This is a genomic window from Microbacterium aurugineum, from assembly GCF_023101205.1.
GTDB classification, from domain to species: domain Bacteria; phylum Actinomycetota; class Actinomycetes; order Actinomycetales; family Microbacteriaceae; genus Microbacterium; species Microbacterium aurugineum.
In genome coordinates, this window is record NZ_CP078078.1 from 3095037 (window position 1) to 3321710 (window position 226674).

Annotated in this window: 220 protein-coding genes and 1 pseudogene (2 of these 221 running past the window's edge); 73 read left to right on the forward strand and 148 right to left on the reverse strand. The window is 69.0% G+C overall.

All coding sequences use genetic code 11. The features are described 5' to 3' along the window. Positions 1–344, reverse strand: partial view of an HtaA domain-containing protein gene (locus KV397_RS14850; protein ID WP_261811604.1) — the beginning only. 3478 nt of this gene lie to the left of the window's left edge; 344 of the gene's 3822 nt are visible here — the first part of the coding sequence; it begins with the start codon at positions 342–344; its stop codon lies off the left edge, out of view. Between the two features lie 207 nt (positions 345–551). On the opposite strand from KV397_RS14850, the gene KV397_RS14855 reads away from it, so the two are divergent. The 4 genes from KV397_RS14855 to KV397_RS14870 all read left to right on the forward strand — a co-directional run bounded on the left by KV397_RS14855 (position 552) and on the right by KV397_RS14870 (position 4437). Next, positions 552–1658, forward strand: coding sequence for a heme/hemin ABC transporter substrate-binding protein (locus tag KV397_RS14855; RefSeq protein ID WP_153243444.1), 1107 nt, complete (start codon positions 552–554; stop codon positions 1656–1658). Further along, positions 1655–2728 carry a FecCD family ABC transporter permease gene (locus KV397_RS14860; RefSeq protein ID WP_131492081.1) on the forward strand — a complete coding sequence of 358 codons (1074 nt, stop codon included), beginning with the start codon at positions 1655–1657 and terminating at the stop codon, positions 2726–2728. The genes KV397_RS14855 and KV397_RS14860 overlap by 4 nt, the downstream gene beginning before the upstream one ends. Next, positions 2719–3498 carry a heme ABC transporter ATP-binding protein gene (locus KV397_RS14865; protein WP_248569837.1) on the forward strand — a complete coding sequence of 260 codons (780 nt, stop codon included), beginning with the start codon at positions 2719–2721 and terminating at the stop codon, positions 3496–3498. Before KV397_RS14860 ends, KV397_RS14865 begins: the two co-directional genes overlap by 10 nt. 162 nt (positions 3499–3660) lie before the next feature. Continuing rightward, on the forward strand, positions 3661–4437 hold the full coding sequence (locus tag KV397_RS14870; protein ID WP_131492079.1) for an inositol monophosphatase family protein: 777 nt from the start codon (positions 3661–3663) through the stop codon (positions 4435–4437). 86 nt (positions 4438–4523) lie between these two features. Here KV397_RS14870 and KV397_RS14875 read toward each other — a convergent pair whose 3' ends face one another. The 8 genes from KV397_RS14875 to KV397_RS14910 all read right to left on the reverse strand — a co-directional run bounded on the left by KV397_RS14875 (position 4524) and on the right by KV397_RS14910 (position 14519). Beyond that, entirely contained in the window at positions 4524–6203 is a 1680-nt protein-coding gene (locus tag KV397_RS14875) for a dihydroxyacetone kinase family protein (RefSeq protein ID WP_261811605.1), read from the reverse strand. Position 6204: 1 nt separating this feature from the next. Then, positions 6205–7278, reverse strand: a complete 1074-nt coding sequence (locus KV397_RS14880) for an aminopeptidase (RefSeq protein ID WP_261811606.1) — start codon at positions 7276–7278, stop codon at positions 6205–6207. Then, positions 7278–8765 (reverse strand): FGGY-family carbohydrate kinase, encoded by a 1488-nt coding sequence (locus tag KV397_RS14885; RefSeq protein WP_248569838.1) that lies wholly within the window; start codon positions 8763–8765, stop codon positions 7278–7280. Before KV397_RS14885 ends, KV397_RS14880 begins: the two co-directional genes overlap by 1 nt. A 24-nt stretch (positions 8766–8789) precedes the next feature. Beyond that, entirely contained in the window at positions 8790–9887 is a 1098-nt protein-coding gene (locus tag KV397_RS14890) for an ABC transporter permease (protein WP_081996967.1), read from the reverse strand. Between the two features lie 2 nt (positions 9888–9889). Continuing rightward, positions 9890–10918 carry an ABC transporter permease gene (locus tag KV397_RS14895; protein ID WP_261811607.1) on the reverse strand — a complete coding sequence of 343 codons (1029 nt, stop codon included), beginning with the start codon at positions 10916–10918 and terminating at the stop codon, positions 9890–9892. After that, complete coding sequence (locus KV397_RS14900; RefSeq protein ID WP_047522219.1) at positions 10915–12375, reverse strand: sugar ABC transporter ATP-binding protein; 1461 nt, start codon at positions 12373–12375, stop codon at positions 10915–10917. Before KV397_RS14900 ends, KV397_RS14895 begins: the two co-directional genes overlap by 4 nt. 163 nt (positions 12376–12538) lie before the next feature. Then, positions 12539–13573 carry an autoinducer 2 ABC transporter substrate-binding protein gene (locus KV397_RS14905; protein ID WP_131492074.1) on the reverse strand — a complete coding sequence of 345 codons (1035 nt, stop codon included), beginning with the start codon at positions 13571–13573 and terminating at the stop codon, positions 12539–12541. A gap of 172 nt (positions 13574–13745) precedes the next feature. Next, positions 13746–14519 (reverse strand): DeoR/GlpR family DNA-binding transcription regulator, encoded by a 774-nt coding sequence (locus tag KV397_RS14910; protein ID WP_153243440.1) that lies wholly within the window; start codon positions 14517–14519, stop codon positions 13746–13748. Positions 14520–14644: 125 nt separating this feature from the next. Between KV397_RS14910 and KV397_RS14915 the strand changes: the two genes are divergently transcribed. Next, positions 14645–15463: a BtpA/SgcQ family protein gene (locus KV397_RS14915; RefSeq protein WP_153243439.1), complete on the forward strand. Its 819-nt coding sequence runs from the start codon at positions 14645–14647 to the stop codon at positions 15461–15463. 75 nt (positions 15464–15538) lie between these two features. Here the strand turns inward: KV397_RS14915 and KV397_RS14920 are convergent, their stop codons facing one another. Beyond that, complete coding sequence (locus tag KV397_RS14920) at positions 15539–15907, reverse strand: sterol carrier family protein (protein ID WP_248569840.1); 369 nt, start codon at positions 15905–15907, stop codon at positions 15539–15541. 49 nt (positions 15908–15956) lie between these two features. On the opposite strand from KV397_RS14920, the gene KV397_RS14925 reads away from it, so the two are divergent. Next, positions 15957–16631 carry an NUDIX hydrolase gene (locus tag KV397_RS14925; protein ID WP_248569841.1) on the forward strand — a complete coding sequence of 225 codons (675 nt, stop codon included), beginning with the start codon at positions 15957–15959 and terminating at the stop codon, positions 16629–16631. 212 nt (positions 16632–16843) lie between these two features. Beyond that, the gene (gene purD, locus KV397_RS14930; protein WP_153243438.1) at positions 16844–18121 is read left to right on the forward strand and encodes a phosphoribosylamine--glycine ligase; all 1278 of its coding nucleotides are present in this window, start codon (positions 16844–16846) and stop codon (positions 18119–18121) included. A 39-nt stretch (positions 18122–18160) separates the two neighbouring features. Here the strand turns inward: purD and KV397_RS14935 are convergent, their stop codons facing one another. The 3 genes from KV397_RS14935 to KV397_RS14945 all read right to left on the reverse strand — a co-directional run bounded on the left by KV397_RS14935 (position 18161) and on the right by KV397_RS14945 (position 21007). After that, positions 18161–18715: a GNAT family N-acetyltransferase gene (locus KV397_RS14935; RefSeq protein WP_261811608.1), complete on the reverse strand. Its 555-nt coding sequence runs from the start codon at positions 18713–18715 to the stop codon at positions 18161–18163. A 121-nt stretch (positions 18716–18836) separates the two neighbouring features. Next, complete coding sequence (locus tag KV397_RS14940; protein ID WP_227991947.1) at positions 18837–20384, reverse strand: DHA2 family efflux MFS transporter permease subunit; 1548 nt, start codon at positions 20382–20384, stop codon at positions 18837–18839. Further along, the gene (locus KV397_RS14945) at positions 20381–21007 is read right to left on the reverse strand and encodes a PadR family transcriptional regulator (protein ID WP_261811609.1); all 627 of its coding nucleotides are present in this window, start codon (positions 21005–21007) and stop codon (positions 20381–20383) included. Before KV397_RS14945 ends, KV397_RS14940 begins: the two co-directional genes overlap by 4 nt. A gap of 182 nt (positions 21008–21189) precedes the next feature. Here KV397_RS14945 and KV397_RS14950 point away from each other — a divergent pair, with 182 nt between their 5' ends. Together KV397_RS14950 and KV397_RS14955 are read left to right on the forward strand one after the other, a co-directional pair. Beyond that, positions 21190–22068: a phosphoribosylaminoimidazolesuccinocarboxamide synthase gene (locus tag KV397_RS14950; protein ID WP_261811610.1), complete on the forward strand. Its 879-nt coding sequence runs from the start codon at positions 21190–21192 to the stop codon at positions 22066–22068. A gap of 250 nt (positions 22069–22318) precedes the next feature. Continuing rightward, a complete protein-coding gene (locus KV397_RS14955) occupies positions 22319–23647 on the forward strand; it encodes a uracil-xanthine permease family protein (protein WP_047522199.1) in 1329 nt (442 codons plus the stop codon). Positions 23648–23796: 149 nt separating this feature from the next. Here the strand turns inward: KV397_RS14955 and KV397_RS14960 are convergent, their stop codons facing one another. Genes KV397_RS14960 through KV397_RS14980 form a run of 5 tightly spaced genes read right to left on the reverse strand, consistent with a single transcriptional unit; the run spans position 23797 to position 29985 of the window. Then, on the reverse strand, positions 23797–25527 hold the full coding sequence (locus KV397_RS14960) for an acetyl/propionyl/methylcrotonyl-CoA carboxylase subunit alpha (RefSeq protein WP_261811611.1): 1731 nt from the start codon (positions 25525–25527) through the stop codon (positions 23797–23799). Then, positions 25524–27137 (reverse strand): 5-oxoprolinase subunit B/C family protein, encoded by a 1614-nt coding sequence (locus KV397_RS14965; RefSeq protein ID WP_261811612.1) that lies wholly within the window; start codon positions 27135–27137, stop codon positions 25524–25526. The genes KV397_RS14960 and KV397_RS14965 overlap by 4 nt, the downstream gene beginning before the upstream one ends. Next, positions 27137–27937, reverse strand: coding sequence for a putative hydro-lyase (locus tag KV397_RS14970; protein WP_261811613.1), 801 nt, complete (start codon positions 27935–27937; stop codon positions 27137–27139). The genes KV397_RS14965 and KV397_RS14970 overlap by 1 nt, the downstream gene beginning before the upstream one ends. Position 27938: 1 nt before the next feature. After that, positions 27939–28703 (reverse strand): LamB/YcsF family protein, encoded by a 765-nt coding sequence (locus KV397_RS14975; protein WP_261811614.1) that lies wholly within the window; start codon positions 28701–28703, stop codon positions 27939–27941. Between the two features lie 4 nt (positions 28704–28707). After that, positions 28708–29985: an NRAMP family divalent metal transporter gene (locus KV397_RS14980; protein ID WP_047522189.1), complete on the reverse strand. Its 1278-nt coding sequence runs from the start codon at positions 29983–29985 to the stop codon at positions 28708–28710. A 172-nt stretch (positions 29986–30157) separates the two neighbouring features. On the opposite strand from KV397_RS14980, the gene KV397_RS14985 reads away from it, so the two are divergent. After that, positions 30158–30811: a GntR family transcriptional regulator gene (locus tag KV397_RS14985; RefSeq protein ID WP_261811615.1), complete on the forward strand. Its 654-nt coding sequence runs from the start codon at positions 30158–30160 to the stop codon at positions 30809–30811. An 18-nt stretch (positions 30812–30829) separates the two neighbouring features. On the opposite strand, the gene KV397_RS14990 is transcribed toward KV397_RS14985, so the two are convergent. From KV397_RS14990 to KV397_RS15015, 7 genes and pseudogenes are all read right to left on the reverse strand, one after another. Next, positions 30830–31381 carry a TetR/AcrR family transcriptional regulator gene (locus tag KV397_RS14990; protein ID WP_261811616.1) on the reverse strand — a complete coding sequence of 184 codons (552 nt, stop codon included), beginning with the start codon at positions 31379–31381 and terminating at the stop codon, positions 30830–30832. Beyond that, positions 31382–31462: pseudogene (locus tag KV397_RS17465) on the reverse strand (TetR/AcrR family transcriptional regulator); the annotation flags it as partial. It lies immediately after the preceding gene. Between the two features lie 112 nt (positions 31463–31574). Then, positions 31575–32570, reverse strand: a complete 996-nt coding sequence (locus KV397_RS14995) for a LacI family DNA-binding transcriptional regulator (RefSeq protein ID WP_047524387.1) — start codon at positions 32568–32570, stop codon at positions 31575–31577. Positions 32571–32692: 122 nt separating this feature from the next. Then, positions 32693–34123 carry a GH1 family beta-glucosidase gene (locus KV397_RS15000; protein WP_205802323.1) on the reverse strand — a complete coding sequence of 477 codons (1431 nt, stop codon included), beginning with the start codon at positions 34121–34123 and terminating at the stop codon, positions 32693–32695. Between the two features lie 5 nt (positions 34124–34128). Continuing rightward, positions 34129–35019, reverse strand: coding sequence for a carbohydrate ABC transporter permease (locus KV397_RS15005; RefSeq protein ID WP_047524389.1), 891 nt, complete (start codon positions 35017–35019; stop codon positions 34129–34131). After that, a complete protein-coding gene (locus KV397_RS15010; protein ID WP_047524390.1) occupies positions 35016–36056 on the reverse strand; it encodes a carbohydrate ABC transporter permease in 1041 nt (346 codons plus the stop codon). Before KV397_RS15010 ends, KV397_RS15005 begins: the two co-directional genes overlap by 4 nt. A gap of 107 nt (positions 36057–36163) precedes the next feature. Beyond that, on the reverse strand, positions 36164–37474 hold the full coding sequence (locus KV397_RS15015) for an ABC transporter substrate-binding protein (protein WP_261811617.1): 1311 nt from the start codon (positions 37472–37474) through the stop codon (positions 36164–36166). Between the two features lie 234 nt (positions 37475–37708). Here KV397_RS15015 and KV397_RS15020 point away from each other — a divergent pair, with 234 nt between their 5' ends. The 3 genes from KV397_RS15020 to purQ are packed head-to-tail and all read left to right on the forward strand — an operon-like array spanning position 37709 to position 39257. Further along, positions 37709–38245: an adenine phosphoribosyltransferase gene (locus KV397_RS15020; RefSeq protein ID WP_131492057.1), complete on the forward strand. Its 537-nt coding sequence runs from the start codon at positions 37709–37711 to the stop codon at positions 38243–38245. Positions 38246–38304: 59 nt separating this feature from the next. Continuing rightward, positions 38305–38553 (forward strand): phosphoribosylformylglycinamidine synthase subunit PurS, encoded by a 249-nt coding sequence (gene purS, locus KV397_RS15025; RefSeq protein WP_131492056.1) that lies wholly within the window; start codon positions 38305–38307, stop codon positions 38551–38553. Then, positions 38550–39257: a phosphoribosylformylglycinamidine synthase subunit PurQ gene (purQ, locus tag KV397_RS15030; RefSeq protein WP_047524394.1), complete on the forward strand. Its 708-nt coding sequence runs from the start codon at positions 38550–38552 to the stop codon at positions 39255–39257. The genes purS and purQ overlap by 4 nt, the downstream gene beginning before the upstream one ends. Positions 39258–39296: 39 nt before the next feature. Here the strand turns inward: purQ and KV397_RS15035 are convergent, their stop codons facing one another. After that, positions 39297–40562: a hypothetical protein gene (locus tag KV397_RS15035; protein WP_131492055.1), complete on the reverse strand. Its 1266-nt coding sequence runs from the start codon at positions 40560–40562 to the stop codon at positions 39297–39299. A gap of 143 nt (positions 40563–40705) precedes the next feature. Next, the gene (locus KV397_RS15040) at positions 40706–41134 is read right to left on the reverse strand and encodes a DUF1761 domain-containing protein (RefSeq protein ID WP_131492054.1); all 429 of its coding nucleotides are present in this window, start codon (positions 41132–41134) and stop codon (positions 40706–40708) included. Between the two features lie 229 nt (positions 41135–41363). On the opposite strand from KV397_RS15040, the gene KV397_RS15045 reads away from it, so the two are divergent. Both KV397_RS15045 and KV397_RS15050 read left to right on the forward strand, forming a co-directional pair. Beyond that, the gene (locus KV397_RS15045; RefSeq protein WP_153243426.1) at positions 41364–43034 is read left to right on the forward strand and encodes a glycoside hydrolase family 13 protein; all 1671 of its coding nucleotides are present in this window, start codon (positions 41364–41366) and stop codon (positions 43032–43034) included. Positions 43035–43115: 81 nt separating this feature from the next. Further along, a complete protein-coding gene (locus KV397_RS15050) occupies positions 43116–44123 on the forward strand; it encodes a LacI family DNA-binding transcriptional regulator (RefSeq protein WP_047524873.1) in 1008 nt (335 codons plus the stop codon). On the opposite strand, the gene KV397_RS15055 is transcribed toward KV397_RS15050, so the two are convergent. Both KV397_RS15055 and KV397_RS15060 read right to left on the reverse strand, forming a co-directional pair. Then, complete coding sequence (locus KV397_RS15055; protein WP_131492052.1) at positions 44120–45766, reverse strand: FAD-dependent oxidoreductase; 1647 nt, start codon at positions 45764–45766, stop codon at positions 44120–44122. The two genes, KV397_RS15050 and KV397_RS15055, sit on opposite strands and share 4 nt — an antisense overlap. Next, complete coding sequence (locus tag KV397_RS15060) at positions 45763–45927, reverse strand: hypothetical protein (RefSeq protein WP_194239333.1); 165 nt, start codon at positions 45925–45927, stop codon at positions 45763–45765. Before KV397_RS15060 ends, KV397_RS15055 begins: the two co-directional genes overlap by 4 nt. A gap of 100 nt (positions 45928–46027) precedes the next feature. On the opposite strand from KV397_RS15060, the gene KV397_RS15065 reads away from it, so the two are divergent. Next, positions 46028–46315, forward strand: a complete 288-nt coding sequence (locus KV397_RS15065) for a metal-sensitive transcriptional regulator (protein WP_047524869.1) — start codon at positions 46028–46030, stop codon at positions 46313–46315. A gap of 17 nt (positions 46316–46332) precedes the next feature. On the opposite strand, the gene KV397_RS15070 is transcribed toward KV397_RS15065, so the two are convergent. The 4 genes from KV397_RS15070 to fdxA are packed head-to-tail and all read right to left on the reverse strand — an operon-like array spanning position 46333 to position 49162. Beyond that, complete coding sequence (locus KV397_RS15070) at positions 46333–46962, reverse strand: superoxide dismutase (RefSeq protein WP_131492051.1); 630 nt, start codon at positions 46960–46962, stop codon at positions 46333–46335. 12 nt (positions 46963–46974) lie between these two features. Then, positions 46975–47484 (reverse strand): flavin reductase family protein, encoded by a 510-nt coding sequence (locus KV397_RS15075; RefSeq protein ID WP_131492050.1) that lies wholly within the window; start codon positions 47482–47484, stop codon positions 46975–46977. Further along, a complete protein-coding gene (locus KV397_RS15080) occupies positions 47481–48839 on the reverse strand; it encodes an FAD-dependent oxidoreductase (RefSeq protein ID WP_261811618.1) in 1359 nt (452 codons plus the stop codon). The genes KV397_RS15075 and KV397_RS15080 overlap by 4 nt, the downstream gene beginning before the upstream one ends. After that, positions 48836–49162, reverse strand: a complete 327-nt coding sequence (fdxA, locus tag KV397_RS15085) for a ferredoxin (RefSeq protein WP_047524864.1) — start codon at positions 49160–49162, stop codon at positions 48836–48838. The genes KV397_RS15080 and fdxA overlap by 4 nt, the downstream gene beginning before the upstream one ends. Positions 49163–49238: 76 nt before the next feature. Between fdxA and soxR the strand changes: the two genes are divergently transcribed. Further along, a complete protein-coding gene (soxR, locus tag KV397_RS15090) occupies positions 49239–49688 on the forward strand; it encodes a redox-sensitive transcriptional activator SoxR (protein WP_047524863.1) in 450 nt (149 codons plus the stop codon). Between the two features lie 197 nt (positions 49689–49885). Here soxR and KV397_RS15095 read toward each other — a convergent pair whose 3' ends face one another. The 6 genes from KV397_RS15095 to KV397_RS15120 form a co-directional block, all read right to left on the reverse strand. Beyond that, positions 49886–52132 carry an exo-beta-d-1,3/1,6-glucosidase gene (locus KV397_RS15095; RefSeq protein WP_248539538.1) on the reverse strand — a complete coding sequence of 749 codons (2247 nt, stop codon included), beginning with the start codon at positions 52130–52132 and terminating at the stop codon, positions 49886–49888. Next, positions 52132–53223 carry an ABC transporter permease gene (locus KV397_RS15100; protein ID WP_261811619.1) on the reverse strand — a complete coding sequence of 364 codons (1092 nt, stop codon included), beginning with the start codon at positions 53221–53223 and terminating at the stop codon, positions 52132–52134. The genes KV397_RS15095 and KV397_RS15100 overlap by 1 nt, the downstream gene beginning before the upstream one ends. A 1-nt stretch (position 53224) precedes the next feature. Next, entirely contained in the window at positions 53225–54310 is a 1086-nt protein-coding gene (locus tag KV397_RS15105) for an ABC transporter permease (RefSeq protein WP_153243423.1), read from the reverse strand. Beyond that, positions 54307–55107, reverse strand: coding sequence for an ABC transporter ATP-binding protein (locus KV397_RS15110; protein WP_153243422.1), 801 nt, complete (start codon positions 55105–55107; stop codon positions 54307–54309). The genes KV397_RS15105 and KV397_RS15110 overlap by 4 nt, the downstream gene beginning before the upstream one ends. Beyond that, positions 55104–55928 (reverse strand): ABC transporter ATP-binding protein, encoded by an 825-nt coding sequence (locus tag KV397_RS15115; protein WP_131492045.1) that lies wholly within the window; start codon positions 55926–55928, stop codon positions 55104–55106. Before KV397_RS15115 ends, KV397_RS15110 begins: the two co-directional genes overlap by 4 nt. Positions 55929–55994: 66 nt before the next feature. Further along, the gene (locus KV397_RS15120) at positions 55995–57662 is read right to left on the reverse strand and encodes an ABC transporter substrate-binding protein (RefSeq protein ID WP_261811620.1); all 1668 of its coding nucleotides are present in this window, start codon (positions 57660–57662) and stop codon (positions 55995–55997) included. Positions 57663–57817: 155 nt separating this feature from the next. On the opposite strand from KV397_RS15120, the gene KV397_RS15125 reads away from it, so the two are divergent. After that, on the forward strand, positions 57818–58471 hold the full coding sequence (locus tag KV397_RS15125) for a TetR/AcrR family transcriptional regulator (protein ID WP_131492043.1): 654 nt from the start codon (positions 57818–57820) through the stop codon (positions 58469–58471). 31 nt (positions 58472–58502) lie between these two features. Beyond that, entirely contained in the window at positions 58503–59717 is a 1215-nt protein-coding gene (locus tag KV397_RS15130; protein ID WP_131492042.1) for an amidohydrolase, read from the forward strand. A 17-nt stretch (positions 59718–59734) separates the two neighbouring features. Here the strand turns inward: KV397_RS15130 and KV397_RS15135 are convergent, their stop codons facing one another. The 8 genes from KV397_RS15135 to KV397_RS15170 form a co-directional block, all read right to left on the reverse strand. After that, positions 59735–59989, reverse strand: a complete 255-nt coding sequence (locus KV397_RS15135) for a toxin (protein ID WP_131492041.1) — start codon at positions 59987–59989, stop codon at positions 59735–59737. Further along, positions 59982–60251, reverse strand: coding sequence for a ribbon-helix-helix domain-containing protein (locus KV397_RS15140; protein WP_131492040.1), 270 nt, complete (start codon positions 60249–60251; stop codon positions 59982–59984). The genes KV397_RS15135 and KV397_RS15140 overlap by 8 nt, the downstream gene beginning before the upstream one ends. A 71-nt stretch (positions 60252–60322) precedes the next feature. Next, the gene (locus tag KV397_RS15145; protein WP_261811621.1) at positions 60323–60901 is read right to left on the reverse strand and encodes a hypothetical protein; all 579 of its coding nucleotides are present in this window, start codon (positions 60899–60901) and stop codon (positions 60323–60325) included. Positions 60902–60933: 32 nt separating this feature from the next. Then, positions 60934–62028, reverse strand: coding sequence for a GTP 3',8-cyclase MoaA (moaA, locus tag KV397_RS15150; RefSeq protein WP_261811622.1), 1095 nt, complete (start codon positions 62026–62028; stop codon positions 60934–60936). 114 nt (positions 62029–62142) lie between these two features. Next, entirely contained in the window at positions 62143–63258 is a 1116-nt protein-coding gene (locus KV397_RS15155) for an ABC transporter ATP-binding protein (protein ID WP_261811623.1), read from the reverse strand. Next, positions 63255–64043, reverse strand: coding sequence for a molybdate ABC transporter permease subunit (modB, locus tag KV397_RS15160; protein WP_047522926.1), 789 nt, complete (start codon positions 64041–64043; stop codon positions 63255–63257). Before modB ends, KV397_RS15155 begins: the two co-directional genes overlap by 4 nt. Then, positions 64040–64816 (reverse strand): molybdate ABC transporter substrate-binding protein, encoded by a 777-nt coding sequence (gene modA, locus KV397_RS15165; RefSeq protein WP_261811624.1) that lies wholly within the window; start codon positions 64814–64816, stop codon positions 64040–64042. The genes modB and modA overlap by 4 nt, the downstream gene beginning before the upstream one ends. Before the next feature lies 1 nt (position 64817). Next, positions 64818–65210 carry a TOBE domain-containing protein gene (locus KV397_RS15170; RefSeq protein ID WP_261811625.1) on the reverse strand — a complete coding sequence of 131 codons (393 nt, stop codon included), beginning with the start codon at positions 65208–65210 and terminating at the stop codon, positions 64818–64820. A 95-nt stretch (positions 65211–65305) separates the two neighbouring features. Between KV397_RS15170 and KV397_RS15175 the strand changes: the two genes are divergently transcribed. From KV397_RS15175 to KV397_RS15190, 4 genes are read left to right on the forward strand one after another with little or no spacing between them, the layout of a single operon-like run. Further along, positions 65306–66091: a HesA/MoeB/ThiF family protein gene (locus KV397_RS15175; protein ID WP_261811626.1), complete on the forward strand. Its 786-nt coding sequence runs from the start codon at positions 65306–65308 to the stop codon at positions 66089–66091. Then, complete coding sequence (locus KV397_RS15180) at positions 66088–67323, forward strand: molybdopterin molybdotransferase MoeA (protein WP_153243419.1); 1236 nt, start codon at positions 66088–66090, stop codon at positions 67321–67323. The genes KV397_RS15175 and KV397_RS15180 overlap by 4 nt, the downstream gene beginning before the upstream one ends. Next, positions 67320–67814: a cyclic pyranopterin monophosphate synthase MoaC gene (moaC, locus tag KV397_RS15185; protein ID WP_131492032.1), complete on the forward strand. Its 495-nt coding sequence runs from the start codon at positions 67320–67322 to the stop codon at positions 67812–67814. The genes KV397_RS15180 and moaC overlap by 4 nt, the downstream gene beginning before the upstream one ends. After that, positions 67811–68044: a MoaD/ThiS family protein gene (locus tag KV397_RS15190; RefSeq protein ID WP_047522933.1), complete on the forward strand. Its 234-nt coding sequence runs from the start codon at positions 67811–67813 to the stop codon at positions 68042–68044. The genes moaC and KV397_RS15190 overlap by 4 nt, the downstream gene beginning before the upstream one ends. A gap of 159 nt (positions 68045–68203) precedes the next feature. Here the strand turns inward: KV397_RS15190 and KV397_RS15195 are convergent, their stop codons facing one another. The 4 genes from KV397_RS15195 to KV397_RS15210 all read right to left on the reverse strand — a co-directional run bounded on the left by KV397_RS15195 (position 68204) and on the right by KV397_RS15210 (position 71740). After that, the gene (locus KV397_RS15195; RefSeq protein WP_131492030.1) at positions 68204–68638 is read right to left on the reverse strand and encodes a molybdenum cofactor biosynthesis protein MoaE; all 435 of its coding nucleotides are present in this window, start codon (positions 68636–68638) and stop codon (positions 68204–68206) included. Next, entirely contained in the window at positions 68635–69123 is a 489-nt protein-coding gene (locus tag KV397_RS15200) for a MogA/MoaB family molybdenum cofactor biosynthesis protein (protein WP_131492029.1), read from the reverse strand. Before KV397_RS15200 ends, KV397_RS15195 begins: the two co-directional genes overlap by 4 nt. Positions 69124–69164: 41 nt before the next feature. Next, entirely contained in the window at positions 69165–70781 is a 1617-nt protein-coding gene (locus tag KV397_RS15205; protein WP_261811627.1) for a molybdopterin-dependent oxidoreductase, read from the reverse strand. Positions 70782–71044: 263 nt separating this feature from the next. Further along, positions 71045–71740, reverse strand: coding sequence for a GTP pyrophosphokinase (locus KV397_RS15210; RefSeq protein WP_047522937.1), 696 nt, complete (start codon positions 71738–71740; stop codon positions 71045–71047). Between the two features lie 161 nt (positions 71741–71901). On the opposite strand from KV397_RS15210, the gene KV397_RS15215 reads away from it, so the two are divergent. After that, complete coding sequence (locus KV397_RS15215) at positions 71902–73989, forward strand: APC family permease (RefSeq protein WP_407665303.1); 2088 nt, start codon at positions 71902–71904, stop codon at positions 73987–73989. 27 nt (positions 73990–74016) lie between these two features. Here KV397_RS15215 and KV397_RS15220 read toward each other — a convergent pair whose 3' ends face one another. Beyond that, positions 74017–75423, reverse strand: a complete 1407-nt coding sequence (locus tag KV397_RS15220) for an aminotransferase-like domain-containing protein (RefSeq protein ID WP_131492026.1) — start codon at positions 75421–75423, stop codon at positions 74017–74019. Here KV397_RS15220 and KV397_RS15225 point away from each other — a divergent pair. The 3 genes from KV397_RS15225 to KV397_RS15235 are packed head-to-tail and all read left to right on the forward strand — an operon-like array spanning position 75422 to position 77611. Further along, on the forward strand, positions 75422–76369 hold the full coding sequence (locus tag KV397_RS15225; RefSeq protein WP_261811629.1) for a DMT family transporter: 948 nt from the start codon (positions 75422–75424) through the stop codon (positions 76367–76369). The two genes, KV397_RS15220 and KV397_RS15225, sit on opposite strands and share 2 nt — an antisense overlap. Next, positions 76369–76977 (forward strand): FMN-binding negative transcriptional regulator, encoded by a 609-nt coding sequence (locus KV397_RS15230; RefSeq protein WP_261811630.1) that lies wholly within the window; start codon positions 76369–76371, stop codon positions 76975–76977. Before KV397_RS15225 ends, KV397_RS15230 begins: the two co-directional genes overlap by 1 nt. Before the next feature lie 31 nt (positions 76978–77008). After that, positions 77009–77611, forward strand: a complete 603-nt coding sequence (locus KV397_RS15235) for a GNAT family N-acetyltransferase (RefSeq protein ID WP_232762797.1) — start codon at positions 77009–77011, stop codon at positions 77609–77611. On the opposite strand, the gene KV397_RS15240 is transcribed toward KV397_RS15235, so the two are convergent. Beyond that, a complete protein-coding gene (locus KV397_RS15240; protein WP_261811631.1) occupies positions 77608–78786 on the reverse strand; it encodes an SLC13 family permease in 1179 nt (392 codons plus the stop codon). The genes KV397_RS15235 and KV397_RS15240 overlap by 4 nt on opposite strands. 254 nt (positions 78787–79040) lie before the next feature. On the opposite strand from KV397_RS15240, the gene KV397_RS15245 reads away from it, so the two are divergent. Together KV397_RS15245 and KV397_RS15250 are read left to right on the forward strand one after the other, a co-directional pair. After that, positions 79041–81500 (forward strand): ATP-binding protein, encoded by a 2460-nt coding sequence (locus tag KV397_RS15245; RefSeq protein WP_407665304.1) that lies wholly within the window; start codon positions 79041–79043, stop codon positions 81498–81500. Further along, entirely contained in the window at positions 81497–82168 is a 672-nt protein-coding gene (locus KV397_RS15250; protein ID WP_261811633.1) for a response regulator, read from the forward strand. Before KV397_RS15245 ends, KV397_RS15250 begins: the two co-directional genes overlap by 4 nt. A gap of 177 nt (positions 82169–82345) precedes the next feature. Here the strand turns inward: KV397_RS15250 and KV397_RS15255 are convergent, their stop codons facing one another. Further along, positions 82346–83155, reverse strand: coding sequence for a tryptophan-rich sensory protein (locus tag KV397_RS15255; protein WP_261811634.1), 810 nt, complete (start codon positions 83153–83155; stop codon positions 82346–82348). An 88-nt stretch (positions 83156–83243) separates the two neighbouring features. Next, complete coding sequence (locus KV397_RS15260; protein ID WP_261811635.1) at positions 83244–83810, reverse strand: TetR/AcrR family transcriptional regulator; 567 nt, start codon at positions 83808–83810, stop codon at positions 83244–83246. Positions 83811–83906: 96 nt separating this feature from the next. On the opposite strand from KV397_RS15260, the gene KV397_RS15265 reads away from it, so the two are divergent. Beyond that, the gene (locus KV397_RS15265) at positions 83907–84749 is read left to right on the forward strand and encodes an alpha/beta fold hydrolase (protein WP_134352788.1); all 843 of its coding nucleotides are present in this window, start codon (positions 83907–83909) and stop codon (positions 84747–84749) included. A gap of 72 nt (positions 84750–84821) precedes the next feature. Here the strand turns inward: KV397_RS15265 and KV397_RS15270 are convergent, their stop codons facing one another. The 12 genes from KV397_RS15270 to KV397_RS15325 all read right to left on the reverse strand — a co-directional run bounded on the left by KV397_RS15270 (position 84822) and on the right by KV397_RS15325 (position 98604). Continuing rightward, positions 84822–86912, reverse strand: a complete 2091-nt coding sequence (locus KV397_RS15270; RefSeq protein ID WP_261811636.1) for an iron ABC transporter permease — start codon at positions 86910–86912, stop codon at positions 84822–84824. Continuing rightward, a complete protein-coding gene (locus KV397_RS15275) occupies positions 86909–87940 on the reverse strand; it encodes an ABC transporter substrate-binding protein (RefSeq protein ID WP_261811637.1) in 1032 nt (343 codons plus the stop codon). Before KV397_RS15275 ends, KV397_RS15270 begins: the two co-directional genes overlap by 4 nt. 31 nt (positions 87941–87971) lie before the next feature. Beyond that, positions 87972–88805: an ABC transporter ATP-binding protein gene (locus KV397_RS15280; RefSeq protein ID WP_261811638.1), complete on the reverse strand. Its 834-nt coding sequence runs from the start codon at positions 88803–88805 to the stop codon at positions 87972–87974. Position 88806: 1 nt separating this feature from the next. Then, complete coding sequence (locus KV397_RS15285) at positions 88807–89769, reverse strand: siderophore-interacting protein (protein WP_261811639.1); 963 nt, start codon at positions 89767–89769, stop codon at positions 88807–88809. Beyond that, positions 89759–90559 (reverse strand): ABC transporter ATP-binding protein, encoded by an 801-nt coding sequence (locus KV397_RS15290; protein ID WP_261811640.1) that lies wholly within the window; start codon positions 90557–90559, stop codon positions 89759–89761. The genes KV397_RS15285 and KV397_RS15290 overlap by 11 nt, the downstream gene beginning before the upstream one ends. Beyond that, complete coding sequence (locus KV397_RS15295; protein WP_261811641.1) at positions 90556–91638, reverse strand: FecCD family ABC transporter permease; 1083 nt, start codon at positions 91636–91638, stop codon at positions 90556–90558. Before KV397_RS15295 ends, KV397_RS15290 begins: the two co-directional genes overlap by 4 nt. After that, a complete protein-coding gene (locus KV397_RS15300) occupies positions 91635–92678 on the reverse strand; it encodes a FecCD family ABC transporter permease (protein ID WP_047523280.1) in 1044 nt (347 codons plus the stop codon). Before KV397_RS15300 ends, KV397_RS15295 begins: the two co-directional genes overlap by 4 nt. Before the next feature lie 33 nt (positions 92679–92711). Beyond that, positions 92712–93737 carry an iron-siderophore ABC transporter substrate-binding protein gene (locus KV397_RS15305; RefSeq protein ID WP_261811642.1) on the reverse strand — a complete coding sequence of 342 codons (1026 nt, stop codon included), beginning with the start codon at positions 93735–93737 and terminating at the stop codon, positions 92712–92714. Positions 93738–93979: 242 nt separating this feature from the next. Continuing rightward, the gene (locus KV397_RS15310) at positions 93980–94183 is read right to left on the reverse strand and encodes a cold-shock protein (protein WP_017831237.1); all 204 of its coding nucleotides are present in this window, start codon (positions 94181–94183) and stop codon (positions 93980–93982) included. A gap of 74 nt (positions 94184–94257) precedes the next feature. Then, positions 94258–97137 carry a helix-turn-helix transcriptional regulator gene (locus tag KV397_RS15315; RefSeq protein ID WP_165875423.1) on the reverse strand — a complete coding sequence of 960 codons (2880 nt, stop codon included), beginning with the start codon at positions 97135–97137 and terminating at the stop codon, positions 94258–94260. Positions 97138–97205: 68 nt separating this feature from the next. After that, positions 97206–97436, reverse strand: coding sequence for a hypothetical protein (locus tag KV397_RS15320; protein ID WP_047523284.1), 231 nt, complete (start codon positions 97434–97436; stop codon positions 97206–97208). 109 nt (positions 97437–97545) lie between these two features. Next, entirely contained in the window at positions 97546–98604 is a 1059-nt protein-coding gene (locus KV397_RS15325; RefSeq protein WP_261811643.1) for a DUF998 domain-containing protein, read from the reverse strand. Between the two features lie 73 nt (positions 98605–98677). On the opposite strand from KV397_RS15325, the gene KV397_RS15330 reads away from it, so the two are divergent. The 4 genes from KV397_RS15330 (at position 98678) to KV397_RS15345 (ending at position 104104) form a co-directional block, all read left to right on the forward strand. Then, positions 98678–99715 (forward strand): FUSC family protein, encoded by a 1038-nt coding sequence (locus KV397_RS15330; RefSeq protein ID WP_261811644.1) that lies wholly within the window; start codon positions 98678–98680, stop codon positions 99713–99715. 89 nt (positions 99716–99804) lie between these two features. Beyond that, positions 99805–100473, forward strand: a complete 669-nt coding sequence (locus tag KV397_RS15335; protein ID WP_131492011.1) for a DNA alkylation repair protein — start codon at positions 99805–99807, stop codon at positions 100471–100473. A 198-nt stretch (positions 100474–100671) separates the two neighbouring features. Further along, positions 100672–101385: a purine-nucleoside phosphorylase gene (deoD, locus tag KV397_RS15340; protein ID WP_261811645.1), complete on the forward strand. Its 714-nt coding sequence runs from the start codon at positions 100672–100674 to the stop codon at positions 101383–101385. Between the two features lie 184 nt (positions 101386–101569). Further along, on the forward strand, positions 101570–104104 hold the full coding sequence (locus tag KV397_RS15345) for a DEAD/DEAH box helicase (protein ID WP_261811646.1): 2535 nt from the start codon (positions 101570–101572) through the stop codon (positions 104102–104104). Between the two features lie 13 nt (positions 104105–104117). Here KV397_RS15345 and KV397_RS15350 read toward each other — a convergent pair whose 3' ends face one another. From KV397_RS15350 to KV397_RS15370, 5 genes are read right to left on the reverse strand one after another with little or no spacing between them, the layout of a single operon-like run. Next, positions 104118–104507 (reverse strand): VOC family protein, encoded by a 390-nt coding sequence (locus KV397_RS15350; RefSeq protein ID WP_261811647.1) that lies wholly within the window; start codon positions 104505–104507, stop codon positions 104118–104120. Positions 104508–104547: 40 nt separating this feature from the next. Beyond that, complete coding sequence (locus KV397_RS15355) at positions 104548–105591, reverse strand: acyltransferase family protein (RefSeq protein WP_261811648.1); 1044 nt, start codon at positions 105589–105591, stop codon at positions 104548–104550. Then, positions 105588–106538 carry a D-alanine--D-alanine ligase family protein gene (locus tag KV397_RS15360; protein ID WP_131492006.1) on the reverse strand — a complete coding sequence of 317 codons (951 nt, stop codon included), beginning with the start codon at positions 106536–106538 and terminating at the stop codon, positions 105588–105590. Before KV397_RS15360 ends, KV397_RS15355 begins: the two co-directional genes overlap by 4 nt. Continuing rightward, a complete protein-coding gene (alr, locus tag KV397_RS15365) occupies positions 106535–107659 on the reverse strand; it encodes an alanine racemase (RefSeq protein WP_261811649.1) in 1125 nt (374 codons plus the stop codon). Before alr ends, KV397_RS15360 begins: the two co-directional genes overlap by 4 nt. Beyond that, the gene (locus KV397_RS15370; RefSeq protein ID WP_261811650.1) at positions 107656–108321 is read right to left on the reverse strand and encodes a M15 family metallopeptidase; all 666 of its coding nucleotides are present in this window, start codon (positions 108319–108321) and stop codon (positions 107656–107658) included. The genes alr and KV397_RS15370 overlap by 4 nt, the downstream gene beginning before the upstream one ends. Positions 108322–108408: 87 nt before the next feature. Between KV397_RS15370 and KV397_RS15375 the strand changes: the two genes are divergently transcribed. Then, complete coding sequence (locus KV397_RS15375; RefSeq protein ID WP_261811651.1) at positions 108409–109080, forward strand: response regulator transcription factor; 672 nt, start codon at positions 108409–108411, stop codon at positions 109078–109080. A gap of 10 nt (positions 109081–109090) precedes the next feature. After that, the gene (locus KV397_RS15380; RefSeq protein ID WP_315972130.1) at positions 109091–110167 is read left to right on the forward strand and encodes a sensor histidine kinase; all 1077 of its coding nucleotides are present in this window, start codon (positions 109091–109093) and stop codon (positions 110165–110167) included. Between the two features lie 83 nt (positions 110168–110250). Here KV397_RS15380 and KV397_RS15385 read toward each other — a convergent pair whose 3' ends face one another. From KV397_RS15385 to KV397_RS15400, 4 genes are read right to left on the reverse strand one after another with little or no spacing between them, the layout of a single operon-like run. Next, the gene (locus KV397_RS15385; RefSeq protein ID WP_261811653.1) at positions 110251–111291 is read right to left on the reverse strand and encodes an NAD(P)-dependent alcohol dehydrogenase; all 1041 of its coding nucleotides are present in this window, start codon (positions 111289–111291) and stop codon (positions 110251–110253) included. 28 nt (positions 111292–111319) lie between these two features. Then, complete coding sequence (locus KV397_RS15390; protein ID WP_261811654.1) at positions 111320–112183, reverse strand: carbohydrate ABC transporter permease; 864 nt, start codon at positions 112181–112183, stop codon at positions 111320–111322. Beyond that, the gene (locus KV397_RS15395; RefSeq protein ID WP_047523301.1) at positions 112180–113037 is read right to left on the reverse strand and encodes a carbohydrate ABC transporter permease; all 858 of its coding nucleotides are present in this window, start codon (positions 113035–113037) and stop codon (positions 112180–112182) included. Before KV397_RS15395 ends, KV397_RS15390 begins: the two co-directional genes overlap by 4 nt. Before the next feature lie 42 nt (positions 113038–113079). Then, positions 113080–114456: an ABC transporter substrate-binding protein gene (locus KV397_RS15400; protein ID WP_261811655.1), complete on the reverse strand. Its 1377-nt coding sequence runs from the start codon at positions 114454–114456 to the stop codon at positions 113080–113082. A gap of 118 nt (positions 114457–114574) precedes the next feature. On the opposite strand from KV397_RS15400, the gene KV397_RS15405 reads away from it, so the two are divergent. Then, positions 114575–115483: a sugar-binding transcriptional regulator gene (locus KV397_RS15405; RefSeq protein WP_261811656.1), complete on the forward strand. Its 909-nt coding sequence runs from the start codon at positions 114575–114577 to the stop codon at positions 115481–115483. A gap of 9 nt (positions 115484–115492) precedes the next feature. Here the strand turns inward: KV397_RS15405 and KV397_RS15410 are convergent, their stop codons facing one another. Genes KV397_RS15410 through KV397_RS15435 form a run of 6 tightly spaced genes read right to left on the reverse strand, consistent with a single transcriptional unit; the run spans position 115493 to position 124197 of the window. After that, a complete protein-coding gene (locus tag KV397_RS15410) occupies positions 115493–117004 on the reverse strand; it encodes an SDR family NAD(P)-dependent oxidoreductase (RefSeq protein ID WP_047523304.1) in 1512 nt (503 codons plus the stop codon). A 37-nt stretch (positions 117005–117041) separates the two neighbouring features. Next, entirely contained in the window at positions 117042–117800 is a 759-nt protein-coding gene (locus KV397_RS15415; RefSeq protein WP_134352763.1) for an SDR family NAD(P)-dependent oxidoreductase, read from the reverse strand. A gap of 34 nt (positions 117801–117834) precedes the next feature. After that, the gene (locus tag KV397_RS15420; protein ID WP_261811657.1) at positions 117835–119133 is read right to left on the reverse strand and encodes an ATP-NAD kinase family protein; all 1299 of its coding nucleotides are present in this window, start codon (positions 119131–119133) and stop codon (positions 117835–117837) included. Next, complete coding sequence (gcvPB, locus tag KV397_RS15425) at positions 119130–120713, reverse strand: aminomethyl-transferring glycine dehydrogenase subunit GcvPB (protein WP_261811658.1); 1584 nt, start codon at positions 120711–120713, stop codon at positions 119130–119132. Before gcvPB ends, KV397_RS15420 begins: the two co-directional genes overlap by 4 nt. After that, a complete protein-coding gene (gcvPA, locus tag KV397_RS15430) occupies positions 120710–122098 on the reverse strand; it encodes an aminomethyl-transferring glycine dehydrogenase subunit GcvPA (protein WP_261811659.1) in 1389 nt (462 codons plus the stop codon). Before gcvPA ends, gcvPB begins: the two co-directional genes overlap by 4 nt. Next, on the reverse strand, positions 122095–124197 hold the full coding sequence (locus KV397_RS15435; RefSeq protein ID WP_261811660.1) for a beta-galactosidase: 2103 nt from the start codon (positions 124195–124197) through the stop codon (positions 122095–122097). Before KV397_RS15435 ends, gcvPA begins: the two co-directional genes overlap by 4 nt. A gap of 128 nt (positions 124198–124325) precedes the next feature. Between KV397_RS15435 and KV397_RS15440 the strand changes: the two genes are divergently transcribed. Further along, the gene (locus KV397_RS15440; protein WP_052193514.1) at positions 124326–124982 is read left to right on the forward strand and encodes a GntR family transcriptional regulator; all 657 of its coding nucleotides are present in this window, start codon (positions 124326–124328) and stop codon (positions 124980–124982) included. An 80-nt stretch (positions 124983–125062) separates the two neighbouring features. On the opposite strand, the gene KV397_RS15445 is transcribed toward KV397_RS15440, so the two are convergent. The 4 genes from KV397_RS15445 to KV397_RS15460 are packed head-to-tail and all read right to left on the reverse strand — an operon-like array spanning position 125063 to position 129919. Continuing rightward, positions 125063–126703: an amylo-alpha-1,6-glucosidase gene (locus KV397_RS15445; RefSeq protein ID WP_261811661.1), complete on the reverse strand. Its 1641-nt coding sequence runs from the start codon at positions 126701–126703 to the stop codon at positions 125063–125065. Then, positions 126700–127647 (reverse strand): carbohydrate ABC transporter permease, encoded by a 948-nt coding sequence (locus KV397_RS15450; protein WP_261811662.1) that lies wholly within the window; start codon positions 127645–127647, stop codon positions 126700–126702. The genes KV397_RS15445 and KV397_RS15450 overlap by 4 nt, the downstream gene beginning before the upstream one ends. Further along, positions 127644–128606 carry a carbohydrate ABC transporter permease gene (locus KV397_RS15455; protein ID WP_047522834.1) on the reverse strand — a complete coding sequence of 321 codons (963 nt, stop codon included), beginning with the start codon at positions 128604–128606 and terminating at the stop codon, positions 127644–127646. The genes KV397_RS15450 and KV397_RS15455 overlap by 4 nt, the downstream gene beginning before the upstream one ends. A 2-nt stretch (positions 128607–128608) precedes the next feature. After that, positions 128609–129919, reverse strand: a complete 1311-nt coding sequence (locus KV397_RS15460) for an ABC transporter substrate-binding protein (protein ID WP_261811663.1) — start codon at positions 129917–129919, stop codon at positions 128609–128611. A gap of 160 nt (positions 129920–130079) precedes the next feature. Here KV397_RS15460 and KV397_RS15465 point away from each other — a divergent pair, with 160 nt between their 5' ends. The 4 genes from KV397_RS15465 to KV397_RS15480 all read left to right on the forward strand — a co-directional run bounded on the left by KV397_RS15465 (position 130080) and on the right by KV397_RS15480 (position 132387). Continuing rightward, positions 130080–130523, forward strand: a complete 444-nt coding sequence (locus tag KV397_RS15465; protein ID WP_131493141.1) for a hypothetical protein — start codon at positions 130080–130082, stop codon at positions 130521–130523. A 157-nt stretch (positions 130524–130680) separates the two neighbouring features. Then, the gene (locus tag KV397_RS15470; protein ID WP_261811664.1) at positions 130681–131751 is read left to right on the forward strand and encodes a M4 family metallopeptidase; all 1071 of its coding nucleotides are present in this window, start codon (positions 130681–130683) and stop codon (positions 131749–131751) included. Beyond that, a complete protein-coding gene (locus KV397_RS15475; protein ID WP_261811665.1) occupies positions 131726–132040 on the forward strand; it encodes a protealysin inhibitor emfourin in 315 nt (104 codons plus the stop codon). Before KV397_RS15470 ends, KV397_RS15475 begins: the two co-directional genes overlap by 26 nt. 95 nt (positions 132041–132135) lie before the next feature. After that, positions 132136–132387, forward strand: coding sequence for a hypothetical protein (locus tag KV397_RS15480; protein WP_261811666.1), 252 nt, complete (start codon positions 132136–132138; stop codon positions 132385–132387). Here KV397_RS15480 and KV397_RS15485 read toward each other — a convergent pair. Next, positions 132339–133424 carry a mechanosensitive ion channel family protein gene (locus KV397_RS15485; protein ID WP_261811667.1) on the reverse strand — a complete coding sequence of 362 codons (1086 nt, stop codon included), beginning with the start codon at positions 133422–133424 and terminating at the stop codon, positions 132339–132341. The genes KV397_RS15480 and KV397_RS15485 overlap by 49 nt on opposite strands. Positions 133425–133503: 79 nt before the next feature. On the opposite strand from KV397_RS15485, the gene KV397_RS15490 reads away from it, so the two are divergent. Further along, on the forward strand, positions 133504–134256 hold the full coding sequence (locus KV397_RS15490) for a ribonuclease H family protein (protein ID WP_153243381.1): 753 nt from the start codon (positions 133504–133506) through the stop codon (positions 134254–134256). 15 nt (positions 134257–134271) lie between these two features. On the opposite strand, the gene KV397_RS15495 is transcribed toward KV397_RS15490, so the two are convergent. Further along, positions 134272–135462, reverse strand: a complete 1191-nt coding sequence (locus KV397_RS15495; protein WP_153243380.1) for an FAD-dependent monooxygenase — start codon at positions 135460–135462, stop codon at positions 134272–134274. A 37-nt stretch (positions 135463–135499) separates the two neighbouring features. Here KV397_RS15495 and KV397_RS15500 point away from each other — a divergent pair, with 37 nt between their 5' ends. Continuing rightward, positions 135500–136063, forward strand: a complete 564-nt coding sequence (locus tag KV397_RS15500) for a TetR/AcrR family transcriptional regulator (RefSeq protein ID WP_194239323.1) — start codon at positions 135500–135502, stop codon at positions 136061–136063. A 29-nt stretch (positions 136064–136092) separates the two neighbouring features. Next, positions 136093–136818, forward strand: a complete 726-nt coding sequence (locus KV397_RS15505; RefSeq protein WP_261811668.1) for a Pr6Pr family membrane protein — start codon at positions 136093–136095, stop codon at positions 136816–136818. On the opposite strand, the gene KV397_RS15510 is transcribed toward KV397_RS15505, so the two are convergent. The 13 genes from KV397_RS15510 to ehuB form a co-directional block, all read right to left on the reverse strand. Continuing rightward, positions 136809–138161, reverse strand: coding sequence for a flavin monoamine oxidase family protein (locus tag KV397_RS15510; RefSeq protein WP_261811669.1), 1353 nt, complete (start codon positions 138159–138161; stop codon positions 136809–136811). The genes KV397_RS15505 and KV397_RS15510 overlap by 10 nt on opposite strands. A 156-nt stretch (positions 138162–138317) precedes the next feature. After that, complete coding sequence (locus tag KV397_RS15515; RefSeq protein ID WP_261811670.1) at positions 138318–139295, reverse strand: SRPBCC family protein; 978 nt, start codon at positions 139293–139295, stop codon at positions 138318–138320. A gap of 1 nt (position 139296) precedes the next feature. Next, on the reverse strand, positions 139297–139686 hold the full coding sequence (locus KV397_RS15520) for an ArsR/SmtB family transcription factor (protein WP_047522820.1): 390 nt from the start codon (positions 139684–139686) through the stop codon (positions 139297–139299). Positions 139687–139726: 40 nt separating this feature from the next. Then, positions 139727–140422, reverse strand: a complete 696-nt coding sequence (locus KV397_RS15525) for a response regulator (protein ID WP_047522818.1) — start codon at positions 140420–140422, stop codon at positions 139727–139729. After that, positions 140419–142923 (reverse strand): ATP-binding protein, encoded by a 2505-nt coding sequence (locus KV397_RS15530; RefSeq protein WP_261811671.1) that lies wholly within the window; start codon positions 142921–142923, stop codon positions 140419–140421. The genes KV397_RS15525 and KV397_RS15530 overlap by 4 nt, the downstream gene beginning before the upstream one ends. Positions 142924–142925: 2 nt before the next feature. Beyond that, positions 142926–143540 (reverse strand): potassium-transporting ATPase subunit KdpC, encoded by a 615-nt coding sequence (gene kdpC / locus KV397_RS15535; RefSeq protein WP_248539478.1) that lies wholly within the window; start codon positions 143538–143540, stop codon positions 142926–142928. A gap of 23 nt (positions 143541–143563) precedes the next feature. Then, positions 143564–145720 carry a potassium-transporting ATPase subunit KdpB gene (gene kdpB / locus KV397_RS15540; RefSeq protein WP_261811672.1) on the reverse strand — a complete coding sequence of 719 codons (2157 nt, stop codon included), beginning with the start codon at positions 145718–145720 and terminating at the stop codon, positions 143564–143566. Between the two features lie 2 nt (positions 145721–145722). Then, a complete protein-coding gene (kdpA, locus tag KV397_RS15545) occupies positions 145723–147393 on the reverse strand; it encodes a potassium-transporting ATPase subunit KdpA (protein ID WP_261811673.1) in 1671 nt (556 codons plus the stop codon). Then, entirely contained in the window at positions 147393–147482 is a 90-nt protein-coding gene (locus KV397_RS15550; RefSeq protein WP_081996993.1) for a potassium-transporting ATPase subunit F, read from the reverse strand. Before KV397_RS15550 ends, kdpA begins: the two co-directional genes overlap by 1 nt. Before the next feature lie 324 nt (positions 147483–147806). After that, the gene (gene ehuA, locus KV397_RS15555) at positions 147807–148598 is read right to left on the reverse strand and encodes an ectoine/hydroxyectoine ABC transporter ATP-binding protein EhuA (protein ID WP_081996992.1); all 792 of its coding nucleotides are present in this window, start codon (positions 148596–148598) and stop codon (positions 147807–147809) included. Further along, the gene (gene ehuD / locus KV397_RS15560; protein ID WP_261811674.1) at positions 148582–149238 is read right to left on the reverse strand and encodes an ectoine/hydroxyectoine ABC transporter permease subunit EhuD; all 657 of its coding nucleotides are present in this window, start codon (positions 149236–149238) and stop codon (positions 148582–148584) included. Before ehuD ends, ehuA begins: the two co-directional genes overlap by 17 nt. Next, positions 149235–149954, reverse strand: a complete 720-nt coding sequence (locus KV397_RS15565; protein ID WP_153243373.1) for an amino acid ABC transporter permease — start codon at positions 149952–149954, stop codon at positions 149235–149237. The genes ehuD and KV397_RS15565 overlap by 4 nt, the downstream gene beginning before the upstream one ends. A gap of 12 nt (positions 149955–149966) precedes the next feature. Then, positions 149967–150860, reverse strand: a complete 894-nt coding sequence (ehuB, locus tag KV397_RS15570) for an ectoine/hydroxyectoine ABC transporter substrate-binding protein EhuB (protein WP_248569869.1) — start codon at positions 150858–150860, stop codon at positions 149967–149969. A 233-nt stretch (positions 150861–151093) separates the two neighbouring features. Between ehuB and KV397_RS15575 the strand changes: the two genes are divergently transcribed. Together KV397_RS15575 and KV397_RS15580 are read left to right on the forward strand one after the other, a co-directional pair. Next, positions 151094–151846 carry a GntR family transcriptional regulator gene (locus tag KV397_RS15575; protein WP_232762850.1) on the forward strand — a complete coding sequence of 251 codons (753 nt, stop codon included), beginning with the start codon at positions 151094–151096 and terminating at the stop codon, positions 151844–151846. 132 nt (positions 151847–151978) lie between these two features. Beyond that, positions 151979–152731 (forward strand): SDR family NAD(P)-dependent oxidoreductase, encoded by a 753-nt coding sequence (locus tag KV397_RS15580; protein WP_131493110.1) that lies wholly within the window; start codon positions 151979–151981, stop codon positions 152729–152731. A gap of 149 nt (positions 152732–152880) precedes the next feature. Here the strand turns inward: KV397_RS15580 and KV397_RS15585 are convergent, their stop codons facing one another. Next, on the reverse strand, positions 152881–153207 hold the full coding sequence (locus KV397_RS15585; RefSeq protein ID WP_131493108.1) for a DUF7882 family protein: 327 nt from the start codon (positions 153205–153207) through the stop codon (positions 152881–152883). 68 nt (positions 153208–153275) lie between these two features. Then, positions 153276–153719 (reverse strand): MarR family winged helix-turn-helix transcriptional regulator, encoded by a 444-nt coding sequence (locus KV397_RS15590; RefSeq protein ID WP_261811675.1) that lies wholly within the window; start codon positions 153717–153719, stop codon positions 153276–153278. A 130-nt stretch (positions 153720–153849) separates the two neighbouring features. On the opposite strand from KV397_RS15590, the gene KV397_RS15595 reads away from it, so the two are divergent. Together KV397_RS15595 and KV397_RS15600 are read left to right on the forward strand one after the other, a co-directional pair. Further along, on the forward strand, positions 153850–154092 hold the full coding sequence (locus KV397_RS15595) for a hypothetical protein (protein ID WP_131493104.1): 243 nt from the start codon (positions 153850–153852) through the stop codon (positions 154090–154092). Then, entirely contained in the window at positions 154089–154643 is a 555-nt protein-coding gene (locus tag KV397_RS15600) for a MarR family winged helix-turn-helix transcriptional regulator (protein WP_131493102.1), read from the forward strand. The genes KV397_RS15595 and KV397_RS15600 overlap by 4 nt, the downstream gene beginning before the upstream one ends. Positions 154644–154677: 34 nt before the next feature. Here the strand turns inward: KV397_RS15600 and KV397_RS15605 are convergent, their stop codons facing one another. Both KV397_RS15605 and KV397_RS15610 read right to left on the reverse strand, forming a co-directional pair. Continuing rightward, a complete protein-coding gene (locus tag KV397_RS15605) occupies positions 154678–154995 on the reverse strand; it encodes an ArsR/SmtB family transcription factor (RefSeq protein WP_165875459.1) in 318 nt (105 codons plus the stop codon). Continuing rightward, positions 154992–155474, reverse strand: a complete 483-nt coding sequence (locus KV397_RS15610; protein WP_131493100.1) for an SRPBCC domain-containing protein — start codon at positions 155472–155474, stop codon at positions 154992–154994. Before KV397_RS15610 ends, KV397_RS15605 begins: the two co-directional genes overlap by 4 nt. Before the next feature lie 183 nt (positions 155475–155657). Between KV397_RS15610 and KV397_RS15615 the strand changes: the two genes are divergently transcribed. Continuing rightward, complete coding sequence (locus KV397_RS15615; protein WP_261811676.1) at positions 155658–157196, forward strand: SDR family oxidoreductase; 1539 nt, start codon at positions 155658–155660, stop codon at positions 157194–157196. Between the two features lie 4 nt (positions 157197–157200). Here KV397_RS15615 and KV397_RS15620 read toward each other — a convergent pair whose 3' ends face one another. The 10 genes from KV397_RS15620 to KV397_RS15665 all read right to left on the reverse strand — a co-directional run bounded on the left by KV397_RS15620 (position 157201) and on the right by KV397_RS15665 (position 169012). After that, entirely contained in the window at positions 157201–159219 is a 2019-nt protein-coding gene (locus KV397_RS15620) for a BCCT family transporter (protein ID WP_248569875.1), read from the reverse strand. A 137-nt stretch (positions 159220–159356) separates the two neighbouring features. Further along, positions 159357–161105: an ABC1 kinase family protein gene (locus tag KV397_RS15625; protein ID WP_261811677.1), complete on the reverse strand. Its 1749-nt coding sequence runs from the start codon at positions 161103–161105 to the stop codon at positions 159357–159359. A 48-nt stretch (positions 161106–161153) separates the two neighbouring features. Continuing rightward, positions 161154–161834 (reverse strand): PadR family transcriptional regulator, encoded by a 681-nt coding sequence (locus KV397_RS15630; RefSeq protein ID WP_256535592.1) that lies wholly within the window; start codon positions 161832–161834, stop codon positions 161154–161156. Between the two features lie 343 nt (positions 161835–162177). After that, positions 162178–163518 (reverse strand): HNH endonuclease, encoded by a 1341-nt coding sequence (locus KV397_RS15635; RefSeq protein WP_261811678.1) that lies wholly within the window; start codon positions 163516–163518, stop codon positions 162178–162180. Between the two features lie 224 nt (positions 163519–163742). Then, positions 163743–164612, reverse strand: coding sequence for a 3-methyl-2-oxobutanoate hydroxymethyltransferase (gene panB, locus KV397_RS15640; RefSeq protein WP_261811679.1), 870 nt, complete (start codon positions 164610–164612; stop codon positions 163743–163745). Next, positions 164609–165496 carry a pantoate--beta-alanine ligase gene (panC, locus tag KV397_RS15645; RefSeq protein ID WP_261811680.1) on the reverse strand — a complete coding sequence of 296 codons (888 nt, stop codon included), beginning with the start codon at positions 165494–165496 and terminating at the stop codon, positions 164609–164611. Before panC ends, panB begins: the two co-directional genes overlap by 4 nt. Continuing rightward, a complete protein-coding gene (locus KV397_RS15650; RefSeq protein ID WP_261811681.1) occupies positions 165493–166329 on the reverse strand; it encodes a Rossmann-like and DUF2520 domain-containing protein in 837 nt (278 codons plus the stop codon). Before KV397_RS15650 ends, panC begins: the two co-directional genes overlap by 4 nt. 223 nt (positions 166330–166552) lie before the next feature. Next, a complete protein-coding gene (locus KV397_RS15655) occupies positions 166553–167971 on the reverse strand; it encodes an MFS transporter (protein ID WP_261811682.1) in 1419 nt (472 codons plus the stop codon). A gap of 100 nt (positions 167972–168071) precedes the next feature. Then, a complete protein-coding gene (locus KV397_RS15660) occupies positions 168072–168638 on the reverse strand; it encodes a TetR/AcrR family transcriptional regulator (protein WP_131493087.1) in 567 nt (188 codons plus the stop codon). A 65-nt stretch (positions 168639–168703) separates the two neighbouring features. Continuing rightward, positions 168704–169012, reverse strand: a complete 309-nt coding sequence (locus KV397_RS15665; RefSeq protein ID WP_134352731.1) for an ArsR/SmtB family transcription factor — start codon at positions 169010–169012, stop codon at positions 168704–168706. Positions 169013–169094: 82 nt separating this feature from the next. On the opposite strand from KV397_RS15665, the gene KV397_RS15670 reads away from it, so the two are divergent. After that, positions 169095–170324, forward strand: coding sequence for an MFS transporter (locus tag KV397_RS15670; protein ID WP_261811683.1), 1230 nt, complete (start codon positions 169095–169097; stop codon positions 170322–170324). Positions 170325–170343: 19 nt separating this feature from the next. On the opposite strand, the gene KV397_RS15675 is transcribed toward KV397_RS15670, so the two are convergent. Beyond that, complete coding sequence (locus tag KV397_RS15675; protein ID WP_248569892.1) at positions 170344–170859, reverse strand: hypothetical protein; 516 nt, start codon at positions 170857–170859, stop codon at positions 170344–170346. A gap of 206 nt (positions 170860–171065) precedes the next feature. Then, positions 171066–172151, reverse strand: a complete 1086-nt coding sequence (locus KV397_RS15680) for a type I restriction endonuclease (RefSeq protein ID WP_248570066.1) — start codon at positions 172149–172151, stop codon at positions 171066–171068. A gap of 160 nt (positions 172152–172311) precedes the next feature. Here KV397_RS15680 and KV397_RS15685 point away from each other — a divergent pair, with 160 nt between their 5' ends. After that, positions 172312–172647, forward strand: coding sequence for a nucleotide pyrophosphohydrolase (locus KV397_RS15685; protein ID WP_261811684.1), 336 nt, complete (start codon positions 172312–172314; stop codon positions 172645–172647). Then, on the forward strand, positions 172644–174383 hold the full coding sequence (locus tag KV397_RS15690; RefSeq protein WP_261811685.1) for a DUF2075 domain-containing protein: 1740 nt from the start codon (positions 172644–172646) through the stop codon (positions 174381–174383). Before KV397_RS15685 ends, KV397_RS15690 begins: the two co-directional genes overlap by 4 nt. On the opposite strand, the gene KV397_RS15695 is transcribed toward KV397_RS15690, so the two are convergent. Continuing rightward, on the reverse strand, positions 174380–174994 hold the full coding sequence (locus KV397_RS15695) for a MerR family transcriptional regulator (RefSeq protein ID WP_261811686.1): 615 nt from the start codon (positions 174992–174994) through the stop codon (positions 174380–174382). The two genes, KV397_RS15690 and KV397_RS15695, sit on opposite strands and share 4 nt — an antisense overlap. A gap of 70 nt (positions 174995–175064) precedes the next feature. On the opposite strand from KV397_RS15695, the gene KV397_RS15700 reads away from it, so the two are divergent. Beyond that, the gene (locus KV397_RS15700) at positions 175065–175577 is read left to right on the forward strand and encodes a DUF4188 domain-containing protein (RefSeq protein ID WP_248569896.1); all 513 of its coding nucleotides are present in this window, start codon (positions 175065–175067) and stop codon (positions 175575–175577) included. On the opposite strand, the gene KV397_RS15705 is transcribed toward KV397_RS15700, so the two are convergent. Continuing rightward, positions 175574–175735 carry a hypothetical protein gene (locus KV397_RS15705; protein ID WP_248569897.1) on the reverse strand — a complete coding sequence of 54 codons (162 nt, stop codon included), beginning with the start codon at positions 175733–175735 and terminating at the stop codon, positions 175574–175576. The two genes, KV397_RS15700 and KV397_RS15705, sit on opposite strands and share 4 nt — an antisense overlap. Before the next feature lie 220 nt (positions 175736–175955). Between KV397_RS15705 and KV397_RS15710 the strand changes: the two genes are divergently transcribed. After that, a complete protein-coding gene (locus KV397_RS15710; RefSeq protein ID WP_261811687.1) occupies positions 175956–176909 on the forward strand; it encodes a hypothetical protein in 954 nt (317 codons plus the stop codon). Between the two features lie 6 nt (positions 176910–176915). Here the strand turns inward: KV397_RS15710 and KV397_RS15715 are convergent, their stop codons facing one another. Continuing rightward, positions 176916–177485: a TetR/AcrR family transcriptional regulator gene (locus KV397_RS15715; protein WP_240740529.1), complete on the reverse strand. Its 570-nt coding sequence runs from the start codon at positions 177483–177485 to the stop codon at positions 176916–176918. 75 nt (positions 177486–177560) lie between these two features. Between KV397_RS15715 and KV397_RS15720 the strand changes: the two genes are divergently transcribed. Further along, positions 177561–178562 (forward strand): SDR family NAD(P)-dependent oxidoreductase, encoded by a 1002-nt coding sequence (locus KV397_RS15720; protein ID WP_261811688.1) that lies wholly within the window; start codon positions 177561–177563, stop codon positions 178560–178562. 61 nt (positions 178563–178623) lie between these two features. Here the strand turns inward: KV397_RS15720 and KV397_RS15725 are convergent, their stop codons facing one another. From KV397_RS15725 to KV397_RS15750, 6 genes are all read right to left on the reverse strand, one after another. Beyond that, positions 178624–178920 (reverse strand): hypothetical protein, encoded by a 297-nt coding sequence (locus tag KV397_RS15725; RefSeq protein WP_261811689.1) that lies wholly within the window; start codon positions 178918–178920, stop codon positions 178624–178626. A 22-nt stretch (positions 178921–178942) separates the two neighbouring features. Then, entirely contained in the window at positions 178943–179875 is a 933-nt protein-coding gene (locus KV397_RS15730) for a hypothetical protein (RefSeq protein WP_261811690.1), read from the reverse strand. A gap of 96 nt (positions 179876–179971) precedes the next feature. Further along, positions 179972–180130, reverse strand: a complete 159-nt coding sequence (locus tag KV397_RS15735) for a hypothetical protein (RefSeq protein WP_153243347.1) — start codon at positions 180128–180130, stop codon at positions 179972–179974. A gap of 35 nt (positions 180131–180165) precedes the next feature. Continuing rightward, complete coding sequence (locus KV397_RS15740; RefSeq protein WP_261811691.1) at positions 180166–180888, reverse strand: 3-keto-5-aminohexanoate cleavage protein; 723 nt, start codon at positions 180886–180888, stop codon at positions 180166–180168. Positions 180889–180935: 47 nt separating this feature from the next. Next, entirely contained in the window at positions 180936–181163 is a 228-nt protein-coding gene (locus tag KV397_RS15745) for a hypothetical protein (RefSeq protein WP_047523674.1), read from the reverse strand. A gap of 96 nt (positions 181164–181259) precedes the next feature. Beyond that, positions 181260–182447: a MalY/PatB family protein gene (locus tag KV397_RS15750; protein WP_261811692.1), complete on the reverse strand. Its 1188-nt coding sequence runs from the start codon at positions 182445–182447 to the stop codon at positions 181260–181262. Between the two features lie 263 nt (positions 182448–182710). Between KV397_RS15750 and KV397_RS15755 the strand changes: the two genes are divergently transcribed. The 11 genes from KV397_RS15755 (at position 182711) to KV397_RS15805 (ending at position 194765) form a co-directional block, all read left to right on the forward strand. After that, positions 182711–183733 (forward strand): LacI family DNA-binding transcriptional regulator, encoded by a 1023-nt coding sequence (locus tag KV397_RS15755; RefSeq protein ID WP_131493067.1) that lies wholly within the window; start codon positions 182711–182713, stop codon positions 183731–183733. Between the two features lie 179 nt (positions 183734–183912). Further along, positions 183913–184794 (forward strand): ROK family protein, encoded by an 882-nt coding sequence (locus tag KV397_RS15760; RefSeq protein WP_261811693.1) that lies wholly within the window; start codon positions 183913–183915, stop codon positions 184792–184794. Then, positions 184791–186629, forward strand: a complete 1839-nt coding sequence (locus KV397_RS15765; protein WP_261811694.1) for a class I mannose-6-phosphate isomerase — start codon at positions 184791–184793, stop codon at positions 186627–186629. Before KV397_RS15760 ends, KV397_RS15765 begins: the two co-directional genes overlap by 4 nt. 129 nt (positions 186630–186758) lie before the next feature. Continuing rightward, complete coding sequence (locus KV397_RS15770) at positions 186759–188027, forward strand: ABC transporter substrate-binding protein (RefSeq protein ID WP_256535556.1); 1269 nt, start codon at positions 186759–186761, stop codon at positions 188025–188027. 8 nt (positions 188028–188035) lie between these two features. Continuing rightward, a complete protein-coding gene (locus KV397_RS15775) occupies positions 188036–188911 on the forward strand; it encodes a carbohydrate ABC transporter permease (protein ID WP_261811695.1) in 876 nt (291 codons plus the stop codon). Further along, complete coding sequence (locus KV397_RS15780; protein WP_047523681.1) at positions 188911–189723, forward strand: carbohydrate ABC transporter permease; 813 nt, start codon at positions 188911–188913, stop codon at positions 189721–189723. Before KV397_RS15775 ends, KV397_RS15780 begins: the two co-directional genes overlap by 1 nt. 32 nt (positions 189724–189755) lie before the next feature. Beyond that, positions 189756–191075, forward strand: coding sequence for a hypothetical protein (locus KV397_RS15785; protein ID WP_261811696.1), 1320 nt, complete (start codon positions 189756–189758; stop codon positions 191073–191075). After that, entirely contained in the window at positions 191072–191872 is an 801-nt protein-coding gene (locus tag KV397_RS15790) for a hypothetical protein (protein WP_261811697.1), read from the forward strand. The genes KV397_RS15785 and KV397_RS15790 overlap by 4 nt, the downstream gene beginning before the upstream one ends. A gap of 48 nt (positions 191873–191920) precedes the next feature. Then, entirely contained in the window at positions 191921–193117 is a 1197-nt protein-coding gene (locus KV397_RS15795) for a DUF4185 domain-containing protein (protein ID WP_261811698.1), read from the forward strand. Beyond that, entirely contained in the window at positions 193114–193842 is a 729-nt protein-coding gene (locus tag KV397_RS15800) for an SGNH/GDSL hydrolase family protein (protein ID WP_261811699.1), read from the forward strand. The genes KV397_RS15795 and KV397_RS15800 overlap by 4 nt, the downstream gene beginning before the upstream one ends. 272 nt (positions 193843–194114) lie before the next feature. Beyond that, positions 194115–194765 (forward strand): TetR/AcrR family transcriptional regulator, encoded by a 651-nt coding sequence (locus tag KV397_RS15805; protein WP_261811700.1) that lies wholly within the window; start codon positions 194115–194117, stop codon positions 194763–194765. 6 nt (positions 194766–194771) lie between these two features. Here the strand turns inward: KV397_RS15805 and KV397_RS15810 are convergent, their stop codons facing one another. The 7 genes from KV397_RS15810 to KV397_RS15840 form a co-directional block, all read right to left on the reverse strand. Then, positions 194772–197888 (reverse strand): cellobiose phosphorylase, encoded by a 3117-nt coding sequence (locus tag KV397_RS15810; RefSeq protein ID WP_261811701.1) that lies wholly within the window; start codon positions 197886–197888, stop codon positions 194772–194774. A gap of 41 nt (positions 197889–197929) precedes the next feature. Beyond that, positions 197930–198751: a carbohydrate ABC transporter permease gene (locus KV397_RS15815; RefSeq protein WP_047523687.1), complete on the reverse strand. Its 822-nt coding sequence runs from the start codon at positions 198749–198751 to the stop codon at positions 197930–197932. Continuing rightward, a complete protein-coding gene (locus KV397_RS15820) occupies positions 198751–199671 on the reverse strand; it encodes a carbohydrate ABC transporter permease (protein ID WP_081997053.1) in 921 nt (306 codons plus the stop codon). Before KV397_RS15820 ends, KV397_RS15815 begins: the two co-directional genes overlap by 1 nt. Beyond that, a complete protein-coding gene (locus KV397_RS15825) occupies positions 199668–200948 on the reverse strand; it encodes a sugar ABC transporter substrate-binding protein (RefSeq protein ID WP_261811702.1) in 1281 nt (426 codons plus the stop codon). Before KV397_RS15825 ends, KV397_RS15820 begins: the two co-directional genes overlap by 4 nt. 58 nt (positions 200949–201006) lie before the next feature. Continuing rightward, complete coding sequence (locus KV397_RS15830) at positions 201007–202632, reverse strand: glucoamylase family protein (protein WP_261811703.1); 1626 nt, start codon at positions 202630–202632, stop codon at positions 201007–201009. Between the two features lie 426 nt (positions 202633–203058). Then, positions 203059–203493 carry a hypothetical protein gene (locus KV397_RS15835; protein ID WP_261811704.1) on the reverse strand — a complete coding sequence of 145 codons (435 nt, stop codon included), beginning with the start codon at positions 203491–203493 and terminating at the stop codon, positions 203059–203061. 21 nt (positions 203494–203514) lie between these two features. Continuing rightward, positions 203515–204129, reverse strand: a complete 615-nt coding sequence (locus tag KV397_RS15840) for a hypothetical protein (protein ID WP_261811705.1) — start codon at positions 204127–204129, stop codon at positions 203515–203517. Between the two features lie 136 nt (positions 204130–204265). Between KV397_RS15840 and purL the strand changes: the two genes are divergently transcribed. Next, entirely contained in the window at positions 204266–206596 is a 2331-nt protein-coding gene (gene purL, locus KV397_RS15845) for a phosphoribosylformylglycinamidine synthase subunit PurL (RefSeq protein ID WP_261811706.1), read from the forward strand. After that, positions 206593–206733, forward strand: coding sequence for a hypothetical protein (locus KV397_RS15850; protein ID WP_165875457.1), 141 nt, complete (start codon positions 206593–206595; stop codon positions 206731–206733). Before purL ends, KV397_RS15850 begins: the two co-directional genes overlap by 4 nt. A gap of 33 nt (positions 206734–206766) precedes the next feature. On the opposite strand, the gene KV397_RS15855 is transcribed toward KV397_RS15850, so the two are convergent. Further along, a complete protein-coding gene (locus KV397_RS15855; RefSeq protein WP_131493047.1) occupies positions 206767–207339 on the reverse strand; it encodes a TetR/AcrR family transcriptional regulator in 573 nt (190 codons plus the stop codon). 69 nt (positions 207340–207408) lie between these two features. Here KV397_RS15855 and KV397_RS15860 point away from each other — a divergent pair, with 69 nt between their 5' ends. The 3 genes from KV397_RS15860 to KV397_RS15870 all read left to right on the forward strand — a co-directional run bounded on the left by KV397_RS15860 (position 207409) and on the right by KV397_RS15870 (position 210885). Beyond that, positions 207409–209955 (forward strand): MMPL family transporter, encoded by a 2547-nt coding sequence (locus KV397_RS15860; protein WP_261811707.1) that lies wholly within the window; start codon positions 207409–207411, stop codon positions 209953–209955. Between the two features lie 104 nt (positions 209956–210059). Continuing rightward, positions 210060–210410 (forward strand): TraR/DksA family transcriptional regulator, encoded by a 351-nt coding sequence (locus KV397_RS15865; protein WP_261811708.1) that lies wholly within the window; start codon positions 210060–210062, stop codon positions 210408–210410. A gap of 37 nt (positions 210411–210447) precedes the next feature. Further along, on the forward strand, positions 210448–210885 hold the full coding sequence (locus tag KV397_RS15870; protein ID WP_131493042.1) for a VOC family protein: 438 nt from the start codon (positions 210448–210450) through the stop codon (positions 210883–210885). Between the two features lie 80 nt (positions 210886–210965). Here the strand turns inward: KV397_RS15870 and KV397_RS15875 are convergent, their stop codons facing one another. The 12 genes from KV397_RS15875 to KV397_RS15930 form a co-directional block, all read right to left on the reverse strand. Next, positions 210966–211595 carry a TetR/AcrR family transcriptional regulator gene (locus KV397_RS15875; RefSeq protein ID WP_261811709.1) on the reverse strand — a complete coding sequence of 210 codons (630 nt, stop codon included), beginning with the start codon at positions 211593–211595 and terminating at the stop codon, positions 210966–210968. Then, a complete protein-coding gene (locus tag KV397_RS15880; RefSeq protein WP_261811710.1) occupies positions 211592–212359 on the reverse strand; it encodes a tyrosine-protein phosphatase in 768 nt (255 codons plus the stop codon). Before KV397_RS15880 ends, KV397_RS15875 begins: the two co-directional genes overlap by 4 nt. Next, positions 212356–213243: a phosphonate ABC transporter, permease protein PhnE gene (gene phnE, locus KV397_RS15885; RefSeq protein WP_261811711.1), complete on the reverse strand. Its 888-nt coding sequence runs from the start codon at positions 213241–213243 to the stop codon at positions 212356–212358. The genes KV397_RS15880 and phnE overlap by 4 nt, the downstream gene beginning before the upstream one ends. After that, a complete protein-coding gene (locus KV397_RS15890) occupies positions 213227–214123 on the reverse strand; it encodes a phosphonate ABC transporter ATP-binding protein (protein ID WP_261811712.1) in 897 nt (298 codons plus the stop codon). Before KV397_RS15890 ends, phnE begins: the two co-directional genes overlap by 17 nt. Then, positions 214120–215022: a phosphate/phosphite/phosphonate ABC transporter substrate-binding protein gene (gene phnD / locus KV397_RS15895; protein WP_131493034.1), complete on the reverse strand. Its 903-nt coding sequence runs from the start codon at positions 215020–215022 to the stop codon at positions 214120–214122. Before phnD ends, KV397_RS15890 begins: the two co-directional genes overlap by 4 nt. Positions 215023–215171: 149 nt before the next feature. Beyond that, positions 215172–216257, reverse strand: a complete 1086-nt coding sequence (locus KV397_RS15900; protein ID WP_261811713.1) for a tartrate dehydrogenase — start codon at positions 216255–216257, stop codon at positions 215172–215174. A gap of 121 nt (positions 216258–216378) precedes the next feature. Next, positions 216379–217404, reverse strand: a complete 1026-nt coding sequence (locus tag KV397_RS15905; protein ID WP_047523701.1) for an ABC transporter ATP-binding protein — start codon at positions 217402–217404, stop codon at positions 216379–216381. Beyond that, a complete protein-coding gene (locus tag KV397_RS15910; RefSeq protein WP_248569914.1) occupies positions 217401–218408 on the reverse strand; it encodes an ABC transporter ATP-binding protein in 1008 nt (335 codons plus the stop codon). Before KV397_RS15910 ends, KV397_RS15905 begins: the two co-directional genes overlap by 4 nt. Continuing rightward, on the reverse strand, positions 218405–219307 hold the full coding sequence (locus tag KV397_RS15915) for an ABC transporter permease (protein WP_131492742.1): 903 nt from the start codon (positions 219305–219307) through the stop codon (positions 218405–218407). The genes KV397_RS15910 and KV397_RS15915 overlap by 4 nt, the downstream gene beginning before the upstream one ends. Further along, on the reverse strand, positions 219304–220269 hold the full coding sequence (locus KV397_RS15920; protein WP_261811714.1) for an ABC transporter permease: 966 nt from the start codon (positions 220267–220269) through the stop codon (positions 219304–219306). Before KV397_RS15920 ends, KV397_RS15915 begins: the two co-directional genes overlap by 4 nt. Positions 220270–220312: 43 nt before the next feature. Continuing rightward, positions 220313–222013: an ABC transporter substrate-binding protein gene (locus KV397_RS15925; protein WP_261811715.1), complete on the reverse strand. Its 1701-nt coding sequence runs from the start codon at positions 222011–222013 to the stop codon at positions 220313–220315. 119 nt (positions 222014–222132) lie between these two features. Next, entirely contained in the window at positions 222133–223977 is a 1845-nt protein-coding gene (locus KV397_RS15930; protein ID WP_261811716.1) for an alpha/beta hydrolase family protein, read from the reverse strand. Positions 223978–224139: 162 nt separating this feature from the next. On the opposite strand from KV397_RS15930, the gene KV397_RS15935 reads away from it, so the two are divergent. Next, complete coding sequence (locus KV397_RS15935) at positions 224140–224856, forward strand: TetR/AcrR family transcriptional regulator (protein ID WP_261811717.1); 717 nt, start codon at positions 224140–224142, stop codon at positions 224854–224856. 256 nt (positions 224857–225112) lie between these two features. On the opposite strand, the gene KV397_RS15940 is transcribed toward KV397_RS15935, so the two are convergent. Continuing rightward, positions 225113–226219: a M20 family metallopeptidase gene (locus KV397_RS15940; RefSeq protein ID WP_261811718.1), complete on the reverse strand. Its 1107-nt coding sequence runs from the start codon at positions 226217–226219 to the stop codon at positions 225113–225115. Next, positions 226216–226674: the 3' portion of an alpha/beta fold hydrolase gene (locus KV397_RS15945; RefSeq protein WP_261811719.1), read on the reverse strand. Its footprint extends 417 nt past the window's final position; 459 of the gene's 876 nt are visible here — the last part of the coding sequence; its start codon lies beyond the right edge, outside the window — the gene reads right to left on this strand; the stop codon is at positions 226216–226218. The genes KV397_RS15940 and KV397_RS15945 overlap by 4 nt, the downstream gene beginning before the upstream one ends.

The following is a 226674-nucleotide window of genomic DNA, read 5'->3' on the forward strand; positions in this document are numbered from 1 at the left end:
TTCGAGTGCTTCTGCCACACGAGCACCTCGTAGGACTTCGTCCGGTCGAGCGAGCCTGCCGGTGCCTCGAGCGTGAACGTGCTCGCCCCTCCGGCGACGACGGGCATCACGAACGCGGCATATCCGCCCCCACCGCTGAGCCCACCTTCCGTGCCGGTGACGATCAGGGCCGCGTAGGCGCCCGCGACATCGGGCAGCCCGTCGGCCTGCACCTGCACGCGCACCCCCGACGTGTCGGCGGACGAGACCGACGCCGTGACCGTGGCGCCGGCGGCGTGCGCGGGCGGGACGATCACCGCACCGGCCGCGACGAGAAGGAAGGAGACGAAAGCGGCGAGCAGCACGCGTAGGCGAGTGCTCCCTGAGGATGCGGTGGCTATGGCGTTCACGATTCTCCACGGCTCCGGGCACGCAGAAGATCACGTGTGCCGACGGTGCCGCAATGCGGTCGGGCGACGGGTGGGTTTTGGTTAGGCTTAGCTAAGTAAGCACTGATCCTGAGCGTAGAGGTGCCGATCGAGGTGCGTCAAGTTTTAGGATAGCCTTGCCTAATGCGTCGCGTCATCGCCGTCTTCTTCGTCGCCGCCCTCGCCGCCGGGCTCACCGCGTGCGCCGAGCCGGGAGCCACCGCCGCACCCCCTCTCGCCGTGGAGGACACGTGCCCGCAGGCATCCACGCCCCTCGCGTCCCTCGGCCTGATCGACGACGTGCGCGGACATGAAGGCCCCTCCACCGCGTGCCTCTCCAGCCACGCGATCGACGCCGTCGATGATGACACCGCGCCGGACCTACCGGTGACGGTGACCGACGGCGAAGGCCGGGATGTCGAGATCACCGACGTTGACCGCATCCTGCCGATCGACATCTCGGGCACGATCGCGTCGACCGTGTTCGCTCTCGGTCTCGGCGATCAGGTCGTCGGGCGCGACGCGTCGACCGACTTCGTGGGCACGGAAGACCTCCCGGTCGTCACGAAGACCGGCCACACGCTCAATGCCGAGGCGATCCTCGAACTGTCCCCGACCGTCATCCTCACCGACACGACGATCGGCCCGAAGGAGGTGCGCCAGCAGCTGCGCGACGCGGGCATCGCGGTCGTGGTCATCTCCAGCGACCGGCGGCTCGACACCACCGACGAGCTGGTCACCGAGATCGCGACAGCCCTCGGGGTCCCGAGCCGGGGCGAGGCGCTCATCGCGCGGCTCGATGCCGCGGTCGATGAGACGCTGGCCGAGATCTCCGAGGTTGTGCCCGCCGACGAAGCGGATCGCGCCCGCATGCTCTTCCTCTACGTCCGCGGCAGCGCGAACGTGTACTACATCTTCGGCGAGGACTCCGGGGCCGACTCGCTGATCGACGCGGTCGGCGGAGTCGACGTCGCCGCCGAGATCGGATGGGAGGGCATGAAGCCCCTGACGGCCGAAGCCCTCGTCGCCGCGCAGCCCGACGTGCTGGTGATGATGACCGACGGGCTCGAATCCGTCGGTGGCATCGACGGGCTGATCGAGCGGATCCCCGCCGTGGCTCAGACACCCGCCGGAGCACACCGTCGCGTGATCGACATGGCCGACAGCGAGATCCTCAGCTTCGGTCCGCGCACCGCCGACGTGATCGGCGCCCTGGCCCGCGCCCTGTACGCGCCCGAGCCCGCGAAGTGACCGGCGAGGTCGTCACCCCGACTCCGACCAGGCATCGGGGCCTGCGCTTCACGCTGGTGACGGTCGGCCTGGTCGTCGCGCTCGCGATCACGTGCATCGTGTCGATCACGAGCGGGCAGTACGACCTGTCCCCCACCTCGCTGGTCGGGGTGCTGCTGCGCGGCATCGGGATCGACTCGGCGTGGGCTCCGACGGCATCCACCGACTACGGCGTGATCTTCACCCTGCGGATGCCGCGCATCGTGCTCGGCCTGCTGGTCGGTGCCGCCCTCGCCGTCTCGGGTGTGCTCATGCAGGCGATCTTCGGCAACCCGCTCGCGGACGCCGGCGTGGTCGGGGTCTCCTCGGGCGCGGCTCTCGGTGCAGCCGCGAGCATCACCTTCGGGCTGGCGACGTTCGGGATGTGGACGACGCCCGCCTTCGCGTTCCTCGGGGGCCTGGTCGCGGTGTTCTCGGTGTACTTCATCAGCCGGTCCGGCGGACGCACCGAGGTCGTGACCCTCCTGCTCACCGGTATCGCGATCAATGCGATCGCCGGCGCGGGCATGGCGTTCTTCACGTTCCTCGGCACGACATCGACCCGCGAGCAGATCGTGTTCTGGCAGCTCGGCTCGCTGAACGGCGCGCTGTGGTCGAACATCCAGCTCGTGGCGCCGCTCGTCCTGATCGGCGTGGTCGTCGCCCTGATCGTGGCGCCCGGCCTGGACCTCTTCGCCCTCGGCGAGCGCACCGCACGACACCTCGGCGTGAACGTCGAGCTGCTGCGGGTGGTGGTCATCGTGACCGTCGCGCTGCTGGTGTGCGCGGCAGTCGCGTTCGCCGGGATCATCGGCTTCGCCGGGCTCGTGGTGCCGCACCTGATGCGCATGATGATCGGCCCCGCCCACCTCCCGCTCGTGGTCGCCTCGGCACTCGGCGGCGCGCTGCTCATCGCGGTCGCCGACCTGGTCGCCCGCACCGCGGTGCCGCTCGCGGATCTCCCCATCGGCATGATCACCTCGCTCGTGGGCGGGCCGTTCTTCCTGTGGCTGCTCGTGCGCACACGCCGTCGCTCGGGAGGATGGGCGTGACCGTCCGGCTCCGCGGGGCGGGGCTCACGGTGCGCGTCGGCGAAGGGCGGACGATCCTCGACGATGCGTCCATCGACATCCACAGCGGAGAGATCCACGCCCTCGTCGGGCCGAACGGTGCGGGCAAGTCCACGCTGTTCGGAGTCCTCGCCGGAGACGTCACCGCGCACGCGGGCACGGTGGAGCTCGATGGCCGGCCCCTCGACCGGGTCACACCGCGCATGCTCGCCCGGCAGCGTGCCGTGCTCCTGCAGGAGAACACCGTCACGTTCCCCTTCAGCGCAGAGCAGGTCGTGCGGATGGGCCGGACCCCCTGGGCGCGCACGCCCGCGGCCGAGGAAGACGACGATCTGGTGTCCTCCGCGATGGCGCAGACCGAGGTGACGGCACTCCGTGCGCGCGCGGTGCCGTCGCTGTCGGGAGGTGAGCGCGCCCGGGTCGCCCTCGCCCGCGTGATCGCCCAGAGCACCGGCATCCTGTTGCTCGACGAGCCGACCGCGGCGCTCGACCTGAAGCACCACGAAGACGTCATGCGGCTGATCCGGACGCGTGCGGACGCCGGGATCGCGGTGGCCATCGTGCTGCACGATCTCAATGCCGCGCTCGCGCACGCCGACCGCGTGACGCTCCTCGCCGACGGGCGGGTCGCCGCGACCGGCACGGCGTCCGAGGTGCTGAGCGCCGAGCGGATCGAGCAGGTCTACGGCCAGGCCGTCGATGTGTTCCCCCACCCCGCGACCGGGGTTCCGCTGGTCGTCGCGCGGCGCTGATCCGCGGCGCGGCTAGGGCCGGATCGGCAGTCCCTTCGGGCGGACTCTCACCTTCGCCGGCCCCGACGGGTACCGGATCTCGCTCCACGATCGCGCCTGAGCCGACTCCTGGGGTCGCCGACGCTACGCTGGAGGATCGCCCACGGGAGGATCAATATCGCCATGCCGTCTGCATCCGACCTGCTCGACGTCGCCCTCGCGGCCGCCGCAGCTGGAGCCGATGTGCTCGCCGAGGCCGCCCGTGAACGCGATGCGTCGTCCGATCACCTCGGACTCCGCACGAAGGGGGCCTCGGGCGACGTGGTCACCGAGATCGACCTGCGTGCCGAACGCGCGATCCGCGCTGCCCTCGCCGCGCACCGCCCCGACGACGAGGTGTCCGGAGAGGAGTACGCGACCACCGGCTCCGGCTCCGCGCTCCGCTGGTCGATCGATCCCCTCGACGGCACCTCGAACTTCGTGCGCGGGCTGCCGCACTACGGGTCCTCCGTCGCCGTACAGGATGTGCGCTCCGGCGCCTGGCTCGCCGGTGTGGTGCATGCTCCGGAGCTCGACCTCATCTACTCCGCGGGGGTGGGGCTGGGGGCATACCGGACATCGGGCGACACCCGTCGGCGGCTCCACGGACCAGCCGCCGGCGCGACACCGGTGCTTCTCGCCGTCGGATTCTCCTACGACCCCGAGCAGCGGATACGGCAGCTCGCCGAGCTCCCGGCGCGCATGGCGGCGTTCACGGATCTGCGCAGTGTCGGCTCTGCCGCACTCGGACTGTGTCTGGTCGCGGAAGGCAGTGTCGACGCCTTCATCGAGACCGACCTGTACGAGTTCGACTGGGCAGCGGGAGCTCTGATCGCCGAAGAAGCAGGGGTCACCGTGAAGCGTCCGGCCACCATGCGGGGCGGAATCCTCGCGCACCCACCGCACCTACCGGTCGAATAGGCGGCGCCGAAAGCCCGCGGGACTGCAGGAAACGGACCTCGACGACCTCGGTGCTGCACGGCTCCGCGGAGTTCTCCTTCCGGCCCTCAGCTGGTGGCGCGCACGACTTCCTCGACGAAGCGCGCGACCGCGACAGAGCCGGGATCCGCATGACCCACTGAGCGCTCCTGCTGCCACCCCGCGCGACCACGTCGCGACTGCCAGCCCGCGCTCTCGGCGACCGCGGCGAGTGCCGCCGCCGATACTTCGGCGGCCCCCGCTCCGGCATCGAGCGCCTCGGCGATGGGGAGGAGCACATCGATCACGGTCTTGTCGCCGCGCGCAGCACCGCCCTGCGCGCCGATCCTCGTCGCTGCCGTCTGCACGACATCGACGAGACCCGCACGGTCGAGGTGAGCCCCCGGCGGGACGTGCTCCCCCGCCGCGATCAGGCCGCTTCCGATCAGAGCAGCGAACGTCGAGGGGTTCGCTGTGGCGAAGGCATCACCCGCCACGCGCAGGATGCTGCGTGCGTCGAGATCATCCGGGAGGCTGCGCAAGGCATCCGCCACTGCGGCACCACCGACGGCGACCGTGACGCCGAGGTCTCCGTCGCCGAGAGCGGCATCCAGGGCGCGGAGCTCTTCGCGGTGCCGCTCCATCTGCGGCAGTACAGCGAGCAGCAGATCGCGAAGAGCGCTGCGGGATCCGGCCAGGGTCACATCGACAGTGGCCGCTTCTTCGCCGACGGCGGTCGCGGTCGTGAGGACGTCCCCCACCGGCGCTGCCCCCTGTCGGAAGAACGGTGACCCGGCAGGGTCCTGCAGCAGCTCTTCCAGCTCGTCATCGAGCTGCATGATCGACAGCGAGGCTCCGGCCATCTCCAGACTCGTGACGTACTCGCCGACCAGTCGGTAGCCGATGGCCACCCCGGCATCCGTCAGCGTGCGGTGCACTCGGCGGTACATCACGTACAGCTCCTCGAGCGGCGTCGAGCCAAGGCCGTTCACGAGCACGGCCACGCGCCGCCCCTCGGTGAGGTCGAGTTCGGTGCCGATCTCGGTGAGGAACCGGTCGGTGATCGCATCCGCCGGCTCAAGAGGGCCGCGATGGCTGCCGCGCTCTCCGTGAATACCGACGCCGATCTCCATCTCCCCCTCGTCGAGCGTGAACGTCTCCTCACCCGCTGCAGGAAGCACGGTCGGCGACAGGCCGACGCCCATCGTCCGGGTCGCATCCGACGCCTTACGAGTGACGCGCTCGACCTCGTCGAGGGACGCACCGCGGTCGGCCATCGCCCCGGCGACCTTGTAGACGAGCACGAGTCCGGCGACACCGCGGCGAGACTCCGCGCGTTCACGCGGCGCGGACTGGATGTCGTCCACCCCGAGCACCGTGCGCACCTCGATGCCCTCAGCGCGGCAGCGCTCGGCCGCGGTGTCGAAGTTCAGCACATCGCCACCGTAGTTGCCATACAGGTAAAGGAGCCCGGCGTCGGAGTGCACGGCCACCGAAGCCGCGTGGATCTGGGAGGAGCTCGGCGAGGAAAAGACGTTCCCCACGGCGACCGCCGAGCACAGCCCGCGCCCGACGTAGCCGAGGAAGAACGGCAGGTGTCCTGACCCGCCACCGGTGACGATGCCGACCCGGCCCGGCGCCGGCGCATCCGTACGCGCCAACGCCCGCCGATCTGCGGTGACGGCCCGCAGCTCATCGGGGTGGGCGAGAAGGATGCCCTCCAGCGTCTCGTCGACGAACGCCTGAGGGTCGTTGAGGATCTTGCGCATGTCAGAACTCCTGTCCGGTGAGGATCGGATCGTATGTCGTGTGGTCGATGAGCACCCGCCCATCCGCTTCCAGCCGCCCCGACGAGCGGAGGTCCTTCACGATGTCCCAGTGAATGGCTGACTCGTTCCTACCGCCGCACTGCGGATAGGAGCGGCCGAGCGCGATGTGAACGGTACCGAGGATCTTCTCGTCGATCAGCAGATCGCCGGTCATCGTCCGCACGTGCGGGTTCGTACCGATGCCGAGCTCGCCCACGCGGCGAGCGCCGTCGGCGTCGAGGATGCGCTCCACGAGGTCGAGACCCCGCGCCGCCGATACCCTCTCCACCTGCCCCTCGACGAACTCGAGCCGGAGGTCGGTGATCGTCGCCCCGCCGAACCAGAACGAGCCGGGGAAGGCGATGTGCCCGTCGACGCCGTCTTCCACCGGAGCGGTCGCGACCTCGCCGTCCGGAAGGTTCGCCTCGCCTGCGAACGGCACCCAGGTCCGCCCCCTGCAGTTCAGCCGCAGGTCGGTGTCCTCGTCGAGGATGTGCACGAGCGACGCGTTGTTCAACTCGGCGCAAAGACGATCGAGGTGGGCTCGATGGACGGTCCAGTCCGCGAGGGTACCGGCGAAGAACTCCTCCTCCAGCTGCGCGCGCGGCACACCGATGAGCGCCGCCCACTCAGGAGTGGGGATACGAACGAGCGTCCACCGGGTGCCCTGCCAACGCGCGGTCGAGACGACCCCCTTGCCCTCGCGCTGCAGGCTGAGCCTGGTGCCGTCGATCTCGTCGGCGGGCGGTTCCATGCCCCGGAAGGACACGTGCACGTCGGCCCACTGCATCGAAGCCAGTTCGAGCGGTGCGGCCTCGCGCAGCAGCGACGCACTCGCGTGTTCGAGCGCGAACCGGTCGTATTTCTCCTCGACGAGCAGCACCTGCGGCATCCCGCCGCGGCGATACACCTCCTCCACGAAGGCATCCACCGCGTCGAGCACCGACGACGTCGTGGCGAACACCGAGACCTTCGTCCCCTCGCCGACCTCGTTCACCGCGGCCAGGTGCTCCGCCAGTTCTTGCCACCTGCTCATCAGTCCACCTCTCTCAGCGCGCGCAGGGCGCGGTACGTGTGCGGAAAACTCTCGTAGGCAGTCTGCAACCGGGAGGCGAGGCTCTCTTGGGGCGCGACCTCCTCGGCGAAGGCGACCCAATCCGCCGCCTGCTCCTCCGTGACGACGTCGAGGCCGATCGCCGCGAGCATCGCGTCCCCGTAGGCGGCTCCCAAGGTCGCCGCCGTCCGTTGGCGCAGGCCCGTGAGGTCGCTGACCGTCTGCATCAGCACCTCGTTGTGTGTTCCGCCGCCGATCGCGACCACGCGTGGCTCGGCATCGCCGCCTTCGAGCAGTGCAGAGACGGCGAGCGCGATCGACTGTCCGACTCCTTCGACGACAGCACGGGCGATCTCGGCCCGACCGGTCGAGAGCGTGAGACCGCTGAACGCGGCACGGGCAGCGGGGTCGTGCAGCGGTGTGCGCTCGCCGCTGAAGTGCGGCAGGTGCAGCACTCCGTTCGCGCCCGGCGGCGCGGAGCGGACGAGTTCCATCAGGCGCCCGAACATCGCGGCGTCGCCATCTCCGTGGTCGAGTCCGAGCAGGTCGGCGACCCATCGTGTCGCGGTGCCGGCCGTCGATGTGCCCGCGGCGAGGACGAAGCGACCCGGCAGTGCGAAGGGTGCGGCCCACAGACGCGGATCCGCGTGCGGCTGGTCGGTCACGCGTATGAAGTAGCCACTCGACCCATACATGAGCATCAGATCGTCGGCCGCAACGACCGAGGCCCCGACCGCTTCGGCGACGGCGTCCGTCGTGCCGACGAGCACCGGTGTGCCCTCGGGGATGCCGGTCACTGCAGCAGCCGCGGCGGTGACCGTGCCGGCGACGTCGGTCGACCATCCGAGACGGGGCAGGGTCTCCCGGCGGATGAGGTCGTCGATCCCGCCGAGGTCCCAGTCCAGCCGGGCCAGGTCGTAGCAGGGATGGAAGTAGCCGGCCGTCGCATGGTCGATCACGACCTCACCGGTCAGACGCGCGACGAGGTAACTCTGACTCGTGAGATACCACCGGGTGCGCCCGGCGACTTCGGGCTCGTTGCGCTCGACCCAGAGCATCTTCGGCCCCGCGGACTGGCTGGTCAACGCATTGCCCGCCCGGCGATAGATCTCGTCCCGTCCGAGTCGCGTCTCGAGGATGCCGATCTCCTCGGTCGCCCTGGTGTCGATCCCGTAGAGGATGGCGGGGCGGAGCGCACGCAGCTCGGAGTCCACGGGGAGCACACATGGGCCGATCGCGCTGCACGCCACCGCGGCGATCACGGCATCCGGTACTGCCCTCCGCAGCGTCGTGGCGACCTCGACGAGGTCGTGCCACCACACCGCATCCGCGTCCTGCTCGACCATTCCAGGTGCGGGCGTGCTGATGCCGTGCCTTGTGCGTGCCTCGGCGTGCACCCGCCCGGTGGCATCGACCAGCACGCCCTTGGTCTCGTACGTTCCGACATCGATGCCGAGGAACAGGTCCATCAGAGTGCCTTTCGGATGCGGGAGTCAGGCCCGGGGAATCTCGGCGAGCGCGATCGTCTCGGTCTGACTGCTCGGCGCGCGACGCGGCCTTCGCCGGACCCTCACCTGATCGAACACCATCACCGCGATCAGGATCACCCCTTGCGCGATCGCATACTCATATGCCGAGAGTCGGATGGCCGTGAAGCCGGACTGCACGACCTGCAGCACAAGCGTCGCGAGGACCACGCCCGTGATGGTGGCGAATCCGCCGGTCGGGTTCGTCCCGCCGAGCACCGCGATCACGATCACGAGCAGCACATAGGAGGTGCCGTAGTCGGCGCTCGCGGTCGGGTTGCGGGACAGGAACACCAACCCGGCGATGCCGCCGAGCAGCCCCGTCGTCACATACGTGCCGTAGAGCACGCTCGTGCTGCGGATGCCGGAGTACATCGCCGCCGTGGGGTTCGCCCCCTGCAGCTGAGTGCGTCGCCCGAACGGTGTGCGGGAGATCAGCACCCCGATCAGCACCGCCACCACGAGGAACTCGAGGAACAGGATAGGGATGCCGCCGACAGTCGCTTGCCCGACCGATGAGAGCACGGCCGGGGCACCGTAGAGCGTCTTCCCGCCTGTCCACACGATCGCGATCCCGTTGAAGATCTGCATCGTGGCGAGGGTCGCGAGGATCGGCGTGATGCCGACCGTCGCGATCAGGAAGCCGTTGACCGCACCCGCGAGAGCGCCGACCAGGACGCCGATGAGAGCGATGAACCCACCCAACGACTCCGCGGTCGCCGGATCACTGCTCGCGATGGCCGTGAACATGGTGCTGACCGTGATAGCCGACAGGTTCGCGATGGCGACCAGCGACAGGTCGATCCCGCCGGTGAGCATCGCAAGGGCCATCGCGATCGCGAGGATTCCGACCTCGGGTGAGGCGACCATCATGTTCTGAAGATTGATCGGATTGAGGAAGACCCTCGGGTTGAGGATCGCGAAGAGTCCGAACGCAAGCACGAAGAGCACCAGCATCCGACCGATGCCACGATCCACGTGGATGCGACCAAGCAGCGAACGCACCGAGCGATCGACCTGGTCGTTCATCCGGGCGAGCTGCCCGGGAGGGGTCGACTGTGGCATGGTCACTCCTTCACCGTGTCGAGGACGAACGTCCGGCGGGAAGCGCGGCGGGCCATGACGGCCTGGATCCCGACGCCGATCACCAGGAGGAAGCCGACGGCGGCACGCTGCCACGCCGTCGGCACGCCCATCAGGATGAGACTGTTGTTGATGATCTGCACCAGCAGCACGCCGAGCACAGTGCCGGTGACGGTGCCGCGTCCACCGAAGATCGAGGCGCCGCCGAGCACGACGGCCGCGATCACGTCGAGCTCCGTGCCAACGAGGTCCTGCGGGTTGGCGCTGCGCCCGAGCACGACGTGGATGAGTCCGCCGATCGCGGCGACCGCCCCGACGAGCACGTAGAGCAGGATCTGCAGGCGCACCACGGGGAAGCCCGCCCGGCGAGCCCCTTCCAGGTCGCCGCCCATCGCGTAGATGCCGCGGCCGAACATCGTGCGCCGCAACAGGAATGCGGCACCGATCACCAGCAGCACGACCGGCACGATAAGCATCGGCAGGTAGGCGCGAGTCGACTCGATCGAGATGAGGTTCGCGGTCGACAGCCAGGAGATGCCGTTCGGCAGCTCAGCCATGTATCGTGAGCCGATGTAGGCGAGCAGCACACCCTTGAAGATGCCCTGCGTCGCGAGCGTGACGATCAGGGTCGGCAGCCGGAACCTCGCGATCACGATGCCGTTGACGAAGCCGAGAGCTCCGCCGATCACAATTGCGAAGGCGAGGATGCCGATCAGCCCGAAGTCGAGCCTCTCACCCTGCGCGAGAGACACGGTCGTGTAGGCCGCGAAGATGCCGATGGCTGCGAACGAGACGTCGATACCGCCGGAGATGATCACGAGGAGCACCGCAAGCGCGAAGACCATCGGCACCAGAGCAGAGCGCAGGATCGAGAAGAGCGTGTGCACACTGAGGAAGGCGGGGTTCACGGCGCACATCACGATCACCAGGACCACGATGATGCTCGCCAGCACCAGCTCGTTCGACATGCGCCCGATGCGGGGAAGGCGGATGCGGGTGTCGGTGGCGCTCACGCGGCCATCACCTCCTGGATTCGGGGCGCGGCGATCTCGTCGCCCGCCAGCCGCGACACGATCTCGCCGCGGCGGACCACGAGTACGCGGTTGCAGAGGGAGACGAGTTCGGGAACATCGTCGGAGATCATGAGCACACCCATCCCGTCACGCGCGGCCTCGCGGAGGATCTGCAGGATCTCCTCCTTTGAACCCACGTCGACGCCGACCGTCGGTCCGTTCAGGATCAGCACTCGCGGTTTGGTCGCGAGCCACTTGGCCAGCACGACGCGCTGCGCGTTGCCGCCGGACAGCGACCGCACGGGCGCTTCAACGCTGGAGGCCTTGATACGCAGGCGGGAGAAGAGACGCGAGATGGTCTCAGCCGTGCGCTTGCGGCTGAGAAGCACCTTGCCGACCGCGTGCTCGCTCAGGGAGCCCGCGATGATGTTGTCGGAGATCGACTTGTCGAGGAACAGGCCCTGTGTGAGCCGGTCCTCGGGCACGTAACCGATGCCAGCGTCGACGGAAGCCCGGATGCTCCCCGGCCGCACGGTGCGCCCGCCGACGGTGACGGTGCCGGATCGGGGGGTCAACAGCCCGAACAATGCGTCGGCGATCTCGCCGCGACCTGATCCGAGAAGCCCGGTGAGACCGAGTATCTCGCCCGGCTGCAGGTCGAACGAGACATCCGTGAAGGCGCCCGGAAGATCGAGGTGCTCGACGCGCAGCAACGGTTCGACGTCGTCATCGACCTCGACGACGACCCGGGAGTCGTCGACCTCACGACCTGTCATGGCGTGAGTGAGGGAGGCGACGTCGAACTCGTCGGCCGGGCCGCTCGCGACCAGGCGCCCGGAGCGCAGCACCGTGATGTCCTGAGACACCTGCAGGACTTCGTCGAGCTTGTGGCTGACGAACACCAGGGCGACACCGCGCTGCTGCAACCTCCGCACGAGGGCGAACAACCGCTCGACCTCGGAGTGCGTGAGCGCCGTCGTGGGCTCGTCCATGAAGATGACTCTGGCGTCCTGCACGAGCGCGCGGCAGATCGCGGTGAGCTGACGGTCGGCGACGGAGAGTCGTTCGACGTCGGAATCGAGGTCGAGACTCAGCCCCAGTTCCTCGACGATGCGCTGCGCCTCGGGCCGGCGCTTCTTCGCGCTGTAGAGCTTGCGTCGCGCGGCGATCGCGGCCGGGAGCACGATGTTCTCGGCCACGGTCAAGTTGGGGAAGAGCGAGAAGTCCTGGTAGATGACCTGGATGCCCGCACGGAGGGCCTGCGTCGGCGAGAGGTGTGCGAGCGGTTCGCCATCCAGCAGGATCTCGCCCGCCTCCGGCTTCTCGACGCCGCTGATGATCTTGATCAGCGTGGACTTGCCGCACCCGTTCTCGCCCGCCAGGCAGTGCACCCGTCCGGGGTGGAGGGTGATGGCGACGTCGTCGAGGGCGACGACCCCGCCGAAGACCTTCCGCACCCCCCTGACCTCGAGAACGGGCCTGGCCCCGCGAACGGAGTCGACCTGAGGAGAAGCGGGCCCCGTTCCGGGCGTCGGCTGCGCCTGTTCTGCGTTCATGTTCTTCCTCCGGGGCGGGGCCGCGCGCTGGCGACCCCGCCCTGAGTCGTGATGGACGTCGGGATCAGAAGTCGTAGTCGTCGACGTTGTCCTTGTCGACGATGACCGCGGCGTCGCCCACGTACACGTTGTCGAAGCCGTCGAGCTTCTTCAGGGAGTTGTACCCCTCGATACCGAGGTCGGTGCCGTCTGCGATCTCCTCGCCGTCGACGAGCAGCTGCGCGATCTTGAGCTGAGCCTTGCCCGCCATGGCGGGATCCCAGAAGAAGATCTTGTCGATCGAGCCGTCGACGATGTACTTCTTCGCCACCGACGGGATGCTCGTGCCCATCACACAGACTTGGTCCTCCAGGCCCGCTTCCTGCACCGCGCGAGCGATGCCGGCGACGTCAGTACCGGCCGAGCCCTGGAAGCCCTTGATGTCGGGGTACTTCGCGAGCAGCTCCTTTGCGCGCTGGTAGGCGACGCTCTCGTCTTCCTTGCTCTCCACAGGCTCTTCGACACGGGTCAGCTCGGGGTACTCGGCCTGCTGCTGGTCGTACGCGCCGCCGACCCAGTCCATGTGGGTCTTGGCCGTGAGCCCGCCGACGAAGGAGACGTACTGCCCGGAGTCGCCCATGCACTCGGCGAGGTTGTCCATGATCTTCGCCCCGTAGGCCCGGTTGTCGAACGCCTCGATATCGATGTCGGCGTTCTCGATACCGGCTGCTTCGTGGGCGACGACGACGATCCCCTGGTCCCGTGCCTGCTTGAGCACGGACTCGAGCGCCTCGGGCGAGTTGGGGACGACGGTGATCGCGGCCGGTGACTGCGCGATCAGGTCCTGGATGATCTGGATCTGCTTCTCGGGGCTCGCGTCGTCGGCCCCCTCCTGGCGCGCGTCGATCCCTGTCTCCTCGGCGAACTCCTTGACGCCGACCTCCATGCGGTCGAACCAGCCGACACCCGAGATCTTGACCACGGTGACCATCGCGCCGTCTTCGGCACCTCCACCGGCCTCGCCACCACCGGTGGTTCCGCCGACCTGACCGCAGCCGGCCAGGGCAAGCATGGCCACCGCGCCGAATCCGATCCCTGCAAGCAACTTCGTCTTACGCATGTTCCACTCCTTCGTGTTGAGCCAGTGTTAGTTTCCACCACCCCCAGGGAGGAATGGGAAGAAATCTCATCGCTGTGGAACAGTAAAACGTGATCCCTTCGCTTGTCAATGCGAAATCTCACACCTGTTGCTCAACCGTTGCGCAAGAGGGCCGGACGCGGAGCGCGGTTCGCTAGAGCGCGGGAACGGCTTCGATCTGCACGCCAGCCGCGCGCAACCCGACGAGCGCGGGGTGATCCACCGCACCATCCGTCACCAGAAGATCGACCTCACCCGGGCCGGCGACATTCGTCAGATGCACGCGGCCGAGCTTCGACGCGTCGGCGACGACGATGACGCGATCGCAGGCTTCGATCGCCGCGCGCTTCACCGCCCCCTCCTCATTGGAGTAGTCGGAGAGACCGCGCTTGCCGTCTACCCCGGAGACCCCCATGACGTACACGTCGCAGTTGTAGCGCTTGAATGCCTCGATCGACTCGGCACCGACCAGGCTGAGCTCGCCCGGCCGCACCCGCCCACCGGTGACGAGGATCGTGGTGTTGGGCTCGTCGTGGAGCTCGAGCGCGACGAGGATGCTCGGCGTGATAACCGTGAGCCCGAGCCCCTTGCCGACGATCGCCCGAGCCACGGCAAGCGCGGTGCTGCCGCTGTCGAGCACGACGGTCTCACCATGGTTGAGATGAGCGACGGCAGCGGCAGCGATGTTGATCTTCTCGCGCGCGCCCATCAACGCTCGCGAATTGAACCCGGGCTCCACCGCCGTTCCGTGCGCGGCGATCACACCGCCGGTCACCCGACGCACGCTGCCGCGCTCTTCGAGGAGCTCCAGGTCGCGACGGATGGTCATCTCGGAGACGTCGAACTCCAGGGCGAGAGCCTTGAACTCGGCCTCCCCGTCAGAGAGAACACGCTGCTCGATCAGCGCGCGGCGCTCGTGGGCTTCCATCCCTACCTCCTCGTGTGGCAGATCCCACCCTAGGCGACAAGCTTGTGTGAATGAATAACTTGTGCTTTGCTCGTCGTGAATCTTTCACAGTAACTGTGATCCATTCCGAAGAAACGAGGAAAGACATGCCCAACTGGCTCCCCGAGGTGTTCGGCACACAGAAGCCGATCGTGGCGATGCTCCACCTGGCTCCGCTCCCCGGCGACCCCGGCTACGACACCGTCGGCGGTGTCGCCGCGATCGTGGAGCGCGCCCGCGGCGAGCTCGACGCCCTGCAGAGCGGCGGCGTCGACGCCGTGATGATCTCGAACGAGTTCAGCCTTCCGTACCTGACGAAGACGGAGCCGATCACCGCGATCACGATGGCCCGCGTCCTCGGCGAGCTCCAGCGCGATCTCTCCGTCCCTTTCGGCGTGAACGTGCTGTGGGACGGCCGGGCCTCCATCGACCTCGCCACCGCAACCGACGCCGCCTTCGTCCGCGAGATCTTCACGGGTGTCTACGCCAGCGACTTCGGCCTGTGGAACACGAACGTCGGTGAAGTCGCCCGCCACCGCCACCGCATCGGCGCGGGGAACGTGAAACTGCTCTTCAACATCGTGCCGGAGTCGGCCACCTACCTCGCCGAACGCGACCTGGGCTCGATCGCCCGCACCACGGTGTTCGCGACCAAGCCCGACGCTCTCTGTGTCTCCGGGCTCACCGCGGGCGCGCCCACAGACACGCAGTCGCTGGCCATCGTGAAGGAGAACGCCGGAGATGTCCCCGTCTTCGTCAACACCGGCGTCCGGGCCTCCAACGTCGCCGATCAGCTCGCCGTCGCCGATGGCGCTGTCGTCGGAACGTACTTCAAGCAGGACGGCAAGTTCGAGAACCGCGCCGACCGCACGAGGGTCGAGGAGCTCATGGTCGCCGCGAAGGCGTTCCGGTCACAGCTCGCCTGAACCGCGACCACTGCGACCTGCGAACCGCCCCGATCCGCGTGAACCCCGGGGCGGTTCTGCGTGTGGGCCTCCGCGCTAGGGCCGCAACGGGAGGACGTCGCTCAGATCGGCGCGGGTCCCGGAGGCGTGGATGCGCCCGCCGGCCGCGGCCTCCGCCCATCGCTCGGTCCCGGTCGACACGGCGATCCAGGTCGCGGCATCCATCTCGACGACGTTGGGCGGCGTGCCCCGGGTGTGACGGGGTCCTTGGATGACCTGCACCGCACCGAACGGGGGCACCCGCACCTCGACGCTGTTGCCCGGCGCCTTCTCGTCCAGCAGCTGCAGCAGGTAGCGCACGGCGGTGGCGAGGTCGGAGCGCTGCGGCTTCACCCCCGAGGCATCGGCGGCACGGACGGCATCGAGCGCGACGCGTCCGTCCGTGATGTCGATCTTCCTGGCCATCTCTCCAGACTACGTCCGACGTCGCGCGACGAGTCCTAAGCTCGAACGCATGAGCATGCATCCCCAGGGCGCCCGCGCCGAGCTGCTCGCGGCCGTCGCCGACCATTCCTGGGGCGTGCGCATCCCGCAGCTCGCCGATCCGCAGAGCGCTCACGACGCGGCCGTGCTCATCCTGTTCGGCGTGCTCGACCGCATCCCCGCCCCCACGGCCGGACCCGCCGTCGCCCGCGACCTCGACGTGCTGCTGCAGCGCCGCGCACCCACCCTCTCCTCCCACCCCGGTCAGGTCTCGTTCCCGGGCGGCCGTGTCGAGCCGGATGACGCCGATGCCGTGGCCACAGCCCTGCGCGAAGCCGAGGAGGAGACCGGGCTCGATCCGGACGGAGTGGAGATCCTGGCCACGCTCCCCGTGATTCCGCTCGCCGCCAGCAACCACCTGGTGACCCCGGTGCTGGCCTGGTGGCAGTCGCCGTCGCGGGTCGTGGCCGTCGACCACGCCGAGACCGTCGAGGTGTTCCGCGTCCCTGTCGCCCAGCTCCTCGACCCGGCCACCCGGTTCACCTCGACCCTCACACGGATGGGCCACACCTTCCGCGGCCCCGCCTTCGACGTCGACGGCACGATCGTGTGGGGCTTCACCGCGATGGTGCTCGACGCCCTGTTCGACGCCGCCGGCTGGACCGTGCCCTGGGATGCCTCCGTGGAACGGACCGTCGCCCTCTGAGCCCGGTCGACCCCGGAGCCCGATCGCCCCCGGAGTCCGGTCGGCCTCGGAGCCCGGTCGACCTCGGTCACAACTCAGGAAGGATGCGGCGAAAGCGGCGGACACGCCGCGGATGCTCGCCGGCCGGAGAGATTCCTCCTGAGTTGTGAACACCGAACACCGAACACCCGACCACCTGAAACCCGGACCGTGAGCCTCGGTAGTCTGGACGGGTGAAGATTCTCGTCCTCGGTTCCGGTGCCCGTGAGCACGCGATCATCCTCGCCCTGCGGGCAGAGCAGACGGAGCACGAGATCTTCGTCGCTCCGGGCAATGCCGGCATCGCGCAGGATGCGACCCCCGTCACGGTCGATCCTCTCGACGGCGCCGCGGTGACGGCCTTCGCGCATGAGCACGCCATCGACCTGGTCGTCGTCGGCCCCGAGGCCCCGCTGGTCGCCGGTGTCGCCGATGCGCTGCGGGTACGTGGCATCCCGGTGTTCGGCCCGGGCAAGGCCGCCGCTCAGCTGGAGGGTTCGAAGTCCTTCGCCAAGCGGGTCATGGACGCGGCGGGCGTGCCGACCGGTCGTGCTGTCCGTGCATCCACCACGGCCGAGGTCGAGTCCGCGTTCGACGAGCTCGGCGCACCGTACGTGGTCAAGGCCGATGGCCTCGCCGCGGGCAAGGGGGTCATCGTGACGTCCGACCGTGCCGACGCCCTCGCACACGCCGAGCAGTACCTTCCCGCCGGGCCCGTCCTCATCGAGGAGTTCCTCTCCGGCCCCGAGGTCTCGCTGTTCTTCCTCAGCGACGGCGACACGGTGCGCGCACTCAGCCCCGCTCAGGACTTCAAGCGCGCACTCGACGGTGACGCCGGACCCAACACCGGTGGCATGGGCGCGTATTCGCCGCTGCCGTGGCTCGCCGAGCAGTTCGGCAGCGAGCGGGCTTTCGTCGAAGAGGTCACCCGTGACGTGGCTCTCCCCGTGGTGCGGCAGCTCGACGCCGAGGGCACCCCGTTCATCGGGCTGCTCTATGCGGGGCTGATCCTCACCCCGGCCGGTGTGCGCGTGATCGAGTTCAACGCCCGCTTCGGCGACCCCGAGACGCAGATCGTGCTGCCCCGACTGGTGACCCCGTTGTCGGACCTGCTGTTCGCCGCTGCCTCCGGCACGCTCGAAGATCAGCCCGAGCCCGAGTTCAGCGACGACGTGGCGATCACCGTCGTGCTCGCCAGCGAAGGCTACCCCGAGGCGCCGCAGACCGGTCGTCCGATCGAGGGCCTCGCGGACGCTGCGTCGGTCGAGGGTGTGCGACTCGTGCACGCGGCGACCGCGAGCCCCGATGCACCGGGAGGATCGCTCATCGCGACGGGCGGCCGCGTGCTGAACGTCGTGGCCGTCGCCTCCGACTTCCGCACGGCGCGTGACCGCGCGTACGAGGCGATCTCCCGCATCTCCCTCGAGGGCTCGCACCACCGCACGGACATCGCCGCCCGCGTCGCGGAGTAGTCCTGCTCCGCCTCCGGACCGCAGACGCTCGCGGTGAGGCTAGCTCGCGGTGAGGCTGGTCCCCGAGATGTCGATCCAGTACCGCCGTACGCGGGGCAGCCCGGGCTCGGGGGCGTCGATCACGTCTTCGAGCTCGCCACCTGCACCCTCGATCGTCCGGATCGACCCCACGTTGTCGTCATCGCAGGTGAGCATGACCCGCTCATAGCCCTCGGCCTTCGCCAGGCGCAGCATCAGGCGGAGCGCCTCGCGTACGATCCCCTCCCGGCGTCGGGAGGGGATCACCGAGTATCCGATGTGGCCGCCGAAGCGACGAAGCCACTCGTTGAGCTCCCGACGGAACGCGATGAACCCGACGACCTCGTCACCCTCGGTGATCCAGAAGTAGTCGCACGGAACCCGCCCCTCCGGCAGCGCGGCACCGGGGGTAGCGAACAGCGCCGCCATCTCGACGAAGGCCTCGCACGCGGCACGGTCGGGCACCAGCCCCTTCTCGATACCGGCACCATCGACGTGTCCGCCCTCGAACTCGGCCACCGCGGAGGCCCAGGACTCGAACAAGTCGGTGGTCGGTCGGGAGAGCGCGATCGTCATCGCCTCAGCACACCAGACGGTGGTCGCCGGTGCAACTCACTCCGGGCCTTCGAATCGCGCAAACGGCCCGATCCGAGCCACGGATGCGACCATTCACGCGATTCGAAAGCCGGGGCCGGACTCAGGGAGCCGTGGTCTTGTCGTAGCGGCCGAGGAACAGCGAGGCGATGAGGGCGATCCCCATGACACACGCCGGCAGCAGGATCGACTGCGCCATACCGGCGGCGAACCCGTCGGCCACCTGCGGCGGAAGCGTCCCGCCCGTCGAGATGCCGGACGGCGCATCGGCGAGACCCGGGAGGTTCGCCTCCAGGCGCGACTGCATGAAAGCCGCGATGGATGCCGAGCCGATGACCGATCCGATCGTCCTGGTCGTGTTGTAGATGCCCGCACCCGCACCGGCCTGGCGCGGAGGGAGCTTGCGCGTCGCCGTGGTGGCGAGCGGGCCCCACATGCCCGCGTTGCCGATGCCCATCAGGGCGGACGGCAGCAGGAACATCCAGATCGGGGTGTCCATGTTGATCAGGGCCGAGTACCAGACCAGCGCGCCGGCCACGCAGAGCAACCCCGGGATGAGGATGATGCGCGGATCGACCCGGTCGAGCAGCTTGCCCGCGGCCGGAGCGAGCACACCCGAGAGCACGGCCATCGGGATCAGGAGCAGCGCCGCTTCGGTGGGCGTGAGCCCGCGCGCCGTCTGCAGGAAGAACATCATCGGCAGCGACATGCTCGTCACCGTGAAGCCGACCGCGGCGATCGCCACGTTCGCCCCCGAGAAGTTGCGGTCGCGGAACAGCTCGAGCGGGACCAGCGGCTCACTCCGGGTCTTGGCCTGCTGCAGGATGAAGAGGCCGAGGACCACCAGCCCGGCGATGATCAGGCTCCACACCGAGATGGGTCCCCAGATGACGCCCCAGTCGTACTTCTCGCCCTCCTGGAGTCCGAACACGAGGAGGAAGAGGGCCACGGCGCTCAGCACCACGCCCACGATGTCGAAGCGGTGCGGGTGCGTCGCGAGCTTCGGGACCAGGCGCCAGGCGAGCACGAACGCGACGATGCCGACCGGGACGTTCACGAAGAAGATCCACTCCCAGCCGAAGCCGTCGACCAGCAGGCCTCCGACGAGCGGGCCGACCAGGGTGGCGACACCGGCGGTCGCGCCCCACAGTCCCATCGCGGCACCGCGGCGCTCAGGCGGGAACGTGCGGGTGATCACGGCCATCGTCTGCGGGGTCATGAACGCCGCACCGAGCCCCTGCACCGCGCGGGCGACGATGAGCCCCTCGAGTGTGGTGGAGAGTCCGCACCAGAGCGAGGCGAGCGTGAAGATCGCGAGACCGATCAGGTAGATGTTCTTCGGGCCGAAGCGGTCGCCGAGGCGTCCGGTGATCAGCAGCGGCACGGCGTAGGCGAGCAGGTAGGCGCTCGTGACCCACACCACGTTGTCGAGGTTGTTCGTGTTCGGGTCGAGCGCCGCCTTGATGGCCGGGTTCGCGACCGACACGATCGTGGTGTCGACCAGGATCATGAAGAAGCCGATGACGAGCGCCCAGAGCGCAGGCCAGGGACTCGTGGGCTTGTGCCCGAGGGAGTAGGTGCCGGTCGACGGACCGGAGGACGAGGGCGCGGACACCGGTGGGCGGTCTCCGGCACGAGGAGCATCGGTCATTGCTGTGCAGCCTTTCGCTGAGCGCGGTAGCGGTCTGAGTTCTGGAATGCCGTGGGACCCCACGGCAGGGCGTCGGCCTCGAGGCGTTCGAGGAGGGAGTCGAGCCAGCGGAGCTCCGCCGCCAGCAGCGCTTCCTGACGCTCGATCTCGACGAGGACCTGTTCGGGAACCGCGTGATTCCTGGCATTCGCCAAGCCGTCGCGATGCCGGATGTGGTCGTCGACCAGGGCGACCCGGTGCGCGCCCAGAAGCTCGATGACGTCCGGACGCTCGAGGTTGTGCGCCTCGGCGAGCGCGATCCGGAACTCGGCGGGGCGGTCGATGCGGGGCAGCTCGCGCTGCACCCACGTGACGACCGCTTCGCGTCCGGCATCCGTCAGGGAGTAGGTCGTGCGCTCCGGACGGTTGCCGTCGCGGTCGATGCCGAGTTCATCGATCAACCCTGCACGATGCAGCCGGGAGACCGTGTGGTACAGCGTCCCGTTCGTGATCGTGAGGAGCCGGTCGTCGTGGCGGGCCCGCATGAGACGCACCATCTCGTAGGGGTGCATGTCACCCTCGCGCAGCAGCGCGAGCACCATCACCCCCATCGGGGTGAGGCGATCGACGGCATCCTTCTTCATGGGTCCCCTCAAATAGTCCATGTGGACTATACGCCCATTTCGACCGCGGCGAGACCCCGTCCTGTCGCCGACACCCCGTCCTGTCGCCGAGACCCCGTCGCAGTTACGGCGGTACGGCGGGGTCTCGGCGACGAACGGGGGTCTCGGTGGGACCCGCCCGACGGAACCGGGATAATGAGCGGGTGAGCATTCCTTCAGAAGGCACGGCACAGAGCATCCCCGGCTGGCGGCACATCTACTCGGGCAAGGTCCGCGACCTGTACGCCTCGGAAGACCCGGCGGACACCCGCATCCTCGTCGTCGCCTCCGACCGGGTGAGCGCCTTCGACTTCGTGCTCTCTCCCGGCATCACCGACAAGGGCGCCCTGCTGACGCGTCTGAGCCGCTGGTGGTTCGCCCAGCTCTCCGACTTCCCCAACCACATCGCCGCGGGTGAGCTGCCCGAGGCCGTCGCCGATCGCGCCATGCTCGCACAGTCGCTCGAGATGCTGCCGATCGAGTGCGTCGTGCGCGGCTACATCACGGGGTCGGGCTGGGTCGAGTACCAGGAGAGCGGCACCGTGTGCGGCATCCCGCTGCCCGCGGGCCTGCACAACGGCGACCGGCTGCCGGAGCCCCTGTTCACCCCGGCCTACAAGGCGCCGATGGGCGAGCACGACGAGAACATCACGTTCGAGCGCGCCGTCGAGCTGGTCGGCGCCGACCGTGCGGCCGAACTGCGCGACACCTCCCTCGCGATCTACACGGCTGCGGCCGCCATCGCCGAGGAGAAGGGCCTGATCCTCGCCGACACCAAGTTCGAGTTCGGGACGGATGCCGACGGCACCCTGCGCCTGGCCGACGAGGTACTCACGAGCGATTCGTCGCGGTACTGGGATGCCGAGGCCTGGCGTACCGGCAACACCCCGAGTGCACGGATGGCGAGCTTCGACAAGCAGATCGTGCGCGACTGGCTGGCCGCGAACTGGGACCAGCAGGGCGAGCCGCCGCTGCTTCCGGACGATGTGGTCGCACGCACCGCCGACCGCTACCGCGAGCTGATCGAGCGCCTCGGTGCCTGACCCGTCCCGCTGTGCGCTGCTCGCACGCCCGCGTGTGCTGCTCGCACGCCCGCGTGTGCTGCTCGGATGCATGACGATCCGACGGATGCATGACGATCGGCCGCAAGCCGCTCCTGCATCCGTCGTGCACACCTGCATCTGAACCTGCACGCCGACCGGCGGAGAGGAGCGTCCGCACTCAGGGAACCCTCAGGAATCGATAGTGTTGCTCCAGCACTCCTGCCATCCCCCGAACCTCTGAGGAGCCCGCATGGCCCTGTGGAAGCTGCACGGAAACGGCCGCACGGTCGAACCCGACGCCGTCGTCCGTCCCGATGAGCGCCTGAACTGGCCGGCGACGATCGCGATCGGACTCCAGCACGTCGTCGCGATGTTCGGGGCCACGTTCCTGGTGCCGATCATCACCGGCTTCCCGGTCGCCACCACCCTGCTGTTCAGCGGTGTCGGCACGATCCTGTTCCTGCTGATCACCCGCAACAAGCTGCCCAGCTACCTCGGCTCTTCCTTCGCCTTCATCGCACCGGTCACGGCCGCGACCGCCTCCGCGAACATGGGCACCGCCCTGGCCGGCATCGTGGCGGTCGGCGTGCTCCTGGCGATCATCGGCGTCGTGGTGCACACGGTCGGTGTGAAGTGGGTCGATCGCTTCCTTCCGCCGGTCCTCGCGGGGACCATCGTCGCCCTCATCGGGTTCAACCTCGCCGGCGCAGCGCACAACAACTACGCCGCAGCGCCCGTGACCGCGACCTTCACCCTCGCGATCACGATCCTCTTCGCCGTCGTCTTCCGCGGTTTCCTCGGACGCATCTCGATCTTCCTCGGCGTGATCGCGGGCTACATCTTCGCGGGTTTCCGGGGGGAACTGGACTTCACAGCCGTCGAGAAGGCGGACTGGATCGGGCTGCCCACCTTCACCTTCCCGAACTTCACCGAGCCCGGCACGCTGACGGCGCTGGCGATGTTCCTCCCCGTCGTCCTGGTGCTGATCGCGGAGAACGTCGGCCACGTGCGCGGCGTCGCGACCATGACCGGTGATGCGAGCGTGAACCAGCAGACCGGCAAGGCCCTGATCGCCGATGGTGTCTCGACCACCCTGGCCGGCTTCTTCGGCGGATCCGGAACCACGACCTACGGAGAGAACATCGGCGTGATGGCCTCCACCCGCGTCTACTCCACCGCCGCGTACTGGGTGGCCGGAGCCGCCGCGATCCTGCTCAGCCTCTCGCCCAAGTTCGGTGAGGTCATCAACTCCGTGCCCGCCGGAGTGCTCGGTGGCGTGACCACCGCACTGTACGGCCTCATCGGTGTCATCGGCATCAAGATCTGGGTCGACAACCGCGTCGACTTCTCCCGGCCCGTCAACCAGTACACGGCAGCCGTCGCGCTGATCATGGCCGTCGGCGGGTTCATGATCAAGGACGAGGCCTCCGGCTTCGAACTCGGCGGAATCGTCATCGCCACGGTCGCGGCGATCCTGATCTACCACCTGGGGAACCTGATCGCCCGCCTGCGCAAGACCGGTGCTGACGACCCCCGTCCGCTCGCGGCCGTCGGCCCGCTCGGCGGCGACCCCGAGTAACCGGCTCCCCCGCGGGTTCGTCCGCCGGTTCGTCCGCCGTCGTTCGTCCGCCCCCGCGGTTCACAACTCCGCAGAAGTAGCCCGAATCCCGCTTCATGCGGCCGGTTCGGCCCGGAACGGCTACGTTTCTGCGGAGTTGTGAACGCGACTCAGTCGATGACCGCGAGCACGCCGTCGGCCGAGACCGTCGCGGAGAGCGCAACGCGCTGTGAAAGCGTGCCGGCGCGATGGGCTTCGACCGTCGTCTCCATCTTCATGGCGTCGATGACGGCGACCGGATCGCCCTGTGCGACCTCCGCGCCCTCCTCGACGAGCCAGCGCACGAGCGTGCCCGGCACGGGCGAGCACAGCTCGGTCGGATCGGCGGCGGGCGTGGGCACGGCAGCGCCCGTCGACGGCCCGAGTCCTGCGAGCAGAGCCGCCGGGAGCCCGAGCATCACCCGCCGTCCGTCGATCTCGACCGGGAAGCGCTGCAGCACGGCGTCTGGCAGCGCGGACGGGCGGGGCTGCATCTCCAGCTTCGGCAGCAGCGCGCTCTCGATCCACTGCGTGTGCACCGCGAAGGTCTCGGTGGCGAACGCCGCATCGTCGAGGGCGAGCAGGTCGAACGGGATGACCGTCGCCGGCCCCTCCACCACGAGCTCACGCACCGCCCGGCGCGCCCGCACGATGGCCGCGTCGCGGGACTCCGCGTGCACGATGAGCTTGGCGATCATCGAGTCGAAAGCCGGCTGGACGACGTCGCCCTCATCGATGCCGCTGTCCCACCGCACGCCGGGGCCACCGGGGATCCGCAACCGCTCGACGCGACCGGGGCTGGGCAGGAATCCGCGGCCGGGGTCCTCGGCATTGATCCGGAACTCGAACGCGTGGCCGACGGGGTCGGGCGTCTCGGTGAACGACGGACCTTCCCCGAACGCGATCCGGAACTGCTCGCGCACCAGATCGACCCCGGCGACCGCTTCGGTGACCGGATGCTCCACCTGGAGCCGGGTGTTCACCTCGAGGAAGGAGATGGTGCCGTCTGCGGCCAGCAGGAACTCCACCGTGCCTGCCCCGCGGTAGGAGACCTCGGCGCAGATCGAGCGTGCGGCGTCGTGGAACCGGGTCCGCTGTGCGACGGATAGTCCGGGCGCGGGGGCTTCCTCGATGAGCTTCTGGTTGCGACGCTGCATCGAGCAGTCACGATCGCCGACGATGACGACACCGCCGCGTCCGTCGCCGAGCACCTGGACCTCGATATGACGCGGGCTCTCCAGGAACCGCTCCACGAAGCACTCGCCTCGACCGAACGCCGCGATGGCCTCGCGGGTGGCCGCATCGAACGCCTCCGCCACCGCGGACAGCTCGCGCACGACCTTGAGTCCACGCCCGCCGCCGCCGAAGGCCGCCTTGATCGCGATCGGGAGACCGTGTTCCTCCGCGAAAGCCACCGCCTCCGCCGCGCCGGCCAACGGCTCATCGGTTCCGGCCGCCAGAGGGGCACCGACCTGCTGAGCGATGCGACGCGCGGTCATCTTGTCTCCGAGCGCGTCGATGCTCGCGGGCGTCGGACCGATCCAGACCAGCCCGGCCCCTTCCACCGCTCGCGCGAACGCGGCGCTCTCCGACAGGAATCCGTATCCGGGATGCACGGCGGTCGCCCCCGACTGCCGTGCGGCGGCGAGCAGCGCGTCGATGGAGAGGTAGGTGTCGGCGGCCGTGGTGCCGACGAGACCCACGGCCTCGTCGGCGAGGCGCACGTGCAGGGCGTCGACGTCCTGGTCGGCGTACACCGCGATCGATGCGTAGCCGGCTTCGGCACAGGCACGGATGACGCGCACGGCGATCTCTCCGCGATTGGCGATCAGGACCCTCTGCGTGGTCGGCGCGGCGGTCATGAGGTCTCCTTGACGATGAAGCGAAGGCGCACGCCCGGTGGCAGCTGACCTGCGAGGTCGAGGCTGCGGTCCGTGAGTGCACCGATGATCGGGTATCCCCCGGTGAGGGGGTGGTCGGGGAGGAACAGCACCGGCTGCCCGTCGGGCGGCACCTGGATCGCACCGGTGACGGCGCCCTCGCTCGGCAGCTCCCCGCCGCGTGCGCGTTCCAGGGGCACCTCGCCGTGGAGCCGGATGCCGACCCGATCGGAGCGCGGCGTCACCGTCCACTCCTGAGCGGTGAGGGTCGCGAGCGCTCCGGCCGTGAACCAGTCGTCGCGGGGACCGAGTGTGATCTCGAGCTCGACGAGGTCGACCACGGCCGGCAGCTCACGGGGCAGGGCGTCGGGTTCGACCGGGTGCGAGGCGACGCCGCCCACCGGGATGACCGCGCCCGCGGTCAGCGCCTCGGGTCCGAGTCCGGCCAGGGTGTCGGCGGCGCGGCTGCCCAGTGCAGCAGCCACCTCCAGTCCACCGCGGACGGCGATGACATAGCGCAGTCCGCGCGCGGGATGGCCGAGGGTCAGCTCGTCGCCGTCGACCGTGGCGAAGGGCACACCGTGGGCCACGGAACGGACAGCGCCCTCGACGTCGGTCAGGCTGAGCGCACCGATCGCTCCGGTGACCGCGGCGACACCGGCTCCCCGGAATCGCAGCACCGCACCACCGACGCTCTCCAGCACCGCGGCCTCGGTCGCGTTGCCCACCGCGCGGTTCGCATCGTGCAGGGCCCGGCGGTCGGCTGCCCCGGATGCCGAGACCCCGAGTGCCGCGAAACCCGGGCGCCCGGCATCCTGCACCAGCAGCTGCAGCGACGGGCGGACCACTTCGACCGCAGCCTCTGTGCGGAAACCCAGAGCATCCGCATCCGTCTCGGCGTGTTGCTCCACGACACGCCCCGGGCGCACCGCGTCGTCTCCGTTTCGGCCCGATTCGTCCGAGCGACCCACACCCGGCCGAGCCACTTCGCGCACGTGCTCGAACCGCACGGAGGTGCCGGGGGCCAGGAGTGCGGGAGGGTCACGGTCGATGTCCCACATCACGGCGTCCGTGCGGCCGATCAGCTGCCATCCTCCGGGGCTCTCGCGCGGATACACCCCGGTGAACGCGCCCGCGAGTGCGACGGACCCGGCGGGCACGCGCGTGCGCGGCGAGGAGCGGCGCGGCACGTCGAACAGGGGATCGCTGCTGACGACGTAGCCGAATCCGGGGGCGAAGCCCGAGAACGCGACCCGCCAATCGGCAGCGAGGTGCCGGTTCACCAGTTCCTCCGTCGAGACCCCGAGCAGGGTCGCCGCTTCGTCGAGGTCTTCACCGTCGTACCGCACCGGCACGACGGCCTCGCCCGCGTCCGGGAGCTGCGCGGTGTCGATATCCACGGCCGCGAGCGCGGTCGCCAGCTCGACGGCGGAGACTCGCAGCGGATCGAAGCGCACGAGCACGGTCCGGGCACCGGGGATGCGCTCGACCACCCCGGGCACTCCCTCCCACGCGAGGTTCAGGCGCATCGCCTCGTCGAGGTCGGCCGCCTCGACGAGCAGAGCATGATCGGATGCCGTGAGGATGCGCATCAGACGAGGTACTCCGCATCCGGAACGTCCGTGACGAACATATATCCCGGCGCGTGCGTGATCGCGAACGGCGGCTTCGAGGCCATGATCGCGGCCTGCGGGGTGACCCCGCATGCCCAGAACACCGGCACCTCGCCGGCACGGATCTCCGGGGCGTCACCGAAGTCGGGGCGTGCCAGATCGTCGATCCCGAGCGACACCGGATCCCCGATGTGCACCGGAGCGCCGTGCACCGCCGGAGTACGGCCGGAGATCTGCACGGCATCCGCCACCCGATCCGCAGCGATCGGTCGCATCGACACGACCATCTCGCCGCTCAGCCGTCCCGCCGGCGTACACGGCACCGCTGTCCGGTACATCGGCACGTTGCGTCCGAGCTCCTGGTGGCGGATCGGGATCCCCGCCTGCACGAGACCGGATTCGAACGTGAAGCTGCATCCGATCAGGAACGACACGAGGTCCGGATGCTCCGCCCAGGCCTCGGTCGCGTCGGAGACCTCCTCCGCCAGCTCTCCGTCGCGCCAGACGCGATAGCGGCCGATATCCGTGCGGATGTCGCTGCCGGGCGCGAGCCGGGACTCCACCTGCCCCTGTTCGATGACCTCGAGCACCGGGCACGGCTTCGGGTTCCGCTGCGCGAAGAGCAACGTCTCGAAGGCCCAGTCGGCCGGCACCGCGATGAGGTTCGCCTGGGTCAGCCCCACCGCGACGCCGCTGGTCGGCTCGGCGTGCCCCGCCCGGATGGCGGCACGCGCCGCACGCGCATCGGCGAGCTGATCGGCGGTGGCGAGGACGGTCATGTCAGGCGCCCGTGAACGGGGCGATCGTGATGCCGGCGTCCTGCAGCATCCGCTTCGTCTCGGCGGCCATCGCCACCGAGCCGGGGCTGTCGCCGTGCACGCAGATCGACTGCGCGGCCACGGGCACATCGGTGCCGTCGATCGCCCGGATCACACCGTCGGCGGCCAGGCGCACCATGCGCTCGGCGACCGCGGCCGGGTCGTGCAGCACGGCCCCCTCCTCGGTGCGCGACACCAGCTGCCCGTCCGGCTGATAGGCGCGGTCGGCGAACGCCTCCGCTGCAACGGCGAGCCCTGCCCGCTCGGCGACGTCGAGCACGACGCCTCCGGACAGGCCGAGCAGCACCAGGCTCGGGTCGATCGCACGGATCGCGGCCACGACGTCCTTCGACTGACGCTCGTCCCGCGCGATCGTGTTGTACAGCGCACCGTGCGGCTTGACGTAGGCGACCCGTCCGCCGACCGCGGAGGCGACCCCCATCAGTGCGCCGAGCTGATACTCGACGTGCGCCTGGAGCGTGGCCGAGTCGATGTCGACCTTCGTGCGTCCGAAGTTCTCGTAGTCGCGGTAGCCGGGGTGCGCGCCGATCACGACCCCGCCCTGGACCGCGGCCGCGAGCGTCTGCCGGATGCCCTCCGGACTGCCGGCGTGGAAGCCGCACGACACGTTCGCACTCGTGACGAGGCGGAGCATGCTCGCGTCGTCGCTGACGATCCGGTCGGCGACGTTCTCGCCGAGATCCGAGTTCAGGTCGATCGAGGTCATGCGATCACGCTCCGATTCCGAGGAAGGCGAAGATGGGGCCGACCGAGACGATCCCCATGTACCAGGTCAGCAGCGTCACGAGCGTACCGGCGATCAGCAGCCACATCGGGTACTTCTTCGAGCCGAGCAGATCGCGACGGAACCAGCCGATGTACATGAACACCGTGAGGCCGATCGGCAGGATCAGACCGTTGAAACCGCCCACGAAGACGAGGATCGCCGCGGGTGCCGTGCCGATCGACAGGTACACCGCCAGCGACACCACGATGAACGCGACGGTCGCGAGCTGCAAGGGCCAGCCGCCCCTGAGCTTCTTCGTGAAGGTGGAGAGGAACGTGGCCGACGTGTACGCCGCACCGATGACCGAGCTGATCGCGGCGGCCCAGAAGATCGCGCCGAAGATGCGCAGTCCGGCGTCGCCGAGCACCGCGCCGAACGCCTGCCCCGCGGGGTTCGCGGCCTGACTCGACAGGTCGAGAGTGACGCCGGAGGCCACGACGCCGAGGATCGCGAGGAACAGGACGTAGCGCATGATGCCCGTGACGAGGATGCCGTTGGCGGCGGCGCGCATCACCGGACCGGCGCGCTCGGGTCCGGTATGCCCGGAGTCGAGGTAGCGGTGTGCACCGGAGTAGGTGATGTAGCCGCCGACCGTTCCACCGACGATCGTGGTGATGGTGGCGAAGTTCAGCTCGTCCGGGAGGAAGGTCTGGGAGAGCGCTTCGCCCAGCGGCGGCTGCGCGATGAAAGCCACGATCAGGGTCATCACGATCATGCCGAGGCCGAGCACGATCAGGACGACATCCATCACCCGCCCCGCCTTCTTGATCAGGAAGATGATGATCGCCAGCGCTGCGGTGAGTGCGCCTCCGAGCTTCGGATCGATGCCGAGGAGCGCGTTCATGCCGAGCCCGCCACCGGCGATGTTGCCGATGTTGAACGCGAGTCCGCCGATCACGACGAGGACGGCGATCACGTGTCCGGAGAAGGGGATGGCGCTGTTGGCGAGTTCGCCGGCGCGCTTGCCCGACGAGGTGATCATGCGCCACACGTTCAGCTGCACGGCGATGTCGACCAGGATCGAGACGAGGATGGCGAAGGCGAACGCCGCCCCCATCGTCGCGGTGAACGTCGCCGTCTGGGTGATGAAGCCGGGGCCGATGGCACTGGTGGCCATGAGGAAGATCGCACCGAGGACGGCGCTGCGGCCGGCGCGCTTCTTGACGGCGGCCAGGCGGACTTCGTCTTCCGGGGAGAGGGACGCGGTGGACTGCTCGGACATGGAGGGGGATTCCCATCGTCGTTGGTGGGTGTCGGGTGACCCCCAGTGTAGAACGGATAGACACTGATTGTTCAACAATATTGTTTCGGCTGTGCTACGAAGACGTTGCCCGAGTGTGATTTCCGGGGAGGATCCTCGAACGATCGATTCCTTCGCCACCTACGATGAAGGCATGAACCAGCAGGGCATGCTCCCCGATGTGCTCCGTCAGCGCATCATCGACGGCGACTTCGCTCCGGGATCGCGGCTGTCCGAGTCGGCCCTCGCCGAGCAGTTCGACGTCTCACGCAACACCCTCCGCGAAGCCTTCCGCGCTCTCGCTGAACAGGGGCTGCTGGAGCACATCCCGCACCGTGGCGTCTCCGTCGCCTCCCCGTCGATCGCCGACGTCATCGACATCTATCGGGCCCGTCGCGTGATCGAATGCTCCGCGCTGCTGCAGTCGGAACCCGAGCACCCGGCCGTCCAGCGGATGAAGGTCGCGGTCGAGTCCGCGGAAGCGGCCCGGGCCGAGGCGGCGGACGACCCTCGGGCCTGGCGCCGGGTCGGCAGCGCCAACATGGCCTTCCACGTCGCACTGGTCGATCTCGCCGACAGCCCCCGACTGGCCCGCACGTATCGCGATCTGGCGGCCGAGCTCCGCCTGGTCTTCCTCAAGATCGACGACCCGCGTTCGCTGCACGAACCCTTCGTCCGCAAGAACCGCGCCGTGCTCGACGCGTTCCTCGCGCGCGGCCCGCAGGCCGGAGCCACCGAGCTCGAGCGCTACCTCGTGCAGTCGGAACGCGTGGTGCTCGGCGCCTTCGCCCGCATGCGCCTGCAGTGAGCGACCCCGCACCGCGCCTCAGGCGGTGCCCCCGGGCGGGTGCGGACCCGACTCGAGCGCTCCGGTCGCTCGCGGACGCCGTTCGCCGTCCCGCAGTCGCACGGGCGGGACAAGGGGCGCGGCGGGTGCGGGCAGTCCATATCGGCGGTAGACCCAGCGTCGCGCGTCTTCGAGTGGATACGTGTCACCGAACACCGCGAACTTCACGAAGACGCCTTCGAGGGTGCTGCGGAACATGATCTCCTCGAGCTCCGGATCCTCGGCGCCCCGCGCGCGGAACAGCTCACGCATGGCATCCTCCGCTGCCGTCACGCGTACCTCGTGTCGGACCTCCGACTCGGCGAACAGCCGGTGCGTCGACGGCTGCTGCTGCATCGCGAGCACCGCCCGCTCCAGCGGTGTCGCGTAGCCCGTCGCCCCGAGCGCCCCGTCGATCACGGCAGCGAGCATCTCGTCCGGCGTGCCTTCGACCCGGGCGAAGCCGAGCACGGTCTCGAACCAGCGATCGATGACGGCCGCGATGAGCTGGTCCTTGCCGCCGAAGTGATAGTTGACGAGCCCCTGGGCCACACCGGCGCGCGTCGTGATCTCCGCGATGCTGGCACCGGCGACACCGCGTTCGGAGAAGGCCGCGATCGCCGCCCGCAGGATGCTCTCCCTGTACGTTCGCGCGCCCGCCGATACTGCTCGTCGGAACGTGCCATGCGGCTTCCCCCCTCCCGTGTTCCGCCGTGTCCTTGCCCCCGATCACGTGCCGCCCGAGTCAGGCCGAGGCGCGCACCACGAGTTCGGTGGACAGGATCGTCGTGGTGGGCGGGTCCTCGCCCGCGAGACGCGACAGCAGGACCCGGGCCATGGCCTCGCCCTGCGCGTACATCGGCTGACGCATCGTGGTCAGCTGCGGATCCGTGCTGACGGCGACCGACGAATCGTCGAAGCCCACCAGGGCGATGTCCTCCGGAACCCGCAGGCCCGACGCACGCAACGCCGTCAAGGCACCACGGGCCATCAGGTCGCTCGCGACGAAGATGGCGTCGGGGCGCCCGCCCGCGAGAAGGCGTCGAGCGGCGTCCGCCCCGCTCGTCTCGCTGTAGTCCCCCTCCTCCTCCGCGTACGGGGAGAGACCGGCATCCTTCAGCGCCTCGCGGAAACCCTGCACGCGGTCGACCGACGCGACCATCGTCAGCGGCCCGGAGATCGTCGCGATGCGCGTACGGCCGATGTCGATCAGGCGCTGGGTGGCGTTGCGCGCTCCGGTGACGTTGTCGACGTCGACCACGTAGTCGCCCTCATGTCGTCGCACCGGCCGACCGCCGAAGACGACGGGGACGGCATCCGCGATCCGATCGACGAAGGCGTCGCTCGTGTGATGCGAGACGATCAGCGCGCCGTCGACTCCGCCGTTGCGCACGAAACTGGTCATCTTGTCACCGGGATCGTCGCTCGCGATCAGCAGGTTGAGCAGGTAGTCCGAGCTGCCGAGCGCCCCCGTGATGCCGGCGACGATCGCTGCGAAGAACGGGTCGCCGAAGAAGCGGGTCGTGTCCTCGGGGATGATCAGGGCGATCGCGTGCGTCTGCCTCGACGCCAGCGAGCGTGCCGCACGGTTGGGCACGTAGTTCAGCTCGTCGATCGCGGCCCGCACGGCGGCCAGGGCCTCCGGGCTCACGGACGTCGATCCGTTCACCACCCGCGACACGGTGGACCGGGATACTCCGGCGGTGGATGCCACCTCTTCGATGGTCGCTCGGGGCGACATCAGCGTACGCACTCTTCCATCGCCCTATTGTCGCTGACCATCTCCCTTCGAATCACGCAAATGGTCGCATCTCGACCAACGGATCGAGCCATTCACGCGATTCGAACGGGGAGGAGGCCGCACTACAGAGCGCGAGCGGCGATGATCCGGGCGTACTCGCGACCGGAGTCCTTGAGCGTGCGCTCCTGGGTGTCGTAGTCGACACGGACGATGCCGAAGCGCTTGTCGTAGCCCCACGCCCACTCGAAGTTGTCGAAGAGCGACCAGTAGAAGTAGCCGCGCACGTCGACACCCGCTTCCGCCGCATCGAGCACCGCGCCGAGGTGCAGACGCAGGAATTCGGTGCGGTCGGCATCGTGCACACGCTTCTCGTCGCCCTCGACCACCACGACGTCGTCATAGGCCGCGCCGTTCTCGGTCATGGAGAGCACGGTGCCCGCAGGCTCGGCGTATTCGGTCCAGATCCGCTGCAGCACGCGGGTGAGGCCCTCGGGCTGCACCTCCCAGTTCTGCGCGGTGCGCGGCAGACCCCGCTCGACCGCGTGGATGCCCTCGCTGGACGGATACGGGCTGCGCCGGACGCGATCGGTGTCCGGCTCCGCGGAGACCGGCCCCTCGGCCGGTGCCGTGCCGGACACGAAGTCGCCGTGGTAGTAGTTCACGCCCTGGGTGTCGATGCGCTGCGCGATGGTCTCGAGGTCACCGTCGTGGACGGACGCCTCGAACCGCGCGACCGCCTCGGCATCGACCGCACGGATGTCCTCGACGATGTCGGCCGGATAGCTGCCGCGGTAGATCGGATCGAGGAACCAGCGGTTGAACTGCCCGTCCACCCGGCGGGCGGCATCGACGTCGGCCGGGTTCTGCGGATCGGCAGGATCGGCGACCGTGTGGTTCAGCGTGATGCCGAGGTTGAGCGACGCATCGCGACCGCGCAGCTCCTGCACGGTGCTGCCGTGTGCGAGCAGCAGATGGTGCGCGGCGAGCAACCCCTCCGCGACGCTGGTGTGACCCGGCGCGTGCTCGCCCGCCGTGTAGGAGAGGAACGACGAGCACCACGGCTCGTTCAGCGTCGTCCACACGTTCACCCGGTCGCCCAGCGCATCGTGCATCGTTCCCGCGTAGTCGAGGAACCGATCGACCGTGTCACGGTTCGTCCATCCCCCGCCCTCCTGCAGCGCCTGCGGCATGTCCCAGTGGTACAGCGTCAACCAGGGCAGGATGTCGGCGCCGAGGAGTTCGTCGATCAGTCGTTCGTAGAAGTCGACCCCGGCGGGGTTCACCGCACCGCCGTCCGGCCGCACCCGCGACCACGACGTCGAGAACCGGTACGTCTGCAGGCCGAGCTCCTTCATGAGCGCGACGTCCTGCGGGTAGCGGTGGTAGTGGTCGCAGGCCACGTCGCCGTTCTCCGCGCCGATCACGGCACCGGGCACACGGGCGAACGCATCCCAGATCGACGCGGTGCGCCCGTCCTCGAACGCGGCCCCCTCGATCTGGTACGCCGCCGTCGCGGCACCGAAGAGGAAGTTCTCGGGGAAGGAGCGGGTCATACGGGTCATCCTTTCACCGCGCCCGCCATGATGCCACTGACCAGCTGGCGACCCGCGACCACGAAGAGCACGAGCAGCGGAAGGGTCGCGAGCACCGCGCCGGCGAGCACGATCGAGTAGTCGATGTAGTACCCCGACTGCAGCTGGCTGAGGGCCGTCTGAAGGGTCGGGTTCTGAGGGGAGAGCACGATCAACGGCCACAGGTAGTCGGTCCACGCGGTCATGAAGGTGAAGAGTCCGAGGATCGCCATGGCCGGTCGCGCCGCCGGGAGGCCCACGGTCAGGAAGGTCCGGAACTGGTTCGCCCCGTCCATCCGCGCGGCCTCGATCAGCTCGTCCGGGATCACGTCGACCAGATACTGGCGCATGAAGAAGACACCGAACGCGGTGACCAGGGTCGGCACGATCACCGCGCCGATCGTCCCGGTCCAGCCGAGTTCGCGCATCAGCATGAACAGCGGGATGATGCCGAGCTGCGTCGGGATCGCCATGGTCGCGATCACGAAGATCATCAGCCCGTCGCGACCCTTGAAGCGCAGTTTCGCGAAGGCGTACCCGGCGAGCGTCGAGAACGTGACGACCGAGAGCGTGATGATGCCCGAGATCAGGAACGAGTTGCCGAGCGCGAGCCAGAACGGGATCGCATCGAACACCTGAGCCGCGTTGGTGAGGAAGTTCCCACCGGGGATCAACGGTAGCGTCTCACCTCGAGTGGCGTTCGTGCCGCTGGCGACCACCACCGACCACCACAGCGGATACACGCTGCCGATGATGAACGCGGCCAGGAGTCCGTAGGTGAGGAAACCGGGTCGGCTGCCGATGCCGGCGTTGCCCCCGGTCCGGGCCTGACGACGCCGGATCTTCTCCGGCACGCTGAGAGCCTGCGTGGCGGTCATCGGGTCCCCTCCTCGGTGCTCGTGCGCGCACGGCGACGGGCCGCGCGATTCTTCGGGGCGTCACCGGTGGAGATGCGCCGGGAGATCAGGAAGTTGATGACGCCGATGGCCACGATCAACAGGAAGAGCAGGATGGCGACCGCCGAGGCCTCGCCGAGGTTGCGGCGGAAGAAGGCGAGTTCCCACAGGAACAGGACCGTGGTCTGGAACTGCCGATCGCTGCCGCCGATGCCGCCGGCCGTCGAGACATCGAACAGGCGGGGCTCGGCGAAGATCTGCAGGCCGCCGATCGTCGCGGTGATGATCACGAAGATCAGCGTCGGACGGATCGTGGGGATCGTGATCGAGAAGAACCGCCGTGCGGCACCGGCGCCGTCGAGGGCGGCGGACTCGTACAGGTCGCGCGGCACGGCCTGCATCGCCGCGAGCAGGATGAGGGCGTTGTAGCCGGTCCAGCGGAAGTTCACCATGACCGCGATCGCGATGTGCGACAGGGCCGTGTTGTGCTTCCACTCCTGATCGGCGATCCCGACGAGATTGAGCAGGTTGTTGGCCAGACCGTCGGCCTCGTTGAAGATGCTCGAGAAGATGATGGCGACCGCGACCGGCGTGACCACGAACGGGATGAGCACACTCATCCGCCAGAACGTCGGGGCACGGAGTCCGCGGTCGAGGAGGTACGCGATCACGAGGGCGACGGCGAGCTGCGGGATGGCCGAGAGCAGGAAGATGCTCAGGGTGTTGCCGATCGAGTTCCAGAACATCGCGTCGCCGAGGATCTCGACGAAGTTGCCGAATCCGACGAAGTCCCCCTCCCCCTTGAGCAGGTCCCAGTCGTGCACGGCGACCCACACGGTGTAGAGCAGGGGGAACAGGCCGACCAGCCCGAACAGCAGGAAGAACGGCGAGATGTAGAAGTAGGGCGATGCGTTCTGGTCGAACCGCGAGACGCGATGACGCCAGGAGCGCTTCGACACGGCATCCTTCGCCGGAGGTGTCGTCTCGCGGTGCTCCGCGGGCGGGGCGGTGAGAGTCATGGGGTGTCCTTGTCCCGGAGGTCCGAGGGGTTCCGGTCGCAGTTTCGCTCGGAATGCACGGGCGATACCGAGCGAAACTGCGACCGGAAGGGGGATGTCCGCTGAGGTCAGCCGACGAGGTCGTTCAGCAGACCCATCGCCTGATCCCAGGCACCCTGCGTGTCGGTCTCGCCGCGGTCGAGGCTGCTGAGAGCCGGACCGAAGACGTTCTCCTGGATGACGGAGTCATCCGCGCCCTTGAACTGCGCGACCACGCCCTTGGCACGCTCGGCGAGGATCGCCCCGGTCGGAGCGTCGTTGAAGAAGGCGTTCGGCGTCGCGTCCGCCGCGAGCGTCTCCTGCGCCTTGATCGTGGACGGGAAGTTGCCCGCGGCTGCGGACTGCTTCACCTGCTGGTCGGGCTGCGTCAGCCAGTCGGCGAGCTCGGCCGCCGCCTCCTTGTGCTCCGAGGACTCCGGGATCGAGAGGAACGCCCCACCCCAGTTGGCCGCGCCGCCGGGGAACACGTCGGCGAAGTCCCACCCGGTCGACGCGTCTCCGCCGCCGGCTTCGACCTGACCCTGCACGACGCCGAGCATCCAGCCCGGGCACACGAAGGTCGCGAAGGTGCCGTCGACGAACGACTTGCCGCCGTTCCAGTCCCAGGCCGTCTGCGCGGCGGACTGACCGCCCTCGGTGGCTGCGCCGAGTTCCTCGAAACGCTTCTTGAGCTCGTCGTTGCCCTCGACGTTCAGCTCGCCGTCGGCCGTGTAGTAGCCCTCGTCGAGCTGGTTGACCATGGCGTTCCACACGAAGCCGGAGTGGTCATACCAGGCCTTGCCGGTCTTGGCGGTGTAGTCCGCGCCGACCGCGAAGTAGTTCTCCCAGTCGCCGTTCAGGAGCTCGGCGACCGACTCGCGGTCGCTCGGGAGGCCTGCAGCTTCGAACGCAGCGCCGTTGTAGCAGATGCCGCTGGGGCCGATGTCCGTGCCGTAGCCGATCACACGGCCGCCGGCGTCGGTCGCCTGACCGTACTTCCAGTCGACCCAGTCGTCCTTGCGGTCCTCGATGCCGTAGTCGCGCAGGTCGACGAAGGTGTCGGACACGTCCATGATCGCGCCGAGCCAGCCTTCCTCGATCGCGACGATGTCGCTGAGGCCGGAACCGGCGGCGATCTTCGTGAAGGCATCGGTGCGGGCGTTGCCACCCGTGTCGATGTTGGTCGCCTCGATCTTGACGTTCGGGTGCGCCTCCTCGTACTCCTTGTAGAGGTCTTCGTAACCGAAGGTGCCGAACGTGGTGACGGTCAGGGTGACCTCCTCGTCGGCGCTTCCCTCCGAGGTGTCGCCCGAGCTGCCGGAGCAGCCGGCCAGGGCCAGGGCGGAGACGGATGCCACAGCTGCGATCGCGAGGATCCGGTGGCGGGCACGTGTGTTCACAGTTCACTCCTTTGTGGTGGTCGTGCGGTGTTGGTGCGTAGGAACCCCGTGGGAGCGCTCCCACGGGTTGAGCAGCCACTTTATGGGAGCGCTCCCACGGTGTCAACCCGACCCGTGCCAACCCGGTCCTGTTCACAACTCAGGAAGAACCTGGCGGCGTGGCCGGTACGGAGCGGCAAGCGCGGTAGTCGGGCCGTTTTCTCCTGAGTTGTGAACGCGGCGTAGCCTTGTCCGGTGCCCGATGCCACGCTCTCCCCTGCCCTCGTCCGCGCCGAAGCCCTGATCCGCAACGTTCCGGACTACCCGCAGCCGGGGATCATCTTCCGCGACATCACGCCGCTCCTCGCCGACGCCGAGGCCCTCCGTGTGACGACCGAGGCGATCATCGAGCCCTTCGCCGGGCAGTTCGACGTGATCGCGGGCATCGAGGCTCGTGGATTCATCCTGGCCAGCGCCGCGGCGATCGCGGCCGGTGTGGGACTCATCCCGATCCGCAAGGCCGGAAAGCTGCCGCGCCCCGCTGCCTCCGTGGACTACGCCCTCGAGTACGGCACCGCCACGATCGAGATGCACGACGATCTGCCCGCCGGATCCCGCGTACTGCTGATCGACGACGTGCTCGCCACCGGCGGTACCCTCGCCGCGGGACGGGAACTCGTCGAACAGCTCGGCAGCCACGTCATCGGCATCTCGGTGCTGTTCGAGATCGATGGCCTCGGCGGCCGCGAGGCCATCGGCGACCTGCACACGGTCTTCCACTCCGCGGAGTAGTCCGCGCCCGGGGCAGTAGACTGGGTGCGCCCGTCCGCCCGCGACTCCCGGAGCCGTTCATGCCCACCATCGTCGTCGACGTCATGCCCAAGCCCGAACTGCTCGACCCGCAGGGGAAGGCCGTCTCCGGCGCCTTCGCCCGCCTCGGTGTGGAGGGCTTCTCCGACGTCCGCATCGGCAAGCGCTTCGAGCTCACCGTCGAGGGCGAGGTCACCGAAGAGGTCCTCGCCGAAGCCCGGCGCATCGCCGACGAGGTGCTCTCCAACTCCGTGATCGAGGACGTCGTCGGCATCGAGGTCGCCGAGTGACCGTCCGCATCGGCGTCATCACCTTCCCCGGGTCGCTCGATGACCGCGACGCCCAGCGCGCGGTGCGCATCGCCGGCGCCGAACCCGTCGCCCTGTGGCACGGTTCGCACGACCTCGAGGGCGTCGACGCCCTCGTCCTCCCCGGCGGCTTCAGCTACGGCGACTACCTGCGCGCGGGCGCCATCGCCGCGCTCTCGCCGATCATGTCCGAGGTGAAGGATGCCGCTGCCCAGGGCATGCCCGTGCTCGGCATCTGCAACGGGTTCCAGATGCTCGTCGAAGCGCACCTGCTTCCCGGCGGTCTGATCCGCAACAACCACCAGCACTTCGTGCGCCGTGACCAGAAGCTCACGGTCGAGAACTCCGACACCGCCTGGACGAACGCGTTCCGCGCCGGCCAGGAGATCGTGATCCCGCTCAAGAACGCCGACGGCGGCTACATCGCCGACGAGCAGACGCTCGACCGCATCGAGGGCGAGGGGCTCGTCGCCTTCCGCTATGCCGGGGTCAACCCGAACGGTTCCCTGCGCGACATCGCCGGCCTCACGAACGAGGCGGGCAACGTGGTCGGCCTCATGCCGCACCCCGAGCACGCGACCGAGGCGGGCTTCGGCCCCGACACCTCCGCCGCCATGCGCAGCGGTGTCGACGGACTCGACTTCTTCACGAGCGCCATCGCCGCGGTCGCCCGCGTCGCCGCGTAGGCCCGGGGTTCCGCAGCCCCTGCGCTTTCGCAGCCCGGCTCAGTCGCCCGGAAGCGTGAAGGGGTTACTCCCTGCTGCCGCGAGCAGGTACCAGGCCGTCGCGCCCGTGTGCAGACTCGCGTAGTAGAGGTCGCCGAATCCGGAGTCGAGGCCGTCGTTCGAGGTCGCGACGATGCCCTTGCCGTCTCCGTTCGGGGCGTCGCGCTGCGCCAGCCGGATGCTGCTCAGCAGGGCCTCCGCACGATCCGCGTCGCCCGCTCCGTCGCGCAGACGCAGAGCCAGCGCGAGGTGTCCGCTCCCCTCGAACCACGCCTTCGACACGTCGACCTCGCTGATGGACGGACCCGTGTACGGGCCATCGGTGGCCATCAGGTTCGCGAGCGTCCAGTCCAGCGCGGCGCCGTACCGCGGGTCTCCGGTGGCGAGTGCGCTCCAGGTCTGGCCGTCCAGGGGGATGGGCCGCGTGTTGATGGTCGAGCCGTCGAGGCCGGTGCCGGTGTTCACGTGGCCGTCCGCGCTCTGCATCGCCGCGACGAAGTCGGCCGCGACGGCTGCCCGTTCCGCCCACACCGCGTCCCCGGTGAGCTGCGCGAGCTGCGTGAAGAACCCGGCGATGTCACTGTTGTGCTCGGTCGACTTCCAGGTCAGCGACGTGCCGTCCTCGAGCTGACCGCCGGTGTAGCCGTACGGAGCCCGGACCATGTCCGCGGTGTTGTCCTGGATCCACTGCCCCACGCGCAGCGCCCCGTCGAGATACTTCGGATCCCCGGTCGCGTGCGCGAGCCGCGCGAGCGCCAACCCGACCCACGCCTGGTTTCCGGTGAAGCTGCCGGGGCCGGTGATCTCCACCCGTCCTTGGCGGATGCCGTGCGGCTCGTACGACGCACGGGTGCGTCCGTCGCCGATCGGGTCGTTCTCCTGCACGAACAGGAGCGTGTCGCCGATCGCCCGCGCGCGACGGAGATCGTCCGGAAGCCCCCGCGCGGTGTAGGCGATCACGACCAGCGCGTCGTCGTACACGAACGACGGCGTGAAGTCCCAGGTGGGCGTGGTGAAGAAGCCGCCCTGGTAGCTGCGCGGGAGGCAATGCCCCGCACCGTCGCAGAACTCGTCGACCCTGGCATCGAGGAACTCATAGGCCAGTGCCACCGACTGTGCGGCATCCGGTGCTCCTCCGCCGGGCGCCGAACCGTCTGCGGTCCTTCCGGCGCCCAGAGCGGCAGGGGCCGCGCCGGCGAGAACGGCTGCGGCGACGAGCGCGGCGACGACGATCCACGGCGCCGAGCGACGCGAAGAACCGGACATGGAGACCCCTCGGTCAGAACCGCGCGCGGGGGATGACGCGCAGGCGACCTGAAGGTCACAGCATGAGCCTGGCAGTTCCGTCGGGGCTCGAGAAGCGGCGAAAGTCTATATATCGCCCTTTCGCCCTCGCCGATTGGCGAGTGCTAGCCGAGCGCGGGCGGCCAGACGCCGATGATCAGGGCCATCACGACGACGGTGACCAGCTCATGCGCGATGTTCAGCGTGGTCAGCTTGGTCGAGCGGCCCTCGAACGCGTCGTGCGTGATGAAGCGGGCGGCCGTGAAGCCCGCCCACAGCGTGACCGCGGTGACGATCGCACCCCAGAAGTATGATCCGCCGTAGAAGTGCCAGGCGATGACGGCGGCTCCGGCGAGCACCCAGGCCGTGATGAAGCTCACGATGACCGTGGTGATGATCGCCAGCACGGGATTGCCCGAGGGATTGTCGAGGTCCACGTTCGCGAGCTTCGACCAGCGTGTGCCGAACACGCCTCTGGCGTACCAGATCGAGCCGACGAGCATGCTCGACGCGGTGGCCAGCAGGACCGCCCAATAGTTGATCTCCGGAACCATGACAGCCTCCACTCCTCGGATGCCGCCACCCTACTCCCGACATCGCGCCCCCGGTCCCCGACACCTGCATGATCCCGCAACGGATGCATGACCCCGGCAGGAGAGGAGCTCATGCATCCGGAAAGGCCTCATGCAAAACGCCCGCACGCGCTCCGCGCAGCGCGCGCCTCCGAACCGATTCGACTCCCGCCCTGGCAAGAATGTAAGCGTTTGCAGTAGCCTGTTCCGCATGGCACAGCTTGAGCAGATCGCAGCCCCCGGTTCCGAGTGGTGGCGCAGCGCCGTCATCTACCAGATCTACCCCCGCTCCTTCGCGGATGCCTCGGGCGACGGCATCGGCGACCTGCCGGGCATCACCAGCCGCCTCGATGCACTGCAGGAACTGGGCGTCGACGCGATCTGGCTGAGCCCGTTCATGACCAGCCCGCAGCGCGATGCCGGATACGACGTCGCCGACTACCGCGACGTCGACCCGCTCTTCGGCACCCTCGCCGACTTCGACCTGATGCTCGAAGAAGCGCACGCCCGTGGCATCCGCGTGATCGTGGATCTGGTCCCCAACCACTCCTCCGACCAGCACGTCTGGTTCCAGGAAGCGCTCAAGGCGGCGCCCGGCAGCCCGGAGCGCGCGCGCTACATCTTCCGCGACGGCAAGGGGGAGAACGGCGAACTCCCGCCGAACAACTGGGAGTCCGTGTTCGGCGGTGGCATGTGGGAGCGCGTCGTCGAGGCCGACGGCACCCCCGGCCAGTGGTACCTGCACATCTTCGACGCCACGCAGCCCGACTTCGACTGGACGAACGAAGAGGTGCGCGAGGAGTTCCGCTCCATCCTGCGCTTCTGGCTCGACCGCGGCGTCGACGGCTTCCGTGTCGACGTGGCCCACGGCATGATCAAGGCCGACGGTCTGCCCGACTACACGCCCCCGAGCGATGCCGACTCGATGGGCGGCGGCGAGTCGAACGTGCCGTACTGGGGCCAGGACGGCGTGCACGACATCTACCGCGACTGGCACACCGTGCTCGCCGAGTACGACGGCGATCGCGCCCTGTGCGGCGAGGCCTGGATGCCGACGCTCACGCAGACCGCGCTCTGGGTGCGTCCGGATGAGATGCACCAGACGTTCAACTTCCCCTACCTGATGACGCCGTGGGATGCGAAGGCTCTGCGCGACGTCATCCGCGAGTCGCTCGACGAGTTCGGCGGGGTCGGCGCCCCCAGCACGTGGGTGCTCTCGAACCACGATGTCGTGCGGCACGCCTCCCGCCTGGCGCTCACGGCCGAGAACCCGCAGGGCGAGGGCATCGGACCGAACACCCCGAACAAGCCCGACACGGCGATCGGTCTCGCCCGCGCCCGCGCTGCGACCACCCTGATGCTCGCACTCCCCGGATCGTCGTACCTGTACCAGGGCGAAGAGCTCGGACTGCCCGAAGCCATGGAGATCCCGGACGAGTTCCGTCAGGACCCGACCTGGTTCCGGACCCACGGCGAGCGCTACGGCCGCGACGGATGCCGCGTGCCGCTGCCGTGGGAAGCGGAGGCTCCGGCCTTCGGCTTCAACGACACCGGCCTGTCGTGGCTCCCGCAGCCGGACGAGTGGGCGACCTACGCGCGCGATGTGGAGGAGACCGATCCCGCGTCGACCCTCGCGCTCTACAAGCGACTGCTGGCCGGGCGTCGTGAGCACGGCTTCGGCACCGGATCGCTGGTCTGGGAGGAGGCCGGGGCCGACGCCGTGGCTTTCCGCCGTGGCGATGTGCACGTGGTCGCGAACCTCGGCACCGCACCGATCGAGCTGCCGGCGAACGCGGTCGTGATCCTGCAGAGCCAGCCGTTCGACGGAGCGGCCATCCCGGTCGACACGGCCGTCTGGTACACCACGGCCGTCCAGGCCTGAGACCCCCTTCCGGTCGCGATATGACAGCTCTCTGCGCCGCAGGGGATGTCATATCGCGACCGGAGCACATTCGAGGAACACATGGCCAGCATCGATGAGGTCGCCCGGCTCGCCGGAGTGTCGACCGCGACCGTCTCGCGCGCGCTGAGCGGACGCGGTCACGTGTCAGAGTCCGCCCGGGAGCGCGTGCAGGCGGCGGCGCAGTCACTCGGCTACGTCGTCTCTTCACGGGCGTCGAGCCTCGCTTCCGGCCGTACCCGGAACGTCGGCGTCGTGGTGCCGTTCCTCGACCGGTGGTTCTTCAGCACCGTGCTCTCCGGAGTCTCAGCCGCCCTGATGCGCGCCGGCTACGACATCACGCTCTACAACATCACCGCCGACAAGGACGTGCGTCGACACGTGTTCGACACCTTCCTCCGACGGCAGCGCGTGGATGCCGTCATCGCCGTGTCGATCGAGCTCGACGAGGAGGAGACGCAGCTCCTCCTGGACCTGGGGCTCCCCGTGATCGCGATCGGCGGCCCGAACCCGAAGCTCGACACCCTCACGGTCGACGACGTCGCGGTGGCGCAGCTGGCGACCGAGCACCTGATCGGTCTGGGGCACACCGACATCGCGCACATCGGGGCCAACCCCGAGTTCGACATCGACTTCCACATCCCGACCAACCGTCGACTGGGGTTCGAGAAGGCCCTGGCGAAGGCCGGGATCCCCCTGAACCACGCATTCCTCGAGCCGGCGGACTTCACGGTCGAGGGTGGCTACCGCGCCGCGAAGCAACTGCTCGGACGCCCCGGCCCGCGTCCGACCGCCGTTTTCGCCGCCTCGGACGAGATGGCGATCGGCGCACTGCTCGCAGCGCGGGACCTGGGCTTCAGCGTGCCGGAGGAGCTGTCCATCGTCGGCATCGACGGACACGAGCTCGGCGAGTTCTTCCGCCTGACGACGGTCGACCAGTTCCCGCTGGGGCAGGGGGAACGCGCCGCGGATGCCGTGCTCGCGAAACTCACCACCCCGGACGAGGTCCGCATCCCGTCAGCGCTGCCCTACGAGCTGAACGTGCGCGGGACCACCGCCCGTCTGCTCTAGCCGCGGAGCAGGGCGGCGTCGCGCCAGGTGCGGTAGCCGCCGTCGAGGTTGCGGGCGTCCACACCGTGCTGCCGGAGGATCCGCGTGGCGATGTGTCCGCGCAGTCCGACCTGGCAGTGCACCACGATCTCTCCGTCGGGCAGCTCATCGAGTCGATCCCGCAGTTCATCGAGCGGCACGTTGACGGCGCCGGGGATCGCACCGGCGGCGAACTCCGTCGGCGTGCGGACGTCGATCAGTGCCGCCCCCGCGCGCTGCGCGGCGTCGAGCTCATGCCACTGGATCGTCGGCGTCGTGCCGGTCCGGGTGTTCTCCGCGACGTAGCCGAGGATGTTCACCGCATCCTTCGCCGAGCCGAACTGAGGTGCGTAGGCGAGTTCGAGCTGCGCGAGTTCTGCGGCCGGCATCCCTGCATGCATGGCGGTAGCGATCACGTCGATCCGCTTGTCGACGCCGTCCCGGCCGACGACCTGCACCCCGAGGATGGCGTCGGACCGCGGGTCGGCGAGCAGCTTCATCGACAGGGTCTCCGCACCCGGGTAGTACCCGGCGTGCGATCCGGGATGCACGTGCACGGCGTAGAACTCGCGCCCCGCCGCTCGGAGCTGCCGTTCGCTCCAGCCCGTCTTCCCTGCGGCGACCCCGAATACGCGGACGATCCCGGTGCCGAGCGCGGGTCGCGCCGTCTCTGACCGTCCCGCGAGGAGGTCGGCCACCATGCGCCCGTGACGGTTCGCGAGCCCGGCCATCGTGACGAGAGCCGTGCCCCCGCCCACGAGCTCGGCCTTCTCGACCCCGTCTCCCACGGCGAACACGTCGGGCGCGCTCGTGCGGCACTGCGCGTCGACGTCGATGCCTCCTGTCTCGCCGATCCGGATGCCCGCGCGCTCCGCCAACGTCGTCTCCGGCACCACCCCGGACGCGTCGATCATGAGTTCCGCGGCGATGGACGTGCCGTCACTGAGCGTGACGTATCCGGAATCGGCGCGAACGACCTCGACCCCGAGGCGCACATCGACGCCGTGTGCACGGACCTCCGCGGCGATCGGGGCGGCCATCTCCGCGTCGAGGGGGGAGAGCAACTGTGACCCACGCTGCACGAGGGTCACGGATGCGCCCCGCGCCACGAGGTTCTCGACCGCTTCCAGGCCCGTGTAGCCACCGCCGACGACGACCACCGGAAGTCCCGGTCGCACCAGTGCGGCATCGATCGCATCGGCGTCGTCGACCGTCCGCAGGGAGCGGACGGGGATGTCGGAGACCGGTTCGTCCCGGCGCGGGCGTGCCCCCGTGGCGAGGATCAGACTGTCGTAGCTCTGCGTGAAGCGTCGTCCAGAGTCGAGCTCTTCGACCTCGACGAGCTTCTGCGCGGTGTCGATGCGCACGACGTCATGACGCACCCGGACGTCGAGTCCGAAGCGGCTGCGCAGCGAGGCGGGCGTCTGCAGGAGCAGCGACTCCCGCTCCGCGATCACGCCGCCGACGTAGTAGGGCAGCCCGCAGTTCGCGTACGAGACCTCGGGTCCGCGTTCGAAGACCACGATCTGCGCATGCTCATCGAGCCGGCGCAGACGTGCGGCGGCGGACATCCCTCCTGCGACTCCGCCCACGACCACGACGGTGCGCGCTTCGGTCGCGGTCATCGCTGGAACATCCGCGAGAAGAAGCCGCCCTGCGTCTGCTCCTTCGGATGCCCGGAGCACCACTGCGCTGCGGGAACCGTTCGCCGCACATCGGCGACGTGCTCGCCGCACCCCGCCCAGGTCGTCTTCCCGCAGGTCTTGCAACGGACTGCTCGGCACATGGTTCTGGACTCCTCACCGATACCCCCGTGGGTATCTTTAGGGTTCAGCATACCCCAGGGGGTATAGTGGCAAGTCCAGCCGACACTCAGGGAGCGACCGATGTCATCCGCAGATGCCGAGACCCAGCGCAAGATCGCCAACCGCCTCAAGCGCGCCCAAGGACAGCTCGGCGCCGTGATCGCCGCCGTCGAACGCGGGAGCGACTGCCGCGCGGTCGTCACCCAGCTCGCCGCCGTCACCTCGGCGCTCGACAAGGCCGGATTCCAGATCATCGCCTCCGCCATGCAGGACTGCCTGACCGACCCGGCATCGGAGACGGATTCGGCCACCGACACCGATGGGGTGTCGATGGCCGAACTGGAGAAGCTCTTCCTCTCCCTCGCGTGAACCGCGGCTGACGACGGTCAGCGTGGGACGACGAGGCCCGCGGTCGCGGTGCGGGCGGCTTCGAAGCGGCGCTGCACGTCGGGCCAGTTCACGAGGTTCCAGAACGCCTTCACGTAGTCCGCGCGCACGTTGAGGTAGTCGAGGTAGTAGGCGTGCTCCCACACGTCGAGCTGCAGCAGCGGGGTCACACCGAGCGGCGCGTTGCCCTGCTGGTCGAACAGCTGGAAGATGACCGGACGCGCACCCACGCTGTCCCACGCGAGCACCGCCCATCCCGAGCCCTGCACCCCGAGTGCCGTCGCGGTGAAGTGCGCGCGGAACGCGTCGATCGACCCGAACGCATCCACGAGCGCCGCCTCCAGCTCGCCTTCCGGAGCGCCGCCGCCCTCGGGCGACATGTTCTGCCAGAACACCGAGTGGTTGATGTGGCCGCCGAGGTTGAACGCGAGGTCCTTCTCGAGCTTGTTCACGTTCGCGAGGTCACCCGCGTCGCGGGCGGCGGCGAGCTGCTCGAGGGCGGTGTTCGCACCCGTGACATACGCCTGGTGGTGCTTGGAGTGGTGCAGCTCCATGATCTTGCCCGAGATGTGCGGCTCGAGCGCTGCGTAGTCGTAGGGCAGCTCGGGGAGCGTGTAGAGAGCGGACATGGCGTCTTCCTTTCAGTGGTGGGGGTCGTGCGGGAGGGCGTGGAAGCGACGGTCGAGGTACACGAGCGGACGCCCCTGCGGTCCGGCGATGACGTCGAGCACCTCGGCGATCACCACCGTCGACGAACCGACGGCCACGGTCTGCAACGCACGGCAGCGCAGGGCGGCGCGCGCGGAGGCGAGGTACGGTTCTCCGGTGTCGAGCTCCGACCAGCCCTGTTCCGCGGTGAAGCGTTCGGAGCCGCTGACGGCGAAGCTCTGCGCGAGGGCGGAGTGCTCGTCGTCGATGAGATGCACGACGAAGGTGTCCGCACCGAGGATCGCCCCGGCCGACCCGGTCGCCCTGGTGACGGAGAACACGATCGCCGCAGGGTCGACCGCCACCGAGGCGACGCTCGACGCCGTGAGGCCGACCGGACCGGTCGGCGTGGACGCCGTGATGATCGCGACGCCCGCGGGGTGCGTACGGAAAGCGTCCTTGAGCCGGTCGCCGACCGGTGTGGGTATGGGTGTCGCGGTCATCGTCCGGCCTCCGTCATCTGCTCCTGCTTCGCATGCCTCAGCATCTCCTCGCGCTCGACGAGTTTGGTCCGCTCGCGCCCGCGGTCGGCTCCGGCGCTGCGCTCCGCCGCGTCGATGCGCAGCCATCCGTCGAAGTCGACGGCGTGCCCGAGGTGGGCGATCGGGTCCTCCGCGCGCACGACCTCCTCGGCGGCCTCGAGATCCTCGACGAGATGCCGCACGGTCTGCGCGGCATCCGATTTCGTCGAGCCGATGAGCCCGACCGGTCCGCGCTTGATCCACCCCGTCGCGTACAGGCGCGGGATCGGCTCGCCGGCTGCGTCCAGGACGCGCCCCTCGGCGTGGGGCACGACCCCGAGCTCGTCGTCGAAGGGCACCCCGGCCACGGGCGTCGAGCGGTAGCCCACAGCGCGGTAGACCGCCCCGACGTCATACCGCCGCAGTTCGCCGGTGCCCACCATGCGGCCCAGCTCATCCGACGCCGTCCGCTCCATCTCGATGCCGGTGACTCGTCCGGTGCCCAGCAGACGGACGGGTCGCTGCCGCAGGTGCAGATGGATGCGGCGAGCGGCGGTGCGGTCGGCCGGATCGAGCGCGGCCCACTCGGTCAGGGTGCGCACGATGGTGCGGCGCTGCGAGAACTGCGCGATCATCCGCTCGGCATGCGCGTCGAGTGCGAGTTCGTCCGCATCGACGATCACATCGACGTCATCCTGCTCGGCGAGCTCGCGCAGCTCCAGCGCAGAGAAGCGCACGTCGGCCGGCCCCCGCCGCGCGAACAGGTGCACATCCCGCAGGGGGCTGGCGCCGAGCTGGTCGAGCACGGCATCCGGGGTGTCGGTGTGCGTCAGCGCGGAGGCGTGCGTGGCGAGGATCCGCGTCACGTCGAGCGCGACGTTGCCCGCACCGAGCACCGCCACCGACTCGGCGGCGAGCGGCCAGGTGCGCGGGGCATCGGGGTGCCCGTCGTACCACGCGACGAAGTCCGCGGCACCGAAAGAGCCGGGAAGGTCGATACCGGGGATGTCGAGGCGGACGTCGAGGTCGGCCCCCGTCGCCACGATCACCCCGTCGTATGCCGCACGCAGCTCATCGATCCCGATGTCACCCCCGACGTCGATGTTGCAGCGCAGGCGGATGCGCGGGTGGCCGAGCACCTCGTGCAGCGCATCCGTGATCTTGCGGATCCGCGGGTGATCGGGGGCGACGCCGTAGCGGACGAGACCGTACGGTGCCGGGAGCTTCTCGAAGAGGTCGATCGACGCGGTCGGCACACGATCGAGCAGGATGTCGGCGGCGTAGATGCCCGCGGGGCCCGCTCCGACGATGGCGATCCGGGGTTCGGCGACCGTCATGCGTGTTCCCCCTGGGGAGCCAGCGCGGCGATGACCGGGTGGTCGAACGCGAGCATGCCCGTCTTCGCGGCGCCTCCGGGGGAGCCGATCTCGTCGAAGAACTCGACGTTGGCCTTGTAGTAGTCCTGCCACTCCTCGGGGAGATCGTCTTCGTAGAAGATCGCCTCGACCGGGCACACCGGCTCGCAGGCACCGCAGTCGACGCATTCGTCCGGGTGGATGTAGAGCGAGCGCTCACCCTCGTAGATGCAGTCGACGGGACACTCATCGATGCAGGCCTTGTCCTTCACATCGACGCACGGCAGGGCGATGACATAGGTCATCGGGGGGTCTTCTCTCGGGTCACGCTGTCCACCGTAAAACCTCAAGTACACTTGAGGTCAAATCGAGGAGGCCCGGATGAGCCCGCACGCACCCGACGAACCGCTGACGATCGGCGAGATGACCCGACGCACCGGAGTCGCCGCGTCCGCCCTGCACTTCTACGAGACGCTCGGGCTCATCGCGTCCACCCGCACCCCCGGCAACCAGCGCCGCTACGCCCGGCACATGCTGCGCCGCGTCTCCCTGATCACGGTCGCCAAGCGCCTCGGCATCCCGCTGTCCGACGTGCAGGCGGCCTTCGCCGACGTGCCGCTGACCGAGACCCCGAGCCACGCCGACTGGCAGCGGGCATCCCGACGTTGGAAGCGCGAACTCGAGAAGCGCCGCGAGGGCATCGAGCGCCTCGAACGCGAACTCACCGGATGCATCGGCTGCGGCTGCCTGTCGATGAAGGCCTGCGGTCTGCTCAACCCCGACGACGCGCTCGGCACCCAGGGCTCAGGCCCCCGCCGCCTGGACGCCTAGCCCCCTCCCCCTCCTCCCCATTCCCTCCTCCCCTCTCCCCCAGGTCGAGACCCCCGCTGGTCGTCGACACCCCCGTGCACAGACGTCTGTGGGAGGGGGTGCCGACGACCGGCGGGGGTCTCGGCGAGAAGGAACCAGGAACCAGGAACCAGGAACCAGGAACCAGGAACCAGGAACCAGGAACCAGGAACCAGGAACTACACGACCTCGAAGTCCGCGGCGAGGAGCACGTCGTCGCGCGAGCTGGGGCCGACCAACAGCTCGAACGCGCCGGCCTCGACCAGACGCGTGCCCGCGGCATCCACGATCGTGCAGTCGGCGACCGGCAACTCCACACGCACGCGCGCGGACTCCCCGGGTGCGAGTTCGACCTGGCGATAGGCCTTGAGCTCCTTGTCGGTCCAACTCACGCTGGTCACGGCATCGCGCACATACACCTGCACGGTCTCGCGCACCGGCCGCGTGCCCGTGTTCGTCACCGTGACCCGGCCGACGATCGTGTCCGTCTCCTCCAGCGAGGTCGCCTCGAGCTCCAGGTCGGAGTACTCGACGGTCGTGTACGACAGTCCCTCACCGAACGCCCACGTCGGTGACTGTGTGAGGTCGGCGTACCGGTCGCCGTGCTGTCCGCGGATCTGGTTGTAGTACGTCGGCTGCTGGCCCACGTGCCGGGCGAACGAGATGGGCAGGCGGCCCGACGGCTCGACCGCGCCGGAGATGATCTCGGCGAGCGCACGCCCGCCCTGCATGCCGGGGTTCGCCGCCCAGATCACGGCGGCAGCCTTCGACGCGGATGCCGGGAGCACGAGCGGCTTGGAGGCCAGCAGCACCACGACGACGGGCTTCCCCGTCGCGATGAGCGCATCGATCAAGGCGTTCTGCCCGCCGATGAGCTCCAGCGTCGCGGTGGAACGACCCTCGCCGACGAGCTCGATCCGGTCCCCGACCACGGCCACGACGACGTCCGCATCGGCTGCCGCGGCGACGGCCTCGGCGATCAGCTCGGCATCCGGGGCGCACGGCTGCACGACCGGTGGACGCGGCTGCTTGTCGGGGAAGAACGGTCCCTGCGGGTCTTCCTGCAGGGTGAGGATGTCCGCGCCCCGGGCGTGTGTGACCGTCCAGCCGTCGACCGCGCGCAGTCCGTCGAGCACGGTCGTGATCATCTCGCGGGGCTGACCGTCGAGCCACCCGGCTTGCCCCGATCCCCCAGCCCAGTCCCCGAGCTGCGTCTGCGCGTCGTCCGCCAGAGGACCGACCACGGCCACCCGCACCGGGGCGGCGGCGTCGAGCGGCAGGAGGCCGTCGTTCTCGAGCAGCACGATCGACCGGCGTGCCGTCTCCAGGTTCAGCTCCGCGTGCGCGGCGCTGCCGACCACCTCGTCGAGCCCCGCACCGGGCAGGCGCGGGTTCTCGAAGAGGCCGAGCTCGAACTTGAGGGTGAGGATGCGCGCGGCGGCCGCATCGAACGCGTCCTCCGGGAGCATGCCCGCAGCGACCGCGTCCAGGGCACCTTCGTAGAACCCCGGCGTGGTCATGATCATGTCGTTTCCGGCCCGCACGGCCGCGGCGGCCGCATGCGTGATGTCAGGCTGGATCCGCTGCTCCCACACCATCCGTCCGACGTTGTCCCAGTCCGTGATGAGGGTGCCGGTGTACCCCCACTCCCCGCGCAGGACGTCGCTGAGCAGCCAGTCGTTGGTGGTGATCGGCACCCCGTCGGTGGTCTGGTAGCCGAGCATGAAGGTGCGGCAGCCCTCGCGGGCGACGCGCTCGAACGGCGGCAGGAACCAGGAGCGGAGCTTGCGCCGCGAGATGTCGGCCTCGCTGGCATCGCGTCCGCCCTGGGTCTCGGAGTATCCGGCGAAGTGCTTGGCCGTCGCGAGGATCGCCGTCGGGTCGTCGAGCCCCTCGCCCTGGTATCCGCGCACCATCGCGGAGGCGAGTTCCCCGATCAGGAACGGATCCTCACCGAAGGTCTCGCTGATGCGGCCCCACCGCAGGTCGCGGGCGATGCACAGCACCGGCGAGAACGTCCAGTGGATGCCGGTGATCGCGACCTCCTCGGCCGTCGCACGGGCCACGCGTTCGAGCAGATCGGGGTCCCACGTCGCCGCCATGCCGAGCTGAGTGGGATAGATCGTCGCCCCGGGCCAGAACGAGTGCCCGTGGATGCAGTCCTCGCCCACCAGCAGCGGGATGCGGAGGCGGGTCTGCGCCGTGAGCTGGTTCGCGCGCAGGATCCGCTCGGGCGAGGTGTGCAGGATCGAGCCCGCGTGGCGGCGTGCGACGTGATCGTCGAGGTCGTCGCGGGCGTCGAGCTGCAGCATCTGCCCGACCTTCTCCTCGAGCGTCATACGGCCGAGGAGGTCGGCCACACGTTCGGGGATCGAGAGCGCCGGGTCCTGGTACGGGAGCTGGGTGGTCAGAGTCTGAGAGGTCATCACGGGGTGTTCCGGGTCGAAGTCGGCGAGGGATCGGAGTTCTTCTGCGGCAGGGGCACGCTGCGGACGGCCGTGACGGCGTCGTTCACGTTCAGCCCCTTCTTCTTCATGGCTCTGGCCCGCTCACCCGCCGACCGCAGGCGCGGGTTGACGTACTCGTCGATGCCGAAGTTGATGAGCGAGAGGGCGACGCCGATGATGGCGATGCAGAGTCCGGCCGGCACGTACCACCACCACAGGCGCGGGAAGGCGCCGTTCTGCTGGGCCCAGAACAGGATGGTCCCCCAGTTCAGGTTGCTCACCGGGATCACCCCGATGAAGGCCAGCGTGGTGAGACCGAGGATCGCGGCGGTCACGGTACCGACGAAGCTCGAAGCGATCAGGGCCATGAGGTTGGGCAGCATCTCGACCGTGATGATCCGGCGCAGAGGCTCGCCGTTGGCACGGGCGGCCTGGATGAAGTCACGGTTGCGCAGCGACATCGTCTGGGCACGGAGCACGCGCGCACCCCATGCCCAGCCCGTGATGCCGAGCACGGCGGCGATCACGATCAGCGGCGGGTTGTCGAACTGCGAGGCGATGATGATGATGAGCGGGATACCCGGGATCACCAGGAACACGTTGGTCAGCGCCGACAGCGATTCACTCTTCCAGCCGCGCACATAGCCGGCGATCACCCCGATCGTGATCGCGATGATCGTGGCGATGAAGGCTGCGAGGAAGCCGACGACGATGACGCCGCGCGTGCCGTAGATGATCTGGCTCAGCACGTCCTCGCCCATGTGCGTCGTCCCCAGCCAGTGCTCCCACGAGGGGGGCTGCCGGAGCGCCGTGCGATCCTTCTGGGTCGGTCCGTACGGGGCGATCCACGGAGCGAGGATCGCGACGAGCACGAACACACCGAGGATGATCAGCCCGGCGATCGACTTGGGGTTGCGGAACATCGCGAACGCCTGACCCAGCTGCGACCAGAAGGTCTTGCGCGGTGGCGCGGCGGCCGGCCGCGTGCGCAGCGTGGCGGTCTCGGGCATGCCGGAGACGACGGCCGACCCGTCGGGTGCGGTGCTCTCGGTGGTGGTGGGAACGGTCATGTCAGGACTCCATCTGGCGGGTGCGCGGATCGAGGTAGGCGTAGACGACATCCGCGAGGATGTTGGCCACGAGCACCGACAGGGTGATCACGAGGAACACGCCCTGCATGAGGGCGAAGTCCTTGGCGTTGGTCGCATCGAGCAGGAGCTTGCCCACGCCCGGATAGCTGAAGACCATCTCCATCACGATCGTGCCGCCGACGATGAAGCCGATCGACAGCGCGAAGCTCTGGATCTGCGGCAGCACCGCGTTGCGGGCGGCATAGCCCCACAGCACGCGCTTGTTGGGCATGCCCTTGGCCTGGGCCACCGTGATGTAGTCATCGTCGAGCACCGTCAGCATCATGTTGCGCATGCCGAGCACCCATCCGCCGAGCGAGGCGACCACGATCGTCAGGGCGGGCAGTGTGCCGTGCATGATGACCTGACCGATGAAGTCGAAGCTCCACTCCGGGGATTGCCCCTTGTCGTAGGCGTGCGAGGAGGGGAACCACTTCAGGGTCGACGAGAAGATCGCGATCGCGATGAGCCCGAGCCAGAAGTAGGGGATCGTGTTGAAGAAGGTCGTCACGGGGATGATCGCGTCGAGCCTGCTGCCGCGCTTCCATCCGACGACGGCACCGGCGATCGTGCCGATCGTGAAGGAGATGATCGTCGCGATGCCGACCAGGCCGAGCGTCCACGGCAGTGCCGACGCGAGCACCTCGGCGACCGGCCGCAGCCCGTGCAGCGTCGAGATGCCGAGGTCGCCGCGCAGCAGCATCCCCCAGTACTCGATGTACTGCTGCCAGATCGACTTGTCGGTGTCGATGCCGAGCAGGATGCGTAGTGCTTCCTCGGCCTCCGGGCTCACGCTGCGGTTGCGCGCGAGGTAGGAGCTGACCGCGTCGCCCTTCATGAGGCGCGGCAGGAAGAAGTTGATCGTGATGGCCGCCCAGAGCGTGAACAGGTAGAAACCGGCACGCCCGGCGAAGAAGCGCCACGGGATCTTCCGGCGTCCGCGTTCCGCGACGGTCGCCGTGGTGCCGACCTCGAGAGCGTCGCGGGACGCGAGCTCGTCGTCGAGCCGGGGGAGAGCGGCGCTCACAGCGCACCTCCCATCGAGGTCGCGAAGTGCTTGTCCGGGTCGGGCGACGCGGCGCGCAGCTCCCGCGTGTACGGATCCTGCGGGTTGAGGATCACCTCGTCAGCGGCGCCGTACTCCACGACCCGGCCCTGATTGAGGACCATGATCTCGTCGCTGAAGTGACGGGCGGTGGCGAGGTCATGGGTGATGTAGAGCACGCCGAGCCCCTCCTCACGTTGCAGGTCGGCGAGCAGGTTCAGCACACCGAGGCGGATCGAGACGTCGAGCATCGACACGGGCTCGTCGGCGACGAGGAGCGAAGGGCGAGACGCGAGGGCACGGGCGATGGCCACCCGCTGTCGCTGTCCGCCGGAGAGCTCGTGCGGACGCCGGTCGATCACGGTGTCCGGGTCGAGCCGGACCCTGTTGAGCAGACGGCGCACCTCGGCCTCGGTCTCCCCCTTGGGCACCACGTCATCGAGGCGGATCGGCCGCTCCAGGTGGTAACGGATCGAGTGGTACGGGTTGAGGGAGGCGAACGGGTCCTGGAACACCATGCGCAACTGCTGCCGGTACTTCCGCAGCCCCTTGCCGCGGCGCGGGATCGGCACACCATCGAGCAGCACCTGTCCACTGGTCGGGGTCTCGAGCTGGGTGAGGATCTTCGCGATCGTGGACTTGCCGCTGCCGGACTGACCGACCAGGCCGATCGTCTGCCCGGAGGTCAGCGTGAAGCTCACATCGTCGAGCGCTTTGAGCTGGCCGGCACCGCGGACGTTGTACGTCTTCGTGATGTTCCGGAATTCGAGGGTGGTCATCGCACCAGCACCCCTCTCTCCCCGGTCAGCCGGGGGAACGACGACAGCAGTGTCTTCGTGTAGTCGTGCTCGGGCCGCGTCCAGATGCGCTCGGCGGTGGCGAGCTCGATGATCTCGCCCTCCCGCATGATCGCGATCCGGTCGCTGATCTCCAGGAGGAGGGGGAGGTCGTGGGTGATGAAGATCACCGAGAAGCCGAACTCGTGCCGCAGCTGCGAGATCTGCGTGAGGATCTCGCGCTGCACCAGCACATCGAGGGCGGTGGTCGGCTCGTCCATGACCATCAGCTGCGGGCGCAGCGCGAGGGCCATCGCGATCATGACGCGCTGGCGCATGCCGCCGGAGAGCTCATGGGGGAAGGAGCGGATGCGCTGGCGCCCGACCTTGACGATCTCGAGCAGTTCCTCGGCCTCGGCATGCCGCTGCCGGCGGTTCATGTCGGGGCGATGGATCTCGAAGACGTCTTCCAGCTGCGAGCCGATCGTCGCGACCGGGTTCAGGGCGTTCATCGCGCCCTGGAACACCATCGAGACCTTGTCCCAACGGAACCGCTGCATCGCGTCCACGTCGAGCGCGTCGATGTCGATGTCGACGCCGGTCGCATCGTGGAAGGTCACACTGCCGCCGGTGATCACGGCCGGCGCACGCAACAGGCGCTGGACTCCGTAGGCGAGCGTGGTCTTGCCGCACCCGCTCTCACCGGCGAGACCGAGGATCTCGCCGCGCTGCAGTTCGAGGTTCACGTTCTTCACCGCCTCGACGGGCGGATCGACGTCGTACACGACCGAGAAGTCGCGCACGCTGAGGAGAGGGTCTGGCATGGTGATGTCTTTCGTCGGCGGAGAAGGGGAGCCCGGGGTCGTTCACCCGGGCTCCCCACCCGGTGCTTACTCGGCGGGCTTCAGCTTCGTGAGGATCTGCACGATGTTCTGCTGCGTCGGGTCGGCCGACGCATACGGGTCCTCCTCCGAGGGCCATCCGACGTAGTTGCGGGTGTTGAACTCGCCCAGCAGCGGGTGCGCCCCCAGCGGGATGGCCGGCACCTGCTCAGCGAAGATCGTCTGCAACGTGTCGAGTGCCGCGGTGCGCTCCTCATCCGACGACGCGTTCGCGTAGGAGTTCAGGGCAGCCGTCGCCTCCGGGTCGTCGAAGCGACCGAAGTTGAAGCCGGCCTTGCCGTCCGAGATCCAGCGCGGGTCCATCGTCGAGGTGTAGAGGCCGTAGGCGGTCCCGCTGTCCTCGAGCCAGTGGATGATCGCGGAGAACGTGCCGTTGTCGCGAGGATCGGCCCAGCCGCCCCAGTCGGGCATGTCGATCTTGACCTCGGCGCCGATGGCCTCGGTCACGTCTTCGGCGATGAGCTCCTGCGCGGTGTTCCAGTCGCTCCAACCCGAGGGGACCGACAGCGTGAACGACACGGGGGCGCCGTCGGGGTCGATCAGCGCGTCGTCCTTCCACGTGTAGCCGGCGGTCTCGAGCAGGTCGCGGGCCTTCTCTGCATCGACCGAGTAGTCCACGTCCGCGAATTCGGGCTGGATCTCGTCTTCGAGGATCGACGAGAGGCCGGTGACCGACCACACGGCCTCGCTGGCACCCTCGCGGGCGATGTCGACGTAGGCATCACGGTCGATCACCCAGGCGAGCGCCTGGCGGAAGGCCGGGTCGTCGAACGGCTTCTGCTGCAGGTTCATGAACAGCGTCGCCGAACCGGTGGTGGGAGCCGCCCAGAACTTGTTGTGCTCGGGGTCGACCGACAGGAACTGCTCCTCGATCTGCGGGATGAACGCCTGCGCCCAGTCGGCGTCGCCGTTGGCGAGAGCGGTGGTCAGCGCCGTGTTGTCGCCGTAGGAGACGTAGTGCAGCTCGGGCACCGAGAGCTCGCCACCCCAGTAGTCGTCGCGGGCGTCGAGGGTGACCGACTCGGTCGACCAGTTCGAGAGGACGTAGGGTCCGGTACCCACCAGGTCGTCGCCCTTGACGGGGTCGGTGGCCGGGTCGTCGAGGTTCTCCCAGATGTGCTTCGGCACGATCGGCACGTGCAGGGCGCGGGCCTGGTTGACGTACTTCGACGCGGCGAAGGTCAGCACGACCTTGTCGCCGTCGACGGCAGCGCTGTCGAGCTGGAGGCCCGCGGTGTCGAGGGCGGGGGTGGAGGCGAGCTCGTAGGAGTAGACGATGTCGTCGGCAGTGAAGGGCTCGCCGTCGCTCCAGGTGACGTCGGCGCGGGGAACGACCGTGAGCTGCGTGTAGTCGTCGTTCCACTCGATGCTCTCGGCGAGCCACGGGGTGACCCCGCGGTCGCCGGTCTGGTTTACGAGGGCGAGGGTCTCGAAGATCACCTTGCCGTAGCCGTACTTCGAGGCGGAGGAGTCGCCGACGTAGGGGTTGTTCGATTCGGTGGTGATCGCGCCGTCGGGCTTCGCGATCGTGAGCGAGGCGGAACCGGCACCGCTGCCGGACTCGTCGCCCCCTCCTCCTGCGGAGCATCCGGCGAGGGCCGAGATACCGAGGGCGGTGATCGCGGTCGCCGCGATCAGAGATTTCCTGAGCTTCATTGCTTCTCCTTGGGCACGGTCTTTGTGCTGCGGCACCGGCGGAGGCTGCTGCGCCGGTCTGGTGTGATTCGCTTACTGTCGAGAAAGTAAGTTTCAGTGAGGTTACCGAGTAGTAAGTTGGATCGCAAGCACGGCTCGGCAATGGAGGAACGGCGATGGCAGACAGCGACCAGACGGTGCGCGTGCGCCCGGCGACGCTCGCGAAACGCGAGCAGATCCTCAAGGCGGCCATCGAGATCTTCGGGAACAAGGGATCGACGAACGGCACACTGGCCGACGTCGCGGAACAGGTCGGCATCACGCACGCCGGCGTGCTCCACCACTTCGGGTCGAAGCAGAAGCTGCTGCTCGAGGTGCTCGCCTACCGCGATCAGGACGACGTGGCGGGGCTCGCGCAGAAGCACATCCCCGGCGGACCGGAGCTGTTCCTGCACCTCGTGCGCACCGCGTTCACGAATGCGAAGCGCCCCGGCATCGTGCAGGCGTACACGGTGCTCTCCGCGGAATCCGTGACCGACGACCATCCGTCGCGCCCGTTCTTCGAAGAGCGCTACACGACGCTTCGCCGCGAGGTGACGGACGCCTTCCACGAGCTGTGCGCCCAGGAGGGCGTGAGCGATCCGCGCCGCATCGCCGACGCGGCCGCCGCGATCCTGGCCGTGATGGACGGCCTGCAGTTGCAGTGGCTCCTGCATCCGGAGGTCGTGGAGCTCGGCGAGACGAGCGAGTTCGCGATCCGCGCCATCGTCAACGCCGTACTGCATCCCGGGCCGGAGCTGGAGACCTACGCGCACGACACGGACGGCTGACGGCCCCGACACGCCCGACTAGGCTCGGGCCATGACGATCGACCTCGAAGCGCTCTACATCGACCTGCACCAGCACCCCGAGCTCTCGTTCCAGGAGACACGCACCGCGGGCATCGCCGCCCGGCATCTGCGCGATCTCGGCCTCGAGGTGGAGGAGGGCGTCGGGGTCACCGGGGTCGTGGGCCTTCTCCGCAACGGCGACGGCCCCGTCGTGTGGGTGCGCGCCGACATGGACGCGCTCCCGGTCGAGGAGCAGACCGGCCTCTCGTATGCGAGTACCGCGAAGGGCGTCGACCCCGCGGGCACCACCGTCCCCGTCATGCACGCCTGTGGCCACGACATGCACGTCACCGCCATGATCGGCGCCGTGGAGAGGCTCGTCGCGGAGCGCTCCGACTGGTCGGGAACCCTCGTCGTACTGATCCAGCCCGCCGAGGAGTACGGGGCCGGGGCGCGCGCCATGCTCGACGACGGCATCCTGGACCGCTACCCCCGTCCCGACATCGTGCTCGGCCAGCACGTGACCCCACTCCCCGCGGGCATCGTCGGGGTGCGCAGCGGGACGCAGATGGCCGCCTCCGACGGGCTCACGGTGACCTTGCATGGCCGCGGCGGACACGGCTCGCGCCCGCACGCCACGATCGACCCGGTGGTGATGGCTGCGGCCACCGTGATGCGCCTGCAGACCATCGCCTCGCGCGAGATCGATCCGCAGGGCGTCGCGGTCGTGACCGTCGGCTCGATCCATGCCGGGCTCAAGAACAACATCATCCCGGCCGAGGCGAAGCTCGAGCTCAGCCTGCGCTACCCGAACGAGGAAGCACGCGAGAAGGTGCTCGCGAGCGTGGAGCGCATCGTGCGGGCCGAAGCCACCGCATCCGGGGCCGAGCGTGAGCCGGAGATCCGCACCGACCACACCCTGCCCGCCACGATCAACGATGAGGATGCCACGGCCCGCGTCACGACCGCGATCCAGCGGGCCCTCGGCGAGGCGTCCGTCATCGACCCCGGCATGTTCACCGGCAGCGAGGACGTGTCCTGGTTCGCGCGCGACGCCGGCGTGCCGCTCGTGTTCTGGTTCTGGGGCGGCGTCGACCCCGCGCGGTTCGCCGAGGCGGTCGCCGCGGGTCGACTCGAGCAGGACATCCCGACGAACCACTCGCCGTTCTTCGCGCCCGAGATCCACCCGACGATCGAGGTCGGCGTGACCGCCCTGTCGGCCGCGGCCCGGGAGTTCTTGGACTGAGGCGGACGCGAATCGCCCTACAGCTCGTCGAGGTACTGCGCCCGGGCTTTCATCGCGTGAATGATCAGCTCGTAACCGTCGTCGTAGATCAACACCACGAGCTCCAGGAGGCGGCCAGCAGGGTCGGCGGCGATCATGAGCCAACGGCGCGGGTCGTCTTCATCGTCGAGCGGGCGCGACTGCAGGACGTGCTCGACCGCATAGAGCACGGAAGAGTCGTCGAGCTGGTCGCGCCGGTAGTGTTTGCGGGCCGATCGGTGCAGGTCAGGCAACGTGTGCCCACTCGCGCACTGCGGCGCGAATCGCCTCCGAACGCGTGGCGATGCCCTCCGCCTCAGCGCGCGCTGTCAGGGCCGCGATCGTGGACGCATCGAGCCGCACGGGGATCACCGCGCCGGGGCCATCGCCCACGGTCGGTCGACCTCGACGCGGCTTCGGGAGTTTCGACAGGTCGTACCCGGCCTCGGCCTCGTCGGCCCACGCCTGAATCTGCTCGTCCGGGACGGGCTTTCCATTCAGCAGGTGCTCGCTCATGCGAATAGCGTATACGAAAATGTCCTATTTGTGTATACGAAAAGGTGCCTGGTCGTTGTCGACTGCCGCGGTCACGGGACAGTCTGTTGCGCGCCCAGGAAGACGTGCAGGCCGAGCGCGTTCCGCGGGGGAGGTGGGGCCGCAGAAAGATGGCGATTCAGCAGGCCGACGACCTCGCCGGGAATCGGGTCGATCGCGTTGGCCTTCTTCACGTCCTGGGAGCCGAAGCCGGCCAAGAGCGTCACAGACCCCCCATCCCTGCTTCTCACCTCGACACGGGCGTAGTCCGTGTCGAGGCGGATCAGCACACGAGCGATGGAGGCCCAAGGGAGCGCTCGCTCCGCCCCAGCACCGATGATCCGGATCCCCCGGTCATCCCACTCGACGACGTAACGCTTCCTCTGCCAGGCGAAGATCCACAAGAGGGCGAGCACGATGACGACAGCCAAGCCACCGGCGACCAGGACGACGTCGGAGCGGCCGAGCATGGAGTCGGTCTCGACGGAGATCGCAATCAACGCCGCCGTGGCAGCAGCCCCGCCCACGAGCACGCAGCCGACGATGATCGCGACGAGCTGGCGCAGGGAGACCCGAGTCGCCCGGATGGTCAACCGATACCCGGCACGCCCCTGCCCGATCTGCTCCCACATCCGTTCAGCCCCCGTTCCGTCGATACGTCGACTCAGCCGCCGATCGCGTTCATGCCGCGCGCCGGTTGCAGGAATGAGGGGTCGTTGATCGCGTGCCCCGGGAGCTTGCCGTGCACACAGGAGCGCAGCATCTCGGCGATCCCGGCGGAGCGGTCACCCGGCGCAGAGGCCGACTCCCCGCGCAGCACCTCGATGAGGTCGTACTCGACGTTCGAGAAGAGGCAGTTGCGCAGCTGACCGTCGGCGGTCAGGCGCAGACGGTCGCACGCACCGCAGAACGGGGCGGTGACCGAGGCGATCACCCCGACCTCGTGCGGTCCGCCGTCGATCCGCCACTTCTCTGCAGGTGCTCCCCCACGCCCTTCGACCGGATCGAGATGCCAGCGCTCCCCCAGCGACGCGAGGATCTCCTCGCGCGTGACCATGGATGCCCGGTCCCAGGTGTGTCCGGCGTCGAGCGGCATCTGTTCGATGAAGCGCAGCTGCGCGCCCACACCCATCGCGAACTCCACGAGGTCGACCAGCTCGTCGTCGTTGACGCCGCGCATCGCGACCGCGTTGAGCTTGAGCGGACGGAGCTCCGAGGCCGCAGCCGCCGCGATGCCCTCGAATACGTCGTCGAGGCGGTCACGGCGGGTCAGGTCGGCGAAGCGCTGACGGTTCACCGTGTCGATGCTGATGTTGAGGCGCGTGAGTCCGGCCTCGATCAGCGCCGGGAGTTTCTGGGCGAGGCTGATGCCGTTGGTCGTCATGGCGACCTCGACGGGTCCGTCCTCGCCTTCGATGCGGGAGACGCGTCGCACGACCTCGACGATGTCGGCCCTCAGGAGCGGTTCGCCACCGGTGAGGCGGAACGTGCGGATGCCGAGAGCGGCGGCCACCTCGGCGACCTCGACGATCTCATCCGTGGAGAGGATGCTCGTGCGGGCGAGCCACTCGTTCCCCTGCTCCGGCATGCAGTACGTGCAGCGCAGCGAGCAGCGGTCGGTGAGCGAGATGCGCAGATCCCGGTGCACCCGGCCGTGCGTGTCGACGAGACCTGCTTCGACGGCAGAGTGGCCAGGGCTCTGCGCCGTCGGACCGGCGTGCGGCGGGCGCACACCGATCACCACCGGCACGGCCGTCATCGCGCTCCGCCACTCCCCGTCATCGTTCGAGACTAACCCGCCGCTTCCCCCCTCGGGGCCGAAACACCTGAGGTTCCCGTCGCGATATGGCAGCCCATATGCGCGTGGGGGCTGTCATATCGCGACGGGAGCGACGGGAGCGACGGAGGCGACGGACGCGGGGACGAACCGCACCTGGGCAGGATCGACGCGCAGGTGCACCTCGTCGCCCACCGCGAGGTCGACGGCGTCCGCCAGCGAGGTGTCGACCTGACAGTGCTCGGTGTGCAGGCGGACTCCCGTGAGGATGGGCTCGAGTCGGAGGATCCGGCTGGCCCACGCGTGCGGGTCGTCAGCTCGCTCGATGCGCACCGCGGCGGGACGGAACACCGCGGCGAGCGGTGAGCCGTCGACCGCGGCGAGCGCGAGCGACTCGGCATCCGTGCTTCCAAGACGCAGACCTCCCCCGCGCCAGCCCCCGTCCGCGGCGACGCCCACCAGCCGGTTGACACCTGCGATCGCAGCGATGAAGCCCGAAGCGGGCGCCGACAGCACCTCGCGGACAGGTCCGTGCTGCGTGACCCGCCCCGCCTCGATCACCAGGAGCCGATCGGCGAGGGCGACAGCATCCGCAGCATCGTGCGTGACCGCGATCGTGGTGATCCCCGCCAGCTGATCACGCAGCATCTGTCGGATGTCGCCGGCCGTCGCCGGATCGAGCGCGACCAGCGGTTCGTCGAGCAGCACGGCGCGCGGCGACGCGGCGAGCGCTCGGGCGACCGCGACGCGCTGCCCCTCGCCACCGGAGAGCTCGCGCGGCATGCGGTCCCCCGCACCCGGGAGGCCGACACGTGCGAGCCATTCATCGGCCGAGTCTCGTGCCGCCCGGACGTCCTGCCCGGCGGCACGAGGGCCGAAGGCGACGTTCTCGCGCACGGACAAGTGGGGGAACAGCCGCGCTTCCTGCCCGAGCAGCACGATGCCGCGGTTCATGGGAGCTGTCCGCACACGAGGTGTGGCCACGCGGTCGACCACGCGTCCCGCGACCTCGATCTCCCCGGCGGTCAACGGCTCGAGGCCCGCGAGCGCCTGCAACAGAGTCGACTTGCCCGCGCCGCTCGGTCCCATGATGGCGACGGTCTCCCCGGCCGAGACCTGCACCGAGACGTCGACGGCGAAGTGCTCACGGTCGACCACGACGTGCGCACGCAGGCCTCCGCCGCCGACAGCCCGGCCCGTCGAGGAGGTCATCGCGTCGCCCCCGGCCGCCAGCCGCGGACGAGCAGCAGCACGACGATCGCCGTGGCGAGCAGCAGCAGCGCGAGGGCGACCGCCGTGCCCTGCGACACTCCGGCCCCGTTGAACGCGGTGTAGATCGCGAGCGGCATGGTCTGGGTGACGCCCGGCCGGTTCCCGGCGAACAGGGCCGTCGCACCGAACTCGCCGATGGCCCTCGCGAAGCACAGGACGACACCCGCGACGATGCCCGGCGCGGCCAACGGCAGGGTGATCCGTCGCAGGATCGTCCATCGTCCGGCGCCGAGGGCCGCCGCCGTGCGCTCGTAGTCCACGCCCGAGGTGCGTACCGCACCCTCGACGGCCAGCACGAGGAACGGCAGCGCGACGAACGTCTGCGCCAGGATGACGGCCGGCGTGCTGAAGGACAGGCCGAGCCCACCGAGCCAGCCCGCACGTCCGAACAGGTACAGCAGCGCGACACCGCCCACCATCGGCGGCAGCACCAGCGGAACCGTGACGACCGCGCGGAGTACGGCAGCCAGCCGCGGCCCGGAGCGGGCGATCCACAGCGCGAGCGGTACGCCGATCAGGATGCACAGCACCGTGGCCACCAGGCCGGTGCCGAGCGAGAGCGTGAGCGCAGAGAGCGCGGCCTCCGAGGTCACGTCCGCGAGGAACGTCGACCACTGCACGCGCGCGACGAGCGCGGTCAGCGGCAGGATCAGGAACGCCAGGCCGACCAGGGCCGGTACGGCGAGTGCACGGGGCGCGTACCCTCGATCACCTCCCCCGCTCATGGTGCTCCGAAGCCGAAGTCGGCCAGGATGCTGCGCCCCGCATCCGCCCGCACGAACGCCACGAACGCCTCGGCCGCCGTGGCGTTCGGAGCATCGGAGAGCACGGCGATCGGGTAGTGGTTGACGACCTCGTCGGCGCCGTCCGGCACGATCACCTCGACGTCGTCGCGGCCGATCACATCGGTGGCGTACACGAGTCCGGCGTCGGCTTCGGACGCGGCGACCTTCGTGAGCACGGCCGACACGTTCTGCTCGAGGCTCGCCGGGTCGACCGTGACCTCGGCCGCGGACAGCAGCGTCGCGGACGCCGCACCGCACGGCACCTCCGGCGCACACAGCACGGTGGTGACGTCGGCGAGATCCGCCAGCGCCTCGACGTCACCCGGGTTTCCGGACGGAACCACGATCACCAGGGTGTTGGATGCGAACAGCGCGGGCTCAGCCACGACGTCCGCCGCCTTGTCCATGTTCGCCTCGTCGGCCGAAGCGAACACGTCGGCGGGAGCACCTTCGAGGATCTGGGTGACGAGCGTCGAAGAACCGTCGTACACCGGACGGAACCGCACGTCCGGGTTCTCGGCCATGAAGGCCTCCCCGATCGCATCGAAGGCTCCGGCGAGGGATGCCGCGGCGTAGACCGTGAGCTCTCCGCGCACGCCATCCGTGGCCCCCGACGGTGAGGACGCGTCCTCAGCTGTGCCCGCACAGCCCGTGAGCACGAGGCAGGCAGCGGCGAGGAGAGCGAGCGTGGAGCGGCGCAGCAGGCGGTTCATGTCAGCCGTTCGGGATCTCGACGACGACCTGGGTCGCCTTGACGGAAGCCGTGGCGAGGGAGCCGACCTCGAGCCGCAGATCCCGCGCCGCCTCGGACGACATCAGCGACACCACACGATGCGGTCCGGACTGGATGTCGACCTGGGCCATGAGGCCTTCGACCTGCACGCGCGTGACGATGCCGACGAAGCGGTTGCGCGCACTGGAGAGCACATCTCCGGCGTTCCTCGCCTCCTCCGCGAGCTCGACCGCGCGCGCTGCGAGGGCGTCACCGGGGATCTCGGCCGGTGTCGCCTCCGTCACCGGAAGCAGTCCCTGATCGATCCAGCGACGGACGGTGTCGTCGCTCACGCCGAGCAACTGCGCGGCACGGGCGATCCGGTAGGTCTGCATGCGAAGAATCTACCGCAGATGCGGAGTTTTCCGGAGGCTTCATCCGCTTTCACGGTCATCGACTTCTTCCGGGAGGAGGGGCATACGCTGAATCCATGCAGCCCCTCGTCGCCCCGGCCGCCGCGCTCGCCCCGGAAGAGCTCATCCGCACGGCCCGGCACGCGGTGCTCGCCGGCATCGGTGAAGAAGGTCAGCGCCGCCTCCACGCCGCTCGCGTGACGGTCGTCGGCGCCGGCGGGCTCGGCTCCCCTGCCCTGCTCGCCCTCGCCGCCGCAGGGATCGGCAGCCTTACGGTGATCGACGACGACGTCGTGGAGCTGACCAACCTGCAGCGCCAGCTGGCGCACCGCGTGGAGGACATCGGCACGCCCAAGACCGCCTCCGCCGCCCGAGCCATCACGGCTCTCGCCCCGCAGACCGTCGTGACCCCGGTGCCGGAACGTCTCGACGCGGCCAACGCCGCCCGCCTGCTCGCGGGAGCCGACGTGGTGGTCGACACGAGCGATTCCTTCGTGACCCGCCGTGATGTGGCCGCGGCGGCCGAGGAGCTTGGACTTCCCCTGGTCTGGGGCGCGGTGCAGGAGTGGCATGCGCAGGCGACCGTGTTCTGGTCGGACCCCCCGGTGGGCGAGCCGGTCGTGCTCGCCGACCTCTTCCCGCCCGGCACCGAGGGGGAACCGCCCAGCTGCGCCCGGGTCGGCGTGCTCGGCGCGCTGTGCGTTCAGGTCGGCGGGATGCTGGCAGGTGAGGTGATCAAACTCGCGACCGGGGCCGGCGAACCGCTGCTCGGACGACTCGCCATGATCGATGCGCTCACCTCCCGCCAACACGAGATCGCGATCCGCCCGGCGTCCACGACCTCGACGGCGGTGCACGCATGACCGGCCGCCGCACGGTCGAGGAGCAGCTCGACCGTGTGCTCGGCGCCATCCGCCTGGTCGGCAACGAGGCTCTCCCGGTGACGGATGCCGCAGGACGCACGCTCGCCGCGCCCGCGGTCGCCGCCCACGACATCCCCCTCTTCGACAACTCCGCGATGGATGGGTTCGCCGTGCGCGGTGCCGACGTCGCGGAGGCCTCCGAGGAGAATCCGGTCACCCTGCGCGTGGTCGCCGACCTTCCCGCCGGAGTGGCCCTCGATCCTCCGCTCGGGTCCGGCGAAGCCGCCCGCATCATGACCGGATCCCCCACCCCCACCGACGCCGACGTGATCGTGCCCTTCGAGGACACGGCCGGCGGGCTCGCCGACTCCCTCGATGGGGTGACGGTGCTGCGCGCCCCGGCGAAGCCCGGCGTGTTCGTGCGCCGACGCGGGGCCGACCTGCACGCCGGCGACGAGGTCGTTCCCGCCGGGGAACGTTTGGGGCCCTTCCAACTCGCGGCCGCGGTCGCTGCCGGTGTCGCCGAGGTGTGGGTGACGCGGGCTCCGCGCGTGGCCGTGGTGTCGACCGGGAGCGAGCTGCTCGCGCCGGGCGAGACCCCCGCCCGCGGCCGCATCCCCGACTCGAACGGCCCCCTGCTCGCGCAACTGGTCGCCGAGGCCGACGCCGAGGTGGTGCTGGTCGCACGCGTTCCGGATGCGGCCGACGCCGTCAGGACCGTGACCGCTGAAGCCACAGCCCTCGGCGCCGACGTGATCGTCTTCACCGGCGGGGTGAGCGCGGGAGCCTACGAGCCGGTGCGCGGGGCGTTCGACGGCGGCGGACAGGTCGAGTTCAGCGCGGTGGCCATGCAGCCGGGCAAACCGCAGGCCTTCGGGGTGCTCGATGACGGATGCGTGGTGTTCGGACTCCCGGGGAACCCCGTCAGCGTGGCGGTGTCGTTCGAGGTGTTCGTGCGCCCCGCCCTGCTCGCGATGCAGGGCCGCACGCTCATCCACCGCCCGCGTTCGCCCTTCACCGCCGATGCGTCCTGGACACCCCCGCCCGGCCGCCGCCAGTACCTTCCGGCCGTCGTCGACCTCGCGGCGCGCACCGTGCGTCCGGCGACCGCCGGCGGGTCGGGGTCACATCTCGCGGGCGGACTCGCGCGTGCCCACGCGTTCGCTATCGTCCCGGCGGAGGTCGAGTCCGTGGCCGTGGGCGATGTGATCGATGTCATGCTGGTCGGATGAGCTTCCCCCACCTTGACGCCGGCGGCCGTGCACACATGGTCGATGTGACCGCGAAGCAGCCGACCGTGCGCACCGCGACCGCCCGCGGTTTCGTGCGCTGCAGCGCCGACGTGATCACCGCGCTCCGCGACGGCACCGTGCCGAAGGGCGACGTGCTCGCGGTGGCGCGCATCGCCGGCATCCAGGCGGCCAAGTCCACGCCCTCCCTGCTGCCGCTCGCGCACGTGATCGGGGTGCACCGGGCGAGCATCGAGCTGGACGTCGTCGACGACGGCGTGCGCATCGAGGCGACCGTGGGCACCGCCGACCGCACCGGGGTCGAGATGGAGGCGCTCACTGCCGTCTCGGTCACCGCCCTGGCGATCGTCGACATGATCAAGGGCGTCGACCGCGCGGTCACGATCGAGGACGTGCGCATCGTGGCGAAGTCCGGCGGCCGCTCCGGCGACTGGGTGCGTCCCGGCGAGCCCGCCCCCGGAGCCGACCGATGACACGCGTGCGCTACTTCGCCGCGGCCGCCGAGGCCGCAGGCACCGACGCGGAGGAGCGCGCCGAGCACTCTCTCCTGGAGCTGCGCACCGCCGTCGTCGCCGAGCACCCGGCGCTGGCCGACATCCTGCCGCGCTGCGCGGTGCTCGTCGACGGCGTCCGCACCGACGGCGACCTCTCCCTCGACGACGCCGAGCTCATCGACGTGCTCCCGCCCTTCGCGGGCGGCTGACCACGCGCCACCTGCAGGACCGCCGGCCACCCGCATGACCGTCTGCCGGTGTTTCCTCCTGCATACGGCCGAACCTCATGCAGGTGACGCGTCGAGAACGGCGGTGACACGTCGAGAACGGCAGGTGACGCGTCGAGAACGGCAGGTGACGCGCGGGACTCAGCCGCCGATGCCCTTCCACGACGTGGTGCCGTCGACCTCGAGCTGACGCTTCCACACAGGGAGGTCGCTCTTGATCGCCTCGATGACCGCACGGCACACCTCGAACGCCTCGGCTCGGTGCTCGGAAGCCACCGCGATCACCACCGCGGCATCGCCCACATCGAGGCGTCCGACGCGATGACTCACAGCCACCACAGCAGGAGCATCGGCACCGGCACCGGCCTCCTCCGCGATCCGCCGCAACGTGGCTTCCGCATCGGGGTGCGCGCTGTACTCCAGTCCGACGACGGGCGTCTGCGCATCCGGGTCGTTGTCGCGCACCCGGCCGACGAACGTCGTCACCGCTCCCAGGCGCGGATCTTCGACCGCGGTGAGATGGACGTCGAGATCGAGGAGTTCTTCCGACACGGCTGCGATGCGTACGTCGTTCATGAGTGGTCTCCGCCTTCGACTTGATCCAGGATGTGCGCGGCGACGCCGAGCACCACAGGCACGCCGGAGGCGACGGCTCGGGGCGAACCGGGGAGGTTCACCACGAGCATGCCGTCGGGGTCCACGATGCCCGCGAGCCCGCGCGACAGCACCGACAACGGGGTGTCGGCGAGTCCGCTGCGGCGCAGCTCCTCAGCGATCCCGGGGATCTCACGGGTGATCACCCGGCGCGTCCCCTCCGGCGTCAGGTCACGGGGTCCGACGCCCGTCCCACCGGTGGTCACGACCAACCGGATGCCGCGCGCGACCGCCCGGCGCAGGGCATCCGCCACGGAATCCGCTCCGTCGGCGATGACCTCGGCATCCGGGCAGTGCCACCCGGCGTCACGAAGCAGCCCCACCGCGATCGGGCCGCCCCGATCCTCGCGTTCTCCGGAGGCCGATCGATCCGAGACGGTGATGACGAGTGCGGGGTACGGGCCCATGGCTCCCACCCTAGGCCCGCGCCGATGACCGTGCACCGGTATCAGGTGACGCGGACGAGCGAACGCTGCCAGCCCGACGATCCGTTCGGCGCGATGGGTGCGCGCTCCTGGATCTGCAGGTCACCGTTCTTGTTCACGGCGCGCACGGCGACGTAGTGCGTCCCCGGGGTGGCATCCCATTCCATGAACCACTGCACCCAGGTGTCATCGTTGATCGGCGTCGACAGCGTGGCCGCAACCCAGTCGCCGTCATCGATGCTCACCTCCACGCGCTCGATGCCGACCGACTGCGCCCAGGCGACGCCTGCGATCGGGATCTTCCCCGCATCCACCGCCTCGCCGATCTTGGGGGTGTCGACGCGGGAGGAGAACTTGATCGGCGCCTCGGCGCTGTAACCGCGCGGTGTCCAGTACGCCTCATCCTCGGCGAACGTCGTGACCTTGAGTTCGGTGAGCCACTTGGTCGCCGACACGTAGCCGTAGAGTCCCGGCACGACCATCCGCACGGGGAAACCGTGTTCGAGCGACAGCGGCTCGCCGTTCATCCCGACCGCCAGGATCGCGTCGAGGTCATCATCGGTGAGTGCCGACAGCGGCGTGCTCGCCGTGTAACCGTCGACGCTGCGCGAGAGCACCATGTCGGCACCGGACTGGACGCCCGCCTTCTTGAGCACGTCGCGCAACGGCACGCCCAGCCACTTCGCGTTGCCGACGAGTTCGCCGCCGACCTCGTTCGACACGCACGTGAGCGTGATCGCATACTCGTCGAGACCCATGTCGAGGATGTCCTGGAAGCTCATCTCCACACGCTGGTCGACCATGCCGTCGATCACCAGGCGCCAGGTGTCCGGGTCGATCGAGGGAACCGTGAGGGCCGTGTCGACCCGGTAGAAGTCCTTGTTCGGGGTGAACAGCTTGCTGAGTCCGGGGATGTCCAGCTCCGCGCCCTGCGGCACCGTGACCGTGGTCTTCGGAGAGGGGAGCTTGAGCGCACCGCGGACGGCTTCGACCGAGGACACGGCCATGCTCACCGTGCGGGCGGTGATTCCCACGACGAGCGCGGACGCACCGGCGACGGCAGCGAGGAGGAAGAACCGACGACGATCGATCCCGGGCCGGGCGGATTCTCCTTCGGCGAGATCGGTCGGGGGATCATCCGTGGTCGCCGTGGCCCGGTCGTCCTCGCTGGCGCCTGCGAAGGAGTCTCTCCACCCGCGCAGACGGCGGCACAGGAGCACGAGGATGACTGATCCCACGACGGTGCCGAGGACCGGGGGCAGGAACGCGAGGGGCGCGACGCCCGCGCGGGTGACGATGGCTGCGGTCGAGAGCACGCCCGCGATCACGAGCGCGATCACGCCGAGCGGCGGACGCACGAACTGCAGGATCCCGGCGATCGCCGAGGCGATGAGGACGGCCAGACCGAGCCCCGCCAGCAGGGCGATCTTGTCGTACTCGCCGAAGGTGGCGATCGCGAACTCCTTGAAGGGCTGGGGCACGATGTCGATCACGAAGCCGCCGACCGCGAGGATCGGGCTGGCGGTGCGCGCGAACAGAAGCGCGAACACCTCCGCCGTGGCGAGGAAGACGCCACCCCCGATCAGGCCCGCGAGGGCGGCCCAGACGAAGAACCTCTTGCCGCTGCGGCGTTGCACCATGATCGTCTCCTGTTCCACCGGTCGCCGGCGTCATCCCCCGTTGTTCGGAGCGGAGGCGCGATCGGATCTGACGATCTGCGGAAGAGGTCGCGCGGACCCGTTCATAACTCCGCAAAAACGGCAGGAGAGAAACACGTCAGGCGCGGCACGACGGGCGAGCCGTTCACCTGACACTCCGATCTTCCGGAGTTGTGAACGTCCGCGGGCGGAGAGTCACACCGGACGGAGGTCAAACCGGGCGGGGGTCAGACCGTGGGCGGAGGTCAGACGGGGACGACGGGCGGGGGCGGCGGAGCGAGCCGGCGCTGCGGCACCCCGTGCGCCTCTCGGTGCAGACGCTCCATCCGGCTGTCGAGCTCGGCGGCGGCATCGGCGGCATCGGACAGGCTGTCGACAAGGTGCGAGGGCACCTGGTTCGAGAACTTGTAGTAAATCTTGTGCTCGAGGCTCGCCCAGAAATCCATCGCTATCGTGCGGAACTGCACCTCGACCGGAACCGACAACGCGCCGGTCGACAGGAACACCGGCACCTCGATGATCGCGTGCAGGCTCTTGTAGCCGTTGGCCTTCGGCTGCGCGATGTAGTCCTTGACCGTGCGCACGGTGATGTCGTCCTGCGCGGTGAGCAGGTCGAACAGGCGGTACACGTCGGCGACGAAGCTGCAGGTGACCCGCACACCCGCGATGTCGGTGATCTCCGCGCGGATCCGATCGAAGTCCGGCTCGTCGATCCCCTTGCGGGCGAGCTTCTCGACGATGCTGTCGGGCGACTTGAGACGGCTCTTCACGTGCTCGATCGGGTTGTACGCATGGTCGTGCGTGAACTCGTCACGGAGGATGGAGATCTTCGTCTCGACCTCACGCATCCCGAACTCGTACTCGCGCAGGAAACGCTGCAGCTCGTCACGCAGCTCGCGAGCCTGGTTGATCGTGTCCTCGGTGACGTGAACGGTCGTCATGCTTCCGACGTTACGCGTTCGTGATCGGAAACGGCTGTGGATCCTCGATCAATCGAGGGCGCGTGCGGGCCGTCGGAGCGGTCGTAAGGATTCCGTGAGGACAGCGCGTCCGGCCGTAGGGATTCCGTGAGGATCGCAGGAGGATGACATCGGCAGGCGTAGTGTCGCCCGACGTGTCAGACGAAAACAGGGAGGGCGCGGACACTCCGCCGCTCGCCAAGCGCATCCTCATCGGCGAACCGCTGACGAGCCAGCAGGTCGATGATCAACTGCTCCCGAAGCGGATGGCACTGCCGATCTTCGCGTCCGACGCGTTGAGCTCGGTGGCCTACGCACCGCAGGAACTCGTGATGATCCTGCTGATCGGTGGACTGACGTTCCTCTCCTTCACGCCGCTGGTCGCGATCGCGGTCGTGGTGCTGCTGGTCGTCGTCGTCCTGAGCTACCGACAGCTGATCAAGGCCTACCCTTCGGGCGGCGGCGACTACGAGGTCGCGTCGAAGAACCTCGGCGAGATCCCCGGTGTGATCGTCGCCGCGGCCCTCCTGGTCGACTACGTGCTGACCGTGGCCGTGTCGGTCGCCTCCGGTGTCGACAACATCATCTCCGCCGCGCCCGGCCTCGACCCGCTCCGCGTCGAGCTCGCGGTCGGCTTCGTGATCCTCATCATCATCGTGAACCTGCGCGGCGTGCGTGAGGCGTCGCTCGTGTTCGCCATCCCCACGTACGTGTTCATCGGCTCGGTCGGCATCATGATCGCGACCGGGCTGATCCGGACGTTCCTCGGCGATGCGCCGGTGGCCTCGAGCCACGACTTCTCCGTGCAGGCCGAGAACCTCGGTCAGGCCGCGGTGATCCTGCTGATCCTCCGTGCGTTCTCCAGCGGATGCTCCGCCCTCACCGGCGTCGAGGCGGTGTCGAACGGTGTCCCGGCGTTCCGGGCTCCCAAGGTGCGCAACGCCCAGTCGACCCTCGTGCTGATGGGGTCGATCGCCATCTGCCTGTTCGCCGGCCTGACCGCTCTCGCCCTGATCGCCGGGGTGCACTATGCCGAGAACCCCTGCGACCTGATCGGCTTCGACTGCTCGACCCCCCAGCCGAGCCTGATGGCGCAGATCGCCGCGGCGACATTCGGCGGCGGCAGCATCGCGTTCTTCATCGTGCAGGCGGCGACCGCGTGCGTGCTGCTGCTCGCCGCGAACACCGCGTTCAACGGCTTCCCCCTGCTGGGCGCGGTGCTGGCCCGTGACGGATACGCCCCCAAATCGCTCAACACCCGCGGTGACCGCCTGGTGTTCTCGAACGGCATGATCCTGCTCGGCATCGCCGCGATCGCCGTTCTCGTGGTGTTCCAGGCGCGGCTGACGACCCTCATCCAGCTCTACATCATCGGGGTGTTCGTCTCGTTCTCGCTCGGACAGATCGGCATGGTCCGGCACTGGCGACGCGTGCTCCGGGGGCCGGTGGAGAACGGGTCCGGTTCCGGGATCGACGGGGCCTCGGCGTCGGATCGCCGCTCGGCCAAGATCGGACTCATCATCAACTCGACCGGCGCCGCGATGACCGTGCTCGTGCTGGTCATCGTGACGATCACCAAGTTCACGCACGGCGCCTACCTGGTGTTCTTCGCGATCCCGGTCCTTGCCTTCCTGATGCTGGGCGTGAAGCGGTACTACCGCGACGTCGAGCACGAGATCGCGATCGACGACACGACCAAGTTCGGGGCGACCGGCGACCTCGCGATCGTCCTCGTCAACCGGCTGCAGAAGCCCGTCGTGAAGGCCATCGACTACGCGATCGCGGCCAAGCACGGCAAGACCCTGGCGGTGCACGTGGCCGTGGCGTCCGACGACGCGGCCCAGCTCCAGCAGGAGTGGGCCGACCATCTCGTGCCGATCCCGCTCGTGATCGTCGAGTCGCCGTACCGGTCGTTCGCGCAGCCGGTGACCCAGTTCATCAAGCAGTACCGGGAGAAGCACGGCTCCTCGGTGGTGACCGTGTACCTGCCGCAGTACATCGTCGGACACTGGTGGGAGTCGTTCCTGCACAACCGTCGGGCCCGCCGCCTCGCCAACCAGCTGATGCTCGTGCACGGCGTGTCGATCACGCTCGTGCCCTGGCTGCTCGACTCGTCGGAGCTCATCTACGGCCGCCGCTCCCGCCCGCTGCCGGGTCAGGAGCGCGCGGGGCGCCCCGTGGTCGTCAACGGTCGGCGCGCACACCGGCCCGCCGGCCCGCCGCAGGAGTAGTCGCGGGGCGGCGACGGGGCCTTCGAGTCAGATCCCCTCGAGCACGGCACCCAGGACGCCGGCGGCCTCGGCGAAGCGCGCCGGGTCGGCGTTCGCGTAGTTGAGGCGCACGTAGGACCCCGAGGGCTCGGCCGGGAACCACTCGGATCCCGGCGCGATGATGACTCCGCGCACCTCGCACTCGCGGACGACCTGCCCGACATCCGTCCCCTCGGGCAGTCGCACCCACAGGTTGAGCCCACCGGCCGGAACGCCCTCGACCTGCGCGGAAGGCGCGTGCGCGGCGAGACTCGAGACGAGCAGATCGCGCCGCGCGCGCAGGTGCTCGCGGAATCCGCGCAGGTGCGTGCGCCAGGCGGGCTGGCTCACCACATCGAGGGCCGCGGTCTGGAGCACACCGCTCACGTACATCGACTCGGCGGCGCGGTCCGCGAGGATGCGATCACGCGCAGGCCCTCGGACGATCGCGGCCGCGACGCGCAGGGCCGGTGAGGCGCTCTTCGTGAGCGAGCGCAGATAGACCACGTGACCGTCCTCATCCGACGCGGCGATCGGCCTCGGAGCGGCGTCGATCCCCAGGTCGTGCGCCCAGTCGTCCTCGATCAGGAACGCCCGGTGACGGCGGACCGTATCGAGCACGGCTTCTCCCGTCGCGACAGGCCACTGCGCTCCGGTCGGGTTCGCGAACGTCGGCTGCGCGTAGAACGCCCGCGCGCCGGTCTGCGCGAACGCCCGCTCGACGTCGTCCGGATCGGGCCCATGCGGACCGGACGGGATCGGCACCAGGACCACGCCGGCCTGCGCGGCGGCGAGCATCGCGCCCCAGTACGTCGGCGACTCGATCAGCAGCGGTTGCCCGACCCCCACGACGGCACGGAAGATCGAGCTCAACCCGCTCTGGCTGCCCGAGATGATCAGGGCGTCCCGCGCCGAGGCGGGTGTGATCCCCACCGGTGCGGCGGACGCGAGTTCACCGGCGAACCACGCCTGCAGCTCGGGGAGGCCCGCTGCGGGTGAACGGGTCAGCGCCGCGTCCGATCGGGCGGCACGGATCAGCGCCTGTCGCACGAGCCGCTGCGGCAGCAGGTCGACCGCGGGGTATCCCGAGTGCAGTCCGATCGCATCGGGCGCGACCGTGCGTTGCGTCGACGAGAGGCCCGCGAGTCCGGCCGGCGTGGCGCCGAGGGCGGCAGTCTGCCAGCTGTAGTCGACCGTGCGAACGGTGGGCGCGGCGCGGACGAACGTCCCCGCGCCCGGGCGAGACTCGACCAGACCGAGCCGCGCGAGTTGCTGCATCGCCTTCTGCACGGTCACCGGGCCGGCCCCGTACTCGGCCATGAGCGCACGGTTCGACGGCACCCGTGCGCCCGGAGATGCGGAGGAGATCCACGCGCGCACCCCGGCGACGATGCGGTCACTGCTATCCTGATTCATGAAAGTAGACAGTAGCGTTATCGCTCCGCGAGAGACAGTGCTATCAATTCCTGCCGGCGTCCGGTGGGGTCTTCTCGGCGTCCTCGCCTTCTCCTTCACCCTTCCGCTCACGCGCATCGCGATCGACGGGCTCTCACCGCTGTTCGTCGGCGCCGGGCGCGCGGTCGTCGCCGCCCTCCTCGCCGGAATCGCCCTGGCCGTGACGCGCCAGCGACGTCCCACGACGACGCAGTGGGGCCGCCTCGCGATCGTCGCCGGTGGGGTTGTTGCCGGGTTCCCCGTCCTGACCTCGTTCGCGATGACCACGACCCCCGCCAGCCACGGTGCGGTCGTGATCGGCGTGCTCCCCGCGGCGACCGCTGTCGCTGTCGTGCTCCGCACCCGCGAACGACCCACCCGATCCTTCTGGATCTTCGCGAGCCTCGGCGCCGTCGCCGCGGTCGTGTTCGCCGCATTGCAGAACGACGGGCTCGACTCCCTCACCGCTTCCGACCTCCTGCTGTTCGGTGCTGTCATCGCCGCCGCGATCGGCTATGCGGAGGGCGGCCTGCTCGCCCGTGAACTCGGCTCCTGGCAGACCGTGTCGTGGGCGCTGATCGTCGCCGCTCCGCTGATGGCGGCGCTGACGGTGGTGTCGGCCCTTCAGCAGCCTCCGGCCGCGACACCGGTGCACTGGCTCGCCTTCGCCTACCTCGCCGCGGTGAGCATGTTCCTCGGCTTCTTCGCCTGGTACCGCGGGCTCGCGATCGGTCCGATGGCACAGGTGAGCCAGATCCAGCTCGTCCAACCCGTGATGGGCATCGCCTGGGCGGCGCTCCTGCTGCACGAGCAGATCGGCTGGGCCACCGCCATCGGCGGGCTCGCGGTGATCGCCTGCGCCGCCCTCGCCGTGCGTACGCGACTGATCACCCACCGACCGAGCGCGCCCCAAGGAAAGGACTCCTGATGCGTCACACACCCCGGTACCTGATGACCGATCCCGACGAGGTCAAGCGCTTGATCCGCGGCAACCCGTGGGCGACGTTCGTCTCCCCCGCCGGCGGCGGTCTCGTGGCCTCGCACTATCCCGTGCTGCTGGTGGAGAACGAGGATGACATCGTGTTCGCCAGCCATTTCGGACGGCCGGACGAGCGCCTCCACGAACTCGGCCAACACGAAGTGCTCGTGATCATCCAGGGTCCGCACGACTACGTGTCGCCGAGCCTGTACACACCGGGCGACCTCGTGCCCACGTGGAACCATGTCACGGCGCACCTCTACGGCGTTCCCGAGATCCTCGACGAAGAGGAGAACTACGCCATGCTCAGCCGCCTGACCGACCACTTCGAGAAGCACCAGCAGCACGGGCGGCATCTGTCGGAGGACGAGGAGGGCACCCGCCGAGCCGCCAGAGGGACCGTCGGCCTGAGGATGCGGGTCACCCGCTTCGATGCCCGCGCCAAGCTCAGCCAGAACAAGTCGCCCGAGGTGCGCGAGAACATCACCGCGCACTTCGCCGCAACCAACAGCGCGCTCGCGACGGAGATGCGCCGGGTCGGCGGGGAGGCGTCCTGAGCGTGTCGCCGGTCGACCCTAGGGTGGAGCGATGACCGAGACGCGAACCCCCGAGCCGTGGCCTGCACGGACAGACCGACTTCAGGTGCGCCCCTGCACGCCCGCCGACGTCGATGTGATGTGGGAGTGGCGGCGGCTCCCCGAGGTGAACCGGTGGCTCGGGGCCGCGCCCGACACGCGGGATGCGTTCCGTGAACGGTATCTCGCTCCGGAGCGCCTGGCATCGCTGTACCTCGTGGAGCTGCTGCCCGCGCACGAAGGCGCCGCCCCGACGCCGATCGGCGACATCATGGTGCAACTCGGCGATGGCTGGGCCCAGGCCGAAGTCGAGGCCGAGGCGAAGGGCGTCGAGGCGGAGCTCGGCTGGGTGCTCGACCCCGCGTACACCGGCCACGGCTATGCGACCGAGGCGATCCGCGCGGTGATCGATGTGTGCTTCGGCGCACTGGGGCTGCGCCGCGTGCACGCCGGGTGCTTCGCCGACAACGAGCCCTCCTGGCGTGTGATGGAACGCCTGGGGATGCGCCGCGAGGAGTTCAGCCGGAAGACGGCGCTGCACCGCTCGGGCGAATGGTTCGACGGCATGAACTACGGACTGCTCGCCGAAGAGTGGCCGCCGGAGCGGGGCGTCTAGCCCGAGACGAGGAACAGGACGAGAACGGCCACCAGCACGGTCGGCACGGCGGCGACCACGCCCCACAGCATGTACCCGCGCCAGCGGATCGTGACTCCGAGCGCCGTGATGCGGTGATGCCACAGCAGCGTCGCGAGCGAGGCCCACGGCGTGATCAGCGGGCCGAGGTTGACGCCGATCAGAAGGGCCATCAGCGCGACCGAATCCGCGGCGACGGGCTCGAGCACGAGATATGCGGGGAGGTTGTTGATCGCGTTGGCGCTCACGGCCCCGAGCGCGGCCAGCCGGAACAGATCGCCGGGGGAGTCGCCGTTCGCGATCTGCGCCGTCAGGAAGTCGAGGAGGCCCTGCGCGTGCGCGGCCTCGACCAGCACGAACAGCGACGCGGCGAGCGCGATCGCCTGCCACGGCACGAGCGCGAGCCGCAGCGCCCGGCGCCGCCGCACCGCGAACACCACGATGAGCGCGAGCGCCGCGGCCGTGGCGGGGATCCACACGTCGTGCGTGACGACCAGCAGCGGCATCAGCACGACGAGGATCCCGGCAGCGCTCCAGAACAGCATCGGGTCGGCGGGGCGCCGGGGCGGCGGCGTCTCGTACGCCGCGAACACGGTGCGCCGGTGCACCACGGTCAGGATCACGATGGGCACCAGGATGCCGACCAGAGTCGGCGCCCAGCTCAGGGCGATGAACGCCGCGGGACCGTCGCCGATCGCGGGTGCGGCGAGCAGGTTGGTCAGGTTCGACACCGGCAGGGCGAGGGAAGCCGTGTTCGCCAGCCACACGGTCGCCAGGGCGAAGGGGAGCGGGGAGACGCCGACGCTCTGCGCGAGCACGATGACGACCGGCGTGACGATCACGGCGGTCGTGTCGAGGGACAGGAACACCGTGCTCACCACCGCGAGCACCACGACGAGCGCCCAGAGGAGGAGCACACGCCCGCGCCCCCAGCGCGCGAGCCGCTGCGAGACGACGTCGAAGACCGCCGCGTCACGGGCGAGCTCGGCGACGACGCTGATCGCGACGACGAACCCCAGCACCGGCGCGATCCGCTGCCCGAGAGCGTCGGCGTCCGACTGCGGGAGGTATTCGGTCAGCACGAGGACGAGGGCGAGGACGACGAGCCCGCCGACGACCCACGTCCCTGCGCCGATCCGCCACTCTCTGGTGCCCACCTGGTGAGCATAGGGGCACTTCAGCGCGAAGGGGAGCACACGGTGCGCTGCCTCGTGGAGTCTAGGATTCAAGGACGGGATCGGGGATTCCTCGGCGAGGAGCACATCGACGTCGCCGACCTGAATCCCGCGTCGGACGACCGGGAGGGCGAGTGAGCGCAGAGCGGACGCAGCGTCCGGCTGCGGAGCAGTCGCGACGCGGACGCCTCCGCGTGCTCCTGGGCGCTGCCCCGGGCGTCGGCAAGACGTTCGAGATGCTCGCCGAAGGCCGCCGCCTCCGCGAGGAGGGTCACGACGTCGTCATCGCGATCGTCGAAACCCACGATCGCGCCGCCACCCAGGCGCAGACCGTCGGGCTGCCGGAAATACCGCGCCGGGTCGATGAGCACCGAGGCGTCGCCCTGACCGAACTCGACCTCGAGGCCGTGCTCGCGCGCGCCCCGGAGATCGCCCTGGTCGACGAACTCGCCCACACGAACATCCCGGGCTCGCGGCACCCGAAGCGCTGGCAGGACGTCGACGATCTGCTGGACGCCGGCATCGACGTGGTCACCACCGTCAATGTGCAGCACATCGAGTCGCTCAACGCCGTGGTCGAGAAGATCACCGGGATCGCGCAGCGGGAGACGATCCCGGATGCCGTCGTCCGGGCCGCGGATGAGATCGAGGTCGTCGACCTCGCGCCGCAATCGCTGCGCGATCGGCTCTCCGCCGGGCTGGTCTATCCGGCCGAGCGGATCGACGCCGCCCTGTCGAACTACTTCCGGTTGGGGAACCTGACTGCGCTGCGTGAGCTGGCGTTGCTCTGGCTCGCCGACGAGGTCGACAGCGCGCTGCGAACCTACCGCGCCGAACAGGGGATCGAAGGCAACTGGCAGGCCAGGGAGCGTGTCGTGGTCGCCCTCACCGGCGGGCCGGAGGGCGAGACCCTGCTCCGGCGCGGGGCACGGATCGCAGCACGCTCGGCCGGCGGCGAGCTGCTCGCCGTACATGTCTCGGCACAGGACGGTCTGCGCAACGAGACGCCCGGAGCGCTCGCCTCCCAGCGCCTTCTCGTGGAGTCGCTCGGCGGCAGCTATCACCAGGTGGTCGGCGACGACATCCCGTCCACACTGGTCGAGTTCGCGCAGGCCGCCGACGCCACTCAGCTGGTGATCGGGGTCAGCCGACGCAGTCGACTCACCGCCGCGCTCACCGGCCCCGGCATCGGATCGGAGGTCATCCGCCGATCCGGCGACATCGATGTGCACATCGTGACGCACGCGGCTGCCGGTGGTCGCCAGGCTCTGCCGCGCATCACCGGCGGGGCGCTCGGCTGGCGCCGACAGCTCCTGGGCTTCGCGATCGCGCTCGTCTTCGGACCGATCCTGTCATGGATCATGTTCACGGTCCGCAGCCCCGAATCGATCACCGCCGAGGTGCTCGCCTATCAACTCCTCGTCGTCGTGGTCGCCCTGATCGGCGGCATCCGTCCCGCCGTGTTCGCCGCGGTGCTCTCCGGGATCACGCTCGACTTCCTCTTCGTCGCGCCACTGTTCACGATCACGATCGCGCATCCGCTGCACGCGCTCGCGCTGTCCCTCTACGTCCTCATCGCGATCCTGGTCAGCATCATCGTCGACCAGGCCGCACGACGAGCCCGCACGGCTCAGCGCGCCGCCGCCGAGGCCGAGCTGCTCGCCGCGGTCGCCGGCAATGTGCTCCGGGGCGACAACGCGGTGCTGGCGCTGGTCAGCCGTACCCGCGAGGCGTTCGGACTCAGCGGGGTGCGGGTGCTCTCCCCCGATGGCGAGGTGCTGGCGAGCGACGGCGAACCGGTGGCCGACGGCCGTGCCACGACCCTGCCGATCGGCGTCGGACCAGGCGGTGGCCCCCGGGCGCTGCTGGAGTTGAACGGCGAACCTCTGGCCGGACCGGAACGACGCCTGCTCGATGCGATCATCGCGCAACTCTCCGCCGCGATCGAGCACACCGACCTGCGCGCCACCGCCAGCGAAGCCGAAGCCCTGGCCGAGACCGACCAGGTGCGCAGCGCTCTGCTGTCGGCCGTGAGCCATGACCTGCGGCGACCGCTGGCCTCGGCGGTCGCGGCGATCGGCGGCCTGCGCGGTGCGCACGGGCTGTCGGCGACCGATCGCGAAGAACTGCTCGCCACCGCCGACGAGAGCCTCGCGACGCTGTCGGCCCTGGTCACCGACCTGCTCGATGTGAGTCGCGTGCAGGCCGGCGTGCTCGCGGTCTCCTCGTCCCGGATGGATGCCGCCGGCACCGTGCTCGCCGCCGTCGACGAGCTCGGGCTGGGGCCGGCAGACGTCGAGCTCGCCCTCGACCCGGACCTGCCGCCGGTGTTCGCCGATCCCGTGCTGCTGCAGCGCGTACTGGTGAACGTGCTCGCGAACGCGCACCGTCACTCCCCGGACGGCAGCCGCGTGATCATCTCCACCAGCACGATCGGCGACCGCGCCGAGATCCGCGTGATCGACCGCGGGGCGGGCATCGCTCCCGAGCGGCGCGACCGCATCTTCCAGCCGTTCCAGCGATTCGGTGACACCGACAACACGACGGGACTCGGACTCGGACTCGCCCTGTCCCGCGGGTTCACCGAGGGCATGGGCGGTACCCTGACACCGGAGGACACCCCTGGGGGAGGCCTCACCATGGTCATCTCCCTGCCGCTCGGCGCAGGGCTTCCCGACACGGAGGGGACGGAGTGAAGCTCCTCATCGCCGACGACGACCCGCAGATGGTGCGGGCGCTGCGGATCACACTGGCCGCCCACGGATACGAAGTCGTCGTGGCCGCCGACGGTGCCGCCGCAATCGCCGCCGCCGCGCAGTCGCACCCGGACCTGATCATGCTCGACCTCGGCATGCCCCGACTCGACGGTATCGAGGTGATCCAGGCGCTGCGCGGGTGGACGAACGTGCCGATCATCGTGGTGTCCGGACGCACCGGTTCAGCCGACAAGGTCGACGCGCTGGACGCCGGCGCCGACGACTTCGTCACGAAGCCGTTCCAGGTCGATGAACTCCTCGCCCGGTTGCGCGCACTGTCCCGCCGATCGGCCCCCGCGAACGGCGAATCCGTCGTGGCCTTCGGTGAGGTCATCGTCGACCTGGCCACGAAGACCGTCACCCGCGCCGGAACACGCGTGCACCTGACCCCCACCGAGTGGCGGATGCTGGAGCACCTGTCGCGGCATCCGGGAGCCCTGGTCACCCGGCAGGACCTGTTGAAGGAGATCTGGGGCAGCGAGCAGGTCTCCGACTCCGGTTATCTGCGGCTGTACATGTCGCAACTGCGGAAGAAGCTCGAACGGGAGCCGGGCGCCCCGGTGCACCTGCTCACCGAGGCGGGGATGGGCTACCGACTCGTGCTCTGAGCCGTCGCCCGCGCCGGGGTGCGCCGGCTCGCCGTTCGTGACTCAGGAAGAACATGCGACCGGGGACGGTGTCGGCGTCGTCGGGGGCGATGCGGCGCGGCCTTCCTGAGTTGTGCGCGTCGTTCACAACTCAGCAAGAACTGCCGGAACCGACCCGGAAATCGGCCCACGCTGCGCTCAGCGCGACGATTCTGAGGAGTTGTGCACAGCGCGTGCCCGGCGCAGCACCGCGACGACACCGGTGACGACGAGCAGCACGGCCACGATGATCGCGGCGATGGCGGTCGGGGTGCTCTCCGGCTCGCCGGTCAGTCGTCCGACCGCGAGCCAGGCCAGTCCCCACGCCGTCGCGAGGGCGGGAGCGATCCGGCCGGTGGCCCACGCCGCCGCGGCACCGATCGCCAAGACGACCACGAGCACGGCGATGGCCCAGGCGTCCGCGGCCTCGGCCCAGCTCTCCGGAGCGAGTTGGGTGAGCCAGGCAGCGGTGTTCGCGACGGTGGCGATCGTGACCCAGCCGAAGTGCAGTCCGTTCGCACCGTCGGTGAGGATGCGATCCGCGATGGTGCGCGCCGGGAAGCGGCCGAGCAGCACGATCACGCGGGCGAGCACGACGAGCAGCAGCGCGATCACGACGACCGTGAGCCACAGCGTCAGGTACCTCGCGGTCACCAGCCACAGCCCGTTCAGCACCATCGACACGGCGATCCATCCACCGACCGCCTGCTGACGGGGATCCTGCCGCTGCGCCGGGAGCGCCTGCCACACTGTGTAGGCGATGAGTCCGAGGTAGATGAGCGACCAGATCGAGAACGCCGGTCCTGCCGGAGCGAGGTAGGAGCCCTGTGCCGAGAGGGCTCCGTCCTGCAGGTCGTCGACGGATGCCCCGCCGAACGCCCCCGCTCCGATGGTGGCGGCGATCAGCATGAACGTCGCCGACGCGATGACCAGGGTCTGCCGGCCGATGCCCTTCGTACGTGAGTCCATGGTCACGACGCTACGGCGCGGTGAGCCGACACGCATCGGGGTTGACACCGAGGCGGCGTTTCGCTAACCAGGTTAGGGAAACACTCACTCAGGCCCGGGTGAATGCCGCATCGATCAGGACCTCCGCGGCGCCGCGCGCCTGCACCGCCGCCGACGGATCCTTCGAGATCGCCGCCGTGCTCTGCGCACCCTCGGCGAGGATCGACAGCTGTGCAGCGAGCGCCGCAGGTGCACCCGTGTCGGCGACCAGGCCCGCCATGTACTCCTGGAACGATGCCTTGTGCGTGCGCACGATCTCTGCGACCTCGGCATTCGTGCCCCCGAGCTCGCCGAACGCGTTGATGAACGCGCAGCCGCGGAAGTCGTCGGCGCAGAACCAGTTCTCGAGGTATTCGTAGACCGCGAGGAGACGCGCGCGCGGGTCGTCGCCGGCATCCGTCACGGCTCCCGAGAGCCCGGACTCCCACTGGGCGTGCTTGCGGGCGAGGACAGCGGCGACGATGTCGGTCTTCGCGGGGAACAGCGCATAGAGGCGGCGCAGCGACACTCCGGCCGCGGCACGCAGTTCATCCATGCCCACCGCCGCGTACCCCTTGCGGTAGTAAAGCTCCTCCGCCGCGGTGAGGATGCGTTCACGGGCCTCGTCTTCGGTCATGTCCAGAAGTCTACTTGACACGAGAACGAACGTTCTCTAGATTGAACACATCGAGCGAGAACGACCGTTCTCCTCTCAACCGAAAGGACCCGGATCATGGGCTACATCACCGTCGGAAACGAGAACAGCACCCCGATCGAGCTCTACTACGAAGACCAGGGATCGGGTCAGCCCGTCGTCCTGATCCACGGGTATCCGCTCGACGGACACAGCTGGGAGCGTCAGACCCGCGAGCTGCTCGCCCAGGGCTACCGGGTCATCACCTACGATCGGCGCGGCTTCGGCGGATCCTCCAAGGTCAACGTCGGCTACGACTACGACACGTTCGCCGCCGACCTCAACACCGTGCTCGAGACCCTCGATCTGCGTGACGTCGTGCTCGTCGGCTTCTCGATGGGCACCGGAGAGCTCGCCCGCTACGTCGCCACGTACGGCCACGACCGCGTCGCGAAGCTCGCCTTCCTCGCCTCGCTCGAGCCCTTCCTCGTGCAGCGCGATGACAACCCCGAGGGCGTGCCGCAGGAGGTCTTCGACGGCATCGAGGCCGCCGCCAAGGGCGACCGCTTCGCGTGGTTCACCGACTTCTACGAGAACTTCTACAACCTCGACGAGAACCTGGGCTCGCGCATCAGCGAGCAGGCCGTCACCGGGAGCTGGAACGTCGCGATCGGCAGCGCCCCCGTCGCCGCCTACGCGGTCGTCTCGTCCTGGATCGAGGACTTCCGTGGGGACGTCGAGGCCGTGCGCGCCGCCGCCAAGCCCACCCTGATCCTGCACGGCACGAAGGACAACATCCTCCCGATCGACGCGACCGCGCGCCGTTTCCACCAGGCGGTGCCGGATGCCGACTACGTCGAGGTCGAGGGAGCCCCGCACGGTCTGCTCTGGACCCACGCCGACGAGGTCAACGCGGCGCTGAAGGACTTCCTCCAGAAGTAACCCCCGTTCGAATCGCGCAAATGGCCTCATCCCGTCAGGGAATGGGGCCATTTGCGCGATTCGAAGCCGGGCCTACGCGTCGCGCGAGCGCCAGAGCAGCCAGACGAAGTACGGGGCTCCGATCAGCGCCACCACGAGTCCAGCGGGAAGTTGCGCGGGGGCGATGACGGTGCGCCCGATCGTGTCCGCGACCCCCACCAACAGACCTCCCAGCAGCACGGCGACGGGAATCACCCTGGCGTGCGTGGCCCCGACGAGCGCTCGTGCCGCGTGCGGGGCGACGAGTCCCACGAAGCCGATCACGCCGATCGCCGTCACGCTGAGCGCTGCGAGCACCGCCGCCACGACCAGCAGCGTCAGACGCACGGGCTCGAGGCGGATGCCGACGAGCCTCGGGGTGTCCTCATCGAGGGCCAGCACGTCGAGCTCGCGACGGCTCATCACCACGAACGGCAGCGCGATCACCAGCACGAGCGCGAGGGGCAGCACCTGATCCCACACCCGGCCGTACGTCGTGCCCGAAAGCCAGGTGTAGATCTTCGGGGTGTCCCAGGGGTTCGACCGCAGCAGGAAGAACGTCGTGAGCGAGACCGAGAAGTACGAGACACCGATGCCGATCAGCAGGAACCGGTCGGCGTTCAACCCGCCGCGCCACGACAGCAGATAGACGAGGGCGAAGGCGAGCAGCGCCCCGGCGACGGCGCCCGCGATCATGCCCGCAGTGGACGAGACGGCGCTCGTGATCACGAGCACGGCACCGAGTCCGGCACCGCCCGTGACACCGAGGATGCTCGGGTCGGCCAGCGGGTTCCGACTCACCCCCTGGATGATGGTGCCGGACAGCGCGAGCGCCCCACCGGCGACGAGCGCGGCCACGATGCGCGGCGCGCGTTCGTCCAACGCGAAGGCGATCACCGGCGGCGCCTCGCCCTGCAGCCACAGCGCGATGTCGCCGGTCAGCAGCCATGTGTGCCCGGCGAGCAGGCCGAGGAGCAGCACCCCGACCACCCCGAGCACCACGACGGCCAGGGCGATGCGGAACCGCAGCCGGCTGCGCACTCCGAACCGCACCCGCGGAGGCTCCCGTGTGGGACCGGCGTCGCGCAGACGCCGTGCCATGAGCACCAGCACGATCGCTCCGAGGAGTGTCGTCGCGACTCCGGTCGGGATGAGGATCGCCGCCTCGGCCCCGATGATCGCTCGCAGCAGAGCATCCGAGAGGATCACGACGATCGCGCCGAGCAACCCGGCGGCGGGGATCAAGAGCAGGTGGCGGTTCAGGCTCGGCACGACGCGCGACAGCAGGCGGGCGAGCACGGGCGCGCACAGTCCGACGAAACCCATCGGCCCCGCGAGCGTCACCGACACCGCGGTGAGCGTGACGGCGAGCAGGATGCCGACGGCCCGGGTCGAGCGGATCGGCACGCCCAGCGACGATGCCGTGTCGTCGCCGAGCGCCAGGATGTCGAGCCGCCGTGCCAGCAACAGCGCCGCCCCGGTCACCACGACCACGACCGGGGCCGCCTGGAGGAACGCGGTCAGGCCGAGCTGGGACAGGCTGCCGCTTCCCCACGCGAGCAGACCCTTCGTCTCCTCGTCGAACAGGATGAGCAGGGTCGAGGTGCAGGCCTGGAACGCGAGGGCGAGGGCCGTCCCCGCGAGGATCAGCCGCGTGGTGGACGAGCCCGCACCGCCGGCGAGTCCGAGCACGATCCCCGCGGCGACGAGGCCGCCGGCGAACGCGACGGCGCCCGACGCCCACACCGGCACCGCGATGCCGAAAGCCGCGAGCGCCGTGACCGCGAGGTACGAGCCGGCTGTCACGCCCAGGGTGTCCGGCGAGGCCAGGGCGTTGCGAGCGAGCGACTGGAGGAGGATGCCCGCCACGCCCAGCGCCACGCCCACGGCGATGCCCGCGGCCAGGCGCGGCACCCGCGACCCCCACAGCACGTCCGGGTCGGCGAACACGGCACCGCTCGTGCCCTGGGTGAGATGCCAGCAGGCCACCGCGAAGAGCACCACGGCGAGGGCCACGAGAGCCCCGATGCCCGTGAGCAGAGCGTGCGGTCGGCGTCCCTCCGCCTCGTCGGGCGCGACGACGGGCGCCGGATGCGCCGGCTTCGTCGTCGCCGCCGCGTCGTCGAGGCGAAGGGCTCCCGTCACTTCGAGAGCACCTCGACGTAGCCGTCGATGATCTGCTGGGTCGAGCGCGGTCCGCCGAACGTCCAGATCCCGGCGGGGAACGCGGTGAGGCGGTCATCGGCGACGGCGGGCAGCGAGGTCCAGGCCGGGTTGCCCTGCAGAGCGTCGATGAAGCTCTCCGACTCGGGGTCCTCCGTGCCCGTGTAGAACAGGCTGGCGTCGCCGACCGTGGTCATGCCTTCGAGATCGGTCTGTCCGAGGCCGTAGGTGGGGTCGACCTCGCCGGTCCACGCGTTCTCGAGACCGAGCTTCTCGCCGATCTCACCCACCAGCGAGCCCTGGCCGAACGGGCGCAGAGCGACGTTGCCGCCGTCGACCCAGCCGTCGAAGAACACGAACTCCTTCGTGGGCAGATCCAGATCGGCGAGTTCGGCCGAGGCCGCGTCGAGGTGCTCCTGGAACTCGTCGGCGACCACCGCAGCGCGCTCTTCGCGTCCGGTCACCTGGGCGATGAGGTCGAGCGTTCCGAGCATCTTCGCGATGGGGTCGGCGGCATCCGCACCGACGGTCGCGAGCACCGGCACGTCGTAGGCCTCGAGCTGGGAGACGATGGGGTCGTCCGCGGCGCTGACCTCGACGATCACGAGGTCGGGCTCGGTGCCGAACAGCGTCTCCAGGTTCGGCTCCTGCCGGGTGCCGACGTCGGTCACGCCCTTCGGGAGCTCTTCCGCGGTGACCCACGTGCTGTATCCCTCGGCGTCGGCGACCGCGACCGGCGTGATGCACAGCGACAGCGCATCCTCGATCTGCTGCCACTCCAGCACCGCGATCCGCTCGGCGGGCTTGTCGAGCTCGACCGTGCGACCGAGGTCGTCCGTGACGGAGACGGCACCGGTCGAAGTCGCGGTGGTGTCGTCGCCGCAGCCCGCACTCGTCGAGCCCGAGGCGTCGGGGTCGACGGCGGTGGGAGCCTGGGTCGTGCCACAGCCGGCGAGGGCCATCACGAGCACGCCACCGAGGGCGATCAGGGCGAGGGACTTCTTCTTCATTCGGTTCTTCCTCCGGGAGGGGTGAGGGGGTTCAGGATGCCGCGGGGGTGCGGTGCCGGCGGTGGTGCCGACCTCGTGGGAGCACCCGCACGAGGCCGGTCTCCTCATCGATCTCGGTGTCGATGTGCAAGCCGTAGACGGTGGAGAGGTTCTCGCCGGTCAGCACCTCGGCGGGGGTGCCGGCCGCGTGCACTCGTCCCGCGTGCAGCAGCACGACGTCGTCGGCGACGGATGCCGCGTGGTCGAGGTCGTGCAGCACGACACCGAGGGCGGTGCCGTGGTCGTCGGCGAGCTCGCGCACCAGGTCGAGCGTCTCCACCTGATAGCGCAGGTCGAGGTGGTTCGTCGGCTCGTCGAGCAGCAGCACGCCGGTCTCCTGCGCCAGCGCGGTCGCCAGCCACACGCGCTGCAGTTCGCCGCCCGAGAGCTGGTCGACGGGACGGGCAGCCATGGCGGTGAGTCCGGTCAGCTCGAGCGCCCGCGCGACGGCGGTGCGGTCGGCGTCGCTGACACCGGAGAAGCGACCCCGGTGCGGGTGACGGCCGTACGCCACGACGTCGGAGACCTCGATGCCGGAGGGATGCGGCCGCGATTGCGAGAGCATCGCGACAGTCTTCGCGAACTCCTTCGCCGAAAGGGCGGCGGCGTCGCGCGTCTCGTCACCGCCGATGCGCACACTCCCCGCCTCGATGCGGTGCAGGCGGGCGAGCGCGCGCAGGACGGTCGACTTGCCGCTGCCGTTGGGGCCGATGAGAGCTGTCACCCTTCCGGGGGCGAGGCACAGCGAGACATCGTGCACCACCCGGGCACGGCCGTATCCGAGCACGAGGGATTCGCCCTGCAGGGCGTGGGTCTGCGTCGTCATGTCAGCCCCGCATCGCGACACCGCGGCGCCAGTAGCCCATGAAGGCCACCTGCCCGCGGTCGATGCCGAGGTCCTTCACGAGGTGTCGGCGCAGGGTGGTGACCACGCCGCTCTCCCCCGCGATCCAGAAGTAGCGCTCAGCCGGGGCATCGGCGGCGGCGATCTCCTCACCGAGGCCGGAGTACGCCGGCGTCTCCCACAGCAGGTCCTCGCCGTCGATGTCCTTCACGCGGATCTCGTCCGAAGCGTCGGCGTCGCCGAGGTAGCCGAGGACCGCAGGGATCAGGTGCAGACCGTGCGGCTCACCGGCGTCGCGCGGCAGCCAGTGCACCTCGACACCGGTCGGCGCATCGATGCGCAGCACGTCGGCCGGAGTCGGCACCTCGATGAAGGCGACACCGCGCAGCCCGCGAGGGGCGTCCTCCAGGATGCGGGCGATCGCCGGGGCCGCCGTCTCATCCCCCGCGAGCACGACCGAAGGAGCGCGTCCGGGGTGGAACTCGGCGCCGCCGTGCGTATCGACGCCGAGGCCGCGACGCGGTCCGACGAGGTACAGCTCCTGCCCGACCGCGGCCTGGTCCGCCCACAGCGACGCGGGGCCGGTCAGCCCCGGCTCGAGGTGCAGCACGAAGTCGACGTCGACCTCGGTCCCGGTCTCGTCGTCGACCCGGAGGTCCCGCACCGAGTAGGTGCGCATCGAGCCGCGCTCCTCCTCCGGCACCGCCAGGAACGCCTGCCACCAGTTGTCCGATGCGCGGTCGAGCTCGGGCAGTATCCCGGATGCCGGCGGGAAGACCAGCTTGATGCGGCTGTCGAACACCTCGCCCGGGGTCCCGAACTCGAACAGGTCGTCCCCGCCGAAGGTCACCCGCACGAACGAGGGCGAGACCCGGACCACGGCGCGCACCTCGGCGCGGGTGAGGATGTAGGTCGGACGCTCGGTCGTGGTCGTCTCAGCGGACATGATGCCTCCCGATGGGTGTGACCATCGGCGTACCGGAGACCGGGTCGATGGTGATCTGATTGGCGAGGCCGAAGACCTCTTCGACGAGGTCGGCGGTGACGACCTCCTGCGGGGCTCCCGCTGCATGCACCCTGCCGTCCTTCATGGCGACCAGTTCGTCGGCGTAGCGGGCGGCGAGGTTGAGGTCGTGCAGCACCATGACGATGGTCGTGCCGCGTGACACGCTCAGGTCGGTCAGCAGGTCCAGCACCTCGACCTGGTGCGCGACGTCCAGGAACGTGGTCGGCTCGTCGAGCAGCAGGATGTCCGTCTCCTGCGCGAGAGCCATCGCGATCCAGACGCGCTGCCGCTGTCCGCCCGAGAGCTCGTCCACGCTGCGGTCGGCCAGATCGGAGATGCCGGTCGCATCGAGCGCGTCCGCCACGACCTCGTAGTCGTGCGCGCTCCACCGCGCGAGCATCTTCTGGTGCGGGTGTCGCCCTCGTCCGACCAGGTCGGCGACCGCGATCCCCTCGGGCGCGATGGGCGATTGCGGCAGGAGACCGAGGATCCGCGCGACCTCCTTGGTCGGGCGCGAATGCACCGAGGCGCCGTCGAGCACGATCTGCCCCTCGGCCGGCGAGAGCAGGCGGGCCAGCGAGCGCAGCAGCGTCGACTTGCCGCAGCCGTTCGCGCCCACGATCGCGGTGATGCGTCCGGGAGCGATCTGCAGGTCGAGGCCGTCGATGACGGTGCGGTCGCCGTACGCGAGCGTCACCCCCTCGGCCGACAGGCTGTGCGAGACGGTCATAGCGAACCCCCGGAGCGGTTGGTGCGGATGAGCAGATAGATCAGGTACGGCGCGCCGACCACGCCGGTGATGACGCCGACGGGATAGCGGGTGCCGAAGGCGAACTGGCCGATCAGGTCGCCGGCGAGCACGAGCACGGCACCGACGAAGGCCGACGGCAGGAGCAGGTTCGCCCCGGGCCCGGTGATGCGGGCGGCGATGGGTCCCGCCATGAACGCGACGAAGGCGATGGGGCCGGTGGCCGCGGTCGCGAACGCGAGCAGCGCGACCGCGCCGAGGATGAGCAGCAGGCGTGTGGCGCCGACGCGGACACCGAGTCCGGCAGCGGAGTCGTCACCGAGCCGGAGAGTCCCCAGCGCGCGACCCTGCGACAGCATCAGCGGCACGATGATCACCGCGGCGATCGCCATCGGCAGCACCCGCTCCCAGGACGCGTTGTTGAGGCTTCCCGTCAGCCACTGCATCGCGGTCTGGATGTCCCAGTTCGCCGCACGGGAGAGCAGGTACGAGATGACGCTCTGCAGCATCGCCGCGACGCCGATGCCGATCAGGATCAAGCGGGTGCCGGCGAAGCCGCCCTTGATCGAGAGCAGATAGATCGCCAGGGCCGTGAGCACCGCGCCGGCCAGGGCGAGCGCGGAGACGACCGGGCCGTTGACCGACAGCACGATGATGCCGAACACGGCCGCGGCGCCGGCACCGTTCGAGATGCCGATGATGTCGGGCGAGGCGAGCGGATTGCGCAGCATCGTCTGGAAGCAGACGCCCGCCATGCCGAACGCGATCCCGGTGAGGACGGCGAGCAACGCCCGCGGCAGCCGCAGGTCGCCGACGGTGAAGGAGGCGCCGGGCACGCTCTCACCGAGGATCACGCGGATCACCTCGTCCGGTGTGTAGAACGTGTTGCCCACCATCAGAGCGATCGCGAAGAGGGCGAAGACCAGGACTCCGAGGACGATCGTGGCCGTCGCGTGGCGACGGTGGCGCGAGCGACGCCCTGCGACGATCCGGGCGATCCGCGCGGATGCGGACTCCTCGTCGCGGGCGAGGGTGTGTTCCGTGTGCTCGGTCGTGGTCACAGCTCACGCACCTTCTGACGACGGACGATCCAGATGAAGAACGGGGCTCCGATGATGGCGGTGATGATGCCCACCTGGATCTCCTCGGAGGAGGGAGCGATCACGCGACCGACGATGTCGCTCGCCGTCAGGAGTGCGGCACCGGCGATGGCCGAGAACGGGAGCAGCCACCGGTGGTCGGTGCCGACCAGGAGCCGGCACATGTGCGGGATCACGAGGCCGACGAACCCGATGGGTCCGGCGATCGCGGTCGCGGCACCCGCGAGGATCACCGCACCCAGCGCTGAGATCATGCGGGTGCGGAGCACATGTTCGCCGAGTCCCTTCGCCATGTCGTCGCCGAGGGCGAGCGAGTTCATGCCGCGCGCACTCAGGAAGCAGATCAGGGCGCCGAGCGCGAGGACGGGGGCGGTGATCGCGATCCGCGGCCACTCCGCCCCACCGACACCGCCGATCTGCCACGACTGGAACGTCTGCAGCAGGTCGACGCGCGGCAGCATGATCGCGCTGATCAGCGAGGCGAAGGCGGCCGAGGTGGCGGCCCCGGCGAGCGCGAGCTTGAGCGGCGTCGCGCCTCCGCGCCCGAGGGATCCGACGGTGTACACGAAGACGGCGGCGGCACCGGCGCCCACGATCGCGAAGGTCATCTGCCCGTAGGGGTCGGCGAGACCGAAGAACGCGATGCCGCACACCACGGCGAGCGAGGCGCCGTTCGAGACACCGAGGATGCCGGGGTCGGCGATGGGGTTCCGCGTGACCGCCTGCATGGTGGCTCCGGAGAGCGCGAGTGCCGCGCCGACGAGGAGCGCGAGGACCGTGCGGGGGATGCGCTTGACGATCGCGGCCTCGGCGATCGTGTCGGTGTGACCGGTGAGAGCGGCGACGATGTCGTCGAACGAGACCGCGCGCACGCCGAAGGCGATCGACATGACGCTGAGCACCAGGAGCACGACCACCCCGAGGAGGAGCCACAGGGTTCGCGCCAGCGCCGGGCGCCGCAGGTCTGCGGCACCCGGCGCGAGGACGGTCGCTGAGGTCACTGAATGCTCATTCCGCGGGAGCGGATCGAACGACTACGACGCCAGCGGGCCAGCCAGGATCGCGAAGTAGTCGCCGAGTCCCCACGGGATCGAGAGCGGCGACGGGTTGGCGGAGGCCGCGATCGGCGTGGCGTTGGGCAGGATCGCGATGCGCCCCTCGGCGATGGCCGGGATCTTCGACAGCAGCGGATCGGCCTGCAGAGCAGCGACGGTCGAGTCGTCACCGTAGGTCACGAACAGATCCACATCGTCGAACTTCTGCGCCTCCTCGGCGCTCACCTCGAGGTTGAACAGCTCGGTGTCCTTGTTCTCCTCGACGATCGACGGGAAGGGGAGACCGAGGCTGTGCAGGAATCCGGGTCGCGTGTCCGCCGCCGTGTAGAAGCCGATCGTGCTGAGGTCGCTCGGGTCGAAGTACGCGAAGAGGACCTTCTTGTCCTTCAGGTCACTGTGCTCGTCGAGGGCGGCTTCGGACTCGGCATGCAGCTCTTCGATCAGGGCCTTGCCTTCGTCCTCGAGCCCGAGAGCTTTCGAGTTCATCTCGACCATCTCATCCACCGAGGTGCCCCAGGCGACGTCCGGGTAGGCGACGACCGGCGCGATCTTGGAGAGGGTGTCGTACTCCTCCTGCGTCATGCCGGAGTACGAGGCGAGGATCACGTCGGGCTCGGTGTCGGCCACGGCTTCGTAGTCGATGCCGTCGGTCTCGTCGAACAGGACCGGTGTCTCGGCCCCCATCTCCTCGAGCTTCTCCTCGACCCACGGCAGCACGCCGTTGTCGTCGTCGTCCCCCCACGTGACCTTGCTCATCCCGACCGGCACGATGCCGAGGGCCAGCGGCACCTCGTGGTTCGCCCAGGCGACGGTCGCGACCCGCTCCGGCTTCTCGGTGATCGTGGTCTCGCCGTAGACGTGCTCGATCGTGACGGGGAAAGCGTCGTCGGAGGCGGGGTTGCCCCCGGCGGAGGACGTCGACTCCGGCGCGGACGAGGCGCAGGCGGAGAGGCCGACGGCGAGCGCGGCGGCTGCGCCGAGGGCGAGGAGACGGGAGGTGCGCACAGGCGTTCCCTTCGATTCGGGGTGGGAGTGTGGCGCAGACCGCGCCCGGCATTGGTAAGCCTCGCCTAATCTAACACGGAGGTTAGGGTGACCTCACCTCCGCTCCGGATTTCGAATAGCGCAACTAATCGTCTTTTTGGGCCCGGATAGAGCCATTCGCGCGATTTCGAAGGCGCCGTGGGTACGAAAAAAACCGGCCGGATCCGTGAGGATCCGACCGGCTTCAGGAAGTCAGCGCGCGCTCAGAGAGCGCGGATGTTCGCCGCCTGCATGCCCTTGGGGCCACGCTCAGCGTCGAATTCGACCTTCTGGTTCTCGCGGAGCTCCTTGAAACCGGAGCCGGCGATAGCCGAGTAGTGGGCGAAGAGGTCGTCCGAGCCGTCATCGGGAGCGATGAAGCCGAAGCCCTTTTCCGCGTTGAACCATTTCACAGTGCCAGTGGCCATGTGTTTCTACTTTCTGTTGACTTAGCCGTTTACACGGCCTACGCCGAGTCGGAACATCCGACACGCGCGCTTTGTCACGCTACCACGGCAGACTGAGCAGCAGCACGGAACGACGGATTCTTCTGCACGAGAGCCGCTTCGGTGCGCGTGTTCACCCCGAGCTTGCGCAGAACCGCGGAGACGTGGACGCTCACCGTCTTCACGCTGATGAACAGACGGTCGCCGATCTGTCGGTTGCTCAGGCCCTCGGCGATGAGCTCGAGCACCTGCCTCTCACGAGCGGTGAGCAGGTCGTCGCTCAGCGGCGCATCGGAGGCGCGAAGACCGGCGTCGGCGCTGAACCGCGAGACCGCCGCCTGGAGCTGCGCATTGCCCAGGGACTCCGCCAACGCGGCGGCCTCACCGAGCACCGACGCTGCAGATGCGCGATCCCCCTCGTGCACCCGCAGGCGAGCGCTCTCGAGGCGGAGTACCGCTCGGAAGATGACCGGGACGTCTTCTCCCTCGGCGCTGCGCAGGGCGGCGTCGAGCGCATCGCCGCGCGGGTCGAGGAGGGCATCGAGGATCGTCGACCACGCATCGTTCTGCAGCGGCACGGGTTGCGCGAGCCAGGCGGCGCGGATGGCATCGGACTCCTCGGTGACATCGGCCCCCTCGGCGCGCAGCTCGGCGATGATCGCCCCGCCCTCCAGCAGCAGCCGACGCTGGTGCAGCAACGCGGGCCGGTCGTCACGCAGCATCTCGAGGATCGCGTCGAGGGCTCCGCGGAGGTTGCCCTCGCTCTCGGCGACCGCGACCGTCATCATGACCCGGTCGTACCAGATCTGACGTTCCGAGCCACCGGTCTCCTCGAAGGCGGGCAGCCACGCCTGCAACAGCTCTGCGGCCTCGGCCGATCTTCCGCGCCAGGCCAGCACCCGCACGCGCGTCATGCTCATGTACATGCGGAACACGCGCAGGGTCCCCTGCACGAAGTCACGCGCCAGCATCTCCTCGACCCGTGCGATCTCTCCGAGTTCGAGCAGGGGGACGACCATGTTCTGCGCCATGATCGACCCCGAGGTGCGCTCGACCCGGAGCTCACGCGCACGCTGCAGGCCCTCTTCTGCGACCTCGACCGCCTCGCGGTAGCGGCCCAGCAACGTGAGCAGGTCGGAGTAGTTCACGCGGTAACGCATCTCGGCGGTCGTCCCCGTCGCGAGCACACGCGCACGCTCGTACTCGCGTACCCCCTCCTCGATGTGTCCCAGATGGGCGAGGGACCCACCGCGCACGTTCGCGGCGATCGACAGCTGATCCGTCGATTCGGCGCCGGCAGCACTGCGCTCGGCCTCGTCCGCGAGCCGGATCGCCTCCTCACGGTCGCCCGCGATCATGCGCCTGCTCGCGAGCTGGTTGAGGAGCTCGGCGCGGAAGACGTCGTCATGCACGTGCTCGTCGGCGATGGCCAGAGCCTGCTGCAGGAGCGGTATCGCTCCCAGACGCCCGAGGTTGACCAGGTACAGCGCCTTGTTGCGCAGCAGCCGCGCGTGCAGCCGCGGGTCGACCGTCTTCGGGTCGACCTCGGCGAGGGCGACGTTCGCGACGGCGAGGGCCCGGTCTCCGTCACCGGCGTTGCGCAGGATCGAACCGAGCACCAGGAGCAGGTCCAGGCGCTCGATGCGCGCTGCGTCGGCCGCGTCGGGCACGAGCGGCCACAGCTCCAGCGCCAGCTCACCGAAGCGGGCCGCGCTCGCGAACGCATACTGTGCCTTCGCCTGCCGCATGGCATCGGCGGCGGCGATGAGAGCCTTCCGATCGTCTTGTGCGAGTTGCCAGTGATAGGCGAGCGCCGCGGCATCGCTGGTGTCCGACTCCGCGCACTGCGCCTCGAGCGCCTCGGCGTAGGCACGGTGCAACCGCGCCCGTTCACCGGGGAGCAGGTCGTCGTGCACGGCCTCGCGCAGCAGCGCGTGGCGGAAGCGATAGTCGTCGTCGCCCACGACCAGGATTCCGCTGCGGGTCGCCTCGCGGATCGCGTCATCGAGCCGCTGCTCCGGCAAGCCGACGAGACTCGTGATGAGCGGGTGCGACAACGGACGCTCGGCCCCGGAGACGACCTGCACGACGTGTCGCGCATCGTCGCTCAGCCTGTCGAAGCGGGCGAGCAGCAGGTCACGGAGCCCATCGGGGAGCGGGCCGTTCGTGCATCCGGCGATCTCCTCGATGAAGAAGGGGACGCCCTCCGCCCTCTCCTGCATGCGGTCGAGCGCGCTCTCGGTGAGCGCGCGGCCGGTGATCTGCTCCGCCAGCTCGCGGACGGCGGCGGCGTCGAGCCGGGCAAGGGTCACGCGGTCGAGCAGCCGTGCGCGCGTCGCCTCTCCGATGAACCGACTCACCGCATCGCCGCGCCGCACGTCGTCGCTGCGGCAGCTGAGGAGCAACAGGATGCGGCCGCGACCCAACGCCCGCAGCAGGAAGGAGAGGATGGCGAGCGTCGACTCATCCGCCCAGTGCAGGTCTTCGACCACGAGCACCTGAGGAGCGCGCTCGGCCGCCGCCTCGATGAGGGAGGCGATCGCGTCTCTCAGCCGCTCGGGACTCGTGCGGTCACGATCGGTCGGGGTGTCGACGAGTTCGGGGAGCAGCATGCCGAGGGCCTCCGCCCCCACTCCCACCGAGTCGCGCACCCGGTCGACGCCCATGCGTGTGACGATCGAGCGCAGGATGCCGGTCAACGGACCGTACGGCGTGCGCGAGGCACCGAGGTCGAGACACCAGCCCACGTGCACGTCGGCGGTCTGCTCGATCTCGGCGGCGAACTCGCGCAGCAGACGCGACTTGCCGATCCCGGCTTCTCCCTCGACGAGCAGGGCCGCAGGCACGCCGTCGCGCACACCGGCGAACGACCGGCGCACCTCGGTCAGCTCGGCCTCGCGGCCGACCATCGCAGCGCTCGACGGGGAAAGGGGCATGGATTCATCGTCCCACCCCGGACCGACATTCGGCACGGCCTGCAACGCGCGCTTCGCGAGGACGCCGCTCACTGCGCGGGAGCTGCCGCAGCGTCGCACCGAGCGGACGTGGGCGCCGTCGCCGACCGCTGCCGGGCGCTGCCGAACGCGCGGCGCAGGATGCGTCGGACGGCTCCCTCCGGACGCGGCCGGATCTGGTCGGCGTGCTCGATGAGGAAGAGGCGTCGGGCGGCGGCACGCTCCATCTGCTCCTGGTCGTGCCGGGTGAGCTGTTCGCTGAGATACGGGTGCTCGTACATGGGGTTCTCCTCGATGGTTCTGCGTATCCCTAGAGTCCGCTCTGAGGGGGCCCCTCGACATCGGGCAGATGCCCTATCTTTCGGATTCCGGTGTCTAGGGATGCCGGCACTACGCGTGCCGGGGGCGCATCAGGGAGGTTCGCGCCGAAGGGCGGGAGGTGTCCGGCGTGAGGATCGCGAGCACGCGCACGAGGGTCGCCATCCACAGCAGTCCGAGCCCGACGACGATGGCTTCGACAGCGGTGGTCGAGTACAGCCCGAACGGGATCCACAGCACGATCGCGACCGCGAGGAGGAGGCTCACCCCGATCGACGTGATCAGCAGAGCGCGCGGCAGCCCGGGGATCGATGCCACGGTGGTCGCCGCCGCCACGGCGAACAGCACGAGAGTGGCGAAGGCGGCGATGTCGTGCGGGAGCGGCACCCGGTGCAGCGGCAGCAGCCCGACCGCGGCGAGCGCGACGCCCGTCGCCGCCCATGCCCCGACCACGACGGCGAGCCGAGGGAGGGCGGCATCGCCGAGGAGGCGGTGCAGGTCGCGGCCGATGTACGACCCCACGGTCGCGACGAGGAGGCCGGCGACCAGGAGGGTTCCGTTGAAAGCCCACGACCCGGAGCCCAGCTGCGAGAAGTTCTCCTCCCACCATCGCGGATCGGCCGCCGTGACCATGGCGAAGAGCGTGCCGATCACGAGGAACCCGAACAGGAGGGCGGCGAGATCGACCGTGCGAAGGTCGACACCGGCCCCGAACGCGAAGCGCCCGCCGACGGCCGAGGCCACCCCGGTGAGGAGCCCACCCCCGATCGCGGCGAGCTGCAACCCCTGAAGGCCTGCCGCCAGAACCTCGGCGGTCAACAGCACGCCCATCATCGTGACGGCTCCGAACGCGACGGTCAGGGCGATCGACGAGAGGTCGGACACCACCGCCTGCCAGCGCGGCATGGGCGCCGTCTCCCCACGGCGGTGCATCAGCGTGCTCGTGAGGAAGGCCGCCGCGGCGATCACCCCCGCGATCACCGCGGCCGGCATCGCGAGGGCTTCCGTACCCGTGAGCGGGCGCGCGGCGGGACCCAGGAGCAGGATGCCGGCGATCGTGCCGAGGACGAAGCAGATCACGGTCGCCCAGACCGCCGCGGTCTCGCCGCGCAGCCTCGCGTCCTGATCCATGCGCCCATGCAAGCACGCACCTATGACGGACGGAACCCCCGCTCCCCGCCGCCCGCGCACTACCGTGGAGGTCATGCGCATCCCCGCCGCGATCCGCGCCTCCCAGCGCTCTCCGCTGCTGCAGGTCGTGAAGTCGGCCGCAGCGACGATCGCCGCGTGGCTCATCGCCGGATGGGTCTTCCCCGCGCAGCTGCCCGTCTTCGCCGCGATCGCTGCCCTCCTGGTCGTGCAGCCCAGCGTGAACCAGTCACTGTCGAAGGCGCTCGAACGCAGCATCGGGGTGATCGCGGGAGTCGTGATCGCCGTCGCCCTGGGCCTGCTGTTCGGTTCGCCGACCTGGATCGTGCTGCTCGCGATCGTCGTGGCGATGCTGGTCGCATGGGTGTTCCGGGCCTCACCGGGAACGGGCAACCAGGTCGCGATCTCGGCGATGCTGGTGCTGGCGCTGGGCTCGTCGAGTCCTGAATACGCGTTCGCACGCATCGTGGAGACGCTGATCGGCGTGGCCATCGGCATCGTGGTGAACGCCCTCATCGTCCCTCCCGTGCTGGTCGCCCCGGCTCTGCGGGATGTCAGCCTCCTCGGGCGCGAAATCGCCGCGAGCCTCGACCGACTCGCCGTCGCACTCCCGGAACCGCAGACGCCCGCACAGCTGCAGGAACTGATGCTCGAAGTACGCCTGCTGCGGCCGATGAAGGATGCCGCGGACGCCTCCATCGCCGCCGGAGAGGAATCGCTCACGCTGAACCCTCGGCGCTCCACGCATCGCGCGGAGCTGCGGGAGATGCGGGAGCTCCTCGAGCGGCTGTCCCCCATCGTGACCCAGACGATCGGCATGACCCGGGCCTACTTCGACCACTACGACGACACGATCGGCGAGGAGCCGGCCGTGGTCGCGATCGCGGAGCAGCTGCGGCGGGCCGGGCACGACGTCCGCCTCGCGGTGCAGGTCGCTGAGGCGTCCCCGGAGCCCGAGACGTTGACCTCGACGATCCCCGCACTCACCGCTCCGCTCGTGCTGCGCCCGCCGTCCTCCCAGCACTGGATCCTGATCGGCTCTCTCATGGAGGATCTGCGCCGGATCAGGGGTGAGCTCCTCGACGAGGACTGACCCGTCGGCCTTTCGAATCGCGCAAAGTGCTGCATCCGACGCCGATTTCGGACCATTCACGCGATTCGAAATCCGCTTACCCTGGAGGCATGTCCGACGTCACCGTTGCCGAAGCCCTCGACGAACTCGCCGCGCTCGAGGATCCGAAGATGCGTGCCGCCAACGAGAAGCGCGGCGACGACCACGGGATCAACCTCAGCCGGATGCGCGCATTGGCCAAGAAGATCAAGACGGACCAGCCTCTCGCGCAGGAGCTGTGGGCGACCGGCGAGACCCCGGCACGGCTTCTGGCCCTGCTGATCTGCCGCCCGCGCGACTTCACCGCCGATGAGCTCGACGCCATGCTGCGCGAGACCCGCCCGCCGAAGGTCAACGACTGGTTCGTGAACTACGTCGCCAAGAAGACACCGCTGGCCGAGGAACTGCGGCTGCGCTGGTTCGACGACGCCGACCCGACCGTGGCCGCCGCCGCCTGGTCGCTCACGACCGTGCGGGTGATGAAGGACGCCGACGGACTCGACCTGCCGCACCTGCTGGACCTGATCGAGCGCGACCTGAAGGATGCACCGCCACGGCTGCAGTGGGCCATGAACGAGACTCTCGCCAACATCGGCATCTTCCATCCGGACCACCGCGCGAGGGCCCGGGACATCGGCGAGCGTCTGCAGGTCCTCGCCGACTACCCGACCGCACCGGGCTGCACCTCGCCCTTCGCGCCACTCTGGATCGACGAGATCGTCCGACGCCGCGAGGGCTGAGGCGTCCCCGCCTGGAGGCTGAGGTGCTCATCCTGTGGAGGCTGAGGCGCTCACGCCCTGAAGGAGAACTCACGCCCTGAAGGAGAACTCCCGCTGCGAAGGTCCGCATCCGGGATCCGCTCCTTCATTCCGCGAGTTCTCCTTCACGAGCCGCGTTCGCCCGGACGGATGCGTGTGGGCGCTGGATACGCTGAGGTCATGAGCACCCACATCGCGGCAGAGCCCGGTCAGATCGCCCCCATCGTCCTGTTCCCCGGCGATCCGCTGCGGGCGAAGTGGATCGCCGAGACGTTCCTCGAGGATGCAGAACTGTACTCCGAGACGCGCGGAATGCTGGGCTTCACCGGCACTTGGGAAGGGCACCGCGTCTCGGTCCAGGGTTCGGGGATGGGCCAGCCCTCGATGGCGATCTATGCGAACGAACTGTTCGACTCCTACGACGTGCAGACGATCGTGCGGGTCGGCTCGTGCGGAGCGCTGACCGAGGATGTGCGGATCCGCGACATCATCATCGCCAACGGCGCCAGCACGGACTCCGGCATCAACCGGGTGCGCTTCCACGGACTCGACTATGCGCCCGTGGCCGACTTCTCCCTGTTGCGCGCCGCGGTCGAGGCGAGTGAGGCCGAGACCCTCGAGTCGACCGCGCACGTGGGGCAGCTCTTCTCGAGCGACCAGTTCTACAGCACCCGACCTGAGCTCACGGAACCCTTCGTGCGGCACGGCATCCTCGGCGTCGAGATGGAGGCCGCCGGTCTCTACACGCTCGCGGCGTACTACGGTCGGCGTGCCCTCGCGATCTGCACCGTGAGCGACCACATCGTCACCGGCGAGCAGACGACCGCGCAGGAGCGCGAGCAGACCTTCGGAGACATGATCCGCATCGCGCTGCGCGCAGCGACCGCAGTCTGACCCCCACGCAACGAAGGAGAACTCGCGACTCGAAGGAGAACTCGCGACTCGAAGGAGCGATTCCCCGGACGAGTCCTTCGAATCGCGAGATCTCCTTCACAACAGGCGGCAGGACGGGCGGCAGGGCGGCAGGACGGGCGGCGGGACGAACGGAACGGACGGCGGATGGGATGATCGAGGGACCATGACTTCCTCGCCGCGGCTCGACCCCGCCATCGTTCCGGACGCCGCGGACCCGGACGCCGTCTACCTCGCATTCGTCGAATGGGCGGAGTCGACCGGCATCCGGCTGTATCCCGCGCAGGACGAGGCGGTCATCGAGATCGTCTCCGGCAACAACCTGATCCTGTCCACCCCCACCGGCACCGGGAAGTCGCTCGTCGCGATCGGCGCCCACTTCAGCGCACTGGTCGCCGGACGGCGCAGCTACTACACGGCACCGATCAAGGCGCTCGTGAGCGAGAAGTTCTTCGCGCTGGTCGACGTGTTCGGGGCCGAGAACGTCGGGATGGTCACGGGCGACTCCGCGGTCAACGCCGACGCGCCCATCATCTGCTGCACGGCCGAGATCCTCGCGAACCTCTCGCTGCGCCAGGGCGCCGATGCCGACGTCGGTCAGGTCGTGATGGACGAGTTCCACTTCTACGCCGACCCCGACCGCGGGTGGGCGTGGCAGGTACCGCTGCTCGAGCTGCCGCAGGCGCAGTTCGTCCTGATGTCGGCGACCCTCGGCGATGTCACCGAACTCGCGGCGGACCTCACCCGTCGCACGGGCCGCGAGACGGCGACGGTCACCGGCGTCGAGCGCCCTGTGCCCCTGCACTTCTTCTACGAGACGACCCCGATCCACGAGACGATCGACGACCTGCTGAGCACCGGGCAGGCGCCGATCTACATCGTGCACTTCTCGCAGGCGGCCGCGATGGAGCGGGCCCAGGTGCTGTCGAGCACCAAGGTTGCCACCCGCGAGCAGCGCGACGAGATCGCGGCGCTGATCGCCCAGTTCCGTTTCACGACCGCGTTCGGCAAGACCCTCTCCCGCTTCCTGCGCGCAGGGATCGGGGTGCATCACGCGGGGATGCTGCCGAAGTACCGCCGCCTGGTCGAGCAGCTCGCCCAGCGCGGACTGCTGCGCGTGATCTGCGGCACCGACACGCTCGGCGTCGGCATCAACGTCCCGATCCGGACCGTGCTGCTCACTGCGCTCACGAAGTTCGACGGCTCCCGGATGCGGCAGCTCAACGCCCGCGAGTTCCACCAGATCGCCGGCCGCGCGGGCCGTGCGGGCTACGACACCGCGGGCACGGTCGTCGCGCAGGCCCCCGAGCACGAGAGCGAGAACGTCGCGGCCGTGAAGAAGGCCGGCGACGACCCGAAGAAGAAGCGCAAGATCGTCCGTAAGAAGGCCCCGGACGGTTTCGTGTCGTGGGGTGAGCCGTCGTTCCGCAAGCTCATCGACGCGGTGCCGGAGACACTGACCTCGCACATGCAGATCACGAGCGCGATGATGCTCAACGTGATCGCCCGTGGCGGCGACGTCTTCGCCAATATGCGCGCGCTGGTATATGACAACCACGAGCCGCGGAAGCGCCAGCGCGAGTTGGCTCTCCGGGCCATCGGCATCTACCGCACCCTCCGCGAATCGGGCATCGTCGAGAAGACCCCCGACGGCGATATCCGGCTCACGGTCGACCTGCAGCCGAACTTCGCGCTCAACCAGCCGCTGTCACCCTTCGCCCTCGCCGCGTTCGAGCTGCTCGACCCCGACCCGACCGCGGGCACGGGCACCGGCTCCTACGCTCTCGACATGATCTCGATCGTGGAGTCGACGCTCGACGATCCGCGCGCCGTGCTGAGCCAGCAGGAGTTCCTGGCCCGCGGCGAGGCGGTCGCCGCGATGAAGTCCGAGGGCATCGAGTACGACGAGCGGATGGAGCTGCTCGAGCAGGTCACCTACCCGAAGCCGCTCGATGAGCTGCTGTCAGCCGCGTTCGAGACGTTCAGCGCGGCGCAGCCGTGGATCCGCGACTTCGAACTGCACCCCAAGTCCGTGGTGCGCGATATGTACGAGCGAGCCATGTCGTTCGGGGAATATGTCGCGTACTACAAGATCGCGCGGTCCGAGGGCGTGGTGCTGCGCTACCTCTCCGATGCCTACCGCGCGGCCTCGCAGACCATCCCCGAGGAGTTCAAGGATGAGGATCTGCGCGACCTCATCGAGTGGCTGGGCGAGTTGGTCCGCCAGGTCGACTCGAGCCTGCTCGATGAGTGGGAGGAACTGGTCGCGGGCGTCGACAACGGGCGCTTCGATCCGCATGCGCCCGACGAACCGATCGTCCCACCCGCCCCGAAGCGCCTCACGAGCAACATCCGCGCTTTCCGCATCCTGGTCCGAAACGAGCTGTTCCGCCGCGTGCAGCTCGCCGCGCGGGACGACGTCGACGGGCTCGCCGAGCTCGACCCCGGTTTCGGAGCCGACGCCTGGTCCGACGCCCTCGACGGGTACTTCGCCGACCACGACGAGATCCTGACCGGCGCGGACGCTCGCAGTTCGAAGCTGCTGATCCTCACCGAAGGGCCGACCACCTGGACCGCACGGCAGATCTTCGACGATCCCGCCGGTGACCACGACTGGGGCGTCACCGCGACGATCGACCTCGCCGAGTCCGACGACGCCGGCCAGGCCGTCGTCACGGTGACCGGAGTCGACCGGCTGTAGCGGCGTCCTGTCGTCAGGCCTGCAGGACGGCGAGCACGTTGCCCGCAGGGTCGCGGAACCACGCGATGTCCGGGCCCTGACCGTTGCCGCGCACGATGCCACGCGAATCGGACGGGAACTCCTCGTCGCTGTAGATCTTGGTCTGCACCCCGCGCGCGATGAGCTCGTCCACCGCGGCGTCGACATCCGCCACCGGGAAGTTCAGGATCGTGAAGCTCGCCGGTGTGTGGTTCGGCTTCGCGTAGACGAGGATCGACCCGCCACGGGGCAGCCGCAGGTCGAGGAACCCCATCGCGTTGAGCTCGACGTCGAGGCCGAGGGTCGTGCCGTAGAACTCTTTCGCCGCATCGATGTCGTCGACGCTGAATCCGCTGAACGCGTTGTCCGCTGTGAAGGCCGCCATGACTCCAGGATCCGCCGTCCGCCGCCGATTGTCGAGGCCTTCATCGCCGCAGGTGCGGCGCCAGGCGGTCGATCGCCTGCAGGGGGTCGAACAGCGCCCCGAGTCCGCCGCGCACGAGCAGCGCATGTACTCCCAGACAGATCGCGATCACCGACGCCGTCAGCACGAGAGGGCCGATGGCTTCGAGCACCGGCGTCGTCCTCCAGCCCGCAGCATCCAGCCCCGCATCGATCAGGGCGAGGGGCATCATGTGCAGCACGTAGATGGGCAGGGTCCGCCGGCCGATCCAGCGCAGCGGTCGGGCGACCACCTCGAGGTGCCGGTCCAGGAGCACGCTGAGCGACGCCCCGCACGCCACCGCGATCAGGGCGAGCGCGGGCCACACCCCCGGCAGCAGACGGAGGGTCAGGCCTGCCACGAGCGCCAGCGCCGCGACATAGAGGGCCGCGAGCGCGAGCGTTCGCCACACCCCGACGCTCTGCGCGAAGCGCTCGATGACTGGACGCCCCCGAAGCCCGAGGAGGAAGAAGAACAGGTTCTGCACCAGCTGCCAGAGGTTGCCGAGGTCGGGGATGACCCCGGCGCCGGCGACCGCCGCGATCACGAAGGCCCCCGACAGCACGACGGCCGTCGGGAGGCCGCGAGTGAGCCGACCGATCGTCAGATAGACCGCGAGCGCGAGCAGATACCAGAGGTTCGTCGGGCTGAGGGTCAGCTGCGCGAGCAGCTCCCATCCGTCGTTCGCCCGTGCCGTGTCGAAGTCGGGCGTCAGGGCGAGCACGAACGTCTGGATGAGCACCCACACGACGTAGAGCAGGGCGAGGCGCCCCGCTCGACGACGCCAGGACCGTCCGCCCGCGTCGAGCACCGCCCGCGCGGCGAACACCCCCGATACCAGGAAGAACAGCGGGATCCGCAGCGGCAGCAGCTGCGCGTTCAGCATCACCCAGACGTCTGTCACGGGTCCCGCGCCGGGCATCTCGACCGCGACCTTCGTCACCACGTGCCACAGCACCACGAGGATGATGCAGATGCCCTTCGCGACATCCGGCCAACCGACCCGCGGCGCACGCGCGCCGGTCACGACGCCGCACGCACGAGCCGCGCCACCAGGTCGACGTAGGTCACGCCCGCCGCCGCGAACATCCGCGGCACCTGCGAGGCGGCCGTCAGCCCCGGCATGGTGTTGACCTCGTTCAGCAGCGGACCCCGATCGGTGAGGAAGAAGTCCATCCGTGCGACCCCGTCACAGCCGAGGGCGTCGAAGACCGCGATCGCCGCCCGCTTGAGCGCCGCCACCTCGGCCGCGTCGAGCTGAGCCGGGACCGTGAACCGCGCGCTGCCGTCGTACTTCGTGGCGGTGTCGAAGAGCCCGGTCGCGTGGATCTCGAGGGGCGGGGCCGCCCAGCGGATACCCCCCTTCTCGCGCAGCACCGCCACGTCGATCTCGCGTGCCCGCACGACCTCCTCGACCAGGATCCGCCGGTCGAAGCGCGCCGCCTCCCGCAGCGCCGCGAGCAGCCCACCCTCCTCGCTCACCAGACTCACGCCGTGGCTGGATCCGGCCGACACCGGCTTGACGACGACCTCCCCCTCGAACTCCACGTCCCCGATGTCCTCGGCGGCGACCAGACGACCGCGGGCGGTACCGAGGCCCACTGCTTCCGCGACCAGCTTGGTGGTCCACTTGTCCATGCCGATCGCGCCCGCCCGCAGGCCCGACCCGACCACGCGCACTCCGGCGAGTCCGCACAGGGCCGCGAGCGCGCCGTCCTCCCCGAGCGCGCCGTGCACCGCCGGGAAGACCACGTCGGTGCGGGCGAGCAGCGGAAGCGCGAGCGCCAGCGACTCCGCCGCCGAGACCCCGGTCGGGATACCGTCGGCCCTCCACACCCCCTCTCGATCGATCGTCGCACTCGTGACTTCGTGATCGCCCATGCGCAGCGCGGCGGCGACCGCGGCCGCGGAGGCCAGCGACACCTCGTGCTCGGCGTTCTGCCCCCCACCGATGACCAGGACCCTCGTGGTCATGCCACACTCCTCTGCACTCGTGCTCCGATGCCGGTGACGACGGTGTGCGGGATGCTGCCCGCCCACCGCGCCCACTCCTGCACCGACGGCACGACTCCCCCCTCGGGTCCGAACACCGTGGCGACCGTGCCGCGCGGAACCGGCACGGCGCCGGTATCGATCACGATCTGATCCATCGACACCCTCCCCACGATCGGATACCGGGCCCCGTCGATCGCCACGGCCGCCTCCGCCGCGAGCTCCCGCGGGATCCCGTCCGCGTATCCGACGCCCACGACGCTCAGGTGCGTCTCCCGTTCCGTGATGTGCGCGCCCCCGTAGCCCACCGCCGTCCCGGCCGGGACGAGCGCGCTGTGCACGACGGGGGCGGTCCACCGCGCGGCACCGGCCAGCGTCGTCGCCCCGGAGGGGTCGATGCCCACCAGCCCCGCACCGATGCGCACCATGTCGAAGTGCGTCCCCGGATCGGTGAGCGCGCCGGACGTCGCGGCGAGATGTACGAGCACCGGCCCGAAGCCGGCCCGGAGCACGGCGTCCCTGCCGTGCCGAAAGCGCAGCACGGCCGCCGCGTTCGCCCGGGGGTCGGCTTCGTCGGCGCGAGGCAGATGTCCCATCACACCCACCACCTCGACCCTGCCCCGCCCCGCGCGTGCGGTGCGGAACAGCTCCTCCCAGTCGTCGAGCGGACACCCGCCCCGGGCCATCCCCGTATCGAGGTGCAGGTGCACGCGGACCGGATCCACGGCGTCGGCGATCAACTGGCGCAACTCCTCCACAGAGCCGACCGCGACGTCGATGCGAAGCGCCGCGGCCGTCTCCGCATCGGCCCCCGAGGGGTTCAGCCACGAGAGGATCGGCACGGTGAACCCGGCATCACGCAGGGCGACGGCGTCGGCGACATCGGTGACCCCGAGCCATTCGGCGCCGGCGGCGACCGCGGCCTCGGCGACCGTGACGGCGCCGTGCCCGTAGCCGTCGGCCTTCACCACGGCCATGATGCGCGCGGAGCACGTGGCCCGCACCCGCCGTACGTTCTCGGCGACGGCCTCCGGGATGGTCTGCAGCGTCGGGGCATGAAGGCGGGAGAGAGTCACCCGCGGCGCAGGCAGGAGGGTGGTCATCGCTTCGTCCTCGGGTCGGCGGTGGGATCAGGCAGCATCTCGGGGCAGCCCTGGTCGACCGCCTCCGGACGCAGCTCGTAGTGCCACGACTCATTGGCGTAGATCTGGCAGAGCCCGTAGCGCCATCCCCGCTGGACGAGCCAGTCCAAGGCGGGCAGCGGACCGAGGTCGACGGCGTCGCCGGTCACATGCTCCGATGTCTCCGGAGTCGCCACCCATCGCCGCGCTTCCGCCTCGGAGCCGTAATGCGCGATCGCGTCCTGCAGCATCCGTTCCTGCAGCGCGGGGGTGCGCCATCCACTGTTCACCCGGAACGTGACCCCGTCGGCCTCCGCATCGGATGCGGCACGCTGCAGCGCCGCGAGCAGCGACGCGTCGAGGTTGCCCACGGCGGCCCGATCGACGTCGAAGACGGTCGGCTGGTCGCCGTCGCGGATCACCCCGTCGGCCTCGCTCGGGGCGATGACCGACCCTTCGCTCTGCCCACTCGGCCGGGGCGTGGAAGAGGGCAGCGGACCGGTGCGCTCGGCATCGGCGAAGGCCGCGGACAGCGACTGCTGGACGACGAAGGCGATGATCACGGCCAGCGCGAGCCCGATGAGGACCGAAACGGTCCGGCGGCGGCGCGCCTGCGATCTGAGGGAGGTGGTGCGGGTGTTCATGCTCCCAGTGAAGGAGGACGCGCGTTGCGAGGACGTATGCGCTTTTCCATATGCTCCCGATATGCCCCACTGCGTAGGATCGCAGCCATGCGTGTACTGATCGTCGAGGACGAGCCCTACCTCGCCGAGGCGGTGCGGGATGGGCTGCGCCTGGAGGCGATCGCGGCCGACATCGCGAACGACGGCGACACCGCGCTGGAGCTTCTGAGCATCAACTCCTACGACATCGCCGTGCTCGATCGCGACGTTCCGGGCCCGTCCGGCGACGACATCGCGCGGTGGATCGTGGCCTCCGGCACCGGCATCCCGATCCTGATGCTCACGGCGGCCGACCGTCTCGACGACAAGGCGACCGGCTTCGAGATCGGCGCGGACGACTACCTCACCAAGCCGTTCGAGCTGCGCGAACTCGTGCTGCGTCTGCGTGCCCTGGACCGACGCAGACAACGATCCCGGCCGCCCGTGCTCGAGGTCGCGGGGCTGCGCCTGGATCCGTTCCGTCGCGAGGTGTACCGCGACGACCGCTACGTCGCCCTCACCCGCAAGCAGTTCGCCGTGCTGGAGGTGCTCGTCGACGCCGAGGGAGGGGTGGTCAGCGCCGAGCAGCTGCTGGAGCGGGCCTGGGACGAGAACGCCGACCCGTTCACCAACGCCGTGCGCATCACCGTGTCCTCGCTGCGCAAGCGGTTGGGTGAGCCGTGGCTGATCCGCACGGTGCCGGGCGTCGGCTACCGGATCGGGACGGACGCCGATGCGTAGACGCCGCGGGATGAGCGCCCGCCTCAAGCTCACGCTGAGTTATGCCGCCGTCGTGGTCGTGTCGGGAGGTCTGCTGCTCGCCGCGGTGGCGCTGTACCTGCTGCGGTACGTGCCGGATGTGCAGATCCCGTATATCGAGTTCTTCGTGCCGAACCGCTCCGACCTGATCCGGGCGTTCGTCCCGGTCGCGTCGATCGTCATGGTCGTCCTGCTGGCGCTGGGACTGGGCGGAGGGTGGCTGCTCGCGGGACGGATGCTGGCGCCGCTCACCCGGATCGGCGACGCTGCCCGGCTGGCGGCGCAGGGCTCACTCTCCCATCGGATCGCGCTGCCCGGCCCGCGCGACGAGTTCCGCGACCTCGCCGATGTCTTCGACTCGATGCTCGAGCAGCTCGAGGCGCATGTCGCGGAACAGCAGCGGTTCGCGGCGAACGCCTCGCACGAACTGCGGACGCCCCTCGCGATCTCGCAGACCCTGCTCGAGGTAGCCAGAGACGATCCCGACCGGGATGTCGATGCGCTGATCACCCGTCTGCGCGAGGTGAACACCCGTGCGATCGACCTGACCGAGGCGCTCCTGCTGCTCAGCCGCGCGGATCAGCGGACGTTCCCCCGAGAGATCGTCGACCTCTCGCTCCTCGCGGAAGAGGCGGTGGAGGCGCTGCTGCCGCTCGCCGACCGCCGCGGGGTCGCGGTGGAGGTGGGCGGGGCGCCCGCGCCGGTGCTGGGTTCCGCCGCGCTGCTGCCGCAACTGGTGACGAACCTCGTTCTCAACGCGATCGTGCACAACCTGCCGTCCGGCGGATCCGTCGCCGTGCGCACGCACGCGATGCCCCACGCCGTCGCACTCGTCATCGAGAACACCGGAGCGTTGCTGCCTCGCGATCGCGTGGCCACCCTCGTCGAGCCGTTCCAGCGCGGCGCCGACCGCACCCGCGGAGAGGACCATGCCGGCGCCGGACTCGGCCTCGCGATCGTCGACCGCATCACGCAGGCCCACGGCGGGACTCTGGTGCTCACGCCTCGCACGGACGGCGGCCTGATCGTGACGGTGTGGCTGCCGCATCCGTATCCGCCCGCTCCCTGACGGCCTGCCGCTTTCGAATCTCGCATATGGTCGCATCCCGCCGTTGGATCGGACCACATGCGCGATTCAAAAGGCGCCTCGGCTCACGCGGCGGTGAGAGCGGGGATGATCATGGTCTTGATCGCTTCCGGATCCGTCTTCGCCTTCATCAGTGCATCCTCGACGCCGTCCAAGCCGTATCGTCCGGTCACGATCCCCGAGGTGTCGACGATGCCACGGGAGATCAGGTCGATCTCCGTCGGCCATGTGTTGACGTACCGGAAGGTACCGGTGAGCGTGATCTCTCGGTGCTGCAGCATCGCGACAGGAACGTCGAGCTGATTACCACCCATGCCGACGAGGACCGCGATGCCTCCACGGACGATCGTCGGCAGCGCGGCACGGATCGCCTGGGCGCTGCCCGATGCATCGATGTAGATGTCGAAGTACTGGTCGAAGCGAGCGAGCCCGTCGCCCGCGGAGTCGATGACCTCGTCCGCCCCTCGTGCGCGGGCGAAGTCCCGCCGTTTCGCGATCGGATCACTGATGACGACCTCGACGGCACCGAACGCCTTCGCGACCTGCGCGGTCAGGACCCCGATCGGGCCGGCTCCGGTGATGAGCACCCTCGCGCCCGCCGTGACACCTGCACGACGGGCCGCGTGGATCGCCACCGAGACGGGTTCGGCGAGCGCGCCCTGCTCGTCGGTCATGGCCGAGGGAATCTCGTGCGCGAAGTCGGCGTCGACGATCACGAACTCCGCGAAGGAGCCGTCGACCGGCCAGGCGCCGAAGAAGCGGATGCTCGGGCACAGGTGATAGGCGCCGCGCTTGCAGAAGCGGCAGGCGCGACACGGCGTCTGCGGCTCCACAGCGACCCGCGTCCCCACGCGGCTCGCATCGACGCCCGCACCCACGGCGACGATCTCCCCCGCGGTCTCGTGCCCGAGCACGACATGGTCCCGGACGACGATGTCTCCGACGGCACCCGATTCGAAGAAGTGGGTGTCCGAGCCGCAGACGCCGACCGCGGTGACCTTGATGAGGACGCCGCCCGCACCCGGGGAGGGGACCGGGCGACTCTCGAGCTCTACGCGCTTCGGCCCGGTGAGCACGCTGGCGTACATGGTGGAAGGAACGGACATGGGTGGCACCTTTCGGTCGTGCGGGCTTTCAGCCTTTGACAGTGCCGGCGGTGAGACCGCCGACGATCCAGCGCAGTGAGAACACCGCGAAGAGAATCCCGGGGATGAGGGAGACGACCGTGGCCGCTGCCATGGGTCCCCAGTCGATGGATTGCGCGGAGATGTACTGCTGGATCCCGGTCGTGATGACCTGCGTGTTCTTCCCCGCCAGCACCAGCGGCAGCGTGTAGCTGTTCCACGCCCAGACGAAGGAGAGCATCAGACTCGCGCCGAGGCCCGGTGCGATCAGTCGCAGGAGCACGTGACGGAAAGCGGTCCAGCGCGTGCCCCCATCCATGGCCACCGCTTCTTCCAGCTCGCCGGGCAGATCTTCGATGAAGGAGCGGAGCATCCACACCAGCATGGGCAGCGTGACGAGTTGATACGCCAGGATCAACCCCAGATGAGAGTCGTACAGGCCCGCCTTCTGGAACAGCAGATACAGCGGCAGGATGATCAGCAATTCGGGGGCGAATCGCAGGGACAGGATCCCGAACGCGATGTTCTCGCGTCCCCGGAACGAGAAGCGCGCGAGTGCGTACGCGGTCGGAAGGCCGATCACGACCGTCACGAGCAGCGACCCCACCGTCACGATGAGGGAGTTCACGAACGGCGCCATGAACTTCGCACTGCTCAGCACCTCGACGTAGTTCGTCAACGTCGGCGTGAAGACGAAGGTGGGCGGGTAGGCGACGATGTCTTCGGCCTTCTTGAACGACATCATCACGATCCACACGAGGGGCGCGAGCGCGAAGACGCTCCACATGCTCAGCGACGCGATCACCGCACCATGCCGCAGGAGCTTCTTGCGACGACGGGACCGCGCGACGGAACCGCTCGGAGAGGCGTTCATGCTCCCGCCTCCGTCCGACGCGCCCGGAGCAGCACGGACGACAGCAGGTTGCACAGCACCCACAGCACCACGAGGGCCGCCATCGCCGCGCCGAAGTTCATGTTGCGGATGCCGTCCAGGTAGGCGAGCACATGGAGGTTGGTCGTCGCGTCCACGGGCCCGCCCTTGGTCGTCGTGTAGATGATGTCGAACATCTTCAAAGAGTCGATGCCGCGGAACGCGATGATCACGATGAGCACGGGCACCAGCATCGGCAGCGTGATGGAGAAGAAGTTCCGGACCGGACCCGCACCGTCGACCGCTGAGGCCTCGCGAAGCTCCTGCGGAACGCTGCGGAGGCCGGCCTGCGCGAGGAGCACGACGAACGGGGTGAAGATCCAGATGTCGATGATCATCACCGACCACAGGGCGCTGTCGAGGCCGTTGAGCCAGAGCAGCCCGGGCTGGCCGACGGCTTCGAGAAGCCAGTTCACGACACCGTTCTCGGTCAGCATCACCTTCCACATCAGCGCGGCGATCACCGGGGGCAGCAGGAGCGGCAGGACGATCAGCAGGCGGAACGTGCTGCCGTACGGACCGTAGTTCAGCAGCATCGCGAGTCCGATGCCGAGAACGCACTCCACGCTCACGACGACGACGGCGTACAGCAGCGTGATGCCGATCGCGTGCAGCCCCTCCCCGGTGACGAACAGGTTCAGGTAGTTCGCGCCACCGTTGAACGTCGGCGCACCCCGGTTCAGTCGGTAGGACGTGAACGACCACCAGACACCGGTGAGGAAGGGGTAGAGCACCGCCACGAGAACAGCGAGTGCCGGCAGGACGAGCAGGTACGGCAAATGAGGTTTGGGCTTCATGACTCTCTGTCCACTCCGATCGTCATCTCCGGTCCGCCGAGGTCACTCGATCGCCGCGTCGATCTTCGTCGCCGCGCCATCCAGAGCGTCTTTCACGGATGCCTTGTCGAGCAGCGCCGACTGGATCGCGGTCGCCCAGATGTCACCGACCGTCGTCCAGCTCGCAGACGGCGCGTACGGCCACTCCGCGTAGTCGGTCAGGGTCTTCTTCCAGACCTCGTTGTAGTCCCCCCAACCTTCGGTCGCGGCGGAGAGTTCAGGGCTCTCGGCGACGGAGACGCGCGTCGGATTGAGGTTGCCGTTCGCGATGGAATCCGTCAGCAGCTCCTTCGACGTCGCCCACTGGATGAACTGCCAGGCAGCGCCCTTGTGCGTGGACGCCGCGTTCATGCCGAGCGACCAGACCCACATGCTCGACGCGCGCCCCTTCGGCCCCTCGGGCGGCAGCGCGTAGCCGACCTTGCCCGCGATCCCACTGCCCTCCTTCTCGAAGTCGGGGGCCATGTGGTCGGCGTCGATGTAGAACGCGGAGTTCCCGGCGAGGAAGTCCTGCTGCGCCTCGTACCACGTGTAGGTGCTCGCCGCTTCCGGCGCGGTGCGCATGAGTTCGATCCACTTGGTGACGGCCTCGTTGCCCGCCTTCGAGTTCAGGGTGGCTTTGCCGTCGGTGATGTCCTGGACGCCGTAGGCCCCGGCGAACGTGGAGAAGGGGTTCAGGGTGGGGTAGGTCTTGTCGCCGCGACTGACGAACCCGGAGATGGTCTTGCCGTCGAACTCGGTGCCGTCGAGCTTCTGCGCGGCGGCGATGAGCTCGTCGATCGTCTGTGGCACCGCGACGCCGTTGGCCTCGAGGATGTCCTTTCGATAGAAGAGGGCGTAGCCTTCCTCGTTCGCGGGAATCGCCCAGAGACCTCCTTCGCCCGCACCGTCGAACTCCGTGGTGTCCCACCGCTCCGCTTCGATGAGCGAGGGGAAGAAGTCGTCGAAGTCGTAGTCCGGAGCTGTCTGCGTGTCGTCGTCGACCCACGGCTGCAGGTCTTCCATCCAGCCGGCCGCGGCGTACTGGTAGTTCATCGGCTGGGAGGTCATGAAGACGTCGTAGCCGGCCGCGCCGGACTGGAGCTCGGTGAGGATCTTCACCATGTAGTCGGACTCGGTCAGCGTCTCGATGTCGACGTCGATGCCGGTCTTCTCCTCGAAGTCGGACACGTGGTCGAGGACGGCGTCGGAGAGGGGATGCTCGCTCATGAGGATGCTCAGCTTCTCGCCGCTGTAGTTCTTCCAGTCGAACGACGAGACGTCGGTCGAGGACGTCGTGCTGTCGCTCGGCGCGCAGCCGGCCAGGAGGCCGGCGGTGGTGAGGACGACGACGGCGGCTGTGATGCTGTGGGCGCGCGCACGCTTTCGGCTGTTGTTCATCGATACTCCTTCGAACTGCGACGGGTTCCGTGTGACTTGCGTTCGAGAGTACAGGGAATGTCCTCATGTGAGTCACTAGAGTGCTCATATGTGCACAACTCTTTCAACAACCGAATCTGTGCAGTATGCGTACGCTGCCGTCCAGAATCTCCAGCACGGACGATCGACCATCGAGATCGCCGAAGAACTCGGCATCTCGCGATTCCTCGTGGGGCGGATGATCCGGCGAGCGCGCGAGGACGGTCTCGTCGAAGTCCGCACCCGCCTGCCGGAGCCCATCGCCCCCGAGCTCTCGAAAGCACTCAGCCGCGCCTACGGTCTCGAATCGGCGTTCGTGGCCCTCACCCCCTCGAACGACGAGACACGCACCCGCACGACGATCGCGAGCATCTGTGCACGCTTCCTGAGCGAGACCATCGGCGAAGACGCCATCGTGGGTCTCGGCCCCGGGCGGACGATCCTCGACACGTGCGGCCGCATCCGGGAGGTGGCCACCTGCGACGTGGTCCAGCTCACCGGCTTCGCCTCGGTCGACGCGGGGACGCACCTCGAAGCGATCAGTCAGCTCAGCGGCGTCGCCAAGGGGAGGATGTTCGCCCTCCCCGCCTCGTTCGTCACCCGGAGTGCCCGCTCGTGGGAGGCGGTGACCCGGGAGCCCGCCGTGCAACAGGCCCTGGCGCGCATCGACCACATCGACATGGCAGCGCTCACGGTCGGTGGTTGGCCGGGCAGCTCACTGCTGGCTTCCCAGCTCGACGAACTCGACGAACTCGTTCCCCTCCTGCGCCGAGGGGTGGTCGCCGAGCTGGGCACGACCCTGCTCGACATCGACGGCAACGAGGTCGACGGCCTCCACCGACGCCTGATCGGGATCACCACCGCGCAGCTGAAGCGCACCCCGACGCGCATCGCCCTCGGCGGGGGTGCGGGCAAGCAGCGCGCCGTGGTCGCCGCCCTGCGATCCGGGCTCGTCACCACCCTGATCACCGATGAAGGGACGGCGCGTGCTGCTCTCGACGCGCTCTGACCCGCGGCTTCACCAGGGGCTGGGCTCGTAGTCCTTCAGGAACACGCCGTGGATGTCCTCCCCGGCCTCGCCGCGCACGATCGGGTCGTAGACGCGTGCGGCACCGTCGACCAGATCGAGCGGCGCGTGGAAACCCTCTTCCGCCAGCCGGACCTTCGTGTAGTGCGGGCGCTCGTCGGTGATCCAGCCCGTGTCGACCGCGGTCATCAGGATGCCGTCCTTCTCGAGCATCTCGCCGGCGCTGGTGCGGGTGAGCATGTTGAGCGCGGCCTTGGCCATGTTCGTGTGCGGGTGACCGGGACCCTTGTAGCGACGGGAGAACTGCCCCTCCATCGCCGAGACGTTCACGACGTAGGTGCGGCGCGCCTCGGAAGCGGCCATGGAGGCCCGCAGCCGGCTGATCAGCAGGAACGGGGCGGTTGTGTTCGCGAGCTGCACCTCGAGCATCTCGAGCGGGTCGACCTGCTCGATCGACTGCACCCAGCTGTTGACGCGGTTCACATCGGGCACGAGCCCGCCGGCGTCGATCGCGGTGCCGTCCGCGTGCTTCTCGAGGGAGGAGGACCCGGGGGCCATCGCGAGGCGCGCGAGATCTTCGGCCGTGAGCGCCTGCCCGCCCTGCTCCGCGACGGTGCCGCCGAGCGCCGCCACCGACAACAGTGGATGCGAGTCGACCGAGGCCTGCAGCGCCTGCGGGTGCGGATCGACCGTGTGCCCGAACGTCTCCATCTCGGGCAGCGGTCCGTCGGGGAGCGGCTGCAGCTCGGCATCCGCGAGCAGCGAGTACGCCCCCGGCGAGCGCCGTACGGTCTGGGCGGCGTTGTTGATCAGGATGTCGAGCGGCCCCTGAGCGGCGACCGAGTCCGCGAGCCCGATGACCTGTGCCGGGTCACGCAGGTCGATGCCCACCACCCTCAGACGGTGCAGCCAGTCGGCGGAATCGGGCAGCGCGGAGAACCGGCGCACGGCGTCGCGCGGGAAACGCGTCGTGATCGTGGTGTGCGCCCCGTCTCGGAGCAGACGAAGCGCGATGTGCATGCCGATCTTGGCGCGGCCGCCCGTGAGCAGGGCGCGCTTGCCGGTGAGGTCGGTGCGGGCGTTGCGCTTTCCGTGGCTGAAGCGGGCGCAGTCGGGGCACAGCTGGTGATAGAACGCGTCGACCTGCGTGTACGGCTGCTTGCAGATGTAGCAGTTGCGCGGCTTGAGGAGCTCGCCCGCGATCGGGGCGTCCACGACGCTGGTGGCGAGGTCGTGACCCCGGGTCTCGTCGTCGATGCGGTCGGGGGCACCGGTGGCGGTGCGGGCGACCACGGCCTTGTCGGCCTCGGCGATCGCGTCGCGGATCTCCTTGCGACGCACGCGCTTGACGGCCTTGAACATGGCCGCGGTCGCGTGGCGCACCGCGACGAAGTCCGGGTGCTCGTTGTCGATCGTGTGCAGTTCGGCGAGCACGCGCAGCGTCGTGGCGAGGTCGTCCGGGTCGATGCCGGCGCCGAGTTCAGGGTTCGCGTCGGTCACCATCCCGATTTTACGCGAGTTTCCCCGCCCCACCCCTCGCTCAGGCGATGCCGCCGCCGTCCACCACCAGGGCCGAGCCGGTGACGTACGAGGAGTCGTCGCTCGCGAGCCACACCACGGCCTGTGCGACCTCGCTCGGCTCTCCCATCCGGCGCAGCGGGCGGTCGGCGGCCTCGGCGAGGAAGGCGTTCGTGTCCTGCGCGAGCTGACGCGCCTCGTCGCGCAGCATCCCGGTGTTCACGTCCCCGGGGTTGACGGAGTTCACGCGGATGCCGGCGGGCCCGTGATCGATCGCGAGCGCGCGGGTCATGTTCACCACGGCGCCCTTCGACGCGCAGTACGAGATCGCCTGGCCTCCGCCCTTGAGGCCCCACCCCGACCCGGTGTTGATGATCGAGCCGCCTCCGGCCGCTTCCATGATCGGCACGATGTGCTTGCACATCAGGAAGATCGACCGCACGTTCACGCCGAACACCCGGTCCCACTCCTCGACGGTCGTCTCCACGGCCGTGGTGCGGCGGATGATGCCCGCATTGTTGAAGACGACGTTCACGCCGCCCAGCTCGGCCACCGCGGTGGCGATGACCCGCTCGATGTCGGCCTCGCTCGCGACGTCGGCGGCGATCGCGATGGCCGAGCCACCCGCCGCACGGATCTCCGCGGCGACGCCTTCGGCCGCATCCGCGTTCAGGTCGACGACGGCGACGGCAGCGCCCTCCGCGGCGAGCGCGAGCGACGTGGCACGACCGATGCCTCCGGCGCCGCCGGTGACGATGGCCTTCTTGTTCTCGAGACGCATGGGGTGTCCTTTCGGGTTGGTTCCGCCGGATCGGTCAGGCGGGGGTCAGTTCGGGGGCGCTCACGGCGTAGAGGCTGCGGGTGCCGACGCCGGTGATGATGCGGACGTGTCCGGCGAGTCTCGCATCCAGATCAGGGTCGCCGGTGTCGACGAGAAGGGGCCGGCCCTGCAGGTCGAGGAGCTTCTGCTCCGGTGCGACGACCAGGAGCGGATCGGGGCCGATGGCGCGCAGGACCGCGGCCGAGAGCTGCTGGTTGCCCCGCCCGAGCAGGAATCCTTGGCCGCCGATCACGGTGATCACGGCCTGGGCCGGGCCCTGCGCGATCTGGGCGAGGAGCTCCTGTTCGCTGGCTCCCCGCACGCGCACGGCACCGTCGAGGACGACGTCGACACCGAGGGGGGATCCTTCGACGCCGAGCTGCCTCGCGATCTCGGCCGTCGTGCCGCCGGGTCCGAGCAGATAGCGGACGCCCGGGAGCATGCGCGCGACGGCTCCCCGCGCGGCGGCTTCGACGGCGGCGGCCTCGGTGACCGGCGTCGCGGCCTTCCGTGCTTGCGTCCGTCCGGCGCGGTACGGCACCCGGAGCATCCCGTACAGCGTCGGGTCGACACGAGCCTGCCGCATTGCTGCCTCGTCGATGTCGAGCACTTCGCGGTCGTCGGTGGGGAGTCCGCCCCGGTCGATCCAGTCGGCCGCGATCGCCCCGGCCGCCCGTGGACTGACCGCGAACACGGGCGAGTACATCTTCACGCCCGCCGGAACCCCGAGCACGGCGGGCACCACCGCACCCACCGCCGCCCCCGCACCCGCAGCCGCCGCCGCAGCCGCAGCCGCAGCCGACTCCACTTGCAGGACGACACGCCAGATGTCGGAGCCTTCACCGGCGGATCGTCCTGCATCTGGCGTGTCGTCATGCATCGGGTCGAAGGAGGCGGCCGCATCGAGCCCGGCGCACGCATCCCGCAGGGTCCCGTCCCCACCGACCACGAGGATCAGGTCGGCTCCGGCGGCGGCGAGCGCACCCACCGCGGCTGTCGTGTCGGCACCGGCTGTCGTGTCGGCACCGGCGGTCGCGCGACCGGGAGCCCACACCACCCGGGGCACGAGCCCCGCCGCACGGACGGCATCGGCTCCCATCGCTCCGTCTGCGGTCGCGACCACGAGTCCCGGATGCCGTGCGGCGAGTTCCGTCAGAGCCAAGACCGCCCGCTCCTGCACGCGGGAGCGGGCACCGCGCGCGAGGGCGAGGTGCTGCACGTCCGCACCGTCGGAGCCGGCGAGGCCCGCGGGCCCGCCGACTCCGGCGACAGGATTGACGACGAGTCCGATCACGACGCGTCGGACTCCGCGGGGAAGTACTTCCGCTGATACGCGCGCCACGTGATCGCCCAGCGCTCGGGGTCGTCCAGATCGTCGTGGTGCGTGTGGTGCACGGTCTGGTTGTGCGGGGCGGTGCGCACCACCTCGGGGGTCTCCCGTGCTTCGCGTGCGACCTCGGCGAGGGTCGCCGCATACTCGTCGAGCTCGGCGAGGGAGTACGACTCGGTGGGTTCGAGCGTGAACGGCTGGGGCACCACGTAGGGGTGGTGGCTGGTCCAGTAGTGCATGCCGAAGTCGGTCATGCGCACACCGATCTCCTCGGATGAGATCCCGGTCTCCCGGGAGAGCTCCTCCCACGAGTAGCGCACCTGCTCGATCCGCCGACGCCCGGTCGCGTAGGGCGCGGAGGCTCCGGGAATCGCGAGCACCTTCGCCATCAGGTAGTTGTTGTTCAGCACGGCGGTCTCGGCGGCGGCCAGCAGGCCCTCGGCCCCGAGCGCCATGATCCACGAGTAGGCCTTCACGAGCGCGGGGATCACCCCGAAGAAGGGCCCGACCGCGCCGATCGACAGCTCGCCCGCCTCGGCCACCGCGAACGTCCCGTCATCCGCGCGCACCACTCGCGGTCCCGGCAGGAACGGGGCGAGCGCCGCGCTCACGGCGTTCGCGCCCGAGCCGGGGCCCCCGCTGCCGTGCGGAGTGCCGAACGTCTTGTGCAGGTTGAAATGGCACACGTCGAACCCGGCGTCGCGGGCACGCGTGATGCCGAGGATCCCGTTGGCGTTGGCCTGGTCGTAAGAGGCGAGGGCGCCCACGGCGTGCGCGGCGTCCACCCACTCGCGGATCGCCGGATTGTAGATGCCGGTGTCTTCGGGGTTGGTGACCATGATGGCCGCGGTGCGCGGCGAGAGCGCTGCCTTCAGCGCATCGAGCGAGGGGTATCCCTCGGCGTCGGGATACACGGTGATGACCTCGTACCCGGCGGCCTTCGCGGCCGCCGCGTTCGAGGGGTGGCTGAAGATCGTGGTGATGACTTCGCGGCGCTGCTCGCCCTCTCCGCTCGCCTCGTGGAAAGCGCGGATCATCGCGATGTTCGCCCAGATCGCCGCCGATCCGCCCTGCGTGTGGAGGGAGACCTCGTCCATGCCGGAGATCTCGGCGAGCATCCGCTCCAGCTGCCAGACGATCTCGAGCACGCCCTGCGCATCTGCCGGGTCCTGATGAGGGTGCATCGCGGTGAGCTGCGGCGTGTTCGCAAGTTGGTCGTTGATCTTCGGCGCGTACTTCATGGTGCACGTCCCCTGGCCGATGTCGACGTTGAAGTCGGCGCCGAGGTTCTCCTGCGACAGGCGCAGGTAGTGCTTGAGCACACGCATCTGGCCCATCTCGGGGAGCTTCGGCTTCGCGGCCCGACGCAGGGAGGACGGCAGCGCGGCGACCACATCCCCCACCGCCGCGCGCACGCCGGGCTCCACCTGTGAGACCAGCACACCGCGTTCGCCGGGAGTGGTCAGCTCGAAGATGATCGGCTCGTCCCAGCGAGCCTGTTGGAAGCGGCGCAGCGCGGGCTTGGGGGCGACGGGGAGGCTCATCGGTTCTGCTCCTTCGCAGCGAGATCGGAGGCCGTGACGTCAGCGAGCGCGCCCGCCAGAGTGTCGATGTCGGCCTGGGAGGTGAGTTCGGTGACGCAGACGAGCAGGCGGTGCTCGCCCACGACCACGCCGGGTTCGATGCCGCGGGCGCGGAGCGTCGCGACGACCGCGTCCGCCGTGACCTCGCTGAACGTCACGGTGAATTCGCGGAGGTGCACGGCGTCGTCGTCGAGCGAGACGCCAGGAACCGCGGCGAGCGCCTGCTGGGCGTATCGGGTGCGGGCGAGCAGCACCTCGCCGAGCTCCGCCATGCCGGCGGGACCCATCAGCGCCAGGTAGACCCCGGCGGCGATGCCCCAGAGGGCGGCGGCCGTGCCGACCCATTCCTTCCCCTCCTCGCGATGCGCGAACGAGGTGCGGTCGTACGCGACGTCGCCGAAGCCGTACTCGCCGGGAACGTCGGTGGTCGCGAGCCCGAACAGTCGCGACGGCATCTCCATCACGAACCGCGGGTCGTCGTGGACGGCGATGAACCCGCCGTGGGCGCCGCCGAACCACTGGTGCAGGCCGAGGGACTGGATGTCACCGGTGACGATGTCCGCTCCCGAGACGGCGGGCGGGGCGAGGACGCCGTAGCCGATGGGGTCGGTGCCGACCACGAGCACGGCGCCCACCGCGTGCGCCGCGTCCGCGATGTCCTGCAGCGCGGCTTCCACGGCGCCGGTGGCGCTGGGCGTCTCGACCCAGACCGCGGCCACGTCATCGCCCAGCGCGGCGCGGATCGCATCGACGTCGGCGGTGCCGCCGACGGTCGGCAGGTGCTCGAGCGTGAGGTGGGCACGGACGTAGTCGTGCACCTTCGCGAGCTTCGCAGGGAGCACATCGCTCACGACCAGCACCCGTCCGCGGCCGGTGAGGCGCCCCGACATGGTGAGGCCGGTCGCGGTCGCCTGGTAGCCGTCGTAGGTCGGCACGTTCACGACGTCCATCTCGAGCAGCTCGGCCATCAGCGACTGGTACTGGAACAGCGCCTGGAAGCGGCCGTGGTCCTCATAGGGCTCGCCCGCGTAGGCGGTCAGGAACTCGCTGCGTCCGATGACCTCGTCGACGACCGCCGGTACGTAGTGGTGGTAGGTGCCGGCGCCGAGGAAGCTCAGCCGCTCGTGCGTCGAGCGGTTCCTGGCGAGCAGTGCGCGCACGTGGCGGGCGAGGTCCTGTTCCGCGACGAACGGGGCGGGCAGATCGAGCGGCCGCCCGAGCCGGAGGCCGGCCGGGATGTCGGCGTAGAACTCGTCGACCGACGCGGCGCCCACGGCGGCGAGCATCGCCGCACGGGACTCGGGCGCGGTGTTGGGGATGTACGGATGCACGAACGGGGCGGTCATGCGTCCTCCTTCACAGGGATCAGGGTGGCAAAGGGGATGGACTCGGCGCGGGGCGCGGCGAGCACGGCGACGCCGTACCGATCGAGCTCCAGTCGGTCCGTATGACGCAGACCGGTGAGCAGGTCGACTCCCGGGGTCGGGATCTCGAACGTCACGGGTGCGCGTCCGTGGTTGAGGTAGAAGGTGTAGTCCGTGGTGTCGTCGGCGCGGGTGACCGCCTCGACCTCGACATCGGTGTGCTCCCTGGCGGGGACGCCGGCCGTGCGCAGCACGTCGCGGAACACCGGAAGCAGACCTGCGGCGTCGAACATCGCGCTGACGTACCAGGCGGATCCCCGGCCTTCCGCGCGATGGGTCACGGCGGGCAGACCGTCGAGCTCGCCACCGGCATAGCGGCCGCGCACCTCCACGTCGTCAGCCGTTTCGAGCCACTCGCTCCACGACGGCACCGTCAGGATCTCGCCGGCGTAGTCGATGCTCTCGGTCAGCCCGTCGGCGATCGGCCACTGCTCGTCGACCTCGATGCCCAGAAGATCGCGCAGCGGCCCGGGTGCTCCGCCGTCGTGCACCTTCTCGGTCGCATCCACCACTCCCGAGAACGGTCCGACGACGAGGTGTCCTCCGCGCTCCACGAAGGAGCGCAACGCGTCGGCCTGCGGCTGTTCGACGATGTAGAGGTTCGGCACCACGATCACGTCGTACGCGTCGAACGGCCCCGTGGCGCGAACCGCATCCACCGGCTGGCCGAGGGTGTACAGCGCGCGGTGCCAGGCCCGGGCCTGCTGCGCCCACTGCAGTCTCTGCGAGGGCAGCGACTCCACGGCGCTGGTCCCCCACCACGAGTCCCAGTCCACGACCAGCGCCACGCGCGAGCGCACCCGGGTGCCGCGCACCGGCTCGAGCCTCTTCAGTTCATTGCCCAGCTCCTTGGTCTCCCGGAAGCTGCGCGAGCGCTCCCCCCGGTGACCGAGCATCGAGGAGTGGAACTTCTCCTGGCCGTACTTGGCCTGGCGCCACTGGAAGAACATGACGGCATCCGAGCCGTGGGCGACCGCCTGCAGACTCTCGATGCGGATCTTGCCCGGCGCCTTGGGCACGTTCACGTCGCGCCAGCTGGTCGCGCTCGCCGAGGATTCCAGCAGCAGCCAGGGCTGTCCGCCCTTGAGCGAGCGCATGAGGCCGTAGTTGAGGGCGGCTCCGACATGCGAGGTCGGGTCGGCGGGTTCCGGGTAGGCGTCGTCGGTCACGACATCTTCGATCGCGGCGAAGTCCCAGTAGTCCAGGTCGCGGAACATGCTCATGAAGTTCGTGGTGACCGCGATGTCGGGCGTGACCTCCCGCAGCACGTCGATCTCCACCTGGAACAGCTCCCGCAGGGCGTCGGACGAGAACCGCTCGAAGTCCAACAGCTGGGTCGGGTTGATCGGGCCCGGCGCCTTCTTCGGCGTCTCGATGTGCTCCCAGGAGGTGTAGCGCTGACCCCAGACGTTCACGCCCCAGGCCTCGTTCAGCCCGTCGAGGTCTCCATAGCGATCCTGCAGCCAGCGGCGGAAATGCCTGGCCGACTCGGGGCACCAGCAGCGTGAGGTGTGATCGCCGTACTCGTTCGAGATGTGCCACATCGCGAGGCCGGGGTGCTTCCCGTAGCGCTCCGCCATCGCGCGGGCCATGCGGGCGACGTTCTCACGCCAGATCGGCGACGAGGGGCAGTAGGTCTGACGGGAGCCGAACTCGAGCCGGTGCCCGTCGGAATCCCACGGCACCATCTCGGGATGGGCCCGCAGCAGCCAGGACGGCGGGGTCGCAGTGGCGGTGGCGAGGTCGATCGCGATGCCGGCGTCCCACAGCAGATCGAGGATGCGGTCGAGCCACGCCCAGTCGTAGACGCCGGGCTCGGGTTCGAGCTGAGGCCAGCTGAAGACCGGCAGGCTCACCATGTTCACGCCGGCCTCGCGCATGAGGCGGATGTCTTCGTGCCACGTCTCTTCCGACCACTGGTCGGGGTTGTAGTCGCCGCCGTACGCGAGGGCGTCGAGGCGGACGCGTCGGGCGGGCTGGTCGCCACCGGGTGCGGGCACGAAGCCTCCTCTCTGAGTCATGACCGGCTGATCCGGCGGTGCACTGGTGCGAATCCGCGATCAGCTGTATTCTGTATACAACACACTAGGACGTCGCCCGAGGCCCGTCAACCCATAGGCTGACGGGCAGGCGGCAGAAGAGGGGACGCATGGCGATCGAACGCAAGAACCTGCGCTCGCAGGTTCGGCAGGAGTTGCTGACCCGTATGCGCGCCGGACTCGTGCAGCCCGGCGAAGGCATCAACGAGGTCCAGCTCGCCACCGAACTCGGCGTGAGCCGCACCCCCCTGCGTGAAGCGCTCATCGCCCTCGAGTCCGAGGGCCAGATCGAGAGCGAGAACGGCAAGGGCTTCCGCTTCGTCCCGCTCAGCGCGTCCGAGTTCCGCGACCTCGCGCCGGTCATGGCTGCACTCGAGAGCCTGGCGCTCGAGCTGAGCCCGCCCGAGGAACTGCGCGTGATCGGGATCCGACTCAAGGAGATGGCCGAAGCCTTCGCCGACGAGCTCGTGGAGCACCAGCTGGTCATCACCAAGGACGACGAGTGGCACAGCGTGATGCTGTCCGCCTGCCCGAACACCCGGCTCCTGGCCGTGATCGACAACGTGCGCAGTTCGTTCCACCGCTACGAGTCCCTGCTGGTCCCCGAAGACGTCAAGGTCGAACGCGTCGCCGCCGAGCACGCCGAGATCGCCCGCCACCTCGCCGACGGCGACATCCCCGGCGCCGTCGACGCCCTCAAGCTCAACTGGATGCACGGCATGCAGCGCATCCTCGACAACGCCACGAGCTCGTACTTCACCGCCTGACGCCGCTCCGGTCGCACTTTCTGCCGGCAAAAGGGCCGAATAGCGGGAGAAAGCGCGACCCGAACGGATGCTGCGCGTGCTCACCGCGAGAGCGTCACGGCGAGGTCGACGAACAGCGCGGCCGACCAGCCGAAGGCGGTCGTGGCCGTGCGGGCCTTCTTACCCGTGTGCGGATTGAAGTACTCGTGCGGGCCCCCGCCGTGGATCACCAGCGCCACGGTCTGCTCCCGCAGTTCCCGCGCTCTCTCCGGGTACCCGGATGCCTCCAGCCCCTCGGCGACGAGCATGCTCGTGTTCACCCAGACCGGTCCGCGCCACATGCGCTCGTCCGAGTAGTCGGGGTCGGAGGCCGCGACCGTGGGCAGCCCCCACGGGAGAGCGAAGCGTTCGGGGTCGTCGACGGCCGCCCGCAGCGTCTCGGCGACGGCAGGCGGCAACGTGCCCGTGAGCAGCGGCATCAGCCCCACGACCGTGTCGCTGAGCTGCGGCTCCCCACCGCCGAATGCGAGGAAGCGTCCCCGCTCGGGATCCCACATGCGCAGCAGCAGCTCCTGTGAGGTCTCGGCCCGCTGCTCGAAGCGCGACACGTCGGCCCCGGGCTCGTACCGGCGCAGGAGGTCGGCGATCTCGCGATCCTGTCGCACCAGATACGCCCCGAGGTCGGGTGCGGCGGTCGGCAGGGGGCCATCGAAGATCGGGCTGTCATCGAGGCCGGAGGAGTAGGGGTGCCCGTACTCCGGCATCCCGTCGTGGTCGAGGTCGCTGCCGGCGAACCACCAGTCCTGCGAGCGGACGATCCGGGCCAGTTGCCGGCGCGCGTAGTCGGGCGCATCCTCGACGTCGAGCACCTTGCGCAGCGCCCAGGCGGCGAGCGGAGGCTTCGTCAGCGGCACGGGTGCGCTCGGGTCGGCGATCTGCGACCCGGCACGGCGCAGGTTGGCGCGGTCGCTCTCGGGCAGATCGTCGCTGGTCGCCAGCACCCCGAGCTCGTGCACGACGTCGGGCAGCTGCCCGTCGGGCTGCGGGAACCGGAAGGCGATGTCGAGCTGCTCGCGAGCGAGCTCGGGGTCGCCGTGGCGCAGACCGACCGCGATGAAGTACGCATCCCACTGCCAGAGACCGACGTAGCCGATCTTCGACGGCACGATGGCCCTGGCATCGCCCAGCGACGGCAGCTCGACGATGTTCGCCCCGAGCACCCACCAGCAGAAGGCGGCCATCTCCTGCAGATCGTCGCGCACGCGCGGGCACTTCGCGAACCACTCGGTCCAGATCGCCTCGGTCGCGGCCAGGGCAGCCGAGTGGTCGCCGTGCACGACCGCGACGGTGCGATCAGCGGCGACGTGCAGCCCGAGGCCCCGATCGAGCGGATGCTCCTCGAGGCCGCCGTCCGGACGCCGGAGCCGCACCCGCGATCCCGGAGCTCCGCCGAGGCTGAGTGTGGAGGGATCAGCGAAGGTCAGGGTCACCGCGCCGCCGCCGAAACTCACCCGCGCGGGATGCACGTCGGTCACCGGGAGCACCTCGCCCCCGGCACCGATCACGATCAGCGCATCGAGCACCCGGCACTCCGACAGCCGCCGCTCGTACTCCGAGGTGTGCACGCGCACGCCCTCGCCGTCGTCGGCGCGGAACACGAGCACGCGCGAGCGCGGGAGCGTGAAGGGAGCGGACACCAGGTCGAGGTGACGCCCGGCGAGGGCGGCGAGATCCGCCATCATCGGCCCCCGAGTCCCGATGCGGCCATGCTGTTGAGGATCTTGCGCTGACCGATCACGAACACGATGAGCATCGGTACGGTCGCGATCGCGGACGCCGCCATCACGAGCCCGTAGTTGATGGAGCCGAACTGCCCCTGGAACGAGGTCAGCAGCAGCGGGACCGTGAACAGGTCCGGCGTGTTCAACAGCACCAACGGGAACAGGAACGCGTTCCAGACGCTGAGGGCGGTGATGATGCTGAGCGCGGCGAGGCCGGGCTTCAGGTTCGGCAGCACGATGCTCCAGAAGATGCGCCAGCGCCCGGCGCCGTCCACCAGCGCGGCTTCCTCCAGCTCGCGCGGCAGAGCGAGGACGAACTGCCGCATCAGGAATACGGCGAAGGGGTTCGCGATCATCCCGGGCACGATCAGTGCGAGATGCGAATCCACCCAGCCGAGCTGCGACATCAGGAGGTAGAAGGGGATGAGGGTGACCTGCGCCGGGATCATCTGCGTCGCGAGGAACACGATGAAGATCACCTTGCTGCCCCGGAACCGGATACGGGCGAACGCGTACCCGGCCATCGACGCGGTGATCAGGGTGCCGACCACCACCAGCACGGCGATGTACGCACTGTTCAGGTAGGCCTGCCCGAACGGAACGGCGTTCCACGCGTTCACGTAGTTGTCGACGGTCCAGGGGTTCGGCAGGAAATCCAGCGGGTTCTTCAACAGCTGCGGGAGGGTCTTGAACGACGTCAGCAGCATCCAGATGAACGGGAACACCATCGAGATACCGCCGACCACGAGGAGCACGTGCAGCACGGTGGAGCCGAGACGTCGGCGGGCGCGTCCGGCCCCTGGTCCCCCTCGGCCCCGCTGCCGGTATCCGGGAGCGGTGAGGGCGACGGTCGAATCGGTCGCGGGGGCGGCGGGGTCGCTGAGGGGTGTGGTCTGGAGGGTCATGCCGGGTCATCCTCGTAGTGGACGAACTTCTTCTGCGCACCGAACTGGATCGCCGTGATGACGAGGGTGAGCACGAGCAGGATGATGCTGGCCGCACTGGATAGCCCGAACTCGAATCGCCCGAAGCCGAGGTCGAAGATGTGATAGACGATGGTGCGGGTCGCGTTGTCGGGTCCGCCGCCGGAGACCAGCACGTAGACCGTGTCGAAGGTCTGCAGCGACGAGATGAACGCGATCACCGAGGAGAAGAACACGATCGGCGAGAGCAGCGGGAGCCGGATGCTGGTGAACAGCCGTACGGCACCGGCGCCGTCGATGCGGGCGGCTTCGATCACCGAGGGCGAGATGTTCTGCAGCCCGGCCAGGAAGATCACGACGTTCAGGCCCATCGACGACCAGATCGTCACGATGCAGACGGCGAGGAGCGCGAGCTTGGGATCCTGCAGCCAATCCGGGGGCGTGATTCCGAACACCTTCGAGATCGTGGTCGAGAGCAGGCCGTCCGCACGGAACATCTGCTGCCAGATCATGGCGACGGCGACGGTCGAGGTGACCACCGGGGCGAAGAACAGGATCAGGTAGAGCGTGCGGGTCTTGAGCTTCTCGAGTGCGACGGCGACGATGACCGCGAGCGTGAGGCCGATCGGCACGGTGATGATCGCGATCAGCAGGGTGTTGATGATCGCACGGGCGAGCAGCGGATCCTGCAGCTGATCGGCGAAGTTCGCCAGCCCCACCCAGGTGAGCTCGCCCAGGCCGTCCCACTCGGCGAAGGCCAGCACCAGGCTGGCGGCGAACGGCAGCACGACGAACAGCGCCATGCCGAGCAGCTGCGGAGCGACGAAGACGTAGCCCCAGGCCCGATCCCGCCGACGCCAGGCGGCCTCCCGACGCAGGGGCGGGACGGATGCCGCAGGCGTGGCCTGCGGCATCCGTCCGTTCTCGGTGAGCGTGGTCACTCCTACTTCTCCGACCGATCCTCGACCACGCCGGCGATCGTGTCGAGCGTCTCCTGCGCGTCGGTCTTGCCTTCGTAGAGCTTCTGGAACTCCTCGGAGATGGCGACCGGCAGCCCCGGGACCCTGGCCTCAGCGGGGTAGTTCGTGAACCCGATGTCGCGCATGTCGAGGAACGTCTGCGCGTGCACGGGGTAGTCCCCCTCGAGCACCACGTCGTCGGCACCCTTGATCGACGGGACCGCGTTCCCGCCCCCTTCGAGGCGGAAGGTCTGCCCCTCCGCGGAGAGGAACTCCGTCCAGAACGTGAACGCGGCGTCCTTCACCTTGGTCTCGCCGTTGATCGCGAGGAAACTGGTCGCGACGCCGGTGGGAGCGGCCTCACCGTCGGGCGTCGGCCAGCGGACGATGTCGTAGCTGTCCTCTTCGCCCGTGGCCTTGACCGTGCCGATCGTGTAGCGGCCCTGCACGAAGAAACCGGCCTTGTGCGTGACGAAGATGCTGTCGGCTCCGGCGCCGTCGGGAAGCGTGTCGGCGACGACGAAGGTGCCGTCCTGGAAGAGGTCGCCGAGCTCCTGCACGGAAGCGACGGTGCCGTCGTCCTGGTTCGCGACGAACGCTCCCGCCTCGTCGTACGGCGCGGGAAGGCCCTGGGACGACAGCCAGCTCCAGTGGGTGGCCCAGTAGTTCCAGTACATCGTCCCGGTGAGCCCCGCGTCGTGGAGCGTGGCGTTCATCTCGAGGAACTTGTCGGTCGTCCACTCGCCGTTCTCGGCCAGCGTCGCGGGGTCCTCGGTGATCCCGGCGGCTTCCAGCGCCTGCTTGTCGTACCAGAAGACGTCGGGGTTGGAGTCGTTCGGGGCCGCGTAGACCTCGCCGCCCTCCTCCGCCGCGCCGAAGAGTCCGGGGAAGAAGTCGTCCTTCGTGGTCTTGCTCGCGTCCGATTCCATCAGGTCGCTGAGCGGCATCAGCCTGTCGGAATCGACGAACTGGCCGATCATGTCGTCACCGACGTAGAAGACATCGGGAGCCGTGTTGCTGGTGAGCTGTGCGAGCAGCTTGGAGTGGTAGTCACCGTAGCCGGCGACGGGCTGGAGCTTGACGGTGATGTCGGGGTGGCGCTTCATGAAGTCCTTGTTGAACTCCTCGTAGCGGGTCAGCTCGTCCGCCGTGCCCCAGGTGGACCAGATGACCGTCGCGTTGCCGTCGGCGTCGACGCCACCGCCTCCTCCGCCGCCGCTGCACGCGGCGAGCCCCAGGGCCAGAGCGCCGGCGGCACCCAATGCCAGATACCGCGTCACGTTCGCACGTGCCATCTCGCTACCTCTTTCATCATTGGAAGATCGTGTCGGGAGCGCCTTTCCGGCGCACTCGTATTCTGTATACAGAACGCAATTCTGTCAAGGATCTCCCTCGGGTGACGGACATCGAGACCATCCCGTGACGTACCGGTCACCGGTGACGCAGACTGGGTGCATGACCGATCCCGACCCGCACCTGCTCGGCCCCGGCCTCCTGCCGACGCCGTTCACCGCCGAAGAGATCAGAGACGCCACTGGCAGGGGGAAGCGCATCCGCCTTCTCCTCGAAGGCCCGGACGGGCCGCTGGGCGAACACGTCAACCGCTTCCACCACACGGATGAGGAGGGCGCGACCCTCGATCGCTGGGCCGCGGCCGACCCGAACGCCGTGGTCTCGAGCCGGGTGACCTGGACCGAGCTCCAGGGCCATGCGGCGTTCGACGCCGAGACGACGAGCATGTCGACCGTGCCGCTGTCCTCCCCCCTGGGCGAGCTCACCTGCCGTCGATACGACACCGCCGACGGGATCTTCTGGTTCTCGTCCGCGCACCCCGGGATGCCGGTGCAGTACGAGTCGGACGGCATCCGCACGACTGTGTTGAGCATCGAGCACGAGTGAGACGTATCCGGCGGGCACGCATGTTGTGAAGGAGATCTCGCGTTCCGAAGGGGAGTCCGCGCGAACCTCTCCTTCACACCGTGAGATCTCCTTCACGATCCGCGCGGTTGCCCGGCCCGTTCCCGCAGACGTCGGACACCCGGCGTAGGGTCGATCCATGAGCAGCACACCATCGACACAGTGTCACGGAGTCGTCCCGTCGTACCTGCTCGCACGCCTGGCCGAATCGGGGCGCTTCCCGAAGGCCGCGGCTGCGGCGCGGCAGACGCTGACGGCCGGACGACCGCCGTTCCGCGCCCGCATCGACCTGTCGATCGACGAGAACGGCGACCTGGTCGCCCAGCTGTCGGATGCGCCGAACCGCACCATCAGCGACGCCGGCAACACCCAGCGCCTCCCCGGCGCGGTGGTGCGCGGCGAAGACGACGCCCCCGTGGCCGACACCGCGGTGAACGAAGCCTTCGACGGCCTCGGAGCGACCTTCGAGATGCTGCTGTCCGCCTTCGGGCGCAATTCCCTCGATGACGCCGGAGCCCCGCTGGACGCCACCGTGCACTACGGCGTCGACTACGACAACGCGTTCTGGGACGGTGAGCGCATGGTGTTCGGCGACGGCGACGGCGAGGTGTTCCAGCACTTCACCGGCTCACTCACGGTCATCGGGCACGAGCTCGCGCACGGCGTCGTCCAGCACACCGCGAACCTCGAATACCAGGGCCAGCCGGGCGCGCTGAACGAGTCGATCGCCGACGTCTTCGGCGCCCTGACCGAGCAGTATGCGCTCGGGCAGACGGCCGACAGCGCCACGTGGCTCATCGGTGCCGAGATCTTCACGGATGCCGTCGAGGGCGCGGCCCTGCGGTCGATGATCGCCCCGGGCACCGCCTACGACGACGACGAGCTCGGCAAGGATCCGCAGCCCGATCACATGAGCGGCTTCGTGCGCACCACCGAGGACAACGGCGGGGTGCACATCAACTCGGGCATCCCCAACCGCGCGTTCGCCCTGTTCGCGCTCGACCTCGGCGGCAATGCCTGGGAGCGCGCGGGGACCGTCTGGTACCGGGCACTCACCGGCGGCCTGTCGAGCACGGCGTCCTTCCTCGAGTTCGCCGATGCGACGGTCGCCGCGGCCACCACGATCGACGAGGCCACGGCCACGGCGGCTCGACGCGCGTGGACCGTCGTGGGAGTCTATGCAGATGAGCGAGCCTCCCCCCGCGACTGACGCACCGATCGTGATCGCCGTCGTCCGCACGGGCGGCATCGCCGGCATCCGTCGCCGGTGGCAGGTGGAAGCAGGACCCGACGACGCCGGCGAATGGATCGACCTGATCGACCGGTGCCCCTGGGATCAGGAGGCACCGACCGACACCGGCGCCGACCGCTTCGTGTGGCGCATCCGCGCCCGGACTCCGGTCGAACGCCACGAGCGTGAGCTGCCCGACTCCGCGCTCGACGGACCCTGGCGCGCGCTCGTCGAGGCGGTCCGGCAGGCGGCGGCCGCGAAGGGCTGACCCCCGGCGCACCAGTCCCGGCGCACCGGCCCGGCGTCCGATCAATTCCGTGTGAATCCGGCCTCTGCGTCGAGGCGTGGGTTCACAATGGAGCCATGGGAATGTTCCAGCAGAAGCCGGAAGAAGAACAGAGCCCCTGGGCACTGCCCTCCGAGCCCGTGAAGCGCTCCGAGGCCGAGGTGCTCGGCGAGGAACCCGCCGTCGACCCCCTCTCGCTCGGCCTCGGCTTCGGGGCGACGACCGAGGTCAGCTCGATCGTCTTCCCGATCGCGGAACCGGCGGCGGAGGCCGTGGGCGACTACGAGGCGGAGGAGCCCGTCGACGACGCGGGCGCCGAGTCCGACTGAGGTCCGAACTCCACCCGGGTGCGCGGGAGGGCGTCCGGGTACTCCCGCTGCAACCAGCTCATCATCTTCTCCCGCACCTCGCAGCGGATCGTCCACTGGTCGTCGGAGTCCTTCGCCGACATCACCAACCGGACGGTGACGTACCCGCCCTGTGCGTCCGTCACCAGTGCGCTCGACGAGCGCCCGTCCCAGGCGGGCGAGGCTTCGACGATGCGGGTGAACTCCGCGCGCAGTGCGTCCATCGGCACGCGCCAGTCCAGATCCAGGTAGACGGTGCCGAGGATCTTGTCCGACCTGCGCGTCCACGTCTCGATCGGCGTCGAGGTGAAGTAGCTGCACGGCACGACGAGGCGTCGCTCATCCCAGATGTAGACGACCACGTACGACAGGTTGATCTCGCCGACCCGTCCCCACTCGCCTTCGACCACGACGACGTCGCCCACGCGGATGGCGTCCGTGAAGGCCACCTGTATCCCGGCGATGAGGTTGCCGAGGATCGACTGCGCCGCGAGGCCGGCGATGATGCTCGCGATACCCGCCGACGCGAGGAGGCTCGTGCCCACAGCTCGCATCTCGGGGAAGGTGAACAGCACGGCCCCCAGAGCCAGCACGGCGATCGACACCAGCACGAGCCGATGGATGACGAGCAGCTGCGTGCGTCGGCGTCGCGCCTCCGGACCGACGAGGACGGTCTCCTCGCGCTCGATCAGCCGTTCGAAACCGAACGAGATCGCCGCGGCGAACAGCCAGGACCCGACGAGGATGGTCGAGATCAGGAACAGTCGCGAGACCGCCGGCCACCATCCCTGCTCGGCGGGCGCCGTGATCGCCATCGCGATCCACACCGCGACGACCAGCGCCGTGGCCGTCGTGGCGTTGCGCACCCTGCGCGCGAAATCACGCACCCACGGCAGACGACGGCTCACGAGCGCGGCCACCAGACGCAGCAGTACGAGAACGGCGACGGTGGCGAGGACCGCGATCGCGATCACCACGGCCGTGCCGACCAAGGATTCCCATTCGGTGCCGGAAGACATCCGTCCACCCTAGGCGGCGCGCACGGAGGACGCGAGTGCGCGGCGATCGCGCACCCGGTGACCGCATTACGGTGGAGGGATGACGATCACCGCCGCCGCAGACGGCTCCGCCCTGGGCAACCCCGGCCCCAACGGCTGGGCCTGGTACATCGACGACGCGAACTGGGCGGCGGGCGGCTCCCCGCACGGCACCAACAATCAGGGCGAGTTGCGGGCGGTGCTGGAGCTGCTGCGTGCGACGGCGGGCACCGACGAGAAGCTGCTGATCGAATGCGACAGCCGCTACGTGATCGACTCCGTGACCAAGTGGATGCCGGGGTGGAAGCGCAAGGGCTGGCGGAAGTCCGACGGCGGGCCCGTGCTCAACCGCGACCTGCTGGAGGGCATCGACGAGGCGATCCGTGGGCGTGACGTCGAGTTCTCCTGGGTCAAAGGCCACGCCGGACACCCTCTGAACGAGGCAGCCGACGAGCGTGCGAACGCGGCCGCGAAGGCATACCAGGCCGGGGAGGAGCCGCGTCGAGGTCCGGGCTTCACGCGGGCCACCGGTGCCGGTGCCGCCGTCGCCGCATCCGCTCCTGTGGCGGCCTCCGTTCCTGCGACGGGCTCCGCCCCGGTGGCCGCCGTGCCATCGACCACGCTCGCGGAGCCGTTGTGGGCCGAGACCTCGGACCTGCTCGACGGACTCGACGATCCGGGCTCCACGAACGCGCCCGAGGACGACCCGATCGAACTGCGCATCCCGCTCACCTCGGACGAGCACGCCCGATTGCGCGACCGCGCGGACGCGCAGGGCGTCTCCCTCGAAGAGGCTCTCCGTCGGCTGATCTGACGCGCACCACCGGGGTCACCGGAGGTATTCGGGGCGCGCTCCGATCCCGACGAAGCGCCCGGTGATCCGGGACAGGCGAGGGTGATCCCGCAGCATCCGCAACGGGAAGGGCAGAGGTGCGTCCGCGGCGCCCGACGCGAGGAGAGGACCCTGCAGTCGTCGCTGGATCGCCTGGGTCACGATCACCGGCCAGACGCGACGACGCTCGACCCGGCGGAGGTCGGCACGCTGCGGCACACGGGTACTCAGCACCGGCCCGAGGATGCGATCGGCGGCCACCGCGTCCTGGATGGCCAGGTTGATCCCCACGCCTCCCGCGGGAGACATGGCGTGCGCAGAGTCGCCGATGCACAGGAGCCCGTCGACGTGCCACCGACGCAGCCGCTCCAGGCGCACACGCAGAAGGTGCACGTCGGCCGGACGGAGGTGCGCGGCCGCGGCGCCGAGGCGAGGCGAGATGCGGCGCAGGCGCTCGTTCATCCGATGCAGGTCGTCTTCGGAGCCCGTCCAGGCACCTGCGGGGATCACGTGCGCGATCTGGAAGAAGTCCCCGCGGTCGATCGTGATGGCCATGCCCGCGCCGGCCTGGATGAACGGGTACACCTCGTCGCCGTCCTTCGGCAGCCGGAACCACAGGACATCCATCGACGCGGCCACCCCGACCGGTGAGAGCCCGGCAGCGGTACGGAGCTCGGAGTCACGTCCCGACGCATCGACGACGAGGTGTGCACGGATGTCGACCGGTCCGTCCGGCCCGGTTCCGGTGACCCCGACGATCCGCCCCTCCTCGCGCACGACGTCCTGGATGCGGGTCGAACGCAGCAGGCGGAACCCCGGGAACTCTTCCGCAGACGAGGCCAGCAGGTCGAGGAAGTCCCACTGCGGCATGAACGTCATCACCTTCCTCGCCGTCGGCAGGTGTGAGAAGTCGGCCAGGGTCAGTTCGGTGCCGTGCCAGCTGAGCGTGACCTCCGACATATCGGCGTGGGGGCGCGCGAGGAAGTCGTCGAGCAGTCCGAGCTCGCCCAACAGCTCCTGAGTGGAGGGGTGGATCGTGTCGCCCCGGAAGTCGCGGAGGAAGTCGGCATGCTTCTCGATCACGGTGACCCGGAGCCCGCGACGCGCGAGCAGCAGTCCGAGCATGAGCCCGGCGGGCCCACCTCCGACGATGACGGTGTCGGTATCGGTGTCGCTTCTCGTGTCCATGCAGACAGCGTCCCGCTCCGCGTGCGACGATGCGAGAATGGTCAATAAATCGCCGGGCCGTCCGCGCGGATCGTCGACGGCACGGGCTCGGCTGCTCGAGGCAGCGCAGAAGCACGTTGTTCGAGGTGATCTGGCGGCCATCTCGTCCCGTCGACTGGCCGCGGAAGTCGGCGTCAGCCACACCCTGGTCAATTATCATTTCGGATCGCGGGACGACCTCGTCGCCGCGGCGATCGCCCTGCGCGCAGCACCGCATGATGTGATCGCGCTCGCCCGCGGACGAGACGGTCACGGCCCCGTCGACCTCTCGCGCCTGGCGCACGGCATCCTCGCGGTCTGGGAGCATCCCGAGCACGGGGTGCAGCTCGTCGGTCTCGCACGGCGTCTCGCCGCCGCGGATGACTCCGCCGCGTCGATCAGCGGCTACATCCAGGTGGCGGTATTCGAACCTCTCGTGGCCGACTTCGGGCGCGAGCACGCACGGCGGATGGCCGTGGCGATCGTCGGCTTCCTCTTCGGACGGTACGTGCTGGAGCTGCCGATGTTCGCCACGCTCCCGCGCGAGGAGGCAGGACGGCTCCTCCTCTCGATGATCCGGTGAGTCGGTCCGTAGACTCAGCGGATGAAGGAATGGCGGGTGACGCAGCGGTGAAGGCGCGTACCGTCTTCGGGCTGCTCCGCCTCAGTGCCGCCGCCATCTGCCTCGTGGCGCTCATCCACCGACTGAGCTGGGGGTTGGCGTCGAACACCGTCGCGAGCCAGAACTTCTTCGCGTACCTGACCAACCAGTCGAACATCGCGTTCGTGGTGCTGCTCACCGTCGCCGGCATCCTCGCGTTGCGCCGTGCGAAGGACCCCCGGTGGCTCACGGTCGCTCTCGCCCTCGTACTGACCTGGACGATCACGGCGGGGCTGGTGTTCGCGATCCTCGTGTGGCAGGCGGGCGTCCGCGGGATCCGCATCGATGTGCCGTGGTCCGATCAGGTGCTGCACTTCTGGCTGCCGGCGGTGACCGTGGCGGCCTGGGCGCTGGCTCCCGGACACCGGACCGTGCCGTGGCGGGTCATCCCGGTGTCACTCGCCTATCCGGTGGTGTGGGGCGTCGCGACGTTGATCCGCGGACCGCTGATCGGGTGGTACCCCTACTACTTCCTCGACCCGCGACAGGTGAGCGGACCGGCCGAGTTCGTGATCTCCTCGGCGATCGCGCTGGGTTCGTTCGCGGCCGTCGCCACCGTACTCGTGCTGATCAGCCGGATGCCTCTGCCCCGCGATCTACGCGAGGGTGGGGAGGACGCCTCCGCCGCATCGCTGTCCGAGCCGGAACCCGCCGGCGAGAAGGTCGCTCAGGTGTAGAGCGCAAGCGAGGCGAGAGCCGCGTCGAGGGCGGCGTCTTCGTCGAGCTCCGCGAACTCCACGGCGGCCGGGCCTCCGACGATCCCGACGAGCACGTTCTCGCCGGTCGCCGCACGCAGATTGATCCAGGTCGGGATCGCGACGTCTGCGCCCACGGCGTGCCAGATCGCCTCGTCGTTGTCCCAGAAGGGCTCATCCCATCGCAGCCACACGGTCTCGATCGCACCCATGCCGAGAGCGGAGACCGCGCCTCGGTTGGAGAACGGCAGCGGGGGATCGAACTCGATGCTGCGGTCCTGCAGCACCCCGAGCGGCACGGTCACGAGCACCCGGTCGAAGGACAGCGCCTCCCCCGTTCCGAGGCGCACGCTCACGCCCGTGTCGTCGTAGGCGAGGAGGGCGACCGGGGAGTTGAGCCCCACCCGCACGCCGTCGAGTGCGTGTTCGACGAACGGGGTGAGGTCGTCGCGCGCCGCGGTCAGATCCCCGGTGGGCAGCGGCGGGGCGAACCAGCTGGAGAGCTCATCGGCACCGGCACCACTGCGCGAGGCGAGGAGCGCGAGGAGAGCGGCGGTGCCAGGATCGGCGGGGTCGATGCCCGCCGCGGTCAGGGCATCGGCCACCGACGAGTCCTCCGGAGCAGCCTGCGACGCCGCCATGGCGGCCTCGAACGGCGCCGGGTCGACCGCGTCGATGTCGCCGTCGGGGGTGCGCCAGAGATCACCGGCCAGATCGACGATGCCGACCTCTCCGCCGCTCAGCTGGTCGAGCACCTCGGCGTCGTCCGCGCCGAACAGCCAGGCACCGAGCTGCACGGGCACCGGCCAGGAGTCGTCGACGCGGGAGGACACCCGTCCACCGACGCGGTCCCTCGCCTCGAAGACCGTCACCTGCATCCCGCCGCCCGCGAGCAGGGCGGCCGCGGTCGCACCGGCGAGGCCCGCACCGACCACGGCGACGCGTTCCCCCGATGTCGCCGGGATCAGGAGCTCCTCTGCGGCGCGCGCGCCCGAGGCGATGGCACCACGCACCGTTCCGGGGGCGTCTTCGTCGGTGGCCTCGCCCGCGAAGAACAGCCGATCGTCGACGGGCTTCGCCAGCGCGAGACGGGTGCCGGCGAGGACGCCGACGGGCGTGAAGCTGGCGGCGCCGAGCGAGAACGGGTCACTCGTCCAGGTGCTGCGGATGCTGCCGGCCGGCGCGGGGACACCGGGCGGCGGCTCAGGCTCGCGCGTCCGGGTGGGCGTGGGGGTCGGCGCGGGTTCCGGGGTGCAGGATGCGAGAAGCACCGAGGCGACGCCGGCTCCGGCGCCGAGGAGCAGAGTGCGGCGCGTGATCCTCATCGTGTCGCCACTTTATCCCGCGCGGGTGGGTTCTGTCCGTCCGGCGGGACCACGCAGACGTGGCGAGTGTTCACAACTCCGCAGAAACACGGGGCAGCAGACGCAGAACTGGCCGGACTCACGCGAGGCCGACCAGTTCTGAGGAGTTGTGAACACTCAGACGGTGAGCAGCTCGCGCTCCAGGCGGGCAAACGACTGCTCCATGCCGTCGGCCATGCCGGTGGCGAGGATCATGTCGCGCGTCTCCTTGTCCGGATACTCGACGAGGAGCGTGACGAGGGTCGCGCCGTCCTCCTCGTACAGGTTCAGGTCGTTGAGGGTCTCGGTCGGCATGCCCTGCATCCGCTCGGTGCTGACCGCGCGGCGCGGGGCGTCGATCAGCAGCGCCTCGCCCTCGAAGCCGAACGGCTGCCCCTCGGTGTCGCCCACCGGTGCCCAGGAGTTCCGGTACGACTGGCCCACCTCGGTGGCGGCGACGCACTCCGTCATCTCCCAGCCGTCGGGGCCAAGCATCCACTGGCGGATGAGCTCGGGCTCGAAGTGCGCGCGCCAGACCAACTCGCGCGGCCCCTCGACGAGGCGGGTGATGCGCACGTGCGTGTCGTCGAGCAGCTCCACACGGGTGCCCTTGCCCTGCGCGTAGGCGCGGAGGTCCTGCAGAACGGCGTCGAGCTGCGCCATCGCCATCTTGATGCCCTCGACCTGGCCCATCTCGACGACCTGCTCGAGCGCATCGACCGAGTCGAAGTGACTCGTCGTGACCATGCGCGTGCCGTCGGCGGTGGACTCGAAGGCGAACGACATGCGCTGCGCCGGGAAGCCGTCGAGCGGTGTGCCGTCTTCATCGACGAAGGAGTCGATGACCTCGAAGCCGCGGGGCTCGTCGATCGATACGAACTCCCACGATCCGGAAGACTTCTCGCCGCGCGGGCCGTTCATCGAGTAGACGGCGCGGCCGCCGACGGTGTGGTCCCAGGCGGTGAACGTGGCCGGCCACCCGGGAGGGCCCCAGAAGCGCTCGAGCTGACGCGGGTCGGAGTATGCGCTCCACACCCGCTCGATGGGGGCGGCGAAGTCGGCGACGACGGTCATCGTCAGGTTCTCGGTGTCGGTGGTGACATCGGTGACGGGCATTTCAGTCTCCTTGTTGCGGGTTCGTGGTGCCGGTGGTGTCGGCGGGACCTGACCGAGGCGTCTCGGCCAGCAGGTCGTCGAGTCGGGCGATGCGCGATCGCCACAGCTCTTCGTATCGGGCGAGGAGCGCCCTGGCGCGGGCGATCATCTCGGGGTTCGCGCGGACGAGCCGCTCGCGTCCCTCGGCGCGCTTGACGATGAGGTTCGCGGCCTCGAGCACGGCGACGTGCTTCTGCACCGCAGCGAACGACATCTCGTATTCGGTGGCGAGGGTCGAGACGGACTGCTCCCGCTCGATCGTCCGGCGCAGGATGTCGCGCCGGGTCGACGTCGCCAGTGCGTGGAACACACGGTCGACCTCCGCTTCGCTCAACTCCGTTTGTACAACCATTTGGTTGTACGTTAGACCTGCGCGAAGACCCTGTCAAGAGTCAGTCGACCGTCAGGCCCAGCAGGCGGTACCCCATCCCGGGCTCGGTGATGATGTGCACCGGCTCCGACGGCGTGTCCTCGAGCTTCTTGCGGAGCTGCGACACGTACAGACGCAGGTACCCGGTGTCCTCGATGTGCTCGTTGCCCCAGATGGCCGTGAGGAGCGTCTGCCGAGTGACGAGCTTGCCGGCGTTGCGGATGAGGATGTCGATCATCTGCCACTCCGTCGGGGTGAGCCGGATCTGCCGGTTGCCGTCGGAGGACTCGCGGGAGACGCTGCGTGCGGCGAGATCGATGGTGATGTCTCCGAGCCGGACGAGGGGAAGTGCTTCTTCCTGGGGCACCCGGCGGGTCAGGGCTCTGATCCGGGCGAGGAGCTCCTCGACGGCGAAAGGCTTGGTGATGTAGTCGTCGGCGCCGGCGTCGAGCGCCTCGACCTTGTCGGAGGCACCCGCCCGCCCCGAGACGACGAGGATCGGCGCCGCGGACCATCCGCGAATTCCATGGATCACCTCGATCCCGTCGAGCTTCGGCATACCCAGATCGAGGAGGAACAGGTCTGCGTGGTGATCGATGGCCGCGGCGATGGCGGCGGCGCCATCCGATGCCGTGACCACGTCGTATCCCTTGGCCGTGAGGGTGATGCGGAGCGCGCGCAGGATCTGCGGGTCGTCGTCTGCGATGAGGATCTTCACTCGGTCTCCTCCGATGTGCCGGGTGCGGGCATGGTGGCGGGCAGCGCGATGACCATGGTCAGTCCGCCGCCGGGGGTGTCCTCCGGGGTGAGCGTCCCGTGCATGGCTTCGACGAAGCCTCGGGAGAGCGCGAGGCCGAGCCCGAGACCGGACGAGTTGTCGGTGTCACCGAGGCGCTGGAACGGGACGAAGATGTCGTCGCGCTTCTCGGCCGGGACACCGGGCCCGCGGTCGATGATGCGGATCTCGAGGTGATCACCGAAAGTGCTGGTGCTGACGTGCACGGGCACGTCCGGAGGGGAGTACCGGTGGGCGTTGGTGAGCAGGTTGACGACCACACGCTGCAGCAGCACCGGATCCGCCTGCGCCACCGCGTCCCCGTGATGGAGCGCGAGCGTGACGTCGGTGGGACCGAGCTGGAGTTCGTCGAGAGCGGGGGCGATCACCTCGGCCGGATCGGTCGGGATGTCGGCGATCGCGAGCACCCCGGTCTGGAGGCGGCTGACGTCGAGCAGATCCGTCACCAGCGTCGCGAGCGCGGTGAGGCTCTCGTCCGCGGTGTCGAGCAGCTCCTGCTTGTCGCGCCGGTCCAGATCGGGTCCCGCAGCGCGCAAGCCGCCGACGGCGGCGGCAGCAGCGGCGAGCGGGCGACGCAGGTCATGGCTCAGCGCAGAGAGCAGAGCTCCGCGCACACGGTCGGAGGCTGCGATCGGCTCGATCTCCTTCGCGGTTCTCTCGAGGCGCTGGTGCTCGAGCGCCGCGGCGAGCTGAGCGGTCATGACCGCCAGCAGTCGACGCTCGGACGCTGCCACATCGCCCCCGTGGAGTTCGAGCACAGCGTGGTCACCGATGCGGCTGTCGGTGTGGCGGTTGTCCGCCAGGGGTTCCCCGGCGCGCGCGATGACCTCGTCGCCACGCATCAGACGGACTCCCGCGAGGTGGAACGCCTCCCGCGTGCGGTCGATGAGCGCCTGTATCGCGTTCTCGCCGCGGAGCACGCTGCCGGCGATCGTCTGGATCAGCTCGGACTCTGCGGCAGACCGCCGCGCGGCGCGCGTGTATCGGGCGGCGCGATCGACGATGAAGCTGACCATGCTGGCGATGATGACGTACAGGACGAGCGCCAGCAGGTGGTGCGGCTCGTGGATGTGGATCGTGTAGAGGGGCTCGACGAAGAGGAAGTCCAGGGTGAGCCCGGACAGGACCGCGGCGAACAGCGCCGGCCAGATACCGCCGACCAGCGCGACGATCACGACGAGCAGCTGGTAGCTCAGCACATCGGTCGTGATCGATTCGGGGCTGCGGAAGAAGCTGAGGAAGAACGTCAGCAGCGGGCCGCCGAGGAGCGCGACGAGGAAGCCGAGTACGCGGCGCTTGCGGGTCAGCGCCCCGGTGAGCGGCGGCAGCGCGAAGCGACGACCCGCGGCGGAGTGATTGACCATGTGCACGTCGATGTCACCGGACTCGCGCACGACGGTCGCGCCGATGCCCGGGCCGGTGAACGCCGCCGTGAAGCGTCCGCGCCGACTGGCACCGAGCACGAGTTGGGTGGCGTTGACGGATCGTGCGAACTCGACCAGGGCGGTCGGGATGTCCTCGCCGACGACCTGATGGTAGGTGCCGTTGAGCTTCTCGACGAGGGCGCGCTGCTCCGTCAGCACGACCGGGTTCGCCGCGCGCAGGCCGTCCTGGCTGGTGATGTGCACGGCCATCAGCTCGCCGCCGGCCGACCGCGCCGCGATCCGGGACCCGCGCCGCAGAAGGGTCTCTCCCTCCGCTCCTCCGGTGAGGGCGACGACGACGCGCTCCCGCGCCTCCCAGGTGCTGTCGATGCCGTGCTCAGCGCGATACCCCTTGAGCGCCTGGTCGACCTCATCGGCCAGCCAGATGAGGGCGAGCTCGCGAAGCGCGGTGAGGTTGCCCAGGCGGAAGTAGTTCGACAGCGCGGCATCGATGCGTTCGGCCGGGTAGACGAATCCGCCGGAGAGACGATCGCGAAGCGCCTGCGGGGCGAGGTCGATGACCTCTATCTGATCGGCGCTGCGCAGCACGTTGTCGGGTACGGTTTCACGTTGCGGCACGCCGGTGATCTGTTCGACGACGTCGTTGAGGGATTCGATGTGCTGGATGTTGAGCGTGGAGATCACATCGATCCCCGCGGCGAGGAGTTCCTCGACGTCCTCCCAGCGCTTCTCGTTGCGGGAGCCGGGTGCGTTGGTGTGGGCGAGCTCATCGACGAGCGCGACGGAGGGCGCTCGGGTCAAGAGCGCAGCGAGATCCATCTCCTCGAGTTCGACGCCACGGTGGCCCACGTTCATCCGAGGGATCGCCGGGAGCCCGTCGGTCATGGTCGCGGTGGCCGCACGGCCGTGCGTCTCGACGATGCCGATGACGACGTCCTTGCCCTCAGCGAGGAGCCGGCGCCCCTCTTCGAGCATGGTGTAGGTCTTGCCGACGCCGGGGGCGGCGCCGAGCAGCACACGAAGCCGCCCCCGAGTCATGCTCAGCCTGCCGACTCGTCGAGTGCGAGGTTGAGCTCGGCGACGTTGACGACCGACTCCCCGAGGTACCCGAGGTTGGGAGCGCTCGTGGCGGCCTCCACCGCCGCGGCGACCTCGTCCTCCGATATCCCGCGCGCGTCGGCGACGCGGGCGATCTGGATCTGCGCGTAGGCCGGGCTGATGTGCGGGTCGAGGCCGGAACTCGACGAGGTCACCGCGTCTGCGGGCACCGCGGACTCGTCGACCCCGTTGAACTCGGCGATCTGTGCCTTGCGTTCGGCGATCGCCGCGACGAGGTCCTCGTTCTCCGGCCCCTGGTTGGTGCCGGACGACGCCGTGCCGTCATAGCCGTCACCGGCCGCCGACGGCCTGCTCTGGAAGTACTCCGGAAGCGGGTTGCCCTCCTCGTCGGTGAACGACTGACCGAGGAGCGAGGATCCGACGACGTCCCCGCCCTTCGAGACGAGGGCTGAGCCGTTCGCCTGTGCGGGGAATGCGAGCTGCCCGATGCCGGTGATGAGCAGGGTGTAGCCGATGCCGAGGACCACGGTGAACATGAGCATCGCGCGAACCGCGACCCAGAGGGTGCGGCCGCCGCTGCGTGTTCCAGCGTTCATGAGTGTGCGATCTCCTTGTCAGATCAGAAGCCGGGGATCAGGCGCACGAGCAGGTCGATGAGCCAGATGCCGATGAAGGGTGTGATGATGCCGCCGAGTCCGTATACGGCGAGGTTGCGTCCGAGGATCTTCGAGGCGTTGAGCGGGCGGTACTTCACTCCTCGCAGGGCGAGCGGCACGAGGAAGACGATCACGATGGCGTTGAAGATCACCGCGGACAGCACCGCCGATGCCGGAGAGTGCAACCCCATGACGTTCAGCACCGCGAGCTGCGGGAAGACGCCCATGAAGATGGCCGGGATGATGGCGAAGTACTTCGCGATGTCGTTCGCGATCGAGAACGTGGTCAGCGCGCCGCGCGTGATGAGCAGCTGCTTCCCGATCGCGACGATGTCGATGAGCTTCGTCGGGTCGGAATCGAGGTCGACCATGTTGCCGGCTTCCTTCGCGGCCGACGTTCCCGTGTTCATCGCCACACCCACGTCGGCCTGCGCGAGCGCGGGCGCATCGTTGGTGCCGTCGCCGGTCATCGCCACCAGGTTGCCGCCGTCCTGCTCCTTGCGGATGTACGCCAGCTTCTGCTCAGGCGTCGCCTCGGCGAGGAAGTCGTCGACTCCCGCCTCCGTGGCGATCGCCGCGGCCGTCAGCGGATTGTCACCGGTGACCATGACGGTGCGGATGCCCATCGCGCGGAGTTCGGCGAACCGCTCGGTCAGCCCCTCCTTGACGATGTCCTTCAGGTGGATGACGCCGAGCACCCGGCGACGACCGTCGGCCGCCTTCACGGCGACGACCAGAGGCGTCCCGCCGGACTGCGAGATGTGCTGGACGTGCTCATCCAGCTCGGCGAGTTCGCTGCTCGGCAGACGCGCGCCGTCCTCCTCCAGCCACGCGGTGATGGCGCTGCCCGCGCCCTTGCGGATCTGCGTCCCGTCGTCGAGGTCCAGTCCCGACATGCGGGTCTGAGCCGTGAACGGGACGATCTCACCGCCGGCATCCGCCACGACGTCGACGCCTTCGGCACGTGCCAGGTCGACGATCGACTTGCCCTCGGGCGTCGGGTCGGCGAGCGACGACTTCGCGGCCGCCTCGATGAGCTCTCGCTCCTGGACGCCGTCGATGCGGACGAACGCGCTCGCACGGCGGTTTCCGTACGTGATCGTGCCCGTCTTGTCGAGCAGCAGTGTCGTGACGTCGCCCGCGGCCTCGACCGCGCGACCGGACATCGCGAGGACGTTGCGCTGCACCAGGCGATCCATACCGGCGATGCCGATGGCGGACAGGAGGGCACCGATCGTGGTCGGGATGAGGCAGACGAGCAGCGCGATGAGAACGGTGATGCTCGCGGGGCTCGCCGGGTAGGAGGCGATCGGGTTCAGTGTGAGTGCGACGACCACGAACACGATCGACAACGACGCGAGAAGGATGTTCAACGCGATCTCGTTGGGGGTGCGCTGGCGCGCGGCCCCCTCGACGAGAGCGATCATCCGATCGACGAACGTCTCCCCCGGTTTCGAGGTGATGCGCACGACGATGCGATCCGAGAGCACGCGCGTGCCGCCGGTGACCGCTGACCGATCTCCCCCGGATTCGCGCACGACGGGGGCGGACTCGCCGGTGATCGCGGACTCGTCGACGCTCGCGATACCCCACACGATGTCACCGTCGCCGGGGATCAGCTCACCGGCGGACACGACGACCGTGTCCCCCAGGCGGAGATCCGCGGAGGAGACATCGGAGATGCGCGCGGCCTCCGCAGAACCGTCGTTCGCCGGGTCATAGTCGTCGACGCGGTGGGCGGTGGTGCTGGTACGGGTCTTGCGCAGCGTGTCGGCCTGCGCCTTGCCGCGTCCTTCGGCGATCGACTCGGCCAGATTGGCGAAGACGACCGTGAGCCACAGCCACACCGCGATGATCCCGGTGAAGGACCACGGGACGCTGCTGCCACCCGACGTCGCGGGGCCGCCCAGGAAGGGCTCGGCGACGGCGAGCAGCGTGGTGAGGGCGGCGCCGACCCACACGATGAACATGACGGGATTGCGCCATTGGGCACGCGGGTCGACCTTGCGCAGCGCGCCCGGGAGGGCAGCTCGCACTTGCGCCCAGGTGAGCGTCTTGCGCGGTGCGGGTGGGGTCGCCTCGGATGTCTCGGGCGACGGGGTGTGCGTGATGGTGGACATGGTTACAGCAGCCCTTCCGCCAGGGGACCCAGCGTGAGAACGGGGAAGAAGACGAGTGCGGTCACCAGGACCGCGGTGCCGACGGTGAGACCGATGAAGAGCGGTCGATGCGTCGGCAGCGTGCCCGCCGTGGCGGGGACCTTGTCCTGCGCGGCCAGCGAACCGGCCAGGGCCAGGACGAGGGCGATCGGCAGGAACCGTCCGAGGAGCATTGCGACACCGAGTGCTGCCGTCAGCCACGGCGTGCTCGCGGTCAGGCCCGCGAAGGCGGATCCGTTGTTGTTCGCTGCGGAGGCGAACGCGTAGATCACCTCGGAGAGGCCGTGCGAACCGCTGTTCGCGAGCGATTCGTCGATGATGCTGCCGCGGAGCGCGGGAATCGCGAAGCTGAGGGCGACGCCCCCGAGCACGAGGATCGGCATCACGAGGATGTACATGCTCGCGAGCTTCATCTCGCGCGGCCCGATCTTCTTCCCGAGGTACTCCGGCGTGCGTCCGACGAGCAAGCCGGCGACGAAGACGGCGATCACGGCGATGATGAGCATCCCGTACAGGCCGGCACCCACACCACCGGGCGCGATCTCGCCGAGCAGCATGTTGACCATCGGCATCATTCCGCCGAGAGCCGTATAGGAGTCGTGCATCGAGTTCACCGACCCCGTCGAGGTGAGCGTGGTGGTCGACGCGTAGAGCACCGACTGCACGAGCCCGAACCGCGCCTCCTTGCCTTCCATCGCGGCGCCGGCGAGTTCCGGAGCCGAACCGCGGCCCGCGAACTCGAACGCCGCGAGAGCGAAGGTCGACGCGAGGAACAGCGTTCCCATGACGGAGAGGATCGCGTATCCCTGACGGTTGTCGCCGACGATCCTGCCGAACGTCCGCGGCAGGGAGAAGGGGATCAGCAGGATCAGGAAGCACTGCAGCAGGCTCGTCCACGCCGCGGGGTTCTCGAAGGGGTGGGATGCGTTCGCGTTGTAGAAGCCGCCGCCGTTCGTGCCGATCTCCTTGATCGCCTCCTGAGAGGCGACGGGACCACCGGGGATCGTCTGCGTGCCACCGGAGACCGTGCTCACATCGACGTAGCCGTTGAAGTTCTGCACGACGCCGCCGGCGATCAGGACGATGGCCGCGATGATCGACAGCGGGAGCAGGATGCGGAAGGTACCGCGGACGAGGTCGACCCAGAAGTTGCCGATGACGCCGGATCGACGGTACGCGAAGCCGCGCACGAGCGCGATCGCGACGGCGATTCCGGTCGCTGCCGACACGAAGTTCTGCACCGCGAGACCGGCGAACTGCACGGTGTACGACAGCGCCTCACCCGAATAGGCCTGCCAGTTCGTGTTAGTCACGAAGGAGATCGCGGTGTTGAACGCCACCCCCGACTCGACGTTCTCGTTGCCGAGGGCGTACGGAAACCACTGCTGCGTGCGCTGGAGCGCGAAGAGCAGCAGGACGCCCACGATCGAGAAGGAGAGAACCGAACGCAGATATGCCTGCCAGGACTGCTCGCGCTTCGGATCGACGCCGATGACTTTGTAGATGCCGCGCTCGACACCCCAGTCCTTCGTCGTCGTGAAGGTCCAGGCCATGTAGTCGCCGACCGGCCTGTAGACGAGGGCGAGGGCGAGGGCGAGGGTGGCGACGCTCGCGATGAGGAAGCCCCACTCCATCAGAAACGCTCCGGCTTCACGAGGGCGAACACCAGGTAGACGACAGCAGCGACGCCGAGCACGGTCGCGAGAAGCTCGAACACGATCACAGCTTCTCCACCGCCTTCCCGACGAGGCCGACGGTCACGAACAGGACGATCACGCCCAGCACGTAGACGAGGTCAAGCACAGAGAGCTCCATTCAGGCTGCGGCGATCGCCGGGCGGCGACCGCGCGTCTCGAGGACGCAACACCTGATACAACACCCCTCGGTGCCCCTGCTTTGACCGCCCTTACAGAACCCATACGACGATCCCGGCGACCCTCACGGGGCGCTCACAGGATCGTCGGATCGTCGCTTCCTCGTCCTCCACCGGGAGGGCGCTCCTCGCGTCGACGACGCGAGGAGCGGGAGGGGGAAACGCGCTCGAGGCTCAGTCGCTCAGCACGGCGGAGAGGAAGTCCCTCGTGCGCTGCTCGCGCGGCGCGGAGAACATCGTCTCGGGGTCGGCCTCCTCGACGATGCTGCCCTGATCGAACATCAGCACGCGGTTCGAGACGTCCCGGGCGAACTGCATCTCGTGGGTGACGATGAGCATGGTGATGTCGGTCGTCTCGGCGACGTCGCGCAGCACGCCGAGCACCTCCCCCACGATCTCGGGATCCAGAGCGCTGGTGACCTCGTCCAGCAGCAGGATCTCCGGGTCCATCGCGAGCGCCCGGGCGATGGCGACCCGCTGCTGCTGGCCACCCGAGAGCTGCAGCGGATGGGCGTCGGCCTTGTCCGCGAGGCCGACCTTCTGCAGCAGGTCGGTGGCCTTCGCGGTGGCCGCCGCCTTCGACATGCCGAGCACGTGCACGGGGGCCTCGATGAGGTTCTCCATCACGGTCATGTTGGGGAACAGGTTGAACTGCTGGAAGACCATGCCGATGCGCTTGCGCACCTCGTTGCGGTGCTTCTCCCGCAACGGCACGCGCTTGCCGCCGCGTTCGACGTGCGTGAGCGGCTCCCCGTCGATGAAGATGTATCCGCCGTCGGCCTCTTCCAGCGTCATGACCAGACGGAGGATCGTGGTCTTGCCCGAACCGCTCGGTCCGATGAGCGTGACCCGGTCGCCCTGCTGCACGTCGAAGGTGAGGCCGTCGAGCACGACGTGGTCGCCGTAGCGCTTGTGCACCGCGTCGAAGCGGATGGCGGGACGGGAGTTCTCAGGAGGCGTATTCAAGGCGCTTCTCCAATCTGCGGACGAGGACGGATGCGGGGTAGCTGGCGAGGAAGAAGATCACGCCGGCGAGCGTGATGGGCTCGAGGTAGCGGAAGCTGTTCCCGCCGAACTCCAGGGCGTTGCTGACCATGTCCGCCACGGTGATGGCGATGAGGAACGGGGTGTCCTTCAGCATCGAGATCACGTAGTTGCCCAGGGAAGGGACGGTCGCCCTGATCGCCTGCGGGAGCACCACGGCGGTCCAGGTGCGCGGGCGGGACATGCTCAGGGCGGTGGCAGCCTCCCACTGCCCGCGCGGGACGGACTCGATGCCGGCACGGTAGACCTCGGCCATGTAGGTCGCGTAGTGGATGCCGAACACCGCGATGCCGATGGTCAGCGGATCCACGGTCACCAGCGCGAAGTAGGCGAAGAGCAGCTGGATGACGATCGGGGTCATCCGGATGAAGTTCACCAGGAAGCCGACGCTCGCCGCGACGGGTCGAGGGGCACTGCGGCGCACGACGGCGATCACGAGGCCGAGCACGGCGGCGATCGCGCTCCCGGCCAGGGTGACGACGAGGGTGACCGTGAAGAAGCCCTCGAGCAGGTGCGGGAGCGCCGCCCAGGCGGTGTCCCAGCTCCAGATGGGTCCGTTCATGCGGCGGTCTCCCCTCGGGTGACGGGCGAGCGGAAGCGCAGGGTCTCCGCCAGCGACTCCCCGCGCCCGAGCTTGTGCTTCGCGCGCACCTCCAGGGCGTTCATCACGAGGGTCAGCGCGTAGGCGATCACGAAGTAGAGCACCATGCCGACGACGCCGTAGAAGAAGGTGTCGGTCTGGATGCGGAGGCGGTCCAGCGCCACGGTCAGGTCGATGAGCGTGATGAACCCGACGATCGCGGTGCCCTTGAGCAACTGGATGAGCAGATTCGTCAGAGAGGGGATCATGAGCGCCCAGGCCTGCGGGAAGATGACCCGGCGCATCCGGTGTGCAGGGGTCATGCTCAGGGCGGTGGTCGCCTCCCACTGCCCGGTCGGGACGGAGTTGATCGAGCCGCGGATGACCTCCGCACCGTAGGCACCGTAGTTGAGACCGAGGCCGAGGATGCCGCACGCGATCGGGGAGATCGAGACGCCGAGCTGGGGCAGCACGAAGAAGAGGAAGAACAGCTGCACGACCAGGGACGTGCCGCGGAAGAACTCGATGATCACCCGCGAGGTGCCCCGGATGACGATGTTCTCGGCACGGACCGAGAGACCGAGCACCACCGCGACGATGAGCGCGAGGAGGGCCCCGCCCACGGTCAGCGTGAGCGTGACGAGCACGCCGCCGCCGATCGCGGGCAGAGCCGCCCACAACGCGGACAGATTGTCCATTCGCCGGTGGCCTCAGCCGAGCTCGCCCGCGCAGAGCTGGGCGGTCGTCAGGTCGGACGGCGGGAGGTTCTCCGCGGTGAAGCCGTACTCCCCGACGAGGTCGAGGTAGGCCTGCTCGTCGCCCGTGATGGAGGCGAGCTGCTCGTTGTATGCGTCGAGGAGCTCCGTGTCACCGGTGCGGAACACGGTCGACCCGGCACCGATCTGCGGCACGCCGTCGATCTCCTGGACGAACGCCTCGGTCGTCTCGACGCCGGCGTCCGGGTTGTTGTCCGCCATCCAGTTCAGCGAGATCGCCGTCATCGCGAAGGCGTCGGCGCGCCCGTTGGCGACGAGGTCCATGCCGGACTGCGCGTTGTCCACCGACACCGTGTTCGAGATGCCGAGCTTCTCGGCGTATCCGCTCTCGATCCCTCCGCCGAGCACGGCGAGCGTGACCTCGGGGTCGTCGACGACCGAGTCGAGGTCGGTGAGACCGCGCGGGTTGCCCTCGGGCACCATCAGCGTGGTGGTGTACATGATCTCGGGATCGCTGAACGCCGCCTCCTCGCAGCGCTCGGGCAGGATCGACATCCCGGCGCTGATCGCGTCGAAGCGGCCGGCCTTGAGTCCGGGGATCAGCGAGTTCCAGTCGACCTCGACCACCTCGACGTCGTCGATCCCCATGTTCGAGAAGATCTCGCGGTGCATGGCGATGGTCGCGCCGGTGGGCTCGCCGCCCTCGACCCACGAGTACGGACGCTCGTCGGCGATCGCGACGGTGATCTTCCCGTCGTTCTGCAGCTGCTCGAGCGTCGAGCCGCTCCCCTCGTCCGTGCCGGACGACGAGCAGGCGGCCAGAGTCACGACGAGCGCGGCGGAGGCCGCGACGGCGCCGGCGCGCAGATGAGTTCGGGTGGAGGGCATACGGTTCCTCTTTCGATATCGGGCGTGCGGTTGGGCGGGCGAGACCGTTCTCCGGTCTCGGGCCGACGGCCACGTTATGCCGGATCGACCGTTTGTGCACATTCAGACTGTCGGATTGTCTACATTTATACAAACTCGTTATGGTGGGGTGCCCGGCCCGTGCGGACACGTGTCGGGCTCCGACACACGTCGGATGCAGAATGGAGTCACCGACGATCGACTCAGGAGCGCTCATGCCACTCACGCCCGCCCCGAACGGGATGCCCGGCGCGGTCTTCCGCATGGCACGGCCTTCGACGGTCGACCTGATCACGGCCGAACTCCGGTCGGCGATCTTCTCCGGCGCACTGCCCGTCGGCAGCCCCCTGGGCGAGGTGGACATCGCCGCGAAGCTCGGCGTGAGCCGCGGTCCCCTGCGCGAGGCGGCGCAGCGACTCGTGCAGGAGGGCGCACTGACGGCACTTCCGGGTCGGGGCCTGCGCGTGAGCGTGATCCCGGTCGACGGCATCGCCGACCTCTACACCGAGCGCCGGGCCGTGGAGTGCGAAGCCGTGCGCCTCATCGTGAAGAACCGGCTTCCGGCGGCGGAGCAGCTCGAGAGCGCGTTGGCCGAGCTGAGGCAGGCGAGCACCCGCGCGGACGCACTCGGCATCGGCGACGCGGACATCGCGTTCCACCAGGCCCTCGTGAATGCCGCGCAGAGCCCTCGGCTCTCCCGCGCCATGATGACGCTCGCGCTCCAGACGCGGATCGCGAGCTTCAGTGCCGACGAAGGTTATGCGGTGCCCGCCTCCGTCTCACCCACCTATCAGGCGTTGATCGACGCACTGTCGCACCACGACGCACCGGGCGCACTGGCCGCGCTCGACGAGCAGTTCGACGATGCGGTCGCGCGCCTCACGGGCCGGCGCGATGTCGAGACCGTGGAGACGGGTGCGATCCTGGCACCGCCCACGCTCAGCAGGATCGACGTGGCCGACGCCTGACCGGCACCTTCCACACGGGGACACTTCCATTCACGTGAATCCACCCCGGTCGTGAAGGCGTAGGGTGGAAGGAAGGACGGACCGTCCGAGAAGATCTCCCGGCACCGTGCCCGCCCGGAAGTGGAGTCTCTCGTGGCTCAGTACGACGTCTCGAACCGCTCGGCGATCGTGACGGGAGCAGGCAGCGGAATCGGACGCTCGACCGCTCTCCTGCTGGCGAAGAACGGGGCAGCGGTCGTGGTCAACGACCTGAATGCCGAGCACGCGAACGCGGTCGTCGAGGAGATCCGCGCGGCCGGCGGCACGGCCGAGGCCTCCGTGGGCGATGCGACGGACGCCGCCTGGATCGCCTCCTCCATCGAGACCGCCAACTCCCTGGCTCCGCTGCGCATCGGGGTCAACAACGCCGGCATCGGCGGCGCGACCGCCCCGACCGCGGAGTACGAGGACGACGCCTGGGACAAGGTCATCGCGATCAACCTCAACGCCGTGTTCCGGAACATGAAGGCGCAGATCCCGTCGATCCTCGCGAACGGCGGGGGATCGGTCGTGAACATCGCCTCGATCCTGGGAAGCGTCGGGTTCGCCGGCTCGCCCGCCTACGTCACCGCCAAGCACGGCGTGGTCGGCATGACCAAGTCGGCAGCGCTCGAGTACTCGGCGAAGGGGGTGCGCGTGAACTCGGTGGGCCCCGGCTTCATCGACACCCCGCTGCTCGCGAACATGGGCGACGAGGCGAAGGAGTTCCTCGTGAGCAAGCACCCGATCGGCCGACTGGGCCAGGCCGACGAGGTCGCGAACCTCATCGCATTCCTCGCCAGTGACGCCGCGAGCTTCATCACCGGCAGCTACCACCTCGTCGACGGCGGATACACCGCCCTCTGAGCGAAGGGCATCCGGCCGCCAGGACCCGATTCCGGGCGGCCGGATGCCAAGAGCAGCGATGTCGTCACCCCCCGGTGACACCGCCACACACCTCCGTCCGGTCTTCGCGCTGCTTTGCCCAGGAGCGCGGAGTTGACGGAGGCGAGCTTTCAGGCGACCGCGTGCATCGGTGCCGCAGACGGCAACGACGCGGCGAAGTCGGGATCCGTGAGGTCCAGCCCGTTCGCCGAACTCGCGGCAGCCATCATCTTCACCAGCAACGGCCGCTGGAGCTCACGCTCGTCGTCCACCACGAAGCGCACCGGAATCGACGCGTGCATCCACAGGGTCTCGATGGTCGACTCCGTCGTACGCAGCGTGAGCGGGAAGGACTCGCCCCGACGGAGCTTCGTCACGGCGACGAGTCGGAGATGCGCGAGCAGCGGGTCGTCGATCTCGATGACCTTCGATTCTCCGGCGTAGCTGAGCAGACCCATGACGTCCCCTTCCCGTATTTCGTACAGGAATTAGATTACTAGTTTAACTAGCTAAATGGAAGTCGGGCCTATTCGATGCCTTCGATTTCGCGGGCGAGGCGCCGCAGGAACAGCGAGATCGCGGCGAGTTGCTCGGGTGCGAACTCCCTCTCCACCCGCTCGATGCGGCGAGAGATCTCGTCGGCAGGAGAGTGCAGATCGCGAAGAGATGGACGGATGATCTTCGACCGCGCGTCGTCCGGATGGACGGCCACGACCACCTGACCGCGCTCGGCGAGCCGGCGCACGACGGAGGTGACGGCCGCCGTGCTCACCCCGAGCTGAGCGGCCAGCTCGCCGGGCGTGACCGGAGAATCGACCGGAGCCGACGCGATGATACGCATGGCCGATCGATCCGTCTCATTGGGTTGACGCGTTGCCGCCAGCCGTCGACGCAGCTGCGCCTCGGCCCGCCGGAACTCTTCGACATCGCGGGCGAGCTCCGATGCCACGACGTCCAGACCATTCCCCATTACGCACCTCCCCCGCGGCCCAGGTGCCCATGTTACCTCGGCAGCCTTATTACCTGACGAACTAGGGAATTCGGTCGTCGCCGGCACCCTCCCACGATGAGAGGATTGACTCACCGCGCGAAAGGAACCCATGGTCGACCCGGTCACCCTCGAGGACGAGAAGTTCATCGGCTATGCGAGCCTGCTCGAGCACCTGCAGAGCCGGTTCCCCGGGATTCCTCGCGACAGGATCGAGCAGATCATCGTGGCGGAGAACGACGCGATCACCGGCGGGTTCCTGCTCGTGGTCCCCGTCGGCGTCGCCGCGGGAGCGGTGGAGATGCTCGAACGGGAGTCCCTCCCCGAGGCCGACGGAGAGGTGGTGGCGTCATGAGCGAGCCCCAGGAGTACACGCGCTCCGGATACTGGTACCCCGACGGCGGGAACGTCAGCACCGTCGACGTGCTGAACATGCTGCGGCGCTACCGGGCGGCCGAGACCGCGATGCGCGCACGCACCCGCGCATCGATGGGAATGAACGAAACCGACCTGATGGCACTGCGCTTCCTGCTCCGGGAGCAGCGGGCGGGCCGCATCGTCCGCCCGATCGACATCGCGAAGATGCTCGACATCTCCACGGCGTCGACGACCACTCTCATCGACCGGCTCGAGAAGGGCGGACACGTCCGTCGCGAGCCCCACCCCACCGACCGCCGCGCGGGAGTCGTGGTGCCGACCGTGAGCAGCGACGAAGAGGTCCGCGCGACCCTCGGGGCCATGCATCGACGCATGCTCGCCCTGGTCGACGAGCTGTCCGACGACGAGCGTGCGGTGGTCACGCGGTTCCTCGCCGGCATGACGGCGGCGATCGAAGAGGCCTCCGACCTCGACCAGGAGCTGCGCGACGCCATCCGCGACGAGAAGGACACGGGCCCCGCGCGCTGACCCGCCGTCGCCGCCAGCCCGACACCCCGAGCCCCTACAGCCCCTCCGCGATCTCCTTGATCGCGGCGAGGCGGCGGTCCCACTCGCGCCCGATCACGTCGAGCTTCGCAGCGGTGGCGGAGAGCTCGGCACCGACCACGCGGAAGCGCACCTCGCGGCCGACCCGCACGGGCTCGACGAGACCGACCTCCTGCAAGACGGCGAGATGCTTCGCGATCGCCTGACGGGACACCGGAAGGCGCCCGGCGAGCGCGGATGCCGACGCCTCCGCCTCCCCGAGCTCCGTCAGGATGCGCCAGCGCGTCTCGTCCGCGAGCGCCGAGAACATGGGCAGGAGGGTTGCTGCGGTCATGCTTCGCCTTCCACCAGGGTGACCATCTTGTCCAGCTCCAGGTCCCAGCCCGTGCGGTGCGACTGCAGGTTGGCGCGCGGGTCGGACGTGCGCTCGAAGCCGCTCTCGACGACCGTGAGGCGCGTGCCACCCTCGGCCTCTTCGAGCGTGAAGGTGAAGACCGTCGAGGTGGTCTCGTCGATGCTGTCGGGCAAGGCACCGAGGGCGTCGTCGTTGTTCCAGCGGTAGGTGATGCGCCGCGGCTCGTCGTACTCCTCGACCCGCAGGGGGATCACGTCGTAGTCGGGGAAGGTCATCGTGCCGGTCGCGCCGACCCCGGTGCCGTCGAGCACGGTGCGCCCGAACCACCGGGAGATGTGCTCCGGCTCGGCCACTGCCCGCCAGACCTTGTCGGCGGGTGCTGCGATCAGGATGGTCCGCCGAACGGAGAAGGTCTCCTCGTCGACGACGGACGCCTCGTTGTGGGTCATGTTCACCATGATGGTTCCTTTCGGCGCTTCCTGCATGTTCCGTCGGCCGGGCGACCGACTGCAACTTCAGGGTTGCATGTTGCGGGCGGAAACGCAACCCTTGCATTGCAATAGGGGCTTGTGCCCGTACCGGTCGCCACGACGCCCCGCAACCCCGTTCCACCGGACGCGGGGGCGACCTACGCTCGACCTATGCCCGAACTCACCCACCCCACCGGCCGTGAAGAGGCGCTGCGCGCCGCACCCCGCGACGACGGCTCCGCCCCGCGCGCCCTCGTGCTCGGGGCGACCGGCTACATCGGCGGACGCCTAACCCCGCGGCTGCTGAACGCCGGCTACCGGGTGCGGGTCCTGGCGCGTGACGCCGCGCGCGCGGCCTCCTTCCCCTGGGGCGGCGACTGCGAGATCGTCGAAGGCTCGGCGGATGATGCGGATGCCGTGGCCACGGCGATGGACGACGTCGACGTCGTGTACTACCTGATCCACTCGATGTCCGCCGGCAAGGGCTTCGAGGAGAGCGACGAGCGGGCGGCGACGACGGTCGCCGAAGCCGCAGCGCGGGCAGGCGTGCGACGGATCGTGTACCTCGGCGGACTGCATCCCGACGACGCGAAGCTGTCACCGCACCTGCGCTCGCGTGTTCGTGTGGGGGAGATCTTCCTGCAGTCCGGCGTGCCGACGCTCGTACTGCAAGCGGGCGTCGTGATCGGCTCGGGGTCGGCGTCGTTCGAGATGATCCGCCACCTCACCGACGTGCTGCCGTACATGCCGGCACCGAAGTGGGTGCGAAACCGCATCCAGCCGATCGCCGTCCGCGATGTGCTGCACTACCTGCTCGGGGCGGCGCGCGTCGACGCCGATGTGAACCGTGCCGTCGACATCGGCGGGCCGGACGTGCTGCGCTACGGGCAGATGATGAACGGCTACGCCGTCGAAGCCGGGCTCCGCCAGCGCGCCATCGCCGCCCTCCCCGTGCTCACGCCGGGGCTCGCTTCGCACTGGGTGAACCTGGTAACGCCGGTGCCGCGCTCGATCGCCCGGCCGCTCGTGGCATCGCTGCAGAACGAGTGCATCATGAAGGATCACGCGGTCGACGAGTTGATCCCGCGGCCCGAAGACGGCCTGACCCCGTATCGGCGGGCGGTCGACCTCGCGCTCGGACGGGTGCGCGGCGACAGCATCGAGACCAGCTGGCAGGACTCAGAAGTGTCGGGCGCGCCCAGTGACCCGCTGCCGAGCGACCCGGACTGGGCCGGACGCACCGTGTTCACGGATTCGCGGTCCGTCGCCACCCGCGCCTCCGCGGCGGAACTGTGGCGCGTGATCCTGGGCATCGGCGGCGAGAACGGCTGGTACTCCTCCCCCCTGCTCTGGGCGGTGCGGGGGTTCATGGACCGGATCGTGGGTGGCGTGGGCCTGCGTCGCGGACGCCGCAGCCGCACCGCGGCGAGGGTCGGCGACGCGATCGACTTCTGGCGCGTCGAAGCGGTCGAGAGGACCGAGGCCGAATCCCTGCTGCGCCTCCGCGCCGAGATGAAGGTGCCCGGCGAGGCCTGGCTCGAGCTGCGTGCGGTGCCGGACGGCGAAGGCGCGCGCTACGAGCAGCGCGCGATCTTCTTCCCCCGCGGACTGAGCGGACGCCTGTACTGGCTCGCGGTGCTGCCCTTCCACGGACTGATCTTCGCCGGGATGGCGGCCCGCATCACCGCTGCCGCAGAGGAGGCGTCCTAGCGGATCAGTCCGTGCGGGGCTGCTCCGGGGCAGCCGTCGGGTCCGGGGCGGCCGTCGGGTCCGGAGCAGCCGTCGGGTCCGTGATCGACGCCTCGACGACCGCATCCACCTCGGTGGGCGGGATGATGTCGATCGCCTCGGTCGCGGCCTCGTACACCTCGGCGAGCGTCTCGTCGACGGTCGACTCGTCGATCCAGTCGAGGTCGTCCTCGGAGTGGTCGTATTCGACCGGCACGAGCGCGAAGTCGTCGCCGTACTCCTCGAGACCGGCCATGACGCTGTGCCGGACGGCCGCGCGGGCATAACGCTCACGGAGGATCAGCGGATCGCGTCGAAGATCCTTCATGAAGGCGATCATCATGAACCCCATGATGATCGCGAAGGGCAGCGCGGCGATGATCGTGACGTTCTGCAGCGATCGCAGACCACTGCCCTCCTCGCCGATGACGAGCAGCACGGCGGCGATCGCTCCGACCAGCACACCCCACACGACGGCGACCCAGCGCGACGGCTCCGGCCTGCCCTGCTGAGACAGCGTGCCCATCACGAGGGAGGCCGAATCCGCTCCCGTGACGAAGAAGATGGCGATCAGCACGATGAGGATGGCGCTCGTGATCAGCGAGAACGGCAGGTTCTCGAGCACGCCGAACAGGACCTCCTCCGGCGGGTCGACTGTGAGGTTCGCGCCGTCCATCTGCTGCTGGATCGCCGTGGTGCCGAAGATCGCGAACCAGACGAGAGAGATGGCCGACGGCACCACGATCACGACGGAGACGAACTGGCGAAGGCTGCGCCCGCGCGAGATCTTGGCGATGAACATGCCGACGAACGGCGACCAGGAGATCCACCACGCCCAGTAGAAGATCGTCCAGCCCGACAGGAACGTCTCGGCCGCTTCACCCTGCGATGCCGAGCGGCCGATCATCTGCGGGAGGTCGCCGATGAACTGCACGGCGACCGACGGGATCACGTTGAGGATCAGCAGCGTCGGCCCCACGAAGAACACGAAGAAGGCGAGCAGGAGCGCGACGACCGCATTGATGTTCGACAGCGCGCGGATGCCCTTCGAGACCCCCGAGACGGCCGACGCGATGAAGCAGGCCGTGAGCACGGCGATCACGGCGATCAGGATGCCGTTGCCGAGCTCGCCGATGCCGCTGACGATCTCGACGCCGTGGCCGATCTGCAAGGCGCCCAGGCCCAGCGACGCCGCGGTGCCGAACAGCGTGACGATGATCGAGAAGACGTCGATGGTGCGGCCGAGCGGACCGGTCGTGCGCCCCTCGCCGAGCAGCGGCGCGAAGATCGAGGAGATGAGGGGCGTGCGGCCGCGGCGATAGGCGCCGTAGGCGATGGCACCACCGACGAGCGCATAGAACGCCCAGGCCTGCGGACCCCAGTGATACAGCACCTGCGTCTGCGCGGTGTGCATGGCGTCGAGGGTGCTCGCCTCGACCGTGCCCGGCGGCGGGCTCTCGAAGAAGGTGAGCGGCTCGGCGGCACCCCAGAACACGAGGCCGATGCCCATCCCGGCGGCGAAGAGCATCGAGATCCAGGAGAACATCGAGTACTCGGGCTCTTCGTCGTCGCGCCCGAGCGGGATGCGTCCGTAGCGGCTGAAGCCGATGAACAGCATGAACACCAGGATGACGGTGGCGATGGTGGTGAAGAAGAATCCGAAGTACTGGACGACCCAGTCGAGGACCGTGCGGGTGGTGCCGGCGAGGTTGTCGCCCGCGAACACGCCCCAGGCGATGAAGGCGAGGGTCAGGGTCGCCGCCACGCCGAACACGAGCGGGTCGGTGCGGTAGGTGCGACCGGTCTCCTCGACCGAGACGCCCGGGACGAGCGCCGGGTGGACGCTGCGCGGAGGAACCGCCGCGATGTCGCGGACGATCTTCTTGGCGGTCTCGGTGGCTTTGGCCGGCAGGCGGTTCACGCCCGTGCCGACGGCGCCTGTCCGGGTGCTCGGAGGGGTCTTTCCTGCGGAGCGTTCATCGGGCTTCTCGTCAGGAGTCTCCATGGCATCCCATCCTGTCACGCGCGGCGCCGCCCCCTCGTTGTGCGATATGCCGGAACATCCGCCCGATCCCCGGCGCGCCGGGCCTGCGGGGGCGCGAGTGCATGCTCGACGGTGCGGGTTTCTCGGGCGTGCCGCGCCTACCGCGGGCCCCGTCGGCCGACGCCGGCGAACAGGGAGTGCAGCAGGGGGAGCACCGAGACGCAGATCAGCGTGATGCCCAGCGGGGGCACCGCCGGCACGAGCAGTGCGCCGCCGATGAGCATCGCCGCGAAGAGCACGCCCGAGGCGATCCGCCGGGCGATGCCCTCGAGCCGATCGAGGCGGCGTTCCAGGCGCGAAGTGTCGAACGAGACGGTGCCGTCGTCGACGCGGGTGATGATGTCGTCGATGCGCTTCGGCAGGCGCCAGGTCGTGTTCATCGTGTCCATCGCCTGGCTCGCGAACGCCTGCACGATGGTGCCGCTCTCGTCGCGCAGCAGGCGGCCGGCGTAGGGTTCAGCGGCGTCCCAGACGTTGAACGCGGGGTCGAGGCCGCTGCACATGCCCGAGGTCAGCGAGACGGCGCGGATCAGCAGCAGCATGTTCTCGGGCAGTTGCAGCGGGAGCGAGCGCACCATGTCGCCGAACTCCTCCGCGAAGTCACGGAACTCGCGGGGGTCGACCTTGCTGAGCTCGGCGAAACCCATGCCCCCGAACCGGGCGAACAGGGCGGTGAGGGCGCGTTCGAGTTCGCGGGTGTCGGCGGAGGGCAGCAGGACCCCGATCTCCTGGGCCGCAGCGACGAGGCCCCGGCTGTCGCGGCCGGTGACCGCGATCAGGAGGGTGCGCAGGCCGTCGCGGAGGCTCGCCGGGATCTCGGCCATCATGCCGAAGTCGATGAACGTGAGCCGGAAGCCGCCGGGCGTCGCATCTGTCGTATCCGCCGGCGGCGTGGTCGGCGGGGTCGGCGGGGTCGGAGAGGGCGGAGAGGTCGGCGTGACGAAGATGTTGCCGGGGTGCGGATCGGCGTGCACGAAGCTGTGCGTGAAGACCTGGTCGAACATGACCTCGGCGAACACCTCGGCGACCTGGGCGGGGTCGATGCCGGCGGCCCGCAGCGCATCCGTGTCGTTGATCTTGATGGCGGTGACGTCGGACAGCGTGAGCACGCGGCGGGTCGATCGCTCCCACACGATCTCCGGCATGCCGACCCGGGGGTCGTCGGCGAAGTTCTCGCGGAACCGTTCGGCGCTCGCGGCTTCGTGCAGGTAGTCGATCTCCTCGCGGCTGGTCTCGGCGAACTCCTCGACGAGCGCGGGCGCGTCGACGCGGTCGGCGACGAGGCGCACGCGGGTCAGCCAGCGTGCGACCCGACGGAGCGCCGCGAGGTCGACGGCGACGATCTCGTCGATCCCGGGGCGCTGCACCTTGACCACGACGTCTTCGAGGCCGGTGTCGGCAGCGTCGAGTGCGGCGAGTCGGGCACGGTGCACCTGGCCGAGTGAGGCCGCCGCCACCGGGGTGTCGTCGAACCAGGCGTAGGCGCGTTCGAGCGGGATGCCCAGTTCGGCCTCGGCGAGCGCGCGGATCGCCGCGGTCGGGACGGCGGGGACTTCGTCCTGCAGCCCTTCGAGCTCCTTGGTGATCTCCGGAGGGAGCACGTCGAGGCGCGACGACATGAACTGTCCGACCTTGATCATGAGTCCGCCGAGTTCCACGGCGAGCGTGTGGAAGCGGCGCGCGAACGTCTGCATCCGTGGCCCGCGCGTGCGCTCGGCGACCCTGCTCATGCCGAGGCGCGGGAGGACGAGCTCGAACCACCAGATCTTGAGGAACTCCCGGCCGGCGAACGACAGGATGCGGCGGTACCGGGCGCGGTGGGCACCCCGTGCCGCAGCATCCGTCATCGTGTGGCCCTTTCGCAGGTCCTCACTCGATGCCGCCGCACTGCGCGGTCAGTCCTGCGCGAGGATCGAGTACAGCCTACGGCGGGCTTCGTCGAGGACCTCGATCGTCTGCTGCACCTGCTCGGGCGAGCCGCTTCGTCCGACCTGGGCGGCAGCGGCGGCGAGGTCGACGCCCGCCTTCGGGAGTGCGTTGAACCGGGCGCTGTCGCGGTGTCCGTCCTTGCCGGACGACGACTCCCACGGGGCCGGGGTCTCGGAGCTCTCGTCGGCGACGGCGCGGCCGGCCTCGGTGAGCGAGTAGGTCTTGCGGCCGTTCTGCTCCTCGGCCTCGATGAGTCCTTCGTCGGCGAGCAGCTGCAGAGTGGGGTACACGGAGCCGGCGCTCGGCTTCCAGGTGCCGCCGCTGCGCTCGGCGATCTCGTTGATGATCTGGTAGCCGTGCATGGGCTTCTCGGCGAGGAGTGAGAGCACGGCGGCGCGGACGTCGCCGCGGGCCATGCGCGAGCCGCCGGACGGGCGGGACTCGAACGACTTGCGGAGCTGGTCCATGGCTTCGAAGATCGCGGCGGCGGGCCCACCGGGGCCTGCGCCGAACCCGGAGCCGGATCCGAACCCGGAGCCGGATCCGAACCCGGATCCACCGAAGATTCCGCCCGGTCCGCCGGAGCCGCCGTTGTTCCCGGAGCCGCCGTTGCCGCCGAACGGGTTGGAGGGGAATGCGTTGTTCATGATGACCTCCTGCTGTGGTGAACGATACTCAACGATATATCGTTCAGGCTGAGGGTTGGGTGGGAGTTCTCGCTCTGCGACAAGTTCTCGGGTGCCACCCCTCCCGGTTCAGAGCACGAAGGGCCCCGCTGATCACCGCCCTCGACGGCCGATCTCTGACAACCGCTCTCTGATGTCCGCTCTCTGATGTCCGCTCTCTGACGACCGCTCGCCGACAACCACTCACTCTGATAACCACTCCCCGACAACCACCCTCTGACAACTGCTCCCTGACAACCGCCCTCCGAAAACCACTCCCCGACAACCACTCGCCGACAGCCGGGAACCTCGCACAGTGTCGCGCTCAGGCCGCAATGTCGAAGCGCGCACGTCCCCCCAGGCGCGGCGTGCGGGCGGGGTCGACGTATCCGGGTGGAATGAACCACACCCGTCCTACCGGGCCAGCCCCATCGATACGGATCTCCCACTCGTTGTCGTGAATGCGATGGTGACAGGTCTCACACAGCAGCACTCCATTGGATAGATCCGTCGGCCCGCGATCTCGCCTCCACCAGCGGATGTGATGCGCTTTCGTCATCTCCGGCGGCAACCCGCACATCGCGCACCCACCGTCCCGCTCCACCAGAGCCAGCCGTTGCGCCCGGGTGAACAGGCGTCTCTCCCGCCCCCAGTCCAAAACCTCGCTCGCACCGCCGAGCACGCACGGGATCACGCCCCCGCCCGCGGCCATCCGCCGCGCCGCACCGACACTGACCGGCTGTTCGATCCCGTCGACCTCTGCGGCTCCGGATCCGGACTCCAGTTCCTCCAGCCGCATTCGCACCACGACCGTAGCACCCGCCAACGGCACCCGCTGCGCACACCCGAGAACATGCGCGGCGAACACGGCCAGCGCATCCGCCTGCAGCATCGGCACCGAACGACGATCCGCATCGACTGCATCGGGATCCGGCGCATCCTTCCGCGCTGCGAATGCCGCTGAGACATACCCCCGGATCGCCGTCACGACCGGAGCCGCCGATTCCGCATCCAGCACCGCGCTCAGATGCACCATGCCATCACGCTCGAACAGCGTCAGCGCACGCTTTCCGCGGCGCTCTTCCTCCTTCGGCTCGACCCCGCGCGGGTCGAGCCACGCCTCCGCGCGGACCACGAGCTTGCGGACGTCGTCGAGCGCGAGGCCCTGAGCCTTCTCGGCAAGCACCCGCTCCCCCTCGGCGATGCGTTCCGGGCCGGCAGCCACTCGACACCGATCAAGCAGCCCGACGATCATCGCCGCCGCCTGCGCACTGAGAGCCCCGGTGGCCAGCGCCTCGCGTACGAGCGGATACCTCGCCGGCAAGCGCGCTCCGATCAGGTCCATACGCGGCGCCGTCGCCTCGCCGACCTTGACGAGACGCTGCGCATCACCCGTCGATACCCCGGACGTCGCTGCGATCAGCTTCGCCGGACTCCGAAAGCCCTGTTGCTTCGCGAGGCTCTCTGCTCCCAACTCGGGGCGCGACTCGCGTGAGATACCAGCCGCCACCTCCACGTGCACAGCATCCAGACGCCGCTGCAACAGACCGATCGCATCGTTGACGGCGATCAGCTGCGCTCGAGAGAGATCGTCGGTCTCCTCAGCGCGCGACCACGCGTCATCGAGGCGAGCCATCGCCTCGTGCAACCCGGTCAAAGTGGACATGCTTCACTCTAACCCGGAATGGCTCTACTTTCGAAGCGTTATTCGATTACATGCCGGAATATCGCCAAGAATCTATGCGAACTATCCACAAGCGCGAGATCACACACCAACCGCCTTAGAAACTATGTACTATGCAAACATGACCCCACGCAATGACCCCGGATGCGAGTCGCACGCCCGCGATGCTCTCGATGGGGCCGGCGATCGGCCACGCGCCGGCTGGATCAGCGCGTCGCGAGCATCTCCTCCAGGCGCGCCGCCTCACCGCGCGCCATCGTGTAGCCGTGCTCCGCCGAGGGATACATACCGCTGCGCACCTCCCGCGCGTATGCCTCGACGCCGTCGATGGCCGCACTGCGCAGATCGGCGTAGCGCTTGACGAACTTTGCTGCCCCGCCGTCATAGAGCCCGAGGAGGTCGTGGAAGACGAGCACCTGCCCGTCGGCACCCGCTCCGGCGCCGATACCGATCACCGGGATGTCGAGGCGCGGCATGAGGGCTGCGGTCACTTCGGAGGGCACTGCTTCGACCACGAGCATCGCGCACCCGGCATCCTGCAGGGCGAGGGCATCATCGATCACGGCGAGCGCGGCTTCGGCGGTGCGACCCTGCGCGCGGTAGCCGCCGAGAGCCGTCGCGGTCTGCGGGGTGAGTCCGACGTGCCCGACCACGGGAATGCCGGCTCGGACCAGGGCCCGAGCGCGGTCGACGGTCGTGCCGCCGCGCTCGATCTTCACGAGGTCGCAGCCGGCCTCCTTGATGAAGCGCTGTGCCGTCGCGAGGGCGAGTTCGTCAGAGGCTTCATACGACCCGAAGGGCAGGTCGCCGATGAGCAGCGGGGAGGTCAATCCGCGGCGAACAGCCTTGGTGAGCATGAGCATCTCGTCGACCGTGACCGGCACCGTGCTGTCGTAGCCGAGCACGGTCATCGCGGCCGAGTCGCCCACGAGCACGATGTCGACCCCGGCAGCTTCCACGATCTGCGCGCTGGGGTGGTCATACGCGGTGACCATGACGAGCGCTTCGCCGGCGTCCTTCTTCGCGGCGAGGGCAGCGAGGGTGACACGGCGGTGGGAACCAGCTTGGGCACTCATGCGCGGACCTCCGTCGCGGTGGGGCCGGCGGCGACGTCGCCCCCGGAGAGGATGTGGTTGTCGATGAGCCGAGCGGCCCCGATGTGCGCAGCCACGGCGAGAAGAGCGTCACGGTCGACGCGCGCGAGAGGGCGCAGAGTCTCGGCATCGCGGAGCTCGAGGTACTCCGGATCGATGTCGGCCTCGTCCAGCACGCGACGAGCGGTCGACAGGATGCTGCCGGCGTCACGGGCACCGCCGTCGAACACCGCGGTCGCTTCGTCGAGGGCACGGTTGAGCGCGGTCGCCTGAGCACGGGCGTCCGCATCGAGGTAGACGTTGCGCGAGCTCATCGCGAGCCCGTCAGCCTCGCGCACGATCGGGCACGCGACGATCCGCACGTCCAGGTCGAGGTCGCGTACGACGCGGCGGACGACCAGCACCTGCTGCGCATCCTTCTGCCCGAAGTAGGCGGCATCAGGGCGGACGATCCCGAACAGCTTCGTGACGACCGTGGCGACGCCGTCGAAGTGATGTGCGCCGCGACTCGCACCGTCGAGAACATCGGTGAGGCCGGCGACGTGGATGTTCGTCGCGAACCCGTCGGGGTAGATCTCGGATGCCGCGGGGGCGAAGAGGATATCCACGCCCTCGGCCTCGGCGAGCGCGGCGTCTCGCGCCTCGTCACGCGGATAGGTGCTGAGGTCTTCGTTCGCGCCGAACTGCGTCGGGTTGACGAAGAGCGAGACGACGACGAGATCAGAAGCCGCTCGAGCCGCACGCATGAGAGAGAGGTGTCCGTCATGGAACGCCCCCATCGTGGGGACGAGCCCAACCGACGCGTCTGTGCGCCGTGCGTCGCGGACGGCCGCCCGAACCTCGGTGATCGTGCGGAGGATCCTCATACAGAAGACTCCTTCTCTTCGCCGGCAACATCTCGCAACGGGTTCTCCCGCGCCCCCTCACGCGACACCGCCTCCCACGACGGCACCCCTCGCGACTCTTCCTCCCGCGAGGCGATCGTTCGGGTTGCCACGGCGAGGGCGTCGAACAGTGCCTGAAGGTCGTGTTCCTCCGCAGCCGACCTCTGACGCGCGACCGTGGCTTCATCCCCTCGGGCGATCGGTCCGGTGAGAGCTTCCTGCGCTCCGACGCGTGCCCAGTTCTCGATGGTGCGACTGACGAGCGGGGTGAGGAGTTCGCGAGCCTCGCCCTCGGGGATACCGGCGGCGACGGCGAGTTGCTCGGCCGCATCGAGCACCGTCAGCACGAAGTTCGAGGCGAACGATGCGGCCGCGTGATAGCTCACGCGGTGCTCGTCGTCGACCGTGAACGGACGGGCCCCGAGCACGCGGGCCAGCTGCTCGGCGACAGAGCGGGCTTCGTCGGTGCGGCCGGCGACCGCGGCGCCGATGCCGTGGAATACCTCGGGCGGCTCGGTCCCCGTGAAGGTCTGCAGCGGGTGGAAACGGAAATCGACGTCGTCGAGCGAGGTGGCACCCGAGACGTGTCCGACGAACCGCACGTTCGGTCGCGCGACGAACGCCACCGCCGGGATGGCGCGGTCCGGCACGCAGAGCAGCGCGATGTCCGCTTTCGGCATCGATTGGTCGCGCCGGAGGGGTCCGAGGACGTCGAACCCCTCCGCGCGCAGTGCCCCGGCGAGCACGCGTCCGACACGACCGGCGCCGACGATGGCGATGGTCGTTCCTGGCGCGAGTGCGGTGGAGGTCTGCATGTCGATTCCCCGAGCCGATTCACGACGGCCGGGATGCCAGAAGTATCCGCCCATCTCGGCATCCGTTCCAAATCTGAGGCCAGAATGCCAACCAATGCGCAACAAACACTTGTCATTACCGTGACTCCCGGCGAACTCAGATGGTCATTTCGCTCCCACCCACGCGAACGACCCCGTGGAGAACGTACCCAGCGACGTCGTCCACGGGCTCGCTCCGACACCCTCAGTCGCGGCGCCAGACCGCGACGATCGCCGCGCCGACGACCGCCAGTCCTGCCGCGCCGAGGAAGAGCCAGGAGAACCCGCCCGTGAGGGCCTCGGCGTGGGAGGACCCTTCCGCCGAGAGTGCCGCGGTGCGGAGCCCGGCGACCGTGCCGAGCACCGCGAGCCCGATCGCGCCACCGAACTGCTGACTGGTGTTGACGAGTCCACCCGCGAGTCCGGCCTCTCCGCCCTCGACGCCGTCCACGGCGAGCTGGGTGGTCGCGACGACCGCGCCGCCGAGTCCGACGCCGATCAGGAGGGTCGGGCCGAGCAGGTTCGTGAGGAACGCGGCATCCGCCGGAGATGCGGAGAGCCACACGAGCCCTGCCGCGAGGAGGAGCAGCGCCCCGATCAGCACCGGCCGCGTGCCGACGCGGACGATCACGGCAGGGACCACGCCGGCGACGAGCACGAGCACACCGGCGAGGGGTAGCTGCGTGAGGCCCGCGGTCAGGGCGTCATAGCCGAGCACGGCCTGCATGTAGACCGAGAGGGCGAAGAAGAGGGCGACCATGGTGGCCCCGCCCAGCAGCATGACGATGTTGCCGAGCGCGAGGTTGCGGTTCCGGAACACGCGGAGCGGGACGAGAGGAGCGGCTGCGCGGCGCTCGATCGCCACGAAGCCCCCTCCGAGCACCAGCGCGAGGGCGAGCAGTCCCAGCGGCAACGGATGCACGAACCCGACCTGCTCGACCGCGCTCAGTGCACCGACGAGCGAGACCAGTGCGGCAGTGACCGTCACGGCGCCGGCAGCATCCAGTCGACCGGAGACACGGAGGCCGTCGCGGGTGATGAGCAGCGGGATCGCGATGAGCACGAGCCCACCGATCGGCACGTTCACGAAGAACACCGACTGCCAGCCGAGGGTCGCCGTGAGCACCCCACCGAGCAGAACCCCTGCGGCGGATCCGGCGCCGGCGACCGCTCCCCACACGCCCAGCGCCTTGGTGCGTTCGGCGTCGTCCGGGAACAGCTGGGTCAGCAGCGCGAGGGCGGCCGGGGCGAGGAGCGCGGCCGACACCCCCTGCAGGGCGCGGGCGGAGAGGAGCATCTCGCTCGAGAAGGAGCACCCGGCGAGCGCGGATGCTGCCACGAACCCGGCCGCTCCGAGGAGGAACACCCGGCGATGCCCGTATCGGTCGGCGAGGCGTCCACCGAGGAGGAGAAGGCCACCGAACGCGAGCACGTAGGCGGTGATCACCCACGAGAGGGTGGCGGTATCCATGCCCAGCTGCCGCCCGATGACGGGGAGGGCGATGTTCACGATCGAGGCGTCGAGCACCACGAGGAACTGGGCGAGGGCGAGGACGCTGAGGGCGAGCCAGCGACGCGTGCTGCGCGGTGCGGCGACCGCCGGGAGGGAGGCGAGGGTGGTCATGACGTGCTCCGTTTCTGGATTCTTGTGGGTGGAGGAGGTGTTGAGTGATTGCTCACTCACTCTTGAGGACGCGGTAAAGGACCCGCCTCCGACAGACGTATCAGTCGGGGTGCGTGATCCCCTTGGTCAGCAGGGCGACCCAGTCCCCCGGGCGCCCGTCGAGCTGCGTCGTGACGATCAGGTGACAGAGCTGCCCGTACGCGATGAAGCGCTGCACGTCGTCGTCGCTCGCCCGTGAACGGGTCTTCGCGAACGTCGTGACGCGTTCGAGCCCTTGCCGCAGCGCGCCACCCACGGCGGGGATCTCGGCGACCGACTGCGCGTGCACCTGCAACATCAACAGCGTCCGGTCGGATATGAGGTGCGCGTAGGCATCACCCATCGCGTCGAGCACGCCTTCCGGCGAGGTGTCGGCGGCGGCATCCGCCCCCTCCTCGAGAGCGGCGAGGATCGCGTCGAAGCAAGCCTCGAGCGCCACGACGAACAGCGCCTCCTTGCCGGAGTACAGCTTGAAGACGTAGGCCGGCGAGATCTTGGCCTCGCGAGCCACGTCGGCGACGGTCGTGCCGTGATAGCCACCGCGCGCGAACGCCGCCAGCGCTGCCGCAGCCACGAGGGGCCGACGGGCGTCGGCTGTCGAGAGGATGGAACTGCGAGTGCTGGACATATGAGTGACTATACACTCACTCTTTCGGGTGGGCAAGATATCCCGGCTCGACGACCGGCGGGCGATCACGGAGTGCGCAGCACCGAATCCAACAGTCCCGGGAAGAGCGCGTCGAGGTCGTCGCGTCGGAGCGTCAGCATCCGCCGGCGCCCGTTGGGCTCGTTGCGGATGACTCCGGCTTCGCGCAGCACCTTCATGAAGTGCGACTTGGTCGACTTCGGGAGGTTCGGATCGGTGGCGTGGCAGGCGGCCATGTCGAGCGGCCCGTCGGCGAGCTGGCGCGCGATGGCGAGGCGCTCGGGGTCGCTGAGCGCGAAGAGCACATCCGTGAGCTGGATCTCGGAGCGCTCCGGGTGAGGGAGATCGCCAGGCATGGTTCGAGAATAGTTGAACAATCGCAGGATGGCGAGTACGCTCCGATAGTTCGATGATTCTCGAACCTTATGAGGAGTCGCCATGACCAGCACCGCGCCGATCATCCGTCCGTCGATGGCGGGCAACACCGCGCATGGCGCAGTCCCCCGCGCCCGGTTCGGATTCGTGCTGGCGATCGTGGCGCAGATCCTGATGATGGTCGGGGCGAGTGCGCCGTCGCCGTTCTATCCGGTGCTCGCGCAGGACATCGGGTTCCCGGCTGTGGTGATCAGCGCCGTGTTCGCGGTGTACGCGGTGGCGCTGCTGCTCACACTCCTCACCGCCGGTTCGCTCTCGGATCACGTGGGTCGTCGTCCTGTCGCGATCGCCGGGTTCCTGCTGCTGGCCGGGAGCATGTTCCTCTTCTGGCACGCGGATGCCGTCGCGGTGCTGTTCCTCGCGCGCATCCTGCAGGGCGTGGCGAGTGGTCTGCTGATCTCGGCCCTGTCGGCGACGGTGCTCGACTTCGCACCGGGTGGGCGCGCCGGGGTCGCGGCACTGTGGAACGCGCTGAGCCCCGGGATCGGACTCGCACTCGGGGCGCTCGCGTCCGGGGTGATGCTCGACGTGAGCGGCGAGGCCCTGCTCGACGTGTTCGCGCCCTTGAGCTCGGTCTACCTCGTGCTGGCGGCGCTGTTCCTGCTGGTGCCGGAGACCGCGCCGCGCACTCCCGGAGTGTGGGCGTCGCTGAGCTTCCGACTGTCGATCCCTCCGGCGATTCGGGCCGACTTCTGGCGTGGGGCTCCGGCCGTGATCGCGGGGTGGGCGACGGGTGGACTCTTCCTGTCGCTCGGCGCGAACATCGTGCGGGGTGAGCTCGGCGGGGAGGCGCACGTGTGGCAGGGGCTCGGCGTCGTGCTGCTCGCCGGTGTCGGTGCGGTGACGGCCTTCGTGCTGCGGCGGATCTCCGCGCGATCGATGGTGCTGTTCGGCACGTCGGCGCTCGGGGTCGGGACGCTGCTGTCGCTGATCGCCCTGGGGATGGGGTCGCTGCCGTTCTACCTCGTCGCGGCGGCGGTCACCGGCATGGGCTTCGGGACCGCGTTCTCAGGAGTCGTCGCGTCGTTGGCTCCGCGGATCCCGGCGACGCAGCGGGCCGACACCTTCGCCGTCCTGTATGTGCTGGCGTATCTGGCCTTCGGAGTGCCGGCCGTGATCGCCGGTGCGCTGGTCGGGGTGTTCGGGCTCGAAGCGGTGTGCGTCGGGTACGGGATCGTGGTGATCGCGCTCGCGGGGATCGCATTCGGACTGCGGGTGCGGGCGGGGCGGTAGGCCGCGCGCCGCCTGGCCGTCAGGGCCCCGTCATCGGCTCGATCACGACGTCGATGACCCCGAGTGGGAAGGGGCTGAAGACGGACCAGGAGCCGGACGAGAACTGCTCGAGCGGAATCAGCTGGAACCACACGTGCGAAACCACGAGTGCCACGGCGACAAGCAGACCGGCTCCTCGGATCGCGCGTTCCAGCGTCTTCAGGGCGGCCCGCTCATCCGATGCCTTGGTGACGCGCCCAATCGCGATCAGGACGATCAGCGCGATGCCGACATAGACGAACACGCTGGGACGGAGTGCCAACGAGACGCACATCGGAGCCTGCTCGACCGATCGACCCTCGGCGTCGATGAACCCGCCATCGGCATCGATACCTCCCGGGCAGAATCCCTTGCTGCCGCTTATGAAGACGGAGTAGAGGACTCCCGCGACGAGGGCCCAGATCAGGAGCCGTCGGATGCCTATGATCACCACAGCTCCGGGGAGCCCGGCGGCAGTGGCGTCGGGCTGCGGGGCCGGGGGTGATGTGAGTGACACGGCGGACTCCTTCGAGGTCGGTCCTCTTCATCATGTCGGAGGAACCGGGGGTGGGGGAAGGGGGGCGGACCGGCACGCTCGTCCTCGGTGATCACGACATCTGCCCAGGCGATCTTGACAACGCGGCGAGGTAGTCGCGATGCAGCCGCTCGACCGTTGAGCGTGGCAGATTCGACCGCGCGGTTTCCGCGCCCGAGACTACGTCCCTAGTCCTTGTACCGACGAACCGCCTCCCGGATCTCGTCAGCGTGCGAGTAGATCTCATCCAACTCGTCAATCGGGTGTCGCGTTTCGGTCTTGTCCTCATCCAACAGACCCAAGTACTTCTGTTTTCCGTTGAAGTGAAGACGCGCAACGGGCTTCCGGTTGTTGTCGTCAAGCAGCACAGCAAAGTAGCTCTTTGCGTCGCGATGCGTGACCCTTTGCGGCTTCACCTCGCCGCAAGCGATGGCCTTGACGATCTGGTACCCCTCGAGCTCCTCGAGAGTGGTCTCAATCTCGGTGTCGCGGTCAAGATCTGCCTCCACCGCCTCGGCACTTGTTGCTGGCGCCGGGTCAGCAGCCTGGGCGATGCCGCTCACTCCGAGAGCTGCCTTCAAGCGGTCATTCACGCGCTCATTCAGGAACTGATGCGCTGCCTTGCCAACCAATCCCGTGAACTGCTGTCGTACCTTCTGTGTGTAGGAGCCGTCATAGACGCGCGTCGCAAAGAACTTGATCCATTCATCAGTGGGCTCACGGAACTGGCTCGCGATCTCTCTCTTGAGCGCCCCGATGTACTTCAGTTCCTCAGCTGCGCTGATGATTGATTCAAGGTCGAAGCTCTCTTTGCTGAGCTTCTGGATCTCGGGGATGAGGGTCTCATCGATGTCAAGCAGATCAAGAACGAGGAACGGCTTGCCATCCATGCGGTTCGGCGCATCCAGGTCTGTGTAGAAGTGCCAAAGGACACCATTGGTCAGCACCGCGATCCGAGCATTGGTAACGGAGAAGTACCGGAACAGTTGAGATGCATGCTCGACTTTGAGTGAACCCATCGATGGCTTGCACTCGATGAGGATCTGAACCTCACCGTCGCGCATGATGGCGTAGTCAACCTTCTCGCCCTTCTTGGTTCCCACGTCTGCAGTGAACTCCGGGACGACCTCCAGCGGGTCGAAGACGTCGTAGCCAAGGATGGTCGAGATGAACGGCATGACGAATGCGTTCTTCGTCGCTTCCTCGGTTCCGATCGCCGTCGCCTGGTTCTTCACCTTCGTTGCGAGGGAATCGAGACGCTCTGAAAACTCCACCATCACTCCGTTCTTCGTCGAACACGCTTTGATCGAGACGATAGCGGAATCGCAGTTTCGCCGCCTCTCGGACTCCTCTAGGCCTGCCGTCGGCTTCCCAGCGAATCAGGTAGGCCACCGCAGGACTCCCATCGAGCAAGCCAGCTGCTAGCGTCGCTTCATGCCGTCGCCGCAGACTCTCGCCGCCCTCCGTGCCTTCGTTGCAGAGCGCGACTGGGACCAGTTTCACTCGCCGGAGAACCTCGCTAAGAGCATCTCAATCGAAGCCGGCGAGCTTCTTGAGTGCTTCCAGTGGTCACCAGAGTTCGACCAGGAGCAGGTGGAGGCAGAGCTCGCGGATGTCGTCACCTACTGCATCCACCTCGCAAACAAGATCGGCGTCGACCTCGACGAGATCATCATGAAGAAGCTGGAGTCCACGAAGGCGAAGTACCCCGTCGAGCTCGCTAAGGGGCGAATGACGAAGTACAACAAGCTCTCCGAGGGGCCGGAGTGACACAGTTCAGCATCGAGCGTCTTGCCTTCCGCCGTGACGCCGTCGACTCGTGGGCACGCGACGATACTCGCCACACGAACTGGCCCGTTGTCTATGTGATTGAAGGGGACAGTCAGCGTCGTCCCCCCGGGCTCTACGTCGGCGAGACGGTAAGCGCAGCTACCCGGATGAGACAGCACCTCGCTGGCTCGAAGAGGAACGAGGCGCTCGAATCGATCCGCGTCGTCGTGGATCACACCTATAACAAGTCGGTGTGCCTCGATCTCGAGTCGCATCTCATCCGTTGGTTCTCGGGGGACGGTCGATATCGCATCCTCAACGGCAATGACGGACTGACGGACGCGCAGTACTACGACCGCGACGTTTACCGTGAGTCTTTCCGCGACGTCTTTGAGGCGCTGCGGGCGGAGGGGCTTTTCTCGCGCAGCATCCCACAGATCGAGAACTCCGACCTGTTCAAGCTCTCGCCCTTCAAGGCCCTGACCGACGACCAGGGGATCGCGATCATGGACATCGTGGAGGGGCTACTCGACGACCTCCAGGACCCCGGCGCGCGGTCCACGCTCGTTGTCCAGGGAAACCCCGGGACGGGCAAAACGATCATCGCGATCTTCCTGATGAAGCTGCTCGCTGATATCCGCGACTACCAGGACCATGACGGTGTCGAACCTGACTCGATGTTCTCGGAGTTCTTTGTCCCAGAGAATCGCGAGCTGCTCAAGACACTTCGAATGGCGCTTGTGATCCCGCAACAGTCGCTGCGTGAGTCGGTCAAGAAGGTCTTCAAGAAGACTCCCAAGCTCGACGCCGAAATGGTGATGTCGCCTTTCCAGCTCGGCGAGTCGAATGCTGAATTCGACGTGGTTCTCGTCGATGAGACTCATCGGTTGGGTCAGCGGGCCAACCAGGCGTCTGGGGTGCAGAACAAGAAGTTCCGTGACATCAACGCGGCTCTGTTTGGAGAGGATGATGCCCGCTACACACAGCTTGACTGGATTAGGGCCCGAAGCAAGCATCAGCTCCTGCTCGTCGATGGAGAGCAGAGTGTGCGGCCGCATGACCTTTCACCCAAAGCCCTCAGCGCCGCAGTGAACGAGGCGAAGGATGAGCACCGCTTCTACCGATTGACCACGCAGATGCGTGTACAGGCTGGTGCCGACTACGTCGAGTTCGTGCGCGCCCTGCTGCGGGACGAAGAGCCTGAACTCCCCGAGCTAGGCGACTACGAACTCCGACTCTTCGACGACCTTGGTGAGATGCGCGGCGCCATCCGACAACGGGATGCCGAAGTCGGCCTATCCCGCCTCGTGGCCGGCTACGCGTGGGACTGGGTGTCGAAGAAGAATCCAGACGCGTTTGACATCGAGCTCGGCAATGAACGGATGCGATGGAACGGCACGGACAAGGACTGGATCAACTCCGCAGGGTCCCTTGAAGAAGTCGGCTCCATCCACACCGTTCAGGGATACGACCTCAACTACGCGGGCGTGATCATCGGACCAGACCTCCGCCTCGACCCGGCAACCGGGCGAATCGTCGCCGATCGCGAGAACTATAGAGACAAGAAGGGCAAGGAGAACACCGGGCACCTCAAGGATGCATTCGGGGACGACGATCTACTGACGTTCATCCGGAACATCTATGGGGTTCTGCTGACCCGTGGAATGCGGGGGACGTACGTCTACGTGTGTGATCCGGCGCTCCGAGCACATCTTGCCGCTGCGCTTACGCGCTAAACCACACCTCCCCCGAACCGCTCCCCCGAGCTCACCTGCTGCGCCACGCGCCGCAGGGCCAACAACAACGGCTCCACCAGCACCGACCCGAGCACCACGTATCGCACCGCGGCCTCCGCAGACTCCTCGGGCACCCCGGCGATCTCCGCGTCCGCGATCCGCCGCATGCTCGCGAGGTACTCCGCCATCACCGCGTCCGGCACGGTGAACCCGACGCGCTCCAATCCCTGCATCGCGCGCGCGACCGCGTGCAGCACCGCCTGATCGCACATGCCCGGCTTCCACCCGAGCCCCGCGACAAGGTCCTCCGCCGCAGCAAGATCCAACGCCTCATCCACGGGCGGAGTGATCGCCGCGTGCGCCGTTCCGAGCAGGTCGTGCGCACTCGCCGGCGGATCGTCCAGCGTCCCGAGCACCCGCCGCGTCTCCGCGATACTCACCCCGGCGTCGAGCAGTGCCCGGATCACCCGCAGCCGCTCCACGTGCCTCTCGCCGTACGCGGCCTGCGTCGGCGACGTCCGCTCACCCTCGGGCAGCAGCCCTTCGCGCAGGTAGTACTTGATCGTCGGCACGGTCACGCCGGCCTCGGCTGACAGTTCGGAAATTCTCATGGCCACCTCTTGACATCGATAGTAGCGCTATCCATTATGGATAGTGACGCTATCTAATCAAGGAGATTCCATGTCGAAAGTCATCACGGGCCGCATGACCCACCGCCACGAGGGTGAGCTCGTCGTGTTTCACATCGGGATGCAGATCAACCGCTGGTGGCGCCCCGATCTGTGGATGCCGGCCTTCGTCGCCATGCCTCGGATGCTGCGCGAACTCAGCACCGAACCCGACTCGGGCCTGCTCGGCTACCACCTGCTCCTCGGCTCGGGCGGACCCTACGTCGTGCAGTACTGGTCGTCGGTCGACAAGCTCTACGCCTACGCTTCCAGCCCGAACCAGGAGCACCGCCCTGCCTGGACCGCCTTCAACCGCGCCGCCCGCAAGGCGCCGGGAGCCGTGGGTGTCTGGCACGAGACCTTCCGCGTCGACACCGCCGAGAGCGTCTACGTGTCAACGAAGCCGATGGGCCTGCCGAAGGCCACGGAGCTCGTTCCCGTCGGCAAGCGGCATGACCGAGCCCAGGCGCGGTTCGCGGACGGGCGCACGGCGACGACGACACCGCAAGCGAATGTCGGGAGCTAGCCCGTCGCCCCACCCGACCCGCGGGCAGCACTCCCGCGCCTTCGCCGCCTGACCCAACGGACGACCGCCCGCACGAGAAGGAAGGCGATCGCGAGGATGGCGACGACGACCGCGACGCTGATGATGAGCCCCCACCAGCTGAAAAGCGATGCTTCCAAGACTCCTTCTCCTTACGACAGAGCGAACGAGCCGGAGCTCGTGCAGACGAAGGACTTGCAGTCCGTCTGCATGCAGGCTACTGCTCCTGTGACCCCGGCATTCGCCGTGGCACCGGAACCGACCTACGGTCGCGGCACTGCCATCGCCACCGAGTCCTGACGCAGCCCCCTTCCGCAGCACCCCTTCCGGAGCACCTGGAGTTCTGCCACCATGAGCCCCATGACGGCGGACACCCGTAAAAAGGACCCCAAGCCCACGCCGGGCCGGTTGGAGAAGCTCCACGACGCGCTGAAGAGCCCCGGCGGACGGGTCCTCCGCTACCTTCTCGTCCTCGTCATCGTCGGGCTGGCCGTCTACCTGTCGCTCACCGGATGGTTCCAGGTGTGCGAGGTCGTCGACTCCGAGAAGGACGGCATCACACGCACCTGCGCCGGCCCGAATCTGACGAGCGCGGGCGTGCTCGCTGCGGTGATCTTCGTTCTCCTGCTGCTCTGGCCCGACCTCTCGGAGTTCAGCGCGTTCGGCGTCACGCTCAAGAAGCTGGTCGAGAAGGTCGAGGAGAAGGTCACCGAAACTCGCGACAAGACCACCCACATCGACGACACGACCACCGCCACCCGGTCACGCCTGGAAGATCTGCAAGCCGCCGTCACCACCCAGGGCGGGGACATCAGCGAACGACTCTCCCTCATCCAGTCCGACCTGACCTCGCTGAATGCCCGCGAGGCCGAGCGCGACTCGGCACCTCCGTATTCGGAAGCCGTGCCCTTCCCCGCCGACACCGTCGCCCTGCCGCCCGCCCCGCACTGGGACAGCTTCGACCGCGAGAGCCTCATGCGCACGTGCGAAGACCTCTTCGGTCAGGACACCCTCGAGCGCGCCCTGGCGAACCTCGACGAATCGATGGGCGAGCAATGGTGGCCGGCCACCGCCGAGCTGGGGATCGACAGCCGGACCGCCGCGTTCATCGGACTCATCCTGGAACTGCTCCGCTCGTTCCGATCCCGGTGGGAGGGGATCCGCCGCGACCCCTCACACGCACGCCAGGTGGATGCCATCCTCCGCTCCATCGAAGGGCTGCTGCTCGCCATCATCGGCGGAAGATACGTCGACGACGCCTCCATCCGCGTCGCCGCCGCCGCTCTCCTGCTGCTCCACCGGCACGAGCTCTAGTCCCGCTTACGCGCCGATCCCCCGCAGCAACACCGCCACCGTCGCGTCCACCCGTCCATCGCTCAACGGTCGCCCCAGCAGAGCGGCATAGCTGGCCATCGCGATGAACTGATCCGCGATGGCCGCCGCATCCACATCGGCCCGCACGTCTCCGGCTTCGACCGCCCGTGCGACCCGTCCCGCGACCCACTCGCGGATCGGTGCCGCGAGCTTCTCGTTCAACGCCAAGCCGAGTTCGGGATCCGACGCGGTCACCACGATCAACGCGCGAGCCACCGCGACGCCCTCCGGATCCGCCAGCGCGGCACTCATCGCCGAGAACCACGCCCGCAGGTCCGCCCCGAGATCGGCCGTCATCGGGACCGACACCTCGGCACCCGGCAATCCGCCTTCGAGCAGCGCCTCACCGAGGATCGCGGCCTTCGACGGCCACCACCGGTAGATCGTCTGCTTCGAGACCTCCGCAGCCTCCGCGAGCCCCTCGATGGTCACGGCGTCGTAGCCACCCGCGGCGAGCGCGCGCCGCATCGCCTCCAGCACGGATTGGCGGGCTCTTTCACTACGAGGACGAGGCACCCTCCGAGCGTACTCAGGCGTACACTGGAACATAAGTAGACGCACCGTTGCGTAACCCGAACAAGGAGAACGAGCATGGCCCTCACCGCACACTCCACCATCGGCGACTGGATGAACGACCCGACCGGCGGGCCCCTCATCCGCGGACTCTTCGAGAAGACCGGCGCCGATCCCGAGCTCCTCACCCCGGTGCTCGGCCTCCCCCTGCAGCAGCTCGTCGCGATGAGCCAGGGCCAGCTCCCCCAGTCGGTCGTCGACGACCTCGTCCGCGCGGCCAACGGCGGCGAGATCCCCGAAGACGACGCCTCCGAGGGCTGGACCGAGAAGCCCACCGCCGGTCGCTTCGCCGGGAAGACCGTGATCGTCACCGGCGCCGCCTCCGGGATCGGCAAGGCCACCGCCGCGCGCATCGCCCGCGAAGGCGGACGCGTGATCGCCAGCGACATCGCCGCCGAGAAGCTCGACGCCCTCAAGACCGAACTTCCGGACGCCGACATCGTCACGGTCGCGGGCGACCTCACGACGCAGGACGCGATCGACGCCGTCCTCGCTGCCGCCGGCGACCGCATCGACGGTCTCGCCAACGTCGCCGGCATCAACGACGACTTCTCGCCCGCTGGCGAGACCCCCGACGCCGTCTGGGACCGCGTGATCGCGATCAACCTGACCGCTCCGTTCAAGCTCATGCGCGCGGTCATCCCCGTCATGGAGGCGGCCGGTCGCGGCGCGATCCTGAACGTCTCGAGCGAGGCGGGCCTGCGCGGCAACGCCTCGGGCAACGCCTACACGGCCAGCAAACACGGCATCATCGGCGTCACCAAGTCCGCAGCCTTCATGTACGGGCCGAAGGGCATCCGCGTGAACTCCGTGGCCCCGGGCGGCGTCGCGACCGGCATCCCGATGCCCCCGCACATGTCCGAGTACGGCTCCGGCCGGCTCGCCCCGTTCCAGCAGGCCATCCCGACTGTGGCGACGGCCGAGCACCTCGCGGCATCCATCACTTTCCTGCTGTCGGACGATGCCGTGAACATCAACGGCGCGATCCTCGCCTCGGACGGCGGATGGTCGGTGCAGTAAACCGCACCCGCGAGACCGACGCCCCCGCCGACCCGAACGGCGGGGGCGTTTCGCGTCTGGGCTAGGAGGAGCGCCTCGTCGTGAGCACCGCGGCAGTGAGAGCCGTCGCGATCAGACCGAGCAGTCCGACGCTGAGCAGCACGAGGCCGGCGGGCCAGACGGCGAGCATGACGATGTCATACATGTCATCGCCGAGCGAGTTCCACTGCTCGATCGTCCCGGTGTTCGTGAGCGCGATACCGACGATCGTCGCGATCAGCGGGAGTCCCACCGCAACCGTCCACGACCAGCGGCGGATGATCGTCCGCTGCGCTTCCTCCGCCGAGACGGTCGCTGCATCACCCTGTGTCGCTTCCATGCCTGCACCCTATCGGGGGCGGTCAGAGCACGCGCTCGCCGGTGACCTCACGCGGACGATCGCGCTCCACCACCATCCGAACCACCGTCCCGACCACTGCGATCACGAGAGCCACGACCACCGGCAGCCACACCTCCGCGAGCACCATCGGGAACAACTGCACCGAGACCCGTGCCATCTCTGCGACATCACCGTCGAGCACCCGCATCCCGAGCCCGTACTGGATAGCCGTGAACAGCGCGGGCACCAGCCACAGCGACAGCAGCGCCACCACCCACACCACGATCCGCGGCGCCGGCCGCACCCCGCACCAGACGAGTGCAGCGCCGACCACGATCGCCGGGATCCACCGCAGCAGTTCGGGCAGGAACACGAGCGGAAACACCTCGCCGGTGAAAGCCAGGAACCACCGGCCGACCCAGCTCCCGAACGGCACGGCCGCAAGCGCGACACCGAGCGCAGCGACACCGATCGAGCGGCGCGACGTCATCCACACGCCGAGCTGCGCCAGGAGGGCTGCCACGATCACGCCACCTAGAATGCCGGCGAAGTAGAGCATCGCGCGCGAGTCACCCCCACGGCCGAGCCCGAGCCCTCCGGCCAACACGCCGAAGCTCTGCATGATCGCGACCAGATGCACGACCGCGACACCGAGAGCCGCCGGCCAGACTGCGACGTCGCGGCGCCGCGCGACCACGTGCACCGCGATGCCGGCGAACACCCCGCCGAGCAGCACCAGAGAGAAGAGCAGCGTCGCCTGATATTGACTCAGCGGCAGCAGCACGAACGGCATGTCCTCCGGCATCGTCGGCGACGCCCACAGGTTCTGCAACGGCAACGTGCCGGCAATCGCCCACGGCAAGAGGCCCAGCACGGCACCACCGATGCCGAGGAAGAGCGGCAGAGCGCGCGACCGCTCGATCGGATCGGCAGCGACGACGGGCGATTCAGTCATAGAGAAGAACGTGTCACACGCAGGCCGGGCTCCCGGGAAGACACGACCGAGCCCGCCCGGGTGGCGACCGTGCAGTTCAGCCGAAGAGCCCGGAGATCAGACCTGACCCGGACGCCCGTCACGCGCCATCGCCTGCCGATGCGAGGAGAGAGCCGCGCGCACGGCCGAGTAGATCACCAGCCACGAGATGAGGATGCCGCTGAGGAACACGGCCGCCCAGAACAGGATGAAGAGAAGCACGTTTTCACCGAACATGACCCCAGGATGCCCCCGGGGCGCTGCCGGGTCGGTCAGACTCCCCGCATCCGCTCGATAGCCACCCGCACCAGCGCCGCATTGCCGGGCGCCGTGCTGCCGTCGGGAAGGAGGAGCGTGTCTTCCAGCCCGATCCGTGCGGCCAGGCCGAGCTCGACCGCCAGATCGAACACGGGCCAGGTCGACCTCTCCTCACCGTGGAGCAGGATCGGCATGTCAGGTTCCTCCAGCCGGACGTGCGCGATCATCGCCTCGGCATGCGCGCGCACGGTCTCCGCCGGCTCATCCGGCAACTCGATCAGCACCCGCAAGCACTCACCCCGGACGGGCGAACGCTTCCACACCTCGAATCCGGACGCATCCCACAGCCCCGCTTCCACCGCGATGCCACGGCGCAGCAGCGAAGCCGCCACCTCGTCAGCACCGACCTCATGCCAGTTCACGGAGGCATGATCGGGCGCCTCCGTCCAGGACGCGATCGCCGCCAGACGACGTTCGACATCGGGTTCCGCCCACGCCCCGGTCGTGACCCCCACCGGGACACCGGGCCGCGCCGCGCGGACGGCCGAGACCCACCGCGAGACGTCCGGCGCTGCGAGGCTGTCGTTCCCACGCGCGTTCTTCGGGTGCACGTGCACCTCCCGCGCGCCCGCATCCACAGCCCGCGCCGCATCCTCGGCGACAACGCTCGCATCCGCACTCAACCACGGATGCTCGGCCGGATCGCGGGCACCGTTGACACATGCCTGCAGCAGCATCCCTCCTTCGGACTCCTGGCGCGAAGGCGGATCCGAGGGCGCCCCGGTCACCCGATCAGCTCACGTGGGTGGAGATCGTAGATGTGCGCCTCCGGCGAGGGCCCCTCCTCCGTGCGCACGGTGTGCGCGACCTGGCGCGCGACCGCCGCGCTGCGACCGACCTTCACCGCCTCGGCCTCATCTTCGAAGCTGCTGCCCAACGTCTGCGATTCACCCTCGATGCGGTTGAACCAGATGCCGTTGCGGTGGAACGTCTCGATATCGCCGGCGGCCATGCGGAATCCCTTCTCTCGCATTCCTTTCTACGCCAGACCACCGACACCGGCAGAGCCCCTTGACACCCTCTTGACGGGAGCTCGAGGCGGAGGCCGTCAGCGCAGGAGACCGGCTTCCCGAACCGCCGCACCCATCGCCGTGACAGCCTCCGCGAGGATGGGACGTGGCGTCGCGAACACGACTCGCACATGGCTCTCCGCACCGCGACCCAACAGCCGCCCCTCGGTGAGTACGACCCCCGCCCGCTCGCGGAAGAACTCGGCGGGCGGCCCCGGGATCCGCAGGGCAGCGGTATCGATCCAGCCGATGTATGTCGCCTCGGGAATGCGGTACACCGCACCGGGCAGGTGTTCGTCCACCAGCGCCGCGAGCGCATGCCGCGACCCGTCGAGGTACGAGGTCACGTCCGACAGCCATGGCCCACCGTGACGGTATGCGGCGGTCGAGGCCACAACCCCTAGGGTCGACGCACCGTGCTGCACCGCGAAGCCGAACCGTCGATACCGCGCCTGGTCCGCGTCGTTCGAGGTGATCGGCTGCGCCGACTTCAGTCCGGGGATGTTCCACGCCTTCGAGGCGCTCGTCCCCGTGACGGTGTGGGCGGCGGTGGCATCCGAGATCGAGGCATACGGCACGAACGGGGCGCCGTCATAGCGGAGCGGGGCGTGGATCTCGTCCGCGAAGACCCGTCCGCCGTGCCGCTCCACCACCTCCGCGATCGCCTCGAGTTCTTTGCGACCGAGGAGCGCGCCGGTGGGATTGTGCGGATTGCAGAGCACGAGCGTGCGCGCTCCTGTAGCGAAGGCCTCGTCGATGCGCTGCAGGTCGTGCTGCCACCGCCCGTCGACCTCGACACCCGGAATCTCGATGACCGGATGGCCGATCGCCGGAAGATATGTCAGGAACGGCATGTACGCCGGTGTGGGCACGATCACGGGCGACCCCGCGGGCGCATACTCCCGCACCGCGACGCCGAGAGCCGCCATCACGTCCGACACCGGGTGCACGCGCTCCGGGTCGACCGCCCAGCCGTACTCGTCCCGCATCCACGCGGCGGTGGCCTCTCCGAGTTCTGCAGCCTGCGGGGGCGACAGGTAGCCGAGGTTCTCGTCATCGATCGCGCGGTGCAGCGCGTCGGCGATCTCGGGCGCGATCCCGAAGTCCATCTCCGCCACCCACGCGCCGATCCGACCGGGATGCAGGCTCCACTTGCGGCTCTGCGGACGATCGAGGTGCACTCGGGTTCGCGCATCGAACGGATGCGACGGACAGTCGTCAGGCATGGTCTCCTCCCGGGCAGGATCCGACCAATCTACGGACGGCCGCGCGCCGGTGCAGGTCAGATTTCGGTGCGTGACGACGCCCCAGGGGGAGGGGCTCGGGTCTGCAGCGTTCACAACTCCGCAAAATTCAGCCCATTCGGCCCAGAGCAGGGCGGGGAAGACTGCAACGACAGGATTCTTGAGGAGTTGTGAACGCGACGCGCCGCGGCTGCCCCGCTGGTAACGTTCCCTTGATCGGCGACACCACACCTCGGAGGGCAGTGATGAGCGAACGAGCGCGCCGCCCGACCGTCAAGGAAGTCGCGACCCGAGCGGGCGTGAGCCCCATGACCGTGTCGCGCACCCTCTCCGGCGGACTCAACGTGAAGCCCGACGTGCAGCAGCGCGTCATGGAGGCCGTCGCCGAGCTCGGCTACCACCGCAACGAGAACGCCCGCAGCATCCGCCCCGGCCACAGCAGCGGACTCATCGGCGTCGCGATCACGAACATCGCCAACCCGTACTACAGCACCTTCGCGCTGGGCGTCGAGGAGGAAGCCGCACTGACGGGCCGTCGCATCCTCCTCGGGAACACGTCCGAAGACGCCGCACGCGAGGCCGACCTCGTGGGCGACTTCCTCGGCCGCCGGGTCGACGGGCTCATCGTGGTCCCCGCCGGCACCTCGTCCGCGCACCTCGCCCATTCCCAGAGTCAGGGTGTCCCCGTGGTCCTCGCCTCCCGCCGCATCGAGGGGCTCGCTGCCGACAGCGTCGTGCTCGCGGACGACGACGGCGCCCACCGCGGAACCAGCGCACTCATCGAGCACGGCCACACCCGCATCGGCTATCTCGGCAACGCGCTCTCGATCTTCACCGGTGAGCGCCGCTACGCCGGCTTCGTCCGCGCCCTGTCGGAACACGGTCTGACCGTCGACCCGGACATCGTCGCCACGAACCAGCAGACCGTCGACCAGGCCCGCGACGCCACCCGCGCTCTCCTCGACGCCGCGCATCCCCCCACCGCGATCTTCTGCGCCAACAACCGCAACGCGATCGGTGCCTTGAAGGAGATCAGCGCCCAGTTGAACGCCGGATCGCGCCGTGCCACCGACTTCCCGGAGATCGTGAGCTTCGATGACTTCGAGCTCGCCGAGCTCTCGCCGGTGCCGATCAGCGTGATCGACCACGACCCGCGCGAATTGGGCCGAGCCGCCACGCGTCTGCTGCTCGACCGTCTCGACGGGGGGAAGCTCGACGCCGCGACCCGCGAGATCGAGCTGCCGGTCTCACTCCGCGGCGTGCGCTGACGTCACCTGCACGAGACTGTCACTGCGCGGGCTCTGCGCACACCTGTCGGGAGCAGGGACAGGCGTCGGGAGAATCCGGGCAGACGGACCGTGCAGGCGGCAAAGCTCCCGACATTCGTGCAGTGTTGACACCCCTCCACCGCATTGATAACGTTACCAATCATCGACGAGGAGGACCGATGGAGCTGTGTACCGACTTCGGGGGCACCGAGATCAAACTCGCCCTGATCGACGGCAGCCGTGTCGTCGCAGCACGCAGGGTCCGCATCGAAGGAACGAGCGCCGACCTCTCCGTAGCCGCCGCGGAAGCCCACCGTCTCCTCGACGACGCGCACCGCCCCGCGGAGGCCGTCGGCATCGCGGTCCCCGGCGTCGTCGACCCGCACTCCGGACGGATGCTGCACGCCAACGCGAAGTACGACTTCCTCCGCGACTTCGACCTGAGCGCCTGGTCCCTGACCGAGTTCGGGCTCCCCGCCACGGTCGAGAACGACGCCAGGGCCGCCCTCATCGGCGAGACGTCGTCGGGTAGCGCACCCGGAGAACATGACGCGGTGCTCGTCACCCTCGGCACCGGGATCGGCACGGCGGCCATGATCGACGGCACACCTCTGCGTGGACGCACCGGGCACGCCGGCATCCTCGGCGGACACCTCACGGTCGACCTCGACGGGCCCCTCTGTCCCTGCGGCAACGTCGGCTGCGGAGAAGCCCTCGCGAGCACACGCGCCCTCCCGGAGGCCGTCACGATGACCGAGGTCTTCACCACCGACGCGCATGCGGCACTCCGGGCGAGGTTCCTGCACGTGTGGGGCGCGGTCGTCACGTCGCTCGTGCATTCCTACGACCCGGCCGTGGTGATCCTCTCCGGCGGAATCCTCCGTGCAGGAGACGCGGTCCGTGCGCCGATCGAAGCCCACGTCCGCACACACCTCTGGCCCTCGATGACGCCCCCGCGCTTCGTCGTCCCGCCGGAGCCCGAGCTCTCGGTAGCCCGCGGACTCAGCGTCCTGGCCCGTTCGACGACCACCCACACCGCAACACCGCAGGAGGAAAAGTGACCACCCCGATCAGCGACATGCACGAAGGGCACACGACCCGAGGTCGCTACGACACCCAGCCCACCGTGGCCCTGCCGGAGGGCGAGCGCATCCTCCGCGGCGCCGAGGGCTGGGAAGCAGCGGCCGAGCTCGCCGAAGCCTGTGCACGCGTGACCGGCACCGCCCCCGTGCTCCTCGTGGACACGTACCCGGGCGTCGACCTCCCGACCCTGACGGCACAGGTGCGATCCGCCCTGCCGGAGTGGACCGTGCAGGATGTCGAGACCGCCGCTCGCCCGGTCACCGAGGTCGAGCAGCTGATCGCACCGAACCTCACCGATGACCGGGTCTTCGGCGTCATGAGCCACTTCACCCTCGCCGACTTCTACGACGCCGCGCAGCTCGACGCCCTCGCCGCCGGCATCACGCAGACCCCGACCGTCGTGATCGGCTGGGGCGCCGCTCTCCTGGCGCCGCGCCTGGACGGCTCCGCCGCGACGGTGCTCGTCGACATGGCCCGCTGGGAGATCCAGCTGCGCCAGCGCAAGGGTGCCACCAACTGGCGCGCCGACAACGCGGCGGAAGACAACCTGCGCAAGTACAAGCGCGGCTTCTTCGTGGAGTGGCGCGTCGCCGACCGCCACAAGCGCAGCCTCTTCGACACACTCGACTTCGTGCTCGACGGCAACGCGATCGCCCCCGCCGAGCCGCATCCGGATTCTCCCGAGGCGGGCATGATCACGGGCACCGCCTTCCGGCAGGCGCTGAAGGATGCCGCGTCCCGGCCGTTCCGCGTCGTGCCGTTCTTCGACCCCGGCGTCTGGGGTGGGCAGTGGATGAAGAACCTCATCGGACTCGACCCCTCGAAGGACAACTACGCGTGGTGCTTCGACTGCGTCCCCGAGGAGAACTCGCTGCTGCTCGAAGGCGAGGGCGGAGTGGTCGAGATCCCCGCGCTCGACCTGGTGTTCAGCCGCCCGGTCGATCTGCTCGGCGCGAAGACCTTCTCCCGCTTCGGCGCGGAGTTCCCGATCCGCTTCGACTTCCTCGACACGATGGACGGCGGCAACCTCAGCCTGCAGGTGCATCCGCTGACCGACTACATCCAGAACACGTTCGGCATGCACTACACGCAGGACGAGAGCTACTACATGCTCGACGTCGGCGACGACGCCGTGGTCTACCTGGGCACGAAGGAGGGCATCGACCGCGCCGAGATGCTGCAGGACCTGGCCACCGCGCAGGACGGCGAGCACCCCTTCCCGGCGGAGAAGTACGTCAACTCCTTCCCGGCCCGCAAGCACGACCACTTCGCGATCCCGGCGGGCACCATCCACTGCTCGGGCGCGAACTCGATGGTTCTCGAGATCTCGGCGACGCCGTTCATCTTCACCTTCAAGCTCTGGGACTGGGGCCGTGTCGGCCTCGACGGCGTGCCTCGCCCCGTGCACCTCGACCACGGCGCCCGCAACATCCAATGGGACCGCGACACGACGTGGGTCGGCGACAACCTCCTCGACCAGGTCGAGACCATCCGCACCGACGGTGACGTCATCGAGGAGAGCACCGGCCTGCACGAACTGGAGTTCATCGAGGTGCGCCGGCACTGGTTCGAACAGGGCGCCGACCACGACACCGAGGGCACGGTCAACGTGCTCAACCTGGTCGAGGGGGACGAGGTGCGCGTGGTGAGCCCGACCGACGCCTTCGCACCCTTCGTGATCCACTACGCCGAGACGTTCATCGTCCCGGCAGCGGTGGGGGCGTACCGGATCGAACGGACCGAGAACTCGCGCAGCGCCCGCTTCGCGACCGTCAAGGCCTACGTGCGCGGCTCGCGCACGAGTGACAACTGAACACCGCGCACCATGCAGCATCCATCGCCGGGGACTCCCACCACAGGAATCCCTTGCACCGCATCCATCACCTTGGTAGCGTGAATCCAGATTTCTGGTAACGATACCAAACGAACAAGGGAGTTCTGAATGATTTCGCGACGCACGATCGCCGCAGCCGCGGCCGGTCTCCTCCTCGGCACCCTGGCACTCGCCGGGTGCGCCGGCGACTCCGGTTCCGGAGAGGCCGGAGAGGTGACCGGCACGCTCAACTTCTACACCGACAAGGCAGCGTGGAAGCCCGACTTCGAGTCGCTCAACGAGGTCAGCGGCGACGCCGTCGACATCACGCTGAAGACCACCGGGTACTCCGACGCCAACCAGTACGACGCCTTCATCAAGCAGTCGTTCCGCACCGACAAGTCACCCGGCCTGTTCACCTGGCACACCGGTGACTCGCTCAAGCAGCTGGTCGACGAGGGACTGGTCGCCGAGACCACCGACATCTGGTCCCAGGCCGTCGACGAGGGCTGGGTGAGCGAAGACCTGCGCGACAGCTACACCTTCGACGGCAAGCAGTACTGCGTGCCGATGAACATCGCCTACTGGATCATGTTCTACAACAAGGCCGCCTTCGCCGACAACGGCGTCGAGGTGCCCACCACCTGGGACGAGCTGAACACCGCCGCCGAGACGCTGAAGGAGGGCGGGGTCACGCCGTACTACCAGACCAGCGTGCTGTTCACCTTCCAGTGGTTCCAGCACCTGGTCGCCTCCACCGACCCCGATCTGTACGCCGGGCTCACCACGGGCGACGTCAAATACACCGACCCCGAGATCGTCGACATCATGAACGTGTGGCTCGACGAGCAGAAGGCCGGCTGGTTCAGTGACGCGGGGAGCACGACCGACCCCGCGGTCGGCCTCAAGCAGGGCGACTACGCCATGATCAACTTCGGCACGTTCTTCGCGGGCAACCTCGAGGGCGCCGGCATGACCACCGATGACTACGGGATGTTCGCGATCCCGGCCGTCAACGACAGCCTCGACACCACTCCGGTGGCGGTCGAGTCCGGTCCGATCTGCACGGCCGAGAACTCGAAGCAGCGCGACCTCGGTCTCGCCTACGCCGAGTGGTGGATGTCGCCCGATGCCCAGACGGCCTGGAACGATGCGCACGGCGACGTCGCGTTCAACCCGAAGGCCACGGTGTCCGACCCCGCCCTGGCCGAGATCGGGGAGCAGATCGCCGGCGACGGCTATTCGCTCTACGACCGGTTCTTCGAAGCCATGCCCACCGAGATCGTGACCACCGCGATCGAGCAGTTCGGCGCCTTCAACGCCAACCCCGGTGACCCGATGCCGTTCCTGGAGAAGATCCAGGCCACGGCGGACAAGTACTGGGCAGAGCAGGAGTAAGCGAGCGGATGGCGCACCAGAAGACGCCGTACCAGTGGTCCGCCCGGGGCTTCGTCGCCCCGGGCGTGATCCTGGTCGCAGTCCTGCTCTACCTCCCGCTGCTGTGGACGGTGTTCCTCAGCTTCACGAAGTACAACGGGCTCGGCAGCCCGACCTGGATCGGCCTCGACAACTACGTCGAGATATTCACCGACGGCGACTTCGTGGGCTCGGCCCTGAACACCGTGCTCTGGGTGATCGGCACCCTGATCATCCCGGTCGGCATCGGTCTCGCGATCGCTCTGCTCACCTGGAACCTCGGCGGCGGCATCTGGCTGCGCCTCCCCTTCCTCATCCCCTACGCCCTCTCCGGCATCGGCGTCGGCGTGGTGTGGTCGTTCATCCTCTCCTCGGGCGGCGCGCTCGACCAGGCGCTCGCTGCGTTCGGCATCACGGACCCGCCCCGATGGCTGCTGGATGCTCCGCTCAACACGATCGTCATGATCATCGCCTCCTCGTGGCAGGGCGTCGGCGTGAACGCGCTGCTGTTCACCATCGGACTGCAGGCGATCCCGAAGGAACCGCTCGAGGCCGCACGCATCGACGGTGCCGGCGGCCCGCGCCTGTTCACCAGCATCCTGTGGCCGATGCTGCGTCCGCTCACGGCGGTGGTCGTCGGACTCTCGATCGTCGCGAGCCTGAAGACCTTCGACATCGTGTGGGGCATGACCAAGGGCGGACCGGGCACGGTCTCGGAGACCCTGGCGCTGACCATGTACAAGGAGACCTTCGTGAACAGCGACTACGGACTCGGCTCCGCGATCGCCGTGTTCCTGACGGTCATCACCCTGATCGCCTCGGTGCTGTACCTGCGTCAGCAGCTCTCCCCGAAGAAGGAGATGTGATGTCGAAGATCATCAGAACGGCCGTGCTCGTCCTCCTCGGGATCGTGTGGCTGCTGCCGGCATACCTCCTCGTGGTCAACGCGATGAAGGACCCGCTGACCTTCACGTCGAAGGAGTCGTGGATCCCGACCGACTTCCACCTGTTCGAGAACTTCGGCCAGGCGCTGGAGCTCTCGGGCATCGGCGACAGCATCGTGAGCACCCTCATCTACTCGATCGTCTCGCCGACCATCGCGGTGCTCGTCGGTGCCGCCGCCGGGTTCGCGATCGTGGCCCTGCGGCTCAAGCGCGGCTTCCTCTGGTTCGTCGTGATCTTCGGCGGAACCGTGTTCCCGCTGCAGATGGTGCTGCTGCCGCTGTTCGACGCGTACTCCCGCACCGGCCTGTTCGACACCCGCCTGGGGATGATCATGATCTACACCGTGATCTCGATCCCGTTCTCGGCATTCGTGATGCGCAACTTCTTCACCGGCGTCGCGCACAACGTGTTCGAGGCCGCGGTGCTCGACGGTGCCACCACCTGGCGCATCTTCACGCGCATGTACCTGCCGATGGCGTCGAGCGCCCTCGTGGCGATCTTCATCCTGCAGGCGACCTTCGTGTGGAACGACCTGCTGCTCGGCCTCACGCTCAGCCAGTCCGACGACATCCGCCCCATCATCACGACCCTGTCCGGCATGCAGAGCACCTACGGCGGTGCGCAGATGTCGGTCGTGCTCGCCGCGGCCGTGCTCGTCTCGCTCCCCACCGTGGTGCTGTTCCTGTGCACGCAGCGCTTCTTCGCCAAGGGCCTCGCACTCGGGCAGTACTGACCCCACACGCTTCCCGCCCCTCGAAAGGCATCATGCATCCCCTCATCCCCACCGTCGATGACCTCGCCGCCGATGCGGTGACCCACCACTTCGACGACATGATCGCGCCGACCGGCCTCACCAACATGCTCGGCACGGTGCGCGTGGACCACGATCTGACCGCGGTGAGCGCCGTGCAGTTCCCACCCGTGTCGCAGGGACTCACCCAGACGGCGGTGCTGTTCGTAGACGGCCGACTGTTCGCCTCTTACGGAGCACCCGTCACGCACGAGTGGCGTCCGGACAGGGTGGTGCGGCGGGCGACCGTCGGCGACCTGGAGGTCGAGACCACCACCGTGTGCGTGCCGGGGAGGACGGCGGTCGCGATCGACATCGTCGTACACAACACCGGGGCGATGGACAGGGTGGTGCGACTCGGACTCTCGGCCGCCGCTCGGGCGACCCGCTCGGACACCGCCTGGCTCGACGCCGAGTCCCCCTCGGAGCGCGACACCGCGACCGTCGACGGCGAGCGCCTCACGTTCTCCTCGGCGGATGGCACGGCGTGGAGCGTGCAGGGGATCGTGGGCGGATCCGCCGCCCTGAGCGGTGTCGCCGAGCTGCCGGACGCCTTCGACGCCGGCATCGGAGGCAACGGCCGCGGCGGAGAGCTCACGACGTCGCTCGCCGTGCCGGCCAGAGGAAGCAGCCGCACCGGATACGTGCAGGCGATCGGGACCTCCGTGGCCGACGCCACCCGCACCTTCGACCTCGTCACGGCCGACGTCCCCGGTGCGGTGACCGATGCCGAGGAGTTCTGGAATCGCCAGCTGCACGCCGCTTTCGACCCCGACGACGCAGAGTTCTCCGGCGCGCTGCCCGTGCTCGAGACGACCTCCGCTCCGCTGCGGCGCCTGTACTGGTGGGCCGCTCTGGGCGTGATCTGGTTCCGCCGGGACTTCGCGGGCAACGTGCTCGGGCGCTCGTACGACACCCTGATGCCCAACTACTGGGGCACCACCACGTTCATCTGGGACTACAGCCTGAGCTCCGTGAGCCACGCGCTGCTCGACCCGGGCGAGATGCGCTCCCAGCTGCGGCACTGGATCTCCCTCGACATCCACTCGCACTTCGGCACCTCGTCCCTCACCGGCGGACCGGTCGGCCGGTGGTACTCCGTCAACGACTACGCGATGACGCGGCTCGTGCACGACTATGTGCGCTTCACCGGGGACACGGCGTTCCTCGACGAGGTCGTCGGCGGCCAGACCGTCGCCGATTCCGTCCGGGAATGGGCGACCGCCTGGAAGGACCTGCGCCGAGGGACGCCCCTGGCCGACTACGGAGAGATCGACAACCGCTCGAGTGCGTGAGTTCATACACGCACGAGGTCGCGAGCCTCAACGCCGCGAACGTGTGGAGCATGCGCACGGCGGCCTCGCTCGCCGAGCTCCAGGGCGACAGCGCCTCCGCGGCCGACCTGCGCGCCGAGGCCGAGGCCCTGCTGCCCGCAGTGATCGCGCGCTACGTCCCCGGCGAGGGCATCTTCACCGCCGGACAGCCCGACGGCACGCAGCTCCCGGTCCGGCACTGCTACGACTTCAGCGTGGTCGGGACCACGATCGCCGACGACCTGACCCCCGGTGTGCGCGACGACATGGTCTCGTTCTTCCAGCGCGAGCTGCAGACCGACAACTGGATGCGCGCCCTCTCCCCGTGGGATGCCGATGCCAGCTACAGTCCGCGCCCCGACCACCAGTGGAACGGCGCCTACCCCGCCTGGCCTGCGGATGCCGGTCGCGCGCTCGCCGCCCTCGGTGCCCCCGAGGTGCTCACCTCCTGGGTCGAGGGCTTGTCGCGCACCGCGAACCAGGGCCCGATGGGGCAGGCGCACTTCGTCGAAGAGGCCGTGCCCGGGATCAACGGCGGCGCCCGCAAAGCCCCGCCGCAGCTGCCGTACATCATCGACTGGTCGTGCTCCTCGTCCGGCGCCTGGATCGAGCTCGTGATCGAGGCCCTGTTCGGCGTCTCGGTCGCCGCGGACGGGACGGTGCGCGCCGCGGGCTGCGTCGCCGCGCTCGACCCGCAGGCGGTGCTGCGCGGGTTGCGCGTCGGCGAGCGCCACTACGACATCCACGCCTCCGGAGGTATCACCGAGACCGCGGGCTGAGCCCCGACCACCACGCAGTACCCACACGAACACGAAGGAGTGATCGAGATGAGAAGACGCATGATCGCGGCCGGCCTGGCCGTCGCCTCCCTGTGCGCGGGGGCCCTGTTCGCCGCTCCGGCGAGCGCGGCCGTCCCCGCCGGCGGAGGGCACGGCAACGGGCAGCACGGACACGGCAACGGGAACGGGAACGGGCAGTGTTCGCTGGTCGACAAGACGCTCACGGCGACGGCGAGCGTGAACCAGGATCTGACCGAGACGTTCACGACCTACGGGAACACCGGTGGGGAGTGGACCGGCGGTGACAGCACCTACTCGCTGCCCCTCGGCAAGGGGAAGACCGGCTGGTTCTTCTCGGACACCTTCCTCGGCACGGTGAACCCCGACGGATCACGCCCCACCGACTCGCCCTTCGTGAACAACTCCGTCGTGGTGCAGGACCGCCGCGGCGACCTCACGACCATCACGGGCGGCACGCCGGAGGATCCGGCCGGCATCATCCCGCCCGAGCCCGACGGCAAGTGGTACTGGATCGGCGACCCGACGCCCGGCCGTCACGGCACCGTGCAGGTTCCGCTGCTGCAGTTCGCGCGCACCGGCACCGGCCAATGGGACTTCGCGTGGACCGCGAACCGGCTCGCGACGCTCGACGGGCGGACGCTGCAGCTCGACAGCATCGTGGACCTGCCTTCTGCGACCGGCATCAACTGGGGATCGTGGACGCTCGAGGAACGCGGCACGACCTACGTCTACGGCATCGCCGACCCCGGCGGGGTGCGCTCGGCCTACGTCGCCAAGGTGCAGGGCGGAGACGGCCTCACGGGCACGTGGACCTACTGGAACGGCACGACCTGGTCGGCGTCCGAGGCCGATGCCGTGCCCGTGGTGCCGTATGTGGCGAACGAGTTCAGCGTGGCGCCGTTCCGCGACGGCTACCTGCTCGTCACGCAGGACACCTCCGAGCTGTTCAGCACCCGCATCGTCGCACGCACCTCGTGCTCGCCGACCGGACCGTTCACCGATCCGGTCGAGCTGTACCGCACCCCGGAGACCGGCGCGCTCGGCAGCTACGCAGACCCCGACGTGTTCACCTACAACGCGCACGAGCACCCGAACCTGCGACACGGCAACCGCATCCTCGTGTCGTACAACGTGAACACCTTCGACAACGTCGGCGACGTGTACGACGACGCCTCGATCTACCGTCCGCGGTTCATCGACGTGCAGCTGAAGGTCACCGGATGACCGATGACCTTCCGGTGCTCCGGGGGCTGCTCGCCTCCGGAGCACCGCTCACCTGGGTGTTCACGGGCGATTCGATCACGCACGGCCTCATCCACACCCGCGGCGCCCGCAACTACGTCGACCACCTGCACGAGCTGATCCGCGGTGATGCCGGTCGGGTGCAGGACACGGTGGTCAACACGGCGATCACGGGATGGCGGGCCGACCTGATCCTCGGCGACTTCGCGCGCCGCGTGACGCACTGGCGGCCCGACGTCGTCACGCTCATGATCGGCACGAACGACTGCACCACACAATGGCTCGACCCCGTGATCGAGGTGACGGCGTTCGCGGCCTCGATCACGGAGGTCGTCCGGCGCGCCCGGGACGACGGCGGGATCCCCGTGCTGCAGACCCCGCCGACCGTGGACCTGCATCACGCGCCCGACCGCGCCCGCATCGGCGAGTTCGCGCAGGCGGTCCGTGAAGTGGCCGCGCGCGAAGGGGTGATCCTGGTCGACCAGCACGCCGCGTTCACCGCCTTCTCCGAGGGGACCGGCCCCGGCAACGACGACATGGCGTGGGGGCTGCTCGACGACGCGTTCCACCCGAACGCAGCCGGACACGCACTCCTGGCGCTCGGGTGGGCCGATGCCCTCGGGTTCGACGCCGTGTCCTCCCCCGTCCGCACGGACCTCGCCGCACGCGTGGCCGTGGCCCGGCATCCGCAGTGGCCGCCCGCGTGACGGTCTCCGCGCGGCCGCGTGCATAACTCCTCAAAAACGTGCGTGTTCGACGCCGGGTGGCCGACTTCAGACCGAAACGACCCCGTCTTTGAGGAGTTGTTCACGGCGACAGGCGTTCACAACTCAGGAAGAGCGCAGTCCTCCTGCCCGGATCGACCCCCGCGGGCTGAATCGGCGACTTCTCCTGAGTTGTGAACCGCGGCATCGGGCGACCGCTGCAAAGCCGTTCAGGTGTTAGGTTTTGAGTCGGGTATCGAGGCGGGAGCGCAGCGGTGGACACAGGCGACACGGAGCAGCGGGGAACCGCGGCGGAGCAGCGCAAAGGCTACGCGAAGGGCCAGGCGCGGCGGCAGGCGATCGTCGACGAAGCGCTGGAGTTGTTCTCGCGCACCGGGTATCGAAACAGCTCGATGCGTGAGATCGCCCGGCGGGTCGGGCTCACGCAGTCCGGACTGATGCACCACTTCGCCGACAAGGAGGAACTCTTCGCCGAGGTGCTGCACCAACGCGACGAGACCGTCCGCGGAGCCGCAGGAGAGCCCGCCGAGCACACGCTCATCGATCAGGCCGGCAAGGTCGTCGCGCACAACCAGTCATCCCGCGGCCTCGCATCGTTGTATGCGATCGTGTCGGCGGAGGCCTCCGACCCGGAGCACCCCCTGCACGACGAGTTCGTCGACCGCTACCGCTCCGCGGCCGACCGGGCGGGGGACCTCCTCCGCCGGGCGCAGGAGGCGGGCGAAGTGCGCACCGACCTCGACCCGGACCTCGCGGGGCGGCTGATCAGTGCGGTGATGGACGGGATCCAGCTGCAGTGGCTGCTCGACGAGTCCGTCGACATGGTGCCGCTCTTCGAGGAGTTCGTGCGCGGATACTTCCTCCCGTCGGATGCGCCGGAGGAATCGCCCGCCGCGGAGGCGTGACCGGGATCAGCCCACCTCGATCGTGAGGCGCACCTCGCCGGCCTCCTGCGCCTCCCAGGTCGCGCGCGGAATCAACACTCCACCCCGCCGGTATCGTCGCGGCACAGGGGTCGTGTCGACGGGGCGTCCGTCGAGCAGCACGCGCCGCACACCGTGCCCTTCCCCCGTGACCCGGTAGGTCGCGATGACGTCTCTGCCTCCGCACCGTATCTGCGCCGAGGAGCCGTCGAACACCCCGGGGAGCACGGGGTCGACCTGGAGCCCGTGCACGGTCCACCGGCATCCGAGCACCTCTTCGACCAGGATCCGCAGGATGAGTCCCGGCCCGGACGAATACACGCGCCACCCTCCCTCGAACGAGAACTCCGGATCGAAGAGACGGTCCGGGTGCTCCTGCGCCTCATAGCGGTCGACGAACCCCGCATCGGAGGACGAGTAGTAGCAATCCGACTGCCGCGCCGCGGCTCCGGGCACAGCCGATCGCACCCCCTGCGGTATCAGCAGCTGCAACGCCTTCCACGCCCGCTCCGCCAAGCCGAGTCGCAGCAGCGCCTGCACCCACCGGGTGTGGGCATGCGAGTACATGAGCCCGATCTCGCGCCCCCAGAACGATGCCGCCTCAGCCCGCAGGAACGTCCGCGTGACCCCACCGTGATAGGGAAGGGGCCGGTCGAACAGGTAGATGCCGGTGGGGCCGTCGAGGTGCCGGTCGACGAGGGCGAGGTGGTGCGAGGCCTCTTCGGGGGTGAGCAGCTCGTCGCCGATCGCGTGGATCACCTGCAGGGATCCGTGCCCGATGTGCGTCCGGTCGTCCGCGGGATGCACGAGCGGCTCGAGTCCGTCCGAGGTGATGATCGAGTACCCGCACAGCTCCCCGTCCACGAGGAGGCGCTCGCGGAACGCGCTGCGCGTGCCGGCCGCGAGCGACGCCATCCGGTCGGCCAGGTCAGGGGCTGCATCGGCGAGACGGGGCCCGAGCGTCTCGAGCGCCTTGATCTCCAGCTCGGTCGTCCAGGTCGAGCACAGCGAGGCCGCGAGGGCGGGGCTGGCCGGCTGAAGGGCGTCGTTCCAGTCTCCGTGCCCATAGGCAGGCAGTCGCGGGTCGGCGCTGCGGCGCGATGCCAGTCGGCCGAACGCCGCCTCCACGTGTTCGAGGATCGATGAGGGCGGCGACAGTTCGTCCGTCCCGACGGACGACACCCGCTCGTGCAGGATGCCGTCGTCCCCCGTCGCCTCCAGGTACTCCCCCAGCGCCAGGAGCGGCCAATAGATCACGTCGCCGTGGCTGTCCCGATGGCCGGGTGCACGATGGTCACGGAGGTACTGGAACCACTGGGGCCAGTCGCCGTCGGTCTGCTGCGCGGAGAACACCGTGAGCAGCACGTCGCGCAGCACTGCCGGACTGTCGGTGGCCAGGAGCAGTCCCACCGGTCCCTGACTGACGTCACGGGTACCCCATGCGCCGCCCGTGAACTGCTCGAGCCCTCGCGGCGCCTGGTAGTGAATGGCCGCGTCCGCGACGAACGACGGCAGGATGCGGTTCAGGCGGCGGATGCTCTCGTCATCGCCGTGAAGCTCGGGAGCACGCCACAGCGCCTCACGCTCACCCGCGTCCGCCTGATCGACGAGCACGATGCGGTGCCGGAACACCGTCCCCGCCGGATGGACCCTCGCCCGCCACCGGTCGTCACGGCTGCGGCCGTCGGCGAACAGCGAGCCGTCCTCTCCGGAGGCCGTGACCGCATCGGCATGGGCCGATACGAGGAGCTCGATGGGCGGGCCTTCGACGACCTCCACCTCGACGATCAGCTCCCGCAGGGTCAGTGTGCTGACCACCTCGATGTGCCGTCCATCCCACCGATAGACCCAGCGGGCCCGGGGGCCGTCGACGATCCACGCGCTCGGGGTGCCGAGCATCAGCCACGGGCCGGTGGTTCCGCGGACGAAGAGCCGCAGCCCATCGGCGCGCTTGAGCCCGACGGCGCTGCGCCGCACCGAGAGGAGCGGCGCAGCGCTGGCATGCCCGATCGTGAGCTGCGAGGCGAAGACACCGTTCATCCACGCCGTGGAGGCGACCGTGAGATCAGCGGGATGCGGGCCCGCCGACACCCGCGAGATGTGACCGTGCGGACGCATGACGGCACGCTCCTTCGCGCCGGACACGACGTGGCGGCCGCTCGCCCAGTACGCCCAGGCGCCGTCCGGCCCGTCTTCCACCCCCTCGGCGTCCGCGCCGCCCACCGCGAGGAAGTCCTCCTCGGACAGGTCCTCGACGATCGCCGTGCGCACCGGGCTGAAGAGCGTCGGCACGACGGCGGCGAGGGGTCCGAGCTGCGGCGGCTCCGTGCGCCACGGCGCTCCTCCATCGATCGCGTCCACGAACGCCAGGTCACTCGCGTCCGTCCGGCCGGGATGGTCGTCCACGACCACGACGGGAAACCTCAACGCACGGGTCTCGCCGCACGCCAGCGTCCGAGTCTCCGTCTGCAGGCCCAGCAACGTGTGCTCGCCCTGCAGGCGGCGGGACGGAAGGTCCCGCGAGAGATCGAGTCCTCCGTCAGGGAACGCCAGCTGTCGGGCATCCGTGCACCACCCCACCACCCGCTCGGTGCTCCCCACGGCCATCCACGGATTCCTCGGTCCCGGCATGCTCTGCCGGACGGCGAGCCACGCGACCTCCGGCTCGCCGAGCGGCTGGACATCGAGGTAGTCCGACACGTAGAACTCGTTCTCACGCAGGCTCTCGGCCGCGGTCAATGCCGGATCGATCAGGTGCACGACGTCCAGCGCGACCGGCTCGGACCCGGCGTTGCGGAGGTGGACGCTCCAGCCGGCGACACCGTCTGCGGGGTGCTCCCACCACACCTGCCACTCCACTCCGCGGGTCGTCCCCGAGACCAGCGCCGAGCCGTCACCGCGAGCGACCCGGCCCTCGCACGCGGGACCGGTGAGCGGATGCGCGTGCACCCCCTCCGCGCTGCGGAACCGGAGCCAGACCTGGTGCGGCCCCGGTTCGAGCTCGCTGGCCGGATACTGCAGCAGACTGAGGGGCCCGGCCTGCAGAGAGCCCAGGGCTCCTGCCGACGTGAACTGCGCTCGGATGACGGGGAGGGAGTAGTGCACTTTCCTTCAATCTCTCTGGGGTGTGGGCGGTGCGGCGACGATCACTTGATGCCGCTGGTGGCGATGCCCTCGATGATGAATCGCTGGAAGAAGAGGAAGACGACCAGGACCGGCAGCACGACGACCGTCGCGCCCGCGAGCAGCAGGCCGAAGTCCGTCGCGTTCTGCCCCGTCGACACCAGCGACAGCGCGACCGGCAGCGTGTAGGTCTTCTCACTGCTGGCGACGACGAGCGGCCAGAGGAAGTTGTTCCAGGAGCCGAGGAAGGTGAGGGTCGCGAGCGTGGCGATGGCGGGGCCCGCCAGGGGCAGGTACACACGGAAGAAGATCCGGAACTCCCCCGCGCCATCGAGTCGCGCCGCCTCCAGGAGGTCGCGCGGAGTGCCCAGGAAGAACTGTCGCATCAGGAACACCCCGAACGCGCCGGCGAGGAACGGGATGAACAACGCCGTCAGCGTGTCGGCGAGTCCGAGATTGACCACGAGGACGAACTGCGGGATGAACACGACCAGCCCCGGGATCATCAACGTGCCGAGCACCGCGATGAAGATCGCCTTCTTGCCCGGGAAGTCCAGCATCGCCAGTGCGTACCCGAGCATCGAACAGAAGAGGATGTTGCCCGTGGTGACGACGACGGCCACGGTCGCCGAGTTGAAGAAGAACCGTCCGAAGTCGAGCCGCTCGAATAGTCGCACGAAGTTGTCGAACGTCGGGTTCGCCGGCCACCAGGTCGGCGGCGACGCGAGGAGCTCGCCCTGAGTCTTGAACGCGCCGAGCACCATCCAGAGGAACGGCATCACGACGATCACGAAAGCGAGGATCACCGCGATGTAGATCCACACCCGGTTCCGGGATGCGCGCATCAGCTCTTCTCTCTACTCACACGGAACTGGATGAAAGTGACGACGATGACGACGATGAACGTGATGTACGCCATCGCGCCCGCGAGCCCGAAGTTGCCGAATCCGAACTGCCGGTAGGTGTACAGCGACACGGAGAGGGTGCTGTTGAGCGGACCGCCGTCGGTCATGACGAACGGTTCCTCGAAGAACTGCAGGTATCCGATCGTGGTGGTGACGACGACGAACAGCATCGTCGGCCGCAGCGTCGGCAACGTGATGTGCCAGAAGCGCTTCCATGCACCGGCGCCGTCGAGGGAGCCTGCCTCCAGGAGCGACGGCGGCACAGCCTGCAGGCCCGCGAGGAAGATGATCATCCCGGTGCCGAAGTTCCGCCACACAGCCATGACGATCAGCGAGGCCAGCGCGGTGCGCTGGTCTCCGAGCCAGTGCGGCCCGTCGATCCCCACCCATCCGAGCACGGTGTTGATGAGACCGTTGTCCGGCTGATAGAGGAACTTCCACACCACCGCGACCGCCACGATGCTGGTGATCACGGGTGTGTAGAAGCCCACCCGGAAGAAGTTGCGGAAGCGCTTGATGCCCTTGTCGAGCACGACGGCCGCGAGCAGCGCCACCGCTATCGTCAGCGGGACCCCGACCGCCACGAACACGGCGGTGTTGGTGGCGGCGCGCAGGAACAGCGGGTCTCCGAGAGCCTTGGCGTAGTTGTCCAGGCCGACGAAGCCGACGTTGAACGGAGTCTTGATGTCGGTCACCCGAGTATCGGTGAAGCTCATGAACATCGACTGGAACACGGGCCAGACGGTGAAGACCCCGAACAGGAGGCAGAAGGGGAGGGCGAGGATCAGGCCCGCCCGTGCCTCGCTCGAGCGGAAGCTCCTGCTTCGACCCGAGCGAGGCTGCCGAGCGGCGACGGTCATTCGCCGCCGAACCCGATCGATGTGGCCTCCTGCTGCACGGCTCGGAGCGCCTCCGCCGGATCCGACCCGGTCTTGGTGACGGCCTCCACCTGCGCGTCGAGGCTCGTCGCGATCTGCTCCCACGTCGTGATCGACGGCGGTGCCTTCGCGGTCTCGAGCTGCGTCCCGAAGACGGCGAGCTTCTCATCCGACTTCAATGCATCGGTCGTCCATGCCCCCTTGACGGAAGGCAGGTCGCCGACGATGTCGAACCACGAGGCCTGGGTCTCCTCCTCGGTGAGGAACTGCACGAGCTTCCACGCGGCATCCCGGTTCTTCGTGTTCGAGAACACGCCGAGGTTCGAGCCGCCGACGAACGAGGCCTCCTTCTCGGCAGAGGGCATCACCGCGACGCCGTATTTGTCGGCGAATCCCTCGCCGCCCAGCGCTTCGACGCTGCCGATCATCCAGGGACCGGAGATGAACATCGGCACACGGCCATCGACGAAGTCCGCCTCCGTCGTGCCCTCGGTGGGGGCGCTGTCGGCGAGACCGTCGGTGAAGAACGACTGGTAATAGGACAACGCGTCCGCGTTCTCCGGAGAGTCGAACGTGAACTCGGTCAGGGCGTCGTTCGTGATGTCGCCGCCCGCCTGCCACATGAACGGGAGCAGCGTCTGCCAGGAACCGGTTCCGCCGGGCTGCAGGCTGATGCCCCAGTCCACTCCCGGCTGCGTCTTCATTGCGGCCGCCATGTCGTGCAGTCCGTCCCAGTCCGTCGGCGGCTCGGTGATGCCGGCGGCCTCGGCGATGTCAGTGCGGTAGAACACGACGCGGGTCTCGACGTACCACGGCACGCCGTAGGAGACGCCGTCCACCAGGTTCGTGGCGTTCGCGCCCTCGAAGAAGACGCTGTCGTCGATCTGCGCGGGCACCGGGTCGAGCGCGTTCAGGCCGGCGAACTCACCCATCCAGGTCGTGCCCACCTGAGCCACGTCCGGTGTGGTGCCTGACGCGATCGCGGCGATGAACTTGTCGTGCGCAGAACCCCAGGGCACCGCGGTGACCTCGACGTCGACGTCGGGGTTCTGTTCCTCGAAGGTCTTCGTCAGCTCGTCGAGGTTCTCCCCCTCGGCTCCCATGGCCCAGACGGTGAGGCTGCCGGTGGCCGGTCCGTCGGAGATGTCCTCCGCTCCTCCGCCCTCCGCGGGCCCGGCATCCGCCCTCCCGCAGGCCGTCAATGTCGCCAGTGTCACGCCGACGAGCGCGAACGCCGCCAGTCTCTTGTTGATTCTCATGTGATCGCCTTCCGATCTGATGGGGTCTTGCTTCTTGTCGACGCCTGGCGGACGCTGCTCAGGCGCGTCCGGCACCGAACCTCTCGATACCGATGACCGGGCGGAGCCGGTTTTCGACGGCCCGCGTCGCGAAGCCTCGACGGACGACGCCGTCACAGAGCACGTTGCCGATCGCGCCCATCACCATCGCCTGATCGAGCGAGAGGTGACGACGGGAGACCGTGCCCGATCGCACGGCGACGGCGTCGAAGAAGCCGCCGCGCCCGTACGCGTCGAAGTCCCGCTGGATGTTCGCGAGGTTCGTGAACGCCTCCGCCGGCTCGTGCATCATCGCGAGGAACGCGGCGTGCGGGGTGACCACGCCGTCTCCGTAGGTCGGTGTCGGGTTCGTCGCCGGCCGACAGTCGCCGAAGCCGGGGTCGAAATTCGTTCCCTCCTGGTCGGACAGGTAACCGTCGGGGTTGAGTCCGAGCGCGTCGACGCCGTACTCGCGGTACCCGCCTGCCGGGTTGCTCGACGGGCTGAACCCCCAATAGCCGTAGCCGGCCTCGTCGAGACCGTGCTCGCGCTGCGCCCGCACGTGCAGCGGGTGATTGCGCCCCCAGCTCCCGGGCGCCCACCGGGCCTCCGGCACGAACACGTCGGGCATGAGCTCCTCGAACATGCTGCCGCCCCAGCCCGGCACGATGCGCATCCCGCGGTAGGTGTACGCGCCTTCGTAGACGTCGAGACCGAAGTAGGTGCGACTCTCACCCACGGGCTGCATCTCGTGCCACGACCAGTCACAGGAGGCCGGGAAGGTGCGCCAGGACGCGTAGTACTGCTTTCCGGGGATCTGTCCCGTGATGATCCCGAGATAGGTGGTGATGCGCGTCTCGGACACCACGGTGTCGTAGTGGTGCGTGGTCAGCCACACCGGTTCGCCGCCGACGTGCGTGCCCCGGTAGACGCCGCCCGGCCGGTCGTGGTCGAAGGGGAAGAAGCCGCCGTGGATGAGTCCGCCCTCGCGCACCAGGTGCTCGGGGTCGCTGTTGTCGTTGTAGAACGCGTCCCACCGCATCCGGTCGAAGGCCTTGGACGCCCAGTGCGCCGCGCCCCGATCCGCGTTCTTCACCGTGAGCAGCGCGGCACCCAGCCATCCGTTGTCGACGCTGGAGCAGAAAGGATGGATGACATCGCCCGAATCGGGCCACGTGCGCAGCGCCTTGCCCGTGGCTTCGTCATACCAGTTGTAGTACATGCCGCTCGGGGCGTGATGCTCCATGCGGTCGAGGGTCTTCAGGGTGCGGATGAGACGCCCGGTCGCTTCGCCCCGTGAGATGAGGCCGAGTTCTCGGGCGACGAGCGTCGACCACAGATAGCCACCGATGTTCGTCGGAGACGTGTAGCCGGAGCGCTCCCCGACGCTGAGCCCCTCGGTGATGTTGTCGGCGGGGAGGCCGGTGCGCGGGTCGGTCATCGCGACGAGGCTCCGCCAGGTGTCGGCCGCCCACCCCCGCACCTGGCGCGTGTCGAATCGGCGCGTCTGCGCGTTCAGGCCGCCGCGAAGAAGAGCGGGCGCCGCGACCGGCGACTCGACGGGTGCGGCAGCAGCCGGGAGCGCAGGGGTCATCGCGACGGTCGCCAGCGAGGCCGCCCCGGCCACGAGAAAGGTGCGCCGGTCGAAGGCTCGACGGTCGTTCATGTGCTCTGCTCCGTTCCACAGGACAGCTCTGCCCCGCTCAGGCGACGCCTCGCTGCGCCGTGCACCGACGATAGCGCAGAAAACCGTTCATGTGAACGGTTTTCTCTCGACAACCCCCCATTCCAGGGGATCCGTCGACCCGTGGCGGGATCGCGCGTCGGTCCGCACGAACCTGGCCGCGCGTGGCCAGGCACGTGGCCGTGGCCCGGCTTCACGCAGCCGCGTTCACAACTCCTCAAAAACGTGCGTGTTCGACGCCGGATGGCCGTCTGCGGACCGAAACGACCCCGCATTTGAGGAGTTGTTCACCGCGACAGCCGTTCACAACTCAGGAAGAGCGTCGTCCGAGCGGCGCATCGCCGCGGCGGTCGCAGCGGGCGCAGCGGAGTCGTCCTGATCCGTGCCCTCCCGAGCGACACGCCTCGATCACTGCGGGGCAGGGCGTCCTCGCGTGAGGTGCTGGATGGCCATCTCGGCGATGGGAGTCATCGCGGATGCGTCGGAGCCCTCGGGAGTCACGAAACGGAGCCAGTCGAGTCCGACGCGTACATCCAGCACCGGCCGGCCGTAGAAGTCGACGCCGGAGAGCGCAGCATCCGCACCCGCAACGGTGACAGGGGTCTCACCATCGAGCGTCTCGAACGCCCACGCACCCGAAGGGAGGGTTGTGAACGAGAGCAACGTGGCGTCGTTGTAGACGTCCTGCCCTTCGGCGTACATGCAGTAGCGGCCCCCGCCGTTCACGTAGTACACCTCAGCGGGAACGCCCCACCCTCCCAGCCGGGTGTGATCGACGATCTCGACAGGCGTGCCCAGCTGCTCAGTCAGCTCTTCTGCGGTGAGAAGGCTCTCACACGCCAATCCGGCGACCTCACTCGCCCCTTACTCGACGTCGCGGAGTGTTCCGGAGGCCGATGCCAGCAGCCCCGCCATCGCGGTCCGCACACGGTCGGCGTCGCTCTCGACGAGCCCCGATGCTCGGAGCATCCCCGTCATCAGCACGTCACCGTCGCGGAGGCTGACCTGGCAGTGGCCGTCACCACACCAGACGTCTTCGCGCTCAGGAAACCGCCCCCCTCGCGTGACGACGCCGTCGACGATGACCTGCGCATTCGGAACGATCACGATCTCCCAGACGAGATCCATGCTCCCCTCGGCGCCGGAGCTCACCGGGTCCCCGGCTGAGCACCCGATGCCGCCCGCCCGCTGCATCATGAACTGTGGGGGTCCGGGATACCAGTTCGGCGCGTTGACCTGCAGCAGCGCGTCCTTCTCCCCTTCGACCGAGGCACCCAGCAGGGAGATCACGACGCCGGACACATCGTCGCACGTCACATCGAACGCGGCTTCGGGAGCGACGATCGGCTCCTGGGTGGGCGTCGGCGTCGGCGCCTGAGACGACGCCGACGGGCTCGGTGGGACCACCGGCTCAGGACTACATCCGGACAGCACGATGACGGCGGCGACACCGAGAAGGGCGAGAGAACGCAGGCGCATACCGCCACCCTACGAAGCCTGGCGACGGCTTCGACGGAGCCGAGTGCAACGATCCGATGACGCCCGCCAGGAATCGGGGCCGAACCCGCGCCGGTAGACTGGACATGCCCCGCCGGCCCCTTCCCTTGGAGTGCGCGTGACCACCGCCCCTGCACCTTCCCCCCAGCACGTCCCCGACTCCGTCGAGAACGCGATCGCGACGCCCGAGAAGGAGCAGCCCTACGGGGCCCTCGGACTCAAGCCCGATGAGTACGAGCGCATCAAGGAGATCCTCGGCCGCCGGCCCACCTCGGGCGAGCTGGCGATGTACTCCGTGATGTGGTCGGAGCACTGCTCCTACAAGTCGTCGAAGAACTACCTGCGCCGCTTCGGCCAGAAGGTCTCCGACGAGATGAAGGAACGCCTCATGGTGGGCATGGGCCAGAACGCGGGCGTCGTCGACGTCGGCGAGGGCTGGGCCGTCACCTTCAAGGCCGAGTCGCACAACCACCCGTCGTTCATCGAGCCCTTCCAGGGTGCGGCGACCGGCGTCGGCGGCATCGTCCGCGACATCATCTCGATGGGCGCCCGCCCGGTCGCGGTCATGGACGCCCTGCGCTTCGGTGCGGTCGACCATCCTGACACCGCCCGCGTCGTGCATGGTGTGACCAGCGGCATCAGCTTCTACGGCAACTGCCTGGGCCTCCCGAACATCGGCGGCGAGACGGTCTTCGACGCCGTCTACCAGGCCAACCCGCTCGTGAACGCGCTCGCGGTGGGGGTGCTGCGTCACGAAGACCTCAAGCTCGCCAACGCGACCGGCGTCGGCAACAAGGTCGTCCTGTTCGGTGCCCGCACGGGTGGCGACGGCATCGGCGGCGCGAGCATCCTCGCCTCCGACTCCTTCGACTCCACCGGGCCGACCAAGCGCCCCGCGGTGCAGGTGGGCGACCCCTTCGCCGAGAAGGTGCTGATCGAGTGCTGCCTCGAGCTGTACCGCGGCGAGCTCGTCGAGGCGATCCAGGACCTGGGCGCCGCCGGCATCTCCTGCGCGACCAGCGAGCTGGCGGCCAACGGCAACAGCGGCATGAAGGTCTCGCTCGACAACGTCCTGCTGCGCGACCCCACGCTCACGGCTGAGGAGATCCTCATGTCGGAGTCGCAGGAGCGCATGATGGCGATCGTCGCGCCCGAGAAGCTCGACGCGTTCCTCGAGGTCGTGAACAAGTGGGAGGTCGAAACCTCCGTGCTCGGCGAGGTCACCGGTGACGGACGCCTCATCATCGACTGGCAGGGCGAGCGCATCGTCGACGTCGACCCCTCGACGGTCGCGGTCGACGGCCCCGTCTACGACCGCCCGGTCGCCTACCCGACGTGGATCGACGCCCTCCAGGCAGACGCCGCCGAGAACCTCCCCCGCTCGAACGACCCGGAGACGCTGCGCGAGCAGTTCCTCGACATCGTCGCCTCGCCGAACCTCGCCGACACGAGCTGGATCACCAACCAGTACGACTACTACGTGCTCGGCAACACCGCGCTGAGCTTCCCCGACGACGCCGGCATGATCCGCGTCGACGAGGAGTCCGGCCTCGGCTTCGCGGTCTCGACCGACGCCAACGGCCGCTACTGCCAGCTCGACCCGTACGCAGGAGCGCAGTTGGCCCTCGCCGAGGCGTACCGCAACGTCGCCGTCACCGGTGCTGTGCCGACCGCGATCACCGACTGCCTCAACTTCGGCTCGCCCGAGAACCCCGAGGTCATGTGGCAGTTCGGCCAGACGGTCGACGGCCTGGCCGACGGATGCTACGAGCTGGGAACCCCGGTCACCGGCGGCAACGTCTCGTTCTACAACCAGACCGGCGACGTGCCGATCCACCCGACCCCGCTGGTCGGCGTGCTCGGCATCATCGACGACGTCTCGCGCCGCATCCCCTCCGGCTGGCAGGACGAGGGCCAGAACATCTACCTGCTCGGCACCACCTCGACCGAGCTCTCCGGTTCCGCATGGGCGGACGTGGTGCACCAGCACCTCGGCGGTCTGCCGCCTGCGGTCGACCTCGCGGCGGAGAAGCGCCTCGCCGGTCTGCTCTCTGCGGCTCGCGACGAGTGGCTGATCTCCTCGGCGCACGACCTCTCCGAGGGTGGCCTCGCGCAGGGCCTCGCCGAGGGCGTCATGCGTTTCGGCGTCGGCGCCCGCGTCTGGCTGAACGAGATCATCGAGCGCGATGGGGTGGATGCCGCATCCGCGCTGTTCTCCGAGTCGACCGGCCGCGTGCTGGTGACCGTGCCCCGTGAGGACGACGTGAAGTTCCGCGGCCTCTGCGAGGGACGCGACTACCCGGTGATGCGCATCGGCGTGACGGACGACGAGGGCGCGAAGCTCGAGGTCCAGGGCGTCTTCACCGTCTCGGTCGCCGAGCTCCGCGAGCGCTCGCAGGCCACGCTCCCGTCCTACTTCGGTCCGACCGTCACGGAGGTCAGCGCATGAGCGACAACCTGAGCGAGGACTACGGCGACCTCGGCGAGAAGCGCAACCGGCGCATCCGCATCGTCGCGTGGACGGTCATCATCGCGCTGATCCTCGCCGGTGGCGGCGCGACGGTGCTGACGCTGCTCCTCGGCTGAGACTCAACGCCGACCGCACGACACACGCGCGACTCAGCGCGTGAAGAGGTACCGGATCAGCTCGATGATCCCGCCGGGTCCGTGGCTCTCGCGACCGAGCGACTCCACGATGATCGCCCCGAGGATCGCCCGACCGATCTGGGTGACGGGCGCGTCTTCCGGCAGCTCGCCGTCGCGGATCCCGCCGCGCAGACGCTCGGAGAGATGCTGCTCGACGCCGAGGCTTCCTCCGAGGTGAGCGCCGACCGCGGCATCCTCCGCGGCGGCGGCGACCAGCGACTGCAGCAACGCCTGACCCTGCGTCGTCTCGAGGATTCGGAAGACCGACTGCAGCCATGCCTCGACGTCGGCGAACAGGTCACCCGTGTCCGGCACGACGAAATCGACGGGGATGAGGCGCCCGTCGACCAGGCAGTCCGCGATCAGCGCACCCCGCGACGGCCACCAGCGATAGATGGTCTGCTTGCCCACCCCGGCTTCCTTGGCGATGCCCTCGATCGTGAGCCGGTCGTACCCCTGGGCGTGGAACAGGCGGGAGGTCGCGTCGAGGATCGCTTCGCGCGCCGCGGTGCTGCGCACGGGCCCGCTGCGATGCTCGTTGACCATGGACTCAGGATAGCCACAGATCCCTAGACGAGACGTGCCGTATGATCTTTGAGTCTGAAGGAGACCACTGTGGCATCACTGCTGTACCGTCTGGGTTCGTTCGCTGCGCGCAAGGCCTGGACGGTGATCGTCTCGTGGGTCGTGATCCTCGGCCTCGGCGTCGGTGCCTTCCTCACCCTCGGCGGCACGCTGAGCAACAGCTTCGACATCCCCGGCACCGCCTCCGGCGCCGTGACCGACGAGCTCGCCGACAAGCTCCCCGACACCGCCGGCGGCACGGGCACCGTCGTCTACCGGACCGAAGACGGATCGCCGTTCACCGACGAGCAGAAGCAGGAGATCTCCGACCTCGCCGTGAGCGCGGAGGACCTCGACGGCGTCGCCCGGGTGATCGACCCCTTCGACGCGCAGCAGCAGCAGGACGAGCAGGCGCAGAAGCTCGCCGACGGTCAGGCGCAGATCACCGACGGCCGCACGCAGCTGGATGCGGCCCAGACCCAGCTCGATGACGGCAGGGCTCAGCTCGAGGCCGGGATCGCGCAGCTCACCGCCGCCCGCGCCCAGGCGGAGCAGTCCGGAGCCGGCCCCGAGCAGCTGGCCGCCCTCGATGCGCAGCTGGCCGCGCTGAACGCACAGGCGGCCGAACTCGAGGCCCAGCAGGCGACTCTCGCGTCGAAGAGAATCGAACTGGACGAGAACTCCGATCAGGTCGAGCTGGGCACGACCCTCCTCGCCCTCTCGGACGGCATCGGCGTGGTCTCCGAAGACGGATCGACCGCCATCGTCAACATCTCCTTCGTCGACCCGCGTCTCGAGCTCTCCGAAGAGGTGAAGCAGGGCGCGATCGACCACTTCGAGTCCGCACCGATCGACGGCGTCGAGGTCGACTTCGGCACCGACATCGCACAGGGCGTCCCGGAGATCTTCGGCGTCGGAGAGGCTGTCGGTCTCGCGTTCGCCGCGATCGTCCTCATCGTGATGCTGGGCTCGCTCCTCGCCGCCGCTCTCCCGATCGTCACGGCCATCGTCGGTGTGGGCGTCGGCGTGACGGCATCCCTCGCGTTCTCGGGCGTGGTGAACATGGCCTCGGTGACGCCGGTCCTCGGTGTCATGCTCGGCCTCGCGGTGGGCATCGACTACTCCCTGTTCATCGTGAACCGACACCGCAAGCAGATGCTCGCCGGCGTCCCGGTGCGAGAGTCCATCGGTCTCGCGACGGGAACCTCCGGCACGGCCGTCGTCTTCGCCGGCACGACGGTGATCGTCGCCCTCCTCGCCCTCAACGTCACCGGCGTCCCCTTCCTCGGCCTCATGGGAACGGTCGGCGCGGTGTGCGTCGCGGTGGCCGTGCTCGTCGCGATCACCCTCGCCCCCGCCATCCTCGGCCTCGTCGGTCCGCGCCTGCTCAGCCGTCGCGCGCGCGGCACGATCGGCGAGGAGCACGCCGCGGGCAAGCCGGTGAAGCGCATGTCGACGCTCCGAGCCGTGGTCACCGCCGTCGTGAGTGTCGTCGCCCTGCTGATCATCGCGATCCCCGCAATGTCGATGCGACTCGGACTGCCGGACGGTTCGAGCGAGCCGAGCGACTCCACCAGCTACCGCGCCTTCCAGACCGTCGACGAACAGTTCGGCGCGGGCGCGAACGGCCCTCTGCTCGTCACCGCGACCCTGGACGACGCGGTCAGCGACGACGACCTGCTCGCCACGCAGGTCACGATCGCGCAGGCCATCGCCGACCAGGACGACGTGGTCGCCGTCGCACCGATCGCGACCTCCGACGACAACACCCTGCTCGCGTTCCAGGTCGTGCCGGAGGAGGGACCGAACAGCGCGTCGACCGAGACACTCGTGCAGGACCTGCGCTCGATGCCGGCGATCGACGACGGGATCACCCTCGGTGTGGCAGGTCAGGCCGCGATCAACATCGACATCTCGGAAGCCCTGGCGGGAGTCCTGCCTCTGTACCTCGTGGTCGTGGTCGGGCTCTCCCTGCTCATCATGATCGTGGTGTTCCGGTCGCTGCTCGTGCCGATCATCGCCACGGGCGGGTTCGTCCTCTCCCTGTTCGCGACCTACGGGCTGATCGTGGCCGTGTTCCAGTTCGGCTGGGGCGCCGAGATCATCGGGCTGCACAGCACCGGACCGATCCTGAGCTTCCTGCCCGTGATCCTCGTCGGCATCCTGTTCGGGCTGGCCATGGACTATCAGCTGTTCCTCGCTTCCGGCATGCGCGAGGCGTATGTGCACGGGGCCTCGGCGCGGGATGCCGTCGCCCAGGGCTTCCGCGCCGGCCGCTCGGTCGTGATCGCCGCCGCGCTCATCATGGTGTCGGTGTTCGGCGGGTTCATCTTCTCGGAGTCGACGATCATCCGCTCGATCGGATTCGGGTTGGCGTTCGGGGTGCTGCTCGACGCCTTCGTGGTGCGGATGCTGCTCATGCCCGCCCTCATGCACCTGCTCGGACGCTCGGCGTGGTGGCTGCCGCGATGGCTCGACCGCCTGCTGCCGAACGTCGACATGGAAGGTGCCGCGCTCGAACGCGACCACCCCGGCATGAAGGCGGTGGCCGTGCCGACCACGACCGACTCGGTACCGACGCGAACCCCGACGGTGTAGCTTCTCCCGCCGTTCGAATCGCGTGAATGGTTCGATCCCGGGGCCGTATCGAGCCCGTTGCGCGATTCGAGCCGAGGGCAGCCCCCGGTGCCTAGAGTGGTCGAATGACCGCCGACGCCCGTGATCGCCTGCTCGCACTGCGCGCTCGGGCCGAGGCGCGCGTGCAGGCCACCGCTGCGACGCTCGACGAGCTCACGCACGACCGTGAGGGCTCCAACGACGACGACGAGCACGACCCCGAGGGCGTCACCCTGTCGTCGGAGTGGTCGCGCCTGACCGGACTCGCCGAGGCCGCGGCATCCGAACTCCGGCAGGTCGAAGACGCGCTGGCCCGGGTGGATGCCGGAACCTACGGCCTCTGCGCGAACTGCGGACGCCCCATCCCCGCGGGCCGCCTCGAGGCACGGCCCTTCGCCGAGTACTGCGTCGCCTGCGCCGAGAAACTCGGAGGCTAGCCCTGACGTGCGCGGCGATCCCGAGTAGCATCCCGTCATGCCCATCACCCTCGAGAACGTCGGCATCGCGGTCCGCGACCTGGAAGCCACCATCTCCTTCTTCACCGACCTCGGTCTCACCGTGCTCGGCCGCGACGAAGTCAGCGGAGAGTGGGCGGCGACCGCCGTCGGGCTCGACGGCAACCACGCCAAGATCGCGGTACTGCAGACACCGGACGGACGCGGCCAGATCGAGCTTTTCGAGTACATCCATCCCGATGCGATCGAGACGGACCCGACGCTTCCGAACGAGATCGGGATGCACCGTATCGCGTTCTCCGTCGACGACATCGACGAGTCCCTCGCCATCGCCGCCCGCCACGGATTCCACCCGCTCCGCGGCGTCGCGACATATCAGGACCTCTACAAGCTCACGTACCTGCGCGGCCCGAGCGGCATCCTCGTGATGTTCGCGCAAGACCTCACGAAGAGCTGACCGCGGCCGTTGCGGGATCAAAACCGCACCGGCAACCCCCGGCGGAGGCGCGTTCTCGATCCCGCACCGAGGCGCTCACGTCAGGCAGCGACCATCCCGCGCCAGATCACCTCGATCGCGGCGCGCATCCGCTCGACCACCGCAGGATCGCTGACCCGGTCGCCGCGCACGACGAGCTGGTAGTACGCGACACCTGCGATGGCGTCGAAGCAGGCCTCCACATCGAGGTCGGCCCGCAGCTCGCCCCGCGCGATGCCCGTCCGTAGCGCGTTCTGCAGCGGTACCCGGCGCCGCGAGACATGCGACTGCCAATACGTTTTCTGCAGCGCACGATCGGCCATCACCAGACGGATGCGCTGCCGGAATCGCGCCTCGGAGTAGCCGGGGGCCGAGGGCGCCACACCGTCGGCCCCGAGCCCGAGCCCCGCGAGCAGGATCTCGTGCAGATCGGCATCGACCGGGTACTCCGGCGGCACCTCGCGCCCGACGTCGAGCGCGGCGGCGATCAGCAGCGTCAGAGAGGGCCAGCGTCGGTACAGCGCCGCCCGACTCACTCCGCTGCGGGCGACCACACGCGACACCGTGACCTCCTCGCCCGCATCGATGATCTCGAGCGTCGCCGTGACGATCTGCCCATCGATCTCCTCGTCACGCGGTCGACCGGGGCGGCGGCCGACCGCAGCCCCGGCTTTCCTCTCCAGGACGGTCACGTGGCCAGGGCCTTGGCACGGAGTCGGGCGATCGTGGCATCGGAGAGTCCCGCGGCGCGCAGCGGCGTCAGCGGGTCACCGTGCTGCGCGCGGAGGGTGTCCAGCAGACTGCGCATCGACACGTCCATCGAGCCCTCCAACAACGACGACGACTTCTCGAGGGCATCGGCGTCGAAGCCGAGTGCCTTCCACATCGCCCCCATCACCGGGGCCGTGCGCGCCATGATTGCGACCATGTTGTCGCCGGTGCGCGCGTAGTCCGCGACGATGTCGTCGTCGGCCGCGCCGAGCACGAGCAGCAGCATGGCCGCGAGCACACCGGTGCGGTCTCGGCCGGCGGCGCAGTGGAAGGCGACCGCACCGGGCGTGTGCGCGATCACGGTGAGCGCGATCACCAGCTGGGGCGCCGCGCTCTCGGCCATGCGCTGATACATGAGTCCCATCGCCTCGTCCGTGAGCGCCGGCTGCTCGCGATCCATCGTCTCCCCGACGTCCGCGATGAGCGGCAGGTGGTGGTACGCGACCGGATGCGCGCCGAGCGGGCCACGGCCGGTGAGGGAAGCCTCCCGCGGCGAGCGCAGATCGATGATCGCGGTGAGCCCACGATCGATGAGCTGGTCCGCGGCCTGCGGGGTCACGTAGGCGAGGTCGTCGGCGCGGATGGCGACCCCCTCACGGAGCACACCGCCGTCGATCGCGATGCCTCCGAGATCGCGCAGGTTGACCGGGGCGCTGAGGACGAGGTCGGTGTCGATGAGGGTCATGTGATTCTCCTTCGGATGAGGGCGCTGCCCTGGTCGATCACCGTGACGAGCACGATGATGCAGATGATGATGGCGCTGAGGTGGCCGTAGTCGTACATGCGCATGGCCGTGGTCAGTTCGAGTCCGATGCCTCCGGCGCCGACGAGTCCGAGGATGGTCGCGCCGCGCACGTTCCCCTCGAACAGCAGCAGCGTGTAGGAGGTGAGCAGGGGCGCGGCCTGCGGCAGGACGCCGTACTGGATGACCTGCCGCTTCGAGGCGCCGACCGCTTCCATGGCGACCACCGGTCCGCGGTCGACCTGCTCCATCGCCTCGGCGAAGATCTTGCCGATCGACCCGATGGAACCGAGCGTCATGGCCAGGATTCCCGCGAACGGACCCAGCCCGACAGCCGAGACGAACATGAGCGCGAACACCAGGTCGGGGACCGAGCGGATGATGTTCATCACCCAGCGTGTGGGGTAGTACAGCCACCTGGGCGCGAGGGTCGACGTGGCTCCGAACGCGATGATCAGCGAGAGGACCGCACCGAGGACCGTGCCGACCACGGCCATCTGGAACGTCTCCAGCAGGAGGGCGAGGATGGTGCCGATCTTCGAGAAGTCAGGCGGGAACAGGCGCGACAGGAACTCGCCCATGTTGACCGCGCCCTCACCGAGTTTCACGAAGTTGAACTGGGCGCCGTTGAACGACCAGATCAGCAGCAGGACGGCGACCGGCAGCCCGATCAGGAAGCGGGCGCGCGGCACCCGGAACGCCGCTTCGAGGCGGGCGCGCTCCGCCGGGTCGAGGTGCGGACGGTCGGTCCGGTCGGTGCGGTCGGTGCGGTCGGTGCGGTCGGTGCGGGGTGTACCGGGTGTGCGGGGCTCAGTGGTCGTCGTCATCGCCGTGCTCCTCGTCGTCGTACAGGGCTTCCAACGCCGCGGCATCCAGCCCCGAGGTCGCCCCGGACACGAGCATCTCGCCGTGGCGCAGTCCCACGATCCGGTCGCTGTGCGCGAGGGCGAGGGGCAGCACGTGCAGGCTGACCAGCACCGGGATGCCGTCCTGCGTCGCGATCTCCCGCAGCAGGTCGAGCACCGAGCCGGCGAGCCGGGGGTCGAGCGAGGCGACCGGTTCATCGGCCAGGATCACCGTGGGCTGCTGCATGAGCGCTCGGGCGATCGCGACGCGCTGCTGTTGCCCGCCCGAGAGCGAGCGCGCGGGAGCGGATGCCTTGTGGGCGATGCCGACCCGATCGAGGAGTTCGAGCGCCCGTCGGCGATGGGCCCCGGTGAAACCGCCGGCGAGGTTGATCGGTCCCGCGCCGTGCAGTGCCCCCGTGAGCACGTTCGTCATCACGCTGAGCCGCGGGATCAGGTTGAACTGCTGGAACACCTGGCCGACCCCCGAGCGGAGGGTGCGCAGTTCGCCGCGACCGAGGTTCGTGACGTCATGGCCCGCGACCCGCACTGTGCCGGCCGAAATCGGGGCGAACCCGGTGAGGCTGCGCATGAGTGTCGACTTGCCCGAACCCGACGCACCGAGCAGGGCGACCATCTCGCCGGGGAACAGGTCGAGGTCGACTCCGCGGAGCACCGTCGTCGTGTCATACGCGACTCGCAGGCCGCGCACCGTGACGACGGGCCCTTCGGCGCGGGCGTCGGTGCCGAAACGCAGATCAGTTGCGCGCGCCTGGGCGTGTCGATCCGCAACACGCCCGTCGGCGGCGGAACCCTCTCCGTGTGTGCCGCGCACCCGCGCGGCCGGGGCGGCCACCGTCACTTCAGGTCCTCGAGCTCGACACCCGCAACCGCGGCGATCTCGGCGAACGAGGTGAAGGCGGAGGCCTTCGGGTCGACGGTCTGCGGGGCGGCGGCGAAAGCCCCGTACGCGCCCAGACGCTCGGCGTTGGCGGGCGAGAACACCTCGGCGATGCCGTCCTGGATGACCTTGCGCGTCTCGGCGTCCAGGGACGGACGACCCAGAACGGCTCCCTGGATGTCCATCGCAGGGCTCTCGCCGACCGCGCGCCACTCGCCATCCGCGAAGGGGAACATCGGCGCACCGAGTTCGGTGAGCATGATGGCGGTGCACGCGGCATCCACCTGCCCCTGCTCGAGTGCGGCGAAGCTGCCCTCATGTCCGCCCGCGAAGATCGCCTCGTAGTCGGTGCCCTGCTCGAGTCCCGCTTCGTGCAGCATGTACACGGGCATGAAGTAGCCGGAGCTGGAGGCCTGGTCGGCGAAGGCGACGGTCGCACCCTCGAGATCCTCGACGGTCTGGATGGGCGAGTCCTCCCGCACCACGCAGGTCGAGACCGGCTTGCCGTCGCCCTCGAACGCGACCAGCGCATCCACCTCACCCGTGTTCACGGCGAGTGCGGACGGGAAACCGCTCATGATGCCGATGTCGACGTGGTCGGCGCGGATGGCCTCGACGACGCTGAGGTAGTCGGGCACATCGGTGATCTCGACCGTGCGACCGGTGGCCTCTTCCAGCAGCTCGGCGAACACCTCGATCGGGTTCTCGGCGGTGGGGTCGTCTCCGACCGGGATCGTGGCGATCGTGAGAGGGGCGTCGGGATCGGCGGGTGCGGCCTCGGCGGTCGAGCCCTGGCAGGCGGTGAGGGTGAGGGCGGCCACGCCCAGGAGGCCGACGACGGGCAGGGTGAAGCGGCGCATGATGACCTTTCGGGAGGGAGATGCCTCGGAATTCCGAGAACATCGGTATTCCAACTCCCGAAGGTGACGGGCAATTACGAGACCGCCGTACTCCGAAAGGAACGATTCGTGAACGGCTGGTGTCGGCCGGTCGGCGTGCAGCGATCCGCTCAGACGGTGGCGACGGCCTCCGCGATCGCCGCACCCAAGTCCGTCGTCGTGGCCGTGCCGCCGAGGTCCGGCGTGAACGGCGCCGCATCCGCGCCACGAGCCAGCACGTCTTCGATCCCGGCGAGCACGGCGGCTCCGGCCTCCGGATATCCGAGGTGGTCGAGCATCATCGCGCCGCACCAGATCTGGCCGATCGGGTTGGCGATGCCCTGGCCCGCGATGTCGGGCGCGGAGCCGTGCACCGGTTCGAAGAGGCTGGGGAAGACCCCTTCGGGGTTGATGTTGGCGCTCGGGGCGATGCCGATCGTGCCGGTGCAGGCGGGTCCGAGGTCGGACAGGATGTCGCCGAAGAGGTTGCTGGCCACGACCACGTCGAACCAGTCGGGGTGCAGCACGAAGTTCGCGGTGAGGATGTCGATGTGGAACTGGTCGCGGCGCACGTCGGGGTAGTCGGCACCCACCGCGGCCACCCGCTCGTCCCAGTACGGCATCGAGATCGAGATGCCGTTGCTCTTGGTCGCCGAGGTCAGGTGCTTCGCCTCGCGGCGCTGCGCCAGGTCGTACGCGTAGCGCAGCACCCGGTCGACGCCGGTGCGGGTCATCACGGTCTCCTGCAGCACGAACTCACGGTCGGCGCCCTCGAACATGCGTCCGCCGATCGAGGAGTACTCGCCCTCGGTGTTCTCGCGCACGACGTAGAAGTCGATGTCTCCGGGGGCGCGTCCGGCGAGCGGGGAGACCACCCCGGGCATGAGCCGGACCGGGCGCAGGTTCACGTACTGGTCGAACGCCCGGCGGAACTGGATCAGGCTCCCCCACAGGGACACATGGTCGGGCACCACATCGGGCCAGCCGACCGCGCCGAAGAAGATCGCGTCGAATTCGCGCAGAGTCTCGAACCAGTCGTCCGGCAGCATCTGCCCGTGCTGTTGCCAGTACGCGGCACTCGCGAAGTCGAACTCCTCGAACTCGAGGGCGATGTCGAAGCGGGCGGCCGCGGTTCGCAGCACCCGCAGCCCCTCGGGCATGACCTCGGGGCCGATGCCGTCTCCGGCGATCACGGCGATGCGGTGCGTGGTCGTCATGGGTGGTTCCTTCCGGGACATCCCCTCTGCTCCGGTCGCGATATGTCACCTGATTCGGTCTTTTCGGGTGACATATCGCGACCGGAACACACGGGGGTGGAGATGAGAGGTGGGGGCGGGGTCAGAGGACGTCGCGCTCGGCGGGGTGGTGGCAGGCGACGCGATGCGTGCTGCCGGGGGCGACGAGTGCGGGCTCCACGAGCGGCGGCACGACCTCGGCGCAGATCTCGGTGGCCTTCCAGCAGCGGGTGCGGAAGCGGCATCCGCTCGGCGGCGACACCGGGCTCGGCACGTCACCGGTGAGCACGATGCGCTCGCGTGCCCGCTCGGCTCGGGGATCGGGCACCGGGATGGCCGACAGCAGCGCCTGCGTGTACGGATGCAGCGGCCGCTCGTACAGCTCGTCGACGGGTCCTTCCTCGACGAGTCGGCCGAGGTACATGACCCCGACCCGGTCGCTCAGGTGCCGCACCACGGAGAGGTCGTGCGCGATGAAGAGGTACGTGAGCCCGAGGTCGCGCTGCAGATCGTCGAGCAGGTTGAGCACGCCCGCCTGCACGCTGACGTCGAGCGCACTGACCGGCTCGTCGAGCACGATCACCTCGGGTTCCACGGCGAGCGCCCTGGCGATGCCGATCCGCTGCCGCTGTCCGCCCGAGAACTCATGGGGGAAGCGGTCGGCGTGCGCGGGATCGAGCCCGACCTGCGCGAGGAGTTCTTCGACGCGGCGGTCGTGGTCCCCACGGTGCAGCCCGTGGATCACGAGCGGTTCGGTGAGGGTCGCCCGCACCGACTTGCGCGGGTTCAGCGAGGCGTACGGGTCTTGGAACACGAACTGCACGCGGCGACGCAGGGCCCGCAGGCGCGTCCCCTCGACCCGGGTGATGTCGTCCTCGCCGAGACGGATCGACCCGCCGTCGCTGGACTGCAGACGGGCGACGCTGCGTCCGAGGGAAGACTTGCCGCATCCGGACTCGCCCACGAGCCCGAAGGTCTGCCCGCCCTCGATCGACAGACTCACCTCCGACACGGCCTGCACCACGTCACGGGTCCGACCGAACAGGCCACCGCCGACGCGGTACTCCTTGACGAGGTCCTGCACGGTGAGGCCCGCGCTGCGGACCGGGACGCTGAGGGGCGCGCTCATGAGACGATCTCCTTCTGCCACTCGCCGACCCGCACGCAGGCGGCCGTGTGCTCTTCACCGACCGCGACCGGTTCAGGAACGGCCACGTCGCAGAGGCCGACCACCGCGTGGGCGCACCGCGGCGCGAAGCGGCATCCGGCGGGCCAGGCCGTCGCCACGGGGGGCTGCCCGGCGATCTGATACAGCCGTTCGTCCCGCGACGCCCGCCGGTCGATGCGCGGCAGCGAGGCGAGCAGTCCCGCGGTGTACGGGTGTGCGGTCTCGTAGAACAGCGGGTCGACGTCGGCCGTCTCGACCAGCCCGCCCGCGTACATCACGAGCACGCGGTCGGCGGTGCCGGCGACGACCCCGAGGTCGTGCGTGATGAGCAGCACCGTGGTGCCGGTCCGGCGCTGGACCTCGCGCAGCACCTCGAGCACCTGCGCCTGCACCGTCACATCGAGCGCGGTCGTGGGCTCGTCGGCGATCAGCAGGTCGGGTTCGTTCGCGATGCTCATCGCGATCATGACGCGCTGCCGCATGCCTCCGGAGAACTCGTGCGGATAGCGGTCGACGCGCAGGTCGGGCGAGGGGATGCCGACCAGGTCGAGCAGCTCGACCGCCCTGGTCCTGCGCTCGGCCGCCGTCGACTCCGGCCGGTGCACGCGCACGGCCTCGATCAGCTGGTCCCCGACGCGCATGACGGGGTTGAGCGCGGTCAGGGCGTCCTGGAACACGATCGCGATGTCGTTGCCGCGGATCTCCCTGAGCTCCTCATCCGAGAGCCCGACGAGCTCCTGTCCGCGGAAACGGATCGACCCGGTGACGACGGCCTTCTTCGGCAGCAGGCCCATGATCGCCATCGCGGTCATCGACTTGCCTGAGCCCGACTCCCCCACGATGCCGACCGTTTCGCCCTCGTGCAGCACGAAGGAGACTCCTTCGACCGCTTTGGCGAGCCCGGCATCGGTCGGGAAGCTGATCGACACGTCCTCGACCGCGAGGAGCACCTCCCGCCCGCTCACAGGTTCTTCCCCTGCGGGTCGAGCGCATCGCGCAGTCCGTCGCCGATGAAGTTCACGCACAGCACCGTCACGAGGATGAACAGTCCGGGGAAGTACAGCAGGTACACCTGGGGGGTTCCGACGTAGCCGGCGGCCTGGCTCAGCATCGAACCCCAGCTGGTCTGCGGCGGCTGCACCCCGAAGCCGAGGAAGCTGAGCGTCGACTCGGCGATGATCGAGGAGGCCACGGCCAGACTCATCGCGACGGCGATCACGCCCGCGAGGTTCGGAAGCAGGTGCGAGATGACGATGCGCGGGCCCGACGCGCCGATGCCCCTGGCCGCGTCGATGAAGTCCTTCTCCCGCAGCGAGAGCACCTGCGCGCGGACGACGCGGGCGATGTACGTCCACCCCAGCGCCGTGAGCGCGAACACGATCGTCGTGGGTGACGGCCCGAGTCCCTGCAGGATCACAGCGAGCAGCGCGATCGCCGGGACGATCAGGAACAGGTCGGTGATGCGCATGAGCAGTTCGCCGATCCAGCCGCCGACGTAGCCGGCGATCGCCCCGACCGCCGTGCCGACGAGCGTGGCGAGCAACGCGACCGCCAGCCCGATCGCGAGGGACACCTGACCGGCGAAGAGGATCTCACTGAAGTAGTCGCGCCCGAGCTCGTCGGTTCCGAGCCAGTGCTCCGCCGACGGCGGCGTGGGTCCGAGCAGCAGGTCCTGCTGTCCCTGCGCATACGGCGCGATCAGACCGGCGCCGAAGCACGCGATCACCAGGACCACGAGGACCACCAGGCTCACGACGCCGAGCCGGTGCCGCAGGAAGCCCTTCAGCAGCTGGCGGGTGGGAGCCTTCTGGGGGTCCTGCTCGGTGAGCAGCTCCTCGCTCCCGGCGATGCCTGCACCACTCATGACAGCCTCACTCTCGGGTCGAGCACCGCGTAGGCGATGTCGGCGATCAGGTTGCTGAGGACCACCGCGACCGCGACCACGAGCATCCACGGCAGCAGCACGAACACGTCACCGGCGACCCGGGACTGCAGGAACAGCCGCCCCATGCCGGGGATCGCGAAGATCTGCTCGGTCACGACGAGTCCGCCGATCAGGATCGCGGCATCCAGCGCCACGACCGTCACGAACGGCGCGAGGGAGTTGCGCACCGCATGCCGCCAGATGACCTGTCGTCGCGGGACGCCCTTGGCTCGTGCGGTGCGCACGTAGTCGCTCGACAGCGCATCGAGCATGGCCGCGCGCCCGAACCGGCTCCACGACGCGACGAGCGCGATCATCAGCGCGGCGACCGGCAGCACCAGATGGCGGATGTAGTCGAGCGCTCCGGTCTGCCCCGGGGAGTGCAACCCGATGAAGAACAGGGGCGGCTCGCTGAGCCCGAACTGCTCCTTCGGCCACACCGCGAAGGTCTGGATGAGGATCAGCCCGAACCAGAACGCCGGCATCGCGATACCGATGTACGAGGCCCCGGTGAGCAGGTTGTCGCCGAGCGAGTACTGTCGCACGGCCGAATAGACGCTCACGCCTCCGGCGATCAGCACGGCCACGACGAGCCCCCAGAACGCGAGCTGGAGCGTCGGCCACAACGCTTCGCCGATCAAGGGCAGCACGGGAGTGCCGGTGCGGGTGCTCACCCCCCAGTCGCCCGTCACCATCGCACGCAGCCAGAGGAAGTACTGCTCGGGGATGGAACGGTCGAGCCCCAACCGCTCGATCTCCCGGGCGATCGCCGTCGGATCCTGCGCCTGCCGGAGCTTCGCGAGCGGATCGAACGTCGAGCGCACGGCCCAGAACAGGATGAACGAGGCGACGAGGATCACCGGCACCGAGTACAGCACTCGCCGTGTGATGAAGGTGATCACGTCGTCGCCCCGTCCCTGTCCTGGCTCTCGAACCCGGTCGGCGTCAGCCGGCCAGACCCCATTCGGCGAGGTTCCAGAACGGACCCTCGACCGGGTTGATCTGCAGGGGGCCGCCGACCGTCTCGCTCCACAGCAGCACGTTCGGCACCGTGTCCAGCGGCAGCGACGGCACGTTCTCCGCGATCAACGCGTCCCCCTCGTGCGACGCCGCGATGCGGGCATCCGTGTCGATCTCGCTGTCGACCTGGCCGAGCAGGTCGTCGAGACCCGGGATGTCGACGCGGTAGAAGTTGATGCCGGAGTAGCCGTTCGCCTCACTCGGGATGTTGACCGAGGAGAACGTCGAGCTGAGCGTGGGGTCCGGGAACGTGTCCACGAGAGCCCACAGGCCGGCCTGGAAGTCGCCCTGCGGCGCGGTCGTGCCGAACAGGTCGGCGGGCGTCACCTGATCGATCGTCATCTCGAAGCCGGCGTCGGCGAGCTGCGACTGCAGCACCTGCACGGTGAGGTCGCGGCGCTTGTTGCCGGCGAGGGTCTTGACCGCGAAGGTGGCCGTCTCGCCGTCCTTCGCCCACACGTCGTCGGAGTTCTTCGACCAGCCGTCGCCTTCCATCAGCTCGTCGACCTTGTCGAGGTCGAGCGTGTACCGCGAGAAGTCGTCGGCGGCGAACGGCGCGACCATCGGGGAGTTGAAGCTCTGTTGGGCTTCCTCGATGCCGAGGCTTCCGAACAGGCGCTTCACGATCGCGTCGCGGTCGATCGAGTACGCGAGCGCCTGACGCACCGCGACCGAGTCGAAGGGGGCGGCGGCGTTGTTCAGCCAGATCGCCTCGAGGTTGCCGCTGCGCGCATCGACCTGGGACCGGATGCCGGGCAGCCCCGCCTCGATCTGAGTGAGCGCGTCGAGCTGCGGCGAGGGGTAGAGCGCGCTGACCTGACCGCTCTTGAGCGCCTGGAACGCCGCGGTGGTGTCGGGCAGGAACAGGAAGGTCACCCTGTCGAGGTGCGGCTTCTCACCCCAGTAGTTCTCGTTCGGCACGAGGGTGACCGAGGTGCCGCGGGTCCACTTCTCGATCTTCCAGGGGCCGCCGCTGAAGTCGTAGCCGTCGGTCATGAGCGCGGCGCGGTCCTGCCCTTCGAGCAGGTGCGACGGCATGATGCCGTAGACGCTGAACAGTGTGCGCCATCCGGCATACGCGGAGTCGAGCGTGACGACCGCGGTCTGCGGATCGCTCGTGTCGACGGCGGTGATGCGGTCGTAGCCGGTCTTGTCGAAGATGTCGTCGCCGTCACGGATCTGCAGCGCGGTGTAGGCGAAGTCTGCCGAGGTGATGGGCTCGCCGTCCGACCACACCGCTTCGGGGTTGATCGAGTAGGTGATGGTCTGCGTGCCGTCGGCAGCGACCTCGGCCACCGGCTCCTCGGTGACGAGGTCGGAGGGGACGGGCACCCATTCCTCATCGACCTGGCGGGTGTGGAAGACGGCGGGCATGGTCGGCACCTGCATGACGTAGGTGCCCCAGATCGACCCGGCGCACGTAGCGATCCAGTCGGTGCAGTCGGGCTCCTGCTCGGCGCCGATCACGAGCTCGCCACCGTCGACGACGGCGACCTCGCTGGGTTCGGGCGTCGCGGACGACGGTGCGCAGGCGGCGAGGGAACCGACCAGCGCGGTGACGGTCAGCGCGGCGATGAGCACGCGGCGGGATGCGGGTACAGCGGTGCGAAGCAGTGATTTCGACATGGACGGATCTCCAGTGATCGTGCGACTGAGGGACAGTGCGAACGTGCTGTCGTGCGGGTATTGGTCCGACTCTAGGACTGACCGGAAAAGATAGCAAGCCTTTTAGTCAATGTTCGTGACTAGTGGCGAGATTCGCTATCCCAACGCTCGCCGGCGAGGGTCCGCAGGGCGAGTTCGTGCATGCGACGCTGATCGTGCGCGGCACCCTTCAGACCCGTGGGCTCATGCCCGCCCTCGAAGATCTCGAGCACGGCGTCACCGCCGCGGGCGCGCAGGCGATCGACGTAGCCCTGCACTCCGATGACCGGGGTGCGGGTGTCGACGGAGCCCTGATTGACCCAGACGGAGGCCGTGACGTCGTCGAGGTAGGTGATGGCCGAGAAGCGTTCGACGAGCTCGGGCGGGACCCACGAACTCCACACCGTGCGCACCGCGGGGTTCATGGCCTCGATCGTCACCGACCAGTCGGCGACCGCCACGTGGGCGAAGCCACCGGCGAACAGCTCGGGGAGACGGCCGACACTGAGCAGCGTCATGTGCCCGCCGTAGGACGCCCCGGTGATGAACGTGGAAGCCGGATCCGCGAGGCCCTGTGCGCGCAGCCAGGCGATCGCCGCAGCGACATCCTCGATCTCCCGGTCGCCCCCGGCGTTCCAGAAACCTTCGCGGAACGCACGCCCGAACGTCACAGAGCCGCGGTAGTTGAGCGACGCGTAGGCGAAGCCGGCATCCATCCAGGCTTGCGCGGACGGGTTGTAGTGATCGACGGCGACCAGGTTGGGGCCGCCGTGGATCTCGAGCACGGTGCCGATCGGTGCGCGCCCCGCGGGACGCCCCGACCACAGCTGCACCGCGGTACCGTCGGCGCTCGTGACGAGGGTCGAGGCCAACGGTTGCCCGGGGGGAACCTCCGCGGGTGCGATGAGCGTCACCTCACGCCCGTCCGCGGTGACCTCGGTCACCCGCAGCGGCACGTCCCAGCTCGAGCGCAGCGCTCGTACCGCTCCCCGAGGCGCGTAGTACGACGTCCAGTAGTACGGATGCAGGCTCGCGACGTCCGGCTCCGCGAAACTCCCTCCTTCGAGCACGGTCCGTGCCGTGCCGTCGGCTTCGTCGAGCTCCAGCAGCCGATGGATGCCGCCGTCGACGTGCAGAGCGAGCACCCGCCCGGCAGCGGCGTTCCAGTCGAGGGCGATCACCTCTCCGGCGAGGTGGGGCAGGTCGAAGTCGTGCCGCTGGCCCGTGCGGACATGCCAGATGGCCGGACGCGAGAAACCGCTGCGCTCGGTGTTGAGGAGCAGGCGTTCATCCCCGGGCTCCGAGGAGAAGCCGACGGCACGGACCGGCCCGGCCGGCAGGTCGTCGAGCGTGGCGACGGGCGTGCCGCTCACGGCGTCGACCACCGTGATCAGCGGACGACGGATACCGGGGTTGTGGGCGGTCGTGTCGATCGAGACCAGCGAGGCGTCGGCCGACGGCAGACCGAACCAGGCCTCGACGGGGTGGGAGTAGACGACCTTCGCCTCACCCCACGGAGCCGCCGGGATCACCAGCACGTGGAAGCCGTCTTCATCGACGACGGTGGCCACCAGGGCGGAGCCGTCGTACGACATCGTGAGGCCGCGCAGGACGTAGGGCTCGCGGCCGGGGGTCAGTGCGACGCGCTCACGACCGTCGAGCGAGGTGGCGACGAGGGTCCCGACCTCGGAGCCGCCGCCGTCGTCGAGGTCGACGATCCACCGTCCGTCGTTCGTGACGATCGCGCCCGTGCTGACTTCGAAGGGCAACGGCTCCCCCGGGGCGTCGGGTGCATGCCAGAGGCGTCCGCGAGCACCGTCCGGATGATTCTCGATGACCAGGGCGAGGTCTTCCGCGCCCGAGGCGGGGCGCACGGTCATGAGGTACGGCACGGCGAAGCGCTCCTCGACCGCATCCGTCGTCGGCTCTTCCGGGCTCTGCAGCATCCTTGCTCCTTCTCACCTGGTCAATGACGTTGACTATAACACTGGCTAGTCGCTACGGATAGTGTCCCGCCACCTTGTCGATGCCACTGACAGACACCGTGACGACGGTGGGGTACCGTGATCTCTGCGTGACCGATACGCGACGACGAACGGAGTGCCCCGATGGCGACACGGAAGGCCGCGGAACCGGCGAAGACGCCGACACGCGCCACGAGCTCGACCACCCGCCCACGCCGCGCCCGCGATTCCCTGAGCCGCGACATCATCGTCGCGGCCGCCGACCGGGTGGTCGAACGGGAGGGGCTCGACCGGCTCACCTTCCAGGCGATCGGCGAGGAGCTCGGCGCCCACCCGACCTCGATCTACCGGCACTTCCGCGACAAGGACGAGCTGCTCCTCGCCCTGATCGACACCCTCCGCGCCCGCTCCTACAGCGGCGGCCTGGTGGCGACCGACGACTGGCTCGACGACCTGCGACGGCAGGCGCACCTGATCCACGACCACTACATGCGCTACCCGGAGTTCGCGTTGCAGATGGCGCTGCGCCGCCCGACCGACTTCTCGTCGATGGAGTTCTCGATCGGGGCTCTCCGCCGCGGCGGGTACGACCGTGAGCAGGCTGCGCTGTACGCCCGCGCGCTCGGGCAGCTGATCCGCTCAGCGTCCAGCATCCAGGCCGCCCTGACCGCTCTTCCCGCCGATGTGCAGGACTCCGACGAGCTCACCTGGCAGATGGACTTCCGCCGGCTCGACGCGGAAGAGTTCCCCGCGATCACCTGGGCCGGAGACACCCTTCCCGCCGTGCGCGATCCGCGTGCCTGGGAGACCGCCCTCGACCTGCTGCTGGAGAGCATCGAACGGCACGCTCCCGGGACCTGACACCCGAGCCCGTGTGCGCGCCTGGAGGGACACACGCCCTGAAGGGACACGCGCTCTGAAGGAGAACACGCGTCCTGAAGGAGAACACACGCCCTGAAGGAGAAGACACGTCCTGAAGGAGAAAACACGCATCCCGAAGGAGAAAACACGTCCTGAAGGAGCGTTCTGGGCTAGGAATCCTTCATAGCGAGAGATCTCCTTCAGGATGAGAGAGCCCTTCGGCGCGAGCAGTCTCCTTCAGAGCGAGAGATCTCCTTCAGGATGCAGGGGTGCGAGCGGATGACAGCTCGTCGAGCATGCCAGCGAGCAGGTCGATCCGCTCGATCATGGAGTCGATCGAGACCCACTCGTGGTCGGCGTGCGCCCCGGCACCGCGGGGTCCGAGACCATCGAGGGTGCGAGCACCGACGGCTGCCGTGAAGTTGCCGTCCGAAGCACCGCCGGCCGACACCGCCTCGACCTCCGGATGACCGAGCCGTTCGGCGACGAGCCGCGCGCAGGCCAGCAGGTCGACCGATGAACGCTCCTCCATCGGCGGACGGTTGATCCCGCCGATGACCTCGACCCCCACCCCCTCGGTATGCGGGTCGAGGCCCTGCATCGCGGCATCCACCCGCTCCAGCTCGTCGAGCGTCCAGGCCCGCACGTCGACGCGCACCTCCGCGTGCTCCGGGATGACGTTCGTCGCAGTTCCCGCATGGGCGACCGTGGGGCTGACCGTGGTGCCGCGCTCCTCGTCGGCGAGCTCGGGCAGCGCGAGCACGTGGTGCGCCAGCTCGATGAGGGCACTGCGCCCCTTCCACGGCTCGAGTCCGGCATGTGCTGCACGCCCGGTGAGCGCGACGCGGTAGATGCTTCCACCGCGGCGGGCGATCTTCAGCGCCCCGTCGAGGCTCGGCTCCAGCACCAGCACAGTGCCTGCGCGAGCGGCTTCGCGTTCGATGAGGGCGCGCGAGGTGAGCGAGCCGACCTCCTCGTCACTGGTGAGCAGCACCGCGACCTCACCGGGATGAGCGACACGTTCGAGGGCCGCGGCCATGATCACGATGCCGGCCTTCATGTCGAAGACCCCCGGGCCGGTCGCGCGGTCGCCCTCGAGCCGGAACGGCCGGTGCCGGATGGTGCCCTGGGGGAACACGGTGTCGAGGTGCCCGAGCAGCAGCACCGACGGCGCGGGCCCCCCTCGCCACAGCAGATGCTCGACCCCGTCGACGCTCTCGATCTCGCCGCGCACCCCCAGCACGGGTTCGATCCAGGAGCGCGCCAGAGCCTGCGCCTCGGCGAGCGCAGCGGCATCCCCGGTCGGCGTCTCGATGGACACGAGTGCGTCGAGGCGTTCGATCGCCTGGGCGCGGACGTTCATGCCGCGACCGCCTCGGCGAGGAAGACCCGGAGCGCGGCCGCCGTGGCCCGCGGCGCCTCTTCGGCGAGGTAGTGATCCGCGTCGACCGGGGCGCCGATGACCGCAGGCGCGTAGGGAGTCCACGCCGCGCGCACATCGAAGTTGCGCCCCACGTAGCTGTGCTCTCCCCACAGCGCGAGCACGGGCACATCCACTCTGCGCCCCGCGGCGCGGTCTGCGCGGTCGTGGTCGAGGTCGATGCCCGCGGCCGCGCGGTAGTCGGCGCCGGATGCGTGGACGGTCTCGACGTCGAAACAGCGGTGGTACTCCGCGTACGCCTCGGGCAGCCGATCACCGTCATGTCGGCGTCCGGTGAAGCGGCTGCGCAGCCAGGTCTCGCGGTCGGCGGAGATGAGCGCTTCGGGCAGCCCGTCAGCGCGCGCGAGGAAGAACCAGTGGAAGTAGGCGGTCGCCAT

Coding starts and splice junctions, on each gene's coding strand:
- KV397_RS14905 (WP_131492074.1), bottom strand. CDS start 13,573: ATGCGTAAGACGAAGTTGCTTGCAGGGATCGGATTCGGCGCGGTGGCC.
- KV397_RS15120 (WP_261811620.1), bottom strand. CDS start 57,662: ATGAAGCTCAGGAAATCTCTGATCGCGGCGACCGCGATCACCGCCCTC.
- KV397_RS15210 (WP_047522937.1), bottom strand. CDS start 71,740: ATGACGACCGTTCACGTCACCGAGGACACGATCAACCAGGCTCGCGAG.
- KV397_RS15200 (WP_131492029.1), bottom strand. CDS start 69,123: ATGGGCCCGTACCCCGCACTCGTCATCACCGTCTCGGATCGATCGGCC.
- phnE (WP_261811711.1), bottom strand. CDS start 213,243: ATGACGACGACCACTGAGCCCCGCACACCCGGTACACCCCGCACCGAC.
- KV397_RS15445 (WP_261811661.1), bottom strand. CDS start 126,703: ATGATGGCGGATCTCGCCGCCCTCGCCGGGCGTCACCTCGACCTGGTG.
- KV397_RS15325 (WP_261811643.1), bottom strand. CDS start 98,604: ATGGATCAGGACGCGAGGCTGCGCGGCGAGACCGCGGCGGTCTGGGCG.
- KV397_RS15855 (WP_131493047.1), bottom strand. CDS start 207,339: ATGGTCAACGAGCATCGCAGCGGGCCCGTGCGCAGCACCGCGGCGCGC.
- KV397_RS14985 (WP_261811615.1), top strand. CDS start 30,158: ATGAACCAGCAGGGCATGCTCCCCGATGTGCTCCGTCAGCGCATCATC.
- KV397_RS15735 (WP_153243347.1), bottom strand. CDS start 180,130: ATGTTCGGTGAAAACGTGCTTCTCTTCATCCTGTTCTGGGCGGCCGTG.
- KV397_RS15225 (WP_261811629.1), top strand. CDS start 75,422: ATGAAAGTAGACAGTAGCGTTATCGCTCCGCGAGAGACAGTGCTATCA.
- KV397_RS15520 (WP_047522820.1), bottom strand. CDS start 139,686: ATGGTTGTACAAACGGAGTTGAGCGAAGCGGAGGTCGACCGTGTGTTC.
- KV397_RS15100 (WP_261811619.1), bottom strand. CDS start 53,223: ATGACCGTTCCCACCACCACCGAGAGCACCGCACCCGACGGGTCGGCC.
- KV397_RS15710 (WP_261811687.1), top strand. CDS start 175,956: ATGACGGCGGACACCCGTAAAAAGGACCCCAAGCCCACGCCGGGCCGG.
- KV397_RS14940 (WP_227991947.1), bottom strand. CDS start 20,384: ATGACCGATGCTCCTCGTGCCGGAGACCGCCCACCGGTGTCCGCGCCC.
- KV397_RS15350 (WP_261811647.1), bottom strand. CDS start 104,507: ATGGCGGCCTTCACAGCGGACAACGCGTTCAGCGGATTCAGCGTCGAC.
- KV397_RS15615 (WP_261811676.1), top strand. CDS start 155,658: ATGCCCGAACTCACCCACCCCACCGGCCGTGAAGAGGCGCTGCGCGCC.
- KV397_RS15125 (WP_131492043.1), top strand. CDS start 57,818: ATGGCAGACAGCGACCAGACGGTGCGCGTGCGCCCGGCGACGCTCGCG.
- KV397_RS15800 (WP_261811699.1), top strand. CDS start 193,114: ATGACCGATGACCTTCCGGTGCTCCGGGGGCTGCTCGCCTCCGGAGCA.
- KV397_RS15930 (WP_261811716.1), bottom strand. CDS start 223,977: ATGCTGCAGAGCCCGGAAGAGCCGACGACGGATGCGGTCGAGGAGCGC.
- KV397_RS15935 (WP_261811717.1), top strand. CDS start 224,140: ATGGCGACACGGAAGGCCGCGGAACCGGCGAAGACGCCGACACGCGCC.
- KV397_RS15035 (WP_131492055.1), bottom strand. CDS start 40,562: ATGTCCGGTTCTTCGCGTCGCTCGGCGCCGTGGATCGTCGTCGCCGCG.
- KV397_RS14945 (WP_261811609.1), bottom strand. CDS start 21,007: ATGAAGAAGGATGCCGTCGATCGCCTCACCCCGATGGGGGTGATGGTG.
- KV397_RS15235 (WP_232762797.1), top strand. CDS start 77,009: ATGACCGAGACGCGAACCCCCGAGCCGTGGCCTGCACGGACAGACCGA.
- KV397_RS15095 (WP_248539538.1), bottom strand. CDS start 52,132: ATGACCTCTCAGACTCTGACCACCCAGCTCCCGTACCAGGACCCGGCG.
- KV397_RS15595 (WP_131493104.1), top strand. CDS start 153,850: ATGGTCGACCCGGTCACCCTCGAGGACGAGAAGTTCATCGGCTATGCG.
- KV397_RS15490 (WP_153243381.1), top strand. CDS start 133,504: ATGACGATCACCGCCGCCGCAGACGGCTCCGCCCTGGGCAACCCCGGC.
- KV397_RS15815 (WP_047523687.1), bottom strand. CDS start 198,751: ATGCGCGCATCCCGGAACCGGGTGTGGATCTACATCGCGGTGATCCTC.
- KV397_RS15630 (WP_256535592.1), bottom strand. CDS start 161,834: ATGAACAACGCATTCCCCTCCAACCCGTTCGGCGGCAACGGCGGCTCC.
- ehuB (WP_248569869.1), bottom strand. CDS start 150,860: ATGCCCTCCACCCGAACTCATCTGCGCGCCGGCGCCGTCGCGGCCTCC.
- KV397_RS15470 (WP_261811664.1), top strand. CDS start 130,681: ATGAGCAGCACACCATCGACACAGTGTCACGGAGTCGTCCCGTCGTAC.
- KV397_RS14920 (WP_248569840.1), bottom strand. CDS start 15,907: ATGGCCAGGAAGATCGACATCACGGACGGACGCGTCGCGCTCGATGCC.
- KV397_RS15065 (WP_047524869.1), top strand. CDS start 46,028: ATGTCATCCGCAGATGCCGAGACCCAGCGCAAGATCGCCAACCGCCTC.
- KV397_RS15650 (WP_261811681.1), bottom strand. CDS start 166,329: ATGCAGACCTCCACCGCACTCGCGCCAGGAACGACCATCGCCATCGTC.
- KV397_RS14880 (WP_261811606.1), bottom strand. CDS start 7,278: ATGAGCAGGTGGCAAGAACTGGCGGAGCACCTGGCCGCGGTGAACGAG.
- KV397_RS15515 (WP_261811670.1), bottom strand. CDS start 139,295: ATGCCCGTCACCGATGTCACCACCGACACCGAGAACCTGACGATGACC.
- KV397_RS15915 (WP_131492742.1), bottom strand. CDS start 219,307: ATGAGTGGTGCAGGCATCGCCGGGAGCGAGGAGCTGCTCACCGAGCAG.
- KV397_RS15275 (WP_261811637.1), bottom strand. CDS start 87,940: ATGAAGAAGAAGTCCCTCGCCCTGATCGCCCTCGGTGGCGTGCTCGTG.
- KV397_RS15500 (WP_194239323.1), top strand. CDS start 135,500: ATGGTCAATAAATCGCCGGGCCGTCCGCGCGGATCGTCGACGGCACGG.
- KV397_RS15190 (WP_047522933.1), top strand. CDS start 67,811: ATGACACGCGTGCGCTACTTCGCCGCGGCCGCCGAGGCCGCAGGCACC.
- KV397_RS15870 (WP_131493042.1), top strand. CDS start 210,448: ATGCCCATCACCCTCGAGAACGTCGGCATCGCGGTCCGCGACCTGGAA.
- KV397_RS14980 (WP_047522189.1), bottom strand. CDS start 29,985: ATGTCCGAGCAGTCCACCGCGTCCCTCTCCCCGGAAGACGAAGTCCGC.
- KV397_RS15720 (WP_261811688.1), top strand. CDS start 177,561: ATGGCCCTCACCGCACACTCCACCATCGGCGACTGGATGAACGACCCG.
- KV397_RS15610 (WP_131493100.1), bottom strand. CDS start 155,474: ATGGTGAACATGACCCACAACGAGGCGTCCGTCGTCGACGAGGAGACC.
- KV397_RS15075 (WP_131492050.1), bottom strand. CDS start 47,484: ATGACCGCGACACCCATACCCACACCGGTCGGCGACCGGCTCAAGGAC.
- KV397_RS15370 (WP_261811650.1), bottom strand. CDS start 108,321: ATGAACACCCGCACCACCTCCCTCAGATCGCAGGCGCGCCGCCGCCGG.
- KV397_RS15335 (WP_131492011.1), top strand. CDS start 99,805: ATGTCCGACGTCACCGTTGCCGAAGCCCTCGACGAACTCGCCGCGCTC.
- KV397_RS15770 (WP_256535556.1), top strand. CDS start 186,759: ATGATTTCGCGACGCACGATCGCCGCAGCCGCGGCCGGTCTCCTCCTC.
- KV397_RS15510 (WP_261811669.1), bottom strand. CDS start 138,161: ATGAGGATCACGCGCCGCACTCTGCTCCTCGGCGCCGGAGCCGGCGTC.
- KV397_RS15600 (WP_131493102.1), top strand. CDS start 154,089: ATGAGCGAGCCCCAGGAGTACACGCGCTCCGGATACTGGTACCCCGAC.
- KV397_RS15830 (WP_261811703.1), bottom strand. CDS start 202,632: ATGAACGACCGTCGAGCCTTCGACCGGCGCACCTTTCTCGTGGCCGGG.
- deoD (WP_261811645.1), top strand. CDS start 100,672: ATGAGCACCCACATCGCGGCAGAGCCCGGTCAGATCGCCCCCATCGTC.
- KV397_RS15565 (WP_153243373.1), bottom strand. CDS start 149,954: ATGGACAATCTGTCCGCGTTGTGGGCGGCTCTGCCCGCGATCGGCGGC.
- KV397_RS15320 (WP_047523284.1), bottom strand. CDS start 97,436: ATGTACGAGCACCCGTATCTCAGCGAACAGCTCACCCGGCACGACCAG.
- ehuD (WP_261811674.1), bottom strand. CDS start 149,238: ATGAACGGACCCATCTGGAGCTGGGACACCGCCTGGGCGGCGCTCCCG.
- KV397_RS15590 (WP_261811675.1), bottom strand. CDS start 153,719: ATGGGGAATGGTCTGGACGTCGTGGCATCGGAGCTCGCCCGCGATGTC.
- KV397_RS15410 (WP_047523304.1), bottom strand. CDS start 117,004: ATGGTGACCGACGCGAACCCTGAACTCGGCGCCGGCATCGACCCGGAC.
- KV397_RS15130 (WP_131492042.1), top strand. CDS start 58,503: ATGACGATCGACCTCGAAGCGCTCTACATCGACCTGCACCAGCACCCC.
- KV397_RS15495 (WP_153243380.1), bottom strand. CDS start 135,462: ATGGACACGAGAAGCGACACCGATACCGACACCGTCATCGTCGGAGGT.
- KV397_RS15865 (WP_261811708.1), top strand. CDS start 210,060: ATGACCGCCGACGCCCGTGATCGCCTGCTCGCACTGCGCGCTCGGGCC.
- modB (WP_047522926.1), bottom strand. CDS start 64,043: ATGAGCGGGGGAGGTGATCGAGGGTACGCGCCCCGTGCACTCGCCGTA.
- KV397_RS15725 (WP_261811689.1), bottom strand. CDS start 178,920: ATGGAAGCGACACAGGGTGATGCAGCGACCGTCTCGGCGGAGGAAGCG.
- gcvPA (WP_261811659.1), bottom strand. CDS start 122,098: ATGACCGCCCCGTTCGTGCATCCGTACATCCCCAACACCGCGCCCGAG.
- KV397_RS15195 (WP_131492030.1), bottom strand. CDS start 68,638: ATGAACGACGTACGCATCGCAGCCGTGTCGGAAGAACTCCTCGATCTC.
- KV397_RS15245 (WP_407665304.1), top strand. CDS start 79,041: ATGCTCGCCGAAGGCCGCCGCCTCCGCGAGGAGGGTCACGACGTCGTC.
- KV397_RS15315 (WP_165875423.1), bottom strand. CDS start 97,137: ATGCCCCTTTCCCCGTCGAGCGCTGCGATGGTCGGCCGCGAGGCCGAG.
- KV397_RS14910 (WP_153243440.1), bottom strand. CDS start 14,519: ATGGAAGCCCACGAGCGCCGCGCGCTGATCGAGCAGCGTGTTCTCTCT.
- KV397_RS14890 (WP_081996967.1), bottom strand. CDS start 9,887: ATGCCACAGTCGACCCCTCCCGGGCAGCTCGCCCGGATGAACGACCAG.
- KV397_RS15180 (WP_153243419.1), top strand. CDS start 66,088: ATGACCGGCCGCCGCACGGTCGAGGAGCAGCTCGACCGTGTGCTCGGC.
- KV397_RS15925 (WP_261811715.1), bottom strand. CDS start 222,013: ATGTCGAAATCACTGCTTCGCACCGCTGTACCCGCATCCCGCCGCGTG.
- KV397_RS15345 (WP_261811646.1), top strand. CDS start 101,570: ATGACTTCCTCGCCGCGGCTCGACCCCGCCATCGTTCCGGACGCCGCG.
- gcvPB (WP_261811658.1), bottom strand. CDS start 120,713: ATGAGCCTCCCCGTCGCCCCCAAGCCCGCGCTGCGCCGCTTCCAACAG.
- fdxA (WP_047524864.1), bottom strand. CDS start 49,162: ATGACCTATGTCATCGCCCTGCCGTGCGTCGATGTGAAGGACAAGGCC.
- KV397_RS15485 (WP_261811667.1), bottom strand. CDS start 133,424: ATGTCTTCCGGCACCGAATGGGAATCCTTGGTCGGCACGGCCGTGGTG.
- KV397_RS15475 (WP_261811665.1), top strand. CDS start 131,726: ATGAGCGAGCCTCCCCCCGCGACTGACGCACCGATCGTGATCGCCGTC.
- KV397_RS15585 (WP_131493108.1), bottom strand. CDS start 153,207: ATGGGTCTGCTCAGCTACGCCGGAGAATCGAAGGTCATCGAGATCGAC.
- KV397_RS15450 (WP_261811662.1), bottom strand. CDS start 127,647: ATGACCCTCCAGACCACACCCCTCAGCGACCCCGCCGCCCCCGCGACC.
- KV397_RS15695 (WP_261811686.1), bottom strand. CDS start 174,994: ATGAGAATTTCCGAACTGTCAGCCGAGGCCGGCGTGACCGTGCCGACG.
- KV397_RS15400 (WP_261811655.1), bottom strand. CDS start 114,456: ATGAACAACAGCCGAAAGCGTGCGCGCGCCCACAGCATCACAGCCGCC.
- kdpB (WP_261811672.1), bottom strand. CDS start 145,720: ATGTCCACCATCACGCACACCCCGTCGCCCGAGACATCCGAGGCGACC.
- KV397_RS15290 (WP_261811640.1), bottom strand. CDS start 90,559: ATGACCGTCTCGCACAGCCTGTCGGCCGAGGGGGTGACGCTCGCGTAC.
- KV397_RS15480 (WP_261811666.1), top strand. CDS start 132,136: ATGGGAATGTTCCAGCAGAAGCCGGAAGAAGAACAGAGCCCCTGGGCA.
- KV397_RS15775 (WP_261811695.1), top strand. CDS start 188,036: ATGGCGCACCAGAAGACGCCGTACCAGTGGTCCGCCCGGGGCTTCGTC.
- KV397_RS15665 (WP_134352731.1), bottom strand. CDS start 169,012: ATGCCTGGCGATCTCCCTCACCCGGAGCGCTCCGAGATCCAGCTCACG.
- KV397_RS14955 (WP_047522199.1), top strand. CDS start 22,319: ATGGCCCTGTGGAAGCTGCACGGAAACGGCCGCACGGTCGAACCCGAC.
- KV397_RS15670 (WP_261811683.1), top strand. CDS start 169,095: ATGACCAGCACCGCGCCGATCATCCGTCCGTCGATGGCGGGCAACACC.
- KV397_RS15395 (WP_047523301.1), bottom strand. CDS start 113,037: ATGAAGCCCAAACCTCATTTGCCGTACCTGCTCGTCCTGCCGGCACTC.
- KV397_RS15360 (WP_131492006.1), bottom strand. CDS start 106,538: ATGACCACGAGGGTCCTGGTCATCGGTGGGGGGCAGAACGCCGAGCAC.
- KV397_RS15760 (WP_261811693.1), top strand. CDS start 183,913: ATGGAGCTGTGTACCGACTTCGGGGGCACCGAGATCAAACTCGCCCTG.
- KV397_RS15005 (WP_047524389.1), bottom strand. CDS start 35,019: ATGACCGCCACGCAGGCTCTCAGCGTGCCGGAGAAGATCCGGCGTCGT.
- phnD (WP_131493034.1), bottom strand. CDS start 215,022: ATGCGCCGCTTCACCCTGCCCGTCGTCGGCCTCCTGGGCGTGGCCGCC.
- KV397_RS15840 (WP_261811705.1), bottom strand. CDS start 204,129: ATGCGCCTGCGTTCTCTCGCCCTTCTCGGTGTCGCCGCCGTCATCGTG.
- KV397_RS15000 (WP_205802323.1), bottom strand. CDS start 34,123: ATGACCCGCTCCTTCCCCGAGAACTTCCTCTTCGGTGCCGCGACGGCG.
- KV397_RS14970 (WP_261811613.1), bottom strand. CDS start 27,937: ATGACCGTCCTCGCCACCGCCGATCAGCTCGCCGATGCGCGTGCGGCG.
- moaA (WP_261811622.1), bottom strand. CDS start 62,028: ATGACGGCCGTGCCGGTGGTGATCGGTGTGCGCCCGCCGCACGCCGGT.
- KV397_RS15755 (WP_131493067.1), top strand. CDS start 182,711: ATGAGCGAACGAGCGCGCCGCCCGACCGTCAAGGAAGTCGCGACCCGA.
- KV397_RS14995 (WP_047524387.1), bottom strand. CDS start 32,570: ATGTCGCCCCGAGCGACCATCGAAGAGGTGGCATCCACCGCCGGAGTA.
- panC (WP_261811680.1), bottom strand. CDS start 165,496: ATGAGGATCCTCCGCACGATCACCGAGGTTCGGGCGGCCGTCCGCGAC.
- KV397_RS15260 (WP_261811635.1), bottom strand. CDS start 83,810: ATGACCGAAGACGAGGCCCGTGAACGCATCCTCACCGCGGCGGAGGAG.
- KV397_RS15900 (WP_261811713.1), bottom strand. CDS start 216,257: ATGACGACCACGCACCGCATCGCCGTGATCGCCGGAGACGGCATCGGC.
- KV397_RS15375 (WP_261811651.1), top strand. CDS start 108,409: ATGCGTGTACTGATCGTCGAGGACGAGCCCTACCTCGCCGAGGCGGTG.
- KV397_RS15140 (WP_131492040.1), bottom strand. CDS start 60,251: ATGAGCGAGCACCTGCTGAATGGAAAGCCCGTCCCGGACGAGCAGATT.
- KV397_RS14915 (WP_153243439.1), top strand. CDS start 14,645: ATGCCCAACTGGCTCCCCGAGGTGTTCGGCACACAGAAGCCGATCGTG.
- KV397_RS15055 (WP_131492052.1), bottom strand. CDS start 45,766: ATGACCGCGACCGAAGCGCGCACCGTCGTGGTCGTGGGCGGAGTCGCA.
- KV397_RS14870 (WP_131492079.1), top strand. CDS start 3,661: ATGCCGTCTGCATCCGACCTGCTCGACGTCGCCCTCGCGGCCGCCGCA.
- KV397_RS15110 (WP_153243422.1), bottom strand. CDS start 55,107: ATGACCACCCTCGAATTCCGGAACATCACGAAGACGTACAACGTCCGC.
- panB (WP_261811679.1), bottom strand. CDS start 164,612: ATGAGTGCCCAAGCTGGTTCCCACCGCCGTGTCACCCTCGCTGCCCTC.
- purS (WP_131492056.1), top strand. CDS start 38,305: ATGCCCACCATCGTCGTCGACGTCATGCCCAAGCCCGAACTGCTCGAC.
- KV397_RS15750 (WP_261811692.1), bottom strand. CDS start 182,447: ATGCCTGACGACTGTCCGTCGCATCCGTTCGATGCGCGAACCCGAGTG.
- KV397_RS15605 (WP_165875459.1), bottom strand. CDS start 154,995: ATGACCGCAGCAACCCTCCTGCCCATGTTCTCGGCGCTCGCGGACGAG.
- KV397_RS14885 (WP_248569838.1), bottom strand. CDS start 8,765: ATGGACCTGTTCCTCGGCATCGATGTCGGAACGTACGAGACCAAGGGC.
- KV397_RS15465 (WP_131493141.1), top strand. CDS start 130,080: ATGACCGATCCCGACCCGCACCTGCTCGGCCCCGGCCTCCTGCCGACG.
- moaC (WP_131492032.1), top strand. CDS start 67,320: ATGAGCTTCCCCCACCTTGACGCCGGCGGCCGTGCACACATGGTCGAT.
- KV397_RS15145 (WP_261811621.1), bottom strand. CDS start 60,901: ATGTGGGAGCAGATCGGGCAGGGGCGTGCCGGGTATCGGTTGACCATC.
- KV397_RS14960 (WP_261811611.1), bottom strand. CDS start 25,527: ATGACCGCCGCGCCGACCACGCAGAGGGTCCTGATCGCCAATCGCGGA.
- KV397_RS15440 (WP_052193514.1), top strand. CDS start 124,326: ATGGCGATCGAACGCAAGAACCTGCGCTCGCAGGTTCGGCAGGAGTTG.
- KV397_RS15905 (WP_047523701.1), bottom strand. CDS start 217,404: ATGAGCGCGCCCCTCAGCGTCCCGGTCCGCAGCGCGGGCCTCACCGTG.
- KV397_RS15850 (WP_165875457.1), top strand. CDS start 206,593: ATGAGCGACAACCTGAGCGAGGACTACGGCGACCTCGGCGAGAAGCGC.
- KV397_RS14935 (WP_261811608.1), bottom strand. CDS start 18,715: ATGACGATCGCGCTCTCCCGACCGACCACCGACTTGTTCGAGTCCTGG.
- modA (WP_261811624.1), bottom strand. CDS start 64,816: ATGAACCGCCTGCTGCGCCGCTCCACGCTCGCTCTCCTCGCCGCTGCC.
- KV397_RS15625 (WP_261811677.1), bottom strand. CDS start 161,105: ATGACGGATGCTGCGGCACGGGGTGCCCACCGCGCCCGGTACCGCCGC.
- KV397_RS15285 (WP_261811639.1), bottom strand. CDS start 89,769: ATGTCCGCTGAGACGACCACGACCGAGCGTCCGACCTACATCCTCACC.
- KV397_RS14975 (WP_261811614.1), bottom strand. CDS start 28,703: ATGACCTCGATCGACCTGAACTCGGATCTCGGCGAGAACGTCGCCGAC.
- KV397_RS15940 (WP_261811718.1), bottom strand. CDS start 226,219: ATGAACGTCCGCGCCCAGGCGATCGAACGCCTCGACGCACTCGTGTCC.
- KV397_RS15435 (WP_261811660.1), bottom strand. CDS start 124,197: ATGACTCAGAGAGGAGGCTTCGTGCCCGCACCCGGTGGCGACCAGCCC.
- KV397_RS15795 (WP_261811698.1), top strand. CDS start 191,921: ATGAGAAGACGCATGATCGCGGCCGGCCTGGCCGTCGCCTCCCTGTGC.
- KV397_RS15620 (WP_248569875.1), bottom strand. CDS start 159,219: ATGGAGACTCCTGACGAGAAGCCCGATGAACGCTCCGCAGGAAAGACC.
- KV397_RS15220 (WP_131492026.1), bottom strand. CDS start 75,423: ATGAATCAGGATAGCAGTGACCGCATCGTCGCCGGGGTGCGCGCGTGG.
- KV397_RS15575 (WP_232762850.1), top strand. CDS start 151,094: ATGCCACTCACGCCCGCCCCGAACGGGATGCCCGGCGCGGTCTTCCGC.
- soxR (WP_047524863.1), top strand. CDS start 49,239: ATGAGCCCGCACGCACCCGACGAACCGCTGACGATCGGCGAGATGACC.
- KV397_RS15390 (WP_261811654.1), bottom strand. CDS start 112,183: ATGAACGCCTCTCCGAGCGGTTCCGTCGCGCGGTCCCGTCGTCGCAAG.
- KV397_RS15255 (WP_261811634.1), bottom strand. CDS start 83,155: ATGGACTCACGTACGAAGGGCATCGGCCGGCAGACCCTGGTCATCGCG.
- KV397_RS15660 (WP_131493087.1), bottom strand. CDS start 168,638: ATGTCCAGCACTCGCAGTTCCATCCTCTCGACAGCCGACGCCCGTCGG.
- KV397_RS15155 (WP_261811623.1), bottom strand. CDS start 63,258: ATGACCTCCTCGACGGGCCGGGCTGTCGGCGGCGGAGGCCTGCGTGCG.
- KV397_RS15415 (WP_134352763.1), bottom strand. CDS start 117,800: ATGCGTCTCGAGAACAAGAAGGCCATCGTCACCGGCGGCGCCGGAGGC.
- KV397_RS15265 (WP_134352788.1), top strand. CDS start 83,907: ATGGGCTACATCACCGTCGGAAACGAGAACAGCACCCCGATCGAGCTC.
- KV397_RS15060 (WP_194239333.1), bottom strand. CDS start 45,927: ATGTGCCGAGCAGTCCGTTGCAAGACCTGCGGGAAGACGACCTGGGCG.
- KV397_RS15040 (WP_131492054.1), bottom strand. CDS start 41,134: ATGGTTCCGGAGATCAACTATTGGGCGGTCCTGCTGGCCACCGCGTCG.
- KV397_RS15460 (WP_261811663.1), bottom strand. CDS start 129,919: ATGGCACGTGCGAACGTGACGCGGTATCTGGCATTGGGTGCCGCCGGC.
- KV397_RS14855 (WP_153243444.1), top strand. CDS start 552: ATGCGTCGCGTCATCGCCGTCTTCTTCGTCGCCGCCCTCGCCGCCGGG.
- KV397_RS15655 (WP_261811682.1), bottom strand. CDS start 167,971: ATGACCACCCTCGCCTCCCTCCCGGCGGTCGCCGCACCGCGCAGCACG.
- KV397_RS15740 (WP_261811691.1), bottom strand. CDS start 180,888: ATGCTGCTGCAGGCATGTGTCAACGGTGCCCGCGATCCGGCCGAGCAT.
- KV397_RS14875 (WP_261811605.1), bottom strand. CDS start 6,203: ATGCGCAAGATCCTCAACGACCCTCAGGCGTTCGTCGACGAGACGCTG.
- KV397_RS15175 (WP_261811626.1), top strand. CDS start 65,306: ATGCAGCCCCTCGTCGCCCCGGCCGCCGCGCTCGCCCCGGAAGAGCTC.
- KV397_RS15070 (WP_131492051.1), bottom strand. CDS start 46,962: ATGTCCGCTCTCTACACGCTCCCCGAGCTGCCCTACGACTACGCAGCG.
- KV397_RS15785 (WP_261811696.1), top strand. CDS start 189,756: ATGCATCCCCTCATCCCCACCGTCGATGACCTCGCCGCCGATGCGGTG.
- KV397_RS15530 (WP_261811671.1), bottom strand. CDS start 142,923: ATGACTCGGGGGCGGCTTCGTGTGCTGCTCGGCGCCGCCCCCGGCGTC.
- KV397_RS14965 (WP_261811612.1), bottom strand. CDS start 27,137: ATGCGCATCCTCACGGCATCCGATCATGCTCTGCTCGTCGAGGCGGCC.
- KV397_RS15880 (WP_261811710.1), bottom strand. CDS start 212,359: ATGACCCTCATCGACACCGACCTCGTCCTCAGCGCCCCGGTCAACCTG.
- alr (WP_261811649.1), bottom strand. CDS start 107,659: ATGACCACCCTCCTGCCTGCGCCGCGGGTGACTCTCTCCCGCCTTCAT.
- KV397_RS15685 (WP_261811684.1), top strand. CDS start 172,312: ATGCCGTCGCCGCAGACTCTCGCCGCCCTCCGTGCCTTCGTTGCAGAG.
- KV397_RS15115 (WP_131492045.1), bottom strand. CDS start 55,928: ATGCCAGACCCTCTCCTCAGCGTGCGCGACTTCTCGGTCGTGTACGAC.
- KV397_RS15635 (WP_261811678.1), bottom strand. CDS start 163,518: ATGTCCACTTTGACCGGGTTGCACGAGGCGATGGCTCGCCTCGATGAC.
- KV397_RS15745 (WP_047523674.1), bottom strand. CDS start 181,163: ATGGCCGCCGGCGATATCGAGACGTTCCACCGCAACGGCATCTGGTTC.
- KV397_RS15310 (WP_017831237.1), bottom strand. CDS start 94,183: ATGGCCACTGGCACTGTGAAATGGTTCAACGCGGAAAAGGGCTTCGGC.
- KV397_RS15330 (WP_261811644.1), top strand. CDS start 98,678: ATGCGCATCCCCGCCGCGATCCGCGCCTCCCAGCGCTCTCCGCTGCTG.
- KV397_RS15820 (WP_081997053.1), bottom strand. CDS start 199,671: ATGACCGTCGCCGCTCGGCAGCCTCGCTCGGGTCGAAGCAGGAGCTTC.
- kdpC (WP_248539478.1), bottom strand. CDS start 143,540: ATGAACGCTGGAACACGCAGCGGCGGCCGCACCCTCTGGGTCGCGGTT.
- KV397_RS15385 (WP_261811653.1), bottom strand. CDS start 111,291: ATGTCCGTTCCTTCCACCATGTACGCCAGCGTGCTCACCGGGCCGAAG.
- KV397_RS15010 (WP_047524390.1), bottom strand. CDS start 36,056: ATGACTCTCACCGCCCCGCCCGCGGAGCACCGCGAGACGACACCTCCG.
- kdpA (WP_261811673.1), bottom strand. CDS start 147,393: ATGGAGTGGGGCTTCCTCATCGCGAGCGTCGCCACCCTCGCCCTCGCC.
- KV397_RS15230 (WP_261811630.1), top strand. CDS start 76,369: ATGCGTCACACACCCCGGTACCTGATGACCGATCCCGACGAGGTCAAG.
- KV397_RS15170 (WP_261811625.1), bottom strand. CDS start 65,210: ATGCAGACCTACCGGATCGCCCGTGCCGCGCAGTTGCTCGGCGTGAGC.
- KV397_RS15080 (WP_261811618.1), bottom strand. CDS start 48,839: ATGACGGTCGCCGAACCCCGGATCGCCATCGTCGGAGCGGGCCCCGCG.
- KV397_RS15050 (WP_047524873.1), top strand. CDS start 43,116: ATGGCCAGCATCGATGAGGTCGCCCGGCTCGCCGGAGTGTCGACCGCG.
- KV397_RS15045 (WP_153243426.1), top strand. CDS start 41,364: ATGGCACAGCTTGAGCAGATCGCAGCCCCCGGTTCCGAGTGGTGGCGC.
- KV397_RS14865 (WP_248569837.1), top strand. CDS start 2,719: ATGGGCGTGACCGTCCGGCTCCGCGGGGCGGGGCTCACGGTGCGCGTC.
- KV397_RS15205 (WP_261811627.1), bottom strand. CDS start 70,781: ATGGTGCAACGCCGCAGCGGCAAGAGGTTCTTCGTCTGGGCCGCCCTC.
- KV397_RS15280 (WP_261811638.1), bottom strand. CDS start 88,805: ATGACGACGCAGACCCACGCCCTGCAGGGCGAATCCCTCGTGCTCGGA.
- KV397_RS15700 (WP_248569896.1), top strand. CDS start 175,065: ATGTCGAAAGTCATCACGGGCCGCATGACCCACCGCCACGAGGGTGAG.
- KV397_RS15730 (WP_261811690.1), bottom strand. CDS start 179,875: ATGACTGAATCGCCCGTCGTCGCTGCCGATCCGATCGAGCGGTCGCGC.
- KV397_RS15780 (WP_047523681.1), top strand. CDS start 188,911: ATGTCGAAGATCATCAGAACGGCCGTGCTCGTCCTCCTCGGGATCGTG.
- KV397_RS15380 (WP_315972130.1), top strand. CDS start 109,091: ATGAGCGCCCGCCTCAAGCTCACGCTGAGTTATGCCGCCGTCGTGGTC.
- KV397_RS15505 (WP_261811668.1), top strand. CDS start 136,093: ATGGCGGGTGACGCAGCGGTGAAGGCGCGTACCGTCTTCGGGCTGCTC.
- KV397_RS14925 (WP_248569841.1), top strand. CDS start 15,957: ATGAGCATGCATCCCCAGGGCGCCCGCGCCGAGCTGCTCGCGGCCGTC.
- KV397_RS15825 (WP_261811702.1), bottom strand. CDS start 200,948: ATGAGAATCAACAAGAGACTGGCGGCGTTCGCGCTCGTCGGCGTGACA.